Below are 230,686 nucleotides of genomic sequence, written 5' to 3' on the forward strand. Positions count from 1 at the left end.
CAGCCAGTATGGCAGTTGAATAACAGCTTTAAACGCACTACGCATCCCTAATTCTAATTCAATTTTGAGGGGTCAGCTTGTTCAAGTATATCCATTTAGCTCTATCGCAAAAGTTTTTGTGAGATATTCTAATTCTTCCATTAAAAAGGCCACTAAGACAGTTCGGATCTTTTCTATTTTATACTCTTTAGAATTTATAGATGCCACTAAGTACCTGTCTTTTGTTTCTTCCATCGGGGAAAGAGAGTTACGATCGTTGTTGACTGAGTAGATTTCTATCCTGTCGTTGTCCGAATCTGTATTAAAAAACAAGTATCTACTTTCATAAAAGGAGGCCGAGCCTACTTCATTTTTTAACTTCCCACATATCCGAAACGAAAAGTAGTCGGGCAAATTCCCGTCGGATTCATAGATAACATCTGAATTCTGATTAGCTAACAGGAGCACAAGATAAGGTGAGCGAATTACTTTTTTTATCTCATTTAGAATAGTATAGAAGTCTTTTCTATAAAATGGTGCAAACGCAATTCTAAATTCTGAAGGCTTATTACAGACCTGATGAAAGGTTTTTAGCTTGGCTTGAAGAGATTTATACATTGGGCATTTTGTTGATTTAGTTATATAATTTTAAGTTATTCATTATGACAATTAGTTGAAAGCCCTGTCAAGATAATAATTCTACTGGAGAAATAAAATTATAAACTCTAAGCCTGCTGGTCATACCAGGATTTTAGGTCAATGCACATATCAAAAGTGTCAAGATACTTTCCGAAGTGGTGGCTTATGGTTCATATAATCATTTGCGTCCACATATGAGTTGTAATTTTCTAACACCTGCGGTAGCACATATAACTGTCCAAAACTGTAAAGCTATAGACGTATAAGACCGTTGGAGTTATACTCATCATCAACTAAACTATCCTATTTATTAAACTTAATCGAACTGTAATCTGAATATTGGGTACTCGTAACGAATCGATCTGCAAATTCAATTATATATGTCTTTGTTATATTAGCGTTTATAAAATCACTTCGCCAGTCTTTGATATTATTCCTCAAATTTTCAAAACTAAGGTTCGTGAATTCTTCAAATTGCTGTTTGTTTATATTGATCGAATATAGAAACATAACATCTTTATAATCCGTAGATTCGTCATTCTTTTTTGCTGGTATAAAGACTTTTATATGTTCTAGATTTTCGAAATCACGGAATGATCTTCCTGTAGATTCAAACAGCTTTTTGAATGCGTGGTATTCGTAGTTTGCGTACCCTTCTTTAAAAACAATTCTCCGTTTCTTATAATCTGATTTTTCTTCATCAAAAAAGCTGCTATTCTGCTTGCCACGTCGTAAAAATTCGGATTTGGATAACTGTAGGCCTTTTATGTTCTGGTTAAGGAAGTAATCTGCGGTAATTTCTATTTCGTTCAGCTCATTTAATTCTAGAACGTCAAGTTTAAGATTGGAATATCTCACTCGGTTTTTGGCGGCCTGCGAGTAGCCCCTATTGGTAATTAAAAAGCCGAAGTTTGCATTGACATCCTGCATCATTCCTATAAAACTTTCGACCATCTTTATATTGATGTTTTTATTGTAGTATTTACAGTCAGCTATTCCCAAAATTTTTTTACCGGCCATATTATCTCGAATAGCAAAATCTATTTGACGCTCCGCTTTACTGTAAATACCTAAAATAAGGTCGTCAAAACTTATGTTACTTTCCGGAAATGCAATTGATAATGTGTCAAAAACTTTCTTTTCATAATCCTGCCATCTAAATTCTTTGGTTTCCATTTTCTTGTTTTCGATTGCCATTATAAAAATCCGTATAATAATATTAGGAGATAGGGGCTTTAATTAACCGATCTAAATTAATACTGTGTTATTTTAATTGTTTATGGTAAATCTTTTGGATTTCGTATATTTAAGTTTATTGAAACCTTCAATTTTATGCAAATTTATCATGTCATCTCTTAACGTTTGTTCTAATTCCCTTCTCAACTTTGCAACCAATTGATAGTTTTCTTTTGCATTGCTTATTAAGTTTTTGTCATTGGAATTTGCATCTATTTTTAAAAATAAATCGTTTAGATTTTCCATTTTTTTAACGGTATTATCGTTTATCCAAAGACTGTAAGACATTGCTAAATGTAAATTTTTGGAAAATTCATGAAATTTGTCCATTCCCTGGGAGAATATATAGTGATACGCACAATTATCATCGTCAAGTATTGTAGTTTTCATAACGGCAATTTGTGCCTCTAAATAACCGTATGCAATCATTCGCTTATCAAGAATCTTTTTATAAAATTCATTTTTATAATCTTCTCTTTTCAATCTGATATTAAAAAAGTATGTAACAATAGCCGAAACCAATCCTGCAATTAAAGTGCTAGTAAAAACAATTTGTATATTTTCCATTACCGTTTTTCACGAACATACGAATTCCAATAGGAAATATTAAATAGCTGTCGAAATATTCTGTCTGGAACGCTGGATAAATATGATTGAATTACCACCAAAAGTGGAAAGAGTCCATTATTCCGAAATACTCAATTTTTTTTAACACCGTCGGTTAATCATTAAATTTTCCCCTTCAATTAAGATGATGAAAGTCTTCAAATCAACAACCAAAACATACTTGCGTTTATATAAGTTCGTTACTTAACCCATCTAATGAATTAATGGAATCTTCAAGTCTCGCTTTTAAAGTTAATGCATCTCTTTTAGCATAATATAAATTATTACCAGACATATGATGCATGAGGGTAGTTATCTCTCTAATAATTAGCAATATTTTACTACCAGATACATTGTCATTTGAAGACAAATTTTTTATTTTATCAAATAGTGGTATAAAAAAAATTATATACATTTCTTGAAGATCCGCTTCTCCTGTTCCAATATATTTCTGAAATTCTTCCCAATATTTTGACATTACATTTCTAATATCGGGACTTAATTGAGGATCAGTTTTTAAATTCACAAAATTGCTATAGAATGCATCTATTTTTAATCTCAGATTTTCTTGTTCTTTGCCAAAATTTTCAATATTTTCTTCATTGGATCTAAATGCCATTTCAAGCAATTTAGATAGGAAATCAACTTTATTCAAAAAGGTTTTGTACTTTTTTATTGTTGCCTCACCATCCCCAAATTTATTCAAAAACGCATCAAATAAATCTTGTGAATCTACTCTTTGTAAACGGTCAATTTGATTTGACGCAAGTATTTCTACAACATAATATTTAAAAGGGTTGTTAATAATACTATTTCCTTGTTCAGTGTATTTTTCAGATTGATTTTTAGCTTGTATTATTACATCTTTTAAAAGTTCATTCGTCCATTTTAGGCGGCCTTCTAAATAATCCTTTCGTTTCTGGTCTTCTTTATCTTTATCCTTTTTTATTGTTTTTCTAAAAATATATAATGAACCCAAAATACCAATTGCCGATCCGATGACAGCGATAGTAAGGTCACTGAAGAATTGACTTTGTATAAAATCACAAATTGTCATAATACTTAAATAATAATTATTTGTACGAAATGGTTTTGTAGTTTCAAAATTGTTAATAATTCCTTTCCACCGTTAAAGTTGGGTTTCCTCTTGTTTTAAAAATTGAGAAATATTGACATGAGTTTGCTTATTCAATTTAATTCATATAATGACCCCTAATAGCATCTGTCCAAGTAGTCATTTTTATAACTATATCTTGATCAAGCTGCTCGGGTAAATAGTCTAGGATTCTGAAACGGTCGAAAACCAAACCAGCTTCATAGGCCCTTACATGAAAAATTTCCTTAGGGAAATATTGTGCGGTAAAGAACATTCTGACAGGGGTTAGCACAGGTTGGCTAGTAAACCATGTTTTACAAAATGCATCGGTATTTAGTTCTGACAAACGGTCACTCCAGCTGGTACCAGTCTTGCATTGACCAAATGCAATCATTTTAGAAGGCTGTTTATCTTTAAAACCTTTCCAGACAATTACGTCAACATTATCATCTTGGGGTTTGTGTCCGGGACGTTCGTGAATTTCTCCACCTTCACCGAGTAACTTAGCAATATCGCGTAATTTTTCCCTAAAACTTTTTGAATCTTCCTTACTCGTGCCGAGAATATCTACTTCTGCACGAAATCCGAAATAATTTTTTACTACTAGAGAGCAAAGATGCTCAAATAATAGTGAGCCATCGATATTCTCTTTTATCCGATCTTTACTCATATTGGCACGAGTAGCTAAAAGTAAGTAGGGATATACAACTACGCTATATTCGGATTTGGCAATATAACGTAAATTGTAATCATTATCTTCCAATTGAAATGGATATAAATTATCACCTACTTGAATACGGTAAAGGATTTCGGAAGAAATTTCATCTATTTTCTGTAAATACCTATCAGAATCATCATCGATCCCCATTATATCGTCCTCATCGGATATCATTCTAGATGGTTTCGTCAGAGTAAATAGATTCACATTACCATGTAAAATAGCATGATATTCGGCATAATCTGCCCAGTCCTGAGCAGATGTTCTATTAGTAGGAATTCCATTTGGAAGTTTAAACATAATCTAGGTAAAATGGTTAATCTTCGTCAAATAATCTTTTCTTTTTGCCCGTTTCCTTCAATGAGATATACTTTTTTTCCATTAAATCGTATAACTCTTCCGCCAGTTTTGCTATCGAAGCTGAATGCTTCATTAGACTTTCATCTTGTCCGTCAAAACCTTCAGTTTGGTAGGAATGAGCTTTTTGTAAAGCACGCTTAGCTTCCAATAAACTTTGTTCAAATGTTTCTTCTTTTGGTTGACTTATTTCATAAGCTTGATACAAAGGGACACCATCTCTTAATGCATGTATGGCCTCTCTATTTTTAAGAACAGCTTCAAGTCTGCGGATATCTGGGTTTTGCGATTGTACTGCTGCCGGTACATCCTGTTTCTTACTTCCATATATCCAAGTCAAGAGTTCTCCTAGTTCTTCTTTTTTATCTTCAGGAACAGGATTTGATTGATCTTCCGGAACGCCAGTTATACCGATATACTCCTTAAAACCTTCATATGTTAAGCCAGTATAAAGGTGAGAGAAATAAAGACGATTAGCTTGAATATCTGTTCGATTAAAAACTCCTAAACTTTCAGCTTGCTCTATAACTTGCAGTCCTTGATATAATTTTTGGACAGTTTTATGTGTATCACCAATTTGAGAGGCAATTTCCTCCAATGGTATATCAAACTCATTTTTTATTTGATTTATATATTGTGCTTTAGCATAACTGCCCCATTTTGCAGGGCCGTTGATATGCTTAAATCCAATAAATTTCCAAGCATCTTTACGATCATTAACAAAGATTACAGGAATTTGGTCAAGTGTTTTTCGAGCATCTTGGGAAATATTTAATGTATTTTTATTTATTCCAATGAAATCGGCTATTATCGGATCTAAAATACATTTAATTGCAGCAAGTCTTCTATTCCCTTCCAGTACAATATTTTTCCCATCTTCTAGAATAGCTATTAGGGGCTCATTAGTGAAAAATCCACTAGCTCTAATTGATAACACAATTTCCTCGACTCCCATTACATTCCATAGAATTTTAATGATTTCCTTTTCTGGAGTATTGGGTGTAGGAAGAAATTCAGCGATCCGAGGATTACGAAAATCGAAATGTAGCTGATCAGGCGATATGTATTGGATTTGCTGGTTCATTTTCTTGTAGATATCTAAAAATAGTTAAGTCACTTGAACGTCCATTGACAGTGATCTCTTTGCCTAAGTTAAGATTATCACTGAATATTAGCAATTCGCTTCCGAACTTTTTAGATTGTAAGGTATAATTAAGATCAAACTTTGCTAAACGATAATCTCTATATATTCTTTTAATCTGTTCAACATTATCGTATGAAATGAGCCATCTTAAATTTTGAGGAAGGCGGTAGACTTGTTGAGCTAAACTCTCATGTCCATCATGTCCATAATTATTCAGGTAAAGCTGTTTTCCCTTGTTATAATAGGGGGGATCTAAGTACAAAAAGCTATTATTTAGATCATTTGTGTAATGTTGAATATTACTAATGACCTCGGTCGCATCTTCATTCGTTAGATTAATGCGATCTGCATAATTACCGATTTTCTCTATGCGTTCAATCAAATTTAATTTATTGAAGCGTACGTCAATAAGATAATTACCAGTTTGCTCAAAACCACCAATTGGCCCTGCTTTAAAAATAATCCCTGATCTGTTCGTGCGGTTAAGAAAAAAAGTTGCAAAACCTAAATCAATTTGCTCGTTATCTCTTCCCCGATTAAATATTTCTTTTTGTCGGTGCCATTCGTCTAAATTAATAGGCGTGGTTTCTATTTTTTTGATGAAAGCATCAGTTTGATATAAAACAGAAAACCAAAAAGAATATATACTATAATCATAATCATTAATATGAATACGATCAAAGATATTGTTATACAATAAGTTTAGAGCGGCCCCAGCTCCACCCGCATAAAGCTCAATATACCGACCTCCAATTAACTCATTTTGTTGAGCTAATTGGGTAATAAATTGTGTTAAACACGCTTTGCCGCCTGGATAACGCAGGGGGCTTTGTCCTCTTGGATTTGCCAAAGTTCGTTCGTTTAAGTGCAAAAATAATATATCTTAGATATTTTTGCTTATATTATTTGATAAAGCTTCAAAAAGAGGTGAGAGAGTAGACCACGCTCTTCTATTTACATTCAAGTCCACCATATAATCTATATTATGAACTGCTAAATCTAATCCATTTTTTACGTTTTCTAAGAAATCCGTTATATTTTTTATTTTTGATGGGTCTGAGATTAATTTCGCGAGTTCTTGATTTTTGATATAATCCAACATTACTTTTAAGCCCGCTAGATAATTTTTGTCTCCATCAAATTTCAAAATACGATGTATTTCAACTTCAATTTCTTGATCTTGAATTTTATATTTCCCTTTAAGCAAATCTACTAAAGTTTTAGTTTTTGCTCGATTGTTTTTTAGCTTTTCAATATTAGTTTTTTCTAATATTACATGCTTTAATTCACATTTTTCGATATAAAAATACAGTACTTGTTCCAAATATGTTCTTATAAGAATCGCAAAAGAATAGTGTCGATCAACTGGTAAACATTTGAGCTCATTAAATAGCAAATCCAATTTTTCATTTTCAAATGTAAGATAATAATCTCTCGGAATTATAAAATTTCTGATGGCGGAACTTTTAGATAAAGTACTTTTTCTTCGAGTGTTAGTATTGCCCTTCCTTTGTTCTAGGTTTGAATTTTGTTCAGACGATTTGCTCTTTTCTGTATTATCATCCGTCTCTTTTACATTTAAATCAAAGGTTGGATCATTGTAAAGGTCTTTAATGTAATCAGTTTTTTGGTCTTCCTTATTAAAGTCTCGTGAGAATCGTTCTGAATCTAAAAGTCTTTTAAATATTACTAAAAGTCTCTTTTCAAACTCTTCTCGAGGAAATTTTATTATAAGCTCACCGTTATTATCATCAAAATCTATCCCTAGGAATTTTTTACCTCCTTCAAAGTTGTAAAACCTTTCTAAATTGGTGAATTCAAAGCTTCCTATATCAATTGAAATTCCATCTTCTCGGTTTAAAATATCTTGCCCCTCTAAAAAAAGATTATAAGCTCTTAGTGGTTTTAGTACTTTGGCTTTTGATTCATTTAAGACTTCACAGATGTCCTCGATAGACAATCCATCTTCATAATACATTTCGGCAACAAAAACATACTGGTTTCCAGTTTTCCATTTTTCCAAAGAGAGTCCATTATGGCGGCTATAGATTATGGGATTAGCTAATAATCTATTAGGAGCAATATAGCATCGTAGTTTTTTTTCTGCAGGAAAATTATTTTTAACAAGGTTATTTAACAGTATATTAGCCTTAATGTTAGAGAGATATTTTTTAGGATCCTGAAGTACCTTTAATGCAGCAGTGCGTCTGTTTCCTTCAAGAACAACTTTTTTGTTATTTTCAATACATATAATAGGCGCTTCACCCACAAAATATCCTTCTTCAGATATCTTTTTTGCAAGCTCATAAACTTTTTCATTTTTTATTAAAAAATCAATAATTTGTTTTTGATTTAATGGAGATCCTCTATGTTTAAGACGAGGATTATTTACATCTAAATTCAGCGAATTCAATTTATATTCAAATTCCTCCCATTGTGTATAGTCTATGTACATAATTTAAATTAAAAATAAACGTCTCTTTCCAATAATTTTTGATCTTAGAAATTTTATAAAAGCTGATATTATTTATATACTATCCCTTTATATTCAACTTCTATAATTTTATCTTTATTGTGATTAAATACTCTGGTCGCCTGAACTTCGTCTGATTTAATTGACACTTCTCCTCTAATATATCTTTCTACTAAAAGAAGATTTTCAGCTATTTTATTAACTAAATTCTCAGGGATTTCTATTAAAACTTTTTCATCTATCAAATCTATAACTTCTTGGATGGTTTTAACTTTTGCTATTGAATTCATTTCTAATATTCTTTAAATATGACTGTATTGTACATTTCTCAAATGTGATTTAGGATTCTCCAATATGGTTAGGAAATTACAGGATAATTTGATAGACAATTTCAATCCAGCTATTACAATAATACAGCTGTCATAATTAAACTCTTTTTTGCTTAAAAATCTAGATATGTAAAATGAATTCCAAGCCATTTCTCTTAGCGATAGTTTGCTCGGAATAATTTTTAGTAACGATCCTGTTAAAAACAATTTGTCCCCAACTAACAAGGCTCCTCTAGAAATTTAAAAAATATACTGTTATTCCTCGATCTGTTTATATAATGGCATTTTAAATAGTTTTTAATACTATTCATGACTCAAAAACTTTCTCCAATTTCATTTGCTTCTCACATTCAAGTGTAGAATCTAAGAGTGCTAGGTTATACTGCTTTTGTAGAAAGATACACTTTTTTTCTTAATTTTTCTCTGTTTAAGTAATATTTTTTTCTAAACTTATATGTTGCTGAGTTTTGCCAAACAGTATAATCGCTCGCCATTGCGATTCGAGACTGGGGGCGTTTATCTGGAATTGCGTTGCCAATGCTATTTTATTTGAGAGTACATTTCAATCAATTCCTTCGCAATAGGAACATCAGCAGGAGAGAGTTCCCAATTTAATAGATCACTGACCTTTACCCATTCAAGCCTATCATGATCTGTGCACTCTACCACAGTACCGCTAGATTCACAAATGAAAGAAATCAACTCGATAGCGCCTTTATCGTAATGATGTACAGTATCGAAAAAGTGTTGTTTAATTTCGACCTTCAAGTTGAGTTCTTCAATCAGTTCACGGAGCAAAGATTCTTCGTAAGATTCCGAGCCTTCGACTTTACCTCCTGGGAACTCCCAATAGCCGCCTAAAGATTTTTCAGGTTTTCTTCTACAGATTAATACTTCATCGTTATAAAATATGATCCCACAAACTACTTTAGTTATATCCATGATCAATTAGTTGATAGTTTTAAGCAATAGGTGCAGTTCATCTAAGCTCAATGTTTTTTTCTTGCGTCGATGTATCATGGAGTGGCAGTTGGGGCACAGTACAATCATATCGGTTTCGGCATTAACTATTCTCTCACCCTCACCATCTGATAATGGTTTCGTATGATGGACGTGTATAAATCCGGCTCCCCATTCACCGTATACTTTTTCAAAATTGAAGCCGCAGCCCATACAATTTAGTCCATGTATTTCAATGGCTCTTTCTCGGAGCTCGCGATCTCGCTCATACCTTGTTGAATAAGATTGCTTAGGATCACCTTCTACCGCGCTGGTGTAAGCATCCGTAGTACCCTGCGCATTATCGTTTGTTGCATTAAAGTCACTCAGATCTGATAATGAAATGATTTTGTCAAATGTTGCCTTATCGATTTCTCTTACGCCATCTCGCCAATAATTTTTAATTTTTACGGATGGTATTGATTCTAAAAACGTACCATTTTGTTTAGCTAAAACGGGGGATGAAAAAGGCTTAAAATTGACTATCTCTGCATAGTAATCATTTTTTTTTGAATCGTTATCCTGTTTGACGTCCCCAATTTGCGCAATTCCAAAGTAATGTGCTGATGCGGTCATACGCTTGGATACAAATGACCGATCTTTCATTAGTCCTTTATAATAAATAACGATCGTTCCTTTTGTTAAATATTTTAAATAGCGTTTTGGGAAGTGATATTCTCTTCCTGTGTTATCCTTCCATTGGGAAACGTCATTTTCCGTAATTACAACGTAATTCATTAAATATTAAATAAACTTAAATAGTAGTGGGAGGAGTATTGTCGTCGCTAGGTCTAACAGATTTTATAATATCTCTTAAAATATCGTTTTGCTCCCGTAATGCAGCGGTGTGATCACGTTTGGCGATAAGATATCTGTCAAGGAGACTTGAAAGAACCAGGTACAGCCCGTAGAGACAGATTGCAATAAATCCTCCGTAAATGAGGTACATGAATAATCCGAATGAGAACATATTTTATAGTTTATTGGTTAAGGTATTTTTGCTTTCAAAATCTTTAAGCCATACAGTATCCACTTTCTTAATTGCTTTCCTTATGGTGTGCTCAGGTACCTCCATCTTTAACTCATAAATGGCCTCACCGCGATTTCTTGGGTCTTTATCATATGCAGATTTCCTAAAAGTATTAGTGTTCTTTACTAATCCCTTTAATAAACCACTCGTCCAATCGATAGAAGTTTCTAAATTTAGAACTGGCGGCAGTTTAGGAATTATGTCAGAATTGACAAATCGAGTGCCCTTTGGGAGATTTTTTATAATGATTATAACGTAGGCATTTATAAAACTGGAGATTACATTGGTTTTTTCATTTGTTGAATTATGTTGTATATATTGTTGCGTTTTAATGTTAACTGTATTAAGCTCAAATGGATCAAAATTGTCATCAATAAAATCTTCAATAACTCTATTAAATATTTTAGATATATAATAAGCAGTTTCTAACGACACTTTTTTCTTTAAGGAAGAGTATTTGATATTATATTGTTTAAGTAAGTTGTCGATATCGGTCGCAGAAAGACCTAAATGCTCTCTTGCAGTTTCAACATTTTTTAAGAAAATAAAAGGTATATCCATATTGTTTAAATAGAGTGATTTCCATTTTTTTAATATTGTTTTGAAAAATGGAAATGATTGTTTATATTTGCTTTATAATAAATGCGACAACAAGTGTGGGAGCAGTCCTACACTAACGATGTCTCTCGTTTGAGAAAACCGGCAAAATTTTACCTGCGAGAAGACTGCGAGTTCGCCATTCTATTGGATTATTTTTATCTTTACTGATATTTAATAGCCAATAGGGCGAGCTTTGCATCAGTCTTTTTGGAGGTGAAGCAGAAAAATCTCTTGTAGATTATACTGCCAAAGGGTTTCCTGCCGGTTTCCCTCAACCATATAAGCAGCAAGGTTCGCCCTATTGGTTTCTATCAATCTGAGCTTCCTTAAACTTTTCGAGTGTCATCGTTTTTATAACCAATAAGATTATGAAAAAACGATTTAAACACCGTCTAAAATGCCAGGCTTACCTCAAGGAGGTTCGCACAAGGTTTTCAAATTCAATTTTAATAAGCAAGATTATTCGGGCTCCAGAATAATCGATTAAAAACAGTATAAAACCAAAATAGGGGATAGCGGCATCCGCAAAATAGTTCGTGCCGAACAGGTAAGCACTAGAAAGGCCCTTAGACTAGGTTTTCCCGATCTGTATTCATAACACTACACCCTTAATTTTGTGTAATTAATAAAATTGCTCTTACGAGACTTTGAACACCTTAAATGTAGCATTTTTATTTCTAAACAACAAAATTAAATACTATAATTTTGTATTGTTATTCTATACTAAATAGGTCGGGTTTTTATTTCTTTCCGAGAGGAAGCGCCATAAAGACCCCTAATGATGACTTGTAACCAATTTGCGGGCGCTTTGCGGAACTGTTAATTTTTTCTTGTTGTACAAGCAGTTTTTAAAAAATGCTGCACATGACAACCCTTTTTTATGCGGAAAAATCGCAACTGGGGAAGCTATGCCCTTTTCAAAAATTACGGCAGGGCTCAAGTCATCTTTATTGAACCTATAAAATGAACCAAAAATATTCAAATGTGCTAGCCCTAGAACTGGCACTCTATGAAGTACATGATACTGGATATGATCCTATCCAAAAAATTACCGACTTCTGGGAAAAGTATGACCTCATAAGTATTCAGAATACAATCAACCTGTTATTAAAAAATCACACGGATACGAACTATATGAATGAAATCTATGTAGTCAGTCATAAACAGGTTTTTTCAGCGGATTTGTTTCGTTTACTGGTCGCCTATTTTATGGCGCATACCAATCCCGTTGCAATCGATAACATCGATATTTCCGATGCGGAGACCACCCAGCTCAGTAGGCAAGAACTCTCGATCACGAAAAGGATTCATGATCTTTTTGAACGCATAGCAGACTAACCTTAACAATAAGCAGATGAAACACAGATCAAATCTGATGGCTGCCTTATTGGATAAGGTAGCATATCTGGCAGCTACAAAGAATGCTGCAAATAATAATTTAAAAAAAGTGGCATTTACGTGGGGTAAAAAGCACCCCTTCGATTGTATAGTATATAGCTTGAGGCAGATGATGTCGGCATGTACCCCTGTGCCGATGCCAAAGAGCGTAAAGGGAATGATACAGTTTTCACTGAATCTATACTTTTTAGTTTTCAATGTCATTATTTGTCTTTTAAAGGCATTGAAGAACAAACAAGCCCTATTTATGCTGGCTTGTTTGTTTCATATGTTTAGTTTATCAGCTCAGACGCCCCGCAAGGACAGCGGGGCGGAAGGGCTATTGTCAGTTAGCGGTACTGTCGTGTCATCCACTGATGGAAAACCCATCCAAGGGGTTTCCATTCGAGTAAAAGGTGAAAAGGGTAGGGCTTCGTCCAAAAATGACGGCTCCTTTTCTCTCCATACCTCAAATCCGAAAGGCACAATTTCATTCTCCCACATGGGATTCAAGCAATTAGAACTGCCTTATGTTGCTGGGGTATCATTGAATGTAAAATTGATACCGATAGAGAATCAATTGGACGAGGTGGAGGTAGTTTCTACGGGTTACCAAAGGATTCCGAAAGAAAGGGCAACGGGGAGTTTTGAGTTTGTGGACAATAAGCTACTCAATCGCAAAGTGTCAACAGATTTTATAAGCAGGCTGGAGGATGTTGTACCTAGTATTACCTCGGTCAAGACATTTGCAGCCGGGCGCGGCAATTATCCAAATATTTATATCCGTGGGAATAGCACAATCGGCCCCAATCGTTGGCCCTTGATCGTGCTCGATGGGATGCCTTATCAGGGTGATTTTAATAATATCAACCCCAATGATATCGAGAATATCACCGTGCTCAAAGATGCTGCAGCCGCTTCAATCTGGGGAGCGCAGTCTGGAAATGGCGTTATCGTCATCACCTCCAAGAAAGGTGTGCTCGAACGTCCTTTTGAACTGTCTTTGAATTCGAATCTGACAATAGCTGCCAAACCTGATCTCTACTATCAACCGCAGATGAATTCTTCGGATTTTATTGATGTAGAAAAGGCCCTTTTCGATCAGGGGTACTATGACTGGATGTTTAATGATATCTGGAATAATTTTAGCCCCGTGGTACAGATCCTTCGGAAACAGCAGCAGGGAAATCTTACGGAACAGGAAGCTACTGCTCAGATCGATCGGCTGCGCAACAGCGATATGCGGAATGATTTTGATAAATACATATATCGAAATGCAATAAAGCAGCAATACAACGTCCAACTCAGTGGGGGAAGTGCTAAAGTAGCCTCATTATTTTCTGTAGGTTTCGACAAAAATAAAGGTGGAGTGGTGACTTACGGCAATGATCGGATTTCGCTCAGGAGCAGTCACCTTTATCGTCCATTCAAAAAGATGGATATGCAAGTGGCAATTCAGTACGTTGAGAATAGAAACAGAAAGAGTGATGCACCATTAGAATATAATAGCTTGGGTAATGGTTTTGGCAACTATCCCTACATGCAACTAGCAGATCAGAACGGTAAGCCCCTACAGGTTGAGACCGTAGGCATGAATCCGATATTCCGGGATACTGTCGCCGGAGGTAGGCTCCTGGACTGGAATTATAGACCGTTAGCTGAATTAAATGAAACGTATAACCGTCGGACGAACAAAGAGGTGGTACTTGACTTTAATCTAAATTATGAGATCATCACTGGATTGCGGGCTTCGCTCTATTACAGCTATCGGAATAATAATGGTCTTGAAGAAACCTACAGAAGTAAAAACAGCATCAGCATGCGCGAGTTGATCAATTATTATGCTTCTTGGGATAATGAAAAGGTGAACTTTGCGGTGCCCGTAGGTGACTTCTATCAGCCGTTCAACCATCTGGGCCAGGCACATCAGGGTAGGGCGCTGCTTTCATTTGATCGGAGCTTTGCTGATCGGCATCGGCTGAATATGATTGCAGGAGTAGAGGTTAGGCAAAACATCGAGCGTTCTTCTTCCAATGCCTATTATGGTTTTAACCCCGAGACTTATGCCTATGTCAACGTGGATTATACACGCAATTATCCTTATCTGAATGGGATGGCAGGGGAGTTGACCATTCCGGACTATAATGTGCTTACTAAACTGACCAATCGGTATCGCTCGTATTATAGCAACCTCGCCTATACGTATTTGGATAAATACGTGCTCTCAGGGAGTTTTAGGAAGGATGGTTCAAACCTCTTTGGGGTGAAATCCAATAGTAAAGGACAGCCTTTTTGGTCTGTTGGCTTAGCATGGGTGATGTCAAAAGAATCATTTATAGGGTTAAAAACGACTGACTACCTCAAACTGCGTGCTACCTATGGGTATAATGGTAATGTGAATAATAATACCTCGGCTTATCCGATAATCAATATTCAGACAACACCGCACTTTATCACTGGGCAACCCTATGCTACCATGCAATCGCCGCCTAATCCCAGTCTACGGTGGGAAAGGGTCGGTACATTGAACCTGGGGCTGGACTTTTCTTTTCTCAATAATCGGCTGAGCGGAGCAATGGAATATTATGATAAAAGGCCAAAAGATCTGATCGCCTCTTCCCGCATAGACCCGACATCTGGTTTTAATAGCCTCGTTGTCAATAGTGCCGATCTGCATGGCAGAGGAGTAGATCTATCCATTAATTCGGTCAATATCAAAAAGAACAACTGGCAATGGTCTTCTAATCTTGTATTCGCTTACAACCGGACCAAAGTGGCTAAGTCATACATTGCTAACCCTACGGCCTCCAACTTTATCGGTGGAGCATTTGGCAATTTGATGACGCCCGTAGAGGGGGCTGATCTGTATACGGTATATGCCTACAAATGGGCCGGTCTTGATCCAGAAACAGGGGAAGCGAGAGGTTACGTAAATGGGGAGATTTCGAAGGATTATAGCCAAATTTTTAACAATACGACGGTATTTGACCTGGATAGTCATGGTACGGCAATGCCTGTCTACTTTGGCTCTTTGCGTAATAATTTGAGCTGGGGTCCGGTGGAATGCTCATTCAATATTGCTTTTCAGCTCGGGCACGTATTTATGCGAAGTACATTGAATAATACCCGACTGATCTCAGATCGGGTAGGCCATGCAGATTATGCAAAAAGATGGCAGAAACCGGGAGATGAAGCTTTTACTGATGTACCGGTATTTACATATCCTGCAAATTATTATGCAGATTACTTTTACGAAGCATCTTCGCCACTCGTAGAAAATGCAGGGATCATCAAATTGAGGGATATTCAGCTGACCTATCATTTACCATCGCTGCAGCGACTTAAATATAAAAGTGCTTCGGTATACGCCTATATGGCAAATATCGCTACACTATGGCGGGCTAATAAGTTGGGAATAGATCCTGAATTTGGCAGGAGCAGCCCTGACCCCTTGGCCGTTTCACTCGGTGTTAACTTAAAGTTTTAGGGACAAAAAATCGTGTATCGAATATTTTTTTTGTTCATAACATATTGTAAGATATATAATTAAAGGAATATGTTTAAGAGATTATTTAAATGGATGGTTTCCTCATTTTTGCTGCTATCGAGCTGTAACAACTATTTGGATTTAAAGCCCGACGCCAAAATGGTTATCCCCAAGACATTGGAGGACTGTGAGCTGCTGCTCAATGATTACAGTAGCATGAATACCAAGTATCCCAGTTATGGTGAAGTGGCTGCGGACAACTATTACCTGACTTCATCCTCATGGAAGGCTATTTCTGATATTGACGAACGTAACGTATACATATGGTCGGATGAACCGATTGTATCGACCAACCAGTGGCAGGGCCCCTATAAAGCTATTTACCAAGCGAATCAGGTTTTATCGGTATTGGCAGAAATCACAGATCGTTCAGGTGATCGATGGAAGGTATGTAACGCGGCCGCACTTTTCTTTCGGGCATTTGCTATGCAGCAGTTGATGCAGGTGTTTACACCGCCTTACGACAAGGACACTGCGCCCGAAGCCCTCGGCTTGCCGATAAAGCTTTCGCCGAACCTGGATGAGCGCTCGGTAAGGGCTTCGCTCTATGAAACCTGCCTGCAGGTTATAAAAGATTATACAATTGCAGCGCGTGATTTGCCTCTGCAGGCAGAAAATAAAGGTTTGCCCGGTAGGGCAGCAGCCTACGCTGGCTTGGCCAGACTTTATTTGGAAATGCAAGATAATGAGCGCGCATTTCAATATGCAGATTCCGCGCTAGCCCTGCAGCCTACACTGCTGGACTATAATAGTCTCAATGCTACTGCCAGCCTGCCGTTTGCAAGATTCAATGCTGAGGTACTCTTTCCGGCAACGAGTTCTTCCAGCTATGCCTTGGGACAGAGCTATGCACTTGTGGATACGACGCTCTTTAGGAGCTATGCGACAAATGATCTGCGACGAGGCCTCTTTTTCAGACAGACTGGCAATGGTATGGTGTTCAAAGGCTCGTACGATAATTCACTATCGGGAATATTCGTGGGCCTCACAACGGCCGAGATGTATTTGACAAGGGCAGAAGCTGCCGCACGCCTCGGCCAGCTTGATCTGGCAACCGAGGGCCTAAATACTTTCCGGTCGGTTCGCTACAAGGCGGGCAGTATAAACCCTTTCGAAAGTACCAATGCCGCCGCGCTGCTAAATGAGGTGCTTCTAGAGCGGCGGAAAGAGTTAATTTTTAGAGGGCTGCGCTGGGCAGATCTAAAAAGGCTCAATCAAGAGGCAAGCTCTGTGCAGACACTGACAAGGATGCTAGATGGAAAGTCATATACGCTGAAGCCTGGTAGTAAAAAGTACACAATATTGATTCCCCAAGTAGCCATCCAAGAGTCGGGTACGACGCAGAATGCCCGTGATTAAACCTGTATTATATAGTTAATGTTGAGTTTCTAAAATAATATAAATCAAGAAGTAATGAAAAGAAATATAATGAAAGTAGTTTTGTTTTCCATAATGGTGTTATTGCATTTAAACAATGCATTTGGGCAGAGTAGAGGCTTAAAGGTAAATGACAAAATGCCAAAGCTAAATAAAGTTGAGTTGGTCGACAGCAAGATTGAGCTGAGTAAAAACCCGTCGGTTGTAATCTATGATTTCTTCGATACCTATTGCGTCAGCTGTATCGAAAGTATGCCCAAGCTCAAAGCCTTACAAAAGAAGCTGGGAGCTGAAGTGCAAATTTATATGGTGACCTGGCAGGATAGGGCAACCATCGAAAAATTTTACCAAAACAACAAGTTTCTGAAAGAAAAGGACGCCATCCTGCCGACGATTATAAATGACAAACAGCTTAAAGCGCTATTTCCGCATGCCGGAGTTCCTCATGTAGCTGTCGTAAAGAATGGTATAGTCCGTGCTGTCACCTTTAGTGATTTTATAACGGTAGAAGGAGTAAACGAACTTGTGCGTAAAGATCATATAAAGGCTTCGCTGAAAGATGATTATATGGAGCTTTCAGATGTGAAAAACGATGCCAGCGATGGGATTGCTTCGGTTCTACTGAAGGGCTATTCGGAAGACTGGCCACAATGGGAAGGTATTCAGGAAACGAAGACAAGTGCTGGTACAACGAAAATTACACTTTCCAACAATGGTATCTTACGAACTTATAAGGCTCTGTTGAGCCGTATCAAAAAGCCACAGTACCTTTTGGGAAATAATCGTATCATCTGGGATAACGTAAATAAAGATGTGTTAGATTACCCCGAAAATACGGGCGGGATTCAAAAATGGCTTACGCAATATGGAATTTGCTACGAGCGGAAAAGTTCGATACCGATGGATAGTATCGCCCTAACGCATGCGGTAATCAATGATTTAAATCTTTTCTTGGGTTTGGATGTTCGCTTTGAAAAACGGATAATACCTTGTCTGATTCTTCAAGAGGACAATACAGGCCCTCGTGCTGTTGTTGATCCGAATGATATTCGGCAGGGCATGGAGGGGACTGGCGTATTAGCGTTTTTAGTAGACTATAGTGGCTTATTTCCGCCGGTCTATGATGAAGTGAATAAAAAAGATCGGATTAAGTTAGGCGATTTTACAAACTTGGAAGAACTCAATCAACAGATGCAGGGACAAGGGTTAAAGTTTGTAGAAGGTGAGCGGGAGATGGAAGTGCTGGTAGTCTCAAAGAAATAAATCTATGTATATGTTAAAGCAGAAACGGGGGATTATTTCCCCCGCTTTAATCTATGGTGCATTACATCCTTATGGAGTACTTCTCAATCTGACGTTTGAGGAAGTACTATTATTTTGGAGCGCCACAATCATTTCATTTTTTAGTGAATCTGTAAGGTCTGGCTGTCCACTACCGTTGTCAGTAGCATTTACAGCACAAATCTTAGTTGATCCACTGCAGGAAGGTGTTGCCACACTGCTGTAATGCGACGGATTTGTCGGATTACCCCCTGCATTTAATTGAAACCATGCCATGTTGCAAAAATTTAAATTAGTCAATTCTTGTTTATTAATCAGCTACATCCAAGATGTATCCGGTTTCACAGATTCTGCCGGGCAGACCGAAACGCCTTACTGTGCCAGTCCTTTTCGATTATTGCTATACCATACCGACACACGGGAATAGGGCAAATTTTCTTTTGTGCTGTTTCATAATCTTGTTTTTTATTGGGCTTTTCGGATTAAGCTTCACCTGTACATATTACTTTCTTCGATTAAGCTGAATGGCATTGTTTTGCTGTCTCCGAGCTGCTATTACAAAGTTCAAGCACAGCCCATTATCTATATTGGGATTTTGAAGGCTAAGTTTTGTGTTTACAACGACAAAAGATTTTGACGGGATGCCCAAAAAATTGGGCTATTAGCAATCATGATCCCGCAAAAGGCGGCGGAGCAATTCGCTGCTGATTCCCATAAACCGGGCCAGTTCATGATGCTTCACGTAGCTTCTAAGATCGGGGTATTTGTCAAATACAAAATCGTACTTATCCTGATTGTTTAACGATAATAGCTTATGTCGATAATCGAGATAGGTCTGTTGTTTGTCTGTGAGATTGGCATACAGGTGAAAGACTTTCGAGTTGTGCGCATTTATTTCCTCCAGTTGCCGGAGCGAGGTACGGTAGGTACAGCAGTCACTTAGTGCGGTAAACTGATAGCGGTGTTTATGGTTGGGGATCATCAACGATTCGCCAGCTAGGGCATAGCGCACAGGACAGGTCTTCTCATATTTCCCAAAGATGCCGTCAACGATCAGATAAAGCTCGCCCCAGTCGTTGACGAGCCGTTCGCCCTGCATAAAGCGCTCTTCTTCAAATACCGATGACAGCTCGGGGATCTCAGCCTGCCAATTAGGGTTAATATCCCTAAAAAAGGGATCGAGCAGGTATTCTTTATTTTTCTTCATAATTAAGTATTTGGCAGTAATTGTTCGTTTAAAATAGGCCGACAATTTATTAAACTCAGCTGGTGAAGTCAATTTTTGGGAAATAAATGGTTTAACTGGGGATGAACGCTGCAATTACAGGGACAAATTTAGCTTTCAACATTTGATCGCTGTGCAAAATCCCTTTTATCCCAGAGAAAGACTTTATTTCCCATTTATTTTTTGTTTAAAAGGCAATTTTCATCTTTGTCACGCTGGCCAGCAAATGGAATAAGAAATGCTCTTAACGGAGCAACGGGAATGACCTGACCCGGATGGTTACAGGTCGACGACCTAAAGATAAAAATGGAAATAGAAATCGAAGTAGCGGAACCCATCGTCTTTGTCGGAAGCTCCATTATGGAATTCTTCTCCGAAGACCCACCACTGATTGATCTGGGCGATGACAAATGTTGGCCCGAATCATTTTAAGCGGGCGGAACTGCTAATCCTGCAAACAGGAAGGCCGGTAGGCCTTCCTGATCTTAAAGTCGTCTATTTTAACTCCTTTAAATCAATCTTATGGATACCCAACAGACCAAAAACCTGCACCGTCTCATGTGGCTGGCCAATGTACAGCAGTTTTACCCGGATAAAGCATCTGAACAGTTATGGAAAGATTATACAAGCTGGCTTAAAAACAGGAATCAGTTTCAACACCTATATAAACGCTATCCTCTTCATCAATTACCTAATTTCGATCCTTTGCTAATGGACATAAAACCTGCAGGAGGTATACTCATTTCCTTTCATTATGGCCCTTACAGATTACTACCTAAGTTTCTGGTCAAGTGCGGTTATCAGATTACGCTGCTTGCCGCGGCATCTATTCTGGAGCGCGAAGCTGAATACTATGATGCCGAGCTCCGTAATGCGAAGCTGCCTAGCGAAATGCTGCAATGTATTGATGCCAATAACTCCTATTCGCTCAGAAAGATTTTGTCGGCAGTAAAGGAAAAACGGCTTGTACTTGTTTTTATGGATGCCAACGAAGGGCAGCGTGTAGATCACAGCGATAGCAATAAATTGCCCGTCCCTTTTGCTGCGCACTATTTCTGCTGGCGGACCAATATTTTAAAGCTCGCGACAAGATTCCGTATCCCGGTATACTGCACCTATATGGAGCGCTGCGAAGAGGAGATACCCTGGGCTGTCCATCCATTTGTGCCTATTTTGACCGATACGAAACAACCTACTGCAGCGGAAATGATGCATGCTTTTTCAGGGCTTCAGCTCAGCTTTCAGCAGATGATGAACCAGGGGTGGATATATTGGGAGAATTGGGCTTTTATCCATCAGTACAATGGCGATAAAGCGAATACTAGCCGGGGGATAGCAGCGTCGGGAAGCTGGGTCTTACCCCTGGAATATCAACAGCAAAAATATCTGTTCGACATTCGGAATAGACAGTTTTTTCAGATTAAAGCTTGATTTCTTTAAAGTTAATTGTTAATTTAGAGGGAATAAAATGTTAATATATGAAACCTAACCCTACTCTAAATGCGATTCATAATAGTTTATGGATGCGATCGGCTATGGCGGCAGGGCTGATGATAATCGGTCTAACACTGATTAATGCCACAAAAATTCATCGTTTTACACCATTAAGCTATAGTGTGTTCTTATTTCCTTATTTGATTTATTTTTTACTGCTCTATTTGGGATATCGGACTGCCCTAGGGAAGCAGCGCCATCGCTGGCTCGGCTATGGGCTAATAATCCTTGCTGTTCTGACAGTCTATCACGTCGTTAAATTTTACTTTTATGGTCTGGTACCACAATTTATGGATGGTTTTTCGGCGCCATGGTTGCCCGCGCATAAACCGGTGCTGATCAGTAAGATCATTGGTGGTCTGTTGTTTTTTGTCGCAATATACCTGACCGACTACCTCACCTGGGAAAGGTACTACACCGGCCTTAAATTTCGGAAGGCTGAAATGCAGATTAAAAATATATCGAATGTGCAATTGCTGTCAGGCCATTTTTTGGGCAACGTCTATGATCTGTTGCAGCCCAGGAGCAAGCGCATCCGCAGCAGGAGCCTGGTGTTCTTCCAGTACGTCAGCAACAAGATCGCAAACCCAACGGTATTGGTACCTCTTGGGGAGGAATGGGCATACACGAAAATATTGATCTCTTATTCCAGCAACAGAAATTTTAAGATCAAAGGGGAGGAGCTTATGGATAAAAAGCTCTTGAACAGATCTGTCCCCACGCTCACCATCATGACCTGGATCGAGAATGCGGTGAAGTATAGCCCCGATGATCCAGATGAATGGATCGAAGTAAAATGGATTAAGGTATCGGAAGGTATGCAGCTGCAGATCCATAACCGTGTTGCGGCAGCTGATGTGAAAAAAGGAACGGGCAAGGGCCTGGAACTGGTCAACAGATTATTTGAATCGATGGAAAATCAGCTCATTGAGCTCGAGTATATGGTGGCATATCAGGAATATTTTATAGTGAAACTGACTTTCAAAAACCAATAATATGGCAAAATACGATGTGGTCATTATTGACGACAATGCATACGATATCCGTATGGCGGAAAGTGCATTTAGGGAAATCAGCCAGGTGGGAGATATCAGGAGTTTTACCAAGGCGATAGACGGCTTTAATAATATTATTGATAATCCGCCAGATGTGCTGCTATTGGATGTGGAGATGCCGCAGATGTCAGGACTGGATTTGTACCAGACGCTGCCCGGGGAGAAGCGCCCGCCCGTCATTTTGTATACCAAGTCTGCTCAATATGCGTACGAAGGGATCAAGATTGCCGTGGCCGACTACCTGATAAAACCGGTAAGCTTCTCGGATCTTTACCTGGCATTCAAGCGCGCCTTGGACCAGAAAAGTATCCACATTAAGATGGATTTCAATATTGAGCCCAGCGGAAAATGGTTTAGTTTCAAAAATATGGACAGGCTGGTCAAGTTTGGCGATATCGTGGCGGTATCTTCCTGTAAAAACTATGCGGTCTTTCATTTGCGGCAGCCAGCAGAAGATTTCAATTACCGACTGACGATGGATGAGGCGGAGGCCATGCTTCCTCAAAGTACTTTTGTGCGGGTACACCGCGGTTTTATTGTCAATGTCAATTTCGCTACTACCGTTGTCGATCGTAAGATTTCTCTCCCAGACCGTACCGATCTGGAGATCAGTGTAAGTGATATGGGGTTGATACGCTTACGTCAATATTGTTGATTGGCCTATTTTTATGAACTTTTTATAAACCCTAAATAAATATGTATGCGTAAAAATCAGTACCTCAAGGGCTTTTCCATAAGTCCTGGGCATTCCTTTGCCCAAAAATTGATCTTGCTGGAACTTCTGGCGCTAAAGCGCCAACTGGCAACTTATCTCGAGCTGCGGGAGCAGCTGGAAGCGGAAAATGTGCTGCTGCGTGATGCCGAATATGTCAAATCGCATGTCGGTATTTCCACCGAGACGCTCTATCGGCTGCAGCGCGATGGCTATATCTGCATAGCCAAGCGCGAGCGCAACAAACGCTTTTACCGTGATGTGGATGTAGAACGCCTGCGCAAGAGCTACCGCGGCCTATAACCTGCCCGGTCAATCGATTTTTACCTGTATACGCATTACTTTCTTCGGGCGTCTCTCTTAATGGGGAGGCGTTTTTTTATCTATTTTTTTGCATCACGTAGTTTGTCAGCTCCACGCCCTTTCGGCTGACTTGCTGCTCTTGGATGACCCGATATCCACGGCGCTCAAAAAAGGGCTTTGCCGTAATCGAAGCATGGGTTGTAAATAAATCGCATACGGCAGCATTTTCCAGTTTATTGCACAGTGCAGTGGCAATACCCTGTCCCTGATAGTCTTTGTGCACGTAAAGGCGGTCGAGGTAGCCAGCTGGAGTGATATCGCCAAATCCTACAAGCTGATTACTCACCACTGCAACGAAGGTATGGTGGGCCAAAAAGGACTCGTTCCAGGCCTTCAGGTCGAGCTGACCCGTCGCCCACACATCCAATTGCTCCTGGCTGTAATCTGCTGCATTGATCGTATGCACCGTATCGTAGAATAACTGACTGATCTGTGCCAGATCGGAGGGCTGATAGTGTCGTATTTCCATTGTTTATTTTTAAGGGTTTCAAATTTAAGATTATTTGCACGATTGCCCAACTTTCTTCTCCCGTGCTCCCAACCAGCTCCTGCCTTTACAGCAATTTTCATCGAATTGGCATTGGGATTTCATCGGGATAATCCGATCAGCACCCGATGAAATCTCGATGAAAATACGATGAGAGCAGGGAGTTAATCGGGGATTAACTCCCCGCCAGTTAAAATATGACCAGGGTTGTCAGGTAACAGCTATTGTGGCTATTTTGTTGATTAACAGTGTTTAGGTGTTCATTTTACACTAAAACGTTTTCGGTAATCACACAACCGATTGCGTTTGGTTCTGATAAGATGAATCTGGTTTTTTAACTGGATATTACATCCGTCATTCATTTGGTCTGTTTTACCTAAGGACGATAAATAACTTAATTTAAAATCTATACATTTTTTTTCAAGATGAAAACCAGCAAACGTATACTTATTTTGATGGCTATTGCATTGTTCCAGCAGGGGCTCGTAAAGGCTCAGTGGACAGGCAAAAGGGAAAAACCTGCTCACCCCATTGAAGTGAAATTTGGCGCCATTACCAAGCCAAACAGGACTGATCCGGCAATGGCCGCATTTCGAAATTATGGGCTAGGCCAATTTATCCACTGGGGTTTATATGCCATTCCGGGCAATGAATGGAATGGTGTAAGCGCCCGGAGCGGTGCACCGGCATCGGAGTGGATTCGAAAATGGGAGGGACCTACCGTACCTGAAAATTGGATAGAAACATACGACAACTTGTACAAACAATTTAATCCAAAAAATTTTGACGCAAAACAATGGGCCAAGCGCGCCAAAGAAATGGGTGCGAAATATGTCATCTTTACAACAAAACACCACGATGGATTTTGCTTATGGCCTTCTAAATATTCGGATTATACCATAGCGAACAGCCCTTATAAAAAAGATATCGTGAAGCAGGTGGTGGATGCATATACGGAGGAAGGGATCGATGTGTTTTTATATTTTTCTGTAGAGGAATGGAACAACAAGGACTATGTCAAAAACATTCCAAAAACGCCTGATGAGATAGCTCGCTTTGATCGCTTTTTGAAATATACCAGAAACCAGCTGCTGGAATTACAGACAAATTACCCCAAAATAAAAGGCTTTTGGTTTGATGGTACCTGGGATCCTTCCTGGATAAATGCTTATGCGTTTACATACAACCTAGAGAAAGAGCTGAGAAATAAAAATCCAAACCTAATCATCGGTTCGCGTTTTCGAAATGATGAATATGAAAGCCGGCATTTTGATTCAAACGGCGTCTTATTGGGCGATTATGAACAGGGCTGGGAGCGGAAGATGCCTGCAGATATGGAGTTGCTTGGCGGAAACGATTGGGACTGTGTGATGACAATACCGCCTAACGGCTGGGGATATATAAAAAATACGGACGGAATGTATTTGAAAACAACAAATGACATCATCGATTTATTGATGAAATCTCGCGCCATGAACGGTAATTTTGTCCTTAATTTCGGTCCGGACCAAGATGGAAATATGAGTAAACATGAGAATGAACTGATTACAGCATTGGGAAAATGGACGAATGCGAATGCTGAAGCCATCTATGAAGTGAAAAACTTTCCCTTAGAAAGTAAATATGGTTACTACACCTTGAGCAAAACTGATCCGACCTCGCTATTCTTAACGGTAATCAATAGACCTGTAGATGGTATATTAAGACTTGCTTTTCCTAGAAATGCCAAATTGGTTCCCGCATCGGCAGCTTTACTAGATCATCAGCGTGATCTGCTGCTGAAAAAAGCAAATATTGGTTTGGATAGAGACACAAATACGTATTTCGATATCATTGTCCCTGAAAATTTGAAAACGAAAAGAGCTTTTGTAATTAAAATAAAACTAAATACGCCAACAATTTCAGAAAATAAACTGATGGATGCGAAAATCTAAATAGTAATAATAACTGGTTATAATAATACAGGCAGGAGTTAATGACGCATTAACTACCTGCCATACCAAATAATGCCATTATCCTAAGATGGTGATTTATCGATACTACTCCCCGTAATCAGTATCATCTGCCTTTTTACTTTTGATTTTTTGCCCATTTTAATCTTTATGTCGGTTCTGAAAAGTATGACGACAGGTCTATGATCGGTCAGTTTTCCGATGCCTGTCGGTCAACGATCGGTGTAACTTTGTGTGTCTATTTGCCATTGATTTAAAGTGTTTTATGTTTGTTATGTCAATCAAGTGTACCGGTACGAAACAGGATTGATTTTAACACATGGGAACTATTGTAAACGGAGCAAATGGAGGCTTTAAGGGTAAAGCCGGCTCAGTAATCGGAAGTAGTTGGAAGAGCATCAACTACATCAAAGGGCTTTATAAAAAGAGATCTAAGCCCGCCTCAGAGGCACAGCTCATCCAGCAGGAAAAGTTCAGGACGCTGATGCGTTTTCTGCTACCGATCAATGTCTTTCTGAAAATCGGATTTGGCGGTAAAAACACCGAGAAAGTGACCCCGATGAATGCCGCATTTCAATTCAACCTCAAAAGAGCGATCACAGGGGCCTATCCCGATTTTTCGCTGGATTATTCCAACATCAGTATTTCGGATGGTGGCTTATATGGCGGTGGTACAGTCTCAGCCTCCTTTGACTCGGGTGAACTTATCTTTACCTGGTCGACAGGTGCCAGCGAAACGTTCGAAACCTTTGCGGATGACTTGGTCTACGTGCTGGCTTATCATCCCGAAAAAGATGAGTTTATTTCAACGCCGGCACCGAGCACGCGATCGTTGGGTGTGGTGACCTTTTTGGTGCCCGACCATCTGGCGAGCGGTTCAGTGCATACCTGGCTATTTTTATCCAATCGGTCCAAGACTCGGGTATCTAAAAGTGTGTATCTAGGCGAGATACAACTTATCTAATCAATTGTGGGCTGGGCCGATCGGGCTCAGCTCCTTTTTAACATTTTATTATGGCAAAAAAGACAATCAGCCCCGGGCAGCAGCGGGTGCGTGCGGCCTTTAAAGTGGGGGTGGCTTTTTTGAGGCCCTTAAATGGATTGGTCAAAAAGGGGTTTTCCGAGATGGCCAAACGCAAAAATAGCCTCGCAGGGGGATTGGCCCTCGGCTATTTGCTAAAGATAGCCATCAAGTATGAAAAGGGTGAACCCATAGTAGATCCTGCCTTGGTACGCCTCAGTGAAGGGTCTCTGCCCGGTCTATATGGCATCAGCATAAATCGTTATACCGATTCTATTGAACTGACGCATGAGGTACGGTATTCGAGATTTCTTGAATCGGATGACCGGCTTATACTCTGTGCCTATCAGGTGGAGAAAGGCTATGCGTACGTCAATGAGCAAACTTGGCAACGCCGGGAAGGGCGCGTAATTGTGCCGATTCCGGAAGGATTCCGAGAGGATGGATTCCATCTTTATCTCTTGCTGTCAGACAGGAAGGGCGCAAAGTATTCGAGGTCAAAGTATCTAGGTTATTCAACGTTATGAAAACAAAACATATCCTGCTGCTCCAACGCAAATATGGAGTACAGGGAACTAATGGAACAATCACCTATCAGGGTGAAGAAATCTGCCATACAATCGAGCTGCCCGATCGAAATAATATTCCACGGATAAGCTGTATCCCTATTGGGCAGTATAAACTGGAAAAGCGGCGTTACCCCAAGCATGGAGAGCAGATTGGCATCCCGATGGTGCTTGGTCGGGAGGCAATTCTGATCCATGCGGCCAACAATGCTTTAAAAGAGCTGCAGGGCTGCATTGCCCCAGTAACGACTTTAACCGGTGAAGGTACAGGGGATTACAGCGGTAAGGCCTTGGCAAAACTTAAGGCGCTGGTGTACAGTCTTTGGGATATGGGGGATGAAGTGTATTTGAATATTCGATAGCAATTCTTTGTCCTCCTATATTGCTCGAATAAAGAAGAGGGAAGGATTGGATGAGGGTCTACCGCTCTATTCCTTGGTGCAATTGCTTTTGTCCAATGGCTATATGAATTCAAACTCACTTCGTTCAGACAAGAATTCATTTTTAACGCCTTTGGACTTCATCAATTTGCAGTCGGAATATTAGGCTTTGACCGTTCATCCAATCTATTATAGATAATTATGAAAAAGATCTTAAACAAAATAGGAAAGGTGCTGCAGGTGGTTCTTGCGGCTCCCGTAAAATGGCCCGGAAAGGCGGGGAACATCTTGAAATATATCGCTGTGGGTCTGGGGATATTGGAAACAGTTATGGAAGAGGAGAAGCCGCCGCCTGAAAGTTCTACTGATGATGCCATTGGGCAAAAATCAAGCGACGAATCTTCCGCATTTTCGGATTCTCCGATCGAAAATTCCGAGGTGCAAAAGTTGCCCAAAGAAAGGAGTGTGCCCCATGAAAATCAATGATATCCGCATCTCGGCCCTGGGTGGCACGATATGCTCCATCTGGGCCAGTATCTCGCTGGGCGATGTGCTGCAAACGGCATTGACAGCCGCTTTAGGCACCTTGATCAGTTTTGCTACAAGTAGATTATTGGCGAAGTTAGGCAAACGAAAGCGGTGAACGAATGTAAATTAGGCGTATCTAGGGGTGCGCCTAACTTTTGTAAGGCTTCGACATATTGTACTGTTATCAATTTTGGTATTCGTTCGTGATCAGATGGAAACGAATTTTTTTGCATTATTATTGGTGGGCGCAATGGCCGAACCCATACCCAACGACGGCCTATCGCCGGTGTTGGAATCGCATCGTTTTTTGCTACCTCGTGGCATGCAGACAACATTGGCGAGGAAATCGGCCTTATCTCTTGTGCCGATGGCGGTACCAGCCTGAACGACTGGCAGGTAGGCGGCAAAATTCAGCAGTTTATGAGGAAAAGAAATAAAGTTAACGATATAAGCTTGGGTTTTTACCAATAAATTTTTGTTTATATTTGAGTGACGGTGATCAATTATAATAACCTAGTGAAAGCGAAACAACTTATTCTTCTATGCATTTTTGCGATAGCTTACTGTACACCATTACAGGCAAGCAAAATAGATTCCTTACTGCAAGTCTTGGATAAAGCTATAAATAATCGGACAGTTTATTTAGATACCAAGATTCGTCAGATTGATTCAATCAAAGATCGGTTGAGAAATCACTCAGCAGCCAAAGATCGCTATGAGATCCAAAATCAGCTAATTTTTGAATATCAAACCTTAAACTGTGATTCTTCGCTCGCCTATATCGGTCGCAATATCGCAATAGCCAAACAATTGAACGATCAGAAGCTCATGACCGAAAGCCAAGTCAAATTGGCTTTTGTTCTTTCCATCTCTGGATTGTTTACCCAGGCATGGGAGGTACTGAAGCAAATCGATTATGATGGGCTGCCTCAGCACCTCAAGGTCATCTACCACTGGAGCTATATCCGTTATTATGAAAACTTGATCAAATATACTGACCACGATAATTACAATAGGCAGTACGAAAGCGAAATCGCCAAATCTAGGAATAACCTCATGGGACTGCTTGACCCAAAATCGGATATGTACCTCAAGGAGAAAGCATTTAAACTCAAAGCAGCCGGTATGTTTAAAGAGTCTAGGGATATTCAGTTGCATTTATTTAAAAAGGAAAAAAGTGATACACACGGTTATGGAATGGCTGCCATGGGTCTTGCTATGATTGCTAGAGAACTCGGCGAAATGCAGCTGGTAGAAGAATACCTGATCATGGCTGCAATAACAGATGTACGCCTGGCGATTAAGGAAAACGAGTCGTTATTGACTTTGGCGATTTACTTGAACAAAAAAGGGGATGTAAACAGAGCTTTTACCTATATTCAGGCTGCCCTGGACGATGCCAATTACTACAATTCGCGCTTCCGCAATACCGTGATTGCACGTACGCAGCCTATTATCGAAGCGACCTATCTGGCCAAAATCGACCAACAACGGAAAAACCTACGTCTGTACGCGATCGTAATCAGCATATTTGCGATTATTTTGATCCTCACACTCTATTTCTTATTTAAACAGATGAGGATCGTATCCCGTGCTCGAAAGAAACTCAATATGACCAATGAGCAACTGACGCTCGTCAACCATAAACTGGACGAGGCCAACCTTGTGCGTGAACGTTATATCGGCTATTACCTCAATCAGTGTGCGGTGTACCTAGACAAATTAGATGATTTCAGGAAAAATGTGTACCGTAAAGTCAAAAGCCGTCAGCTTGAGGACCTGCAGCAACTTACCTCCTCCAATGCATCACTTGAAAAATATGCGCAAGATCTTTATACTGATTTTGACCGTACGTTTCTAGAGGTATATCCCAATTTTGTCGATGAATTTAATAGCCTGCTCCGGCCAGATGAACAGTACCAGCTGAAAAAGGATAAACTCAATACCGAGCTCCGCATTTTTGCGCTGATTCGATTGGGAATATCTGATGTGAACCAGATCGCTATATTTCTACGTTATTCGATGCAAACCATCTATAACTATAAAAGCAAAGTAAAGAGTAAGGCGATCAATGATGCTGAACATTTCGAAGAAAAAGTACGAAAACTGGGTGCAGTATCCCCAAATCAATTCTAAATCATTTACCAAAATACTTCGCTTGCTTATTTGTAAAATTTTGTTTTTCAGTGTTTTAGTTTGATTTCTGTGTTTTAATCGTTTACTAAGAGCCCTACTTGCAGCTGCAAGTAGGGCTCTTGCGTTATACATTTGTTTCCAAGGGAATGCCGATAGAACCAATACCAATTTGATAAATCTATATTTACGTTTTACCTATCGTCAACCTGATACAATTTTAATCTTATGGGAAATTATTCTAGAAAAATCTTTTTGGCAGGATTCATCGTTCTCGTCTCTTTGGGAACAGCTCTCCGGACTGTTGCACAACAAATTTCGCCTTTTAAGGATGGCGATCGCGTGGTCTTTTTGGGAAATAGTATTACCGATGGTGGGCACTACCACGCCTATATCTGGCTGTATTACCTCACACGTTTTCCCGAAATGAAATTGAAGGTATTCAACGCCGGAATCGGGGGCGATCGCGTGGTGGATATGCTCAGAAGATTGGATGGCGATGTTTTCAGCAAGCAGCCTACGGTATTGATCACGACTTTCGGTATGAACGATTCAGGCTATTTTGAATATAACGGTGATCAGCCGGAGATTTTCGCTGATACTAAGGTAAAAGAGTCGTATGATGGGTACAAGGAAATGGAAAAAAGATACAAAGGGTTGGTCGATACCCATCTGGTATTGCTTGGAAGCACACCTTATGATGAAAATGTGGTGATCAAGGATAATAAGCCCTTTAAAAATAAAAATAAGGCTATGAAACGCATTGTAGATTTTCAGCGCGAATCGGCCAAAAGCAATGGCTGGGAATTCTATGATTTTAATCAGTCCATCAGCGCAATCAATGCGAATTTTCAGCAAAAGGATCCAACCTTCACCATTTCTGGAAGCGACCGCGTGCACCCCGATAATAATGGGCATATGGTCATGGCTTATTTATTCTTAAAAGCACAGGGATTTGCTGGTCAAGGGGTAGCTACAGTGGGCATTGACGCCTCGAAGCAACGTGTGACAGAAGCAAAGAACTGTACGGTTGAAAATGTCAAAAAAGCTGGAAATAACCTCAGTTTTGATTATCTCGCGGCGGCATTGCCCTATCCTATGGATACAGTCGCTAGAGGCTGGGGGGCAAAATATAGTCAGCACGATGCCGTTAAGATCGTCCCTTTTATGGATGAAATGAATCAGGAAGTCTTGCAGGTAAAGGGACTTAAAGGAAACTACACCTTATGGATTGACGATCAGGAAATTGGTGTATGGTCTGCTGCGGATCTCGACAAAGGGATCAATCTGGCCAATCAGACACGGACACCACAATATCAGCAGGCCTTGAAAGTGATGTTCCTCAATGAAGAACGCTGGGAGATTGAACGCCGCTTCCGTGATCTGGCCTGGGTGCAGTATAATTTTTTTCTCCCAAAAGGATTGTTGAATGCCGACAATCGAAAGGCAATCGAGGTCATGGACCAACATGTGGCCACAGATGGTTGGTTGCGCGCAAAAAGAGATCTCTATGCCAAAGCGATGTATCCTGAAGTACGCGCGGCCTGGCAAAGCCAAATTGATGATCTACAGCAGCGGATGAATGAAGTAAATCAACCTGTTAAGCGTTCTGTGCGTCTTGTGCAGCTGAAAAAATAATGGCATGACCGGGTTGAAAAAAATAGCAGTTATTTTGGTCCTTGTGCTGGTGTCAGCAGCTGGACTAAAGGGACAACAGCAAGCTTATTTTGTCGATGGTTATCACGGCGGGGTTTACGGACACTACCCATTTTGGGTAACGACATTTATGCTCGACCATCTGGAAGCATCACCAAGCTGGCGAATTGGACTTGAGATCGAGCCGGAGACCTGGGATACGGTCAAGGTTAAGGATACTGCTGGCTATGCACGCATGAAGGAATGGGCGAAGGATTCACGTCTGGATTTCACAAATCCGACCTATGCGCAACCTTATCTGTATAATATCTCTGGTGAAAGTATCATCCGTCAATTTGCTTATGGCATGGCTAAATATCACTCGCATTTTCCGGAGATTAATTTTACAACTTATGCTGTGGAAGAACCCTGTTTTACAAGCAGTCTACCCCAGATCCTCCGGCAATTCGGATTTCAGTATGCGGTACTTAAAACGCCAAATACCTGCTGGGGAGGCTACATCAGGGCACATGGTGGTCAATTTCTGAATTGGGAAGGGCCCGATGGTACGGCAATCCTTACGGTACCCCGTTATGCAAATGAGGCTTTTGAAAAAAACTCCACCTGGCAGACTACGGCTTGGGCCAATACCGCGGACTATTGGAAGAGTTGCTATGAAGCTGGAATTATGAATCCTGTCGGTATGTGCTACCAGGATGCAGGTTGGAAAAATGGTCCGTGGATGGGAACGGGCGAACAGGTGAAAAATAAGGTGCGTTACACCACCTGGACGGAATATTTTCGGTCGGTCCCCGCCGGACGAGCTGTGCCCAGCTGGAAAATGGGGCAGGAGGACATTTTGGTTAATTTAATGTGGGGGAGCCAAGTGCTGCAACGTATTGCACAACAGGTGCGCAAAGCGGAAAACAGCATACTGCAAGCTGAAAAAATCGGTGCCATGGCTTTTATGGATCATGGGTTTGTACCAGATCATAAACGCCTTGACGAAGCTTGGCGAACCTTGATGATGGCCCAGCACCACGACTCGTGGATTGTGCCTTACAATAAGTTGCATCAGGACCAGACTTGGGCGCAGGCGATCGAGAAGTGGACAAACAATACCCTGAACATTGCGGACCAATTGATCCAGCAGGCAAATGCTTCTTATGCCACTTCCACGCGGAGTACAAATTCGGAATTGGGCTATATCCGGGTTTATAATACGCTAGCCCAGCACCGAAAGGAATGGGTACAGGTGCGCTTACCTGCAGATGTGGATGATGTCACCGTGTGGACAGGAAAACAGCAGGTATTGCTTGTGCAGTGCCGTCAAACGGATCAGGGTAAGGTCGTGGAATTTGAAGCAGAGGTGAATGGCTTCGGCTATGCTACCTATCAGCTTAAGCCCGCTCAACCCATTAAGCCTGGTCAATCTAAATCGGGTGAGCCGAAAAATACCGTCCGTTTTGACAATGAGGGCAATTGTATGCTCGAAAATGAATTGTACAAGATTGTGCTGGACAAAAAGCAGGGTGGAACAATCAAGAGTCTGATTGCCAAATATGCAAATCATAAGGAATTCGCTGCACAAGATGGGGGATATCGTATGGGAGAAATCGCAGGGCATTTTTATGAGCAGGAGAAATTTTATTCTTCCAAGGAAAGCCCTGTAGTGTTTACTATCGTACAGGATGATGGGCTGAAAACAACGGTGGAGGTAAAAGGGAATATCAATGGGCATCCCTTTGTTCAGTTGCTGTCTCTAGTGGCAGGTCAACAACGCATCGATATGGACCTGACCATCGATTGGAAAGGCAATGTGGGAATCGGTGAATATAAGCAACAAAAGAAATGGACTGATAACAGACGTGCTTTTACGGACGATCGCTATAAGTTGAAAGTCATGTTTCCTTCAACTTTGAAACAGGGGAAAATAGCCAAAAATGCACCTTTTGACGTCACCGAAAGTAGCTTAGAGGATACCTTTTTTGGCCAGTGGGATCAGATTAAGAACAACGTGGTGTTGAACTGGGTAGATCTCTATGATGAAAATAGCCAATATGGACTCGCCATACTGACCGACCATACGGGATCATACGTCCATGGTAAAGCGTATCCATTGAGTCTGACGGCACAATACTCGGGTTTGGGATTGTGGGGGATGGATTATAAGATCACTGAACCATTACACATGCGCTATGCATTGATACCACATGAATATAACTGGAATACAGCGCGTATTGCAGACCGAAGCAATGCCTGGAACGAACCCTTGCTGGCTTTCTATCATCCCCATTTGAAACTCAGCGATCGTCAGCTGATCACAATCTCGGATAATAACCTGGAAATCTCGGCCTTGCAGCTGGACCATGGACAACTTAGCTTACGCCTCTTTAATACGGGCAATAAACAGGCCACATCATCTGTCGCCATAAACTCTCCTGCGGCTTCGCTGCAGGAAGTTCTGCTAAATGGTGAGCAAAAGGGGAATATTCCCCTGAGTAGGATAGATGACAAGAGGAAGGCTTTTGTGGTGCAGCTGCCAAAATTCGGAATCAGAACCTTTCAGATTAATAAATAGAACCTAAAAAACGATTAATCAATATGAACAAATTATATGGACTGCTATCTTGTTTTGTTATCGCGCTAATCCTGTCTTCGACATCGTGTGCTAGTCGGCGATATCATCCTGTTCCCAGTTTAGCAGACTATGTCAATCCATTTATTGGTGCGAGTACAAGTGTGGGCGCCGCAGGTACGTATCATGGTTTGGGAAAGACTTTTCCGGGGGCGACGACACCCTATGGCATGGTACAGGTGAGCCCTAACACGATTACAGGCGGTGATAACAGCCCAGGATATAGTTACGAGCATCGCAGTATGGAAGGTTTCGCCTTCACCCAGATGAGTGGAGTGGGGTGGTACGGCGATCTCGGAAATTTTCTGGTGATGCCTACCACCGGTAGGTTGCATACCATTGCGGGTAAGGAGGATGGTACGTTGACTGGTTACCGCTCATCCTACGACAAATCCAGTGAGGTTGCTCAAGCTGGATACTACGCTGTTGATCTTGAACGGTATAACATACGGATGGAGGCTACCGCTGCCCCACATAGCGGTATGCTTCGTTTTACCTTTCCGCAAAATAAGGAATCACGTATCCAGATCGACCTGGCACGTCGCGTTGGCGGCACTGCAATACAGCAATATGTCCGGAAAGTCGATGACTATAGTATTCAGGGATGGATGCACTGTACGCCGGAGGGCGGTGGCTGGGGCGATGGCGATGGTAAGGCGGATTACACGGTTTACTTTTATGCACGCTTTGATAAACCCTTAAAAAAATATGGTATCTGGTCGGCAGAAATCCCCGACAACTGGACGCGTAAGCGTGAGGATGTACAGTCCATCCCTTACCAAAGTCGGATAGCCGAAGCGAAGGTATGGCCCGGAAAAAACGAAATGGAAGGCAAACACCTTGGCGTTTTCTCCGAATTTGAAACCCGACAGGGCGAGCAGGTCAATCTACAGGTCGGCATTTCTTTCGTCGATATGCAGGGCGCCGAAAATAATTTTAAAAAGGAAATCGCAGGCAAGAATTTCGATCAAGTCCGTCATGAAGCCAGAGCAATGTGGAATACTCAGCTGTCCAAAATTGCGCTTAAAGGCGGTACCGAAGACCAGAAAACGATCTTTTATACCTCATTGTACCATACCATGATTGATCCGCGCATCTTTACGGACGTAGACGGACGTTATACGGGTGGTGACAACAGAATACACCGTAATGAGGGATTTACCAAACGGACGATTTTTAGTGGGTGGGATGTTTTTCGGTCACAATTTCCGTTGCAAACATTGATTAACCCCAGCTTAGTAAATGATGAGCTCAATTCATTGATCAGTCTGGCTGATGAATCTGGAAAGGGTTATTTTGAACGCTGGGAATTATTAAATGCGTATTCAGGCTGCATGATCGGTAATCCTGCGCTATCGGTACTGGCAGATGCCCATGCGAAAGGAATACGCAATTACGACGCACACAAAGCATTAACTTTTGCAATCAATACCTCCAAAAGATTTGGCAATGATTCTTTAGGTTACAGCCCCGGAGCATTAAGCATCTCAAATACGCTGGAATATGCATACACCGACTGGTGCATAGCACAACTGGCGAAAGGATTGAACAAGACGGAAACAGAACACGTTTATTTGGCCAAAAGTCAAGCTTATCGGAAGATATTCGATCCGGAAAAAGGCTGGTTCAGACCAAGGAAAAATGATGGATCATGGGAAGAGTGGCCCGAAAATGCGCGAACCAAAGAATGGTATGGTACGATTGAAAGTAACCCATACCAGCAGGGTTGGTTTGTGCCACATGATATTCCAGGCATGATTCAGTTGATGGGCGGTAAAGAAAAGACCTTAGCTGATCTAACGGATTTTTTTGAGAAGACACCTGAAAATATGCGCTGGAACGATTATTATAATCACGCCAATGAGCCCGTGCATTTAGTTCCGTTTTTGTTCAATCATCTGGATGCGCCTTACCTTACCCAAAAATGGACCCGTTACATCTGCGATAAAGCGTATAGTAATACCGTAGAGGGAATTGTGGGAAATGAGGATGTAGGACAGATGTCGGCCTGGTATGTGCTGGCCGCCTCGGGGATACATCCCTCTTGTCCGGGGTCAACACGCTTTGAAATAACAAGTCCCATATTCCAGGAATTGTCTTTTCAGCTGGATCCTAATTATTTCTCGGGTAAAAGGTTTCGCATTGTCGCTCACGATAATACGGCGGATAATATATATATCCAGCGGGCAGTCCTAAACGGAAAGCCTTATGCTAAAAATTACATTGACTTTAAAGATATGGTGGCTGGGGCAACTTTGGAACTCTATATGGGGCCTAATCCAAACAAAGACTGGGGGATCAAATGAAAAAAAGACTAGTATATATACTGCTATTCCTACAGCTTGCTCTTGTTGGCTATGGTCAAGTACGCGAGATTTCGCTCAATAGTGATAATCCTACGATTCGTTGGGAAATAAAGCCGCAATCGGATCTGCCTTATTCAGGGCAGGAAATAGCACAACCCAATTTTCGGATGAAAGACCCTGTGCGCGGTATTGTTCCGGGTGTCGTCTTCACAGCTTATGTGGATCAAGGACTGGTACCAGATCCCAATTTTTCAGACAACATCTACCGCGTGGATGAACAGTTATTCAACCGTCCGTTCTGGTACCGTACTTCCTTTCGCCTGCCTGCAGACTATAAAAAAGGGCAACGTGTGTGGATTCATTTTGACAATACCAACCGTTATGCCGATTTTTTCTGCAATGGCGTGAAATTATCGGGTACAGCTGGTTCTACCAAAGATGTCAGTGGCCATATGTTGCGCAGCAAATTTGATATCACAGATCTCGTGCGTGTGGGGCAGGAAAATGCAATCGCGGTGTTGATTACTGATGCCGACCAGAAGAAAACACGTATGGCAAAAGAACCTTTTGGCGTAACGGCAAGCCCCACGTACTTGGCTGCGGCTGGCTGGGACTGGATGCCTTATGTGCCGGGACGTTTGGCTGGGATTACTGGCAATGTATCGCTGCGCTTTGCTGGCGACGTCAGTATGGAAGATCCTTGGATGCGGTCCGACTTAGAAAGCAACGAGTTTGCCTACCTGGACTTTTCGACCGATCTAAAAAATGCAGGCGATCAGGCCAAAGAAATAACCCTGGAAGGAATCGTTATGCCCGGGGATATCCGATTTTCTAAAAAAGTGAGGGTCGAGGCACATAGCACCCAAAAGGTGTACATCACCCGCAAGGAATTGAAGGAATTTTTGATCAAACAGCCGCTGCTATGGTGGCCAAATGGTTATGGGGAACCGAATCTGTACAGTTGTTCGCTTACCGCAAAAATTGGTGATGAGATCTCGGATCAGAAGGAGCTTCAGTTTGGGATCCGTAAATATGAGTACCATTATGTACGCAATAAAGCGGGATGGCCAGTGCTGAATTTTTATGTCAACGGAAAAAAGATCTATCTCAAAGGTGGGAATTGGGGAATGAGCGAATACTTGCTCCGCTGCCAAGGGGAAGAGTACGGTCTCAAGATCAAGTTACATAAGGATATGAACTATAATATGATCCGTTTGTGGACGGGCTCGATCACGGACGATGCTTTCTATGATTATTGCGATCGTTACGGGATGATGGTATGGGACGATTTTTGGCTTTATGTGGCGTATAACGATGTAGCCAATGATGATGATTTTAAAGCAAATGCGCTCGATAAAGTAAAACGGTTGCGAAATCATGCCAGCATCGCGATCTGGTGCGGCGCCAATGAAACGCGTCCAAAACCTGAATTGGATAATTACCTGCGTGCTATTGTGGCGTCGGAGGACCACAATGATCGGCTGTATAAGTCCAGTTCCAATCAGGATGGTCTTTCGGGAAGCGGATGGTGGGGCAACCAGCCGCCGCGGCACCATTTTGAAACTTCGGGAAGCAACCTAGCCTGGAACGATCCGCCTTACCCTTATAGCAGCGACTACGGTTATGGCCTACGTACGGAAATCGGAACGGCTACTTTTCCCAATTATGAAAGTATCGTGAAGTTTATCCCAAAGGACAAGCTCTGGCCACTACCTACGGACGAACAGCTCAAATCGGAAGATGACAATGTTTGGAATAGGCATTTTTTTGGTAAGGAAGCTGCTAACGCCAGTCCTATCCAGTATAAAGATGCGGTCAATAAACAGTATGGCGAATCGATGGACCTATCTGCATTTGCTGAAAAGGCGCAATACCTTAACCTCGAAGTCATGAAGGGCATGTATGAGGCCTGGAACGACAAGCTCTGGGACGACGCAACAGGCATGCTGATCTGGATGAGCCAATCGGCCTACCCTTCATTTGTATGGCAGACCTATGATTACTATTACGATGCAACGGGCGCCTATTGGGGAGCGAAAAAGGCCTGCGAACCCGTACATGTACAATGGAATACATCCAACAACAGTGTTAAGGTGATCAATACGAGCCTAAAGAACCTTGATTCGGTATGGATTTCGGCGCAGATCTTCGATATGGGCGGTCAGGAGATCAAAAAATATGGCCTGCAAACCAGTGCTACCGTACAGTCTAATATGGCGAAGGAAATCTTCCGTCTAAATTTTGATGGCGAACAAGAAGCTACAGCCTTGTCGGATCTACACTTCATCAAGCTTACCCTGAAGGATAGAAAGGGCGTTTTGCTGTCTGAAAACTTTTATTGGCGAAATGGACGAAAAGAGCTGGATTATACCAGCTTAACTAGTTTGCCGAAAGCCAAGCTTGAATTTGACTATAAAAAAGAAGCGGGGAGCGAAGGTATTATGCTTCGCATTGTTAACCGTGGAAAGTCAGTATCATTTGGCAATCGCTTACGCCTGGTGGATGCAGCAACTAATGAACGCATTTTGCCGCTCATGATTTCGGATAATTATTTTGCCCTGATGCCGGGCGAGGAAAAGCATGTTCGGCTTACGGAATCCCATGCACAGCAATTAAAAAATGCGAAGCTACTATGGAAGCAATATGGTCATGCCGAAAAGGAAACATTGAAACTAAAGAACATTTTTTAAAGATGATAGAAAATTTAAATAACTGATTATGAAACAAAGATTATGTATTTATCTGACAGTGATTTTTGCGATGCTAAGCCAGGCGCAAGCGCAGCAGGTGGACCTGGTAAAGTACGTAAATACGCTTCAGGGAACCGATTCCGAATGGAGTCTGTCCTTTGGAAACACCTACCCAACAGTGGGATTGCCTTTTGCGGTGCATTTCTTTTCGGCACAAACGGGGAAAAATGGAGATGGTTGGAAATATCAATACAAAGCAAACAGCATACGCGGATTTCAACAGGTTCACCAATGTAGTCCCTGGATGGGCGATTATATGGTTTTTTCGTTGATGCCGGGCCTTGGGAAGTTGGAGGTCAATGAGGAACGTCGCGCGTTATCCTTCAAACATGAAAATGAGATCGCTAAGCCGCATTATTATGCCGTGAATTTTGACAACGGCATCAAGGCGGAACTGAGTCCAGTGGAAAGAGGGGCGCATATGCGCTTTAGCTTCCCGAAAAAGGAAAAAGCGTTCTTGCTATTGGATGGCTTTTTGGGCGATAGCGAGATTAAGATTATCCCCGAAGAACGCAAGATTGTCGGGTATGTGCATAATGGGCGTTTTGTGCCCGGGCATATGAAAAATTATTTTGTGCTTACCTTCGATCAGGATTTTAAAGCTTACGGCACCTGGGAAAATGTCAAGGGCACAATCCAGGCCGGGCAGCGCTATGATGCCGGGAAAGGCAAAGGTGGATATCTGGAGTTCCGCCCTGGAGCAAAAGTGGAAGTGAAGATTGCGTCATCCTATATCAGCCCTCAGCAGGCTGATCTCAATCATGAACGTGAAATGGGAGGCGAAAGTAGCTTTGAAGTAAGTAAAAAGAAAGCTTTTGATACTTGGAATGCATTGCTGAACCGCGTGCGCGTAGAAGGGGGGACGGAAGCGGAGATGGCAACATTTTATTCCTGCATGTTCAGGGCCAATTTATTTTCACGTAAGTTCTATGAAATGGATCCGGAGGGCAGTCCCTATTATTTCAGCCCTTATGATGGTAAGATTCATAAAGGGTACATGTTTACGGATAATGGTTTTTGGGATACTTTTCGTGGTCAATTTCCGTTAAGCAATCTCCTGCATCCAATCATGCAGGGACGTTATATGCAGTCCCTGCTGGATGCGCAAAAGCAGGCCGGATTTTTTCCAACCTGGTCCAATCCTGGAATGTCGGGCGTGATGATTGGCAATCATGCCATCTCGTTATTGACGGATGCCTGGGTGAAGGGGATCCGAACCTTCGATGCCGACAGTGCTTTGGCAGCCTATTACCATGAGGCGACCAATAAAGGATTGTGGGGTGGATCAAATGGGCGCGAAGGGTGGAAGGAGTATTTTACCAAGGGGTATGTTCCTTATGGCGATATTCACGAAAGTACGGCAAAGACATTGGAATATGCCTACGATGACTTTTGTGCTTATCAGCTGGCAAAGGCGACGGGCAACAAATTCTATGAAAATATCTTTGCCCGGCAGATGTACAACTATAGGAATGTATTTGATCCTCAGGTAAACTTTATGCGCGGCCGACTGGACAATGGGCAATGGCGTGAACCCTTTGATCCTGTAGAATGGGGTGGACCTTTTACCGAAGCAAATGCCTGGCAATATACCTGGTCGGTGATGCACGATGTGAATGGCTTGATCAACCTGATCGGTGGGGTGGATAAGTTTAATGCAAAACTGGATACGTTCTTCACCATGGAGCAACGTGTCAACTACGGTAGCTATAAGCAGGAAATCCATGAAATGCGTGAAATGTTGTTGTCAAAAATGGGGCAGTATGCGCATGGCAACCAGCCGACGCAGCACGTCCCGTATCTGTATAATTTCAGCGGTCAACCCTGGAAAGCACAAAAATATGCTCGTATGGTGACATCGCGCCTTTATAATGCAACGGAAAAGGGGTATCCGGGTGATGAGGACCAAGGGCAGATGTCTTCCTGGTATGTACTGAGTGCTATGGGGATCTATAGTGTCTGTCCCGGAACCGATGAATATGTGTTTGGGAGTCCAGTATTCAAAAAAGTGACCATCAGTCTCGATAATGGGAAAACATTTACCATCAAGGCGGATAACAATAGTCTGGAACATGTCTATATTCAATCAGCTACACTCAATGGAGCAGCCTACGACAAAAATTTTATTCGTTATGAAGATCTGCTGAAAGGGGGCGAGCTTCATTTTGTCATGGGGGATAAACCCAATTATGAAAGGGGGATTTCTACGGCTTCGAGGCCATTTTCCCTGAGTTCGATCGACTAGATCTTTTGAAAAAATTAATGTCAGCGGGCTAGGCTCGCTGACATCATGATAGCATAACCAATTATTTTACTGTTTTACAAAAAATTATGAACAAAAGCCAATTGACATTTTGCGCACTGGCCTTCCTGGCCTTTGCGGCTTGTAGTAAACAGGGATTTTTAGATCAGACGCAATCATCAGATCTGAATGAAGAGGTCGTTTTTTCAGATAGTACGTATACCATTAACTTCCTGTCGGGAATATATGGTGATATTGGATTTGCGACTTGGCCTAAGCGCTTTGGTGGGGGTGGGCTTGATGCCAGTACAGATGAAGCGGAAGGCGCTGGACTCGGCAGTATCAATACCTTTATCCAGTTTGCCACGGGTACCGTCAACTCCAATATTATCACCAATGATGCCTGGGCAAAACCCTATACTAATATTCGTAGGGCAAATATTATGCTTAAAAACCTGCATAGGGCACGCTTTGGTACGAATATTAAGGTGCGGGTAAAAGCCGAAACCCGCTTTCTAAGAGCTTATTATTACTTTATTTTATTGGAACATTATGGTGGTGTGCCACTGATGGGAGACAGTGTTTACGCAGCAAGTGATGTTATCCCAGCTAAGCGTAATACGTTCGATGAATGTGTGAGCTATATTGCAGCTGAATGCGATGCTGCCGCACAGGATCTCCCATGGGAACATGCAGGCGAAGATTATGGACGGATCAGTAAAGCAGCTTGTTATGGGTTGAAATCTCGCTTACTGCTTTATGCAGCGAGCCCGCTATTCAATGGCAGCCCAGTGACAACAGAGGGGGCGTTGAAGGATGTCGTTGCCTATTCCGTCGTGGATGAAACACGCTGGCAGCGGGCCGAAGCGGCAGCAGCGCAGGTCATTGAATCTGGACATTACAGTTTGTATGTCAACAACGATCCCGAACCTGGATTTGGCTTCTATCAGCTGTTTCAGCTGCGTAAAAACTCAGAATATATCCTCGCCAGAATGCAAGATTCCAACCGGGATCTCGAAGGTATCTGGAATCCGCCAACTTTTGGCGTAAGCAACCCCGGCGCTTATCCGTATCTGGAAACGGTGGATGCTTTTGGGATGCGTAATGGTTTGCCTATTAACGATCCCAATGCTGGATATGATCCGAAAAACCCCTATAAAAACCGCGATCCCCGCTTAGCGAATACCGTAACCAGAGATCAGTCGATGGTCTTCCACCGGGATGGATTGGCCCGGAGACCAGTCAATATCTATATCGATAAGTCCAATCCAAACAATGTGACTTCGGGGCAGGATGCCATTTACCGTGGCACGCCTACGGGGTATTATACCTATAAAATGGTCAATCGGGATGTAGCCGCGGATTGGTTCAATACCTACACGCCGCGCTGTCTGCCAATTATCCGATATGCGGAAATTTTGTTGAACTATGCTGAAGCACGCAACGAATCGCTCGGGATCCCGGATCTGAAGGTCTATGCAGCCGTGGAGGCTATCCGAGAAAGGGCAGGGTTGGATCCTTTTGTATTGCCGACTGGCCTAAACAAGGTCGCCATGCGTGAGATAATCCGGAATGAGCGACAAAAAGAACTGGCCTTTGAAGGACATCGTTTTTTTGACGTACGCCGTTGGAAGTTGGCTGAATCATTGGAAAATAAACAGCTGCACGGGACTGAACCCGTTCGTACAACAGCGGGAACAATCTACAATACCATCAACGTACGAAAACGTGTCTTTGACAAACGCATGTACCTCTGGCCCATCCCGCAATCTGAAGTAGCGAAGTCCTTAGACTTGATTCAAAATCCAGGATATTAAAAAAACTAAACGGATGAAAATATACAAGATACGCTCATGGTCCTTGATGCTGGTCCTATGTATGGGAATAAACTCCTGTAAAGATGAGCTCGGCAATATCCGCAAGGAGGAGGTGGAAAAAGATATTACTGGAAACTGGAAAGTAATACAGCTGACCCGAAATGGTGAAAACCTGAGTAAGCGTTTGAAATTGGAAGATTTTAAGATCGATTTCAATGCAGATGGAACCTATACCATTGCTGATAATCTACCTTTTGTAGTCAGCGGCTCGGGAAAGTACCGTCTGGATGATCCACAGTATCCCTTTAGTGTTGTGCTTAGTCCAACCGAGGGTAAAGAGGAGGTGGTCCTCAAATTTCAATTCCCTGTAGTCAAGGGCAAACGCCAGCTCAGCTTAGTGATGAGCCTGGGTTGCAGCAGCAACACCTATCAATATGATTGTGAACGTTTGAACGGTGGAATATGAAATATCCACGATTGCAAAACACAAGCACCAAGGAAATAATCTGGATATTCCATGTGGCCTTTAAAGAACAAATTATTTATACATGAAAAAGAACACACATTATTCGACATATATCTTCTGGGCAATGGGGCTATTTTTGGCCATATTCTTAGCTCAATGCGGTCTTAAAGCCATCTCAGTAGCTGTGCCTACATCTGCAAAAGCAAATGAAAGGGTGACGTTCACGATGAAGTGCGGGGCCGAGCCCCGTATCCAGGGGGGAGGTAATTATAGCACCCAGCTAGTCGCGGGTATAATGGTACCCAAGGGATGGAATGCGCGTAAAAACCTGACCATGTCCTTTACCAGTCCAAAGGGAGATGGCACCATGCGTATTATTCCGGACAGCGAACTCGAACCTGTATCGGGACTGAGCTGGCATCAAGCCGCCAAGAAAATGTTCGGTATAGGCCCCAATCTGGTGGATGATATGGAATGGATTGTTTTTAGAAGTACACAGGCCTATTCCTTTGTCAATAACGAAGATATCGATTTTACGGTGAAGGCCGAATGTAACGTGGGAGCCGAAAATATGTTGCTGTCTTTGGGATTCTATATCGGTTCTTCAATCGAAAATCTGCGTCCGGAGGATACAGATTATAAAAAGTTTACGTTCTCAAATGCTTTCGAGGTAACCGATGGTGAGGGCGATCTGATCGATTTTATCAACCCACAGTTGGGTACGGTACAACCGGTCAAAAGTCTGGACAACGATATCATTACATTGACTTTTGATGGTGGGGTTACCAATACGGTGCTGGATCATGAGCCTGCCATCTATCTACATGTCAGGGCAATGGATGAGTCAGGAAAGCTTATTGCTGAAATCAGGAAACAGACAGCAGATACCAAACTGACGGACGTCGGTGGTAAAAAGTACCTTATTGATATCTGGCCACGTGGATTTTTTAAGGTCGATAAAGATGTACATATCGCCCGGCTGGAATATTTCTATACGGACATTACGGGAACCAAAAGTGTCGGTTATGGCAATACGGATGAGCCTTTTAAATATACCTTCCGCTGTGAGTGATTGCTAACCTAATAAACGAATGACAAATGTTTAACCATTATATAAAATTAAGTGTTGTCGGTGTATTGTTGGTGATTGCCGATAAACAGACCGCGCAGGCCAGCTGGTATCCACGGCTCCGCGAGACAGCCTCAGGGAATGAGGAGCGGGCGATAGGGAAATTTCCGAAAATTGTGGATGAATATGGTAAGCCGATTTCAGGTGCTAAGGTCTATGACGCCGGGCGGCAGCTTGTCGGTGAGACTGATGAAAATGGAGATTTTTCCCCGTCAGGCCATCTTACGCATGAAGTCTTATGGGTGGAATATCCGGGATATTATAGAAAGAGGATAAAGGGAGGTGCCGAAAAACTGGTGTCTTTGGTGCCGGCCGTACTTCAAAGTGCAGACTCCTTGCGTATAGGCTATGAAAAAAAGAAAAGTTCGGAGCTCCTTGGATCCGTTTCGGTAGTCTATAACAGTCAGATCAAAGATGTACCGACATCCTTGTATTTGAATGCGCTTACAGGCCGGTTGCCGGGGCTGTTTACGCAGGAAGTCAGCGGATTTCGTTCACCGAGCATGACCGCAATTACCGCTAATGATCTGGCGGGATCTCTTCCCTCGGATGCCGTGAAATACCGTTCCAGCATCGGTGATAATACTGAAATCGGCTTCAACTTAAGGGGACAAAGTCCGGTGACTATGATCGACGGTGTACAGCGGGATATCTATTCCATTGATCCCGAAAACATCGAATCGGTGACCGTGGTCAAAGATGCACTTTCCAGCATTTTATTGGGACAACGGAGTTCCAGAGGGATATTGCAGGTAACGACGAAAAAAGGACAGGCAGGACCACCAAGGATCAGCTTTACAGCACAAACAGGAATTCAGCAATCGCTTAAAATGCCACAGCCGTTGAACGCCTATCAGTATGCCTATCTCTACAACGAAGCACTTCTCAATGCAGGGCGGCAACCTGTGTATAGTTCGGACGATTTTAAAGCCTTTAGGGATGGAACCAATCCACTGTTTTTCCCGGATGTCAACTGGTACGATGCCGTCGTAAGGGACAATAACCCGACCACCAAATATAACCTTGGTGTGAAGGGTGGAATCAAAAATGCACGGTATGCCCTTTCGCTAAATTACCTGAACCAATATGGTTTATTTAAATCGGATGATAAGTTTGACTATGAGACCAACGTACAGAATAAACGTTATCTCATCAATAGTGCCATTGATGTGGATGTAACTGATGACTTAACAATTGGACTACAGTTTTTTGGAAAGATACAGGATGGCAGACAGCCGGGGGCAAAAACAGGAACGATCTTATCGACCTTGTACAATACACCGAATAACGCGTATCCAATTTTTAATCCCGACCAATCTTATGGTGGTTCCTCCGTGTACCGGAGCAATTTGTACCAGCTTGCGACGGGATCAGGTTATCTGTTGGACAATACGAGGGACCTGCTGGCTAATCTGGATTTTAATTACAAGCTTGACAAATTTGTTCCCGGACTGTACGCAAAGGGTAAGCTAAATGTTTCATCAACTTCGTCGAGCCTCATTGACCGCAATCGCCAACAGCCGGTGTATGACTTAAGCTATAACGAGCAAAAAGAGCTCGTGTATGTACGGTATGGAACGATAGCTGACCAGCCTAATTCATTTGCGACCACATCGACAGCAAACTTTTTCTATTTCCAGGGGGCACTGGGGTATGATAGACAACTGAGTGGGAAACATCGTGTCGGCGCCAAACTGTTTATGGACAGGCAAACGGCCAATTATCAGTTTGACTTACCTGCGATCTACAGCAACTTTGCGGCGACAGCAAACTATGTCTATCAGGATAAGTACTTTGCTGAAGTAGCCTTAAATTATTCAGGATTCAATCGTTTTATGCCGGGAAACCAATATGGCCTGTTTTATGCTTTTGGGTTGGGCTGGGATATGATGCAGGAAGACTTTCTGAAGGAAAAAGCGGGTTGGCTTTCTCAACTGAAATGGCGCGCTACATTTGGACGGACGGGAAATACCAACGAAGCCGCCCTAGGTTATTACAGCTGGCGAGCTTCTTATGGACAGGACGGAGCGAACGGCTATGATTTCGGCTCAGAATACGCTTACACCAATAGCTTGATTGAAAAAGGGCTTGCCAACATTGAAGGAACCTGGGAAAAGGGAAATAAATTTAACATCGGTTTGGATGCTGCCTTTTGGCATTCAAGACTGAAATTGACAGCCGACTATTTTAGAGATACTTATTTTGACTTATTGCAACAGCGCGGATCGACCATTGACTTGATCGGTATTGGGTATCCGAATGAAAATATTGGTAAAAACCGTTATGAGGGGCAGGAAATCACTTTGACCTATCAAAATAATTTCGGTGAGTTTAACTATTTCATTACCGCCAATGCCTCACGGATGAAGACCCAAGTGCTGTATATGAACGAGGTCTTTCAGCAATATAATTGGAACAGGCGCACGGGGATGCCCATAGGCCAGACATTTGGCTACCGTGCGGATGGGCTAATCCAAACGCAGGAAGAAGCCGATAATGCACCTTTGTTATCGGGAAATAAGGTGTATCCTGGTGATGTAAAACTGGTGGACCTGAATGGAGACGGTATTATCAACCAGTACGATCAAACGGCCATTGGCAATACAAAACCACTCGTATATTTTGGCACTACCTTAGGATTCAATGTCGCAGGCTTTGATTTTAGTGTATTGCTTCAGGGGGTATTAAACCGTAGTTACCAACAAACGGATTATTCCTTTGGGAATACTGGCGACGGACAGGGATTTGATTATATGCTGGGACGTTGGACACCGGAGACCGGTACTGCTGCAACTTATCCAAGGCTGACGCTGGGACCCGATCCGACCAATACACAAAATATTTCGAGCTACTGGACCCGTTCCGGCGAATATCTTCGGGTAAGGAATCTGGATGTCGGCTATACATTGCCCTTCAATTGGACAAAGCGCGCAAAGCTATCTTCGGTACGCGTCTTTGCAAACGCACAGAACCTGTTCACTTTTACCCCCTATGGCCGCTTGGATCCAGAAATCTCATCAGGTACAGCCTATCCAGCACAGCGGATCATAAGCTTTGGTGTAAACGTGAAATTATAAAACTTAGAAATCGACAATGATGAAATATTCCTATTCAAACCACATACATACTGAGGAGCACAAAGTATCATGCAGATCGTCCGAAATAAAACCTATATCTAAAATGAACCTCGGCTTCCGCATGGCCTTTAAATTACCAATCATTCGTATGAAATATGATCAGTTAAAATGGTTGCTTGTAGTCGGAGTTTCGATCGGGATCTTCTCCTGTAAAAGCGACCTAGAGGAAGAGCCTATTGAGCTGCAAACACTGGACCAGGTGTTTGACCGACGGGATTCGGCCGGTGTAAATGCAAACCGGTTTCTGACCGATTGCTACCGTTATCTGCCTAGCCTAGGGAATCGGGTCGGTGGAGATTTTCTGGACGCAGCCACGGATGATGCCGTTTCCTCCAATCCGACCAACACATCGGTACAGCAGTTGGCAACAGGTTCTTATACTTCGGATAATTATCAGGACAACATGTGGGCATCTTGGTATCAGGGGATTCGAAAGACAAGCATTTTTATTCAAAATATCGATCGTGTACCGGTAAAGGGACAACTCGAAAATGGTACGCCCATGCCGCGGGTATGGAAAGCAGAAGCAAAATTTATGCGTGCCTTATTTTATTTTGAATTGGTCAAACGTTATGGCGGAGTGCCGCTGATGGGTGATAAGGTATACCAGCTGAACGATGATATTGAGTTGCCGCGGGCAAGTTTCGAAGAATGTGTCAACTATATCGTAGGAGAATGTGATGCAATAAAAGATAGCCTACGCATCGATCCATTCAATCTTACATTTTATGGAAGGCCGACCAAGGCGGCTGCCATGGCATTAAAATCCCGGGTGCTCCTGTATGCTGCCAGTCCATTGTTCAACGGTGGAAATAGCAATGGGCAGAATGATCTCTCTGGGTATACCGCATTTTCAGCTGTGCGGTGGCAGTTGGCGGAGAATGCGGCCAAAGATCTGATGGACCTCAATCTCTTTAAGCTTGAACCACTGTTTAAAGATGTCTTTATCACACGCAACAATGAACGGATCTTTGCGAAACAAGGTGGCAATAACACCAGCTTTGAAAACAACAATGGTCCCGTGGGCTATGCCAACGGGGTAAACAATGGCCGAACTAGTCCCACCCAGGAACTTGTAGACGCCTTTGGAATGAGCAACGGGCTGGAAATCACAGACGAAAATTCTGGCTATGATCCAAATGATCCTTATGCTGGACGGGACAGCCGCTTCTACGCAACTGTTTTTTATAATGAGGCACCTTGGTTAAACCGGGCTGTACAAACCTTTGAGGGAGGATCCGATAAACCGGGCGGATCTAAACAGCAAACAAAAACGGGCTATTACCTCCGTAAATTTATGGGGAATTTTGAATCCCTGGCAAATTATAGTAATGTAAACCATGACTTTATTCTATTCCGTTATGCTGAAATATTGTTGAATTATGCTGAGGCACGAAATGAACGTCTGGACAGACCTGATGTCAATGTTTATCGTGCTGTTGAACAAATACGACAACGAGCAGGACTAAATCCACATCAGCTTCCTGAAGCATTGTCCAAAGCAGAAATGCGGAAGCTGATCCACCTCGAACGGAGAAAAGAACTGGCTTTTGAAGAGCATCGCTTTTATGATGTCCGACGATGGAAAATAGCGGAAGAGGAATTTAACAAGGAGCTTCATGCCACCGTCATTTATCAAACGGGAACCGGGGTGATCAGGCAAACAGTTCCTATTCTGAAAATGACATTTGAAGCAAAAATGTATCTGGCTCCAATTCCATTCTCGGAAGTGATCAAAAACCCAAAAATGGTACAAAATCCAGGCTGGTAATTAGTCTATTTACGCAAACCGAAGCGGGCAGTGTGAATGGCTTTAATCATGAATAAATAAATATAAACGGATGAAAAATAGCATATATCTGTTAACAATAATGGTTTTGACGCCATTTATACTATTGGCGCAATCCATGGTGAATGGTATTGTCAAAAATAGTTCGGGTCCCTTGGTGGGTGTGTCAGTGCAGGAGAAAGGCGGTGGAGCCACACAAACAGATCAAAATGGACGATTTAAATTGGCCTTACGTGGTACTAAGGTTTTGGTATTTACAAGTATAGGATATAATACCCAGCAACGTGATGTAAAGCAGGGGGAAAATATCGAAGTGATTATGCAATCCAGCAGCCAGGATATTGATGAGGTGGTGGTGGTGGGGTTTGGTACGACCAAAAAACTTACAAGTACAGGTGCAGTCAGTTCAATAAAAGGGGCGGATATCCGTCAGGTGCCAACTTCGAGCGTACAGAATGCATTGGCTGGAAGATTACCGGGATTTGTTTCGGTACAGCGCTCCGGACAACCCGGTAAAGATGCTTCGGATTTTTATATCCGCGGTGTCAGTTCATTGAATCCAGAAGGAAACCAGCCCCTGATTATTGTTGATGATATAGAATATACATATGAACAACTTTCGCAGATCAATGTCAATGAAATCGAAAGTATTTCGATCTTAAAGGATGCATCGACGACGGCTGTTTTCGGTATCAAGGGGGCAAATGGTGTATTAGTTGTCAAAACGCGGCGGGGTGAATCGGGACGGCCAAAGATCAATGCGCGGGTCGAGTCAGGTATGCAGAGCCCAGTCACAAAATTGAAGTTTTTGAATGCCTATGAAAGTGCGCTCTTATGGAATGAAGCGATAGCAAATACGCTGGGCGACAATTCCAACCAACCTTTTAGTGAAGCAGATTTAGCACATTTCCGTTCCGGGGATGATCCTTATGGCCATCCGGATATCAATTGGTATGACCGGATCTTTAAACCGTCGAGCCAACAGTACAATACAAATATTGATATCACTGGTGGCGGCGAAAGTATTAAATATTTTGTATCAGGTGGGGCTTTCTCCCAAAATGGAAACCTTTACAATTTTGAGAATGAAGGTGACAAGGTCAACAATAACTATTATTATCGTCGTTTTAACTTGCGATCGAATCTAGATGTACAAGCAACGAAGACGCTCAAATTACGATTGGATTTCCGGGCGAACTTCAATCGTATTAATTCACCGAGGGCGGGAAATGTCGTTGGTGAGGTGTTCAATTTTAATAAGATAAGACCATGGTCGGCACCTTTTATCAACCCAGATGGTTCGTTCGCCTATGCCAGTGATACGCAGGAGTTGCTACCGACGATCAATGCACGCCTGGCAGCTTCGGGATATAGCTTGGATCGACGTAACGATATCAATATTTTATTTGGCGGTACTCAAGAACTGAATGCTTGGTTGAAGGGGCTTTCATTTTCTACCCGTGTAGCCTATGCCAGCGTGGAGTCGAATGGTCGAGAGCAGGCCCGCGATGAGATACCTGTGTATCGTTATGACCCCAGTTCGAACGGTTACCAGCTGAAAGGTGGGGCACCTTATGTGCTGGGCAATTATACCTTGCGGGCCTACCAGGGGGATTACAACAGTCGGGTGAATGTACAGGCCAATTTCAATTATGCGCGAACTTTTGGGGATCATGGGGTGACAGCACTCCTGCTGTATAATCGGGAATCCTATAAAACAAAGGGGGATAAGAAAACCAACTGGATTCCACAGAATTTTGAGGGCTATACCTTTCGCGCAGGTTACAACTTTAAAGAGAAGTTCTTATTGGATGCAACAGCAGCATACAATGGCTCGGATCGTTTTCAGGCGGCACAGCGTTATGGCCTTTTTCCGGCGGTGTCGGCAGGATATAATCTAGCAAAGGAATCGTTTTTCAAAGATGCATTTAACTTTGTAGAGTTATTCAAATTGCGGGCTTCCTATGGAATCGTGGGTTCTGACAAGGTCGCCGGTGACCGTTATCTGTACCAGCAGGTATACAACGAGGGTGGAAGCTATTCTTTTGGTGAAACCCATCAGCCTTCACTTATTATCACGGAAGGAAATCTGGGAAATAATAATGTCACTTGGGAAAAACAAAAGTCATTTGATGTAGGGCTTGATGTCAATCTATGGAGAAACAAATTTTCCATGACCTTTGACTATTTTAATAACCTGCGGTACGATCAGCTCGTCACTTCACAGTCACTTTTCCAGCACATCGGTGTAGGGGTCTCACCATCAAATATTGCGAAGGTACGGAACAGGGGCGTGGAGTTGGAACTGAATGTAAACAACAATATCGGTGCATTTAATTATAATATTAAAGGTGTATTGACGTATTTCAAAAATAAGATTTTGTTTCAGGATGAACCGGCACCAGCTTATCCTTGGTTGCGGCTGACAGGGCAGCAGATCAATCAACCATTGGGTTATCTGTACGATGGTTTTTATACCGAAGAAAATATCGGTGCAAGCCCAAAACCATCGGGAGGGTATGAGGTGCAGCCCGGCGATCTGCGGTATAAGGACCTCAATAACGATGGCGTGATTGATGACTATGATCGGACGGTGATCGGTAAACCCAATATACCGAATACCAGCTTTGGACTTACCTTGGGGGGAAGTTACAAAGGATTTAGTTTCAATGTGCTGCTACAGGGAACTACCGGGTACAGTTTTAGCGTTCAGGGAAGCGGTATTGAGCCCTTCCAGAGCCAGTTTCAACCGATCCATCAAGAGCGATGGACTGCGGAAACGGCCTCTACAGCTAAATTTCCACGCTTAACCACTAATCCGACAACGATTAATAGCCCGTCAACCTATATGTCTGATTTCTGGCTTATTGATGCGACCTATTTACGTTTGAAGACAATTGAACTGGGGTATCAATTACCCAATAAATGGCTCCCATTTAGGATTAACAATGCACGTTTATATCTGAGCGGGTATAATCTGCTGACCTGGACGAATTATTCCTTGTATCAGCAGGATCCTGAGGTGACGTCCAACAGTGCGGGCGATGCGTATCAGAATCAACGTGTCGTAAATCTAGGAATACAGATCGGACTTTAATCAGCCAATGATCAGTTTTAAATAGTACAATTACAGGTTTAATTAATAAGCAGGATCAAAATTATTTGGCCCTGCTTATTATTTTGAAGAAATTTGGACGATCCGTATCACTCGCTCAGTTGTCACTTTATAAAAATTCAGCTTTACAGCAGATAGCCTCCCTGACGAAATGTTCGATATGTGGGGCAAACATGTATAGCGGGTACATAAAGTACTTTCATCATGTATTTTCATACGTTTAAAACCTGTTATAAACTGTTTGTCAACTTATTTTTACCGACAGATTTTAATGATTTACTTTTGTGATTATGATCTTAAAAAGAATGAACAAAAGGACGAATATGCTTACAGCGGGTGCTGTGGTTTTAGCAATAACACCAATCATAGTCATATTCTTTATGGTATTAGCATCGAAAAAAGAATCTGTGGTGCTTTTTGAAAATTTCAGTTCGAAAATCAGTATTCCAATTATTGGTTTTTACAGCTTGCTCTGTTTGGCTGTGATTTCTTTAGGAATTTATTGGTTGATCAAACAGATTGTGTCCATCATTAAATTAAAAAATGAAAAAATGAAAGCGGAATTGATGCTGCTGAAAAGCCAGGTTAGTCCACATTTCTTTTTCAATACACTCAACAATCTGTATGGTCTGGTGGTAAAGGATGCGCAAAAAGCACAGGAATTGATATTAAAACTGTCCGATATGATGCGTTACAGCATCTACGAAGGCGAAAAGGAAAAAGTACAGATTCAGGAAGAAATTGAATTTTTGGAAAACTATATCGAACTCCACAAAATGCGTTACCATAAACTGATAAACGTTGATTTTCACTATAATATTGATGAAAATCGAACAGTTACGCCCTTGCTGTTTATCATACTTTTAGAAAACGCTTTTAAACACGGCGTGGAAAATTTGATAGAGAATGCTTATATAAAAATGAATTTAATAACTTCACAAAAAGAAATCTGCTTCGTCATTGAAAACAGTTTTGAAAAAAGGGATAGAGAATCGGGAATTGGCTTAAAAAATCTGAAAAGGAGATTGGAATTAATTTATCCGGATCAACACGAATTAACTTTTTCAGTGAATGAAAATATTTATAAGGTAACACTAGTGCTCAAACAATTATGATCAGTTATTTAATCATCGACGATGAACATATTGCCCACGATATCATTAAAGGATATTGCGATTTGATACCAAATATGCGTTTGATGAAAAACTGTTATGATGCGTTGGAAGCCTTGGAATTCTTACACAAAAATGAAGTGGATTTAATCTTTCTGGATTTGAATATGCCTGTTTTAAAAGGTTTCGAATTTTTGAAAACCTTGCAAAACCCACCAAAAGTAATCGTAACAACAGCGTATCAGGAATTTGCGCTCGAAGGATACGAGCATAATATTTCGGATTATCTGTTAAAGCCATTTGGTTTTGAACGGTTTTTAAAAGCTGTAAATAAATCGATGAGTTCAGTTGTTCAAAAGGCTCCCGCTGAAAAAAATGACGTTCCAAATCGAATCTTTGTTCAAAGCAATAAAAAGCACATTCAACTGGAAACAGAAAATATTTTATATATTGAAGCAACGGGCAACTATACCAAAATAATAACCCCAACGGGGCCTATTACCATTCGTGAAAAATTCTCTGCTTTCTTGGAACAACTACCTAAAAATGATTTTGTACAGGTCCATAAATCATTTGCAGTTGCTGCAAAGCAGATTAATAGTGTGGAAGGCAACATGATTTTTATCTCAAATTATCAGGTCCCCATTGGCAAAATTTATAAAATGAATATGCTAAAATTGTTAAGGTAGTTTCTCTATTTCCCTTCTTCTCAAAAAACATTCTTCTTGGCTTCATAAAAACGGTAGAACCATTGATCTCCGTAAATCTGTGCTATTCTTCAGCTCAAATGAGTTAGTCTCCCCGTACCAATAGCGGTAATTTTGGATAAACAAAAAGAATAACGATGAGCAAAATAGTTTTTATAACAGGAGCTTCCAAAGGATTTGGAAAATTATGGGCTGAGGCCTTACTTAAAAGAGGGGACAAAGTTGCTGCCTCGGCAAGAAATATCACTGCTTTGGCAGAGCTGAAAGCTGCTTATGGCGACAATCTCTTAGCCGTAGAACTGGATGTGAACAGCCGCGAAAACGTTTTTTCCGTTGTCAACAAGATCAAAGACCATTTTGGCCGCATCGATGTGCTGATCAACAATGCCGGATTTGGTTTATTTGGTACCACAGAAGAAACTTCCGAACAGCAGGCGCGTGATCAGATGGAAACGAATTTTTTCGGATCATTGTGGGTGGCTCAGGCCGTATTGCCGATTATGAGGGCACAGAAGAGTGGCCATATTATTCAGGTATCCAGTTTTCTTGGCCTGACCACGATTCCTTTACTGGGTTTATATAATGCGTCAAAATTTGCAGTAGAAGGGCTCATCGAAACAATCGGTTCGGAAACGGCGCACCTGGGCATCAAAACGACTTTGATTGAGCCCAACGGTTTTGCAACAGACTGGGCTGGAGCATCTGCGGTTCAGACTTCTTCGGATATTACAGATTACGAGCCCGTGCGTGCAGCCTTTGCGGCAACTGGTGATAACCCCGATACCTGGGGCAAACCCGAAGCTACGGTAGCACCTGTGTTAAACATCATCGATAGTGAAAATCCGCCTAAACGCATTTTGTTCGGTAAAATTGCCTATCAGGTCATTAATGATGTTTATACGAAAAGGCTTGAAGATATCCAAGGCTGGAAAGAGGTCAGCATAGCCGCGCATGGGCATTAAAAAACGCCCAATCCGCTAGAATATTTTTTAACTTTGATAAAATGAAAACCGATGCAACATTATAGAACCCTTACAGAACTACATCTGGGCAATCGTTGGGAAGCGCCACAGCATCCGCTCTTCAGCATGGTCGGCTGCCTTTCGGAATGTAAGCTGGGGGATAGGGAATTTACCGCCGACTGTTATGTAATCGCATTCAAGAAAATCAAATCCGGCAATTTGATGTACGGGCGTACGCGCTACGATCACAATAACGGTTGTCTCTTCTTCGCGAAACCCCGACAGATCATCGAGATGAAAAACCTGGAGTTCGAAGAAAAGGGCTATATGTTGATGATCCACGAAGACTACCTGCATGGTCATGAACTGTTCAAGGAAATTGAAAAATACAGTTTTTTCGATTATGAAGTAAACGAGGCGCTGCATCTTTCCCCGAAAGAGGAGCAGCTAATTTTAGAGCTCTACGCAAAAATCCAGGACGAATACGATACTAATCCGGACGAATACAGCCGCGAAATTATGCTGAGCCATGTTTCCTCCATCCTGAAATATGCGCAGCGCTATTACAAAAGACAGTTTATCGATCGGGCGCAGGTCATCGGCAAAACAGCATCTAAGTTTAACGATCAGCTTCGGAATTATGTAAATCAGGGCCTGCTAGCAAAAAGTGGCCTGCCCAATGTGGCCTTTCTGGCCGACCAGCTCTTTGTGTCGCCACGCTACCTCAGTGACCTGCTCAAGCAGGAAACGGGCAAAACGGCCATGGAGCTGATCCATATTTTTATGATTTCAGAAGCGAAGAACTTACTACGCTTAGGGGAGAAAGGTGTTGCTGAAATTGCTTATGAACTTGGCTTTGAAAACCCATCGTATTTTACCCGGCTTTTCAAAAAGCAGACGGGAATGAAACCGCTGGAATTCAGAAAGTCTCAGCTGAACTGAGAGATTCCAATGTTGCAGCTTAAATTCCCAGGAAAATCATGCATTTTCCTGGGAATTTTTCTTTACTCCAATCCTACAGGCGGGACCTTACGGCTTCTTTTACGTATAAAATCACTTTTCGGAATGGATATGTTGCCGTAAACAGGCTGCCGTTAGCGAGACAGTATCTTTGAGCAAATCGGCAACGGTACCTGTAAACACCACATTTCCGCCATACTTGCCCGCTCCGGGCCCAATATCGATAATCCAGTCCGCTTGGGCGATAACATCGAGGTTATGCTCGATAACGATTAACGTATTGTGGTTGTCCACCAGGTTATTGATAAAGTTTAATAGCTTTTCGGTATCGTTTGGATGTAAGCCTGTGCTTGGTTCATCGAGGACGATAATCTTGTTGGAGTTCTTGAGTTCTTTGGTCAGTTTGAGCCGTTGTCTTTCGCCACCCGAAAAACTGTCTGACCGTTGCCCTAAGGTAAGATAGCCCAGGCCAAGTTGGAGTAACATATCAAACGACTGACGGTATAGTTTGTCCGGGAAAAAATCATAGGCTTCTTCGACAGTCATATCCATCACCGCAACAATATTTTTATCATGGTAATGATATGTTAAGACCGCAGGCTTAAAACCAGATCCGCCGCAGACCTCGCAGGTCTGTTCAATATCATCCATAAAGGCCAGATCAATTTTTTCGATACCGATACCTTTGCAGTTTTCACAGGCACCGAGGCTATTTCGGCTAAAAAGTTTATCGGATACCTGATTTGCTCTTGAAAACAGGGTGCGTATTGCATCAGATAAGCCCAGGTAGGTCAGCAGATTGGAGCGTGCACCTGTTGAAAATAACGACTGGTCGATAATGGTGGCTTCGGGATAAAATTTGGGCAGCACTTTGTTGATCAGTGTGCTCTTACCGGAGCCCGCCACGCCGGTAACCACGGTCATCACCTTTTGGGGAATGCTCACCTGGATGTCTTTCAGATTATGCAGACTGGCATGTCTGATTTCGAGGTATTCTTTTGCTGACCGCGGATTACGATTAATTTCGGGCACTTTAGCAAAGTACAGGCCTGTTTTTCCTGTTGATGTTTTTAGTCCAGCGACAGTGCCTTCATAGACAATCTCGCCACCGTTCTTTCCCGATCCGGGGCCCATATCGATTACCCGATCGGCGATGCGGATCAAATCGGGGTCGTGCTCAACAAGTAAAACGGTATTACCTTTATCACGCAGCTGCTTAATAATTGCAGCGATATTTTGTAAATCCATTGGATGAAGTCCGATGCTCGGCTCGTCAAAAATATAGAGTAAATCCGTCAGGCTGCTCCCCAAGTTTCGCACCATTTTGATGCGCTGACTTTCCCCGCCCGACAGCGCGTCTGTTCTTCTATCCAAGGTCAAATACTGTAAGCCGATGTTGACGATATGTTGAAGCTTATGTTTCAGTTCGGTGAGAATGACATCAAAAGTGCTGGAATGTAAAGAAGCAACAAATTCCAGCAGCTCATCGATCGAAAGGGCCGTACAGTCGGCAATGTTTTTGCCCGCTATTTTACAGGACAGAATCGTATCATTCAACCGTTTTCCCTTGCATACGGGACAAGTTTTGGTAACGATAATGGTATTTAAAGCCTCTTTTCGGCTTAGAATTTCTTTTGACTGCTTCTTGAGGAAGGCTTTTTCAATACGGGGGATGATGCCCTCATATTGGACCGTTTTTCCCCATTCCGGATCAGGCTGTTTGGGTTTGTGTTCGGCTGCATACAAAAGGAGCTCCCATTCCTGCGGCGTATAATGGTTCAGTTTTTTATTGTTGTCAAAATAGCCTGATTGGGTGTAGCGTGTCAGGCGCCAGCCACCCGGTTGAAAGGTCGGAAATCGGATAGCCCCTTCGTTCAACGATTTTTGCTTGTCAATAAGGCTATCTACATCAATGGTCTGCACAATACCCAGCCCTTCACATGCCTTGCACATGCCCGTTGGATTATTGAATGAAAAAGCGCTTGAATAGCCTACAAAGGGTGTCCCCATGCGCGAGAAAAGCAAGCGCAGGGAAGCATATATGTCGGTAGCCGTTCCTACGGTCGAGCGTGCGTTACCGCCCAATCTTTTTTGATTGATAATAATAGGGACATTCAGGTTGTCGATTTTGTCCACATCCGGAACGCCGATGTGTTGCAGCCGGTTTCGGATAAAACTGCCCTGTGTTTCGCTGAACTGCCTTTGGGCTTCAGCACCTATGGTTTCAAAGACCAAAGACGACTTGCCCGATCCGGAGACACCTGTAAAAACAGTAATCTTTTTCTTGGCGATCTGGAGAGAAATATTCTTGAGATTATTTTGCCGGGCATGTATGATGTGAATATGTTTCATAATCATTAACTTTGGTAATTATTAACTAAGTTAACTATTTTGTTGGCGATGAACAAAACCGAACAGAAATTTTATGAAGTGTTTACTGATTTACAATGCTTCATCTTGGCAAATATGAATAGGGGCGACATCAATGGTGTAACAGCGACCCACTATAATATAATCGAATATATTTACCGCCACGATCATTGTATCGTCAAGGAGATTGCACAGGCGTTTAATGTAAGTCCGCCTGCTGTTTCCAAGCAGCTCAAATTTTTGATAGCGAATAACCTGGTCGAACAACAACAGTCTGCTGCCGACCGCAGGATTTTCAACTTAAGTGTAACGGAAAAAGGTAGATTCATCATCGATAATTCGGAGAATTTTAGGGAAACAGTGGCCAAAGAAGCTGCTAAAATCTTGAAGGAAGATGACTTAACGAAGCTGACTGAATTGCTCAATAAAGTGTTGATGGCCTGCTCAACCCCGACATGCTGAGAAAATCATGAATCATTAACATCGTCTTTTTAACTTGCGTTTCAATTTTAGTTCCTTTTGAAGCGCTCCGTACGTCACGTATATTTTTATGCTGTTTTAACTATTTTTTTTAACCACATCGACCATATGATCTAAATCAAAGGGTTTTTGAATAAAATCGTCGGCTTTACAGTCCGCAGCAACTTTTGCAATATCGTTGGCTGTCGATGTCAGGACAGATGGAAGTTCTTCGGTATCTGGATCAGCTTTGAGTTCCTTGATCACTTCGGATCCTTTTTTACTTCCTTTAATATGGTCATCCACAATAAGAATGTCGGGATCAATATCTGCAAGCTCTTCTATTGGTTCAGTTGTAAGCGATGGGATCACATCAAAACCCTCATCAACTAAGACCTCATCCATGATATTCAAGATATCTTCATTATCTTGAATAACTATAGCCTTCTTTTTCGTCATTTCTATTGAAATTTATCGCGTAAATATAGGAAAAAAGCGGATACAAAAAACAGGGGAACGCGCAATTTTCAGTTAGGAGAAACAGAACAAAAGTAATGCTATCAGTGAGCTGATAGCAATGTAGGCTAGTAGGGGGCTTAGGCCGTCATTTTTGCCTAATTTTTTAACAAAAAAAAACAGATAACATAAATGTTATCTGCTGAACTTAACTTAAAGAAGTTTTTAAACTTCCTACTTAATTATGCTATTCGCACATTAACTGCGTTAATGCCCTTTTTACCGTTCTCTAGATCGAATGTTACAGTATCGTTTTCACGTACATGATTGATTAAACCTGACGAGTGTACGAAAACATCTTGACCGCCATCTGTTGGTGTAATAAAACCAAAACCTTTGGTGTCATTAAAGAATTTTACTGTTCCTTGTTGCATTGTATATATGTATTAAATTATGTATTTATTAGAACTCTTTTGCTGCATACCTTTCCTTTAACCCTACGCGTTGGTAAAGGATAAATCGATCTGTCAACAAAAAATGAAGTTTGTAATTTTTCGTATTGACACTATCAATCTGAAAAAGGCAATTGACTTCATATGTTGATAACAAAATAGCAGCTGGAAAAACGAAGACTGAGAAGAAAGAGTAAACTCAAAAGTGTCAGAAGAAGTAATGGCAGAAGCCTGATTATTATTCAAATGTAGTTATAAATTATTGAAAAACAAAGTTTTTTATTTTCTTCAACCGAAGACTTCTATTTTCTAACTGATTTAAGATAGGGATTATGGTATTGTTCATAAAAACGTTTCTTGTCATCACGATAGGCGGTCACCGCTCCTAGCATATGCATCAGCTTGATATAATACCATGCAAGATCGACCTGATGAGGTTTAAATCCGCTGCGCGCGCTTTTTGGAAATAAGTGGTGATTATTGTGCCATTCACCCGCGACTATTCCTGGCCAGAGCTGATTGATGGACTTATCGTTAACACTGTAATCGATTCCCTGTCGTTGTTTATCTTTTCCTTTGGCATGCCCTTCATAATTGAATGTACGTACACCGATAGCCCAAAATCCGGCGGCACCAAAAAGACTGCAAGCGAGTGCATGCCCGCCAATAAGGTAGAATAATAAGTACCAAAAAGACCAGTTCAAAACCCATGAGATTACAGCATATAAAGGGTTGACATAGGATCCCCAGACTTTGTACTGCGCATATGAATTGGCGGGCACGCCGGTATGCTGCATGAGTAATTTCACCCGATTATACTCGCTTTCGCTCAAGGTCTTTGATATCGGTTGATGATTGACATCTGCTAGAAAGCAATAAAGAAATCCAGCCTCCGCATTATAAGGGTCGCCCGGTTGATCCGATTTGGCGTGGTGCACATGGTGCGATATGACATAGATCTCTTCAGGAATCACATTAATGGTAAGATTCTGCGTAAGGAAGCGCCAGAGCGGATTTCTGAATTTATAAGCCCGATGTGTACAGTACCGATGGTGCCATATCGTCCCATGGGTACCCATAATAATCATACTATAGATGAAAGTGGCCAGTAAGGTCCACCAGGTAAAGTAGCTTGTGATAAATATGAAAAAGAAGGGAATGAGGCATAGCACTTTTAACCAGCTAAAAAAGGGTAGCCAGTTTTTCCTGTCTCTAAAAACATTTAATCGTTTAAAAAATTCACGTAGTATTTCGCTACGTGTTGGTTTGACAAGTTCTCCATTTGAATCTTTCCACCCATAAGAAGGCGGTTGGAGCACATGATCCAAGAATGACATAATAATCCGTTAAAATTTAGAATTGCATCTTTAAAATGCGTTTGAATACGAATTACAATTATAATAAATCCTTAAAAAGTATAAAAATTTTTTTTAAAACCCCGTATTTTGAACTTCTGGCTCTTGACTAGGTATCAACACGTCAAAAAGTACGGAACTTATTACCCTAATTAATAGTACTCAACCCGATCTCCTAATAATTGACCTACAGATGCCCTGGTTAACAGGTGACGAGGTTGTGCGCGAGCTAAAAACAGCGCAACAACATATACACTTGCCCATTATCATGATGCCAGCAAGTGGTAAAGGGCAAAGAGTTGCCTCCGGATGGGGAGCAGATGCCTTTCTAGCAAAGCCGTTTGACCTTGTTGATTTATATCCGTTAGTAGAGAAAGTCATGTAGCTCGCGCTAGCCTCTATTGATCGTCCGGTTACCAGGTGATTGAATTCGTACTATCTTTAGGTATAGTTTTGAAAATACTGTCAATTATGAAATTCTGTATAGTCTACTGATTATTGTCAAGGGGAATTTTTATCCAAAGTATTTGATTTGGATTAATAGAAATAGTAAGAGGACCAAACTTAACGATAGTTTGGTCCTCTTTGCTATAATTGTGGTTTTAGTAATTCTTACGCATGTTTTTGCAGAAATTCTGCTTTATTGGGCATCCTCGTAATGGGGTAGCGAAACAACACAGTCTTCCGATTGCGTATTGCATGATTGATTGATCAAACGCAATTAATGGCTTAGCTGTAACTTTCCGATGAAAGGGCGATTATCAATCGTCAGTATAGCTTCTTTAATGGAATAGCATAGCTGGTAGCTTTCGCTCAGTGCTTTTTTGCTAGCTTCTATTTTGTCGTTTTCAACCTTATCGACAATCCAGGTTGGGTTTAACGGATCTGAACTAAATTTGGTGATTAATACGGTAAATCCTTCTTTCTGAGCACTGATTAAAGTGTCTTTTGTGATGTCTACTATTTTCATAGTGAGATAATTTACAAAAAAAAATACGAAACAGGGTCTGCTTCGTTCAGCCGATGGCCTTGTCAACATCCTGACAATTGAACGAAAATATACCTTCTTTATGGGATCCGGGCGTAAAATTTGAATGTTCAGCGATCGGTATATCTAGCGTGAAGCAGATCGCAAAATAAATTAAATGTAACAAAAGGCGATCTGTGGTTAACTAACCAACTCTGTTCTTTAGCAAGTTTTGTTCTAATTTCTTCTGCCGATCAAATTAGAACTTTTTCCCGATAGAAGCTGTTTAATAGATAATTTGTCTATTTTCGGGATCACATAATGCACGCCTTCATGAGATACATCGGAATATTAATATGCAGTATTTTACTTTCTTCGACAGCTTGTCAGGCACAGGATCAGGGAGCTTATTGGGTGGCGGTATCCTCCAATAAGATCAACCGCGAGCCGATGCGTGGAATAACGCTGAGCTACATGGAAATGCTGATCAAAGCTTTCCCTTATCTGGCCGTAAAAGGAAATGATATTCTCATCCCTTATCCAGATGAAAAGAGGATACAAAAACAGGAATTCACTTCTTTTACCAATACGCGGATAAAGTTGCTCAACAATAGGCTATTGGACAGTATCTATGGCATAAAAAGCGGCAAAGATACGCTTCGCATCAATTTTTATTATCAGGGAACAGGTGATGAAGATAAAAAATTTGTGCTCAACTATATTCCTATCTCAAAGGCCGCCTATGAAAAGGCGACTGCTGCCCTAAAACAGGAGCGCCGGAAAGTGTTGGAAAGTAGGCTGCCATGGGACGCTACCGGACTCGACTTTAACAAAATGCGGCCGCTTTACCTACAGGATATGGCGACCATGGATTTGATCAATCCCATCCAACTTGCCGACGAGCTGACGCAATCCTCCGATAAAACGGCTGTTGTATATCAGTCTGCTATATTGAGCAGAAATGACTCTTTGCAGCATTTTAAAACTTTTGGCATCGAGAATATGTTGCTGTCGGAAAGTATAGCCGCCAAAATCGGAAATACCACCTTCGATAACCTCGAATTTTATGTAGATTCCAACAATCGTAACCAAGGCATGGGTCTCCGCCAAAAATACATGCCTGTAAATGCCATTACGGAAGTTTTCAATAAAATTTCCAGTCAATTTCCATCGGCCAAACTAAGTTATTTTGGCCTACCAAAAAAGTTTGAAGATGGGGATATCTCCGGTATCCATATCAATATCGCCCTGACTTGGCATACCGAAGGTAAAGTGGTTAAACTGGTGGTCGAAGGCATACCTGACGCCTTATTTGACCGTGAAGTGGATCGGGATATTGCTGTTACGGATGACCAGAATGCAACGGAAATAAAACAGGTATTAGCACATTACCTCACCCTGATTGACCAGGCTAACCTCAGGGTATTTGTCATGTCCAGAGATTTTGATGAATTGCTCAATCGTAAGGAAAATAGAATGGAGACCAGGTTGCCGGGCCAGCTCTGGGAGTACGTGACCTCATGGCGATACCTGTACGATCTGGACAAATAATAATCAATTCCAATGCGTGCAAAGTTAAATTTTAAGAGAGATAGTCTGTTGCATTATTTTACAGGTTTCATTAGAAATCCATCATAAATTGACTTTCCTAAAAATAAAGCCTAATTTTGACTGATCAACAATAACTAAACCAGCAGATGAGTGTTACACATGTCCGACAATTGTTTACCCAACTTTACGAAGAAAATTGGGTGAAGTTGTATGTGCATGTGTTTCGGATGTTAGACGATCGTGACGAAGCCCGTGACATTGTACAGGAAATTTTCGCCAATCTCTGGGACCGCATGGAACGGCTCGAAATTGAACATTCTTATCAGGCGTATCTTTTTCGTTCGGCCCGTAATTTGGTCATCAATCGTATCGCCAGCCAGGATGTGGGCCGGAAATATGAACATTACCTGGAGCATGCCGCATCAACTCCTGAAATTATGCCCGACGAGTTGCTGCGCGAGAAAGAATTGGCCAAGCAGATCGATCAAGCGATTGAAAAGCTGCCCCGCAAAATGGCTTTGATCTTCAAAAAAAGTCGTTTCGAGCAGCGGAGTTATCGGGAGATTGCCGCGGAACTTGAGATCTCCGAACAGACTGTCAAAAAGCAGATTTACAATGCGTTGACGCTTTTGAGAAAAAAAATTCGAACTATTTTCATTTTTTTCTACCACTAAAGGGGTACTATCCTGTCTTCTAAACGGTAAACAGGATAGAACCTATGAAACAACGATTATCGAAACAATTACTGCAGAGGTATCGGCAGGGGATGTGCAGCGCCGAGGAAATTGCACTTGTCGAAAGTTGGTACAATCAGCTCAGTCAGAAAAACAACGACAAGGATATCCCGGAACTTGATCTGGCTGCCGAAGACCGGTATTTCCAACAGCATATTTTTGGACCCGAATTAAGGACTAATCGCCACCGCAGGGCCTATTTGAAGGTGGCTGCCAGTATTGTATTCTTTATGATGGCAGGTGCAGCGCTGTACTTCTTTTCTCAGCACCAACAGTCGCCACAGCCACTGCCTTTTAGTGTCGGTCAATTCCAGGCCGATCTGCTGATTGGCAATGAAGTGGTTAGCCTGGACGAAAAGAAACCGTTTAACCCGGCCTACATGGCGCAGGGGAAGGGGGATAACCTGGCAGTCAAGACCAAAAAGGGGCAAGAATTCAAAATGGAACTTCCCGATGGTACCACCGTATGGCTAAATGCAGACAGCAAGCTGGAAATAGGACCGGGATACGACCTCAAGGAACGCTCGGTATTCCTAACGGGTGAAGCTTATTTTAAGGTGGCAAAAAATAAAGCCAAACCTTTTATTGTTCATGTCGGCAACACCAGCATTGAAGCCTTGGGAACCGCTTTCAACGTGAAGTTATACGCAAACGATAGCCAGCTCTTAACCACACAGCTCGACGAAGGTAAAATACGGGTCAGCAATGCGGATCTTCAGGAGATTCTGCTACCTGGACAGTCGATCGAACTGAATGTGCTGAACGGTGCCTTCCAGCGAAAGCAGCAAAATACACAACAGGATGCTGCTAATTGGAAAGACGGTTACTTTGAATTTGACCAGACACCGCTTCCCGAGATTTTGGCCGATCTTTCCCGTTGGTACAATTTTACCTATAGCCTGTCGCCCGTCTATAAAAACAAAGTCCTTAGCGGGAAAATCAGCAAAAAAGAGTCCTTTGAAGAAGTACTCAAGATATTACGGTTCGCCGGCATAAACTATACCATCGACAAGGACCGACTCGTCCTTGTTCCCTAACCAAACCCAAACAAACGCATTTTCAATCTAAATACCCTATGAAACAATCCGTAAAAACACTGCTATTGATGCTGATGCATGTCAATGGCTATGCCTTTAGCCAGCAGGCAGACAAGGCATCTGACCATGTTCAATTTAAACAGCTTGTCAAAGCCATTGAGCAGCGCAGCGATTATCGCTTTGTGTATGATCCCCATGAAATTAACCCCGACCTGCCTTTCGATGTCAATTTAAACAATGCCAATATCCCCGAGCTACTTAAACAGGCATTCTCGGCTAAGGGTATCCGCTATCAAATCATCAAAAACACCATCGTGCTCCAGGGGAAGGGGGGAGCAAAGGCGCTGCAGATGACCGTCTCTGGTCGCGTCAGCAATGGGGCCGGTGCAGCGCTTGAAGGGGTCAGTGTTCGGGTTAAAAACAAGATAGCCAGTACGGTCACCGATGCCAGCGGGCGCTTTAGTTTAAACGGACTGCAACAGGATGATATCTTACTTTTGAGTTATGTGGGCTACCGCAGCAAGGAAGTGAAGGTAGCGGACAAGGGCATTATGGAAATAAGCCTTGAGCTAGATCCGGGCAACCTGGATGAAGTGGTGGTTATCGGTTACGGGACATCTTCGATACGCAAAAATACGGGTTCGGTATCCAGCGTCACCAGCAGGGAGATCGAAACACAACCGGTACTAGATCCTCTGGCTGCATTGCAGGGGCGCGTTGCGGGACTCAATATCGCATCCAATTCGGGCTTGCCGGGCAGCTCCTTTCAGGTGCAGCTGCGTGGTGTCAATTCTTTGAGCAATGGCAGCAGCCCGCTGTACATTATCGACGGTATTCCATTTTCGGACGAAAGCATGAATCAGTTTACCGCTGCCAATGGCAACCAAAGCCCGCTCAGCCTGATCAATCCCAAGGATATTGAACGAATCGATGTACTTAAAGATGCGGATGCGACAGCCATCTATGGCTCCCGGGGTGGGAATGGTGTGATCCTGATCACAACGAAAAAAGGAAATAAGGGCGGACTTAAAATAGACTTTAATGCCAATGTGGGCTCTGGCAAGGCCATTCGCAACTTGAAGATGCTCAATACGGAACAATATTTGGACATCCGGAAGGAAGGCTTTAAAAATGATAACTGGACGGCGACAGCAGATAATGCGCCGGATCTGCTCACCTGGGATCAGTCCGCCTACAGCGACTGGCAGAAGGAGTTTTATGGCGCATCGGCCCCTTTCTCGACCTATCAGCTGTCATTTTCCGGAGGAAACGAAAATACCCAATACCTGGCCAGTGCCAATTTCAATCGTCAGGGGGATCCCTTGCCCGGCAATAAGAATTATCAGCGCGGTGGTGCGCTGTTGAACTTGTCTACGCAATCCAAAGATCAGCGATTTAAGCTCAACAGTAGTTTCAACCTCAACCTGGACCGTAACAATACAGTGCCGACAGATATTGCCCAGTTTTATAACCTGGCGCCCAATTATCCTTTATATGATGAAAAGGGAGACTATTATTGGTTCCAACAGAGTTTGCAGAATCCCGCCGCCTATATGGAGCGCTCGAGTGTTTCGAAATCAAAATCCCTGCTGGCCAACTTTTCTGCCGAATATGCGATCTTACCCGAACTGGTCGCAAAAGTCAATGTAGGGTATAACCTCAAAAGCATGGACCAGACGCGCTTGCTGCCCAATGCGGGATTTAATCCATTGACGAGCACGGGTTCCATGGCCTCTTACGGGAATTCGGATTATCAGTCCTATATCATTGAACCGCAATTAAACTACAGCAAAACAATTGGTAAACATGATTTTAAACTGCTTTTGGGTGGTACCTGGCAGCAAAGGGTCAGCGAAGGGAAATACTTCGATGGCAGCAGTTACCCGAGTGATTCGCAGCTAAACAATATCGGTGCTGCAGGTATCCTTGTGAACCGCAACAATCAGTATGCAGATTACCGTTACCAGTCTGCATTTGGTCGTCTAAATTATGCCTATGCCGATAAATATCTGTTGAATTTCAGCTACCGAAGGGATGGCTCTTCCCGCTTTGGGCCCAACAATAAGTACGGTAATTTTGGGTCGATCGGTGCAGCCTGGGTGTTCAGCAGCGAAGAATTTCTCCAGGATCAGTCTATCTTAAGCTTCGGTAAGCTACGTGCCAGCTGGGGGGTGACGGGCAATGACCAGATCGGTGATTACCAGTACCTGGATACCTGGGGCACAGGCTTTGCCTACCAGGGCATCACGGGGCTTTATCCGACACGGGTGTTTAATCCCAATTTTGGATGGGAAGAAATCAAAAAGAAAGAACTGGGGCTCGACCTTGGATTTTTCAGGGATCGTATTTTCCTCACGGCCAATTATTACAACAATAGATCGGATAATCAGTTGATCAATATTGTGCTAGCACCGCAGACGGGCTTCAGTTCGTATTTTGGTAATATGCCGGCCCTGATCGAAAATAAAGGCTTGGAGTTTGAGCTGAGCAGTGTGAATATCCAAAAGGAAAAGTTCAGCTGGAAAACCAATTTCAATATCACTTTCCCGTCCAATACCCTGCTAGAATATCCCGGCCTGGCGAGTAGCAGTGATGTGCGGCGGTACGTCATTGGCGAGTCCACACGTATCGTCCGTGGATTTCAGTTTACGGGAGTGGATCCACAAACCGGGGTCGCCCAATTCCGGGATGTGGATGGCGATGGGAAAATCAGTGATTTCAATGATTATGTAACCTTGGGATCACTGCTGCCCAAGTACTATGGTGGTATCGGCAATAATCTAAGTTATGGTAATGTGAGTCTTGGATTTCTATTTCAGTTTGTCAAACAGGAGGGACCATCCATTGGATATGGTCCACAGGCAACGACCATTGGCGGATTGGGCAACCTGGATGAATATGTGTTAAACCGTTGGCAGCAGCCCGGAGATGTGACCGATGTGCCACGCGCTACGGCTAACAGCGCCAACGAAGCCAACCTGGCTTACCGTAATTATTACCGGTATTCTACGGCCGTATGGGACGATGCTTCTTTTATTCGCTTAAAAAATGTATCGCTCAGTTACGATATCTCCAAATGGGCACAGAAGATCAATATGAGCCGCGCTGTGGTACAGTTCAATGCACAGAACCTCTTTACCTGGACAAGCTTCAGAGGTATGGATCCCGAGATGCCTGGTTTTGACCGTACTTATGTTTCGGATGTCAATCCCTTTGGTTCGGTACGGAACAGTGCCACGCCATCCATGAGCACGTATACATTTGCGGTTCAGCTCACTTTTTAATGATCATAAAACTAAAGACTTATCCCATGAACAAATATATTATCTACAGCCTTTTTGCAACACCACTGCTTAACATCTCCTGCAATAAATTTCTGGCCGTGGACCCACCCAAGACAGAAGTAGCAGCAGAGTCGGCCTTCAGTGACGAAAAGACAGCCACAGCAACCGTGGGCGGACTCTATACCAGTATGAACAATTACAATAACCAGTTTGCCAGTGGACTGATGACCATTGTACTGTCCAGTTTGGCCGACGATTACAACTCAGCCTTTACAAGCTACGATGAGTACAAATACAATAAACTGAGCCCGGCAACCTCTTATCTTGATCGGCTCTGGTCGCAACCCTATAGCTATATCAACCACAGCAATAAGATTATCGAGGGTGTTGAAGCCTCGGCGCTCAGCAGTACGGTAAAGGCACAGCTATCGGCCGAGGCCCGTTTTACGCGGGTATTCAATTACTTTTACCTGAGCAACCTCTTCAATAAAGTGCCCCTCATCACCGATACCAAGGATCTGGAAGCCAACAACCGAAAAGGTCCGGCCTCCAGGGAAGAGCTCTATGCTTTCATGGTGGATGATCTGCAGAAAGCTGCTGTCGATATTGCGGATGACTATCAGGGCAATGAGCGTACCCGCCCCAACAGAAAAGCGGTTGACGCGCTATTGGCCAGGGTCTATCTGTATCATGGCGACTGGGCCAATGCCGAAGCAATGGCCGACAAAGTTATCGCGGATAACCGGTACGAACTGTCGCGCGACCTCAATACCGTTTTTTTGAAAACGAGCAAAGAGGCCATCTGGCAGCTGCAGACCGTTAATCTTTCTACTGCCGGGGTCAACACCTGGGAAGGTTTCAGCATCGTTCCGACAGTAGCTACAGCACGGAGTTATTATCAGGTGTATGATTCCTCGGTAGCAGCCTATGAAGAGAATGACTTACGTAAAGCAATGTGGTTAAAGCCTTATGTGGTAAGTAATAAGACGCTTTATATGCCATATAAATATAAGCTGCGTACGGGCACACCTGTAACCGAATACAATACCGTTCTGCGCCTTGCCGAGCAGTATCTGATCCGTGCCGAAGCGCGGCTCAACCAGAATAAGTTGCAGGCGGCATTACAAGATATCAATCAGATCCGTGAACGTGCAGGCCTCGCTGCGTTGCCACAAACGATGGACAAGGCGGGTATTGCCCTGGCGCTTGAGAAAGAACGCCAGCTGGAGCTGCTCGGTGAATGGGGCCACCGTTGGTTTGACCTGGTGCGCACAAATAGGGCCCTGCCTGTACTTTCAAAAGTCAAAACAGACTTTAGTGAAAGCGATATCAAAATACCGATCGCAAGTGCTATTCTAATCACAAATGCTAATCTCCAACAGAATGATTAAGCTATTCAAATACGCATTGCTGCTGTGCCTGCTACAGGCAAACCTGCTGTTGCGGGCACAAGTGAGCATTTTGCCGCAAAAAGCAGCGGCCGGAGATACCGTGACCATCAGCTTTGACCCAGGTAAATCTGCTGCTACCCATAAGGAAGGGCCATTTTTCGTGGATTTCAACTATTCAAATTTTTACGAGTTCCCGAGCCGCATGGCCATGCAACAAGAGGGTGGAATCTGGCGTGTACGTTTTAAACTGCCCGCCTACGCCAACTTTTCCTGCTTTACGATCGCCGACAAAGACAAGAAATTTGTACAGCAGGCAAGCGATAGCAGTCAGTATGAGATCTACGTCTATAAGCAGGGGAAACTGATCGCTGGCAATTACCTGGGAAAATCATACAGCGTGCCGGTCCAGGATAAAACCTCAGATCATATCCTGGCTACACAGGAATATTACCTCAAAAAAGAGCTGAGCCTATATCCCGATAACTATGAAGCACAGCTCCGGCTGATTGTGCTACAGATGAAAAACGCTGGTCCGGCCCAGCAGGAACGGCTCTTGAAAAAGGGCTTGGCCGTGGTGGAAAAGAAATTCAGGAGCAATCCATTTTTTGAAGGGAACCTCAACAAGGTGACCATGGGTTATCTGATACTCGGGCAGAACCAAAAAGTGGATTCGATCCGCCAGGTGGTGATCAACGAGTTTCCCAACAAGAAGATCGGGATAAGTTATCGGCTCAATAAGTTGTTCCGCGAGCAGGATTCCACCGCCGTGGTCGCCAAGATAGGGCAGCTTCTTTCCCTCAAGACGGCCGATAATGAGGCGGCCTATGGCAGTGCCTATGACTATCTTTTTACCTACTATGTGCGGCATGGTGATAGCGTACAGGCCAAGAAATACCTGCCGCTGATTACCCGTTGGGAGCAGGATCCCTACAAATGGCGCGCATACAATCAGTATGTGCAGCTGCTCTTAGATCATAAGCTGATGCTGCAGGATGCGTCCAAACTCAATTTATATCTACTTGACAGTGTTGCGGTCTATCCCGTGAGTCTAATACGCTATTTCCCCGAAACGGGCTATCTGGTGGCCCATGATCCGGCCAAGGCGGATAAGCTTACTGCCGTAAAAGCAGAAATTATGGCCAATCAGGGATTTATAGCTGCTCAGTTAAACCAGTCCGAAGCGGCCCGAGACTGGTTTGCAAAAAGTATCCCTACACTCAAATCGGCGGCACTGCTCCGGGCAGTGGCCATGCAGTATCAGCAGTGGAATGATCCGAACAGCGCTATACCCGTATTGGAGGCAGCCTATCGGTATGCCCCGTTTGACCCAGCGATCAGGCAGCTTCTCGACAAAGCGATCCTTAAAAACGGAATGGACAATGCTGCCGAACGGCAGGCTTATTTTAGCAAGCTTGACAAGCAATGGAAACAAGGGTATTACCAGGAGTTTCAGAAAATCATCGGCAATACGCCATTTCCAGAAGACATTAGCATTGTTGATATGGACAAAAAACCTTTGCTCAAAGCCGATCTCCAGGACAAGATTGTCATCATTGATTTTTGGGCTACCTGGTGTAAGCCCTGCATCGCTTCATTTCCCTATTTGCATCAGGTGTACAAAAAATATGCGGATGATCCGCAGGTGAAGTTCGTGATACTCAATTCGGGCAGTGGAAACAGCTGGGACGATGCCTACAAATGGGCAAAGGCCAATCCCGCATTTGACTTTCCATTTTATTACAACCACGATAAAAGGCTCAGTAGTAAGCTGGATATCACATCCATTCCGACAACATTGATCCTGGACAAAAAGGGGAACATCCATTTTCGAAAGGTGGGATTTGAAGGTGAAAAGCTACTGCAGAGCCTCGATGCCATGATCGAATACCTGAAAGAACTGGAGCACTAATAGAAAATGAGGCTGCCAGGTGGAAGTTCCTGTTTACACAGAAATTGTAACCTGAATCTGAAGGCTCCGGCTCAGTACATCAGCTTATTGAGCGATTGATCCATAAAACGTCTTCCTGCTAGGGAGACGTTTTCTATGATCTTTAACTGTGTTTTTATTGTGCGTTCGGCGGACACCGACTTCATTACATGACTAATTCGGTATAACGCACAATCCGCTGAATAATGAATAACTGTTATTCAAGATAATGCCCCTGGCGGATTAGCAGTGCCCTGTATTTATTGAATACGCTAGATTTGGATACAAAGCCCAGATATTTTTGCTCAGATCCAAGCACAGGGAGGATCCAAGTGTCTTCTTTGTTCATTTTTGACATCACAGATTCCATACTTTCATGAATAAGGACGATGTCATTGGGTTTTTGAGCCAATTTTTCAAATGCTGTATCCAACCCATCCAATTCGCCAAGTAGAATCGAGAATAGATATTCGCTGTTGACCAGCCCGATGAATTTGCCATCATGGCTCACAATAGGAAATATATTTCGTTTGCTGTGAATAATATCGTGCTGCCTAGATTTAGGGGTTTCATCCGGACGTAAAATCACAAAGTTGGTTTCCAGAACGTATTTGATGCGCATCATGCTCAATACGGAACGGTCTTTATCTTCATAAGATATAAGGTCTCCCGATTCTGCGAGCACTTTGGTATAGATCGAATGTTTGAGCACTGTTCTATTGATGAGGTAAGATATCGAACAGACAAGCATCAAAGGAACCATCAATGTATAGCCTCCGGTCACCTCTGCAATAAGGAACATACCGGTTAAAGGTGCATGCATGATGCCGCTCAGGGCGCCCGCCATGCCGGCTACCACAAAATTAGGAACGTTCAGCTCTGCAAACCTTGTCAGATTGATTCCATAAGAAAATGCAAAGCCCAATAGTCCACCCATCACCAAGCTTGGGCCGAATACGCCACCATTGCCACCACCATTCAGGGTAAAAAGTGCGGCAAATGATTTTCCGAAGAGCGTCAATAGGGTATAACCGAATACTACGAAACCCATATTGTGGTATTCGGAGAATAAACTATTTTTGACAATTGCGTTGAACTGCCCATTCAAAATTTGTTGTATGGTCAGATAGCCCTCGCCATATAGCGCCGGAAATACCAGGATCATAAGACCCAGCGCAACACCGCTCACCCAAACCTTGTTGTAAGGATTTTTGATTTTCCGAAACCATTGGTTGACAACGACAGATACGCGCGCAAAATATACGGTGTATAAGCCTATCAGTACTGCCATTAGCAGGTAGAAGAATAAGGCGGATACCTGCCAGTAGGAATTAAAGTTCGTAAATAGGGGTTCACTGTAGAGCAGCCGCGAAACCACCGATGCCATTGCAGAGGAAATCAGCAGTGGAATAAACACAGGAATGGAAAATTCGGGTAGCAGAATTTCAATGGCAAAGATCATTCCTGCCAAAGGACTATTGAATGCGCCAGCAATACCTGCAGCTGCACCGCAGGCCAGTAGCATGGTCACTTCTTTATATTGTAATCCAAAAAAACGTGCAATATTTGAACCAATGGATGATCCGCCTAAGGCTACCGGAGCCTCTAAACCACAAGATCCCCCAAAGCCAACGGTAATGGCTGAAGTCACAACTTGTGAATAGATATTACTGGAGTCAAGCCGGCTTCCTTTTCGGCTGATCGCGTAGATAATGGGTGTTATGCCATGTTCGATCTTTTTACCTTTAATAAATTTTCGGACAAAAAATACACTCAACAGAATCCCGATTAATGGAAAAACGAGGTACAACGAATATTTTACTTTCCAGTCAATATCGTTCTGAATACTGGTCGCAATAAAATGAGTCAGTCTTTTTAAAACGGATGCCATGAGCCCGCCAACAATACCTACCAAAAAGGCCAAGATGATGATAAAGTTCCGATTAGAAACTTTTCTCATACGCCATTGGTTGATATGGTCTATTTTTTTATAGAAGGTCTTTTTAAAATTTGCCATTTTTGAAATATTCAGCACACTAACTTACGGACAGATGAAGTAGCGTGCGCCAATATAGTCATTATTGCAAGCAAATAATTTGTATCGTCTTATAGTAGGTATTAATACTAACGTATTGTTACATAAACAGGCTTATACACGACTTTTTTTGCCGAACACTGACAATACCATATAACCTAAAATTCCCGCCAGCAGGGAGGTAAGCAGAATCGATAACTTCGCTTCATTGATATGCAGCGCGTCGCTGAAGGACAGGATGGAAATAAATATAGACATCGTAAAGCCAATTCCAGCCAATAAGCCTACACCCAGGATATGTTTGAATGAGCTTCCTTCGGGGAGACTACTAATCCCCAGTTTAGAGCAGACAAAAGTCATGATTAAGATACCCAATGGCTTGCCTAGTAGTAAGCCAAGGCTAATACCTAGCCCCATCGGCGCGACCAATCCTGTAAGCATCTCGCTTTCAATGCTGATATTGGTATTGGCAAATGCAAATAAGGGTATAATCAAAAAATTGACAGGCTTGACAAGCGCATGCTCCAGACGTTCTAAGGGCGACTCAAGGTCTGTATCATTGGTCGGGATGGTCATGGCTACCATCACACCAGCGATAGTAGCATGTATACCCGAATGATGAATAAAATACCAGATAAATACACCTGGTATCAGATACAGATAGGGGTTCTGTATATTCATGCGGTTCATGACAAACAGAATAACCATACCGATACCTGCATACAGTAAGTAGGTGGTTTCAATACCTGAAGAATAGAAAAAAGCAATCACCAAAATGGCGATCAGATCGTCCACGATAGCCAAAGCGGCCAAAAATACCTTTAAACTTGCTGGAATGCGATTTCCCAGCATACCGATTACGGCCAATGCAAAGGCGATATCTGTCGCCATGGGTATACCCCAGCCACCTGCTGTGGCCTGCCCTGAATTGAAGCTTAAAAAGATGAGCGCCGGAACAATGGCTCCACCTATAGCGCAGAGGATCGGGAGCGATGCTTGTTTGGGCGAGGAGAGTTCCCCTTCCACGATCTCACGCTTGATCTCCAGTCCCACGAGCAGAAAAAAGATAGCCATTAATCCATCATTGATCCAAAGCAGTGTGCTATATTTTAAATGTACGGTGTCAGAATCGAAACCAACGGGTGTATCCAAAAATGATTGCAGCCCAGGACCAGCTGCGGTATTGGCGACAATGAGGGATAAAATGACGCAGATAAATAATAAAATGCCGCCAGCGTTACTTGATTTGAAAAAATTTTTGAATACGGTAAGATTAATCAATTGGCTCATCGTGTTGCGTGTTCTTTTTGGACCATAGGTCCATGTTCGGAAATTGAAATTTGGAATTGTAGAATACAGGGTCTTTCTTGGACCTCTGCTGCTCGCGATAGTCTGCATAAATGGCGACAACTTTTTTGTGAAGCAGGAGTATTGCAATCAGGTTGAGCCAAGCCATGAGACCAACACCAATGTCGCCCAGGGTCCAGGCAGATTTGGCTGTACTGATACATCCGACATAGGTGGATACTAATATAAGCAGCCGCAGAATCCAGATAAGCACGGTTTTATGTTGTTTTTTTCGGCTAACAAAGCTGATGTTGGTTTCGGCGATATAATAATAAGCCATAATAGTCGTGAAGGCAAAAAAGGCTAGTGCCAACGCGACGAAAGCATTTCCAATGCTGGGGAAATGATGCGAGACTGCCTGTTGGGTAAAGGCGGGCCCCATTTCCGTCGCCGGAAGGTGTTGGACAAGAAATCCTCCGGCTGGATTTTCAACATTATATTGCCCTGTAAAGAGAATCATCAAAGCTGTTGCGGTGCACACAAACATGGTATCGACGTAAACCGAAAATCCTTGGACCAGGCCTTGCTTGATCGGATGGGATACCTCGGCTGCTGCCGCCGCATGTGGTGCTGTGCCCTGTCCGGCCTCGTTGCTATAGATACCCCGTTTAACACCCCACGAAATTGCCATGCCGGCAATTGCGCCAAAAGTAGCTTCCATGTTCAAGGCAGATTTTACTATCAGGGCGATAACGCCAGGGATCTCTGTGAAGTTGAGGGCAATAATAACTAGAGCCATGAGAATATAGGCGCCCGCCATAAACGGTACAACATATTCGGCAACGGTGCTGATCCGCTTTACTCCACCAATAATAATAATAGCCAATAGCCCGGCAATAGCCAATCCGGTGATACTCGGCGACACATGGAAAGCGGACTCGACCGCTGCGCTGATACTGTTGCTCTGCACACCGGGCAATAAAAATCCGGTACTGATGATCGTCACGATCGCAAAGGTCCAGGCAAAAGTCTTGGACCGTAATCCTTTCAGGATATAGAATGCAGGTCCGCCGCGGTATTCGCCATCGTTTACCTCTTTGTACATCTGACCAAGGGTAGCTTCGACAATAGCCGACGCGCTGCCTAAAAACGCAATTACCCACATCCAAAAAATAGCGCCCGGCCCGCCCATGGCGATAGCAGTAGCAACACCGGCAATATTACCGGTACCTACGCGACCTGAAATGGCAAGCGAAAAGGCTTGAAAGGAGGAAATACCTTTGTCCGAACTGCTACCATTAAAAAGCAGACGGATCATTTCCCGTATCTGCATCAGCTGAGGGCAGCGGAAGCGTACGGTGAAGTAAATACCCGTTAGCAGGCAAAGGTACACCAGAGCGTCGCTCCAGATGATATCATAAATTTTATTGATTATTACGTCCATGTTGTATAATTGAATTCATAGGCCGCCTAAAAGTAGGGAAATCCAGGCAGGGCTTGCTGAATTATTGAATAGATTTTGTTTATCTATTTTTAGGAGGCTATAATAACTATCTATAGACGCTCTTTTATAGTCATACAACACGTTTTTTTACTGGAAATCTTTCCGCATCTATCTACGCATAATTTCAATACTGTCTTTTGAAAAGTGGTTTTTTAACCATCGCTGTAAAGGTGCCTATAGCGGGTTTATTTATCACTGGGTGGCCTAACGGCTACAGTTTTCCGTTTATAAAAATTTGGCTTATGAATTTGGATTTTTTTGGAAACAATCGGGCTAGGTTACTTGTTGAAAATATAATTAATAGGGTTGTCATCTGCAATTATATCAATATTTTGCTATATTATGCCTTCTTCCTTACATTTTTAATAAAATAAGAGCACTATGAACAATTTAGAAATGAATGACGTACAGGAGCATTGGAATAATTTTATATCCTCTGCAATCGCCTGGGCGCCACGTATTATTACTGCCGTAATCTCAGCTTTACTGATATATTTAATTGGATCATGGATCATTCGATTGGTCAAGCGAATGATCGACAAGGCATTCGAGCGGCGACAAATGGATATTTCCTTGCAGCGCTTTTTAAGTAACCTAATTAGCTGGATCTTAAATATACTCTTGTTTATTGTTGTCGTGACACAACTCGGTGTGCAGACATCCGCATTTGTCGCTATTATTGGTGCGGCAGGTTTGGCCATAGGTTTGGCCCTGCAGGGATCTTTATCCAATTTTGCCGGTGGAATACTGATCTTGTTATTGAAACCTTTCCGGGTAGGGGATTATATTACGTCCAGTTCAAATGTTTCGGGTACAGTCACCGAAATTGATATTTTCAATACCAAACTAAATACACCACAGAATCAGCAGGTCGTTGTTCCCAATGGTGTCTTGTCGAATAGCAGTATTACCAATTACACCCAGTTGGGGACACGTCGTACTTGGTTTGATATCGGTGTCGCCTATAATGCTGACTTAAAGCAGGCCAAAGAAATTCTTCTGGATGTGGTTCGAAGTAATGAATATGCGTTCAAGGAACCAGCACCGCAGGTGGTTGTTACTGAACTGGGAGATAGTGCGATCAATTTGTCGGTGCGTGCGACGACTTCAAACGAAAACTTCTGGACCATGCAGGAGCAATTGATCATCAACTGTAAAGAGGCTCTGGACCAAGCCGGTATTGAAATTCCATTTCCACAACGCGATATACATATTCGCAGCAATTCATAATATTAAATAAGAACTGGTCTTTAGATGAAGACCGTATTGTAAACAAAAATTAGCAAAGTGATCTTGTCAAAATCGACATTTAATAAAGGAATCGTTATTCCCAGCCTGCTCTTTATCATAGGAGTTTGCCTGCTGTCGGTGTTTTTTCCGACTTTGGCTGTCAGCATTTTAGATGTTGTCAAACAATTTATATTTATCAATCTCAATTGGGTTTACGTCTGGGCTGTTACGCTTTTTGTCATATTCCTCGTTTACCTGATGTTTAGTAAATTTGGTAACATCACGCTTGGAAGTAACGACAGTAAGCCCGAGTATTCTTTCTTTTCGTGGATCTCTATGTTGTTTGCCGCGGGAATGGGGATCGGTCTGATGTATTTCAGTGTCGCAGAGCCGATGCAGCACTTTTCGACAGAAGCTTTTGCGGGGAATCATTATATCAATCGAGCGAAAAATGCGCAGCTGTATACCTTTTTTCACTGGGGTATCCATGCTTGGGCAATTTATGGTGTTGTGGGACTGGCCCTTTCGTATTTTGCTTACCGTTATCGGCTGCCGCTTTCGCTTAGAAGTTGCTTCTATCCTTTGTTGAAAAATAAGATCAATGGAAAGTGGGGAAATGCAATCGACGTATTTGCGCTTTGTAGTACCTTCTTCGGGATCACCACAACACTGGGTTTTGGTGTGGTGCAGGTAAATGCCGGCTTGCAAACTTTGGGACTGGTGCCGGAGAATAACTTTACCTACCAGATCATTATTGTGGGCGTCTTGACGCTGTTAGCTATCTTATCGGCTACTTCGGGTGTGGATAAAGGGGTCAAGCTCTTAAGTAATATCAACATCATAACGGTAGTGGTCCTTTTGTTGTTTGTTCTTTTTCTGGGGCCTACGGTTTATCTGATAGGAAGTTTTACAGAAGGAATCGGTAATTATGTAAACAATTTCTTTAGCTTGACTTTTGATACGCATGTGTATGACGAAGCTACATTACCCTGGTTTTATAATTGGACGATACTCTACTGGGCCTGGTGGATATCATGGTCACCTTATGTCGGGCTATTTATTGCGAAGATATCCAAGGGGCGGACAATTCGTGAATTTATTGCTGCAGTTCTTATCATTCCAACCTTATTTAATTTTATTTGGATGTCGGTCTTCGGTAATAGTGCCATCTGGTTTGACGTCAATCTTGCCAAAGGTGCATTGAGCGCCCTAGCTGATAATCCTGACGCCTTGATGTTCCGCTTTTTGGAATACCTGCCTTTATCAGAATTGGTCAGCTACCTGGTTATCCTGATTATTATTATCTTTTTTGTGACTTCCGCAGATTCGGGAATATATGTGATGAATAATATTGCAAGCAAAAACGCTGAGAAATCGCCAAAATGGCAAATGATATTCTGGGGTGCTCTGCTGGCCATCTTGGCGCTGATGTTGTTGAATACAGGGGGATTGCAGGCTTTACAAACCATGACGCTCATTACAGCATTGCCCTTTTCAATCATCATGCTACTTTTTTGTGTCAGCCTGGTCAAAGCATTGACCATAGACCGAAGTTATTATGAACGTGATTTTTCAGTGAGTACCGTACCCTGGTCGGGTGAATTTTGGAAAGATCGTCTGCAGCAGATTGTCTCATTCAAAAGCCGCCAGTCTGTTGATGATTTTATGCTGGATACCGTGAAGGTGGCTTTTGAGGAGCTGCAGGCCGAATTTAAGCAAAATGGTATTGAAGCAAAAATTCAGCAGTTGGATACGCCCAGTCGGATACAGATTGAAATCCGCCACGACGTGATTAACAATTTTATATACGGGGTAAAGAACCAGTTTAAAGTTGTATCCGATTATGTAGTCGAAGAAGAGAATCTACCTGACCTGGACGACAAGAAAACCTTTTTTCCAAAATCATACTTTGGCGATGCAAGGGAGGGCTATGATGTCCAGTACTTTACAAAAAATGAATTAATTAGTGATGTATTGAAACATTATGAACGCTTTCTTGAAATTATCTCGGAAGAGAAAAATGAAATGTTTATCAGTAGCAATGCCAACAAGAATTTACGGTGACCGATCACGCAACGTTTAAAAATTTAGTCTAATTCTCTCACATAGCAATAAGGTAGTTGTATGACTACCTTATTGAATAAAAAACAAATCAGCGTTTTTGGGTCATCGTTAATGTGGTCTGCAAACAGTGCATTCGAAAGTTTACTCGTCCCTCAGACTGACAACCGGGTTGATCAGGGCTGCTTTGATCGCGTGATAGCTGATCGTGAGTAACGCTAATGTTAGCGTTCCCGTACCAGCTGCAATGAAGATATCCCAGGTGATTTCAATACGATAAGTATATGCGCTCAGCATGTCATCGGCGATATAATAGGCTATCGGAAATGCGACTAGGCATGATAATAGGACTAACAACACAAAATCTTGAGACAGCATTCTCATGATCTTAAAAGTAGAGGCTCCCAGTACTTTATGGATACCGATTTCCTTAGTCCTGTTCTCGGCCATATAGGCTATCAGGCCAAATAAGCCAAGGCATGAAATTAAAATTGTCAATAGGGCAAAGAGGCTCGAAAGTGCTCCCAATTGTTGAAAATCTTTAAATTTTTCGGCGTACTTGCTGTCTACAAAGGAATATTCAAAAGGATAATCGGGATTATATTCTTTAAAAATCTTCTCCATTGCCGCAAGTGCTTCTGAGGTATTCATATGATCGTTTATGCGTATGTTCGTAACCTGAGTACCAGCATAAGCGCCCTGAATGACCATTGGAGTAATAGGACTGAAAGGCGATTCCTGAATAAAATCCTTCACGACTCCGACGATATGCCAATCCCTGCCATCGACAACTGTTTTACCGATCGGGTCGTCAAAATTAAATACCTTGGCGGCGGATTCATTAATAATCATCGCAGCAGAATCAGTTGGAAATTTAGCCAAATCAAAATCCCGCCCTGCAACTAACTGCAGTTCTGCCGTGTTGACCAAATTTTCATCGGCACCCATTCTGGCGAAGATGGTATTATTATCTTGGGGTTTGCCATCCCAGTCCATGTAGTTGTTGCTCCTGTTTTCCGTAAGTGGGGAAGAAGTCCTTGAAATCTGTGAGGCAATACCGGAGGACAGTAATTTATTCTTGATGAGTAATCTATTTTTGCTGATTTCTCCCTGATCGATAATACCGACCAACCTTTCCTTGTTATAGCCGATTTCTCTATTTTGAGCGTATCTGATTTGTCGATGAATGGATAATGTTGTTATGATCAGGATGATAGCAATACAAAATTGGGAAATGACGAGGACTTTCCGAGGATTAAATTTCTGTTGAACATGCAGATTTTTACCTTTCAGTACTTTCGTCGGTAAGAAGGAAGACAGATAAAACGCTGGATAGCTCCCAGAAAGAATTCCGGCCACTAAAATAAATCCTGCAAACATTGCCCAGAAAAGAAGATCGTTAAATTGAATAGATAGCTTTCTTGACACCAGTTCATTAAAGTAGGGGAGCGCTATCATTGTAATCAACAGAGACAAGAGGCCCGAAATGCATGAAATCACAAAGGATTCAGTCAGGAACTGCCCGACCAATAGCTTTTTATTTGCACCGACGACTTTTCTGACACCTACTTCCTTCGCCCTTTTTTCGCTCTGGGCCGTGCTTAAATTTATGAAATTAATGCAGGCAATAATAAGAATAAAACAGGCAATGGCGATAAATGATCTTACCATGCCAATTCGTTGCGAGCTCGGCTTTCCCTGCTCAGTAAAGTTGCTGTAAAGCCATTTATCGCCGATAGGTTGAATAAAATTGGCAACTTTTGTGTCCGTATGCTTTCGTAAGAAATATTTTATATTAGTCTCAAATTGATCGACATTGACATCTTTATGCAGCTTTATGTAGGTATGAATGGAATTATTTCCCCAATAATCGTCTGAATAGCCTATTTTCTCCATTAATGTCCACGGTACGAGATAAGTGCTTCCTTTCATAAAAGAATTATCTGGTAGGTCCTCAATAATCGCAGAAACTATTGAAATTTGGGAGCTGTCTAATCGGATGGTCTGATTGATGGGGGCGGAATGCCCAAATAATCTTTCAGCCAAAGATTTTGTGAGAACGATTTGGTTGGGATTTTTTAATGCCTCGAGGGGATTGCCTGCTATAACCTTGTAATCAAACACTTTTAAGAATGTGCTATCGACGAAAACACCTTGTTCTTTTGCAAGTTTTGTTTCTTGATGGGTTAATAGAAATCCGGTGCCCTTATCCACTCTTGTGATTGTATGTATTTCAGGAAAGTCAGTTTTTAAAGCCGCAGCCATTGGCTTAGGCGTATAAAAGTGTTCGACGGTTTCGCCTTCCCATACATCTTTCATCCCTACGGCATAGATCTGATCGGTGTCAGCATAAAAACGGTCAAAGCTGAATTCGCTTTTTACCCATAGCATGATCAATATGGCAGCTGTCATTCCAGAAGCTAATCCTACAATGTTGATCGCTGTAAAACCTTTATTCTTTAATAGATGACGAAAGGCTATTTTAAAATAATTCGCAAGCATGGTAAGTCGTTATAGATTAACGTTTACCAATTCATTTGCCAATAAATTAAAGTGCTGAAAATAAGGTGCTAAGGTTTTTTTTAATGAATTGCTTGTTCGAACTCGAACGGTCTTTGTTCAAAAGCGGACAATTTCGGACAAAAATTCCGTAGGATCGGTAACGCTGGTATAGGTGTAAGTTAGACCTTTTGATCCGCTATATATCGTTCGCTAAAGATGAGGCATTTCTGTAATATAAAAAATACGAAAACGTTATAGTTAAATTACGAAAACGTTGTAGTTAAATTTCACCTGCTGATGATTTTTAGGAATGCTCGCCTAATTTCGATCACCTCCCTGTACTCTTGCATCTTTTTTATATCGAAAATCGTGTTATTGAGACAAAATAGTACTTTTTTGATACAATCTAGTTCTGTTTTTCTAATTGCTAATATTCACTTTTACAGTTAAAATTCCTTTATCAAAGGAAGCCAATTATAAAAATACTAAATCACCCATAGTGAACATTTCTTTATGAGAAACAATTGTAATCTAAAACAAAATAGCTTTTACAGCTTTGGAACGGGCAAATGGATACCCTGTTCCTGCCTGCTCTGTCTGGTCGCTCTGGCTAGTCCTGCTGCTGCATTAAAAGCCAATGTACCCCTTGTGTCGACGATAGAGGAGACAGTACAGAACCGCGAAATCACAGGTAAAATATCGGATGGAAATGGGCAGCCTTTGGCCTCCGTGACAGTGAGCGTGTTGGGCAGCAAGGTTAGCACAGCCTCAAAAGCTGATGGTACTTATACCATTTCTGTGCCTCTTGGTGCAAAAAAAATGGTGTTTAAACTTTTGGGCTACAAGAGCCAGGAAGTCGATCTTACACCATCCAAGGTCGTCAATGTGGTCCTCAGTTCGTCGGCCGATGAGCTGGACGAAGTGGTTGTAGTAGGCTATGGTACCATGCGCAAAAAGGATCTGACAGGCTCAGTGATGCAGATCCATCCAGACCGCATAGCCAATGAAAACCCCAAAACCGTACAGGATATCCTCCGCGGATCGGCAGGACTGAATATCGGTTATGATGCCTCAGCAAAAGGGGGCGGCTCCATCGAAGTACGGGGTAAACGCTCGGTCTACGATAGCAACAGCGGGCACAACAACCCCTTGTTGGTGCTCGATGGCATGATTTTTTACGGCGAGCTTTCTGAAATCAATCCGGATGATATCGAGCAGATCGATGTGCTAAAAGATGCTTCGGCTGCCGCTGTTTATGGCTCGAAAGCAGCTAGTGGTGTGATTATCATCAGCACAAAAAAGGGGAAGCAGGGAAAGCCGACGATCAATATGACCATGAACGCCGGCGCAACACAATTGAGCGAATACCGCAAAAGATTCAGCCCCGAAGCTTACCTGCAGCACCGCGAGGACTGGTACACCAAAAATACCTACGGTATCAATCCGACAACGGGTCTATATGAGGCTTACCAAACGCGGGACGATAACGGCAACCTTACTGTGCCTTACGGTTTTTACTTCAATCCAGGGCAGCTGCCTTCGTTATTATCGCTGGATGACTGGCGCGCGCAGTCGACCAACGAGAACGGGGAGTCCGACCGAAGTATCTGGGGCCGCCGCTTGGGTCTACAGGGAAATGCCCTGCAGAACTTTTTGGATGGGAAAACGGTCGACTGGGGCGATCATACCTTCCGAACGGGCTTTAACCAGGATTACAACGCGAGCATCAGCGGTGCGAGCGACCGCGTCAATTACTACCTGTCCATGGGCTACCTGAAAAATGAGGGAACCGTTGTCAGCGATACTTACAAGGCTGTGCGGGCAAATATGAAGATCAATGCGCATGTGACCAACTGGCTGGAATTGGGCGCCAATGTGAATTTTCAGGATCGCTCAGACGGTAATATCGACATCGATATCGACCAGACATTGCGCAATAGCCCTTACGCGGATTATGCCGATGCCAGTGGCAATCCTTTACAATATCCACTCAGTGAGCAGTTCAGTCAGCGGGGTTATAATTATGATTTTCAGAAGAAATACCTGGAGCTTGACAAAGGTTATTCGGTCTTCAATTCTATTTTTAATGCGAAAGTCAAGCTGCCCTTTAACATTACCTATTCCTTTAATGCCTCGCCGCGCCTGCAGTATTTCCACGACCGTTATTTTATGTCGGCCGAGCTGCCGGGTTCTAATCCGGCCGATCGCGGTGCAAACCGCGAGCAGACCAAACGTTTTGACTGGTCGCTCAACAACACCATCAGCTGGGAACAGCGCTTTGCGGATAAGCACCGCCTAATGGTAACATTGGTACAGGAGGCGGAGGAACAGCAGTCCTGGAGGGATCGCATTGAAGCGCGCAATATTTTGCCTTCGGATGCCCTGGGCTTTCATAATACCAAAAATGGATCAAAGGAAAATAGCAGCTTCGACAGCTACGATACGCACCAAACGGCGGATGCCTTGCTGGCCCGTTTATTTTATTCCTACGATGACCGCTATATGCTCACGACCTCGATCCGGCGCGATGGCTATTCGGCTTTCGGTACCTCCAATCCGTACGCGACTTTCCCTTCTGTGGCCCTGGCCTGGAATTTTACCAAAGAGAAATTCTTCAAATGGACCGATGTAATGGATTATGGTAAGCTGCGTGTTTCCTACGGTAAAAATGGGAACCGGCAGCTGGCAGACCCCAATCTGGCGCTCGCCAACCTGTATTCGGGCAGCGGCAAGATGCATGGCTACCTCAACTCGGCAGGTGAACTGGTCCAATACCGCTACCTAATGGTAGACCGCCTGGCCAACCCGAACCTACAATGGGAAAAAACCACGGCTTGGAATTTTGGACTGGACTTTGGATTCCTAAAAAATCGCATTTCGGGTACCCTTGAATACTACCTGATGCAGACCCACGACATGATCATGGAGCAGAAGCTTCCCAATTTTACAGGATTCAGCAGCATCACCACCAACCTGGGGCAAGTGGACAACAAGGGGATTGAATTGACCTTAAATACCATCAACTTGAAAAAGGAAAATCTCCAATGGTCTACTACCTTCAGTTTTTCGTACAATAAGAATCAGATTGTACATCTCTATAAGAACTACCAGGATGTGCTGGATGCCGATGGAAATGTGGTCGGCCGCAAAGAAATGGACGAGATCTCGAACGGCTGGTTTATCGGGCAGCCCATCGGCGCAATCTGGAATTACCAGGTTACAGGCGTCTGGCAGGCCAATGAAGCTGCCGAAGCCGCTAAATATGGACAGGCTCCTGGTGACCCGAAAGTGGCCAATGTGTATACGGCAGACGATGCCGTGAATGGGGACAGCAGAAAGCCTGTGTATAATAATAACGATAAGGTCTTTCTGGGGCAGACGGATCCGCGTTTCCGCTGGTCGATGCGCAACGAGTTTACCCTCTGGAAGGACCTCAGCTTTTCATTTAATATTTATTCATACATGGGGCACAAAAGCTTGTCGGGCAACTACCTGAATAACGACGATGATGGCGGGCGCATGGCTTATGGTCTGACCAATCTACCGGCAAAGGAATACTGGACGCCGGAGAACCCAACGGACCGTTATGGCCGTATCGAGGGCAAGGGACCCATCGGAGCAGAAGGGGCGCAACGGTTGTACGACCGTTCGTTTATCCGGCTTGACAATATCTCAGTGGGCTATACGCTTCCAACTGCTCTGACTTCCAGGTATAACCTCAACCGGCTGAAGCTGTATGGTACGGTGCGCAATGTAGCTACCTGGACCAAAGATTGGGAATATGGCGATCCGGAGACGGGGTCCTGGGCTTCAAGGGTCTTTACCTTCGGAGTGAGTTTATCTTTATAACCTGATTAATTGTAATGTACATGAACAATACACTAAAAAAATCCAAATCCGCAGGCAGAGGCATCGCCTTTTTGCTTGCCGGTACGCTAGCGATAAGCAGTTGCTCGAAGGAATTTCTGCAGCCCGATCCACTGTCAATCTATATCCCCAACGAAACTTTTAACACCGAATCGGGCCTGCTTTCGGCCATGGCCATCTGCGACCGCCACCTCAAGGGGTATTGGGCTACAGATCATAACGAGATGCTGACGCTAGGCACGGAGTATATCTTTTCCGAACTGATGGTGGCTAGCAATACCGACAAACGCAGCATGATGGCGGATGTGGCCAATATGCTGACCCCGACAAGTGACAACGCTACGCATCAGAACCTCGACCGCTCCAACAGCCTCTGGTATCTGTGGGACGAAACCTACAAGGGGATCAGTTATGCCAATACCATTATCAAATATGTAGACCAGGTACAGACCTTGAGCGAGCAGGATAGGAATGCCTACAAAGGCCGCGCTTATTTCCATCGGGCTTTCCGTTATATGGCTTTGGTCTTTGAATACGGCGACGTGCCTTTGGTAACGACCATCATCGACGTGCCCAAACAAAATTACCGGAGCACCAAGCGTGATGCCATTCTGCAGATGATTACCAAGGATATGGAGTTTGCAGTACAATGGGTGCCTGATCAGAAAAATATGAGCCTGATCGGCCTGATCAATAAAGGTGCCTGCCGCATGCTTTTGGCAAAATGTTACCTGGCCATAGGGGAGTATCAGAAAGCCAAAGAGCAGACGGATATCCTGATTGATCAGTCGGGCTATGCACTGATGACCGAAAGCTTCGGGACCTTTAACGATGGAGGCGAGGCACAGACCTGGCCCATTACACGTAACGTCATCTGGGATATGCACCGCCCCGAAAACAAACTGATTGCCAGCAACCGCGAGGTGATCATGGGGATGCCCAACCGCGGTGCTGATGCAGAGTCTTTTGTAAAAATGCTGACCATGCGGATCTTATATCCTTTTGTCTTTGACAGCCGGATACAGACAACGGATGGTAAACAGGCCTTGTTGAACATCAAGCGGAACAGTGGGGATTACAATGCAAAATATGACTATATGCGTGCCTTTGGCCGCGGGATTGCGACTTTCCGTCCTACATCATTCCAAACGCAGGGCGTATGGTCTGTCAATGGCAAGCTGGATGATGGCGACCTGCGCCACAGTTCAAAGATGGGTAACTGGGTACGGATGGAAGATTACAAAGTAAACAATAAGGCTTCCAAAGATTTTGGAAAACCAGTCACACTGAAAGATCCCGCAACGGGCAAACTCCTTTGCAGCGATACCATTCGCCGCTGGTACGATGTGCCGCATTATAAATTTTTCCTGGATGATCCTGTAAGTGAAACCAATATCAGCGGTTCAGACGGTTCACGGGGTGCTACCAATGGGGGAATCGCCGATTGGTACCTCTATCGCTTGGCGGAGGCTTACCTTTTGCGCGCCGAAGCGAAATATTATATCAATCCGGCCGATGGGACGATAAAAGATGATTTAAATGCTGTCCGCCAGCGTGCAAAATGTACCGAGCTCTACCAGGGCGCGGTCAGTATTGGAGATATTATGAATGAAAGGGCTCGTGAACTTTATTGGGAAGAATGGCGCAATGTGGAATTGAAACGGGTGTCGCTCTGCCTGGCACGTAGTGGTAAACCGGATGAATGGGGAAATGCGTACAATCTGGACAATTTCGATAAACAAAGCGGTACAGATGCGAGTGGCGGAAGTTACTGGTACCAGCGCATCATGCATCATAGCCTCTACAACAAAGGTGTCATTCATGTCAACGCCACCGGGCTAAGCGATATCAAATACACGATGGATAAAAAGAACATGTACTGGCCAATTCCCAATGTTGCGATTACCTCCAATATTAAAGGGCAACTAAAGCAAAATTATGGCTACGACGGTTATAATCCCGCTACTCCCGTCTGGGATAATTGGGAGGATGCCGTAGCAGATGAAGCCAAAGCAGAATAATCAGTTAATAGGTCCCGAACCGATATTTATTAGAGGAGATCGGTTCGGATTTTTTTAAATAACGTATTTTATAGCTACAAAAATAGTTTGTAATTACATAAAACCAGTTCGTATGATCAAGAAAATCTTTTTGTTTTTATTGTTTCTTCCGGTTCAATTTTTAACCGCACAGACAGATCTGGCAAATTTTCCTGTTGGGGCAGACCCTAAGGAGATCGGCCATCGCATTGCACACCGCTTTATCACAGGCAAACATATGCTGCATGCAGGGAAATGGATCAGTTACCCCGAGACGTTCTATTGGACGGGCGCCATTAATTACGCGCATCTAACGGGCGATCAGAAGCTGATGCAGGCCATGAAGGAACGGTTTTCGAAATTAACAACAGGTGAGCCACAGCTGATGCCTATTAAGAACCACGTCGATTTAAATATGTTCGGTAGCCTCCCTTTGCGGCTTTATCAGCTGACCAAAGAGAAAAGCTATCTAGACCTGGGCTTGCCCTATGCTGATACACAATGGGAACTTCCACAAAATGCCAGTCAGGAAGCAAAGGCCTGGGCGCAAAAAAGATACACCTGGCAGACGCGCCTCTGGATCGACGATATGTACATGATCACCATCGTGCAGGCCGCTGCTTTTAAAGCAACGGGCAAAGTCGAATACCTGGACCGTGCAGCCCGGGAAATGGTGCTTTATCTGGATGAACTGCAGCGTCCAAATGGACTGTTCTATCATGCGCCAGATGTCCCATTTTACTGGGGGCGAGGCAATGGCTGGATGGCGGCAGGCATGACCGAATTGCTGCGCATGCTTCCGCAGGATCATGCCGACCGGCCCCGTATATTAAAGGGGTATCTGACAATGATGAAGAGCCTCAAGAGACAGCAACGCAAAAGTGGCATGTGGAATCAGCTAATTGACGAGGCAGACTGCTGGGCAGAAACTTCTGGTTCGGCGATGTTTGCTTATGCGATCATATCGGGGGTGAAACAGGGTTGGCTAGGGGAGAAACAGTACGGTCCTGTGGCCCGTAAAGCCTGGCTGGCACTCGCGAAATATGTGGACGATCAGGGCGCAGTGTCGGAAATCTGCGTGGGCACCAATAAAAAGAATGATAAACAGTATTATTACGACCGTCCCCGCCACACAGGCGATTACCATGGACAGGCTGCCTATATGTGGTGCGTCAATGCATTGCTGGAGGGCAGCGCCGAATAGTTATTGCCCATTGAATATATTAAATCTGTAGAATTTCTAAGTCGTTTTATGTTTATAAGACATATTGAGTATTAGATGCAAGTTTCGATAGGTCAGATTATTTTAGTAATTTAGTAATCGTATGATAGCGTTGATGGAGGACAGGACTGTTGATTTTACCATATTTTTATTAAATATATCAGTAGCTTTATGCGTGAAATCAATTGTCATGATGAAAAAATTCACCTGTGTGGAAATATACAGTCTTTTGGATATTTATTTATCTTTGAAGACGATAAGTGTATCGGGGTAAGCGAAAACTGTGCAGCTATTGCAGGCGAAGAATGCTCCGCAATGCTGGGCATGACTGTAGACGATGTTCTTCATCGGATAGTTCCTTCATTTGAACTTCGCGGAGAGAGCATTGAACAGGCTGTTTCCGACAGCATGTTTGCCAGGTATGCCGATCGTGTGACTATCCATCAAAACGATTATTTTTTAAGTCTCTATAAGTATGATGGCAAAATTTATCTTGAAATAGAGGCCTGCAATCCTCTCGCTGTCAAAACAACCAAATTATATTATTATGCGAAGCATTTAGATAACCGTAGTGGCGGCAACTCTTGTTGGCAGGCATTGACTGAATTGATTAAGGACATTATTCACTATGATCGGGTGATGGTGTATCGCTTTTTGGAAGATAATAGTGGACAAGTTATTGCAGAGAGCAAGACGGCTGAGCTGGAATCGTTGATGAATTATCGTTATCCGGAATTCGATATTCCGGCACAGGCGCGCGAGCTTTACCGTATTTTTCATGCCCGCCATACGGCGGATGTTAGTGCGGAAGCGATTCCGCTGATGGGGCGGAGTGTCGATGATCTCGATCTTACACGCTGCAGCCTTCGGGCACTTTCACCCATGCATTTACAATACCTTAAAAATGCCGGCGTAAAGGCGAGTGCAAGTTTTAGCATTATCGTGGACGATGAGCTTTGGGGGCTTGTAGCCTGTCAGAATCGGGAGCCAATGCATGTAGATCTTTCACAGCGCCATCTATGTACCTTTCTTACACAATACGCTGTAAACAATTATCTGGCAGATTTTCAGAAGAAACAGGTAAAAGTTCAGAAAAATCTATCGCAGCTGAAGCATGATCTAAAAAGTGATTTGCTAGTCAAGCGCGACTTGTATGACGTATTGGAAAAGTATGCCGTGCGTATTATGGAGGTAATGAATGGGCAGGGGCTAATCATTAAACGTGATCGCGCGATCATGATGGTGGGTGAGGTGCCTGATAAAAAAATGCTCCAAGAAATTGATAAAAAAATAGCCACTGCAGAGTTTTTTGCGACAGATAGATTTAAGTGCGATGGTCCTTCCGAAGATGTTGAAATGTATCCCGGTGTACTTCGCATCAGTATTCTGCCCGCAAATAACTGGTACTTATATGTTTTTAGGAAAGAACGCCTGATAGAAGAGACCTGGGCAGGGAAGCCGGAAAAAGTGATGCAGGTTGACGAAGATAGAAAGATTACCTTTCCTTCGCCACGTTCTTCTTTCGAGGCATGGAAAAAAATTACAAAAGGAAAAGCCGAAAAATGGCAATCGTCTGAACTCGCTTTTATTGAAGATATTACACACATTATTCAGCAAGCGGTAGCACAGCGTGGGGGAGAGATTGATGAATTGAACAAGAAACTGGTACGCTCTAATAATGCGCTTGATACGTTTGGCTACACGCTGACCCATGATCTTAAAAATCCGCTGACGACGATACAACTCACTGCGCAAATGTTGCTCCATAAAAAAGATATCTCTGACGAACTGCTTGCAAAGTCAATGAAAAATATCTTGGAGGGGACGCAGCTGATGCGGGATATGATGGATAAAGTCTACCAAATGTCAAAGGTAAATCATGTAGACTTTGTGTTCGAACCAATTAATCCACAGTCCAAGATTGTCAATATCGTTGAAAATTGCAAACAGCAATACCAGGTCCAGCATTTAGAATTTATAATGGGCGAAACACTACCTGTTTTGGGCGAGAGAACATTGATCTATCAATTATTTCTGAACCTTGTTGGCAATGCCATAAAATACAGCAGCAAGAGGCAAAACCCGAAGGTGTCCGTTGAGAGCATGCGGCAGGGAAATACGGTCCGGTATGATATCAAGGATAATGGAATCGGAATTGATTTGAAGGAGGCCGACAAAATTTTTGAAATATTTGCCCGAATGGCCAATACAGAAGGCTTTGAAGGTTCGGGGGTTGGCCTTTCCATTGTTAAACAAATTGCGAATAAGCTCAACGCAGCTATTCACGTGGAAAGCGAATTAGATGTCGGTACTACATTTTCCGTCGTCTTCAAAGATGTACCTGAAGCAGATCGTATGCATTTAGTGTCTTAAACGACGGAAAGTAGACTTTTATCCAGTAAATTGTCTATCTTGTAAAGTCTCAAAGAAAGATTATATAAACGGTTTGGTGACCAGCCAAGCGTAAGCGTTTGTTTTAAGATGATCACATCAGCTGCATAAAAGCACTTTCATTAAAAAGTGCTTTTATGTGTACCTAGTCAGCGTGTACTTGCAGGCTTAGTTTTTAAATATGCTATTAATTTTATCCGTGATATCGGTTAAATCAAAGGGTTTGGCGATAAAACCATTTGCGCCTAAGTTTCCTGCGATTTCAGGTCCATCAACGCTTGCTGATAGGACAATGATAGGAGTTTCTTTGATTTCGGGTGTACTGCGGATAATTTTAATCAGCTGATCTCCAGAAATTATTGGCATCCAGAGGTCCAGCAGCAAGAGATCTGGCTTATGCGAAATTAATTGCTTTGTCAGGTGCGTGCTATTTATTTCGCATATGACATTAAATCCTTCTAGTTCTAAAAAAAGCTCCAGCATCTCGAGTATTCCTCGGTCATCATCACAGATCATTATCTTTTTAGGCTGCATATTTTTTATTTGTTGATTACAATGGGTAATGTAAAATTAAATGTGGATCCTTCTCCTGGCTCGCTTTCGACCCACAGTGTTCCTTTGTGGTGTAAGATAATCTCATGCGAAACATAGAGCCCAATGCCTAAACCCGGGAACTTTTTCTGTATATGGCTGACGCGAAAAAATCGTTCGAAAATTTTTAGTCTATCCTGATAGCTTATGCCCATACCATAATCACGTACGGAGATTTTAACAAAGTTCGCTACCTTGTGGATACTAACTTCAATTTTTTTAGACTCGGGTGAATATTTAATAGCATTTGAGAGCAGATTGTTCAGCACTTGGATAATCTGTAGCTCGTCGCCCTCTACGATACTACCTGTATTTCCTGAAAGGTGGATGTCAGAATCAGGTGCAGCTAATTTCATGCTTTCAACCGCATCTTGAATGGTCTTATCGATCTCAAAAGGGTCCATGTGCAGTTCAAGATTACCAGATTGAATTTTAGACGTATCTAAGAGTTTTGTAATCAACAGGTTCAATCGATCGATATAAGCTGTGATTTTATCTAAAGTTGAGACATATTTCGGATCGGTGTTTTCGGCACTCAATCGCTGTAAGATCTGGAAGAGACCCTTAATTGTTGTAAGCGGAGTCTTAAGTTCGTGGCTTGCAATGGACAGGAAATCATCTTTACGCCGATTCTGCTCCTTCTTTTCCGTAATATCTTCGATGGCGATCAGGATCCGGTCTTTGTACTGGCCCTCGAATTCAATACGATAAGCATTTAGCAGCATGACTTTTCGACCAATATGAGGAAAGATATGATCTACCTCATAATCGATAACCGGGTTATTGGTGGGCAGTATCCGAGTGAGCATCTCTTTTAAAGAAGAAATATCCCACTGCTGATTACCGAGGTCAAATAATAAATTTCCTACCGTTTCTTCTGTGGTGACTTTAAACGAGTTTAAAAAATGTCTATTGGCGCTCAGGACGATGTAATTGGAATCTAGCACCAAGAGACTTTCTCGTACTGTTTCAATTATACTGGACAGAAAGCTTTCTTTATCTTGCAGTTCTTTGGTTCTTTGCTGTATTTTGAGCTCCACATGGGACTTCTCTTCCCGAAGATCATGCTCCGCTTTTTTTCGATCACTGATGTCATTTTGAACACCAATAAAATGAGTTACCTGACCTTCATCATTCTTCACTGGTGAAATAAAAAGTTCGTTCCAAAAAAGCGTTCCATCCTTACGATAATTTCGAATTTCAATCTTACATTCTTCGCCGCGCTCAATAGATTCTTTGATCATACTACGTTCGGCTTGCGAACGGTCCTGAGCCTGTAAAAATCGGCAGTTGTGGCCAATAATTTCGTCATGGGCATAACCACTGATGGTTTCGAAAGCTTTATTGCAATAAATGATGGGATTATCATACTGCAGATTGTCTGTAATTATAATACCCGAATAGGCAGAATTCAATGCTTTTAGATAAAGATCTAGATCATTGTTCTTGTTTTCAATACGTTGCTTTGAATTGTCGATGCCGGAAGCATTTTTTCTCATATATTTTAAACTCCCATATTAATTAAGGTGTCCCCAAAATAATCTATAATTCTGAGATTGAAGCGAATTTTGGAATGTCTAAATTAAAAACCCGTATAAATCCCTGCTGAGGAAATAATCAGTGCAAAAGATAGCAGGGCGCGTATTTTTGATCTGACTGAACCACAGAGAACAGTGCATAGTTTACTATCGCTTTCCAGCGCAGTATGCTATCCTTAGGCACTTTTTCAACTGTAGAGATCGCCCACTTGCAACTGTTTTCGTATCACTACCTTATTGATGTCTATTGCCTTTATGGTAATACGAAATGTGTTTGTTGATTCCTTGCGCCGCATCATTTCTGTCGGGCGATATCCTGACGGGGGCATATTGCAATGATACAATATCCATGCTGTCGATTTCGGGCATTTTAAGCGGGCGGTACCAAGAAGGTGGGTTCGTTAGATTGCCCGTCTCTTTGCGATCTGTTTTTTCTGTTGATTCCTGTACAGAACGCTGTTTCCAGCGTCTGTAAACGAGCAGTGCTGCTCCGGCAACTGCTGTGATAACGAGTCCGATTTGTGCTTTCATACGTTCTTCTTTAAGAATTGAACCATTTCCTTTTAAAATGAACAATACTCAAATCAAAAAGTTCAATAAAAAAGAGAATCAGCGTCTACAGGTGCCCTCGTAAGAAGTTTGTGTAAAGCATCCGATTGCCGTAAATAAGCTTTGACAGTTTTAAAGATTCAGCTTATTTTTGTGTACAAAACACAGACAGTTAATAAGACATGGAATCACTCTTTCGCGCATGGAAAACGAGCCGGATGGCTTACCTCAAGTTCTTTGAAAACTATTCTTTGGAACAGCTCAATCGCATTCCTGATGGCTTCAGTAACAACTTGATCTGGAATATCGGCCATATCATTGCCACACAGCATAAATTAATTTATATCGGATCTGAGGTAAAGGGACATATCCCTGATGAAATCTTCAATAGCTACCAGTCCGGGACAAGGCCTTCAGCAGCGGTATCGCAGCAGGAAGCAGATCTGCTGAAAAGATTGCTCCTCGATCAGATTGAACCGACCATCCGTGATTTTAACAACAAAAAGTTTGTGACCTATCAGGAACGCACAACAGGAACGGGCTTCCATCTCACTTCCATTTACGATGCTTTCGAATGGAATAACTTTCATGAAGGTCTGCATTTGGGTTATATGATGAGCATTAGAAAGTTTATCTCGTTGGATTAATGCTCAACTCTTTTGCCTTTCTATTTTTAAACCCTTACCTTAGCGCATTACTAGACCTTATTTTTGCCCCGCATATTGTTGTTCGGATGGCAATGATCTAGGGGTTTTATTTTCAATGGTTTGTACATGCAGTACGAAAGATTAAATAAGTGAAAACGAATGATTTTTAAAGCTCTTCGATCGAATATTGATGTTGATGACAGTTTATTTAATGATATATACCCGCCCAAAATAAAAAAATTGGCTGAACGTCACTGGACACCTGTTCATGTCGCAAAAATGGCCGCAGAGTACCTGGTTGAATCTCCGATGGACAAAGTGCTGGATATTGGTGCCGGAGCAGGAAAATTCTGTCTTGTAGGAGCTTCGTGTACCAATGGAATGTTTTATGGTGTGGAACAGCGCGAATCACTGGTTAAGCTTTCCAATGGATTGGCCGAGAAACATCAGGTGCAGAATGTAGCGTTTATTCATGCCAATATTGACGAGATCTGTTTTTCCGACTATGACGCGTTCTATTTCTATAACTCCTTTTATGAAAATATAGATACATCAAGTCCAATTGATTATTCGATACTGCCTGATCCAGAACTTTATCATGCGTATACCGAGTGTCTGAGGAATCGGCTTGCGCTATTGCCTATTGGTACCCGTGTGGTTTCCTATTGGAGCGGTTGGGAAGAGATTCCCTGTAATTTTGATCTGGAGTATACGGCATGCGACGGTTTTCTCAATTTTTGGCGGAAATTGGGTTAAGGGAAAGGAAGCAGGACAACCCTGCTTCCTTTTTTTACGACCCTAATCCAAATAGAAGAAAAGTCTGCTGAATGTTTGATTCGGTACTTTTGGTGCAATAAAATAGGGTTGAACCTTTCCTTTATCGTTCAATTTCGGTAAAAAGAAACCTTCAGCACCCAGTTTACTTTTTGTTTCATCGCTATCAAAAGCCCATTCACTGTCCGTATTGGCCTTGGTAAAATTAACCGTAGCGCTCCGCAGATCGGCGCTTTTGTCAAAATCCTTGAGTGGTAGATAGTCGACATACACCCATCTTCCGGGAAGCACATTTTTTGCGATATACTCCTTACGGATATCACCCGTAGTTGCATTGATCTTCTGCAATGAAATATCAATGGGGAAATCAATACTTTTATCATAAATATAAAAGCCCAGTTTATTGACATTGGGGTCAGCAGCGGGTGGCTTCACTTCCTGCACTTTTCCATCAAAATAGACGTAGTTAAAATTGACTCTGATGGTGTTTTCAGGCAATTCGGCACTGTAAACCACTTTCTTGGTCTCGGTATCGGTCAAAGTAACCAATCTCTTTTTGGGTATTTTGTAGCTAAACGCCGTTGCAAAATGGATATTGCTCTGGGGCTGGATGATAAAAGCACCATTTTTATGATCAAATACGGTGGTATCAATCGCGACCTGCAAAGGATGGTCACCACCATTATAGCCATTGATCAGAATATGCATCGCGCGTTCTACCTCAATATCGTCCTTATTGCAGGCACTGAAAAGGAAGGGAAAGCCGATCAGCAGCAGCGCAGTGGCTAGGGAATATAGCTTCGTTGACAAATTTTTCATAAATTATAATTCTAAAACCTTATTAAACCGCATCATATTATTAATGGGCGCTTCATTGATGATAAACAACTTGGAAATGGCTTTTGTGGGTGAAGGGACAGGAGCACCTGAGGTAAGCTGACTAAATTCGAAGGAAGATCCTTCGGTATAGGGAATATCGGTCCCAGCTTTATAGATATAGGCCCGAAATAGCACCGAGGTCTTTTCGCCTTTGTAATCCTGGATGCCTAAGGGGAAGGGATCAAATACGATCGGTTGGGAGAAGGTGTTGGGTTTTAGATTTTTGATCCGTATGACCTCTTCAAACACTTTGGGGGTGAAATAGTATTTTCCAAATACAATATCCACAGGTTCCCGGTAATTTAATACATTGGACTGGAGCATATAGATCAACTGTACTTTGCCCTCCACAGGTGCCGGTACTTTTGGAAAATCGGCTACTTTTCCGTCCATGTAAATAACATTGAGATCAGTCACGGCCGCCGTATCGTTGGCTTTGATTTCCCTTTCCAGCAGAATTTTATCGGTCGCTTTGGACTTCATGGTAAATTTTAAACGCTGCTTGGCGGGGTCATTGAAATTATAGTTGGCACCGAACGAGATACGGCTAAAGGCTGGTGTTACCGTAGCGCTAAAGGTATCCAGTTGCAAAATAAGTTCCTCATTGCTGTTATTATAACCACTTAAATTGATCATATGCACATTGGAATGATAGAGCAGTTCGTCGCCACCTTTATCGCACGAAAGGAAGGTGGATAGCAGAAAAAAGGAGATCGCCGTGGCTGTTAAGATTATTTTTGTTTTCATAACGGTTGATTTAAAAGGTATATCCGATGGAAAGGCTAAAGGAACTGCCCACTTTCCGGTTAAAAGTTTCTTTGTCGCCTATGCGCATCTTTTTGGTTCCGTCTTCGGAGGTCTCGTAATAACCTTCCTCATATTTTTGGGAAAAACCAAACTTCCATTCGTAGATCTCGTTCCATTCCTGCGTTGGCCATTCGGAGTTCGACAGGCCTTTCCAGCGATCCTGTACTTTGAACGTTTCGGGTCTGTTCACATAAAAGCGGAACGGACTGTTCAATAGGTTGCTCAGGTTCAGTTTAAGATCCAGGTTTTTGTTTTTCAGCAATTTGTAGCTCAGCTGTGCGTCCAGCTGATTGCGCGGGCGCTCGTATTCGATCAAATCTTCGCTCATGGCTGTCATAAAGGTTTTATAACCCATGTGGTTAAACGCTATGTTGGCCCCTAAGCGGTCTCCGGCATACTGTAAGGCGGCATTATAGACAACGGGTATCTGTCCATAAAGCGGGCGCTTGTTTTTCAGGAATTGTTTTTCGCGGTATTCAAAGGTATTTCCATATTTATCGGTACCCATGCCCTTTGCCATGAATTCAGCCGACTGCACTTCGGAGCTTTGAAGTGTCATGTTTCCGCTGAAATTGAAATCCTCCAGCAGGGAACCAGGAGCTATAAAGCCCAGGTTTTTGCGGATATCAAACTCCAGTCCCTTTACTTTGGCCCATTCCGAGTTATTGGTGGTCACGTAGATGCGGTGCGACGAATCCATCATCTGCCGGTACAATTCGATCGGGTTCTGAAAATATTTGTAGAAAAACCCAATTGAAATAACTTCCGCAATGGAAGGGTACCATTCGAAACGCATGTCATAGTGGTCAATTAAGGTCGAGAGCACGCCTTCATTCCGACGGTAAGCACCGCCCAATGCAGGGTCCTGACGCACCATCTTGGAGTTTTCAATCAACGCCGGACGGACTACGGACTGTGAATAGGCCATACGGATATTGAAATCCTGTATGGGGGTCAAAGTCAGACTGGCCGATGGCAGGTAGCGCCAGGTTTTCTCCTCGGTTTCGGGATCTGCCGTCATGCCCACCAGTTTCCCTGTTTTGGGATCAACAAACCGTTGCTTGCGCATGGCAATGGTTCTGGCGTCCATCTGCAGGTCATTATCGCCGTTTTGCAGGCTTTTATATTTGAAGTATTCGGCACGTACGCCCCAGACCAGTCGGATCCACGAGTTGAAGCGGTTGTCGAGCATGCCATAAACCGCCTGATTTATATTTTTCCCTTCATAGGCACTAACAGAGAATGCCGCCGGATAATAAAACATGCCGTGTAAGGGATCTGTAAACTCAAGATATTTCGACCAGGTATTCACGGGGGTAAAATTATTGGCACCAACCGAAACGATGGGCAGTGAAACCCATTCGAATAAGCCATGCCGATCCATAAATTGGTATCCCGCCTTCAGGGTCTGCTTTTGACCGAGCCAATTCGTCTGGTAGCTCAATGCACCTTCAGCAATTTTGTTTGTCTCTGTATAATGGTATTCGGAGCGTGTAAATGTTCCGTCACCGGCATTGGCGTAGTGCGAAGGGATTATATTGTAAATGGTATCATTTAGTAGACCGATAGGAGCGAGCCAGGCTTCGGTGGCATCTTTCTCGCGGTTGTTCAGCTGGTTGCGGGCAATATTCCATTCGAATTTGAACTTGCCGAACCGATGCTCGCCATCCAGCTTATTCTGCAGCATGTCGATAAATTTGGGACGATCATACTCCCGGATAGCTGGCCTCGAATCGTAACCGATATCATTTCCCCAGCCTTCGATCACCGAAAACTGATTGTTGAACATCCGGGAATAGAAATTCCGCGAGGTTATTTTGTGATTTTTGCTGTTCCAGCCCAGGTTGATCAAAGCACCTAAACTTGAATTAAAGTTATACTGTGTTGAGGTTGTCGGATGGATTTCTTTGCCGGTGCTGATATCGAAAGTTGCCCCGCCTGTTTTTTGCCAGCTGCCGCGTTCAAAATTGGAGATATGATCGATAGATTGCTCATTGCGGTAACTGAGCGAGCCTACAAAACCAAAGATACCTTTTGTGCCGGTATAACTCCGCCCCAGGCTGAACTGATAGTTTTGTCCCGGTAGTGCCGTGTATTTTCGGGTACCGAGGCGTTCCAATCCGCCGATCCGTTTGTTCTGTGCAGCGATCATTTCCGGCGTGAAAGGCGTTACGCCTTCAGGCACGGGTTTATAGGGATTGGCAGGGTCGTAATTGAGCCCGTCGAAAACCGTCAGATCCCGTGGGAAATTGCCCCGCGTGCCATCGTCAAAGGCCAGGTAATCTAAACCACCGCGGCCATAGCCCAGGAAATCTTTGCCCGTTGAGCCATTGATGTATTTGCTTCCCACCGAAAAGGAGGTGAAGTTTTTCACTGGAATGGCCAGGGTATTGATCTGTACCAGTCCACCGCCAAAACCAAAGCTCAGATCGGGCGACGAGGTTTTGTGGATAATGACATTGTCGATGAGGTTGCTGGGGACAATATCAAATTCGAAGTCCCGCACCTGCACGTCTGTACTGGGGAGGGTGGCGCCATCCATCATGGCCAGGTTGTAACGCTCGGCAATACCGCGGATCACCACCCGCCGGTTGTCGTTGGTACTGACACCGGAGATGCGTTTCAGGGTCTCACCAACGTTTTTATCCGGCAAAACGGATATTTGTTCGCGGCTGATCCCGTTGGAGATGGTGGCTTCATTTTTCTGTTTGGCATATAAGGAAGCTACACTTTCCTGTTTATAGCTTCCCGTCACCACCACCTGCTCCAGGCTTTTAACCACGCTCTTTAAAACAATGTTGAGATTGGTCTGCTTCCCAGACTGCACCACGATGTCGGTGATCCGTTTTGTCTGATGGGAGATGTAACTCACTTCGATGGTATAGGTTCCGGGGGCGAGGTTCAGGCTGTAACTGCCATCGGCTTTACTTTTTAACGATTGGCTGCTTTGGAGCAGCGTAATGCTTGCATCAGCAAGGGCTTCACCATTTTCGTTGATGATTCGGCCGCTGATATTTCCCTGTTGCTGAATGGTGCTGTTGCCCATGCTTCCGGATAGCGGAACCGGGATAGCGGCGATTTTTTTTGCCGAAACAATCACAGACTGGTCCTTTAGCACAAAGCTGAGCGGTTGGTTTTTGAAAATTTCTGCCAGTACAAGCCTGATGTCGGTATTGCTGGTTTCAATGGTAACGGGGCGGGCCATGCGCAGCAGGCTGCCTTCGACCAGAAATCCATAACCCGTCTGTGTACTTATTTTTTTGAATACTTTGGCCAGGGAGCTGTTCTTCTCGGAGAGACTGATGTTTTGTCCTATTGCTCCGAAGCTGATCTGTAGCATGCCAAAAAGTGTCATGAAGGTGCTTAGCTTCATTTTCAATAGTATTTTTGTATTTTTTTTATACATTTGTTAAGCTGAAATATGTGTTAATTGGATCGAGAAATTCATTTGCCTATTCCGGCTATTGGCCAGTAGTGTTGCGACCACTATTGGCTTTTTTTGGAATTGGGCATGCGGTATAATTTTATAGCAGGTCTGTCCTTGGACAGTCACCTATGGCAGTTCTAGGTTATTTTGTTTCTACGATAAGCCTCCTTCCTTGCATCTCTACGTTGATGCTTTTAAACGTTTTTAATAAATTCAGTACTTTTTCAAAAGACCAGGACCGCGGGATCCTTCCTGTAAAGGTTTCGCTTGTTGCGGTACCCTGATAGTGGATGTCCACATTGTACCAGCGGCCCAGTTCGTCCACAACGCTACCGATATCGGCATCTGTAAAGTCAAAGTAGCCCTCTTTCCAGGCGATGACTTCCGCGGGGTCCACATTTTTGATGGACATGGACTCTCCAGCCACTATACCCTGTTCACCGGGCTTGAGAATGATGCGCTGATGGGCATTGGTCAAGGCGATGGAACCGCTCAGGAGCGTTGTTTTGGTCTTCGATTTGGCCTTGTAGGTATTGACGTTAAAATGAGTTCCCAGTACTTCGATCAGTTGATTTTCCGAGCGTACCCGGAAAGGCATGGCCGCATTGTGTGCTACTTCAAAATACACCTCTCCGCTGATGGTCACCTCGCGCGAAGAACCCCGGAAGGCTGAAGGGTAGCTGATCGACGATTGTGCATTGAGCCAGACCTGGGTTCCGTCGGCCAATGTCAATTGGTATCGGCCACCCCGTGGCGTAACAAGAGTATTGACATGGACCTTCTCGACGTTCTTGCCAGCCGTATAAACCAGATTACCGGATTTCAGTTTGTTGATATGAATGTTTCCTTCGGTACTGAGTTCGCCATTTTTTGACTCATCCAACATGATTTTTTCGCCGTTTCCGAGGGTTAAGATGGCTTTATCCGTAGCGGGATGAATGCTGTTGCTTTGCTCTGGGGCAGGGATCAGCAATTGCTCAGACTGCTTCTTGAAGATGTAAAACGAGACGGCACAAAGGAATACGAGGGATGCCGCTGCTTGCCATAGCCTAGGGCCTGGAAGGAGGAAAAATCGCTTCTTTGGTAGGTTGGCGGATGCGGATGTCTCCGCGTCGATCTGATCAAAGATCTTTTCCTGCAGTTGCTTTTTGTGGAATACACGCTCTTCGGCGCTTAAATTGTCGATGAGATCTGGATTAGCTTCAAAGGAAGCGTACCATTCTTCAAGAAGCTGGAGCTCGTCCTCCGTTATTGTTCCGGCTTCGTATTTAGCGAGTATATCAAGTAGCTGTTGATCGTCCATTTCCTGTGCTTTATACTAAGGAGTACCCGAAGTCTGCAAAAGCGGGAATGGAAATGTGAAAAAAAATAATTTTCCCTAATTTTTGTGCGTATACAGCAGCAGTACCAGGTAGAAAATATCCATTTGATGTTCTTTGATTTCCGTGCGCATGATCTTCATGGATTTGGTGATGTGCTTGCGGACCATAGCCACTGAAATGTTGAGCTGGTCGGCGATATCCTGATTGGAACGTTTTTCGAAACGGCTCAATAGAAAAACCTCTTTGCAGGTTGCGGGCATTTTTTCGGTGATCTGGATAATCTCCGCGTGGATTTGCTTGGCTTCAAGTATATTGTCGGGCTGAATCGGAGCGTTATACCCGATGTGGGCCGCGGTTTGGATATATTTATCCTGGACTTGTTGCGCCCGATAGAATTTAAAGACCTGAAATTTAATCGCCGTCTTTAAATAAGCCGCAAGGGAATGGCTGAACGTGATCTCCTTCCGCCGCAAATAAAAATCGACAAAAACACCTTGCACGATTTCCTCGGCAATAGCCAGGGAGCCCGTCCTTTTACCGGCATGATTGATCAAAGGTTCCCAATAGCGGTTATAAAGTTCGGAAAATGCTGCTTTATTATCTTTCATTTGGACCAATTCTACCAGTTCCTGATCCGAAAGCGTTTTCAATTCACAATTAGCCATTATAGTTAAGCAAAGACCAAATGTAAATAGGCAATTAAACCTGAGCGTTTTATGAATATTAATAAATTATTAATATTCATTATACAAAAAAAATCTGAGACACGGAGCTCACTTACCTGTCTATTAAGTAGGTGAATTATAAACTTTCCAACTTAATCGTATGATGAAAAAGAACAAATTATTCTGGGCTGTAATCGGTGTCTCGCTTACCATGGCTGTCCATACCGGAGCCTACGGGCAGATGCGCAAAAAGGCGACTTTATCATAATCCTGATAAAATAAAAAGGCATGCTGGAAGATCGAAACTTTGTAGCGGTTAAACAATTCAGCGAAAGCGGTCTGATCATCCTTTGCGGCAAGATGAAGCAGTTCAATATCCGATATAGCCTGGTAATTGTTCAAATTTGTTAGTATTCTATTGCAGTAGATGTGTCAAATGTAAATTTAATATGCATAAAATCCAAACTGCTAAAGGATTGGAAACCTAATTTACTTCGATGGAGATACCCATTCACTAAGCGGTATGGTACTGCAGGGTGGACATTAATGGAGATAATAACACTTTTTAACTTCTGACTATTATTATATAATGGTCAGAAGTTTTTATATTTACGACAGTTTAGCGAACATAGGGCAGATAATAGGAAAAATCTAGCTTTAATTTCGGAATGCGCAATTATTAAAAAACTTATACGGAATATGAAATATTACTTACTGACCTTTTCTGTTTCGGCTCAGGTGCTCACCAAACGCACTGAACTGATCAATTACCTTAGCCGGCATATTGCTGACCTGAAATACATTTCGGCAGATCTTCAGGATAAACTATGCACCATTACCATCCGGACATTACGACGTGACGAAGGGGTTGTTCTTAATCTCTTGGCCATAAGAGGTTTCAAGGCATCTTTTCTATCAGCGACCGAAGGTCCCTAATGTGGGATTTAGCAAATTTCTGCGGCCCTGGATATTGGGCAGGCTTAAAATTATCTGATCAAAACGTGTGTTCGTTCGATTACAGCGATTTCCTCTTTCGCGGCAATCTGTCGTTTGTTTGAAGTTCTGCAGTAGGTATACTGTCGTGAACGGCTAAAGCCACGGGGTAGGACTTTCCGCTCCAGATAACCTTCTGCCACATATTTGCGGAGTAGTGAAGTAATGCGTTCAGTCTTAAAAGTAATCTGATAGGCTTTTTCAACAGCAGTGATAATCTGTTCAATGGTGCGGGGATCCTGAAAATAATCCGAGTCGAAAATCAGACGCATGACAGATTCCCGCTGATAACGATGATCTAGTTTTCGCGTCGTTTGGAGTTGATTTTTGTCCGTGACCTCGTCTGTAAACAACTTTTTGCCTAGGGGAAAGAATTTGGTCCTAAATCGGCCGAAATTACTGTGGGCACCCGTAGCTATCCTTAATGGCATTGATTCATCAAAAAAATGGGCCATCGGAATTGAAAGCGAATCGCAGAGCTGTGCTACAGCTTCCACAGAGATCGTCGAATTTTTGTTGCAGTAGCTCTGAAGTCGGCTTTCAGGGATCTCGCTAAAATTAGCCAAGCCGGCTAATGTCATTGAAGTCTTGTCAAGAATTTCTAAGATCCGAATGGACATCCATTCCGCTAAGGCCATATTTGTGATTTTTCCCATATTAATTGCAGAATTCCGTATGGAATTTAATTGATTGTATTATATGCTCAGGATTATTTTATAATGATGTTGTTTTTCTTTGTTTATCTGGTCAGCATATCTTTTAATTATGTTGATGTCCAGATTATGTATTCTCTGTAGATGGATTTTTATGAAGATTTCTGCTTTTTTTTTGAAATTCAACTGATTATCTTAATAAAAACAACACGAGGTCCGTGTTAATTAATTTTATTAAGCGATATTACTAATTTTTATTGAAAAATGAAGGTTTTTTTAAGATAAATAGAGGGATTTTTGACATAAATATGTTTTTTTTATTCAATTTGCTGTCCCGAATAATTTAATTCCTTCAATTGACCGCTCAAATAATTTAAGTTCTTCAATCGTCTAGGTGAATACATTAAAATTGCGGAGCACTAGACTTGGGCTCCGCAATAAGAAGGTTTTTTAGGTAATCTTGCTGAAGATCTCCATTAGAACGTCAGTAGGCCTAAGGATAAGCTAGCCGAGTAACGGGATTTTCCGTTGTCACCATATCCACCAGATGTAGACAGCGCTGTTTCTAGGCTGCCCGATCCCTTCAGATAAAGTTGATTGCTTTTCTTTCCGAAGTTGGCAAGCCGGTATTGTATGCTCAGGGCATTGACTACCCGATCGCGTGTTAAATACTGGTAGATAGGCAAGGCAATGCTGTTTGCAACAAAATTGCTCGAATAGTTTTTATCTGTATAACTCCATTCGTTTTTTACGCCAAAATTGTAGTTGGATGCCACATCAAAGACCCAGCGCGACAGGGCTTTGTTAAAGCGGATGCCAATATCCATGCGATCGACGATTTCTTTTCCCTGCGGTAGGGCATAGCGGTTGTCCCAGCCGGAATAACTTACAGTGGCCTTGGCAAACCAGTCTGAGCGGTAGGCGCTGGTTTCTTTGGCCAATATATACCCCAAAGAAGCCTGGCTGCGTAGTGCCGTATTCAAGCTGCCTTCAAAAATAGTTTCATAACTGCGGTCGTCCGTGCGCTGCAATTGCTGGTATTCGGTATTGGAAATATCACAATACAGCAGGTTTAAATTGAAGTGATGGTTGTAATCGCCACGTTTTAAATCAATGGCCGATAATACCGTGTACTGATCGTATTGATGTTTGCCAGCTTTCATCGGATAGGTGCTGCCGTCGGTGGCCTTTTCCTCATGACGAAGGTAGCTTCCGGACAGCAACCAGCTGAACTGATCGGCGGTATAACGAAAGCTGAGTTCGCTGCCATACGCATGCGCAAGATAGCTGCGGTCCATATCTGCCGTCATAATGAAAGGTGATGCCCCGAGGTATTCGGCCAGACCTAGGAGTTTATAGACATTGTACTGTTGACTTCCGTTGGCACGTACCAGATTCAGATCATTTTTCTGATAATTATAAATGGCTGCGAGCCCAAGCTGATGCCGCTTGCTGATTTTGTAGGAAATATTCGGTGCTAGCTGGATTTTATTTTCTGTATCCAGGGAACGTGGGTCCATTTGTCGCGCTCCCGTAGCGACCTGATAGGAGAGGTCGAGACCGGCACGCATGCGGCCACCGGCAAAGCTGGGGCTCGCTACTTTGAGGTCCATTGTATAAAACTGCTTATTCCAGTCGCCCTTTAGTGAGTCGACTAGCTGATAGGGATTGTCGGTAAATGGATTCACAAGGGATGCATAGGCCAGCTCCTTCTCTTTCAATGTGGTAAAGTCAAAGCGACCATAGAGCGTCCAGTCGCCGGAACGCTGAAATTTCTCTGTCGAAAAATTGAGTCCCTGTTTCGATTTGCCTGTAAATGGATGTCTAAAATCTCCGCCTTCATAGAAGTAGCCTAAGGTGGTGTTTCCCACAGCCGGTAGGTCAAGCTCCCCCAGTAAAGCGCTGGTTTTGACTTTCAGCAGGCTTTCCTTTTCTTTGGAGTAGCTGATATTCGGATTTTCCTGTGCTTGCAGCTGCATGAAAGAAGCTGTAAATGCCAGGGAAAAAATATATTTTATGTTCATGATGCGCCTGCTTATTTGGAATAACTTTTGGGACTAGGGGTATCGTTTATCGTAAAGTCGCTGGAGGAATTGTTGGTGTCCATCAGTACTTTGATGCCATTGATTTCTTCCCTTACTTTCCGGATAACCGATTTTCCGGTGCCGGCTCCGCCGCCAACAAAGGCTACTCCAGCATCAATGGTGAGCGGCAAACGCTTTTTGTCGAGTGTAATGGTGCTGTTGGCAACGCAATCCACGCCGTCGATAACTTTGTCTGCGGCAACTTTCACATAACGTGTTGAAGCAGTTGCTCCGGGTTCGGTAACAGTTTCGTAGCTGGCATAGTCGTCGGGCGAAAGGATAACGAGTCCAGAGCCGTTGACGCCAGGTAGCCAGTCAAAAATAGTCAACGATGAGCTATAGATCAGTGTTACGTTGGGTACGTCTGGCGAGTCGGTATCGTTGGAATTTCCGGGCGGATTAAAATAGGTCTCAAAATCGGCAATTCCTGCCCCTAAATCTGTGGGTGCATTGGGATTGCCTTTTGGATCTGTCTTATGATTAATTCCGTCGACAGCAATGACAATAGATTTGCCCGGCGCTACAGGGTGATCTACACCTGCGGTACCCGGAATGGTCCATAGGGAGGCAAGGTATACGTTTTGTTGATCTTCGATGAATTTGGTGGCTAGCGTTGAACCCGCTTTTGTCGCTCCGAAGGAGATTCCGCCAGCATATAAGGTGTCGGTCGAGTTGTTGTAGATTTCTACAAAACCATCGTATAAATAAGACGAATTATTCGGGGTGCGGCTACCGGTATAGTAAAATTCCTTGATGACAAATCCACCGATGGCCCCGCCGCTCAGCTGAATGTCTGTCTTTCCGGATTCCTGAATACGCAGGGAGGGGATGGAGGCATTCAAAAATGCTTTGCCCAGGCGTCCGCTGATGCTGATGCTTTCCTCTTCGGTCACCTCCCGGCTTACCGTTACGGTGTAGATACCAGGTATAATATCCTGCAGATCGACTTCGCCCTTTGCATTGGTCGTCAATTGAGACTGTTGACCTGTAAATGTGTTTTTAAGGGTTACCGTAGCATTCACGGCAAAAGATTCAATATAATTGCTGGGGTAGTGGACAGCCAGGGTATAGGAAAGCGTATTGACCGTCGCAAAATCTTTGCGGCAGCCACTCAATAAACAGAGCAACGCAACCAGGTAGAGATAACAATTGATTTTCTTCATTTTTTTAGAATTTAATAGACAGTTCGGTTCCAAAAAAGATATCAATATTTCGTTTTGTGAACTGTTCAGGATTGCGCGTGCTCCGTACCAACGGTCTGTTGTTGATGAAGTTGTTGGCATAGAACGAGAAGCCCATATTTTTGGCAAACTCCTTGGTCAATTTCATGTTGAACAGCCAAAGTGGTTTCCAGCTTTCGGTCCGGAAGGTTGCATCGCTGATACTGAGGTAAATATCGCGGTCGGCCGAGGTGATCTGCTGGCGCTCCGCCTCTGAAAAATAGACGATGTCCATGGGTTTGTCAGACCCTACGGGGATATAACCGATCGGCAGGCTGGAGTAGTCGACATTACGCTCCTTATCGATCCAGATGGTCTGTGCCGTCAGGGTCAGGATAAACCGTAGTTCGGGAATATGGTGTATGGCCCTTAAAGTGGTCATGAGTCGCTCGCTGTCGGTCCCGCGTGGCGCAAATACACCGACGCGTGTCATCGTTTTGTTGGGCACCTCCTGTGCAAGGATATAAGGTATGGTGGTGGTTGATTTGGTCGACTGATAGGCCCCCGTCAGCTGAAAAGAAGTGCGGATAGCGTCGAAGCGCCCCATATCAAAATCAAATTCGGCCCCCTTGTTGATGATCTGCCTGCCGTTGGTAGGGGTGGCATAGGTAAATACATAAGGCGTATTGGTCACAACATCACTCAAAATCGGTTTTCCGCCCGCTACTTCCTGCTGTACGGTATACGTCGGAATAAGCGCATACTGCAAGCTGTTTAAGGTGGTCATATAGTCGTAGGCATTGTCGATCTTATCATGATAAGCGGTAATGCTCAAACGCTGGCCTTTGCCGACTTTCCAGTCGATACCCAATTCTTTTTTATAGGATTTGGCCAGCTTAAGCTGATCGTTGCCTGTTTCATAGACGCGTGTGGTCAGGAGCGCTAGCGCTTCCTTGGGATCTTGCTTGTAATAGTTTAAACTGAAAACATCGAAATAGGCATTTTCGGGATACAGCATGTTCAAGGTAGGAGACTTGGTGGCGATGCCATAGCCTCCGCGTAGGGTAAAGGCAGGCAGGAGGTCGTAGCTCACATTGATTCGTGGCGACACGGCGGTTTTGCCGTCGCCACTGAAAGGCTGTAGCTGATCCATACGCACACCGGCCTGTATAGCCAGTTCGCGCTTTCCAAATCGGGCCGTCATACGGTCCTCGGCATAGGCGCCGAGCTGATTCAGTGCGGGTATATCTTTGTAGGCCCGCGCACGGTATCCGTTCAGGTTATTGGTGCGGTAGGGGAAGTTGGGGTCAAAGGTCTTTCCGTTTCCACTGTTGGCATCCATGCGGTAATCTGTACCGACAAGGATGCGGTGTGTGAAAAGGCCTGTTTTGGCATAAAACTCATCCGATATCTTGGCAAATAAATTGATCGGTTTTCCCTCTACCCAGGCTTTATTGATATAGCTTGCAGGTAGATAGGGGGCTTCAAATGTACCATCGGTATACGAGCTTCCCACAGCTGAAATACCAGCAGTTCCAGCATTTTCCATGTAAGATTTCTGAAGCGAATAATTCAATGACACCGTATAGTTTAACTGTCGGGCCAGGGCCTTATTGACCTTCCACTTTCCATTGGTCGAAAAGCGGTAGCTGTATTCCTGCGACTTGTTGAGCTGCGGAACAGCATTGGCATCGGGATCAATTTTGACGTTATCCAGGTTGCTGCCAAAGGAGAAATAGGTATTGGTATACAATGGTTTTTCCTGACCAAAGGTTTTGCTGTACTGCGCTGAACCGTTTACGCGGTTATAGGCGGCATAGGCCGATGTCTGCTTGTCATTGGCCCGGGTGTAGTCAAGGTCGACAAATAAAGTTCCCTTGTTTTTTCCGAGATCAAAACCCTGACCAGCCCAGAATTGGGTAAGCTTCGGGTTTATCCGACCTTTGATCTGCAGGTCTTCTTTTCCGGCTTTTGTCTGCACGATAATGGCGCCCGAGGTCATGTCGCCATATTCGACCCCGGCAATGCCGCGGATGACTTCAACGGATTCGACATTATCGGCTGTGTACTGTCGCATATCGGCACCCAAACCTTGGGAAGTGGAAAAACTGCCGATTGAACCGCTGGATCCTGAAGTACCGTTTAATATTGCCGCAGAACCCAAAGACTGCAAATTGGCATTGTTGGACGTGGGTGCCCCGTTAATGATAAGCGAAGTACCCAGGGAGCTCATATAATCCGAAGAACGGTTGGTCTGGTTGCTATTGCCCACATTCCGTATGCCGGTTTTATTGACGTTGGTGAAACTCGGATTCGTTGTCATTCCACCGGGTAGCAACTGTAGGACTTCACCCAGGTTGGTCGCCTGCATATGTTCAATGGCCTTGCGGTTGATGATGGTCGAGGTAGCACCTTCTTTTCGGTTTTCCTGACCAACGACCACAACGTCTGCCAGGGCAATGGAGTTTTCGGCCAATGCTATTGCAATAGGCTGTTTGCTGGCAGTCACGGTCTGCTCTACTGTCAGCATCCCAAGGTAGCTGACAACAAGAGTGTATTGTCCGCTCGGAGTGCGGTCGAACGTAAAGTGACCGTTTTCATCGGTTTTGGCGTACAGACCCAGCTCCCTGATTTGTACAGTAGCTCCTTTGAGTGCCTTGCCGGTGCTTTTCTCTGTGATTATGCCACGGATATCGCCGTCCTGAAAAGAGCGTTCAGTCAACGGTTTTGTGTTGGTGGTTGGAGCGGCGAACGTAGTTGTTGATGCAGATAAGGTCAATAGGGCAAAGAATAGGATGGATCTTTGCCCTATCAACGCTGGTTCGTTATTTTCCATGGCTATGTCCCATATTTTCGGGGTTAATCATGATGTGTGCTTTGTAAGATCCCTCGTCCATTAACCAGGGAATTCCAGGTAAACCCGGTTTGCTCGACAAGCCGATATCGGCTGCTTTTGCATAAGGAACATAGATCACATAACGTCGCTGTGCACCTTCGATTTCTCCGGTTGTGTTGTTCAGTTTGGCCAATGGTCCCCAATAGCCGTACAGTATGGTTGGTGTCTGCGGGATGGGTAATTTGCCTGCTTTGTGTTCGGCTTCACGGATTTCATCGCGTTGCTTGCGTTTGCCTTCGGCGATCAGTTCGCGCCCGCGGGCCATAAAAGGATCCAAACTTTTTGGATAGGCATAGGCATATAAAACGGAAGATTTGTAGTCCGGTGCAAGACAGGTCAGGTTATTGGTGGCGGTGCCTTCCTGTAAGGTGATAAACTCGCCTTTTTCGTTATAACCCAATACTTTGGCGCCTTCGCGTTGGTCTGCCGGGGCTGCCTGTAATGCAATTTTTATCTGTAGATCTTTTGCGAGTGGACTGCGTTCTTGTTTTTGTCCAAACACAGCCAGGGTACCCCACGATAGCGCAAGGGCGATGATAAGATGTTTCATAGATATTCGTTTAGCGATTAATGACTAATTGTTTTTGCTTGTTGATACTAGCATGTTGCAAATATATGTATTTAGATTTATTATAAATAAGTGAATTTTAAAATATTATTTCAGTTAAATCCGATTAATGCGCTGTTAAATAAAATATTTCAGTATAAAATATATTATTTTTAATCGTTTTAAATAAAGTTAATGTACATTTGCATGCATCTTTATGCGTATTTTAATACATCTTATATGAAGCATACTACGTTTACCGGTTTATCCCTCGCATTGAGTCTATTGGCTATGAAGCAGCTCCATGCACAATCCATACAGGAACCTACTGTAAAAAGTCCAACCAGCTTTGCGATCATTGTGGATCAGCATACCTACGATCAGGCAAAGCCTGAGATCGATGCTTATCGTGCCGCAGTGGAAAAAGATGGATTGGGCACTTATATTATTTCGAGTCAATGGGCCAAACCGGACGAGATCCGGACGTTATTGAAGAGCCTGTATGCAAAAAAGCAGCCCCTGGAGGGTACAGTGCTGATCGGTGATATTCCAATTCCTATGCTACGGGATGCACAGTTTTTGACTTCGGCCTTTAAGATGTCGCAAAATATCCGCTGGGATAAGTCATCGGTGCCATCCGACAGGTACTACGATGATTTTGATCTGCAATTTGACTTTATCAAACAGGATACGGCCAAGTCGAGGTCCAATTATTTTTATTATAGCCTAAGTGCTGCTTCGCCGCAGTATATACAGATGGATATCTATTCGGCGCGGATCAAGCCGCCCGTGGAAAATGGCGAAGATCCTATTGCGAAAATCAAGGCATATTTAAAAAAGGTCGTTCAGCAGAAAGCACAGGCAACCCCCTTAAATGATATGATCGCTTCAACCGGTCACGGCTATAATTCCAATTCGGTCAACGCGACAATCGGCGATGCGCTGGCACTCAGATCGCAGATGCCCGCTTTGTTTCTTCCGGGAAATTCAGTCAAGTTTATCAATTTTCGCTCCGACAACTTCATTAAGTTCAATATATTGAATGAACTGAAGCGGGAGGGCTTGGATTTTGCATATATGACCGGACATGGTACAGCCACGCTGCAGCTACTCAATGGCTATCCATTAGCTTCTAATCCGCAGCCTTCCATGGAGAATGTGGCTCGTTACCTCCGCTCCAAGCTTCGATCTGCAAAAGAGGATGGCAGGGATGTGGAAGCGGTCAAAAAATCGTTTATGGAATCCCTTGGTGTAAACGAGAAGTGGATGCTCGATGCCTTTGACCCCAAAAGTATAGCGGCAGATTCCCTGTTCAATGACGATATGGATATGCAGATCCACGATATCAAAGACGCCCATATCAAGGCGCCTTTGGTTTACCTCAACTCCTGTCTGACAGGCTCCTTTCATCTGCCCAATTATCTGGCGGGCTATTATCCTTTTTCAGACAATGACAATATCGCGGCGGTGGCCAATTCGGTAGGGGTGTTACAGGATTTGTGGCCGGGTGAGCTTATGGGTTTGCTGCAGCATGGTGTTCGTGTAGGAAATTGGATGAAACATATGGCGTATCTGGAAACGCATATTCTGGGTGACCCAACCTTTCATTTTGCAGGTAAGGCTGATCAGCGGCTGAAAATCAATACAGCGATCGGTTCACACGATCGGAATGCAGGCTACTGGCGCACACTGCTGAAGGAAAATGATGCCGACCTGCAGGCGCTGGCCCTGGTCTATCTTTCGCGTATATTGCTTGAAAAAGAAGTAAGCCCTTTATTGAAAGAGTATTACTTTAAATCGGCATTTGAAACCGTACGTACGCAGGCCTTTATACAATTGCGTCAACTGGAAAATCCGGATTATTTTGAGGTATTGCATGCCGCTAAATCCGATTCGTATGAGTTTATCCGTCGTTCGGCAGTGTATGATCTGGCGGAGTTTGGCGGAAATGATTTTGTCAAAGATATGATACAGCTGTATCTGAGCGACCCACACTCCGAACGGGTGGGGTACCGCCTGCGTACTTCCCTTAGTTTTATGGAGCCGGCCCTGGTCAAACAGGAAATCGATCGGCAAATTCGACAAAATCCCGGCTTGAGCAATGCGAAGCTTTTGGCGGACAAACTGGATCAGATTGTTCTTTCTGGCGAGAAAACAACCGAAACCCTGACCAAAAAGATCTTGGACAAGGAAGAAAAGGAAAAGGAGCGCCTCAATGATATCCGTACCATGCGTCTGTACCGTTATCACCGCATGGTGCCGGTGCTGATTGAGACCGTTCTGGATAAAAGTAACTCGGCGGATATACGTGTAACAGCGCTGGAAGCGCTGAGCTGGTTCCCTCTTTCGTATCAGCGCCGCGCCATATACGATGCCTGTGAACAAATAATAAAATCAGATGCTCCAGAAACGGTAAAATACCAAAGTCTGAAAACAAAGAACATCATGGAAGGTTATTCGAAAAAATAAATGTTATTGTTGAGACCCCCGATGGATTTACAAAAATTTAGGTAATTTTGGATAACATGTTATCCTTTGTGATTGACATTATTTGTCAGATGGCGGCGATTTAATTGCCGCCATTTTTTTTAATGGCTACTTTTGTGTTTATGTTTCAAAAGAAAAACATCATTACTGTGCAACATACCGAATCCATGCATCATAAAAATGGCATGATCGGTTCATGGAGCGACTGGGAATTAACAGAGACAGGCATGCAGCATGCAGAAAATATTGCTACCAACTTAAAGTCGGAATTTCCGGATACGAGCTTTTCACTGTATGCATCACCGCTTAGCAGAACAAAGCAAACCGCAGAAATTATAGGAAAGCAGTTTAATATAGCTCCCCAAATAACTACAGCACTGAAGGAGCGGTATTTGGGAAGAGCGGTGGGGCAATCTGTTCAATGGCTTAAGGATAATATTGAGCAGGAAGAAATATCGATCTATGACAAATGTTTTAGTGATGCTGAATCCAGATTTGATGTATGGCAAAGAATGATACCCTTTTATGAAACGATATTAGGTAGTACCGAAGAAAACATTGTCGTTGTCTCGCACGGAGATAGTTTAAGTATCTTTAATGTTATGTGGCTGGGCTTGCATGTGGAAGTACTCAATACGATAGATCTGTATGGTGTCAGCGGTGGGGTTTCTTTTCTTTACCAAACAGAAATGGGAAAAAGAATCATCAAGCGGATGAGCGATACGGCTTATTATAAAAGCAAAGCGATATGAAAACTCCTAATCCCGAAAACATCAAGGAGATATTTGATGCCTATTACCCTGTTGATATTAAATTTTGGGTTGAATTTTCAAAAGTTGTGGAATGCCGTACTTTTACTAAAAATGAAGTTGTTAAAGATTATGATCGGACGGAGCGGTTTATTAATATACTGGTTTCGGGTTCTGTAGGTCATTTTGTACCCTATCAGCATAAAGATATATGTATCAATCTGTATTATGAAAACCAGATTTTCAGCGATTACCTTTCTTTTGTGTCACAGAAACCAACGGTCATCAAAACCGAATGCATAGAAGACACTGAACTCTGGTCAGTAAGCTATCAGAATCTTCAGGGACTTTACGCAAAATCGGACCGATCGCTGCTTATTGGCAAAGCGATTTCGGATATCATGTTTACGGCAAAGCAGTCCGAACAAATCAATCTACTGACATTATCACCTACTGAAAGATATCTTAAATTATTAAAAGAGCGGCCGAAGATTTTTCAGCGGACACCGTTGAAAATTATCGCATCTTATTTGGGTATTGCACCTGAGAGCCTCAGCAGGATACGGAAAAAGATTTCTTAACTTTAGTCAAGTGTTTTTGGTTTTAATGCAGCTATTTTTGGGCATTGCAAAAAAGCTATATCAACATTATGAAAAGAAAAGTCAATTATTGGGCAGTCGTCATTTATTATATCATCGCGATAGTGTGCCGGTATTTAACCAATAAAACGGAATTACTAAGCACGCTTGAAAATCCCTATTTAAAATCTATTCTTACAGGCGCTGGACCGGCTTTAGGAGCAGTCTTTGTGTTTTTGGTTTTCAAAATAAAACCTGCGCTGTCACTCAGGGGAAACTACAAAAGTATGATTTTGCCAATTATCCTCTATTGGGTATTCCCTGTCGTTCTAATAAGTACTGTATCGTATTTGACACAAGGTAAAATTCCCTATTTAGCTGTTTCCTCGGTACTCATCTATGGTCTACTGGAGGAAATCGGCTGGCGTGGCTTTCTCTACCAAGAATTTAAAGCATTGAAGCCACTTTACAACATATTCTTACTGTCTTTGTTATGGTTTTTATGGCATCTGAATTTTGATTTCACACCTGTACAATTCTTCTTTTTTGGGGTTTTGATATTGGGAAGTTGGGGAATAGGTAAAGTCGCTGATACAACTGGCTCGCTGATTGCAGTTAGTGCATTTCATTCGCTTAACAATTTTTTTCCGGCTATAAATGGGAAAAGTGGTGCTATTTTGGGCCTATTACTCCTCGTTTGGATTGCCGCTTTGGTCGTTCGAAAAAAGATGAAAGCAGCGGCGCTAGCTTCCTGATGGAGTAAAATGATATCGGATTATTTTCTATCCACAACTGTGTTCAACACAATGCAAAGCCGTCTGGATAGTTCTAGGCGGCTTTGTTCATGAAAAGGGAGGCTTTCCTGTTATTTTGAAATCTTGGTAAACTCGAAGGGAATCTGGAGACTGTCGCCAGCGACATTAGCCTTCAGCTTTTCACCTTCACGCCAGTAGGTGATCTTTTTAGGAAAGGGTAGCGAGTCATTATTACACTCAAATAGACCGTCTTTTAGCATGGTCATCTCAAAGGCGATAAAATCTTTCTCATCGGGTGTTTTAACCAATAAATTCCAGTTGCCGTCGGATTTTAATAATTGCATTTTTTCCTGATGGATGGTATCCAGGTTTTGTAGGGTAAAAGCAAAACCGGCATATTCAGCGTCTTTTATTTTCTGCCAATATTCAAAAGTCCGTTTATCTTTGGTTTCGTTGGTACGTTGCCATTTTCCCAATAACCAGTCGAAGTTTTCGGACGGCTCATTTTGAATTCCTAAGCATTGGATAAAAACGAGCAGAATGAATACTGAAATCCAAACGTTGATTAATTTTACCATCTTATATTTCGTTTTAAAGGTTTATCAACTGATGATTGTAGCTTGTGAAACAGGCATGCAACGTCAACAAGGTGCTCTGTTTGCCTCTATTTGATTCAATTTAATGAAAAAAATCGGAGTTTGTCGAAATTGGATTGAAAAGTAGCCTATTGTTTGATTTTCCTACGAACAATTCTACTGTTCAGTTGTTTAAATTAGAGAAAATGTAATTTAATGTGCTTTAAATTAGAATAAAAGCAACATAATGTCCTTTTTGTTTCTAACCCTTACATTTTTAATAAATAAATAGTGCTATGAACAATTTAGAATTGAACGATGTCCAGCAACATTGGAATAATTTTATTTCCTCTGCCATTGCCTGGGCGCCCCGTATTATTACTGCCGTAATTTCTGCTTTACTTATTTATCTGATCGGATCCTGGATTATCCGCTTAATCAAACGGATGATAGACAAGGCATTTGAGCGGCGACAAATGGATGTCTCCTTGCAGCGATTTTTAAGCAATCTCATCAGTTGGATTTTAAATATTTTATTATTTATCGTTGTCGTTACACAATTGGGGGTGCAGACCTCTGCATTTGTAGCCATTATTGGTGCAGCAGGTCTGGCCATAGGTCTGGCGCTGCAGGGATCCTTGTCCAATTTTGCCGGCGGTATACTGATTTTACTCCTCAAGCCTTTCCGCGTGGGCGATTACATAACCTCCACTACAAATATCGCGGGTACGGTGACAGAAATTGATATCTTCAATACCAAGTTAAATACACCGCAAAATCAGCAGGTGGTTGTTCCAAATGGGGTGTTGTCAAATAGTAGCATCACCAATTATACAAAACTTGGAACACGCCGCACATGGTTTGACATTGGCGTTGCCTACGATGCTGATCTGAAACAGGCAAAAGAAATACTCCTCAACATCGTTAGAAACAATGAATTTGCCTTTAAAGAGCCTGCGCCACAGGTGGTGGTGACGGAACTTGGCGACAGTGCGATCAATCTTTCTGTACGCGTCACAACCTCCAATGAAAACTTTTGGACCATGCAGGAACAGCTGATCATTGACTGTAAGGAAGCTTTGGATAAGGCCGGGATTGAAATTCCATTTCCGCAGCGCGATGTGCATATCCGAAATAATTCCTAACTGATGAAGAAGACTATCGACTGGTAGAAGAAATCCGCGCTATGTTGACTTTTTTCTCCATGCTGAATATCGTGCAGCACAAAGCCGTTTGAGCGAACTCAGACGGCTTTGTTTATTGAAACGTAAATGAATGTTACTCGGTAGATTTTGGCCGTCTTGTTATATTTATAAGGCATATGGATTGCTATTTAGAATGGCTTATGCAGCTATAAATAGCTTTTTTTGAGGAAGTATCGTTGTCTCCTGTTGAATATAACGGGAGACAAAATGGGGACTTGATAACGATTTAAAAGAAGTATTTGGCTTCGGTAAAATAGTGGCAGAACTTTTATATTAATTATTTAGAATTGTTATAAATAATAATATATTTGTGCATCATGAAAAACAACCGAAAATCTATTTCATTCGATCTAACCGATAGCAAGAATAGCCTTCCTTCAAATAACAATAAAATAATTTCTTCGCTAGCACTGATCCTATTATCGACAACTACCTTGTATGCGCAGGACGGTCATCTGTCGGGAACTGTCCGTACTTCGGAGGGAGAAGCAATTTCACATGTAACGGTGAAAATAGATCTTACAAAAAAACTGCAGACCGATTCATTCGGTAAGTTTTCTTCGTCATTATCTGCGGGAACACACCGGTTTCAGTTTACTGCAATCGGTTATCAGATGCTCGATACAATATTCACTATTCAACCCAATGATAGCCTCGATATTGCACCTGTACTTCGGTCGAATAACCGGATCAATGAGGTGATTGTATCTGCTTCCAGGCGTATTGAATCCTTGGATGAGGTACCGTCTTCGGTAACAGTGCTTTCGCAAAAGCAACTGGAATCACAACGCAGTATCAGCAATAATCTAAGTGATATCTTGGCGAATACCGTACCTGGGCTTGGTTTTTCGACCAATCGTACGCAAAATTTGGGACAGACACTTCGGGGTAGACGCGTGCTTATTATGATTGACGGCATTCCCCAATCTACACCGCTGAGAGATGGAGCCCGTGATATCCGTTCGCTGGATCCAAGTGTAATCGAGCGGGTTGAGGTAATCAAAGGCGCAACGGCCATCTACGGTAATGGTGCCGATGGTGGACTCATCAATTATATCACTAAACATGCAAATGTAGACCGAAGGTTTGGTGGGACCACCGAAATAGGTAGTAATTTTTCTTTGGTGAAACCGGGGCAAACGGGAGGATTTAATGTTAGCCAGCTTTTTAACGGAAGTCAGGGGCATTGGGATTATGTCGTAAGCGGAAGGTACGAACAAACGGGTCTTTACAAGGACGCTGACGGTGTGGTATTGTCGCCCGAATATGGCATGAATGATCTTAAAAATTGGAATGCTTTTGCCAAGATAGGTTATCGTATCGATGCTAAAAATCGTCTGGAACTGATGTACAACTTCTTTAAAAGCACACAGTATACTGATTACATTGCCAAAGCTGGGAAATATGGCGATTTTAATTCGCCGACAACGGGTATCCTGGGGAAAAGACCGGGAGAGCCGGAAGGTACGCCATATAACCATAATGCCAGTTTAAAATACACTGCACAGGAATTAATTGGGCGAACAGATTTCGATGCGAATATTTATTTTCAGGATTATGAGACCTTGATCAACTATAGCAATTTTTTTGAAGGAGACGGTCAGCCCGGTACCAGGAGTAAAAAGCTAGGTTTACGCCTAAATTTCAATAGTCCTTTTAAGTGGTCTGATGTGGTATCCAGTGAAATTACCTACGGCTTGGATTTATTGTCCGATAAAACCAACACAACGCTTACAGATGGGCGCACGGTTATCCCGAATATGGATATGCGTAATCTAGCCCCTTACTTTCAGTTGAAGACAAACATCGGCAAAGATCTTATCTTGAAAGCCGGTAGCCGATTGGAAAATGTACATATTGAGGTGCCGAACTTTACAACGATAGGAATTTTAAATTCGGTCAATGGAAATTACGTAGGCGGTGGAGTAGCAGTCAATGGTGGGGACCTGAACTTTACGGCATTGATGCTCAATGCAGGACTGCGTTACACCAAAATACAGTTCTTTAAACCATTTGTGAGTTTTTCTCAAAGTTTCAGTGTCGCCGATCTGGGACTTGTATTGCGTGCAGCAAAGGAAAATACAGTCAGTAGTACGTCCATTAAGGCTGTTAAAGCCAATAATTATGAGTTCGGATTTTCAGGTGATATTGGGCGATTCTCCTATGAAGCGGCAACGTACTACAGTACTTCGACATTGGGGGCATCTTATGTTTTCGTTGATGGAAATCCGCAGATTGCGCGTTCTCCGGAGAAAATTTACGGTTTTGAGCTGTCTGCAAACTATCGCGTACATCCGATCCTCGATTTTGGTGCGAGCTATTCATATACTGAAGGGAAAAGAGAATTAACGGACGGAAGTCGTGTATATCTTGGTGGGGATCGCATCAATCCGCCTAAGATAACGGGCTCTATTACCGTAAATCCAATGAAACAATGGTCGCTTACAACGCAAATGATCGCTACTTCGGGCCGAAATCGTTTTGAACCTGTTAATGGATTGTACAGCTATGGAACAGGACCTATCCGATCATTCACAACCTTCAATTTCTCCAGTAAATATCAGATCAACACACGATCGCTAATACGCCTGGGAATCGAAAACATATTCAATAAGGATTATTACACGGTGATCTCGCAATGGCAGTCAAATAATATGAATTATGTGAAAGGCAATGGAACTCGTCTCAATTTGAGTCTGTCGCATTCCTTTTAGCCAATTTTTGATGGGTTTGCACAAGTGTGCTTACTACCTCGGAAAATTTCTACATTTTTCTATACGCGAGCGGAGACAATCCGACTGATCGCTTAAAGTATCTGCCGAAAAAAGATTGTGAAGGGAAGTTAAGCTCATTACTGATCTGCTGTATAGTCATATGTGTAGACTTCAACAGCGCTTTAGCTTCCCACACAACATAGTCATCAATCCATTGCTTGGCAGACAGACCATTGTGTTCTTTGATCACCTTGGATAAGTACTTTGGAGTTACACATAGCTTATCTGCGTAGAATTCTATGCCCCGCTCTTGTTTGAAATTGTCCTGTACCTGATTTAGGAAGTTTTCAACCAGTTCTTCCAATCGGGGCTTTTTTTTCTGTTGTGTATGACGTTCGATGTTATGGGCATTGTAACCAAACCCGTAAAAATAGGCTTTTGTTAGGTGTTGAAGAATCTTTGTAGTATAAGGATTATCTGTTTCCAGCACTTTTTGTACTGTTTTAAAATACTCAGCCAAACTCGTTAGTTCTGCATCTTTTAATGCAATAAAAGGTTGATTATGCAAAGAAAGAAAAACGGGTAGATGCTCTTCGATATTAAGACTTGAGGTAAATGTCTTTGACATGACTATAAAAAGTGCAGAAAAATCGGCACTCACATTTTCTATGGTTACAGTATGCCCCGCGAGGAGTACAATAAGAGAGGGGGCACCCGTTTCAAAGTAGCGCATATTTGAATGCCCTTTCAAATGACCTTCAAAGCAAATAATACTTATGGTGACATCCAATTTCACCGGAAAATTAAGTCGTTCAATCGTGGGTGTCTCCAATAAAATGAAATCCTCATGATGGTTATGCTGTTTCAAGTTTTTATTGTGCGTAAATGGCAACGTCATTTCCATAATAGTCAAGTATTGTTATTCAAATGTATTGTTTTATATTGAAAAAACGACTTTTTGGACAATTTAGCCTTCTTATAGAGCTTTCCAGCCTCTTTAAATGCATCTACATTTGTCACATAAATTTTAAATGAAATTATTCGTGATGAAAAAACTATTATTAATTGGATTGGTCTTGGCAATGGCACAGATATCCTTTGCTCAAGGTTTGGGCGGAATTTTTCAAAGGCTTTCTTTTGGTTTAAAGGCTGGGGGAAACTACAGTAACTTTACAGGTGCGAACTTCGATACCGAAGGACTCGCAGGATTCAACGGGGGACTTCTTGTCAATTTTAAGCTTACAGACAAGTGGTCTGTTCAAGAGGAATTTTTGTATTCAACGCAGGGTGCAAAAATCACAGACAATGTATTCGGAACGCATAAGGACCTGAGGTTATCCTATATGTCCGTTCCGATCCTCGTAAAATATCGATCGGCTATCGGTCTTTATGCGGAAGTTGGGGCGCAGGCCAATCTATTGATGAAAGACGCGAAAGACACAGGCTTTGTAGATTTTGCGGATAAAATTGATGCGGGCGCTGTTGCAGGTTTGGGCTATGAATTTACGAAAGGTCCAGCTAAAGGTTTGGGCCTGGGAGCGAGATACTACCAGGGTTTTATGGATGTAGGTAAGTTTAATTCTACGACACTAAAATCTGATTTTAAGAATAGCGTGGCGCAGTTAAGTATCTTTTATATGTTCTGATCGGCTCAATAGGTTGTTTAACTGTTAATTTATAAGTAAAGACTCAATAAATGTACATTAAACTGCATTTATTGAGTCTTTACTTTTTGCACATTCACGTTATATCGAAGCGATGGCCTGGTTCCTACACGAACCGTCATTTTTAAACATTATATGTAATATATTCACTTTAATGAGCTATATAATAGCTCGGTGGAGCTTTCCGAGTCGGGGAGATGCATAAATAACAGGCTTTTGTTGTTAATGTATTCTTTACCTGTCCTTAATATTGTAGTTGTATTAAAGCTTGATCTTTACAGCTGACGAAGAATTATTGATCTAGAGAGTATGCTTGTGAAAACGATAGACGCTATCCTATTAGAACGTCTGGTAAATGCAGATTATAGTGCTTTTGATGAGATTTATGAGCATCATTGGAGCACACTTTTCCGTATTGCAGTTAAGAAGTTAGGTGATGTGGATGTGGCCATGGATCTTGTTCAGGATCTATTTGTAGACCTGTGGCAAAGAAGGGCCATGATCAATATTCATAGCGGATTGCGAGCCTATCTTATTTCGGCCCTATACCATAAGTTATTCCAGTATTTCAGAAAGAAAGGTGTGCATGAAAAACATATTGAACAGTATAGCTTAATGGTACAAGATGGACTGCATGATATTTTTCCTATCGTGGACTATGAAGAGAATTACACAGACGTACTGATTGCGATTGAACAGTCTGTAGTAGAAATGCCCGACCGTATGCGCGTTGTTTTTAATTTGAAATACCAACGCAGTCTCAGTAATCATGAAATTGCGGAACAACTTGGCATATCGCTTCAAACTGTAAAAAACCAATTAAGTAAAGCGTTGAATCTTGTGCGCCAGCACATGCAACGGCAACAGCTGAATCCGACAGTCTTCGTGTCCTTATCTTTTCTACTCTTCTTTTAATCCTTACCCAAGGTGTTCTTGATTAAATTTTTTAAAATAAACTTTACATAAACTTAACGCTTTTACGATGGTACGATCGCCCAATTAGAGCAACTATAGGGTGTATGCAAGACAGAAAAAGGGAATTGGAAGAATTGATCCAAAAGTATTCATCAGGACAGATAAAGGATGGCGAACGGGCACATTTAATGCGTTGGTTGCAGGAACTTGATGTTTTAGAAGGGTACAAAGCTGATATGGAAGGGGTTCAAACGCGGATGAAAGAAAAGATAGACCTCCGTTTGCTAGCCACCGAAACACCTACTAAAATTGCACATCCACCTTGGCTGTTATGGGGTAAGGTTGCCGCAGTTGTTCTTTTTTGTTTTTCATTTGGATGGTATCTACTCGACCGGAATAGTAGCGGGGATGCCAAACACAAGCAGTCCGTTAAGGTCGAAAAAACGGTCGATAAGTACAAAATGATAACCTATGCTGTTGTACAGGATAGCACGATTGTATTGGAAGATGGCAGTAAAGTCCGTCTTTTGGCAAATTCTTCAATCTCCTTGATGCAACCCTTTCCAGAAAAGCAGCGCGCGATTCAATTGCAAGGAAAGGCTTTTTTTGAGGTGTCACACAATAAATCGCGCCCATTTACAGTTCTATCGAGCAATATCCTGACAACGGCTTTAGGAACTTCTTTTTGGGTTGTGCAGGAGGCCAAAAATAGGAAGCCTAGTGTGCGCCTGATCACAGGAAGGGTTTCCATTAAGGAGCGTGGCGAAAATGGGGAAGAAAAGCTCCTTGCCTATTTGACTCCAGGGCAAACTTGGGCGGAAAAAGTTGTACAACCAAGAAAAGAACCTGTTTTGAAACTGGAAAAGCCAGTGGAAGAGATCGTACCAACGACATTGGAATTTCACCACAAGCCTTTGGCGGAAGTGCTTCCTGCCTTGGCGTCTTTCTACCGCACAACGATTCTCTTTTCTCCGGATGATGTGTCAGGACTATCATTCTATGGTACATATACAACAGAAAATGAGGTCGCGCAAATTCTGCAAACGATCTGTATTGCAAATGAGCTCGAACTCAAGTTTAATACCGAAACAAATACCTATACGATCGTAAAAAACAGTCAATAAAAATCCATAAAAAAACACTATTGAGCCTCCCTTTTTAGGGAGGCCTGGGAAAACTATGCTCAATTATTAATGAAAACTATGCAACAATTTTCAACAGGTAAAAGGCCAGCCAAGGGGGCTTTATTACTGCTACTAGCAATTGCTTTTGGCCAAAAGGGTTTTGCCCAACAAAGCGGGGAACTTGTTGTCATCGTGCAGGATGCGAAGTCAAAAGGTTTGGCCAATGCAACGGTGACCATAAAAAACAAGAATAGCAACCTGAAACGATCCGGTCAGGCCGATCAGCAGGGGAAAGCCATGTTCAATAATTTGCCGGTGGATAGCAACTATTGTATTTTGGTGACTTATACAGGACTACTGCCAAAAGAGGAGTGCAAGTATATTGTTACCTCCGGTAAAAGATCGAGCGTGGTCTTTCAACTCACAGACGCAGCTTCAAATCAAATGGACGAGGTGGTCGTTGTGGGCTACGGTACACAGAAAAAGACCAACCTCTCGGGTGCTGTAGATCAGATTAGTGGCGATGTGCTCGAAAGCCGCCCTATTTCCAATGCTGCGCAGGGGCTTCAAGGGATTTCACCCAACTTGAATATACAGTTCAACTCCGGAGCACCGGGAGCGGAACCTAAAATCAATATCCGTGGAATTACATCGATCAATGGCGGCGATCCATTAATTTTGGTAGATAATGTTCCTATTTCGGCAGCCGAATTAATTCGGATTGCGCCACAGGATATTGAATCATTTACGGTGATTAAAGATGCGTCGGCTGCGGCGATCTACGGGGCCCGTGCCTCCTTTGGGGTTCTGATCATTACGACAAAAACAGGGAAAGGCGATGTGAAAGTGAGCTATTCGAATAACTTTACATGGAATACCCCTACAGTAATGCCCGATAAAATAACGGATCCGTATGTGTTTTCGAGACTATTGGAAACGTCAACCGATAATACACCCTGGGATAATGTCAACTATTCGGACCAGTTTTATCAATATGCAAAAGAGCGATCTGACAACCCTTCCATTGCCGGTGTGCGTATCAATCCTTCAGATTCCAAGGTCTGGGAATATATGGGTAACAGGGACTGGACACGTTATTTCTTATCCGACTGGAATGCAACCAATACGCACGACCTGTCAATCTCGGGCTCAAATGAAAAAGTACAATACTATATCAGTGGTAGCTACAACCGACAAAATTCGCCTGTTAAGCTAGCAGAGGATTATTTTGACCGCTATAACCTGCGTTCTAAAGTAAACTATAGGCTTTCTGATTTTATTTCCTTTGGTAACAATACAGTGATCGGAAGTACACGTAGGCTTACGCCTTCTCAGATGAGTTTGCCCGATATCTACAATATTTTTCCAACTTCTTTTGATAAGAACCCGGATGGAACATGGGCCAATTCTTCCGCAGGTATCATTGCCGCACAAATGGTTGATGGCGGTAAAAGTGATCGTAAACGTCTGGATGTACAATCTACCTTCAATACTGAGCTCCGCTTTTTTGGTAATAAATTCAAAGTAAATGCAGATTATACTTTCCAACGTAATTCGTTGAACCGCAATTGGTATACTAAGCAATACGAGATCGGTTATGGTCCGGACGATGTCCGTAAAGAGGGGACAACAGGGGCTTATCGTGAAGCTGGTTTTTCCTATTACAACGTTTATAATATTTACGGTACTTATTTGCAATCTTTTAATAAACATCAGGTCAATGCGGTGTTGGGCTTTAACCAGGAGGATTATCGGTATGAAGTGATCACTGCAGAACGCGCCGGACTTATTTCAGAATCCTTTCCAACCATTCAGTTTGCAACAGGAACAATGAAAATGGGTGAAGCCATTGATACTTATGCCTTACGTGGTGCATTTTATCGGTTGAACTATACTTATGATGATAAATATATTGTTGAATTCAATGGTCGATATGATGGCTCGTCCCGATTTCCGAAAAGTAAGCGTTTTGGCTTTTTCCCTTCGGGCTCAGCTGCCTGGCGTATAGACCGTGAAAAGTTTATGTCGTCTGTCGCTGGACTGGATTTATTGAAGCTGAGGGTATCTTACGGTCAATTGGGTAATCAGTCTGTGTCGAACTACGGCTATCTTCCTTCGATGGAAAAAAAGGATGCCGATTACTTGTTCGGAAGTGAACGGGGAATCTATATTGGTGTTCCACCTTTGGTTTCTCCCAATTATACCTGGGAGAAGGTCAATACCGTAAATTTTGGTTTGGATGTTGCGGTACTCAAAAATAAACTTTCGGCAAGTTTTGATTATTACTCAAGACGTACCTTGGGGATGTTGACACTGGGCAGAGATCTTCCCAATATTTTGGGCGCAAGTGAGCCACTTGAGAATGCTGCCGATCTAAAGACCAATGGATGGGAATTGACTGTCAATTTTCAGGATCGTTTCGAGTTGGCTAACGCACCATTACGCTTCAATGCCAAATTATTGCTGTCGGACTCACAGTCCAAAATTACACGTTTTGACAACGCCAATAAAAGCATTCTGCAATATTATGAAGGGATGCAAATGGGGGAGATCTGGGGTTTGCAAAGCAACGGACTTTTCAAAGACGAGGCAGAGATTGCCAAGCTGGACCAGACTTCGATCATTCCCTGGGGCGCTTTGTCGATTGTACCGGGATGGCCTACCTATGTGGATCAGGATGGTAATGGTAAGATTGAAAAAGGATATACACTTGGCGATACCAAAGACCTCAAGATCATTGGTAACTCCACGCCACGTTATCAATTTGGTATAGACCTGTCTGCAGATTGGAAAGGTTTCGATCTTAGGGCATTTTTTCAAGGCATTGGTAAACGCGATTATTATCCGTTGGACTACCTGTATTGGGGGACATACCAACAGCCTTATGGTAACTTTTATGGGCACTTGCTTGATTTCTACCGTCCGGGAAGTGATTCGGACATTGACCGTGCGAAACATTCGCAAGCTTATTTGAATTTGGGACTGGCCGATCAAAACCTTAATGCGGCTTATCCGATCTTACAGTCATGGCTTGCCGACCGTAACTTGGGTACCCGGATTGATCAGGCCCAAGGACTGGCCATTCCACAGACCAATTATTTGCTGAATGCGGCCTATCTACGTCTGAAAAACCTAACGATAGGGTATACCTTACCCAAATCTATTACTTCACGCGCCAAGATCAGTAACCTACGTGTTTATCTAAGTGGTGAAAATATCATCGAATGGTCTGCTGTGAAGCGCTATTTTGATCCGGAGACACTGAACGAAAATACGTATACCAATCCAACTGCAGGTTCGGACCGTGTAGGTAATGGGCTTACTTATCCATTTCAAAGAAGTTTTTCTGCAGGTATTCAAGTCACCTTTTAATTGCTTATCATGATAAATAAATATATAAAATTAGCCGTTGTATGTTCAGGTCTTTCTCTGCTTGGAAGCTGTAACGACAACTACTTGGATCGTGTTCCAGAGACTGCGATCAATAACGAAAATTTCTTCAATACAGCGACCGACCTGGAGTTGTATATCAATGGATTGTACAATTTTTCAGGAATAGGGATCTATCAATCGGATGCTACTACAGACAATGCAAGTACAACAGGCAATACGGAGATCAAAACCATTATGGCCGGTAATGCCTCTGCGGCGACGATCTCAGGAGGCTGGAACTGGGATCAGCTCCGCAAAATAAATTTCTTTCTACAGCATATGGGCAAGGCTAAGATCAGTGAGAGTGAAAAGGCACATTATGAGGGGCTAGGCCGTTATTTTCGCGCTCGGTTTTACGTAGAGAAAGTGCAGCGTTTCTCAGATGTGCCGTGGGTAGATAAGGCCTTGGAAGTTGGGGATACCGATTATCTTTTTGCCAAGCGCGATCCGCGTGCGACAGTTGTGCAGAAAATCATGGAAGATTTTGAGTTTGCTGCACAAAACGTACAGCCCCGAATAAAATTGGGTACTGTCAACAAGTGGGTGGTGCTGCAGGAATATGGCCGCTTTGCCCTGTATGAAGGAACTTACCGGAAATACCACAACGAACTGGAATTGAAAACCACGGCGACTGAATTTTTGAACAAAGCACAAGCGTTGAGTGATCAGCAGATGCGCGAGGGTGGTTTCAGTATATACAATACCGGTAAGCCCAATCAGGACTACGGCACTTTATTTTTTAGTGAAAATCTTGAAAACAACAAAGAGATCGTACTTGGACGCTTTTATGCCAACAATGTACTCAATGCGGATTCATGGCCGGGTATGTTTGGTAATTATGAGTACTATCCTTTGCGTGATCTTGTGCAGGCCTACCTGATGAAAGATGGTTCATTTTATGCGGCCCAGCCAGGTTATGAAAAAAACACCTTCGTCAAAGAGTTCGAAAACCGCGATCCACGTCTGGCACAAACGTATGCTTATCCGGGATGGCAGTTGATTTATTCGCATACCTATGCGCAAGGGGCGGGACTGTATGTGCAGCAATTGGCCAAAAATTTCTCGGGCTACCATCAGATTAAAGGATTTCAGAATACGCTCAGTCTGGAAGCGCGCAATAATCTCGATATTCCTTTATATCGTTATGCGGAGGTTTTATTGAATTTTGCCGAAGCAAAGGCAGAGCTGGGACAGCTGACGCAAGCCGATCTTGATCGTAGTATTAATTTGTTGCGTAGACGTGCGGGTATGCCGGATATGGTTGTAGGCGTAGGTATCGATCCCGTTATGGCGACACGTTACTCCAATGTCGAAAGCAACCAGCGTAATCTCGTGCTGGAGATCAGACGCGAGCGTCGTGTTGAGCTGGCTTTTGAGGGATTCCGTTTCACGGATCTGATGCGTTGGAATGTAGGTGAATTGTTGAAGAACAAACGTGAGGGCATTTACTTCTCCGGATTGGGGCAGCATGATATGACCGGCGATGGTATTCCGGATATCGTACTGTTAGCTTCCTCATCGTCTATTCCGGCGGTGAAAGAGAAAAACAGTCTGGGGAGAGAATTGCAGTATTATCGTGTTGGCCGTTTTGGGCAGGATGTAGGCGTATTCCTATCGGAAGGGAATAATGGTACAGTCGAAACGATCGAAAATACAGGAACCTTTGAGGTGCCTAAATTCTACTATCGCCCCATACCGCAAGGGGAAATACTTTTAAATGATAATCTTAAACAAATATTTGGATGGTAATGAAAAATTCAATGACAAGGGCTTTATGTTTTCTGTTCCTCACATTATGTAGCCTTGGGAGGATCAGTGCACAGGAATTTAAGTTTGCATTTTTAACCGATCTGCATGTGCATAGCGATTCTACACTGGGGCAAGTGGAGCTACGGTTAAAATCGCTGTTACCTCAGGTGGAACTGCTGCTAAGCGGTGGCGATAATGTGGATATTGACAATTTGAAATCGGCTGATCTATCGGCTGGCGAGCAACGAATCAAGTCGTTGAAGGGACTTTTTGACCGCACTAAAAAGCCTTACCACATGGCTATAGGCAATCACGATCGTTTGCCGCGCGATTTGCGCGACGGCACTAATGACTTTGCGCTCTTTGAAAAGGCATTTGGTCAGACCTATTACAGTTTTGACCATAAAGGCTGGAGGTTTATCGTGTTGAATAGTGTGGAAACCAAAGATAACCACTATGTTATTGGTGACAAGCAGCTGGCTTGGCTAAAAGATCTTGTCGAAAAAACAGGCAAAGATCAGCCTTTGGTGATTATCTCCCATGTCCCTTTTTTATCGGTTTATTATCCGGTTTTGGAGGGGCGTTATACAGCTGCAGATACTTTTACAAACCAAAAGCAGGTGTTTGATCTTTTTAAAGACCACAGCCTAAAGCTGGTCCTGCAGGGGCATATGCATTTGTATGAAGAGATTAAAGTGAAAGGGGTACAGTTTATTACAGCAGGAGCAGTATCGGGCAATTGGTGGCATGGAGCTTTTGAGGGGACTGCGCCTGGGCATCTCGAAGTGGATGTCCATGGGAAAGATTTCAGCTGGAGTTATGTGAAATAGAGAAACCTGTTTTTAAACTTTTGCTTAGTACAATAGGAAATAACCTCAGAGGTCATACGCTCTGAGGTTATTTTATTTTTACTTTTTTTGTCCTACTTATTTTTTCCAAGATATGCTATGAATTGTTTATTTAATAATTCGCATTCCTGCTGTTGCATAACTTGCCTGTTTCAGGAGAAACCCTGACACAGGCAAGTTAAAATACGTTATATTTACCTTATGGAGTTTGTACTTTCAATCGTTATCGCCACTATTTTTATTTTTTTGGCTTTGTTGCATTTTTTCTGGCTGCTCGGTGGACATTGGGGAATGAATGTTGCCGTTCCGACCGATATGAATGGCAGAAGGATATTTAATCCCACCCGGGTAGGCACTTTGCTGGTTGCTATCGGATTATTGATTTTTGCGTTTGTAAATCTATGTGCCATCGGAGTTTTGGATGTTCCGGTAGAGGCAAAGTATATCCGCTATGGAATGTATATGATCAGTGGTATTTTCCTTCTCCGATTTATTGGCGATATGAAGTTTGTCGGCATCTTTAAGAAGTACAGAAAGTCTTCTTTTGCAGTAAGAGATACCTATTTTTATAGCCCATTATGTCTTTTTTTGTCGGTCTCTAATGGCTTTTTGGCGTTTGTATTATGAGAAAAGACAAGTACTTTTCTTAAGGTAGTTGGACGTGCTGTCGTCGGGCAAACATCTGGAGGTTGATCGGTAACATTATTGGAGCAACTACTTTAAGACCATGTGAAAAGGTCTTAAAGTAGCCATTCGTTTTAGCGGAACTAACGATTGTCGGTATGCAACCAGACCACTTTTTGTTGGGACTCATGCTGTTGGCCGATAATGTCATCATAGAGATCTGGCCTTCGAGCATTTATGTAACGATATCCACCGGCTTGAATCAGTTTTTCGGGCGTAATGGTGGCTATTGTAAAACTATCTTCAAATGTACGGCATTCAGTCAGAATATCCCCGAAAGGATCTAGGATCATGGAACATCCATTTTTTAACTGATCGTCATCCATGCCGATGGGGTTTGAAAAAACAACATAGAGCGCATTGTCATAGGCCCGGGCTGGCAGCCATTTCATCAGCCAGCTGCGTCCTTTCATTCCGTCAAATTCTAAGCGCAAGCTGGTTGGATCGTTTTCGCGGTTTTGCCAAAGCTGCGGATCTACAAAACCTGCGCCAGGTCGGGAAGAAGGGGTACACATGGTTACATGGGGCATAAAGATGATGTCGGCACCCAATAATTTTGTTGCGCGTACATTTTCGATGACATTATTATCATAACAGATTAAAATGCCACATTTCCAACCGTTAATTTCAAAAATAGTATAGCCTTGCCCTGCTTGCAAATGGGGGTTTATAAAGGGGTGAAGCTTGCGATGCTTTGCAATTAGGCCATTTTTGTCTACACAGATATAAGGTTTATATAGGTTGTCGTCCTCATCCTTTTCAAACAGGCCCGCGAGGATAGTGATGTTGTACTTAGCGGCTATTGAAATCAGCTTTTGTGTACTTTCGCCGTCGGGAACAAGTTCGGCGATCGCAAGCATTTGCTGCTTATCTAAATTTCGGGCAAAGGTATACCCTGTTATGGAGCATTCGTGAAATGCAATTACCTCAGCACCCTGTGCGGCGGCCTCTTGCGCAAGTCGTTCGATAATGGCTAGGTTATAAGCCTTGTTCGCACTTTTGTGCTCAAATTGTGCCGTAGAAATTTTTAAGTTGTCCATATTTCTTTGATTGATCTATAGACAAAGCTACACGCGGGGCCTTAGCTGAAATTGTATAAACCCGACATGCGGTCCGATTTGCTTTTAAATTCCATAAAGTTGATCGCTAGCCGATTTGTATTATTTAAATATTCCGAAGGTGTGATACCGGTATATTTTTTAAATGCCCTGATGAGGTGAGACTGATCAAAATACCCACTTTCGTGGCTGATTGTCGTTAAGTTCGTTTCAGCTGCTTTGTTGCGAAGTAACTTCAAAAAGGAATGGAATTGAACAATATTGCCAAATTTTTTGGGGCTCATTCCAACCTGTTCCGCAAATATTCTTTCCATATGCCGTTCGGTGTAACCGCTGTATTGGACGATTTGTCTTACAGTAACCATTCCCTTTTGCGCTGTGATATGTTGCAGAATTGCAGATAGTGATCCCTGATTTGGAGACTTCTGTCGGACTGCATATGCATAAAAGAAGGCATTTAATGCATGTACTTTTTCAGTTGAGGACTTCGCATGCATCAGGCTGTCATATAGTCTGATAACGGACTGTCCAAATACATCTTGCGTAACAATAATTTGATCTTTTAGTGTATGGGCAGCGATACCGAGTAACTTATAGAGCCCATCGGGTTGGAAGACAATAATAACAAATGAAGTCTGTGTCAGCAGCGCGAGATCCTGGAAATGGCTGATCTGACCATACAAAAATGAAGCGGGAAGCTGCTGACTTTTGTTGATGGACAGGTGGCCTTCATTGAGAAGAAATACCATTCCAGTGTTGCCATCGGAAAATAACCGCAGTTTTTTGTGCTGATCACCGCCACTTTCCAAAAAAAGATAGTGCTTGATGTAGGGCGATAAAATTTCTGGAGGAAATAGCTGCATGATCTAAAGGTAATTGACTGCACTCAAATGTACATATTTCCACCAACTTTTCTGGGCCGATTTACTTGCGATTTTTTTATGGAAGAAAATATAGTTAAAAATAAAGTCTACTAATATTATAGATTTTATTTTATGTTTACTATATTTGTTTCATCAACCTAGGAGACAAGCTTGAATAAGGCAACCTCTTCCATGAGTAATCATCATAATTTTTAACTTAATATGTTATTTATGAACTACAACTTTTATTTTAACCCTTCCCAATCGAGCGCAAATCTGCGCAACTGTAAATCCTTTTGTTCTGATTTCAATAGGCGAATGTGTAGCTAAGTCTAGGGGAAAGTATTTCTTTCCATAAAAGCAGCTTTTCTGACAAGTAATCAATTGGCGTTGGCACTTGTAAATATTCACTGTTAAAATTTTACCTATGAAAAATAGCGTATGGAAGTACGCCGTGACGATTTTTTTGTCACATGGTTTGCTATTGCCTGCATTTTCGCAGCAATCTGAGCCACTTATTAACGCAACCTTAAAAGGTGTTGTATTGGATTCGATTACCAATCGACCTATTGAAGGCGTTACCATAAAGCTCGAAGGTGTTACCCATCAAGTAAAGACCGATGCGTCGGGAAGATTTCAGTTTGTCACGGGGCAACGACTTCCGTTGACATTCTCAACTTCATTTTTGGGATACAAAGGTCGAAAGATAACCGCACGGGAAGCGCAGATTCAGATCTTGCTTCAACCTAGCGTTTCTGATCTGGATGAAGTGGTCGTCGTAGGCTACGGTGTACAAAAGCGAAGAAATCTAACGGGAGCAGTTGCCAAGATTGACGCTGCCGAAGTCAACAAAATTCCGGTAGCAAGTTTTGATGCCCAGTTGCAGGGTAAGCTATCCGGGGTACAGGTTTCCACCAACTCGGGTGTCCCCGGCGAAAGTATCTTCCTGCGGGTTCGCGGAACGACATCGATCAACTCCAGTAGCGATCCCTTATATATTATTGATGGCGTATTCTTAAATAATACTTCGCTCCAAAATATCGGGCTTGGTGGACGGACCAGTTCACCGCTCACGGATATCAACCCAGCAGATATCGAATCGATTGAAGTGCTGAAGGATGCTTCGGCAACCGCGATCTATGGTTCCCGGGGTGCCAATGGTGTGATCATCATTACCACAAAAAAAGGAAGTTACGGTAGCCGTACCAAAATTGACCTCAACTTGCAGGGGGGCTGGGCCGAAGCCAATAAATCCTTGTTGCCAAAATTGGCTACAGGTCCCGAAACAGCAACCCTCGCCAACGAGTGGTGGATAAACTCCGGATTGGACAATCCGGCATTGAAACAGACTTTCACCAACAGGCCTTATCGTCCAGTTTCGGAAGGCGGGAAAGGAAATCCTGAAGATCAGCCTACCTATGATCGCCTTGGTTTCCTGTTGCGCCATGGGAAGCTGCAGGATTATAACATCGGTATACAGGGGGGCGGTGACAAATCAAGGTTCTATATCGGCGCAGGCTACACAGGACAGGAAGCTTTTATAAAGGTAATCGACTTCTCGCGTACCAATCTCAAATTTAATTTCGACCATCAGATCAGTAGCCGTGTCAAAATCGGCCTAACAAATAATTTTTCCAGAACCTACCGCAATCAGGCGCGTACAGGTGATGGCCCTCAGGTAAGTCTTTTCAATTCGGCCGTTTCTTCGGCAACGAATGTTCCGATATTCAATACCGATGGATCACTCAATGGTACCGATAATACCTATACACTGGTGGACAACTACGATGTCAATACTACAAGTCTGCGTTATGTAGGAAGTGCCTTTGCGGAAATCGATCTAGTGAAAGGACTGAAATTCAAATCCAGTTTTAGTGCCGACTATAACCTATACGATGAATCACAATACTGGAATAGTAAAACCAGTATCGGCATTGCGAATAACAATCAGGCGACCTCGGGAATATCGAGAAATGCTACCTGGATAAACGAACAAACCCTGACGTACCAAAATACCTTCGGCAAGCATAGCCTGAATGCTATTTTGGGAAATACCTTGCAGAGCAACGTACTTGATTACAAATACCTGGAGGGGAATGGTTTTGCCAATGATTCCTTTAAACAGATCTCATCGGCAGCCAATATCATTGCATCCGACAATTGGACTAAATATACGATTGCTTCCTTTTTTGGAAGAGTAGGCTATAGCTATGCAGACCGTTATTTTGCGGAGGCAACCCTGCGGGCAGATGGCTCGTCCAAGTTCGGTGCCAACAACCGATGGGGCTATTTCCCGGCTTTTTCGGCAGGCTGGCGGATTAGCCAAGAAGCCTTTCTGGCAGATCAAACCTGGTTAAACGATCTGAAAATTAGGGCTTCCTATGGATTGACGGGCAATCAGGCCGGAATCAGCAATTTTGCCGCTAGAGGTCTTTGGTCGGGCAATGAAAAATATGCCGACAGCTATGGCAAGGTGTTGCCAAGTACAGGTCCTTTCCAGTTGGGCAACGAAAATCTGCGCTGGGAGAAAACAGCGCAGGCAGACCTTGGGCTGGATGTGGCGCTATTCAAAAACCGCCTGTCCATTACCGTAGATCTTTATCATAAATATACCTCCGATCTTCTGCTCGAGCGACCTATTGTTGGCAGTTCTGGTTTTTCAAAATACTGGGCCAATGTGGGCGAGATCAGCAATAAAGGCTATGAAGTGTTGATCAACTCACTCAACGTGAAAACAAAAGACTTTGCTTGGAATACAAGCTTCAACATTTCTGGAAATAAGAATAAAATAGAGAAACTGCCCACGCAGATTACCCAGTATACCCGCGATTGGGTTATCCTGAAAGAAGGTTATTCGCTCAACTCATTCTGGCTTTACGAACAGCTGTCGGTCGATCCACAGACCGGAAAAGCCGTGTTTGACGGACAGCTGAGCGATGGTTCTTTGCCTACTTCGGCACGTAAAGTTTTTCGGAATGCTTATCCCAAGTTTTATGGAGGTATAGGCAATACCTTTACCTATAAAAACTTTGATCTGGGTGTAGACTTTAGTTTCCAATATGGCAACTATGCCGTTAACCTCAACCGCTACTTTCGGGAGCGTAACCCGAGCAGCGGTGGCGTATTTCAAAATGTGCTAAACAGATGGCAACAGCCCGGTGATATCACCGATGTGCCTCGACTGACATCGGAAGGACTCAACTATACCATCGATGCCAATAGCCGCTATCTGGAAGATGCCTCGTTTTTAAAGCTCAGACAGCTGTCTTTTGGTTATAAATTGCCGAAAGAGCTGGTCGAGCGGGCAAAATTGACTGCTGCACGTATCTATTTTGTAGGGTCTAATCTCTTTGTGTGGAGCAAATACACCGGTGATCCTGAATCGAATGTGACCAGCAACCCAAATGCACAGGGGATAGGATCCTTCGGAACTCCACCACAGCCGCGCACGTTTCAGCTTGGGCTCAATGTCACCCTATAAACGTTAACCTTAATCCGTAAAGCTCATGAAAAAAATTATATATTTCCTTTTTCCGCTTCTTGCCTTTCAGCTAAGTAGCTGCAGCTCTTTTTTGGAGGTCGAGCCCAAGAATTCAGTGTCTGATGAAGTGACTATCGTTGACGGGAGTTCTGCCGCAACAGCCGTGCGCGGTATTTACTCAGCACTTCGGTCCAACGATTATTATGGCTATAGCTTTCAGCTACTGGGATTCTTTTCGGCAGACAATATCGTGTATCGCGGTAGCCAAACTGTCCATCAGACCTTGACCAATCATACGGTAAAATCTGACCTCGCTGTGCTTGCTACGGCATGGAACCAGGTCTATGCCACCATCAATAGGACCAACCATGTGATTACCAAAGTACCCAATCTGGCGCTGACGACCACTTTTACCGAAGCCTATCGCAACCAGCTTGTTGGGGAGGCCTATTTCGTGCGTGCATTGGCCTATTTTGATCTAGCCAGAACCTGGGGTGGTGTACAGATCGTGCTGCAGCCAACGACTTCGGCCAGCAGTCTGCCCCAGGTCCAAAGGAGCTCCCTGACTGACACCTACGCACAGGTGCTGCAGGATCTGCAAAAGGCCGAACAGCTGTTGCCCAATGAAACCAACCGTATACGCGCTACCAAAAAGACCGCGCGGGCGCTGCTGGCAAGATTCTACCTGTATCAGAAAAACTGGTCTGAAGCCATAAAATATGCCTCGTATATTATTGATGATAATACCAATTATAGTTTGGTGAGCCCATACCGCTCGTTTTATGCCAACAATACCTCCAATACCAAAGAATCGGTCTTCGAATTGGTCTTTGATATCAACAATACTAGTGGTCAGGCCAGTCAATGGTTGTCGGGCAATAATGGGGGGACCGCTTGGATCAGACCTTCTCAGGCCATCTATGACCTGCTGGTAGATCCAGCTGTTGGTGGGGATCGGACGGCATTGGTATCCAAGACCTCTTCATCCACAGATCCGAATATCCTGATCGGCAATCTGTATTACCGAACAGACCGAACAGACCCCGTCTTTTTGATCCGTACGGCCGAGCTTTACCTAATCCGCGCCGAAGCATTGGCGCAACGGAATGGCTCGGGCGATCTGACAGCTGCATTGGCCGACTTAAATGCCGTCCGCTCACGCGCCAACATCAAACCCTTGCAAAGTCTCGGAGCGGCAGCGCTCCTGCAGGCCGTGGAAGATGAAAATCGCGTTGAATTTGCCCTAGAAAACCATCGCTGGTATGATCTGCTGCGGACAGGACGCGCGCAACAGGTACTCAATATTTCCTCCGTGAATAGGCTACTGCTGCCGATACCGTACGCTCAGGTTTCGATAGACCCGAATCTACAACAAAATCCAGGTTTGGATTGATCGGATGAATCATTTGTTTTTTTATTTAATCGGATTGAAATGACAACATTTGCAGACTCTCATTTTTTTAAGCGCTATCGCTCAGCTATTTTATACATCGGCCTGATCTTCTTTTTGATACTCAGCATCCCGTATGACCCCAATCTTTTCACGGGGAGTTCATTTGCTGACTTGTTTTCATTGGAGAACTGGTTTGGATTGGCGACTTACCGCACTTCTTTTATCGCCGAAAGCCCTTTCGTCGGTAGCGATGTGCACGGATACTACAACTGGGCAATCGCCCTGGCCCTCGCGCTATTGCTATTTTGGGCCTTTGGCCGTAAAATCAGGCAGACTTTTCAGGCCGATGACGATCGTGTATTTTACTGGCTCCGCGTGCTGCTGCGTTATCGTTTGGCATTGGCCATTACTTTTATAGGTCTTGTCAAAATCATCCCTATACAACTTCCCGAACCCACCATTAGCGAGCTGCATACCGAATACGGTGATTTCCTGCTCTGGAAGCTCTATTACCTGACCAACGGCATTGCAACCGCTGGATATCTACCAGTAATAGGCGCGCTGGAGATCCTGGGCGGACTCTTTTTACTGAACCGCCGTACGGCAATCATCGGTTCGGGATTACTTATCGCCGTATTGCTCAATGTCGTGATCGTTAATTATGTATACGAGATCGGTGAACAGGTCTATAGTTCGTTTTTACTATTGCTTGCGGTCGTTATCTTCTCGTACGACTGGCCCCGTTTTTATCAGCTTTTGATTAAAAAGGCAGCAACTATTCCCGATGGGTTTTGGCCTGTCTATGGCCGCAGAGTTGCGGGGATTCGCCCTTATCTGCAGGCCGTGTTCCTGCTTCTGATCGCCGTATTTAGCGTGCAGGCTTACCTGAGCTGGAAGAATTCCGATTACCCATTCCCCGATGAAAAGGGATTGGAAGGAGCTGCAGGCGTATACGATGTAAAAGACTTCGTCTGGAAAGGCGATACTATTCCGTATTCGCTAACCGATACATTGCGATGGAAGGATGTGGTTTTTGAAAAATGGAATACGCTCAGCATCCGTGGAAACCGTTCTGTAAAGGTCGATAGCCTCAAACCGCGTATCGCCTTCAATCGCGAGCGTAACTACGAATACCTGGGCAATGGTGGGCGTGAATTCTTTGGCTATACGAGCAAGCAGGGAAGTGATAAGAGCACAACCACAATCAAACTTACCGGAAAAGTGAGTAAAGGCCACACTTTTGCCTTTATTGTCAAAAGACCCGACAAACGGACAGTTTTACTTGATGGAGTCAACCAGCTGGGCGACTCATTGCATGTGCGGCTGGAGAAAGTGAACAAGAAATATCTGTTGCATGAAGGCCGCAGAAAACCGATCCGTATTTATTAACGATTCAAATTTAGACTAAGTTTATGGCAACGATTCAATATTTGGAAAGCATTCCTACCAGCCAGCAGGAGCAAGGCTGGAAGTACTGGGAGAAAGTAGGATTTAGATTCACCTTTATTTTCTTTATCCTGATGGTGGTACCCCTGGATTGGGAATGGTACGAAAAAGTATTTAAACCCGAATCATTATATGATTGGATGGCAACGATCGCCGGTGGGGCGCGTACGGGTTGGATAGAAATAGACAGCGAAAGTGGCAAATGGGGTTTCGCATCGTATACGTCTTGGTGGCTCAATGGCCTGATTGCTGTGCTGGGTGCTTCCATCTGGACGATATTGGCCCGAAATAGTAAGGTGCAACGCTATGATGCGCTGTACTATTGGTTGCGGGTATTGGTACGCTACCGCATTGCACTGGGACTTATTGCCTTCGGATTTATCAAGTTCTTTCCAATGCAGATGCCATTTCCATCCCTTGCCAATCTGAATACCGATATCGGTGAATATGCCCCCTTTAAGTTGTATTGGCAAATCGTCGGTGTATCCTATAAATATGAGATCTTTTTAGGCTTTTTGGAGATAGCGGCGGGAAGCCTGCTCTTCTTTCGGCCCACGGTCGTAATAGGAGCCATTATCAATGCTGGAGTCCTCTTTAACATTGCCCACGCCAATATTGCCTACGATGGAGCAGTTCATGTATACAGTTCATATTTTGTATTGCTTTCCCTTTTTCTATTGCTGCAGTATCTGCCTGCGATCTGGAAGCTTTTTATCCTGCGCGAACCAGTAAGCACCTATTACTATGTGCCCAAGTTTGTCAGGAAGTGGAATAAGCCATTTTATTTTGGCCTAAAGGCGACCATTGTGGTCCTGTTTATTTTCGTTTACGGCTTTTATCGCTATGAGCGATTCTACGATGAAGGGCGTCTAAAGGAACCTGTACTTCCTGGGCTGGCAAAAGCTGCAGGACATTATGAAGTTTCGAGTTTTCTGCTGAATGGAAAGTCTCAGGCTTATTCACCTGCCGATTCAGTACGTTGGCATGAGGCATTTTTTGAGCGTTATTCGACCTTGGTGTACAAGGTTAACAAAGCCAATTCGATCGATCTTGGCAATGGTACCCCGTCCTTAAATGATGTGCTCAAAACTTACGAGTTTACAGGCAGGGCCGGAGGGAAGAACTACCTCTACTATGAAATAGACTCGACAGAACATGCACTGTATCTGATCGATAAAAATCAGAAATTTAGTAAGGAACAACGTAAAAAACTAGATAAAAAACTAGATGTGGGACTGAAAGCCCTGTATGGAAAAGCGCAGGGCGATAGCCTGCATGTGCTGAAATGGGCTTACGAACGACCAACAGCAGAACAGATCAAACTCAAAGGGCTGGATGCCAGTGGCAATAACCTCGAAATTACCCTCAATAGGGTCAAAGAATCCTATCTCACCGGTAAAGAATGGTATATGAAAAATACACTCTTTGCCTACTAATTGTCTTAAAGAAAGAATGTTATGAATAGAAGATCATTTATCCACCGTTCAGCTGTCCTTTTTACCCTTGCTTCGGCAGGTCAGGGCGTATCCTGTTTTGGAAATACCAATAATTTTGCGAATGGCTACAGCATCAGGCAGTTTGAAGATGAAGGCCTGGCACAGTTTTCCTATGCGATCTTGGCCGACAAGAAAATTGTTCTTGTTGACCCGGCCCGCGATCCAAGGCCCTATTACGCTTATGCAAAGGAGCAGGGAGCGAAAATTATCGCGGTTGTGGAAACACATCCGCATGCTGATTTTGTGAGTTCCCATCTGGAGATCCATCAGGATCTGAAAGTTCCGGTTTATGTCAGCAAGCTTGTCCGTGCGACCTATCCCCACCATACTTTTGACGATGGCGATACCTTAAAGATTTCGGACCAAATTGTGTTGCATGCCATCAATACAGCCGGACATTCACCAGATAGCATATCTGTTTTGTTAAAAGAAAATGGTCGCGATGTGGCGATCTTTTCGGGGGATGCGGTATTGATTGGTGGAGTTGGAAGGCCCGATCTGCGCGAGTACTCGGGAGAACAGGCTACGCAGCGCGAAAAACTGGCGCGGCAGCTCTACCATACCGTTCATGATATCTATGCAACGTTAGGCAATCAGGTGCTTTTGTATCCGGCACATGGCGCTGGATCACTTTGCGGAAATGCAATAAAGGGTGCTAAGCAAAGTACCATTGGCGCGGAAAGAACCCACAACTTGGCCTTTCAGCAAAAATCGGAAGAAGAGTTTGTCAAGCAGATTCTAGCAGATCGTCCGCCTGTACCGATCTATTTCCCTTATAATGTAGAATTGAATCGTCGGGGAGCAAAGCCATTATTGGCTTCTTTGTCGGGTATTTCAGTGGTTTCGGCAGCAGCGCTGCCCCATACACTGAGCACTGTCCTCGATACCCGCCCCGCTTCAGAATTTAGGGCGTCACATTTTCCGGAGGCCATTAATATTCCCGAACGTAGCAAGTCAGAATCTTGGGTAGGAACTTTTATTGAACCGAAAGACGGTTTTTATCTCGCCGTAGACACCAAAGAACAGGGGCAGGTGCAGCTCGAAAAGCTGGCCAAAATTGGCTATGAGCAGTTTGTTAAAGGTATCGTGTTGTATGGGGATTTCGCGGGGCAGCCTTCGACAGCTTTTGACCAGACCGCTTTTGATAGGGCGCAAGATCAATATTTTATAGTGGATGTACGTACGGTCGAGGAAGCTAAGACTGAGCCTGTATTCAAAGGGGCACATAATATTCCGCTGGCCGAATTGAAGGCGCATATTGCCGAGCTACCAGTGGATAAACCTATCGTGGTGCACTGCGCTTCGGGTTATCGCTCGGCCATTGCAAGCAGCCTCATCAGTGAATGGGTGCCAAAAGCGCAGGTCTGGGATATCGGTGAACATATTAAAAGCTACAAGCAATCGGTCAATTAACAAGAGGATTACACTTAAATGCATAAATGATATGAAAGATTTAAAATTATTGGCTAGCATGTTATTAGCGGTAGCGGTGTTGCTCAATGTGACTAACTGCCAATCCAGGCAGGATACGAAGGAAGCCGTAAAAAATAGTCAGGTTTCGTTTAAAAAGCAAGAAGGAGTTCGCTTTAAACAGGAACTTGAAAGCCTGAATAAAACGAACAAAGTGCCGGTACAAATTCCCGACAATCCGCGGATCGTCTATGCGACCGAACAGGATGTGCTGGAGCTTGAAAACGGTATTGTCCTTTTTGGATGGCCCAGCTGTCCCTGGTTTCGGAATGCTATAACGCCGCTGCTGGAATTTGCCCAGGAGGAAAAGGCGGCTATTTATTACCTCAATATTCACGATATCCGGGATCTTAAGGAGAAAGATAAGGACGGTAAAGTGATCACGACCAAGGCCGGGAGCCCGGGTTATGAAGCTATATTGGCCAAATTTCACGATGTCCTAAATCCTTATACAGCTGTGGGGATTGATTCCATTAAACGGATTTCTTCGCCGACGGTATTATTTATTGAAAAAGGTAAAGGCGTGCATAAGGTTGTTTCTACGGTCGTATCGCAGACCGATCCGAAAATCAAGCTTGATAGTATACAGCGAAAGGAGCTAAAGCAACGGTATCGCGCATATTTTTTGGATGAACACACGATATAAGACCACACGACATCAACATCATCGAAAATTAAATGGATAACATATGAAAAAAATAATCAATCTTGGACTTTTAGCGTTTGTTTTAACGACATTTACAGTCTCCTGCGGATCTGCAGGTAAGAAAAAGGATAATAGCAAATCGTTGTCCGATTCTACTTCGTCAAAGCGTTCAAAAAAGGAACAACCCAATACAGGCTGCGACTAGGAGTGATTAAAAACTAGCTTATGCGAAAATTTGATGCAATTATTATTGGTTCGGGACCAAATGGACTGGCTGCAGCCATTACCTTTCAGCAGCAAGGGCTGAGCACGCTGCTGATTGAAGGTGCCGATACAATCGGTGGGGGAATGCGAACCAAGGAACTTACAATTCCGGGCTTCAAACATGATGTCTGTTCGGCGATTCATCCCATGGCTATGGCATCGCCATTTTTCAGGAGTTTGCCTTTGGAAGCATTTGGGCTATCTTTTGTTAAGCCTGAGTATGCGGCGGCACACCCATTGGACGAAGGGGAAACGGGAATTCTATACCATAGTCTTGCTGAAACGGTAAAGGGCTTGGGAATGGATGGCGAAAGTTATCGTAAGCTGGTTGAAAAGGTCGTGACACATTGGGAGGGCCTTGCGGCCGATATTATGGGGCCATTATCCTTTCCGAAGCATCCTTTGTCTTTAGCCTCATTTGGGCTGGATGCACTTCAGCCGGCAAGCTGGACAGCAAAGCGCTTTACTTCCGTGCAGGCACAGGCTTTATGGGCAGGGATGGCGGCTCATGGAATTCAGCCCCTAAACAACTGGACAACTTCTGCAATTGCCATTGTGCTTGCGGCGGTAGGCAACAAATATGGCTGGCAGATACCGATTGGCGGCTCGCAATCCATTGCCAATGCGCTGTTAGGCTATTATCAATCGTTGGGTGGGGAGATCCAAACGGGCTTTTGGGTAGAGGATGTTCGCGATCTACCGTCCCATAAAGTTCTACTCTGTGATATCACACCCCGGCAGTTGTTGCAACTCAAAGGTATAGGTCTTGCTAGCGGCTATCGCAGGCGCCTCGAAGGCTTTAGGCAAGGAATGGGGGTATTTAAAGTCGATTGGGCATTATCTGAAAAGACGCCTTTTAAAGATCTACGCTGTCAGCGGGCGGCTACGGTGCATTTGGGAAATACCTACGCCGAAATTGCCGAGAGCGAGCAGCGGAGCCATCTTGGGAAGCAAGTGGATAAGCCTTTTGTGCTGTTTGCGCAACAGAGTGCGTTTGATTCCAGTCGTGCTCCCGAAGGCAAGCATACGGGATGGGCGTACTGCCATGTTCCTAATGGGAGCAGGGTCGATTATACCGAAGCGATCGAAAATCAAATTGAGCGCTTCGCGCCGGGTTTTAAAGAAACCATTCTGGCCAAGCATACCTTTTCTCCTATGGAGCTCGAAGAGTATAATCCCAATTACATCGGTGGTGATATCAATGGCGGTATTATGGATATTTCGCAGCTGTACAGTAGGCCTATTTTGGCTCTAAATCCGTACCGAACCTCGGTCGACACGATTTATCTCTGTTCATCATCGACGCCTCCGGGTGGTGGGGTGCATGGCATGTGTGGTTATCATGCTGCACGGACAGCGCTCAAGGAACACTTCGGTTTGCTGTTGTAAACCACGCCGAATAAGTATTTCCTTATCCGCCTCTATTTGTGGACCCTGTGGCTACAGGATAGAAGGGAATACCTAACTTGGATTTTAGGATAAAGGACAATCTGTTATTCCAGGGAGCTATAAATTCTCCTGAAATGAAAGCCGTACTTGCCCAGTCGCCGCGGAATAAGTGATTTTAGTCGTTTTATATTTTTTCTGCAGCATAAAGCCTTTAGAAAAAATAAGCTAATGGGTGTGGTTTTGTAATTTCGGCAGTATTTTTGCTATATAGGGCTACGAAAACACCCCAAATAATATGTTGCATTAGGCCAAGATAATTTCTTGGCCTTTTGTATGTAATTTCCCCTTTAGTATGTAGACAATATCCCAGGTCAATACTTATGATGGCAATATCGGTTTCGATGTTGCTTTTCTATCGCTAAATGCCGAATAGAAAGAAATTATGGCTATGATAGGATGACCCTAAGAGCCTGATACAGATTTGATGTAAAAAACGTTTTATATAATTATTAAATCACTTTATAAAATTATAACTGAATAACGCCTAAAATTGAACATCTTGACTTTCATCTTAGGTTCAGTATTTATTTTATGCAGCCAATGTCTTGTCTTAAGATCTAAAAAATATCGGATGCTGAACCTTTGTTTTGTTCAGTAAATGAGTTGGTTACAGTTTTTATGTTGAAAAAGGTCGTTTCTATACTGTAAATCGAAACTTTTATCTTTAACCAACCATCAATTCAATACTGATCAATGGTATTACGATTTTGTTGCTAATATTTCCGCGTTTGAAAAATTGGAATTTACCCCTATTTTTATCCCTTCAATTTTACAGTCTGTGCAAAATATTGACTCAGTTAGTTAGGATCAGTTTATTGAGATGACTGGTTGTGACTATAATGTGGAATGAGAAAATAGTGATATAATAGCGAATTTTTAGGTGCTTTTCGGGAGAAAGAGGAGATACCTGTACGCTAGGAGCAATATAATTGGTATTTAAATTGCAGAAATAATCCTAGTGAGACTACCTAAAATAGTCTAGTGAGACTACATAATAGTGGTGTTTTAGCTGATTGCAAACACTTAGACTTACTTTAATTTTACCTTTAATGAAAACAGAAAAACTGCCAATTACGCTCACGGAAGAGGGGGTGTTTTACAAAGAAATAATTGGTACCGAGGAATATAATAAGACAACAAAATGCACTTACTTTTTGATGGTGTTATTTTCTGAGGGAAGTGGTAAGCATTACATTGACGCAGCGGAATATCCGGTCAAGGGGAACCAGCTTCATTTTTTATTTCCAGGGCAGCATCACCACTGGATTACCGGTCCGGAAACGAATGCGCAGAAAATTGTCGTGGGAAAGAAAGTATTCGAAACTTTCTCCAGTCTTAGTGAGATTTATTTCATTCGTCACAATTTGCACCCCGTTTTTAAACTCAGTACAGCTTTATTTGAGGTCATATTCAATGAAATGAAAAATATCCAACGCGATCTCTTGGCGCAAGAATCGGATGGAAAGTGGAACGAAATAGTGCGCTTAAGAATCGATATTCTAGTTTCTTTGATAAAAAAGGAAGCTGGAGATTATTTAAAGGAAAATCTTCTTGGAACTTCAAATGTAATTATTGACTCTTTTTGGGATCTTGTCAATGTAAATTTCGCTGCCCATAAACGAGTGACTTGGTATGCGGAGAGATTACATGTAACGAGTAATTATCTGAATATTCTGTGCAGAAAACACCTCCATATTACTGCTTCCAACGTAATTTATCAGCGAATAATACAAGAGGCCAAGGGGCTCTTAAAATTTTCAGATAAAAGTATAAAGCAGATTGCATTTCATTTGGGGTTTGAATCTTTATCGGCATTTTCTACATTCTTTAAAAACATCACGGGTTATTCGCCATCTGATTATAAAGGGCATTCATCTTAACTTATCAAAAATAGAAATACTAAAAATAGTTTACTTCGGAGAACAAGAAGATAAGCTATCCAAGGCTACGCGCGAGAACCTGGTCGATGCGTATACCGAAAACTTTATGGAAACTCCTATGATCATCTTATTGACCGATCGTAAAACCTAACAATATACCCTTTCAAAAAGACCGGTGGGCTGGCGTATCGATTGTTTGGGTGATTTGGGCGGTTTTGACGATAACTGGTCCCATATGTATGACTATTATCCATAGGGGATTGTTGGTTTCGGTATGCAGGATGCCTGGAGAAAGGTTCCAAAAGGTCTAGCGGTCTGCTGGGTTATGCAGAAGTGGAAAAATGAGGGGCCAGGCAAAAGTTCATATTGCCATCGCAGGGCGAATTACAGATGGATGGTATCCGATGGGTGAAGTTGATGCGTTATAAAGATTATTATATTTAATTATCTGTTTATATTATATTGTATAAATATCTTATTAATATAGATTTATGTTTTTTTATTTTTGATGTTGTGTCAGTTTGTCAGCTGCATACTTAAGTGCTCAATAGGCCCTATAAGGTTGTTGTAATTCTAGAAAGCGGTGTCTGTAAATAGGGTATCCTACACTTTACTACAGGAGAATGCGGTCAACTTGTGCATTATCTTGACGAATAGGATAAAGGTGAGGCCCACTTCGTTGTTTTTGTATGCTGAGTGCCTCAATTTAGCTTTTGTTAGGATGGATTAGGGGATTGTTTTCGTGGTGAGAATGTCGATGGTGTGCTGTTATTTTATAAGGATGTCGGTATGGCTCCATTCGGAAAATCATGAGCCGTACAACAAGTAAGTTGGAGTTGCTGTGTTTTTAATAAATATGCTAATTATTTATATACAGTGTATTGTATGTTTTATATCAATTAAAAGTACAGGTGTTATTTTGCCTTATAAAGGCAGCTAAGGTGTCTTTGAAAAGTCGATGTGTAGGATGAAAGGATGAAATGATTGTGGAAAAAAATCCATAAATTAGGGGAACTAAACAAACTGTTTTATGAATGTAAAAGTTATCCTAAAAGCTTTCTTATTATTTGCGCTTTGCCTGATCTATGTAATCGGTCATACGCAAGAAAGCAACAACAATAAGAAATTGTGGGCAAAATCAATTTTGAATCAAAAGGCGCCAAAACTTGAGGTGGAGCAGTGGCTCACAGATGTACCTGATACAAAGGGTAAGTTTATCCTTATTGATTTTTGGGCTACTTGGTGTGGACCCTGCCGAAAAGTAATTCCCGAACTCAATGAATGGCATAAGAAGTATGGTGATAAACTCGTGATCATCGGTCTTTCGGATGAAAAAGCAGAGGTCATTAAAAAAGCGAAGGAGATTAAAATAGATTATTTCTCAGCGATCGATACGAAAGCAAAGTTGAAGAAACAGCTCGAAGTACAGGGAATCCCCCACTGTATTTTAGTAGATCCGGATGGCATTGTACGCTGGGAGGGTTTTCCGACGTTAGAGGGGCATGAGCTAACCGATGATGTTGTTGCTGATATCATCAGAAAGTATTCCAGGAAGCGCGGGAGATTCAAAGATAGCAGTCCATATTTTCTGCGACAGGAAGAAGTGATGTTGGCTGGATTGTAAAAGTCTTCCATATGCCGGACCGATAGATCGTCTGGTTTTTGGCGTTACTTCGGTATGGAATGGATAAAAAAAAGTGTAACGGCTGCCCGTTACACTTCGCAAGAAGATAAATAAATTATCCTCTTGTGTGTTTACTTAATTATGCGATACGTACGTTAACTGCATTAACGCCTTTTTTACCGTTTTCTACATCAAATGTTACACTGTCATTTTCGCGTACTTCGTTGATTAAACCAGATACGTGTACGAAAATGTCGTCTCCACCACCAGCAGGCGTGATAAAACCAAAACCTTTTGTTTGGTTGAAGAATTTAATAGTTCCTTCTTGCATTGTTTTATAAATTATATTAAAGTAATCTGTACTACATTATTGTGATAAATGAATATCAACAATAGCTAATCGATTTTTTGCAAGAAATAGGATCTGATTTTGATGATCTTGAATTGACTCAAGTCCAAAAAGGTCTTTACCTCCGTTTTGCTAACAAAAAAGCTTCTGAAAATGCGAAAACTGAGTTGTAAGTATAACTTGACGATTTCAGATAAGCAAAGGCGGAGCCGATTATAATACAAATTTAAGTATAAAATATTGATATATACAGTGTTTTGTTATTTTTTATAAAATAAATCCCATCTAGGCTCTGTATTAGCTTAATAGCTGCACGATATAGTCGCAAAATTACATTAGACCCGATAGGTAAAAGCATTGATATTCATGCCAGCGCCAACAGACGCAAATAGGATGATATCGCCTTCGTGTAGGGATTGATTGTCTATCTGACCACGAGCAATGAGATCATAGAGGGTAGGAATGGTTGCCACGCTGCTATTTCCTAATGTATGTATGGTCATTGGCATAATATCGGGCGGGGGTACTGTACCGTATAGTGCATAGAATCTCATCAGAATGGCTTCGTCCATTTTCTCGTTGGCCTGGTGGATCAGTATTTTTTTGATTGCCGTGATATCGATATCCGCTTTTTGAAGGCAAGCCTGCATGGCTAAAGGAACTTTGCTGAGTGCAAACTCATAGATTTTGCGTCCTTTCATTTTAATATACCGTATATCAGGGTCCTGCTCTTGTTGATAGGAGCATCCGAAATTGAGATAGTTCGCTTCCTCAAGCGCATAAGTTGCGCTTTCATGCGACAGGAGCCCTTGCTCTGTCGTAGTGGCTTCGATGATTACAGCGCCAGCGCCATCCGCATAGATCATCGAATCTCTGTCAAAAGGATCTATAACACGGGAAAGCGTCTCTGCGCCAATGACCATACAGCGCTTTGCCATACCTGATTTTATAAAAGCGTTGGCATGCAATACGCCTTCGTTCCAACCCGGACAACCAAATAGTAGATCATAAGCCACACATTTAGGATTGCTGATCCCGAGCTTTTCCTTCACCCTGCTTGCTAAACTTGGTACAGTATCCGATTGGATTTTGCCAGCTTGCACATCGCCATAATTATGTGCAACAATAATATAGTCCAATGTTTCCGCAGCTATACCGGCGTCTTCAATGGCACGTTGACCAGCTAGGAAAGCAAGGTCTGAAGCCACTTGGTCAGGATCGGCGTAGCGGCGTTCCTCAATGCCAGTGATAGCCTTAAATTTTTCAATGACAGAAGCCGGCTCCTTGAACGGCAGCCCATTTTCATCCAAAAAAAGATGGTTGGCGAAGTCTGCGTTGGTTATTTTGTGGGGTGGAATATAACTGCCAGAACCGATAAATCTAATGTTCATAATTGTTTCTCCGTACGTATTGTGTTTAAATATATTTCGACGATCATCCCCTTATGCTATGCTGATTCCTTATGGTCGTATACATTCACATTTCTAGCGGCTTATTTCCTTCTCAGCCTTAATTTACTAAATATTATCGGGATGGCGCTAATTTTCTTTCTCGCACCAGTCCAGCAGTGGCTTGTATAAGCTCTGAATATCTTTCGGGTTATTGTCTTTATACAGGCGGAACAGTTCGGCGTTAAATTCATCTGCTTTGGGAAATCCTTTTTTATTGACCATCATATCGTTGACGTTTTCAACAATCTGGCCAAAAAGATCATGATCATCTCCAAACTTATCGTAACAATATAAGATGAAAAGTCCCCAGGTTAAATACTCATCAAATACTTTTACCGGACTTGGATAATGAACTGTACTTTTGTTTTCTGTATCGACCCATAAGTCCCTATTATTGAATATTGTATCAATCTGTTTTTTGTTTTTTTCGCTCAATGGACCTACGTAGTTGTGGTCTATCTCCGTAAAAATAATGCGTGTATTGAGTGCTTTTTTGAATTTGGGGCTCCAGGATTCGTCTTCGCGGAGGGTGGGTAAAAAAAGCAAAATTTCTTTGAAACCTTTGTACTTGAAGGTGTGGGTCGCATTCATCCCGGCAATCAGGGGGGAAGTCAATACACGATAGCTATTGATTGTATAATCGAATTTCTTTTCTAACCATTCTTTTTGCTCGGCAATGGAAGCATACTCCTGATATGCTGTACGAAGGCTGTCGTAATAGCCTTGATGCTCTTTGTAGAATGCCCGGTATCCGCTCTGTTTGGCGAATTCTTCCAGGTCGTTTTTGTAAGCGGGTATAGGATTAGATTTCACCTGATAATTTCCAACTCCTCTTGCTGGGAAAATATAGATGTTTGTAGGTACTAATTGGTCATTTTTGAACTTAAAGCCATATACATTGGCCGCTAAGAGGAAATAGTTGGTTAGATTCTCTCGCAGCTGCTGGTCAAATTTCTTTACGATAGGGAGATTGGAAAATGGGGTAAAATGCGCTTTGACCTCTTCAAAATACGCCGTATTCTGCTTGGTCATGTTTGGATTTTCCTTACCAAAGTCAGTTATCGCAAAGATAATATAGATAAGTTCCTGTGCCTCATTAATTTCAATAGTTGTCTTACCGTCGTTTTGGGCAATATAGGCTTTGCTAAAATCGACGTCCTTTTCTTGGCAGATGGCAAGGTTAACCATGAATGCAAAGCATATTAATATAAAAAAGATATTCCTTTTCATCGTATCGTTATTTCATATAATTATTGATATGACATGTTGCTGATAGCGTAACGTTTTACAGTTAATGGTCATGTCTGATTGGGGATTTCACTATGAAATGAAATATTCCGACTGCAATTATAGGGAGATTTCTGCTTGTTTTATAATAAAATTTGTACAATTAGAAGTGAATTCTGCTAATTGAAGAGGTTGTATATTCAATTTGTTTAATTTAATATTGATCTTAACTTAATACTGAGGAAACCTTGTGCTTTTATTTTTGACAGCGCAATGGAACACATTCAGCCTATCAAATCTTCCAATCAGAAAAGCTTCAATCTCGTATACGAAAAGTACCATCGACAGATTTACGGTTTTGTACTCAAGCGTACGCAATCGGATTATATTGCAGAGGAGGTAACGCAGCTGACCTTTATCAAACTCTGGAACCAAAGAGAGAAGCTCGACGAGCAGGTCAGTATTCTGTTGCAGCTTTTCGGTATGGCGCGGCAAGTCATGATCGATCTGCTGCGCAAGGAGGCTACACGTTTCAAATACGAAGGGCAGACAGCAGTGACACCTTTTACCGATAGTCTGATCCGGGCAATTGAAAATAAAGACCTTTTGCGTATGATGGAAAAAGATATCCAGAATATGCCGACGATGCGTCGGAAGGTCTTTGAACTGAGCCGTAAAGAAGGTCTTTCCCATAAAGAGATTGCCGCTCAATTTTCAATTTCCACAAAAACTGTAGAACAGCATATCAGTAAAGCACTTCTTCAACTCAAACAACATCTCTATTCCATTATGCTATAAGTCCTTTATGTTAAGTATCGGCGCCCTTTATTAAATAATTGTTAAGAACTAAGGGATGTCGTGCTGGCCTGCGTAATAGGAGTATGAAGCATGATAAAAAGCAGCATCAGATCAAAAAGAAGATCTGGAAAATGCCCTTCCTCGTGAACGAACTTTTCAAGGACGAAGATTGGGAGAAATTTGATAGCACAGCAATGGAGGAGCCTGTGCCTACTGAAACGATGAAAACGCTTATACAGACTGCCATTCAAAATCAGGAAAAAGCGCAGGATCGAAAGGCATTACATCGATATCGTTTGGTAAAGCTACTGCGATACAGTGCCGCAGCTGCAGTTCTCTTTTTCTTTTCCTTCCATTTTGTTACCTGGTGGACAAAAGATTCAGTTGTACAGCCAGATGCTCAGCGGTCTGCAGCTAAACCTGTTATAGCGCATCAAGATACAGTCTGGACTTCAATAGAAAATAAAAATCCCTATAGTATAACGCTGGATCTACCCGATGGATCCCATGTGCGGTTGTTCGCACAAAGCCATATTCGCTATGTGAAAAATTTTGTTGCCAATGCCCGTGATATTGAACTTAGCGGTAAAGCCTACTTTGATGTAGCATCGGATCCGAAACGCCCATTTTCGGTGTTTGCCAGCGGGACTAAAACAACGGCGCTTGGTACATCCTTTACCATTAATACCAAATTGAAGCGTCAGGCTGTGACTGTGGCATTACATACAGGTAAGGTGCTTGTATCCTCCCTTACAAACGGTTTCAAACAGATTTTTTTAGCTGACCCGGGCCAAAAGCTGACGGTTGATTCACGAGGTGCAACAAGAATTGAAGCCGTCAATAAAAAACAGCCATTGAACACGCCAGGTCTGGCTGCCCCAGATTTGTTAAATCTGAAAAATACACCGATGCCTGATGTGCTAAAGGCGTTAGAAACAGCATTTAAAAAACAGATCCATTTGGGTGACAAGGGTATTGCCGCCATCCATTATACAGGTGAGATTGATGTACATCACGATTCATTGAAGGATATCTTGACAACAATCTGCTTGATCAATGAATTGCGCTTTGTCGCCAATGCGGATGGAAGTTATACGCTATACAAACAGGAAAATACAATTACTGAACATCTAAACAACTAACAGATATGCTCAACAAGAAAAATCCACAAAAAAAGAACCTGCTTATTTTTGCGTTGCTTTCCGCTGGACTTACCCATGTACATGCGCAGCAGCAACAAGTAAAAGGGGCTGTACAAAATGAAAAGGGCGAGTTTCTCCCTGGAGTCAGCGTTAAGGCCATTCAGGATAATGGAGGTCCAAGTGTGACCACCAGTACGAATAGCCAGGGGCTATTCCATTTTCAGAATTTAGTAGAACATGCAGGGTATCGATTTGTGTTTTCGGTGGTAGGATTTCAGTCCGATACGTTATCGGGTTATGTCGTTGAAGCAAGAAAGCCTTTGTCGTTGAGTGTGAAGCTTCAGCAGAGTGCCGTTAAACTGGATGAGGTCGTCATTGGTTACGGCCGTGTATCCAGAAAGGATCTGACGAGTTCCATCAGTACCATCAAAGCAGAAGATGCGAACGTCGGTGTATTTACTTCACCAGCACAGATGCTGCAGGGGAAAGTTGCCGGCCTGACGATTTCGAGCAATAACAGTAATCCCAATGCGACGCCTTCCGTTAGCCTCCGGGGAGCTTCAACGTTACGTAGTGGTGAAGCGATGGAACCCTACTATGTGATCGATGGGGTCCCGGGCGCTTCGCTGGCTTTGGTAGCGCCCGATGATATTGCCTCTATTGACGTGCTTCGCGATGCCTCAGCGACCGCAATTTATGGTTCAAAAGCGGCCAATGGCGTTATTATCGTTACAACGAAGCGTGGAAAATCAGGGCAGACCAATATCAATTACAACGGCTATCTGGCGATCGATAAAGTGGCTAAGCATTATGAGATGATGAATGCGGCGCAATACCGGTCTTATGTCAATGATAATGGATTTTCGATGGAGCCAACGGACGACTTGGGGGCAGATACCGATTGGCAAAGAGCTGTTGAGCGGACAGGGATATCGAACAACCATAATATATCCATTCTTGGAGGAGCAGAAAAAACACAGTATAGCATCAGTCTCAATACCATCAAAAACAATGGCGTTATCAAAGGGACTGATATGGGGCGGCAGATTGCTCGAGCGTTTTTGCAGACCAAGGCGCTGAATGATCGGCTGACGGCTTCTTTCAATATCAACGCAAGTATCACCAAGCAGAATGATGTGCTTGCTTTGGATCAGGGACTCAGCGTTTATGATGCGATGTATTATTACCTGCCTGTATCGCCGGTCCGAAATACCGATGGTTCCTGGTTTGAAAAAGCCGACCGTTCGCAATATGCCAATCCACTTTCTTTAATTGAAGAGAATACAAATTTTTCTAAAACTAAGGTGCTCCAGGCGCACGCAAAACTGGGCTATGAGATCTTGCCCGGGTTGACCTATAATATTGACCTTTCGCTGCAAAATAGGCAGTTTAACAATGCACAGTACTATTCCATGTTTTCGATGGCAGCACGTGGTCAGAATGGCAAATCTATCCGTGCAGCTGTAGAAGATGAACGGAAAGTGATGGAAATGAACCTGAGTTATGAAAAGACATTCGCCGGAAAACATAAGGTAGCTGCACTGGCAGGTTATTCATGGGAAGAGAACAACAATAACGATGGCTTTCAATTGACGACTTCCGATTATTACAGTGACGATTTGAGTTATTATAACCCGGGTATGGCCAATGTAGTTGATTTGTTGGGCTTTGGGAACTATTATCTTTCCACCTTGCGTATGATATCTGTTTATGGCCGTGTGAATTATGCCTATAATAGCAAGTATCTCCTACAGGCGACGGTAAGACGCGACGGTTCCTCGGCTTTCGGAACCAACAATCGTTGGGCGACATTTCCTTCGGTGTCTGCAGCGTGGCGCCTTTCGGAGGAATCATTCATCCGTGAAACCGGAATTTTTGATGACTTAAAGCTGCGTGCTGGTTTCGGGGTGAGTGGCAACTCATTGGGCTTTGACGCATTTACCGCGCAGTCTGTACGTGGTGCCTCATCCAAGTTTTTCGATTATGTAAGTGCCGATGGCCAGGTAAGCCCATTACGTACTTTGATGGTGCTGCGCAATAGCAATCCGAACCTCAAATGGGAAACAACCAGTATGATTAACCTAGGCCTGGATTTCGGATTTCTAAAAAATCGCCTGACAGGGTCTTTGGAGGTCTATAAAAAGAAAACGAGTGACCTGATTTATGATTATCAGGTAAGCAAATCGAAATATATTTATCCAACGCTGACTGCCAATGTTGGTGAAATAGAGAACAAGGGGATTGAACTGAGTCTGAATGCAAAGGCCATTGATAAAGAGGATTTCAAATGGAATACCGGATTGGTGCTATCACACAACACCAATAAGGTGGTGAGCATTGCCAACGAGCAGTTTACGCAGGACTATATCGAATTGTCGGATCTGGGTGGGGCAGGGCAGACCAATGTTTTTCAGCAGAGGCTGACACCGGGAGCACCTATAGGTCAGTTCTATACCTGGGAATGGGCAGGCTATAACGATGAAGGTGTGTCGGTATTCTATACCCGAGATGAGAAAACAGGCGAACGTACAGGCGAAACAACCACAACGCCACAGAAGAAAGATCAGGCTGTGACGGGAAGTCCACAGCCCAAGTTGACACTGGGTTGGAACAATAGCTTTTCGTATAAGAATTTTTCTTTAAACGGAATGTTCCAAGGTGCTTTTGGACAGAAAATTATGAACGCTACCCGGGCGCGCCATTCGAATGTTGTTGGTAATGCTGGGCAGAAAAACGTGCTTGCCAGCGTTGTGGAAACCGAACGCATGACGGATATCAATGCACATTACCTATCCGATCGTTACCTGGAGAATGGAAGCTATCTGCGCTTGGCTTATGTTACGTTGGCTTATACGATACCGATGAAAAATATACCGATTAAAAACCTAAGAGTATATGCAACGATGAACAACGTATTTGTGCTGACGAAATATAAAGGTATTGATCCCGAGGTGGGCTTGGGAGGCCTAACTCCGGGAATTGATAACCGCCAGACCTACCCACGGACGCGAACGTTTATGTTTGGCCTTAACTTTAATTTATAAGACAGACCTGTGGGATGGAAAACTTCTTATCGAAACAATCCTGTTGACATAAATGGAGCATGCCACATGGCCTATAGAACAAGAAATAATTTATATGAAACCAACACTAATAATTCGTTTATTAACCTTATCAGCATTGAGTTTTTCGCTGGGATCTTGTACCGATCTGGATGTTGATATAAAATCACAGCTGACGGAATTTCCGGATTCGGAACGTGCAGCCGAGGCAATTCTTGCCGATGTATATGCCGCTTATCGTGGCGCAATGGGGCGCGATCATTGGATGGCCCAAACACTCTCGGCGGATGAGGCAGTGAGTGTTTCCATGGGGACAGACTGGTTTGATGGCGGTCGATACCGCGAATTCCATCTGCACAATTGGAATGCAGACAACGGCCTCTTACCAAGTATCTGGAACGATGCTTCCACTGGAATCACCTTAGCCAATAATGCCATTGCATTATTCGGGGAAGATAAAGAAAAGCTGACGGCACCTGCCCGCGCAATCCGTGCTTATTATTATTTTATACTGATGGATAATTTTGGCGCCGCACCGTTGATCACGGGGCCTGTTGATGCTGTCCCCGCACGTTCAAGCCGTGCTGAAATTTGCCGTTTTATTGAGGCCGAATTGCTGGCTGTGAAGGATTTGTTACCTACTACAGTTTCTATAGCAACCTATGGAAAAGCAACGAAATATATGGCCGAAGCGTTACTGGCTAAGTTGTACCTCAACTGGGCTGTTTATACGGCTGCGGATGTGGCCAATTACAATCCAAGTGCACAAAATGAAAAATTAAATGATGTGGTTGCGATGTGCGACCAGATTATTTCCTCAGGACGGTTTAACCTGACAAGCCATAAGTTTATGGCCAAGTTTCGCCCCGATAATGGTTATCAGGTAAAGGATTTTATATTTGCCATACCCTATGATCGTGAAAAACAGCAGGGTATGACTTATTCGCGCTTCTGGATACATCGCAGTGCCCAAAATCAGTTTGCAACATTGCCTCAAAGTGTTGGGGGGACTTTTCGTGTATTACCGAGTTATTTGGAGAAATTTAATCTGGCAGGCGACGAAAGGAACGCCTCATACATCGGTGGTAAGCAATATTATTGGTCAAATTATACAGAAGATAAGACTCGTCCTTTTCTGATCAGAACTTCCAAACGCGGCATAGATCAGGATTATAATGCTGCGGATGCAGATGCGCAGTTTGATTGGCAACTGGAGACCACTAAAGAAATTACTTTGCGTTCGGATGGTGCGGCCACGCTGAATGTGGGTAACGACCAAAAGGGGCGCTCAATGGGGTACAGATCCATTAAGTTTTATATGGACGTAGCCGTTACATCAGCCAATCAGCGTAATCAGAGCAATGATGTACCTGTATTTCGCTATGCCGATATCCTGTTGATGAAAGCGGAGGCTATACTCCGTGGGGCTACCGCGACCAATGGTCAGACCGCACAATCTTTGGTTAATCAGATCCGAGCCTATGTCAATGCACCTGTGCTCACGGCTGCCCCAAGTCTGCAGGATGTGTTGGATGAGCGGGCACGTGAGTTTGCTGATGAGTCCTGGCGTAGAAATGACCTGATCCGTTACGGAAAATTTGAAGATAACTGGGGATTCCGATCGCTGTATCCTGCCGGCATGAGCGAGAAGTTCCGTCGTATTTTCCCTGTACCAACAACTGTATTAAACGTAAACACCCACTGGCAACAGAATCCTGGTTATTAAAATCTATTGATGAAACGCAGAACTTTTATGAAAAATTCCCTGGGCACGGCGATTACAGCCGGCCTGGGCGGAATTACGCTCAGTAGTTTCGGTCTGACAAAACCTACGCAACTTGAAAGCGAAGATATACAACAGCTTTTGAAACCCAGAGATGCCTATGATCTTCATTTTATGGCTGTAGGCGACTGGGGCCGCAATGGTGCCGACCATCAGTTGGCTGTAGCGGGGCAGATGGGTCAATGGGCCGATCAGCATCCCAATGACTTTATCATTTCTACCGGTGATAATTTTTACCCTTCCGGAGTGGTCAGTGAACATGATCCCCTGTGGCATTATTCGTTTGAAAATATCTATACCGCATTTTCGCTGCAATGGGACTGGTATCCCATTTTGGGAAACCACGATTATAAATCAGATCCCGATGCACAGGTACGTTATAGTACGATCAGCAGACGTTGGAAGATGCCTGCGCGTTATTACAGCAAGACATTTGCGCTTAAGGATGGAAAAAAAGTACTGATGGCCTTTATCGATACTAATCCGATGATTCCTGAATTTTACAGTAACAGCGCGTATGGGCCATATGTTGCGGGACAGCAACCCGAGAAACAGCTGGCCTGGCTAGATCAGCTACTGGGAAATTCGGATGCCCATTGGAAAATTGTCGTCGGTCATCATCCCCTGTATACGGCGGGGCCGCGTACGACGAATTACGACACCCTGGCGGTTCGAAAAGTCTTGGAGTCTATCTTTGAAAAGCGAGGAGTAGATATCTACCTTTCAGGACATGAACATTCGCTGCAGCACTTAAAAGTAGAAGGCAAGAAGTTTCATCAGTTTATCTCCGGAGCAGGATCAGAGGTAACGCCTGTAAAAACCGATCTGCCGTATAGTCGTTTTGCGAAAGATCAATACGGGTTCTTCTCTTTCTCGATCAGTAGCGAAGAAATAGCTTGTCAGGTTATCAGCCATGAGGGGATGGAGCTTTATCGGACAGTGGTTACAAAAGTATAAGGTAAGAGGGCAGGCGGTATGGAGCAGATTTCTACTTGCTTCGTACCTGCTTCGTACCTTATTCGGATGCGGTACGATAGCTGTACAGGTGCTGTACAGCTATCGTACAGACCCTGAACAGGAATTAACTGGTCGGAATTTGGTCAATAATGATCACCAGATTGTTGAGCTCCGAAGGTGGTCCGAACACAGTACGAACACAACCCGAATACATTGGCGCTAGAGGTAAAAAAACACAGGCTAGCCTGGGCTAAAAAAGAAGCACTCCTCTGATGCACTTTTTGTGCGATAGAGGAATGCTTCTTTTTTTGTGTTAAATAGATATGCTGCAGGACTTCGCTGCGAAAAAGAATACAGCGAGCCATACGAGTCCTTTAGCCAGAAAGAAGAGAAATGCTCCAATTCCGGCACGCTTAAGCCATTTAGATTTGTTGTCTTTTTGCTCCATTTATGGGATTAAACACGAACACTCCAATTTTAGTTCGCACTGGCAATAGGAGTGAATACTTCGCCAAAGTTATAAAAAGTTTGGTTTGCAATTTCTACTGCGCGATCATAAGTCGCCGGATCTTCTGAATATTTGTTTAATACCGCTGTAAATCCAGCCCACATCTCACGGCTATTTTCGCCATAACCTTCGAAGAAAGAAGTTCCTTTGGTAAGGCCATATTTGTTGAGCATCTGCACGATATACGGACCACCCATGATTGAACCTTCCAAAACATATAATGATGCAAGTGCTTCTTGTATATTTGCTACAGCTGGAGCATTTGCTTCTGGCAAGTTATCTACGTTACCACCCAAAGCTTCGATATCGCTTTTGATGTAAGATGAGTTGCGGCGTTCGGCCAAATCGGGCAATACTTCTGCGGTTACAAAAGGAGCGATGCTATCTTCTACGGCGCGGAAATAAGCATAAAAGCCTTTTAATACTTCTGCGTAATCTGCTTCTGAACGAATATTTTTCAATTGGCGCACGATCGTTCCTTCTACGTTTTGGTGAGCTGCGTGCGTTTGCTCTTTGATATGTTGACTTAACATGTTCTTATTTTTATTTATAACGATTCTATACAAAGATTCGTATTTATTTCCACAAATTTATGCTGTTTTCTGCTTTATCATCTATGAAAAATGGTTTTAATTTAAACATAATTATGACAAAATCCAGTTGCAATAAATTTCTTACTTTAACCTAAAGTTTGTTTTAAGTAGCAAATTTTCGTCTGCTGGCATCGGAAAATAAGTCGTGGATGAAATTGCTGTGAGATTTTCGTCTTTTGTAATGTCCTTTAGCGCTGCTGCAAGCCAGGCTTCCTTTGGATCCCCGGGATGGCGGGAGGTTTCTACAGGAGCTAAGGCCAGATCGACGGGTATGCCATCAAAATAATCACACCAGCCATTGGCATTCCGGATGAGAAATGAAGCCAGGTATACATCGAAATCTCCAATGTGGACTGAAAAAAAACCTACGGGTTTGCCAAAAGTCTGCTGACCGATGAGGCGTATCGGAATATAAGGTTTGAAACTGCTGATCAGTAATTCACTTGCCGAAGCCGTGCGTTCTGATACAATGCATGACAGCTGCTGTAGTGAATTGAAATGTCCCTTTTTGATAAAGTAATGCGTATTGGCTTTTTCACTATAATCCACATCGGCGAGTGTGGCAGGGCGTCCTTTGTATTGGACCACTTTGCCATTTGCATCCAGATAGGGTTGTTTAAGGAGTAGTTTTGCTTTGCCTTGCTGTACATTCGGATGAAATTGCTCGCTGAACATAACTTTTTTATCCAGTTTGGCTGGACTAATGAGGTTGGCTAAATATTCTGCGGTCTCCACATAACCGCCACCGTTATGACGTAGATCGAGGATGAGATGAGTAACTTGCTTTTGAGCCAGTTCGGCAGCAAGCTGATCCAGTTCGGCCTTCACTGTCTGAAGTTGGGGAAAGGAGGGAATGTAAACATAAGCAATCCGTTTGTTTCCCGCAGACCAGTAGGACAGGTGTGTAGCGTACCTGTAGGGTGTTTCTATGCTGGCCATGTGACCACTACTTTTCTTGTCGTTACGACGACGCTCCAAATATGAATATTTGGGTTTATTGGGGATGGTCGACAATTCGTAAGGTCTATCTTTCTTGTGCAAAGCGTATTGGCTGAGGGCAAAAAGTGCCCGCTCATAAGCCGTTTGTTCTGGTTCTATTTCGGCATATTTCGTCCGCGGATCAAATGTGGTATATGAAGGGAGTGATTCCTGCCAGCGGTATAGCTGTTTGGCATACAGGTAGATTGAGTCGAGAGTCAATTCTTTTTTTGTTCCTGTTTTTGGACTAATAAATTCATCGGGCAGAGTTGTTGTTTTACTGCCGTTCTGACAAGCTGTTATAGCAGTTATTGTAACTAATAGACCAACTATTTGGCGGATTCGACTCATTATATAATGTGCATTTTGTTCCTTGTCCTTGTAGTTGATTCGCTACAAAATGGATAATTATCTGAAATTTAATACTTTTTTACTTTTTTATTTAATATAAAAGCCTAATTTTGTGCCAATTTATTTAATTTTTGATGCCTCCGCTACTGTGGAGCACTCAAAATGTCCCAAAGGTATCCCCTTTGGGATTTTTTATTTTAGGGCAATACAGGTCGTTCTGTTTTGTTTGGTACACTGGATAAACTCTCCAAAAAAGCCAAGATATTTTCCTGTTCTTTACTGCTTAATCGGACATTTTGAATATGCGGCGATAAGGTGCCATTGATCTGTTGTCCTGTCTTTTGGGGCATGCCCTGACTCAGCAGGTTGATCAGTTCACCTAAGCTCGAAATACTACCATTGTGCAGATAGGGTGCAGTATGGATCACATTGCGCAGACCCGGCGTGCGAAATTTACCTTTGTCTGTTTCCAGTCCTGTCGCCTCAAAGCGACCATTGTCCAAGGCACCTTTGCTGGTAACAGCATAGCCCAGGTTATGAAAATCGAGATCTGTAAAGAAGGCACCATTATGGCAGTTGATGCATTTCCCTTTTGTGCGAAACAGATGGAGGCCTTCGAGCTGTGTATCGTTTAATGCCTGGTAATCTCCTTTGATAAAACGGTCAAAGGCGGTTTCACCACTACTAATTGATCTTGAATACGCTGCTATGGCATCCAGCAATCCTTCGACGCTCATCGTCTGGCTCGAGTAAGCCGCCTCATATAAACGAAGATAGCCTGGTATAGCTTGCAGCTTAGCGGGTAAAGCAGCTGTATTGCCGCCCATTTCGATCGGGGAGTTGATGGCTTCGGCAATCTGCTCTCGATAAGTCTTTGCGCGGCCATCGTGGAAGAGTTTGCCTTCCAGGTACCAGGCATTTTCCATGGAAGGTGTATTGCGGTGATGCAGTGCGATACCATCTGCCGTTGTTTTTTGGTCGATCCAGTAGGTGTCCGGATTATGACATGAAGCGCAAGTCTTCATGCCATTACCGGTGCGGGGGTCGAAAAATAAGGCTTTGCCAAGTGCTATTAGCTCGGCCTTATCTTTCGATGGGTTTTCGGGTAAAGTGGCCAGTTCACGTACCTTGATATTGTTGTACCAAGCGGCAACTGGCCATTTTTCTGCCGATTTACTATATTGTTGACGTAAGGTTTCCTCTGGCAAAGTCGGAGCTGTAGGCTCTTCTGGGACAGAAGCGCTCTTGCTGCAGCTGCATAGTATCAGTGCCACGAAACATGCTACGATCAATTGCCTTCCGTGATAGCGAAAATACGCGGTCAAAAATATCCTAGGCAAGACGTTAATTAATTTAAAGTGATACTAAAATCACCTTCTGACAATAACTTCCCGTTTTTATCCATCATCTTCAAGGATTTAATTGCGTTTCCCTGTACAGATACGGGAATGGGTAGCTTTATCGTCATCGTTGCAACATCAAAGACTATATTGTTGATAGTATATTCGTTATTGAGGTTATCAATCGCTATAAAATGGTCAAAATCTGCCTTGAAATAAAGTTCATAAGTCTCTTTACTATTTATGTTCAGCACCAGGTCGCCGCCCTTTTTGCCAGTATAAAACATACCTTGCCATTGTATGACGTTGTATAATGTTGGTAAGAATACTTCAAAAGCATCGGTGAGCACCGTGTAGCGTCCGGAGATCAGTTTGATGTGGTAGATGCCTGGTTTGAGATCTTCTGGAGTGTTGAATTGCGCGATAAAAGATGTTGGAGGTTGAGAAAAAGAAAGTAAGGTCTCTTTTCCATCCTTATCGACCAGATAGCCCTTGGTTTGCGCCTCGTCTGGAAGGATATTTTCTCCTCGTACTACCAAATTCTCATTTTTTGGGTAACTAAGGTAATATTTACCTTCGGCCAGATTCATTTTTGCCTGTATCAGAGGCTGGTTGTACTGGAATACCAATGTATAATTTTTGCTGGATCCGTCCTGTGCCCGCACAGTATAGGTAATTGGTTTGTCGGATTGTAACTGGATTGCTGTCCCAGATGCAGGCGTAATTGTCGCTAATTCCGAAATTTTAATATTGGGCGTAATGCTTTCGGGTTGCTCCACCAAGGGTGGCCAATATAAGATAATCTGGTCATTCACGATGCTAGCTGATAAGGTTTTACCATCAGCGTCCTGAATGCTAAAGGATTCGATGTCGTTGTAGGGTAAGCTGGGGTATTCGGTTTTACAGGACCAGCATGTTAATGCTAGCATAAAAATAGCTAGGAATTGAATGATATGTATTTGTTTTTTCAAAAATGAGTGTTGCATAATTTTTTTTGGTTAAAAAATCGTTATGCGGATGATGATTAGGTTATAAAGATCCGCAACCCATCCACCAGGTTGCGGGATCTTCTATTCATTAAAATAGGAAAGACTATAGTGCCTTAACTTCGATATTGATATCTGCTTTTACTTCTAAGCCAGTAATATTTCTTTGGCTTACATTGCTGAAGTTAAGCAGTTTGACTGCATATTTAGCGCCTGTTCCATCATTAACTAATACAGTTAATGGTTGGATAGCTTCGTTGGCATGGCTGTCTAAATCGTAGGCATACCATTCGTTATTACCTTGTGATGTCACAGGAGTAGCGCTAGCCCAATCTCCCGCTGTAACGGAAGATATGTCTTTTGTTATAGTTCTGATCGAATAGCCAGAATTTGCTTTGATCGATCCATTCACATGGCTAAAGAATGCAACCTGACCAGAGCTACTCAGGCTTTGTGCTCCTGTTGAAAGGTCTACATAGACTGCCGGCCAAGTTGCCGCTGCCGAAGGGCTCCACCATTGACCTACTACAGTGTAGTTGCTGTTTGCTTTTGCTTGGTTTAAAGCTAAAGGAGCTGTTGCTGATTCTGTTGTTGGGGCTGCTGCCCATACTGCTGCCGATAGCACAGTCACGGCCATAGCAGATTTTAAGATAGTTTTGATGTTTAAGTTCATGTTATTTTAATTTATTTAATTTTGATGCCACCTTGGCATGCTGTGGATGCTTGTTTATGATTCCGTTATTGTACTAGGATTTTGCTCTGTCTTTACCACATCGGCCCAGTCTTTAAATTGGAACTTAACCTGTACGTTTTCAAATGTTCCCGTCGGAAGATCTGCAGGTAATGAAACTGTCATTTCAGTTCTCGTGTGCGACTTGATAATCAATGGATAATCTTTGCCATTGAGTGTCATGATAACGGCTGTCGGATCTAAAATCACTTTATCTAAGTTGGCTAAAATGGTCCAGTCTTTATTTTTTGCCAAATTTAGTCCCAATAAGCTAATATATACATCGGGTTGGCGATATGTAATCTTGAGCGGATTTGCCAATGTAACAGTATGATTTAGATTGGTTACCTCAACATCATAGGTGCCTGCCAAAATATCGGATGGAATGCGGTTTTCCCGCTCGGTTCCCGTGTAGGTTAATTGATAAACACTACTCGATACTTTTAAGCTATTGGGCGTTGACATCTGATAGCGTACTTTAGTTTCTTGATTAATTAATGCAATACTTACCAATGAGGGATTGGTATGCATAAAGGTTCCATTAATGGCTGGAAAAGCACCTCCAGGTCCTTTTGTAAGGATAAGAGACGAAGTTGTATAAAACTGAGCTTCAAAAGATGGCGTACTTTGCAATTCAATCTTTAAGCTATAGGTTCTTGTGGTACCTGTGGCAGCCTTTACGGTATACGTCTGGTTTTTTTCATCTGTTTTAACAGGTAAAATTTCTTCGGCTATACTCGCTCCATTGGAGAGTGTAATGCTCGGATCTATCACCAATAGCCCATAGTAGTAAGGGACATATACCGTAATGGTATTGGCCTCATTGTCGATGGCTCCATAAATAACTTCGTCATTTGGAAGATTGGTGACTTTGTATTCCAGTATTTTGTCTGCTGGAAGTAAGGCTAATTCTTCCGTTTTGGTGCAGCGGGTTAGCAGCAATCCTACAAAAAGGAAGCTTAAAATGCTGTATATTCTTTTCATGTTAGTTTAGTGTCTAATAAGTAAGCTATGCTTATTTTTTTAGTTAGCGATTGTAAATTTGGTACTGCCAGCTTTGGCAAGTACATATTGGAATGTAAAGAATGGTGTTGGTGAATCTTTAAACCAATCTTTTGGATCCAAGAGGTCTTTATAGATACTTTGTATCTTGATCTTGGCATAGTTTCCCTGAGCTGTACGGACGATCAATGTATTGCTTTCAATTGGATAGCAAACGTGTTTTTTGTTTTCGGCTCCACCACCTTTGATTACGCCATCAAAATCATATAAATACCAACCCAAGCCTTCACCAAATGCTCCTGAATCATCTGTACCATATGCTTTTTCACCTTTGCGAAACTCCGCATCCGAGGGGATATCGACTACATCTTCAAATTTTTTCTTAACAATGAGTATACCGCCTTTCCCTGGACCACCTTTACCAAATCCGTTTGCTGTATTGTTGCAATTGATAAAACTACGGTATATTTCTGAGCAAGAGATGTCCCATCGTGCGGTTAGTTTATAATCCGATGTCACAGCTTTGTTCTGTTCAAGGCTGTAATATATTGGTGATTGCGCCGTGGTTGGTGCACTTCCAGCAGGTAAGTCTTCGCCAAAATTCTTAACAGTAATCAAACGGTTGAACATAGCTTCTGGTGCAACAGGATCTGGTTCAGGCTCTACTACTGTGGGCTCGCTTTTGCTACAAGACCCCAACACAATTAAAAATGCCAATACCGGTATGAATTTTAATAGGTTGCTGCGTTTCTTTATTTTCATTGTTACTAGTTTTTTTGTGTTAGTTGATACCTTGTCCCTTTCTATACATGTAGTAGGGTTGTTAGTATGTTATTTTTATTTAAATTGATTCTAAATAATAGTAAAGATAAAATCTTTTGCTGATAAAGTGTGTATGAAAATTGGTATTTAATATATTTTTTTCGGTTTTTGATTTTTGGTTAACAAAAGCAGCTGGAATTTTAACCAGCTGCTATGTTGATACTATTTAAATTCTTGGTAATCGATGGAGTAGAAAAAATAATTGTTTGGTGCGATTTCACGATTCATCGTTTCATTCTCATAAACATTATTCATCCTAATTTTAAAAAAGGGTTTACCTTCCTTTGAAATGATAATTGTTCGATTTGCTACAGCTAGAACTTGGTGATTTGGTTGTCCTGTATAATTCGCCCAACCAATTACATTTGGCGCGTAAGACGATTGAAGTCCTAAAAGATTATTTGACGCAGACGTAAACTGGTCGGTAGATTTTACATCTTCAAAAGCTTTGTCAATAAAGGATAAGGTGTAGCCTTTAACATTATTTGTTATTAAATCTACATTGGAGCTTTTCGCGTTAAAAGAAACAATAAAATCGCTCGCATTTAAGCCATCGTTCTCTTTAAAATCAAAATAATAGGTTTGCGCAGCAGTTGTTGTTGCTTTTCCATCTTCACCGATTGTAAATTGTTTAAAGTTACGAAGTGAATAGGTATTGCCTGTACGCTTGATTGTTCCTTGTGTATTGATGGTTTTAGAAACTTTTGTTAAATCAACAGTTTCACCGTCTTTGACCATAACCTTAGCTTGGTATTCCGGCTCGACTTGCTCCACCTTATCATCATCCTTGCTACAAGAAGTAAAACCTAAACTCAATGCACATAGTAGTGCTGCTGTTGTAAATAATCTATTCATCTTTAATTTAATTGTGTAATTTTTCCTTATTATAATGTGTTTGTATTTAAATCTTTGCTGCCATCCTGCTGTACATAATATTTAAATGTATAGTATGGGGCCGGCCAATTAAGGTTGGTTACCGCCGCAGGATTTCCCTTATAGGCATTGATCAGTTGTAATTTGGCATATTTGCCATCGGGTAAGCGAATCGCATAGGTACGATTGGGGAGCGCCTGCATAATATGGGTGCTCAAACTATAACGAAACCAGCCATCCGAACCATCGGTTGCTGCCCAGCCAATTTTGTTTACTTCACTTTTGTTAAACTCTTCATCCGAAGGGGCTACAGTTACACTCTGATAGGCTTGTCGCAGTAAAACCACAGCGGTATTATTTGCCTGGCCGCCATAACCCGGATTGTATTCATGCTGGGAATTGTTCACATAGATCTCCGAATTATAAGGACCTGTAAAGGCAATATCCCAATCTTTTGTTTTAAGCCACTGCGCAGAATCGGCTTTGGTCTTAACCCATATTTGCTTTTGGTCTTTAAAACGAAAAAGAAATATAAAAAATGGTCTTTGCTCTTTTCCTTCAGTACCTTCGCCCATGGCTGCATCGGTATCGCCAGCAAGATCTTTGATCAAGGTACTTTTGCCATCTTCTAATCCGATCGTATAGTCTTTGTCTTTCCCACAGGATACCACTGTCAATAACAATAGTGCTGAAAAAATACAGCGGCCAATCTTGTGAAAGGAAAGCCAGATGCTACATTCTCCAATAATCATGCGAATCGTTCTCATCTTTTATCTTGTACTTTGTGTGCTAAATTCTTGTTCATTACTCCTTATTATTCTTTTATCCAACGGTAGCTGACGCCGCCCATAATAACGCGTCCAGGTTGCCCGAGTAAATAACGGCTTGTAAAATTGAATAGATTGTCACCGATCAAACGCAGTGTCAATCTGCGGTTCATCAGACTCTTTTCCACAGTCATATTGACGAGTGTGTGATAGGGGATAAAGATGTCATATTTGTCGATAAACTGGTTGCCATTATATTCCTGAAAAGGTGTGGCACTTCTGAAATTGACCCGAGCATTGACATTGACGCCCCAGGGTTTATATTCGTATTGGGCTTTAGCGTTGAACATGTGTCTCGAACGGTCTTCAATACCCCAATAATCTGATTTTTTGCTCTGGCGATATTCGCCTGTAGCGGGATCGTTGATCTGGTTATAGGGATAACTTCCCTTGGCAATACTATCCAAAATACTCAAGTCTTTGGCAATCAGGTATTGATAGCCCATCGACAATTGCAGATCTTTGGTTGCCTGATAGGTCAATGAAACTTCAAAACCTTTATTCATGGCTTTGGGCAGGTTGCGGTAGCTATAGATCTGTGCTACTTTGGTCCCGTTACCCACACTAACTGTGTTGATCTGATTGTTGATCCGATGGTAGAAGACCGAGAAATCGGCCTGAAATCTATTGGACGGACTCCAGGTAAGTCCAATATTGTTTGAAATGCTGGTTTCGGCTTTGAGGTTGCCCGCCACCAAATTGAGCATATAGCTGTTTTTATAACTCAGTTCTCCAGCTTGATCCATAGCTGCAATCACATCGGCTACGCGTTCTGAACCGACGACCAAATAGTTGGCTGCTGGATTGAAAAAGACCTGATAGCGCATCTTATAGTCGGGTGCCTTAAATCCGGCTCCGATACCACCTTTGATCAAAAGCTTAGGACTGACATGGTATTGTAGACCCAAACTTGGACTCAGATGGCCATTGTAGACATTGGTCTGATCGTAGCGTAGACCCAGCGTCGTCAATAAGCGGTCGACAGGTTTCCATTCGGTCTGCAAATAGGCAAATGCGCTGTTCAATGAGCGTTTGGCATCCAGATCCTGGTTGTCCATCAGTTCAAGACTACCACCTATACCACCGGTAAGTTTGACCTGTTGTGCGGGGCTATACGCAAATTGCTGTTCAATGCGGTGTACATTTTGACCGAATTGCTCGGCACTGGCAACAATACCTTGTTGCAACCATTGTGCGGCAATCTGGGAGTGGAAACGCGAGAAATAGTAACGCGTCATACTACGCAGTCCCGACTCGAAATTATGGTCGTAACTTGCCGAAAGGTTGATGTCCTGATCTTTTTGTTTATCCTGTAGTGCGGCCGATTCGGACCATGCATTGATCATTTCAGATTCTCGGGCTGCATAACGCCCTGTAACGCCCAAAGTGCCATTTTTGCTTGTACGATAACGTACTCGCCCCTGGAAACTATAGTTGGTATAGGGTGGAAAAGTGGTACTCTTGGAGTCCAGATACTGCTTGTCGGTATTAAAACCATCCGTGCGGTAGTAATTGCCCGAAAAGACGGCGCTCCCGCGTTGATTAGCAAAAGGTGTTTCTGCTTCCAGTGTTGCATCAACGGTATTGAGACTGCCGTAAAGAAGCGATGCCTGTGCCTGTGGTGTGATTGCACCATGGCGTGTAATGATATTGATCGCACCACCTAATGCGTCACTGCCGTATAAGCAGGAGGATGCGCCCTTGATGATTTCGATACGTTCGATGTTGGTCACCGAGATACGGGACAGGTCAAAGTTGCCACTGTTGCGTCCCAGCATAGGTTGCCCGTCTACAAGGACCATTACGTAGTTGCTGCTGAATCCCTGGATCTGTACACCGACGGCTCTGGAGCCCCCGGCAATATCGTTAACGATGGCGATACCCGTCTGTTCTTTTAAAACTTCATCCAGACGGCGGCTGCCCATAAGCTCAATTTCACGTTTGGTGATGACTTTTACGGGCATGGCTGCATTTTCGGCCTTAACGAGATTGTCTACAGCCTGCGCTTTACCCTGCACATCAACTACATCCATCTGTCGTTCTTCAGCTTTTAACACAATGTTCAACTGCTGATTTTTGTCTTCCAAATCGATAACTTGGCGGTACTGCTGATAACCCATGGCCTGTACCTGTAATTCGTAGCGCCCCGCATAGAGCTGACTGAATTGAAATCTCCCCGCAGTATCTGTTTTAAAAGCATATTTGTCCGGATAAAGATATACGGTCGCATTGGCTACGCCTTTATTGGATTCGTTTTTCAACACACCGGAGATTTTCCATTTTTCCTGTGCTTGCAGGGTATAAACCTGGCAGGCACATAAGGCGATCAAGGTGCTTGTTCGAATAGATGAGATGCTTCTAAACACTATTTTTATTTTTACTAATTCTAAATAATGTTACAAAAAACGGTAATCCGTCTGAATTTTTCTCTATGCAAAATGTCATAAATTCTATTTAATCCGTTTTTTGTGGACTGAAAAGTAGTTTATTTTAAGATGTATATTATTGTTTAGTAGTGTTTTATAGTCTTTTTTGCGTTGTGGTGTACTATTCTAAAAGATTCGATATAATTTGTATTTAGACTGATTATTGATTTGTTTTGTACTCAAGTTGAACGGCGAGATGCGAAAACCATTCCTGGAAATCCGCTATCGCCATCATGGAGATAAAGAATTACAATGAGTAGATTTTATGTTGTTATACTGTGTTTTGTGATGCAAATCGGTGGATGGGCGACGGCACAGCAGAGAATCATTACGTTAAACAGTTCGTTGACCGAAACGATCTACGGACTGGGAGTAGGCGAGCGCATGGTCGCTACCGATGTGACAAGTATATCGCCCAAAGCAGCGGCGGCCTTGCCGAGGGTAAGCAAAAATCGGTCGGTTTCGGCCGAAGGTCTGTTATCTTTTAAACCAAGCATCGTCATTGCGAATGAAGGCGACGTATCCAAATCGGTCATTCAGCAGATTCGTGCGGCTGGTGTGAAGTTTGTCTCCATTAAACCAAATTATTCTGTTCCGGGTGCACTTCGCTACATCCAGGAGGTCGCAGATGCCGTCGGTGAATCTGCTGCCGGTAAAAATCTGGTTTCCCGCACGAAAGTAAGCTTGGATCATACCATGGAATTAGTAAAGAAGGAAAATCAGGGTAAAGCGGCGCCCAAAGTATTGTTTTTATATGCGCGTGGTACGGGTACCATGAGTGTGGCAGGTAAGGGCAGTAGCTTGGATGCGATGATTAATCTGGCTGGTGGTAAAAATGCGGTTCAAGAATTTTCGGATTTCAAACCCTATACGACGGAAGCGCTGGTGCAGGCCAATCCAGATATTGTGTTGATGTTTGATTTTGGCGCGAGTAGCCTTGGCGGTGAGGATGCTATCCTCAAATTGCCGGGTATGCGTATTACGAATGCGGGTAAAAACGACCGTATCTTGGTGATGAATGCCTCACTACTGGTAAATTTCAGTAACCGGCTGCCAGACGCAATCTTAGAATTGCACCGTGGATTTGGAAAAGTGATGGATTCAAAATAAAGCCAGTGCAAAAGAAACAGAAATTTATCCTATTGGCTTTGGGCCTGGTTTTGGGTGTTGTAAGTATTGTTGCCTTGGGGATGGGGGCCTACCATATTCCGTCCGCTGATATCTTAACGATGTTGACGCAAAAATTGCACTTGGGGAGTGCCGAAGCTGTGCACAATATGCAAGGAGATGTTCTTTTTGAGATTCGTATGCCGCGTCTTTTGCTCGGACTTTTGGTGGGTGCAGCACTTGGTATATCGGGTGCTGCGATCCAGGGTATATTCCGCAACCCCTTAGCGGAACCCGGATTGATCGGGATTTCTTCTGGAGCATCCCTTTTTGCAGTACTGATCATTGCCTTTGAGACTTTTCTCTTCACCTCTTTATCGGCCTGGATTGGATATTATATATTGGCTTTTGGTGCTTTTGTGGGCGCTGGTTTAACCGCTTTTTTGGTTTACCGTATCGCCAGTAAAAATGGCCGTCCAAATGTGACGACGATGTTGTTGGCGGGTATTGCCATCAATGCCTTTGCTGGTGCGCTGACGGGTTTGATGACTTATATGTCGACGGAGCAACAGTTACGTACCATCACATTTTGGATGCTGGGCAGTCTTGGCGGGGCTACTTGGGATAACCTAAGGGCTTTGGCTCCCTTTATTTTGATCCCGGTGCTGATCTTGCCTTTTTTTGGAAAGTCATTGAATGCTTTTTCGCTCGGGGAGTTGCAGGCGGACCTTTTGGGTATGCGTACCGATCGCGTCAAACGCTGGGTGGTTGTCTTATCCACGCTTGCTGTGGGAGCATCCGTTGCGGTGTCGGGTATTATTGGTTTTGTGGGATTGATTGTTCCACATACAGTTCGCCTGATGGGTGGGGCAGATCACCGATTTGTGCTTCCTGCTTCATTACTATTAGGGGCACTGGTGTTGACATTGGCAGACGTGATTGCACGGGTCGCCGTGGCACCCATCGAATTGCCCATCGGCGTGATTACAGCTTTATTGGGTACACCGGTATTCTTGTATATTTTAATCAAAGATAAATAGTCTTTTGGCAGAGGCTTAAAAAATAATCGCATTATGCTACGTGTAGAGAAGATCAACTACGAAGTGAACGGACGAAAGCTCCTGAAGGATATTACCTTTCAGGTGCGCAAAGGGGAAATTCTGGCAATCCTAGGCGCCAATGGCGCTGGTAAATCGACGCTGATGGGGGTGCTTTGTGGTGAAAAGAAGCCTGATTCGGGAGCTGTTCATCTCAATGGCAAGGCGCTGTCGGCATACGAGCCTGCGGCTTTGGCCAAATGCAGGGCTTTACTGAGCCAACAGCAGCAGATGACATTGAGTTTTAATGTGGAAGAAATTGTGCTGATGGGGCGGTATCCGCATTATAAGAATACGCCCAAGCAACAGGACTATAAAATCGTGGCCGAAACCATGGAACTTTGTGGGGTATCAGCTTTTGCTGAACGGGATTTTTTGAGCCTTTCTGGTGGTGAACAGCAGCGTGTTCATCTTGCACGGATCCTGGCGCAGATATGGGATAATCCGGATGCGTTGTTGTTATTGGATGAACCGATTTCGGCATTGGATCTGCACTATCAGCAGAAAGTATTGGCCATTGCACGGGCACTTGCCCGAAAAGGATTTATGGTGGTGCTGATTGTGCACGACGTCAATTTTGCCGCCATGTATGCCGATCGTATTCTGATGCTCAAAAATGGCCGAAAGCTCTTTCATGGTACCCCGGTGGAAGTATTGGCCCAAAAGGAGATCTATACCATCTTTTCGGTCGAGTCCAATGTCATTATGAATCCAAGAACATTGAAACCTTATGTTCAGTTGGAGGAAATGGATATTGACTTGGATTAACCATGTTATTTAGAAAGATTATAAATAATTTTAGAATACCATCTTATTTCGTTAATTTTAACTGCTTCAAGCTTATTTAGGATTTGTAATCATGTTGGTGAAAAGTAAAATAGTAGAGTTGGCAGATTGGCTTTTTGAAGAAGAAATTCCGGATGGCTATGTTCCCGACAAACCTTTGGTGGAAAATAGGATATCCATATCCAAAGATCCTGTCCATATGGAGAATTTTCAGCTATCGACTTCAGGATTGTTTATCTTGCATTCGAAAATGCAGTTTGATCGGCCAGTGCAGGTGCTTACGGAGATCGAGGGCGAGACCATAACCAGCCAGTTTATTTTCTTTAAGCCGACAGATAGCAAATTGCCGTATGGCATGAGCCGGCATAATATACGCTACATTCCTTCTGTCAAATCCATCCATGAAGTGGAACCCGGTATTGAATACACGTATTTTATAGCCGTTATTTCCAAAGAATATTACCTCAATTTGATCAAACGCGATTCGTTATTGCATCAGCAATTTGTGCATGAGATCGAAAAGGGAGAGTATGTGTCATTTTCGGAGGAGGATCTGATGGCAACCTACGAGATGCAGCATACGATAACTGAGCTGATTGAATCTAAAAAGAAAGGGGAGATCCGTCGATTACATACGGAGTCACGTGTTGTTGAACTATTGATGTATCAGTTTGAGCAATATAACGAGAAGACCGAAAGCAGTGATTCGCTCTTTCATGAGGAGGATGTGCAAAGGCTGGAGATGGCAAGGCAGATTCTTGAACAGCGTATTGCCAATCCGCCGACGCAAAAAGAACTGGCCGCAGAGGTGCTGACAAGTGAAAGTAAACTACGTAAAGACTTTAAGGAATATTTTTCAGTGACCATTCACGACTATCTCACACGGGTGCGTATGGAAAAAGCCAAAAGTTATCTGCTCGAAGATAAAATGACGGTCTATGAGGTGGCACTGTTGACAGGTTATGGCCACCAAAATAATTTTAGCAGTGCTTTTAAAAAGTATTACGGTATCTCACCTGGAGAGCTCAAGATGTAATATAAGCTGGGCCTTGGATTAGTTTTTTCTGATCGGGAAGATGTGATCGTCCGAAATAGCATAGCTTTGATATAGGGAAGACAGGTCTTTGCTGTCCAATCCCGTAAAAGTACTAAAAGCGGGAAGGATAATCTGATGATCAGATACGAGAAAACAGGGTAAGCGAACCTGTCTTTTCGGTGGAATAACCAAGCTTATACCCGGATGGATATGCCCACTAATCCGAAAAGAAGATGAATCTGCAGCATCAGCGGGATGGTGTTTAAACTGAATCTGTTGCGTTTCAAAAATTTCCCTGTGATGCACTATACCGAAACGGGCGGTCATTTGTTGTGATAAGCGGTCGTGATTGCCTTTGACAAGATGAAGCTGGAGCTCCGGGTGTCGTTGTCTGAATGATTCCAACAAAAGTACTTCCTGATTGATGCCTGCGTGAATAAGATCGCCGACAACGATGACTTGTTTGGCTTGATAGTACGCTATGAGGGATTCCAGTCGATTGAGGTCGGTTATGGCTATATCCATGGGGATGGCAATGCCATGCTTCCTGAAATGCGCTGCTTTACCCAGATGCAGGTCGGACAAGATCAACGTTTTTTGGTCTTTCCAGTATATAGATCGCTGTGTGTTAAGGCTTAATTCCTGTTTATTGAAGGTAATTGTTTGTTCTCCGATTTTCATTTTCTGCGCTTCTTTTTTTGAGCATTGGTCTTTTCCATGCGTTGAATCCTTTCAATCAAGGCTTCGCTCGACAGGGATTGCCGGAGGCTATCCACTTTTATCGGAAAGCTCAATGGCGTATACTCTTCGGCAAAGGTATAGCGTATTTTGCTATGATTGATCCTTTCGAATGCTTTTATTAATCGATGTTCTTCCAGTTGCTGGTTGAACACTTCGGAAAAAGCCTGTTTGAGCAAAAGGTTGGTGGGGTCGTGTTCCATCAGTACACGGAAAATAATCCCTGAGGAGGCCTGCAATGATTTGTTGTTTTGCTGTGTGCCTGGGTAGTTCTGGACAACCAGTCCCGAAATGACGGCGATATCCCTAAATTTGCGGCTGGCCATCTCTGCAGCGTTTATACTGCTGATCACATCATCCATCAAATTAGTCCGGCTCAAGAGCTGTTCGAGCTGCGTTTGGCTGAGCTGGATCTCTTTGTCGGAATAGAGTTCGAAGCCATAGTCATTCATGGCCATGGAAAAGCTGATGGGATACAACTTGCTGATGCGGTAGGCGATAAGTGCTGCCATGACCTCATGGATCAATCTGCCTTCCAAGGGGTAGAAAAACAAATGATGGCCTTCCCTGGTTTTGATATGTTCGACGAGAAATTCCGCTTCGCTAGGCACGGCCGAAAGTTCGGTCTGTTTTTCGATCAGTGGTGCCAGGAAATGAAGCTCTTTTTCACTTGAAGGAGCTTCTGTTGCCGCAGCCAATTTTTTTCTAAGGAAATGGCTCAAGTTGGACGATAAGGGAAGTCTGCCACCAAGCCAGCTTGGAGTAATGGCTTTGCCCGACGAATTTCTTACAAATACGGTCATTTCCTTAACCATCACAACTTCGAGTATCCGCCCCGCAAGAATAAAGCGTTCACCTTTTTTAAGTTTGCTGATAAAGTATTCTTCGATCATGCCGATGTAACCACCGGAGAGAAACTTCACGCGCATCATGGCATCACCGACAATGGCACCGATATTGAGTCTGTGGAGCAGTGCAAGACGACGGTTTTTGATGATCCATTTGCCTTCTTCATCTTGGATAACCTTGTGAAATTCTTCGTAGCGTTTGCCTATTTTTCCACCTGCGGTAATAAAATACATGCACCATTGCCATTCTTCCGTATCCATGTAGCGAAAGGCATGGGTATTGGCGACAATTGCATGCAGTTCTTCCGAACGAAATCCTCCGCCCAAGGCGATGGTTACCATGAATTGAACAAGCACATCGAAAGTTTGAACCATGGGATCCCGGTTTTCGATCGTCTGCGTTTTTACGGCCTCCTTAAGGGCAGCGACTTCGATGAGCTCCAGGGAGTGCGTGGGGACAAAATAAATCGTAGAGGTTTCGAAAGGGCTATGGCCGCTTCTTCCAGCGCGTTGCATAAACCGGGCTACACCTTTACTTGAGCCAACCTGTATGACTGTATCAACGGGTTTGAAATCTACCCCTAAGTCCAAGGAAGAGGTCGATACAACTGCTTTAAGTTTGCCGCTGCTGAGATTGTCTTCGATCCATTCGCGGATATGGGCGTCAATGGAGCTGTGGTGTAAGGCGATTTGTCCGGCAAAATCGGGGTAGGCCTCCAGTAGCAATTGGTACCACATTTCACTTTGACTACGCGTGTTGGTAAAGACGATCGTGCTTTTACTAGCAAGGATAATCGGGACGACCTGATCGACGAGGTTTCCACCGAGGTGCCCTGCCCAAGGAAGGAGCTCCACTGTGCTGGGGAATATCGGTTTGATGGCAATTTTCTTTTTCTCCTTGGCAACGATCTGGATACGTTTGGTGACCTGTGGAAGTAAAACTTCCATGGCTTCATCGAGGTTACCGATGGTCGCTGTGATACCCCAGACGCGCAGGTTTTTCGTATACGATTTCAGGAAGGAAAGTGCCAGCTCGACCATCACGCCCCGTTTGTTGCCCATAAGTTCATGCCACTCATCTACCGTCACGCATCGCAGATTCTTAAAATATTTGTCGCGTTGTTTTTGAGCAAGCAGTAGGTGCAGGCTTTCCGGAGTAACGAGCAGAACGTCGGGCATGGAGCGGGTTTGCTGCGCTTTGATCTTGGGGTCGGTATCACCATTACGGACCTGTACGATCCAGTCGAGTCCAATTTCGTCTATTGCTGTTTGCATGGCCCGCGCAAGATCTTTGGCCAGGGAGCGTAGGGGTGTAATCCAGAGGAGCTTTAGGCCCCTTTGATAGTGTTCCGGATGATTGAGGAAGTCCATCAGTACCGCCATAAAAAGGGAAAAGGTTTTTCCGAAACCCGTAGGGGCAATAACCAGTCCGCTATATCCCTGGGCATATTTTTCCCAGGCCTTGGTCTGAAAGCTAAAGGGGACCTTTCCTTGGGTTTCGAAATAGCCGTTGACAATTCGAAACCCTTCACTATGTGCTAACGTTGTGTTCAATATCTATTGTTTCTATTCTTTATTGTATCAATTTCTTAACCTCTTCAAGATCGTCGATCTCTGCTGCTGTTTTGTCTTTTCGCCAGCGCAATATCCTTGGAAAACGTAGTGCAATACCCGATTTATGCCGCTTGCTGTATCCTATACCTTCAAAGGCAATCTCAAAAACAAGTTCCGGTTTGACCGTTCTTACAGGGCCGAATTTTTCCAGTGAATTTTGTTTTACAAAGCGGCTCACCTCCAGAATTTCTTGATCTGTAAGTCCCGAATAGGCTTTGGCAATTGTTACAAGCTGATCACCATCCCGTACTGCAAATGTATAATCGGTATAATGTGCACTGCGACGGCCACTTCCTTTCTGTGCATAAATGAGTACGGCATCAATGCTCATGGGGTTGACTTTCCATTTCCACCAGCCACCCTTTTTGCGTCCTGTATAATAGGGTGAGTCTTTCTTTTTCAGCATCAGTCCCTCGCTGTTTAGCGTACGGGATGTTGCCTGGATATTTTGGAGCGCAGACCAGTCTGCTGCATGTATCAAAGGTGATAGCTGTAATGCTCCTGGAGGGTTTGCAGCATAGCACTGCTCCAGCAGCGCACGTCTATAGGTAAGGGGCTCATTGCGCAGATCGATGCCGTTCAGTTCCAGGATATCATATAGATAGACAGAAATAGGCACTTCTTCACGCAGTGATTTGGGGATGGTCTTTCGGTTGATCCGTTTTTGTAGCTCGGAGAAGTTCAGCACACGGCCATCTTTGACAGCGAGGATCTCACCATCGAGTACAAAATTTCCTTTCCACTGATTGAGAGCCTCAGTAATTTCGGGGAACTGTGCGGTTACAAGTTCCTCGCCGCGAGACCAAATATGTATCTCGTCTTCGCGCTTGATAAGTTGGCCACGTATACCGTCCCATTTGTATTCCGCTTGCCATTCTGTTATCGGGCCAAGTTCTTCGGGTGTTTTTTCTATAGGATAAGCAAGGCAGAAGGGATAAGGTTTAGAGCGGTTGGTGTTGCTGTAAGCACCTTTGACTAGTTTGTCGAATTCAACCTCATGTGGATTCCATTGCCCCATAATACTATGCGCAACGGCGCTTGCTTCGGTATTCGCATAATGTGCGATGGTGTTGATTAGTCCCTTGGCGGAAACACCGAGCCGGAAGCTGCCGCCGAGAAGCTTATTGAAAATAAAGCGCTCCACTGTGTTTAATGTATTCCAGGAACGGAGCACAAAAGCTTTCTTTTCCGTTATGGTGGCATCCTGGAGGGCGATGATCTCGTCCATCCATTCACCCAGACTTTTTTCGATCAACATTGCGGGCGGTGGTAGCAGTAGGGACAGGGTCTCGGCGAGATCGCCGACAGCGGCATAAGATTCAATAAATAGCCACTCTGGGATTCCTGTAATTTCTAAAGTCCATGTTTTGAGGTCCTTTATTGCGATGCTGCGTTTGGGCCTTTTTCCGGTCATCAGGGCCAGGAACCAGATTTTGTCTTTTTCTGTAGCCGTTCTGAAAAAGTCCAATATAGCCTCTTTTTTCAAATTGGTCTTATTGCTGCTATCAAGCGCATTGATCAATGTGGCAAATTCTTTCATAGGCTATTAAGTTGTCTGGGTTTGCGGATCCTCTTCATCACCATAGTGTGTAGTCACTTCTTCGGCCTCAACGCCGATTTCATTGAGGTATTTGGCGAATGTCGCCGTTTGTCCATGAGTGACATAGACTTTTTCTGCGGCACTGCCACGGACAGCCTGTAGCAGGCCTGTCCAGTCCGCGTGGTCACTGATCGCAAAGCCTGCGTCGGCACTACGCCACCGTCGCGCCCCCCGGATCTGCATCCAACCCGAGCAGATCGCATAAGCTACATGTGGTATTTTTTGGAGCAGTTGGCTTTCCAGCAAGGCTGGTGGAAGCAGAACAATCTGATTGTCTAGTTGTTTGAGGTCCGATTTTAAGTCGGCGATGTGATAATCCGGCAATTTTATTCCCGCCAAACTGTAGGCTTCATTTAATTTGGCAATGCTGTAATGGACATAAACAGGGCCCATTTCATGAACAGCGTTGAGGATACGTTGGGATTTTCCAAGTGAATACCCGATAAAAACGGACGTTTTTTTGTTGCTTTGGTTGGTTTTAATCCAAGTTTGTAGGCGTTCATTTTGCGCTGCGACAGATTCCCAACGGTAAATTGGGAGGCCAAATGTACTTTCTGTAATAAATTCATGGCACTTTATGGGTTCAAAGGGCGTGGACAAGCCATCGTCCTGAATCTTGTAATCGCCCGTAAAAACGACAACTTTACCTTTATACTCCAGGCGTATCTGGGCAGAACCAATAATATGCCCAGCGGGGTGGAGTGATACCCGGACGCCATTGATGGATATCGCTTCGTTGTAGGCTAGCCCCTGAACCTGAATGTCTGGACCTATGCGGCTTCGTAGGATATTGACCGTAAAATGATGGCAGAGGTATTTCTTCATTCCTACATGGGCATGATCTGCATGTCCATGGGAGATAACGGCCAGATCTACAGGCTGCCATGGATCGAGATAAAACTTGCCCGGAACGCAGTAAATACCTTTTGATGTAAAACGTATCATATCTCATTAAAACAGGCTTTCGTGCGCTAAAGTTTTACTTATTTGTCGCGTTTTCAATTTGGCGCTGCGATTGCTTATTTATATTGGGGGTATTCAGTTAATTTTTTTAGATTTGTTAACCTTGATGCTAAGTTTTAATACACTATGATATTAATTGTCGATGATAATCCGGATAATATTTACTCTTTACAAAAATTGCTGGAATCCAAAAATTTTAAAGTTGATACCGCTCAATCTGGCGAAGAAGCATTAAAAAAGATCTTAAAATATAATTACGCACTCATTATATTGGATGTGCAGATGCCGGATATGGATGGCTTTGAAGTTGCTGAAAATATTGCCGGATTTAGCAAAACGAAGGAGACACCGATTATATTTTTGTCGGCAGTGAATACCGACAAGCGCTTTATCACAAAGGGATATGATTCGGGTGGATTGGATTATGTGACCAAACCGGTTGATCCAGATATTCTCCTGTTGAAGGTCAAGACATTTTATCGTTTATATGAGCAAACCCAGGCCCTGAAAGACGTTCAGCAAACGTTGGAACTTGAGGTAGAGCGGCGTAAGCAGGCACAGAAAGAGCTCCGGTCCAAAGTGGATTATCTGCATACTCTTTTAGAGTCCTTGCCTCAAATTGCATTTACCTGTGATAACAGGGGGAACATTGATTTTGTCAATGGTCGTTGGTTTCAGTTTTCGGACGATGCTACTATTTTTCCGCAAACCTATCCGGGAGATCGATCTATTGCGGCCGAGCTCCATGCGAGTCTTCAGTCGGGCAAACCACTGGAGATGGAAGTTCGCTTGAAAAAGAGCGTTTGTGGTGAATATTCGTACCACTTGTTGCGTGTATGGCCAATCTTAGAAAATAGCGAAAGCAACTGGGTAGGGACCTTTACCGATATTGACGCCCAGAAGCGGGCGGAAAAAGAGAAAGATGAATTTTTGAGTATCGCCAGTCACGAACTGAAAACCCCTTTGACGAGCATTAAGGCCTATATGCAATTGCTGGACCGCAAGCTTAAGCTTGAGGAAGAGAGTGCTGAAGCAAAGTATGTGAACCGCGTTCAGGGGCAGGTTGATAAACTCAATAGTTTAATTAGTGATCTCCTCGATCTATCAAAGATCGATAACGGCAAGCTATTGATCAACAAGAAGGTGTTTTCACTCGAGCATATGATCAAGAGCGCCATTGATTCGATTATTCAAACGCACGATCAGAGCAATATGGTCCTTTATCGCCAGGGAGAGATTGGCGATTTGCTGATTTACGGCGATGAGATTCGTCTCGAGCAGGTTTTAGTTAATTTTCTAACAAATGCATATAAATATGCTGCGGGAACCGAGAAGGTCATCGTTGATTGCACCCTCGTTGAGGATGCTGTGAAAATCAGTGTGATTGATTTTGGCATAGGGATACCTGTGGAGAAGCAAGCCGATGTTTTTGAGAAATTTTACCGCGTGGAGGAAACGTCATTTGACTTTCAGGGACTAGGCATAGGTTTATATATCTGTGCCGAAATTATCCGTAGTCACCAGGGCACGATTGCTGTAGAAAGTTCAGGTGAGCAAGGGGCCACCTTCTATTTTACTTTACCATTAAATTTACCTGTAGATGCCAAATAATAAGACAATCAATAATTTAACGATTGGAATAGGCTTTTCTTTGATTATTCTGCTAATCAGTTCTACGGCATCCTATCTAGGTATTCAGGAACAGAATAGACACCGTCAGGAACTTGCTATTACACGCAAAATTATCAGTACGTCGAATAGTCTGCTTAGCTCATTGCAAGGAGCAGAGACGGGTAATAGAGGTTTTCTTCTGACAGGCAAGGAAAGTTACCTGGAACCCTTTAATATGGCACTTAAAAGCCTTCCTCGAGAATTGCAGGAAGTTGAAGCGCTGACCAAGATGGATCCCGTACAAAAAGTTCGGGTTGATAGCCTATTGACTGCTGCACAATGGCGTTTAGCTATTTTAAAGGAGTCTGTTGATATTAAAAGAAAGGGGGGAGTTGTCAGTTTAGCACATTTGGATGAAAGTAAGATGGCTATGGATAAGTGTCGGGCGATTATCAAGGCTATTATTCATTATGAGGACGATAATATTGACAAAAAGTCGGCTGATCTGGACAATTCTTCGTTTATCACAACTTTGTTTATTATCATCAGTGCGCTGCTTTCTCTTATTATTACATCCTATTTTTATTTTAGATTACGTGCAGACTTCTTGAAACGTTCAGCGCTTGAAAAATCACTACGTGAGAAGGATGAAGGTATTTCTAGACGACTAAATTTGGTTCAGAGGATTACCAATCGTATCGCATTGGGGGATTATGATGTTAAGGTAGAGGGAGCCGGAGATGATGATCTTGGCGAAATTGCGAACGCCGTCAATAGGATGTCAAAAGCGTTGAAAAAATCATTTGATCAGCTAACGGATAATGACTGGCTTCATGCAGGTTATGCTAAACTCTATACGGGATTGGTGGGAAATAAGAGTGAAGATATTATTGCTACGGATTCCATTAAAAGTCTTGTCGGCTATACGGAATCAGTCAGTGGTGCAATTTATATTTTTAATGATGAGAAGCTGCAGCTATCAGGGGTATATGGCTTGGATATACAGACTCAAAAGTATTTTCTGCCAGGAGAAGGTTATATCGGGCAGGTATTTTTGGATCGTGAGCCCAAGGCACTACATAATCTAAATGCAAAGGATTATGTAGTCAGTTTTGCCAATGGAAAGATCGGTGTGCAGCATATCCTTTTTTTACCGATGCTGGTTGATGGTCAGGTGCTGGGCGTATTGGAAATTGGCCAAATGGAGCCTTTTACAGTATTAGAGCAGACATTTTTGACGGAATGTGCCCGACAGATTGGTATCGCCCTTGTCTCAGCAAAGGGAAGGGCAAAGATTCAAGCCCTGTTGGAAGAGACCCAGGTACAGTCTGAAGAGCTGTTGACGCAGCATGCCGAACTTGAAAGCCTGAATACGGAATTGGAAGCGCAGACATTGCGTTTGCAGTCGTCAGAGGAAGAGCTCAAAGTGCAACACGAGGAACTGATGCAGTCGAATCAAGAATTAGAGGAACGCTCGCGACTGCTTGAAGATAAAAATTTAATGATTGCCGAACGGAATCAGGAAATTCAACAGAAAGCCGAAGAGTTGGCGTTGAGTACTAAATATAAATCCGAGTTTTTGGCTAATATGTCCCACGAACTCCGTACACCGCTCAATTCAATATTACTTCTATCGCGCTTGCTATCGGAGAATGTAGAGGAAAACTTAAATTCAGATCAGATTGAATCGGCTAAAGTCATTCAAAGTTCGGGAACGAGTTTGTTGACGTTGATCGATGAGATTCTGGATCTTTCCAAAATTGAATCGGGTAAGATGACCTTGGATTATGCGTCGTTGGATCTGAATGATATTTTGTCGGATTTGAATAGTTTGTTTTTGCCGATTGTACAGGAAAAAGGCTTGATGCTAAAAACGAATATCAGCGATAAGGTCAACCGGAGATTTCAGGGAGATAGGCTTCGCATAGATCAGGTACTCCGTAATTTGATTTCAAATGCGATTAAATTTACCAAAGAAGGCGAAGTACGTCTGGAAATCTATGAAGACCCAAGCGATAGTGATCGATTTGTGTTCGCTGTAGTCGATTCGGGTATTGGTATACCACTTGAAAAGCAGAAAATTATTTTTGAAGCCTTTCAACAAGCTGATGGCTCAACCAGAAGGAAGTTTGGTGGTACTGGATTGGGGCTTTCCATTAGCCGCGAGATCGCGCGCTTACTGGGTGGAGAAATCCGGTTGGAAAGCGAAGTTGGCAAAGGCAGTACGTTTTTGTTTATTATTCCGAAGTCTAAAGTTGAAGTCAAAGAGCTATTGACCAAGGAGCAGCAATTGGTTGAGGAGATATCTTCGGAAGTAGAAGAGGTCATTGAGATTGTTAAAGAAGATACCTATAATCCGGTCACGATTAGGATCCCGGAGGAGATTCCCGATGATCGGGATACGGTTGTAGAAGGCGATAAGGTAATTTTGATTGTGGAGGATGATGTTAATTTTGCCAAGGCACTCTTGAAATATACCCATACGCAAAACTATAAAGGTGTAGTTGTTGTTCGTGGTGACCATGCACTTCCAGCAGCCCAGAAATATCACCCAGTTGCTATTTTGCTTGATATTCAATTGCCAATTATGGATGGATGGGCTGTCATGGATCAATTGAAGGGCAATAAGGCTACACGCCATATTCCGGTTCATATTATGTCTTCGCTTGAGGTGAAGAAAGAAAGTTTGTTAAAAGGAGCGATCGATTTTATTAATAAGCCTGTTGCGTTAGAACAAATGACTTCGGTATTCCAAAGAATTGAATCGGCGTTAAGTCGTTCACCGAAGAAGGTGCTTATTGTTGAAGAAAATCCAAAGCATGCAAGTGCATTGTCTTATTTCTTAAGTAGTTTTAATATATCACTTGAAGTAAAAGATAATGTAGAGGATAGCATTACAGCTTTACGCACGGCGGATGTGGACTGTGTGATTTTGGACATGGGAGTACCTGATGAAATGGGCTACCATACGTTGGAAGCAATCAAACAACATGAAGGACTGGAGAACTTGCCGATCATTATCTTTACAGGCAAGAATTTGTCCAAGGCTGAAGAGTTGAAAATTAAAAAATATGCAGACTCAGTTGTTGTAAAGACGGCTCATTCTTATCAACGGATTCTGGATGAGGTAGGCCTGTTTCTTCATTTGATTGAGGTTAATAATTCAGACGACGCTAGGAGGAAGAACAATGGGCTTGGAGCTTTGACCGACGTATTGAAGGGCAAGAAGGTTCTTGTCGCTGATGATGACGTTAGGAATATCTTCTCGATGACCAAAGCATTGGAGAAATTTCAAGTGAAGGTAATTCCCGCGATGGATGGTAAAGAAGCGTTGGAGGTATTGATGTCCGGAGAACCTATAGATATTGTATTGATGGATATGATGATGCCTGAGATGGATGGTTATGAGGCGATTAAGAATATCAGACAACATGTGGACTATGCAAGATTACCAATTATCGCCGTTACGGCAAAGTCGATGATCGGGGATCGTGAAAAGTGTATTCAGGCAGGAGCTTCGGATTATATCTCGAAGCCGGTGGATATTGACCAACTCTTGTCTTTATTGCGTGTGTGGTTATATGAAAATTGAGGACAACTGATATATGGATCAGAATAAGGTAATATTAATTGTGGACGACGATCAACGCAATATTTTTGCATTGCGTTTGACGTTGAAAGCTAAGGGATATCAGGTGTTGAGCAGCACGAGTGCGAGCGAGGCTATGGAGATCTTGGAGGCGAATAAAGGTGTGGCGTTGATATTGATGGATATGATGATGCCTGAAATCGATGGCTATGAGGCGATTCAGCTAATTCGTAATTCGAGTTTGATGGGTAAAATTCCGGTTATTGCCGTGACAGCGCAAGCGATGAGTGGAGACCGGGAGAAATGCTTGGAAGCTGGAGCCCAGTCGTATGTCTCGAAGCCGATTGATGTCGATAAATTGATGGGTGAAATTGAACAGTTAATCTAAATGTTGGGCTATAGTATCATAAAAGACCATGAAATAGATATTTTGCTTGAAGATATCTATCGAGACTACGGGTATGATTTTTTGCAGTATAGCCGTGCCTCGATGAAGAGGAGGATTAATCGGATCATGACGAATGACCGTTTGGCAAGCTTTGCTGAACTTCGCTTTGTATTAAAGGACAATCCTGCATTTTTGCAGCACTTTGTAGAAGAGATTACCGTTAACTTAACTGAGATGTTTCGGGATCCTTTATTCTTTCGTCAGCTACGGGAGGAAATTCTACCACAATTGGGTACATACCCGTTGATCCGTGTGTGGATTGCAGGCTGCTCCACAGGAGAAGAAGCTTACTCGATGTCCATTTTGCTAAAAGAGGCGAATCTGTATCACAAGTCATTGATATATGCAACGGATATTAATCCACGGGTACTTGATATTGCCCGGAATGGTGTATATCCATTGAGCCAGATAAAATCTTTTTCTGAAAATTATATAGAGTCTGGAGGAAAACAGGATTTTTCGAAATATTATACAGCAAATTATGAATGGGCGAAATTCAATGCCGATCTAAAGCAAAAAATGATTTTATCTACCCATAATCTGGTATCAGACACTTCATTTAATAGCTTTCAATTAATCCTTTGCCGCAATGTTTTGATCTATTTTAATAGAGACTTGCAGGAGCGTGTCTTTAAATTATTTGACGCGAGTATAGAAAATTTAGGATATTTGGCATTAGGTAGTAAAGAAACCATACGATTTTCAGGTATTCAGCATAACTTTACACCTGTAGGGGATCAAAAAATTTGGAAAAAACTTTATACCTTATAAGGGGGTGCAGGCAGGCGTGAATCTTTTGTGTCTGATGTAAAACAATGAAGGTATACATAAACTATTTTATATGAGTAAAGCAAAAACGGTATTGATATTTGAGGACGATACCATTATTTTGGAGGTTATAACGGTTGTTTTGACAGATTTAGGGTTCCATGTTGAAGTTTCGGAAACTTCACATGATATTATCCAAAAGGTAGAATCTGCAGAGCCCAACCTTATCTTAATGGATAACTGGATTCCAAACATAGGTGGTGTTGAAGCGACTAGATTGCTTAAATCAGATAAGCGCTTTAGCCATATTCCTGTAATTTACGTTTCGGCAAACAACGATATTCAATCCCTAGCAGATCGTGCTGGAGCGGATGATTTTTTATCTAAACCTTTTGATTTGGAAGATTTGGAAAATATTGTCAATAAATATATTGTATAGATCAATTGTAAAGGCTGGACTTCAGTACTGCGACTTTCAGTTTCTTGCGGGATAGTTTAGCCGATGGTAGAATGTTGGCCTGTGTTAGTGGTGACTATGCTGTAGTCTATTATAAATTTGGTATCAAAGTATCGGTGATTGTACTACCAGGTATTTAAGCCTTCCTGTAAGATATTATTATAGGTTTCTACGTTGAACTTATAGAGGTCGGGAGCTTTATGGGCTCCACCTTTCCGCTGTTCGTCAAGTTTTTGAAGGATGCCCATATTTTTCATTTTACGATAAAAATTGCCTCGATTAAGTTTTTTACCGAGTACTGTTTCATAGAGCCCTTGCAAGTCGGGCAGTGTAAACTTGTCTGGTAGTAAATTGTATCCTATTGGTTTGTAAGAAAGCCGCTCGCGAAGAGTCCGAAGAGCCTTGTTGATGATTTTGCGGTGGTCCATGGTGATATTAAGTTCAGTGATGTCCTTAAAGTCGATCCACTGGCAGGTCTCACTTAAGGAATCAGGTTGAGGAACAACATGTTTGTAATTTACCAGCGCGTAGTAACCAATTGAAATAAAACGCTGTTTGTTCCACAGTGTGTCGGGGTAATCCGCAAAGGATTGCTGGCTGCGCTGCGGGCTTCCAAATACGGCAAATTCTTCCAAGAAGATATCCTCTACACCCGAGCGTTCATAAAGTACACGTTTGACCGCTTCGTCAGTATCCTCCTCTTTCCCTACATAACCTCCAGGAAGAAACCACTCTTTATTGTAGTTCATTTTTAATAAAAGGATTCTCAAAGAACCTTGGTCGAAGCCAAAGACGACGGTGTCTACAGAAATGTGAGGTAGAAATTTTTCATAACTCTCTGCCGATGCGTTAATAATCTGTGTTCTGAAATCCATGTACTTTCTGTCTTTGGCTTAATATTACAAAAAAATATCTCAATGGGAGGCAAGTTGGCCGATAAAAGTCGAACAATACTTTGTGTCAAAAATTACATTAGGGGCTTTTTTGTTAAATCAATAGATTGATAGTTAGTTTTTTGTGTTATTTCGTTGATTTTATTTTGTATTTGAACAAAAAGGTTGTACAATTGTATTGCTTCATAAAGAAGCAATACAAGTAACTGATTATAACGTATAAAGCCAAATGTTTTTATTGCCGATAAGGCGAACGTTTTGACTACGAACTCATTTATTAAAATAACAGATTATATGAACGCAAGGAAACTACTATTCGCTTCATCTTTAAGTCTATTTTTAACGTTTTCGGCACAAGCCCAGGTTTACCAAAAGATTGAGAATAAATACGGCCCTGTATTGGGGTATTCGACAACTTCGGGAGTGAAGATCCTAAGCATTGCTGGAAATAAATTTAAGGATCTCAATCGAAATGGGAAATTAGATCGCTATGAAGACTGGCGTTTGACACCAGAGGAACGTGCCAAAGATCTCGCCTCAAAATTATCTATTGATCAGATCGCTGGGCTTATGTTATATAGTAGACATCAAGCTTTACCAGCACCGGCCCTTGGATTTATGGCAGGTACCTATAAAGGAAAAAATTACCAGGAAGGTCTTGTTTCACCTTGGGCTCTAACCGATCAGCAGCGCGAATTTCTGGAGAAGGATGGGCTTAGGCATGTCCTGTTAACGGCAGTAAAAGATCCGGAAACCGCAGCCCGCTGGAATAATGAGTTGCAGGGTTTTGTGGAAGGGTTGGGATGGGGTATCCCGGCGAATAATAGTTCCGATCCACGTCATAATGCTGTTGTCAGTGCGGAGTTCAATGCAGGGGCAGGGGGACAAATTTCGATGTGGCCGGATGGACTTGCGATGGCGGCGACATTCGATCCGGCTATCGTTAAACGTTTTGGGCAAGTGGCGGCTTCGGAATATCGATCATTGGGCATCACGACGGCATTATCTCCACAGATAGATTTGGGTACTGAGCCGCGTTGGTACCGCATTGGTATGACTTTCGGAGAGAGCCCCGAGTTGACCACAGCCATGGCTAGAGCTTATATCGATGGCTTCCAGACATCGAGCGGGAAAGACGAAATTGCCTTAGGTTGGGGGTATAAGAGTGTCAATGCTATGGTGAAACATTGGCCCAGTGGAGGGCCTGAGGAAGGTGGTCGGGACGGCCATTGGGCTATTGGAAAGTTTGCGGTATATCCAGGTGATAATCTGAAGCAACATATTATTCCATTTGTCAATGGAGCTTTCCAGTTGACTGGAAAGACGAGCAAAGCTGCCGCAGTTATGCCCTATTATACGATTTCTTTTGGTCAGGACAAGAAGAATGGTGAAAATGTGGGAAATGGTTATAGCAAATATTTGCTTACCGACTTGTTGCGTGGCACCTACGGTTATGATGGTGTGATCTGTTCGGACTGGTTGATTACGGGAGATGAAGCGCCTAAGCCAGATGGATTTGCAGGTAAACCCTGGGGGGTAGAACAGCTATCGGTGGCAGAGCGTCATTATAAAGTATTAATGGCAGGTGTAGATCAATTTGGAGGCAATAACGATAAGGCTCCTGTTTTGACGGCCTATGAACTGGGTGTGAAAGAGCACGGACAGAAATTTATGAGACAACGATTTGAGGCCTCCGCTAGAAGGCTTCTGTTAAATATTTTCCGGGTAGGGCTTTTTGAAAATCCATATTTGGATGTCGAGGAAAGTCGTGCCACTGTCGGAAATCCCCTCTATATGAAGGAGGGCTACGACGCACAGGTAAAGTCCGTTGTTTTACTAAAGAATAGTGATCAGCAATTGCCTATTCGTGGACGGAAGAAAGTTTATGTTCCGAAGATGTATAGGGCAGCAATGAAAGATTGGTGGGGAAACTATACACAGGCGCGATTGGAATACCCCGCCAACATTGATCTCTTGCAAAAATATGCCGATGTAACCGATAACCCCAATGAAGCTGATCTTGCAATCGTGTTTGTACAGAGCCCGATCAGTGCCGAAGGTGGGTATAGCGAAAGGGATCGCAGGAATGGTGGAAATGGCTATGTTCCCATTTCCTTGCAGTATGGCAGTTATACAGCCTCAAACGCTAGAGCGGAGAGTATTGCTGCAGGTGATCCAGTAATCGATCCATCGATTAAGAATAGGTCTTATAAGAATAAAATGGTGACTGCTGCTAATGTGATGGATCTTCAGACGATATTGGATACGAAGGATATGATGAAAGATAAACCAGTTCTGGTTGCTGTAACTGCCAACAAGCCGATGGTATTTGCCGAGTTTGAAAAGGAAGTCTCTGGTATTGTTTTGAATTTTGGCGTATCGACACAGGCTGTATTGGATGTTATGTTTGGAAAGTATGAACCATCTGGTCTTTTACCGGTTCAAATGCCAGCGAATATGGCTACAGTAGAGAAGCAAGCAGAGGATGTGCCCTTTGATATGGAGGTATATGTTGATCAAGCCGGACATGCTTACGATTTTGGTTATGGTTTGAACTGGTCGGGTGTAATTAAAGATGAGCGCGTGCGCGAGTTTGTTAAGAAATAGGTTTGATTATATGGTCAATTTAAAAATGAGAAACCTTAGCTTATTTTCATCTTCAAGCTCGACTGCCATATCGACGAGATTTTAATGAATCTTAACTTTTGAAACCATATAGTGTATAAAAAGAAAAGCCTCTTTGCGTTGAACAAAGGGGCTTTTAAGTACGCCAATCAGGATTCGAACCTGAGACCGTCGGTTTAGAAAACCGATGCTCTATCCAGCTGAGCTATTGGCGCGTCGCTTTCGGTAATGCAAAAGTAGACATTTGTGTTATATTTCCAAAATATCGCCAACTTTTTTTTGTGGTTTTTCAATAACTGATTGCTTTTCAACAAGATTATTTTATTGATCTAGGTCAAACAAAATGAATAAAACTGCTGTTACCTTTGTGTTATTAAACAAATAGAAAAAACATAAAATTATGGCACAAGGAAAATGGGAACTAGACGCTGCACATAGCGAGATAGAATTCAAAGTAAAACACATGATGATTACGAACGTTAAAGGGAACTTTGACAGTTTTAAAATAGATGTTGACGCCGATGGTGAAGATTTTAAAAATGCCCTAGCGAAAGTTGTTATTGACACTGCGTCCATCAATACGCGTAATGAGCAACGTGATGGTCACTTAAAAAGTGCAGATTTCTTTGATGTGGAGAAATATCCAGCAATTACATTTGAAGCAACAAGCTTGGAGAATAATGAAATTAAAGGAAATTTGACAATCCGTGACGTTTCTAGACCGGTGTCTTTTGACTTAGAATTTGCAGGTATCCAAAAAGATCCTTGGGGAAATACCAAAGCTGGTTTTATTGTAGAGGGCAAAATCAAACGTTCAGAATTTGGCCTTAATTGGAATGCGGCATTGGAAACAGGAGGGGTAATGGTGAGCGACGATGTAAAATTTAGTGCTGATATTCAGTTTATAAAAGCTCAATAAGCACAATATATAAAATAAAATTTGGTAGGAGAGTGGAAATTCGTACTTTTGTCGCGGAGAGTTGGCAGAGTGGTCGAATGCGGCGGTCTTGAAAACCGTTAACTGTCACAGGTTCGGGGGTTCGAATCCCTCACTCTCCGCCAAGTGCAAATTTAAAGTTTTAAAAAAGCACTGAAAAATGTGAAAATCCTGCAAATCAATGATTTGCAGGATTTTTTTTGTTTGTGGATATTGGTGAAATATGTAAAAATACTCAAAAAGTTTGTGGCACATTCGTGGCACTTTTCAAATTTTTAAAAAGCGCCACAAAAAATATTATTAAGTACTTAATGTTAAGTATATGCTTAGGTTAACGACTTGAGTACTTAAATCTTTGGTTCGACATTTATAACCCTTAAAAAGTTTGATTATGTTAGAACAAAGTTATGGGCTAAACTTCTTTCTAAAGAGCCCAAGAGAAAAAGCCGAACTATCCGCATTGTCTATGTTCGAATTACGGTAGATGGAATTTCAAAAGAATGCTCAAAAAAAAGACATTGGGATGTTACTAGATGGAATCAAAAGGAAGAAATGGCTATTGGCACCAAAGAGGATGCTAAGGAACTGAATTTCTTTTTAGATTCATTTAGAACAAAGATTAATAGTCATAGAACATAACTGTTGAATAATGGTTTTCCTTTCTTAATGCTGTAATGGGTAGGAAATGTTCTTTTTAATATACATAATTGTAAAATATGAAAAGCGGGCAGAGCTATAGCGTGTTAGCTCCGCTCAAATTTTTTCTGAAAAATCAGAAAGAATAGCAAGCACCTTACTAGTTCTTTTTTTATTTAATCTATTCATGAAAAACAACCATTATAAACAAAATCGTGGACTCCTATTATTTATATTAACACCTATTTCTATTTTATTTTCAAGTGATTAAATGATAAAACAACGAGCATTTACGTATATTCATTGAATGAATTTAAATAGTTATTAATTAACTAAATCTAGCTCTATTTGCCCTCATTTTTGGTCGCTTTGTGCAGCCTTCACGCATGCTTGTAGTACCTTTAAAGCGCATTTTGCTTTATACATGAACAGTGCTTTATCTGTGCTTTATCTGTGCTTAGCATGTGCTTTATCCCTACTGGGGCTGTGAAGCTTCCGTTTTTTTCCTTCGAAAAGGCACTAAAAGGAAAGTGAATATTAACCTATAGTTATAGAAAAACACTTGTTTTTTTGCCCTGTATCAATGTGTTTTGATAGGAAACGGAATGAACAACTTTTTGTTAGGGAATAAAATTTCCAGTCACGAGTGAGTATGGTACTACGAGGAACAGCCTTCGAGCTGATCCAAGGCAACTGATCGGTTTCATATGTAACGAATACAGAGATTGGGAGCACGAAATCCCAATAACTTATGTAAATTAGGTAAGCAGCAAAGAGCGTTTTCTGTTAACAACACAAAACGCTTTTTTTTGTTTAATTATTTACTTATTAGCTTTTAAAGGCATAAAATATGGGCGGAAAATTGATTTTACAGCTCTCGCTTTTGGTCGTACAGCTATTCTTATGGCAAAGCTGTACGCATAACTCACATCGGGTGACAGCAGAAAATAATAAAAATGAGATTACTGCAGTGTCAATTTCTACGGTTGGCGGATTTACAGTAACACCTTCAAAAGGTTATACGATGAAGATAACACGAGATAGTGTTTATTGTCTGTTTTCTGCAATTGATACAGCACAGAGTACGATAAAATCATACGGCAATACGGAAGACAAATGGAACTCGCTATTAGATAAAATTGATTTGGAAAAATTTATTGCCGCTAAAGAGGAGGAATCGCGTCAGCCATACGATGGAATAGATATAAAAATAAGCATTACAACAAAAAAGGGGCAATATGTAAAACTGAATGCTGATGATAACCCTAGCTGGAGTCGTGTATATAGACAATTGGAGGGATCTTTTTCCCCGAAGTTACTTGAAAAAGAAAGTAAACATTAGGCAAGGGAATTAATTAAAAAAACTTTTGCATACAGGAGCTTTTCGTAACTTAGGTTGCTCTTCATTTTTCGCTGCGGAAATAGGAAAGAAGATTTTTTGACATGCTAAACAACGCAAATAAAATATAAATTAACATGGATGAGCAATTCAAAAAACAAGTATATGAGGTTGCAAAGCTGATTCCCAAAGGTCGAGTAACGACTTATGGAGCCATAGCAAAAGCTTTAGGTTTTCCTAACCACTCAAGGCACGTTGGGAAAGCGATGGGAGGATGTCCGAAAGATGTTCCTGCCCATCGTGTTATATCAAGTAGCGGTACACTTGCGGTGCCTGGATTTCAAGAACGGCTTGAAGCGGAGGGGCTTGTTGTGAATAATTTACGGATCAAGGATTTTAGGAAGTTGTTTTGGAATCCGATGGACGAATTAATCGATTAATTTAATAACATGAAATACTGTGCTTTTCTACGCGGCGTCAATGTGAAGGGAACCAACATGAAGATGGCGGATGTCTGTCAGGTTTTTAAGGACGGCGGTGTAACTGACGTTACTTCAGTACTGGCTTCTGGAAATATTGTTTTTTCGTCGGACAAAGCGGCCGACCCGCTCAAGCGGCTATTGGAGGAGTCCATGTCGGCATATTTTTCTTATGAAGCTTTTTTATTCATCCGGTCGCAGGAAGAGGTGGAATTGCTGCAGGCAAACATTCCGTTTGAAATGCATACGGACTTCCATGTATATGCTTTTGTAGGGACAGAAGGTGTCGAAACCATACTGATGGATGAATTCAGCAATTCGACGCAGGTGCCAGGGGAGAAGGCTGAAATTGTCAATGCGGTCTTTTATTGGCGTGTGCCTAAGGGAAATACTTTAGATTCCAGTTTTGGAAAGGTATTAGGAAAAAAGAATCTTAAAGATAAGATGACAAGCCGGAATATCAACACCTTTGAAAAGATATTGAAAAAAATGGGTTAATCAACGGAAAGAGCCCGGATAGTGCCGGGCTCTTTTTTGTTTTATGGAATTCAACCGGGCGCAAAGCGGTTCCCCGGATGAAAACTTCTATGGCATTAATCTTAATCGATCTCAGCCGATTTAGCCCAGATATTAATATGGCCATCTTTTGCATAAAGATCAATTTCGTGAATTTCCTCCGGACTAAACGACAGATTTTTCAGTGCACCAACGCAATCAACAACCTGTTGTGGTCTTGACGCACCAATTAGTGCCGATGTAACTTGCTTCTTACGTAATACCCAGGCAATCGCCATCTGTGCGAGCGACTGTCCTCTACGCTGTGCAATTGCATGTAAAGCCTGGATGTTCTTTTGATTTTCTTCGTTCAGAAATTTCGTCTGAAGTGATTTGGATTGCGAAGCGCGACTATTCTCCGGGATATGCTGTAAATATTTATCGGTGAGCATACCCTGTGCCAAGGGAGAGAATACGATAGAACCGATGCCTATCTCATCCAAGGTATCAAGCAAACCATCGGTTTCTACCCATCTGTTTAACATGGAATAGCTGGGCTGGTGAATAATAAAAGGTGTACCCAATGATTTCAGGATCGCATAGGCCTCTTTTGTGCGTTGCGAGTTATAGGATGAAATACCGACATAAAGTGCTTTTCCGCAACGGACTAGCTGATCCAGTGCCAACATGGTCTCCTCCAAGGGGGTATTGGGGTCGAAACGATGTGAATAGAAAATATCGACGTAATCGATACCCAGGCGCTTGAGTGATTGCTCACAACTTGATATCAGATATTTACGGCTTCCCCATTCTCCATAAGGCCCATTCCACATGTGATATCCTGCTTTTGATGAAATAATCATTTCATCGCGTAGGCCGTAAAATTGTTCTTTTAATATTTGTCCGAAGGCCTTTTCGGCGCTCCCAGCAGGTGGACCGTAATTGTTTGCGAGGTCGAAATGGGTAATTCCCAAGTCAAACGCGGTTGTGCAAATATCAACTTTGGTTTGATGGGGTGTGTCGTCACCGAAATTATGCCACATTCCCAATGAGATGGCAGGCAATAGAAGACCGGATTGACCACAACGATTATAGATCATATCTTGATATCGGTCTGGATTTGCTGTATACTGCATAGTCTTGAATAGTTTTAATCCAAACTAAGATAAATTTATGCTTATTTGCAAGTTTTAATTTTACACGACGTATGTAATTTTTTAGTGCAGGGCAACTTTCCGAAGAATCCAATGCAGATGTCCTTCAAGCGCATTTGGAAAACTACTGCGTGATGTCTTTTATAAATCGAAATTTAATGTATTTTTATATGAAATCTAAGAAACTGATTAATTCGTACTATGAGGAAAATTCTGACCATCCTATGCTTTCTTTTTATTGTATTGGGGAATTGTTATGCACAATCAAAACATCTGCTTTTCAAGACTGATTTTGGCGATTTTAAAGTTGTACTTTATGACTATACGCCCAATCATCGCGATTTGATGTTGCGATCCATTCGGGATACTGTGTATCAGGGAGCATTGTTTAATCGCATTATTGAAAATTTTGTTGTGCAGGGCGGAGAGCATGATATTGATATTGAAAAACGTGAGGTAGCAGATCCCCTTCATAAAAAACCACGATTGGCAGCAGAGTTCGATGACCGGGCTTTTCATAAAATGGGTGCTCTGGGGGCAGGACGGGATGGAAATCCGGCGAAAGCATCTTTTTTGAATCAGATCTATTTCGTGGTTGGAAAGAAAATCACGGCAGCTGAACTTGATAGTCTGGAATTAAAGAAAGGCATAAAATATACTGCAGCACAACGTAAGGAGTACTTAGCTCGCGGAGGACAGCCAAGACTCGATCATGATTTTACCGTTTTTGGTGAAATTTATGAAGGCTTTGATGTGATCATGAAAATAAGTCGTGTAAAAACGGATAAGCAAGATTATCCACTTCATAAAGTGCCTTTTAAGATTGTTGAAATAAGTAAATAACCTTGACCACCGAATTTATATTGATAAAAAAAGGGCTTAATTGCCCTTTTTCTATTTACGATGTTGATCAAATTCTTCTTTAAGCTTCTGATAACGCTCTTTCCACTCGTCTGGTAGCTTTTTCGGGATATCTTTGAGACTTTTCAGCTGAAATGCAAATACACAGGCTGCGAAACCAACCGTACTAATAGCCATTCCTGTCCAGATTACCAGTGAGAAACCGGCAAATAGTGGATTCCAAAGCAAGATAAAGCTGAAAATAATGCCTAAAATGGCAAATAACAAATTCCAACCCCAAGATTTACTACCGTAATTTTTGAGATCAAAGGAAAAGGACAGTAGTTGGAAGGATTTAAAAAGTGCATAAAAACCCACGATAAATGCCAAGGTGCTTGCTGACAACAGCGGATTGGCAATGAGCAATATGCCAAATAGGGTATAGAGGATGCCCCCGGTGAGGTACCAGCCCCAACCATCCACTTCATCTTTATTCTGCACAGCAAAAATGATTTCCAAAATACCGGAAATAATAAATGACCATGAAAATAGAATCGCTAATGTGAGAAATGCAGCAACAGGTGTGGAAATGGTATAGAAACCCAAAAGAATTAATAGAATTCCGATAATCAATGGGATATACCAGTGCTTGATGGATGTCCGGATCGTTTTAAAAAATGAATTTGCCATAATAATGAGTTAAAATATTGCAGATAAAAAAGCCCCATTGATTTCTTAACGAGGCCTTACATATATAAAACTGATTAAATTAGGCAAAAGAAAAATGTACTAGATCTTTCCAGTCTCTTTTAAAAGTTTGTAATATGCATACACGATATTGATTTCAGCATTTGTGTATTTCAATTCCGCTTCAAGTTTTGAGTTTGATGCATCCATGATATCGACGATCAACGCCAATTGGTTCAAATACTTTTTCTCAATAATACGATAGTTCTCATCTGCAAGGGCTTTATTGTACTCCAAAGTCTTGCGTTGTGAGTAGGCCTCATTGTATTTAATGTATGCAGTATTAACAGCTACGCTGGTTTTTTGTTTCAGAGCGCTTGCGTATTTCTCGTTTTTTTCAATTTGTAGATCATTTAGCTTAAGCTTTTTTCCTGTTGTGTAGACTGATGAAATCGTATAGCTCAGGGAGATACCAGTATTCCAGGTATTCATGTATTTGTCGATCACCGGCATCACATTGGTGATGGGTTTCACAAGACTGTTTCCCGCGAATACGCTGAGGGCAGGGGATCGTTCTGATTTTGTAATAGTCTTTTCTGTCAGCAAAAGCTCGGTCTCTTTGGCCGCAAGCTGAAGGCCCGGGCTGGATACATAAGCATCTTGTTTCAAGCTCGCGAGGTCTGACAGCTGAAAGCTGCTATCTAATAGTTTATCATCCGGCTCAATTACTGTACCCTCCTGTAGTCCTAACGCGACTATAAGCTCGTCATTCAGGATTTTCCGATTGTTTTGAATGACCTCTTTCGCTAACTCCAATTCAGATATTTGCAATTGGTTTCGGATGACATCATTTTTGGTGATCATGCCCTGTTTATATAATTTTTCCGTCAGGTCTAGCCTTTTGTGGGCAAGCTCAATATTTTGATTATAGACAGCCTCCTGATTTTTAAGTTTAAATAGATCAAGGTAGTACCCTAAAACCAAAATTTTAATGTTCTGTTCTTCATTCTTATGATCTAATTCAGCCAGCTCCTCACCCAAGGTAGAGGCTTTGATGCTATTTTTTACCACACCTCCTTTCCAGATAAGTTCTTTCGCCTCCAAAGCATAATTATTGCCGAAATGGGGTAGAGGTACCTTTTCCGATCCTGATAAGTCTTTGTCGATCAACGCGGCATTGCCGAGGTAAAAGGCAGATGCCGAAGCGCTGATTTCGGGAAGTCTTTTTAATTTTGCAACTTCTGTTTTTTGTTGGGCGATACTTACGGCTGATGCCGAAACGATAAGATTTGGGTGGTTATGGATAGCAAGTTCGAACAGTTTTTCAATTGTTATTTTCCGGCTGTTTATGCTGTCTTGACCGTATGTTTGATTGCAAAAGAATGTAAAGAAGCATAACGTCAAGTAAAAACCTATTTTTCGGGCTCTTGACTTCGTATTCATGGTATTTAACTTTGTTTATATATGTGATACAAAGTTAGCATGCCTTGGGGTGACAAGAAATGTTTGATTCCTGCTTTATGATGTTCAATTGGTAACAAGATTAGCTTGCTGTTCACGAAATAGCTTGGGTGTTATCCCGACATGTTTTTTGAAAAACTTGCTAAAAGCATATTGATCTGAAAAATTAAATTCTTGTGAGATCTGATTGATTGTTTTGGTAGAAATGGTGAGCTGCGCTCTAGCTTCTGTGACTAGCCAGTTGCTAATAATTTCAGAGGGCGATTCTTTTGTAATCTCCTTGATGCTGATCGACAGGTACTTGATGGAAATATTGAGGCGGTCGGCGTAGAATGCTAGATCGCGCTGTTCTTTGTAGTGATCGGCTATAAGCTGTAAAAAATGAACGGTAATTTCTTCCTTTCTTTTGTTGTGTGTCTTTCCGGAGCTTTCGCCGGCGGCATAGATCACATCGGCCAAAAGGTAAATAATCGCCATAAAAATATTGATATTGGCTTTTTGGAGAAAATCCTTCTTCGGATCGATCGGTTTTTTACGGTTGCTATGTAAAGTGGATAACAATGTCCAGATAGCTTCAAAATCGTTGGGGGCAGGAGTAAAGGGTGTGGAGCGATTGGCATTGATTAACCGATACGCATCGTATCGACTGATCGACAATCGTATTCGGTTGGAAAAATTCCGGTCATAATGGAGTATTTTAAAAACAGCATCGTTACTAATTGCTGTAAAGCTGTAGTACTTATTGTATCCGATAAAGAGGATATTGCCAGCTTGAAGATCGGTGGGGGTACCATTGCTATTGACCTGAATAGAGCCTCTATACAGCAGGATACAAGTCGTCCATAAGGGATGATAGTGGTAGTCTTCTCCGTGCGCAGGAAGTTCCGATTGATCTATAAGTTCTATTTCATTCATTTTTTCAATAAAAAAGTAAGGAATAGCGTAGGCAACTTTACCGCTATAGTAGCAAAAATTTGTTCTATGCTGTTCAGCAAAAAGGGACAATCAATTTCTTTTGTGCTGGAAGCTCTACAATATAGGATTTATGGAGCAGCCTTAGACCGACTCCATAAATTCTGTATTATCGCTCTTAAAAGGCGACTTTTTTAGGGTCCGATCCAGAAAAACCCATTTCAGGGAGTTCGAGGATAGTTTTGATATCGCTTGCTGTCAGCTCAAAATCGTCGATAGCTAAATTTCTTTTTATATTATCGGGATTGGTTGATTTTGGCAGCGGCAAGATGCCCTGGGATAAAGCAAATTTGATACAGATCTGTCCAACACTTGTATTCTTTTCTTTTGCCAGTGCAACGAGTGTTTCATCCTGCAATATTCTGCCCGAACCCAGTGGTGACCAAGCCTGAACAAGGATGTCATTGGATTGGCAGAGCGCCACGGTATCTTCCTGAAGATAACCCGGATGAAATTCAATCTGGTTCACAGCAGGTACGATTGTCGCTGACTCCAATAATTTGGCGAGGTAGTCTTTTGGAAAATTACTCACACCGATAGCTCTTATTTTCCCCTGTTGATACAGATGCTCAAAAGCTCGCCAGGTATCGGCGTTGATGTCAGACCAGTTTGCAAACTGTGTTTCATTGGCTGGCCAGTGAATCAGGTAAAGATCGAGATAATCCAATTGTAGATCGCTGAGTGATTGTTCAAATGCAGCAATTGTCTTATCGTATCCACGCTCGGTATTCCAGAGTTTTGTTGTAATAAACAGTGAATTACGATCTATACCACTGTCTTTTATAGCCTTTCCAACACTCTTTTCGTTTCCATATATAGCCGCAGTGTCAATATGTGTGTATCCAGCGGCAAGAGCTTCTTTAACTGCCTGATAAGCTTCTTCGCCCTCTGGAATTTGCCAAGTTCCAAATCCAATTGCCGGAATTTCAACTCCATTGTTCAATTTGAATGTTTTCATTGTCAGTTGTGTTTTTTAATTTGAGCTAAAATAGGATTTCGCCTGTAGTATCCGGTCACTGAAATGTCAAGAGGGATACTTTTGGGCGGAGGTGAAGCGACTTATTCTGTATTGCCAAAATATATTTATTTTCACAATTTTATTGTCAAAAGGGGTGCAATTCCTCGTTAATTATGGCATTAATTCTTATCTTTAGGCGAATTTTTGAGAAATTCAGATTTTTCAATTATTTCACATAGCATTAAAAATTAAACATATTTCTAATAGATTACTATGTCAAACAAATCAAAAATTGTTTGGACAAAAACAGATGAAGCTCCTTTATTAGCGACTTATTCGTTTTTGCCTATCGTTCAAGCGATTACAGCTACAGCTGGTATCGATGTTGAATTGAGAGATATCTCTTTAGCAGGCCGTATTCTTGCTAGCTTTCCAGAATTTTTAAAAGAAGATCAAAAAATTGCTGATGCATTGGCTGAGTTGGGTCAGTTGGCAACAACTCCTGAAGCAAACATCATTAAATTACCGAATATCTCCGCATCAATTCCGCAGTTAAAAGGTGCTATCGCTGAATTACAGCAAGCAGGATACGCTGTTCCGAACTATCCTGATGAAGCGACCACAGATGAAGAAAAGTCAGCCAAAGCTAAGTATGCAAAGGTATTGGGTTCTGCTGTAAATCCTGTATTACGTGAAGGAAACTCGGATCGCCGTGCGCCTAAAGCGGTTAAGAATTATGCAAAAGCAAATCCACATAAAATGGGTGCTTGGGCGAAAGATTCCAAAACAAAGGTGTCATCCATGACTTCAGGTGATTTCTACGGTTCAGAGCAGTCTGTAACCGTTGAAAATGAAGGCCAATTTAAAATTGAGTTTGTTGATGCACAAGGTGCAGTAACAGAATTAAAAGGACTTTCTGCGCTGAAAGCAGGTGAAGTTATCGATTCTTCAACGTTGAGCTTAACTGCATTGAAAGCTTTTGTAGTTGATGCTATCGCTGAAGCGAAAGCCGCAGGAGTATTGTTGTCTGCGCATTTAAAGGCAACAATGATGAAAGTTTCTGATCCGATTATATTTGGTGCTGTTGTTGAAACTTATTTTGCGGATGTTTTTGCGCAATATGGCGATTTGTTCAAAGAGCTGGGTATCAATAAAAATAACGGTTTAGGCGAGGTTTATGCTAAAATCGCAGGTCATGCAAAAGAGGCTGAAGTGAAAGCTGCTATCGACGCTGCTATCGCAAATGGTCCTGCTTTGGCGATGGTAAATTCGGATAAAGGCATTACAAATTTCCACGTACCTTCTGATGTAATTATTGACGCTTCTATGCCAGCAATGATCCGTATCGGTGGTAAGATGTGGAATAAAGACGGTCAAGAAGAAGATACGATTGCTATGGTTCCTGATCGTTGTTACGCTGGCGTTTACGAAGCGACAATTGAAGACTGTAAGGAGCATGGTGCCTTAGATCCAAAAACAATGGGTTCTGTGCCAAATGTAGGTTTGATGGCGCAAAAAGCTGAGGAATACGGATCCCATGATAAAACTTTTCAAGCTGCAGGAAACGGCGTTATTCGCGTGGTGGATGCGGAAGGAAATGTTTTCATGGAGCAAAAAGTGGAGACAGGAGATATCTTCCGTATGTGTCAAACGAAAGATGCTCCAATTCAAGACTGGGTGAAATTGGCTGTAAATCGTGCTCGTTTATCTGAGACACCAGCTGTATTCTGGTTGGATGAAAACCGTGCACATGATAGAGAAATCATCAAAAAAGTAGAAAAATACTTACCAAACTTTGATACAACTGGTTTGGATATTCGTATTTTATCTCCGATTGATGCGACGAAATTCTCTTTGGAACGTATTCGTAAGGGCGAAGATACTATTTCAGTGACTGGTAACGTATTGCGTGATTATTTGACGGATTTATTCCCGATCTTAGAAGTGGGTACATCAGCTAAAATGTTGTCGATCGTTCCATTGATGAATGGTGGTGGTTTATTTGAAACAGGTGCTGGTGGTTCGGCTCCGAAACACGTCGAACAATTCCTTCAAGAAGGTTACTTGCGTTGGGATTCATTAGGTGAATTCTTGGCACTTGGTGCTTCTTTGGAACACTTGTCTCAAACACAAAATAATCCAAAAGCGCTGGTATTGGCGGAGACATTGGATGAAGCAACGGAGAAATTCTTGGCGAACGACAAATCTCCAGCACGTAGAGTTGGTCAGATTGATAACCGTGGATCGCATTTCTACTTGACACTATATTGGGCGCAGGCTTTGGCAGCACAAGCAAAAGATGCTGAATTAGCTGAGAAATTTGCGACCGTTGCAAATGTGTTAACAGAAAATGAAGCGAAAATCAATGAAGAATTGATCGCGGCTCAGGGGCATGCGCAAAACATCGGTGGTTACTATTTCCCGAATGATGGATTGGCAGCTAAGGCAATGCGTCCGTCTGAAACATTGAATAATGTAATATCTAGTATTTAAGCGGTAATCGTTTTCATATAAAAAGAAGCCCAGTTCAATTGATCTGGGCTTTTTTGTTGTTTGCGAAAAGAAGTAATTCTGCTATTTTAATGGATATTTGACACCTGTAAAGGTCATCTTAACAGGTATGATATGTCCATTTTTGTCAAATTTCATTTCTTCGATACAGGTTACCCGCTCATTGGCTCCATCTTTGCCAAGCGGTCTACGGTGATAGACAATAAAATATTTGTCCTTGTTGGGGACTTTGATGACTGAATGATGCCCGGCGCCAACAGCGACTTCAGGATCTCGTTCCAATATTGTTCCGATGCGTTCAAAAGGGCCAAAGGGCGAGTCGGCGATGGCATAAGCGACTTTGTAGTCGGGGCCTGTCCAACCGCCTTCCGACCACATGAAATAATATTTTCCATCTTTTATAAACATAAATGGTCCTTCGACGTAATCCTTAGGGGTGATTTCCTTGTAAAAGGTACCGTCATCAAAAGGGAGCAAGCCTGTGAAATCTGGTTTGAGTTTGACCATATTGCAGTGCTTCCAACCGCCGTAATACATGTAGAAAGTGCCGTCTTTATCTTTGAAAACAAACTGATCTATCGGCTGAGCACCATTGATAATATCGTTAATTAAGGGTTTGCCCAATAGGTCGGTATAAGGACCTTCTGGCTTGTCGGCTACAGCAACCCCAATGCCTCCGATCTCTCCTTGATGCACATCATTGGCTCCGAAAAACAGATAATATTTCCCCTTGTTTTCCAACACCGCAGGTGCCCACATGGCTTTTTTCGCCCATTTAACGTTGCTGTTCTCCAAGATACGGCTATGTTTTGTCCAGGTGGCCAAATCGGAAGATGAAAACGCGTCAAAGAATATCTGCTCTTCATAAGGCGCTGAATAGGTTGGGAATATCCAGTATTTATTTCCATAGATAATACCTTCAGGATCAGCGTAGTTTCCCGTGATAACAGGATTCTTCTGGGCAAAAAGTGTCGCGGTTAAAAGTAAGGTTGTTGATGTTAAAAATGTTTTAATCATTATGTCGGTTTAAACTTGTAAGGTACGGGATAGATTTGATTGGGATATGTCTAAATGGATCATTTATATGCCTATTTGTCTCATTGTTTTTTGAAATGTTAAAATTTTGTTAAAATCTTATTATGCTTTCGATTGTTTCCGATTTATTTCACATATTTGTTTATGTCATTTCCAAATGGCATAAATACTTTTCATAAAATAGGTTAATAATATGGCTAAGATACCCAAAGTCTCCCAGACTTTGGGTGTTTTTTTATTCTCGCTCCAATCCAAAAATCATCACTAGTTTTCTGTCGTTATATAAATTTAAGGTTTGTTCGGCTATGTCAAATTGAATTTGTTTTTGTTCAAAAATTTGAAAAAAGTCATTTTCGATATTTATGCCATTGCAGGCGCGCATGGTGCTTGCCAGGTGCAGAAAGCTGATTTTATCGTCTTTAATGGCGAAATTTCCCCAAAAATTGTTGCATCCCGTTGTACCGGTAATCGTGCCATTTCTGGCATCGAACCCGATACTTGCTTTGCTGGAGCTGACATCCTTTCCATTTAACTGAAGCAGATTCCATTTAAAACGAGCAAGAAATGCGGCCACACTGGGCAGTTCGTTTGTACGTTCTTTTGATAGGACTTCAATTAAACTATAACTGACGGAGTCTGTATCTTTTTGTTTCGTTTGTTTTACACGAATGCGGTAACGGTAGCCCTCCTGGTAATCGAAACCTTGAATTGTTGAAGTGAGGTATTCCCATTTATTCCTTTTATCAGATTTTACCTGCAGACATTTCAGTTTGCCCAGGCTCTGGGCATTCACGTAGTTTTCTCCAACTTCCCATGTGGCCACTGCTGTATTTTCCGATAGTGATTTTGTAAGTGTTTTGGCCAAGGTGTATGTCGAACGTGAACCGTTTTGACGTTTGAGGATCTTGATGTCGTATTCAAATTTGGGGTCATAATCAAATTGCAAGATTTCAGCATAGAATTTCTCCCAATCTTTGCTGTTGTAGTATTTGACAAGATAGGGTGGTGTTTGCCGAAGACCTGATTTTACTTTTACGCGAAATGAAGAGCTCTGGGCAAGCGAGCTGTGACAGGGGAATAAAAGTGTTAAAAAAAGGAGTAATGAACTGTATGTGGAAGGCTTCTTCATAATTAGAATGTAAATATCAATAAAAACGTATCTTTAAACATGAATATTGCACGAGTGAACCTGTGCCTGCTGCTTGTATTTTCTCTGTTAAGTCTGCAGGTTTACGGCCAAAATAGGAAGGATTATTTTAAAACGCAAATTGCCCTCGGGGAATTGACGGATCCACTACTGAAAGAGGTGTCTGGCATTACACCGGCTTATCTGGAGGGCAATTTTTGGGTGCATAATGATAGTGGTGATGGTGCAACGATTTATTTAATCGATCATCAGGCCAAACTACTGAAAAAATTTTCACTTGAGGGTGTATCGGTCGTCGACTGTGAGGATATCGATCGAGTGAAAATTGGGGATACCTATTTTCTCGTCCTTGCGGACATCGGAAACAACGCCGGGAAAAGAACCTGGACATGCCTGTATGTATTTCCTGAGCCTCAGGCCGATGATGCTGGGCTTATTCCGAAGAAGTCAATTCGGGCTATCTTTCTTAAATTTCCGGGCCAGAAACGTTTAGATGCCGAATCGATTATGATTGATCCAATAGACAAAATGTTGTATGTAATATCTAAACGTGAATTTCGATCGACTGTTTATTCCGCAGCGGTATTTACAAATTCTAAACAGCAGTATTTTACCTTAAATAGCGTAGCGGAGCTGCCATTTACTTTTGCTACTGCCGCCGCTATAGATCCGACCGGTACACAGTTGCTTGTAAAGAATATTACCCATATTTTCTATTGGCAGAGGAACCGGAGTGAATCCTGGAAACAGGTATTCCAACAAAAGCCAGCTATTCTGCCTTATCAGGTGGAGCCACAAGGGGAAGCGATAGCTTTCGATAGCAAGGGAAATGGATTTTATACAATTAGCGAGCGTCCATTTGGTTTAAAATCCTATCTTTATTTTTTTGAAAGAAATCAATAAATTTATGATAAACACTAGACCTATTTTCAGTTATTCGGTGCATAATTTTCATCAAACCGAGCCTATCAAAAACTGCCTATTTTGTTCAAGAGGTATTAGGCTTATGTTAATTGCCTTCGTTTTATTTTTATTTACCCTCACGAACGCGTTTGCTGCCAAAGTGGACACCCTGTCCATTCAGAGCCCATCCATGGGTAAAGCAATTAAAACTGTCGTAATTCTTCCTCAAAATTACTCGAACAAAATCAGTTATCCGGTCCTTTACCTTTTGCATGGTTATTCTGGTAATTATAGCAATTGGGTTAAAAATTCAAGTGTGAGCGCATTGGCGGATCAGTACGGTTATATGGTCGTTTGCCCTGATGGTGGTTTTGGAAGCTGGTACTGGGATGTCGCGAATGATAAAAACTACCAATATGAAACTTTTGTGTCCAAAGAGCTGATCGATTATATGGATCAGCATTATTCGACGATCAAAGATCGGAGCGGAAGGGCAATTACGGGATTAAGTATGGGTGGGCATGGTGCGCTGTCGCTGGCCATAAAACATCAGGATAGCTATGGCGCTGCAGGAAGTACAGCTGGTGGGGTAGATTTTAGACCTTTTCCCTTAAACTGGGAAATTAAAGATCGCATTGGGAATTATGCTGATGTACCGCAAGAATGGGATAATCGTGTTGTTATTAATATGGTTCCCAAATTAGTCAATAATAAACTTCGCCTAATCATTGATTGCGGTAAGGAAGATTTTTTCTACACCGTGAATGTTGCACTGCACGATAAATTGATGTACCATAATATAAATCATACCTTTGTTACAAGTGAAGGTGGACACAATTGGGAGTACTGGTCTCGGTCAATTGTTTATCAAATGGCTTTTTTCAAGGGATATTTTGATCAAGCGAAGAAAAGTGAAAAGAAAAATGGATAAATATTTGGCATAAATGAATAAAATGCTATTTTTGTTAAACAGAGACCTTAACTAACAAATTATAAACTTATTATTAAGCCTTACAAATTGTAAGGCTTTTTTATTATTTTCAGCAAAATTTTTGACTTCACTTGATTATGTTTAAACCTATAAAGGTTGTATTTTGTTTTTCTTCCATTTTGTTCTGCGCGCAGCAAGCGTATAGTCAACAGTCTAAATCTATTTCTGGGTTTGTTAGGGACAGTATCAGCGGTGAGAATATCATTGGCGCCGTCATACGAAACGATACAGAGAAAAAATCCACCGCTTCAAATAAATATGGTTTTTTTAGTTTGTCTGTCCGTGATGCCGGCAAAGGGATGGAAGTATCATCTGTAGGCTATCGAACGAAAGCATTTTCTGTCCACCTTGACAAGGACTCCACTTATATTATTCAGTTGGTACCTGAGGAAAATCAGCTCGCTGAGGTTACCGTAACCGGAAATAGGCGCAAATCAATAAAGGATCTAACCCCAGGGTTGACACAATTTAGCCCTAAGGAAATCGAAAAAGTCCCCGTACTATTTGGAGAAAAGGATATTCTCAAGACCATTCAGCTATTTCCGGGAGTAACCAGTGGGGGGGAAGGAAGCAGCAATTTTTATGTGCGTGGCGGCGGTGGCGACCAAAATCTGATTTTGCTGGATGAGGCTCCTGTCTATAACAGTTCCCATTTGTTCGGTTTTTTCTCGACCTTTAATTCCGATGCGATCAAAGACGTGAATTTCTACAAAGGAGGTGTTCCAGCCCAATATGGTGGCAAAATATCATCGGTGATGGAAATTACCACCTTGGACGGAAACAACCAGCATTTCAATGTAGAAGGTGGCTTGGGTCTTATTGCTTCGCGTCTTAAATTGGAAGGGCCGATTCAAAAAGGCAAGAGCTCATTTATGATCTCCGGTAGACGTACCTATGCCGATCTTTTCTTAAAGCTTTCAAGTGATGAGAATATTAAGAAGAGCGCGCTCTTTTTTTATGACCTCAATGCAAAATTAAATTATCGTATCAATGATAAGAATACACTTTACTTGTCTGGATATTTCGGCAAGGATGCGATGGCTTATCATGATTTGTTTGATTTCAATTGGGGAAATGCGACTGGAACGATGCGCTGGAACCATGTGTGGAGCAATAGGTTGTTTAGCAATACTACGCTTATTTTTAGCAAATTCAATTATCAGGTTAAGATTGAGGATGATAACAACTTTAAAATCCGTTCAGACATCTTTAATTATAATTTTAAACAAGATTTTCAATACAATCTTTCGGACCGTCACAATCTAAAATTTGGATTGCAGGCAGCCTTGCAGGAAATCCGACCGGCAAGTATCGAAGCGGGGGAAGATTCGAAGGTGAATTCATTGCAAATTCAACATCGCAAGGGTGCTGATGTTGCTGCTTATCTGACCGATGACTGGTCTATTAATGATCGTTTAAAATTAAACTATGGATTGAGGGCATCTGCTTACGCAACATTGGGGCCGGGGACATTTTATACTTTCGATCCTGCAGGTGAGGCCGTAGATTCTACCTATGTGGGAAATGGCAAGTTGGGTAAAAAGTACTTCTATCTGGAACCTCGCGTTTCCTTAAACTACGCTATCAATGATTTAACGACGTTAAAGGCTTCTTTTAATACCAATGTTCAGTACCTGCATCAATTGAGCAATACAACCAGTAGTCTTCCTACAGATCAATATGTGCTGAGCAATAATACGATTAAGCCCCAGCTATCCAATCAGTATTCGCTGGGTTACTTTCGAAATTTTGCATCCAACAGATATGAATTTTCCGTCGAAGGTTATTATCGAGATTTAAAGAACCAGATTGACTATAGGAATGGTGCCGATCTACAGGCAAATGAATTGCTGGAAGGAGAATTGCTGTTTGGAAAAGGTAGAGCGTACGGCATTGAATGGTTTCTGAAAAAGAGACTGGGACGATTTAGCGGCTGGCTGAGTTATACCTTATCCAAAAGTGAGCGCCAATTTGAACAAATCAATGATGGCGCATGGTTTAGTGCACGGCAGGATAAAACGCATAATATAGCCATCGTAGCGCAGTATCAATTAAATCCGAAGTGGAATTTAAGTGCCAATTTCGTCTACTATACAGGAGACGCTGTAACGATGCCTGCGGGGAAATATTTTGTTGACGATCGTACGATCTTCTATTACGATAAAAGAAATGGGCAGCGGATGCCTGCTTATCACCGCCTGGATTTGGCAGCAACTTATGATATTAAGCGGACAAAGAATAGCTACTCGAGCTTGTCGTTTGGTCTCTATAACGCCTATAATCGAAAAAATGCTTATTTGATCGACTTTAGAGAAAAAGAAGGACAATCCAACGTCACCGAGATTTATCGGATAGCATTATTTGGGACGATACCATCGATTACTTGGAATTTTAAATTTTAGCAAAGAATGAAGAAGATATTAGGAGTTATAGCTGTTGCATTATTTACTTTAGGGGGCTGCGAGGACAAAATAGATTTGGAACTGCCCGAAAATACAGGTCAATTGGTTATTACCGCAGATTTGATGGTTTCGGATCAACAACATGAGATTAGTATACAGAAGGTTGTGAGCATTAAAGACTCTCTATTTTCTCCGATAACAGATGCGGAGGTGAGCGTTAAGAATATGCAAAATAATCGCACTTATACGTTTCAAGCAGGGGCTGATGGGCTGTATACCAATAAGACATTACGGTTACAGGAGAAGGTCACTTACCAGTTACAGGTAAAGACCGCTGATGGAAGGGAGATCCAAGGGGTATCAACGGTTCCCAGCTATGTGGATGTGGATTCTATAGGGCTTTCAGAGCGAATTATTTTTACTGACACGATTTACTATCCGACCCTCGTATTTATCGATCCACCGGAAAAAGGCAACTATTATAAGTATAAAATGTCAGTCAATGGGGGTAAACTACGTTTTATTGATGTCTTTAACGATAAGTATAACAATGGCTTAGAGGTGCAGCATGATATTGTCGACCGCGATAGAGATTTGAAAGTAGGTGATCGCGTGCGTATCCTACGTCAATGTATCGATGTAGGGGCGTACAATTACTGGAATAGTTTTCAAATGATTAATCCCGGTTCGGCTTCACCATCGAATCCGATTTCAAATTTAAGCAACAATGCACTGGGGTATTTCAGTGCTAGTGTAGGCAAATATTACGAATCTGAGGTAACGTTTGCTAGAAGTAAACCTTAATCTATTCTCGAAAGCTGATAGTGATTTTTTAATAAAAACTCTATTGTTTTAGGTAGAACATATTCGACACGAGGAATGGCTTTGATATTATCATGAAAAATAATAACAGAGCCATTTTTAATGTTGGGCAGAACGTTTTCCAGGCATTTCTGGGGACTTAAATTCGGATCAAAATCACCCGACATAATATCCCACATGATCACTCGGTATTTTTTATAAATTTGACGGAGTTGGGATTTTGTTGCTCGGGCATAAGGCGGACGAAAAAGATCGTTTTGGGTCAGTTCCTGGCATTTCGCAACATTTGCCAAATACTGCTCATCATTTGTTTCCCAGCCTTTGAGGTGGTTGTAGGTATGGTTGCCCACCTGATGCCCTTCATCTAAAATTCGTTGAAACAAATGTGGATTTTTTTTAATATTTTCACCAACACAAAAAAATGTTGCCTTTGCCTGATATTTTTTTAGGATATCGAGTATAAAAGGTGTAATTTCAGGAATTGGACCATCGTCAAAAGTAAGATAGACTTTTTTTTCATGACGTGGCATATTCCATATTGATTTGGGATATAGCCATCTAAGGAAAAATGGAGATTTGACAAAATACATAACCGATAAATGAAGTTCAAATCTAAAAAAAAATGTATGGTTCTACATATGGACATGAAAAGATTTTATTATTCTGCAGTAGTATTTACTGGGTTATTTCTAGGAACTAATGATTTGGTTCAAGCCCAACAGGTTGTGGGTGTGGCAGAAGCCATTCGTATAACATTGGAACGGAACGTACAAATAAAGCAAGCTGCATTGAACAAAGATCTTGCCGAGCAGGACTTGTTTCAGGCAAAAAGTAATTTATTGCCAAACCTGAGTGCTAGCGTGGATCAAAGTTTTCGTTATGGCTTTGGCTTCGATTTAACTTCCGGACGAATCGTCAATAACACCTGGACAAAAGGAACCAGTGGCTCGGTGGGATCGAGTGTCAATTTATTTCAGGGCTTTCAACAGATCAATCAGATCAAAGCGAATAAATTGCAACTGGAGTCTACGGCGACTCAGGTGGATAAGATCAAGAATGACCTTGTGCTCAATGTGTTGGTTAATTATTTGGAAGCTATTACCAATCATGAGATGATGGTTGCGAGTGAAGACCAGATCGCTTTGTCGAAACAGCAATTTTCATTGGACTCTATTCAGTTTGCGGTTGGTAATAAAACAATTGCCGATCTTGCCAAATCAAAAAATCAGGTTGCTACAAATGAATTGAACAAAGTTAATTTGAAAAATTCATACGAAATGTCTTTGTTGACCTTGAAGCAGTTGATGGAAATGCCTCCTGAAACGCCTATTTCCTTGGAGCGTCCAAGCTTGGAATCTATATTGGTTCATGCAGTGGATAAAAATGCGGTAGATGTTTACCAGAAAGCGCTCACATTGCAGCCTGATATTCACAAATCTGCATTGGATAAAGAGGTCGCATTGAAACAAATCGATATTGCAAAGGGGGGCTATTATCCCACACTCAATTTGAATGTGAATTATGGAACGAATTACTCGTCTGCAACAACAAGGCAAACAGATCCATTGGATCCTGCCACTCTTTTTAGAGTGCCTTTTGGCCAGCAGATATCGGATAATAAGTCTTTTTTTACCGGTTTATCTCTTGCTATTCCAATTTTTTCAAGAAATCAGAATAAAGTAAATGTGGCAAAGGCAAAGATCGGTTTGAAACAGGCTGAAGCCTCCGAGCAATTGGCAAAAAATAACTTAAACAAGGCCGTTAATCAGGCTGTATTGGACGTGAATGCGGCCAAACAACGCTATAGCTCGGCTACCGTAGCATTTGAAAGTGCTGAAACAGCATTTAAGGCGACAAAAGAGCGTTACGATATTGGTATGGCGAATTCATTGGAGCTGTTTACTGCTCAAACGGAACGAAATAAGGCCGAATTTGACCTTATTCAAGCAAAATATAATGTAATATTCAGATCAAAGATCATCGATTATTACCTCGGAAATCCAATTCAATTCGATAACAATTAACCTATTTGATTTAACAAAAGAAATGGCAAAGAAAAAACGTAGCATTGGAAAAATTATATTAATAATAGTAGTGCTCTTGGTAGTCCTTGGTTTTATAGGTTTTAAAGCAGGCTGGTTTGGCAAAGGAGAGATTACCAAAGTCGCGGTGGATGTAGTAAAAGAGACTGATGTTGATGAATTAGTTTCTGCAAGTGGGAAGATTCAGCCTGAGGTGGAGGTCAAACTGAGTTCGGAGGTGTCTGGAGAGGTTGTTGAGCTTAACATTAAAGAAGGTGATTTTGTAAAAAAAGGACAAGTACTCTGTCGGATCAAACCAGATATTTTGCAGTCTGGTTATGATCGCTCTGTTGCAGCAATGAATTCACAGCGGGCCAATTTAGCCGCTGCACAACAGCAATTAAAACAACAGGAAGAAAACTTCAAAAATGTGGCTGCTACCTATAAACGGAATCAGGAACTTTTTGAAAAACGTGTTATTTCTGCCTCAGAAATGGATAAAAGTTCGGCAGAATATCATGCAGCACAGGCTTCTATCCAAGCACAAAGAGAGACTGTACGTTCTACAAGATATGGTATTGACCAATCGCAGGCATCAGTAAAAGAAGCACAGGACAATTTAAATCGGACGACAATTTACGCGCCATCAGATGGCATCATTTCTCTCTTGTCTATTGAAAAGGGTGAGCGTGTGGTTGGAACAGCGCAGATGGCGGGTACAGAAATTATGCGTATCGCCAATATGAGTTCGATGGAGGTTAATGTCGATGTAAATGAAAATGATATTAACAATGTAAGAGTAGGGAATCAAGCTGAGATTGAAGTCGATGCTTTTAAGGACAGAAAGTTTAAAGGTGTTGTGACCGAAATCGCCAGCTCGTCTAAAAATATCGCAACGACAACTACAGCGACATCATCGACAGATCAGGTGACAAATTTTAATGTGAAAGTTCGCATCAGCGCAGAATCGTATCAAGACTTGATGAAAGAGAATGTGGCATCACCATTTAAACCGGGTCTGTCTGCAACAGTTCAGATATTTACAAAACACGATAAAGGACTGGTTGTACCGATTCAATCAGTAACCGTGCGCTCTGATGATAAAGACTCTACAACTACAAATAAAAAAGTTGATGAATATGTGTTTGTCCTAAAAGATAAAATAGTTGAGCAGGTTTTGGTGAAGACAGGCATTCAGGATGATAAAAATATCATTGTTACCTCGGGACTGAAAAAAGGGGACGAGGTCGTTTCTAGACCATTTGATGCGATTTCCAAAACCTTAAAAGACGGTAGTCAAGTTGAAAAAGTTGATAAGTCAAAGTTATAAATCTCTTTGTAGATAATAATTAATAAAAAGGGAATTGTTTTTTAATAATTCCCTTTTTATTTTCCTTATAATTTATTAAATTTAAACAACCCAATTGTTAGCGGCTTATGAAAAGGCTATTGGCTTATTTTAAATTTAGTAAAACAGAACAAAATGGATTTTTCATTATTTTGGTGATTATCGTTTTGTTTGCGACGATTTATACGCTGATTAAACGTAATACGAGAGATCCTATTCCAAATCAGGCCAAACTTTTTGAACAGTCCTTTCACGATTCTATAGAGATTTCCAGTACACCCAACAAACAGGAGTTTAATAGCCCCTATGTGAATAAAAACGAAAGTGTTGTGTCCATCTCGCCGACTACAGATTTAGATGATGAAAAGCTATTTTATTTTGATCCAAATAATTTACCTCACGCTGATTGGCATAAGTTGGGACTTTCTGATAAACAGATTGCAGTACTGAAAAATTATGAAAAAAAAGGGGGGCGATTTAAAATAAAAACCGATCTGAAGAAAATTTACTCTATTAATGAGCGACTTTACAAGAGATTAGAGCCTTACATCCAAATAAAAACAATTCCCGATTCGGAACGAACAAAACAACAAGATAGAGCGTCTTTGCTTTATGATAAATTTGAAAGAAATAAAGCTGAACTTATCGATATTAATACCTGTGATACCACGGCACTAATCAGTCTTAAAGGGATAGGTTCGATTCTATCCAAACGCATTTTGAAATATAAAGATGTTCTTGGTGGTTTCTATCGTATAGAACAGTTAAAGGAGGTTTATGGAGTTACGGCTGAAACGTATGATCTGATTAAAGACTATATTGTTGTGGCTAATTTAGATGGAATCAAAAAAATCAATATTAATAAAGTTGATGCAAATTCATTGGCTAAACATCCGTATCTTAGCCCTAAAGATGCGAAACTAATCGTCAATTATCGGGATCAACATGGAAGTTATGTCAATATAGAAGATTTGACAAAAATAGGAACACTTTCAGATCTTGCGATTGCGAAGATTGCGCCTTATTTAATATTTGAGAATGATTCAAGATAAATTGAAACTGGAAATCCGGGATATTGTGGATTTTCCTAAACCTGGTATTGTCTTTAAAGATATTACCCCTTTGTTGAAAGATGCGGCATTGTGTAGCGAAATGGTTGATGCGATTATTGATCAATTGCAAGGAATAGAGATAGATGCTATTGCTGGAATTGAGAGCCGGGGTTTTCTATTTGGATTTTTACTTGCCAATAGGCTGGGCTTGCCTTTTATTCCAATTCGAAAACAAGGTAAATTACCTTTTAAGACCGTGTCTGAATCTTATGCACTGGAATACGGCCAAGCAACGATTGAAATCCATGAAGATGCTTTTGAAAAAGGAAGCCGCATATTGGTACACGACGACCTTTTAGCAACAGGGGGTACCGTCGTTGCTGCCAGTAAACTTATTGAAAGACTTGGTGGCGAGATCGTCGCTTATAGTTTTATCATCTCTTTAGACTTCCTAAAGGCGAAAGGAAGATTATCCAGGTTCAGTGATAATATCTTTTCATTGGTAAGTTATTAATTTAAAAATATACGATTTAGAGCATTTCACATGATACTTTTTGCAAACGCTAAACTAAACATTGGACTGCAAGTAATTGCCAAGCGTACGGATGGTTATCATGAGCTGAACAGTGTTTTTTATCCACTTCCAATTTACGATATTATCGAATTATTGGATACGACTGTTGCAGAGACAACACTAAATATTCAGGGGGAACGTATCCCAGGAAATCTCCGTGATAACCTTTGTATAAGAGCTTTTGAATTGTTGGAAAAAGATTATGGCATTCCGCCCGTTTCAATTGATTTGATCAAACAAATTCCGATCGGAGCAGGCTTGGGCGGCGGTTCTGCCGACGCGTCTTTTGTTTTGAAAGGGCTCAATACACTCTTTCAATTGAATCTTACAGAAGAGCAACTAGCGGGGTATGCTGCAAAGCTAGGAGCCGATTGTCCTTTTTTTATCGCAAATAATCCTGTTTTTGCAACAGGCATTGGGACTGATTTTAAAGACTTAACTCTAAATTTGGATGGCTACCATATTGCAGTCATTATGCCCAATATTCATATTTCTACGGCTGAAGCTTATGCTGGTGTACAACCTAAGGTACCCGAAGTTAATTTGGAAGAAGCGATTCGTTTGCCCATCCAAGAATGGAAGTTTCATATTCGAAATGATTTTGAGGATGGTATTTTCGAGAATTACCCATTGTTGAAAGAAATTAAAGAAACTTTATATCAAAAAGGAGCGATTTACGCTTCTATGTCAGGTTCCGGAGCGGCTATTTATGGCATATTTTGGGAAAAAACAGATTTAAGCGCACTTGCAAAATATGGAAAGATCTATCATCCAACCAAGCTGTAAGAGTAATATCGGTTACTAAAAAAGCATTATGTATATCTGTCCAAACAGGTATACATAATGCTTTTTTTAGTATGTTATTAATATTCTTCTTCCACTTGATAGTTTATGAGTTCGCGAGCCTCATTTAAAACCTTTTCTTTCCGTTCTTTTGTTAAGTTTAGAAGATCCAATTTTTCGGGATTACTGACGATATCTTTCACTAAAATAAGCTGATTTTTGAGCAGTTGTTGTTCCTCAAGGTCTGAAAGAGTTGTTAGACAAGTGACTGGATAGAAAACTGCTTTATCTACTCTTTTTTTAATGCTATTTTCTTTGGGGTAATCCCAAGAGAGCAGGTTGATATTATAATATTTAGCAAAATCAATCGAGTCGGAAGTGAAGTAAGCATTGGTAATCAGCCAGCCTTCTTGAAACTGCAGCTGCTTTCCAAAAAACTGATAATTGATATTGCTGATATCTTTGAATCTTGAAAGATAATACATCGGCGTTGTTACGGATATTTTAGCGTCAATATCGTTTCGAAATTTGCACTCCGCGGTAATCAGTTTACCGTCCTTATAGGCTACAACGTCCAATTCATGCGAAACAGCATACCCCTGTACGGTCTGTCCCGTGGTGCTTTCATAGCCGATGGATCGCAATAGGTGAGCAATGTATTTTTCGAAGTAGAAGCCTTCAGGGCCGAGTTCACGCAGGGCTTTCTTAAGGCTGTAACGTGCGGCGAAGGAATTTCGTACTGTTTTTAAAGTATCAAAGGCCAGCTGATAGAGCTCTCTTGTTGAAATACCATCATATATTTCGTTGAGTACCTTATCGTAGACCTGATTAACCTGGTCGGCATTGGCACCGGAACGAGAAAGCGAATGGCGTAGCGATTCACCATTAAAGGGTACCAATTCACCAGAATATTTTTTGATTTGCATGTATTTCTAATTTCTTAAATACGAATATAAGAGATGTCGTCGGAGAAACAACATAAAAAACTATTATTCTATTCCTAAACTTTTTTAGGACACCATTTGTTTATAACATGTACGATAAATAAAATAGAGATAATTATGAGTAACCTACTAAACTTTGCATTTGATAAGATAAAAACGAAGATCGAAGACGATTGTATCGAAGAAAATATTGGCACCTCTGAGCGTGTTTTGTCGGTGATTGCCGGCGGATTCATATTGGGCTTGGGTGTTAAAAAACTGTTTAAATCCCCACTTACTGGATTGTCTGGACTAACCCTTGGTGGAGCTTTGATCTATCGTGGCGTAACCGGCCATTGTGATGTTAAGAAAGTATTAGAAGATAAGGATATCAAAAAAGTAGAGGTGATTGAGCATCGTTATTTTGTTAAATAGTAAGCCTTGTATCCCTAGCTTAATGTAAAAGTGTTTTTAGTGGAGGCTTCTAGGGGTCTACTTGACAACAATGAGGTACTTACTTCGCCCTGTGAGCGGGGTTCGACTACGGTGAGAGCACAGTGACTGTACAATAAAAAGGTGGACTCAACGTGGACTCATGGTGGACTCACTGTGCTTACAAGGCGAATTTGGTAATAGCTCGTCCACTAGGTGGGGCATAGTTTTGACAATAGAAAGGGAGATGATTAAAACATAAAAATGGCGAACACTTTTGAAGTGTTCGCCTCTTTTTTATGTTCACCCGTTTGGCTAGCTGTGATGCCTATACGTTAAAACGGAAGTGCATGATATCGCCATCTTGGACAATATATGTTTTTCCTTCCACTGATAATTTTCCAGCTTCTTTTACTGCATTTTCAGAGCCAAGCGTGACGAAATCGTCATACTTGATTACTTCAGCGCGGATAAATCCTTTTTCGAAATCTGTGTGGATGACACCTGCAGCCTGAGGGGCTGTAAATCCATTCTCAATCGTCCAGGCACGAACTTCCTGTACGCCAGCGGTAAAGTAAGTCGCCAGATTTAAAAGCGAATAAGCAGCGCGGATCAGCTTGTGAACGCCAGATTCCGCTAAGCCAAGGTCATCTAAAAACATTTTACGTTCTTCGTAGCTTTCCAGTTGTGCAATTTCGGACTCGATCTGTGCAGAAATAATCAATACTTCGGCTTTTTCGTCCTTTACAGCTTCTTTAACACGTTCGACATAAGCGTTTCCGGTGTTGACAGATCCCTCATCTACATTACATACATAAAGTACAGGTTTGGCGGTCAATAATGCTAAATCCTGAATAAACTCAAAATCTTCAGCATCAATTGCTGCAGTCCGTGCAGATTTGCCAGCCTCAAGATGGTCTTTAACGATCGATAGGATGTCAAATGTTCTTTTTGCCTCTTTGTCACCGCCTGTTTTAGCCATTTTTTCAACCTTTTGGATACGTTTTACAACAGTGTCCAAATCCTTAAGCTGTAATTCGGTGTCAATGATTTCTTTATCTCTGATCGGGTCTACCGAACCATCAACGTGGATCACGTTTCCGTCGTCAAAACATCTTAAAACGTGAATAATAGCATTGGTTGTACGAATATTTCCTAAGAATTGGTTGCCTAAGCCTTCACCTTTCGAAGCTCCTTTTACAAGACCTGCGATGTCGACGATCTCGATTGTATTTGGGACAACGCGTTGCGGGTTGACTAATTCAGCTAATTTATTGAGACGGGCATCCGGTACGGTAATTACCCCAACATTTGGTTCAATTGTACAAAATGGAAAGTTAGCCGCTTGCGCTTTCGCGTTCGACAAACAGTTAAATAATGTTGATTTACCAACGTTTGGTAAACCTACGATACCGCATTGTAAAGCCATATATAGTGCAAATTTTTGAAATTGCACAAAGATAGAAAATTCACTGTAATTTTTAGCTATCTTGTCGAATGGTTCATTGGTACAAAATTGAACATGCCGATTTTCTGAAAAATCAGGGCATCAGCGAACATAAATTCGGTGGGAAAATTATTTGTATAACGTGGTTTGAAGACAAACTCTATGCTTTCTCCCGAAAATGCCCCCATGCTGGAGCACCACTGAAAAATGGCTGGTGTGAACGTGGAAAAGTAATCTGTCCTTTTCATCGCCATGAATTTGATCTAATTTCAGGAAGAGGTAATCCAGAGCAGCATGATTTTATTGCTATTTACCCCGTAAAATTCGAAGATAAAGACTATTATGTTGGTCTGGAAATAGGGTTTTGGCAACGTTTATTTGCTTAGAAAGTAACGAAAGTATCATATCTCACCGCGTGAATCGTATATCTAATGAGTAAATAAGTATATTTGCTATCGAAAACAAATTAAAGACATGCAGGGGAAAAAGATTGGTATAATTGGTAGCGGAAGTTGGGCTACTGCTATGATCAAGATGCTATGTGAAAATGACCAAGACAAGCATATTTTTTGGTGGGTAAGAAAGGAAGAAGATGCAGAATATATTCAAAAATTCAAACACAACCCGACTTACCTGAGTAGTGTTTCGGTTGATCTTAGTATTACGACGATTGATACCGATGCAAAAAATATAATTACTAATTCGGACATTGTCATTTTAAATACGCCTGCAGCTTATTTGAAGGACGCACTGGCGAATGTTACGAAGGAAGATTTTAGAAATAAAATTGTTGTTTCGGCCATTAAGGGGATTATTCCCAAAGATAATTTGATCATCGGTGAGTTTTTGGAGCAACGATATGAGGTAGATATTGAACAGATCTGTGTGGTTGGTGGCCCATGTCATGCGGAGGAAGTTGCCTTAGGCAAATTGTCTTATTTAACTTTCGGCTGTAAAAACCTGGATAGTGCAGCATTGGTCGCTTCATTTCTATCGTCAAGGGTCATTAAGACGATTCTGTCGGAAGATGTCCTAGGGATAGAATTTGGTGCAGTATTGAAAAATATATATGCGTTAGCTGGTGGTATTTGCCATGGCTTAGGTTACGGTGATAATTTTCAAGCAGTGTTGGTATCCAATGCAATTCGCGAAATGCGTCGTTTTGTAGGTAAAGTGGACGGTGATACTTCCAGGGATGTGAATACTTCGGCTTACTTAGGGGATCTTTTGGTAACAGCCTATTCTCAATTCAGCCGAAATAGAACCTTTGGAAATATGATCGGAAAGGGGTACAGCGTACAATCTGCCCAATTGGAAATGAATATGGTGGCAGAAGGGTATTACGCTTCGGCATGTATTCAGGAATATGCAAAGAAATATGCAGTGGAATTACCTATATGCGATGCCGTGCACCAAATTTTGTATGAACACCTTCCTGCATCTAAAATTATTCAAGCATTGAGCGAAAAATTAACATAATAAAGTAGCAATAGAGTAGATGATAACAAAAGAAGCGATTGCTTTAGCTTATAAAGAAATTCAGGACGAAATATGTCAGGCGTTGGAGAAATTAGATGGATCGGCGCGCTTTGAAGAAGAATTGTGGGAACGTGAAGGTGGCGGCGGAGGTCGTACCAGGATCATTCAGAATGGTCAAATTTTGGAAAAAGGAGGTGTTAACTTTTCGTCTGTCTATGGCAAATTACCCGAAGCGATTAAAAAATCATTTGCTGTAGAAGAAGATGATTTTTTTGCGACAGGAGTATCCATCGTCATTCATCCAAATAATCCATTAGTCCCTATTATACACATGAATATCCGCTATTTTGAGCTAAACGATCAGATTCGTTGGTTTGGTGGTGGAATCGATTTAACGCCCCATTATGTCAATGAAGAAGATGCCAGCTATTTTCATCAGCAGCTGAAAGATGTATGTGATCGGCATGATGCTACATTCTATGAAAAGTTTAAAAATTGGGCGGATGATTATTTTTATATCAGACACCGCGAGGAAACACGGGGAATAGGAGGTGTATTTTACGATAAGTTGAATACTGAAAAAACAGGGATGAGCATGGAAGATATTTTTGCTTTTTCGTGTGATCTTGGCCGTACGTTTGCACCAACCTACACCGCTTTGGTCGAGAAAAATCGACATAAAGACTTTACTGATCAACAAAAAAATTGGCAATTAATCCGCCGCGGACGCTACGTCGAATTTAACTTGGTATGGGACTCGGGGACTAAATTTGGACTTGAAACGAATGGTCGAATTGAGTCGATACTGATGAGTCTACCTGGCCAGGCCAATTGGGTGTATGATTATCGTCCTGAAGAAGGCTCAGAAGAAGCCAAAACCTTAGCTTTACTACGAAAAGGTATAAACTGGATTTAAAAACATCGAAGAAAAATCAGATGGTTTCTTATCAAAAATTTACGTTAGAAAACGGCCTGCGTGTATTGGTACACGAGGATCATAATACGGCCATGGCTTGTGTCAATATCTTGTATGATGTGGGCGCAAGAGATGAGTCTCCGGAACAGACCGGATTTGCACACTTATTTGAACACCTGATGTTTGGTGGAAGTATCAATATTCCGAACTTCGATACCGAATTGCAAAAAGTAGGTGGTGAAAATAATGCATTCACTAGCAACGACATCACAAATTACTACATCACCTTACCTTCTTCAAATCTCGAAACAGCATTGTGGCTTGAGTCGGATCGGATGTTAAGTCTGGCGTTTTCAGCACAGAGCCTTGAGGTGCAACGAAATGTCGTGAGCGAAGAGTTCAAACAGCGTTATTTGAATCAACCTTATGGCGATGCATGGCTAAAATTGCGTCCATTAGCTTATCAGGTACATCCTTATCGTTGGGCGACCATCGGAAAAGAGTTAAGCCATATTGAAGAAGCTAAAATGGAAGATGTAAAAGCTTTCTTCAAATTACATTATAATCCACAGAGTGCAATTATGGTTGTTTCGGGAGATGTACATTTTGAAGAAGTAAAGGCTTTGACCCAAAAGTGGTTTGGCGATATTGAAGCTGGCGAAAAATACAATCGTCAATTGCCTAAAGAGCCGGCGCAAGAGGAGATAAGGCGTGAGACTACTTGGGCAGAAGTGCCTCTAGATGCACTTTACATGGCATTTCATGGCCCCGCAAGATTGGAAGAAGGGTATTTCGCAATGGACCTTTTGTCGGATATTTTATCAAGAGGATCCTCCTCACGTTTGTATCGTCGATTGGTAAAAGAGGGGCAGTTATTTAGTGAAATAAACGCCTATGTCATGGGAAGTATTGACAATAACCTCTTTGTCATTGAAGGAAAACCATCGGAAGGCATCTCGCTAGAAGAAGCTGAACGTGCAGTCTGGGCCGAATTGGAGGTTATAAAATCCGAGTTAGTACCAGTAGCCGAATTAGATAAGGTAAAGAATAAGATCGAATCGACAAATGTTTTTGCGGAACTATCTATTTTGGATAAAGCCATGAACTTGGCTTTCCATGAGTTGCTGGGTGATGCAGATGGTATTAACACGGAGGTCTCAAAATATTTGTCGGTGAGTGCGGAGGAAGTTCAACAGCAAGCTCAGGCTATTTTTAGACCGGAGAATGCTTCTATATTAATGTATAAATCAAAAGAAGAGGAGGCTGTACATGTTGGATAGAACAAAAGCACCTGAGTTCCGTGAAATTGGAAATATAAGTTTGAAAGAGCCAATCAAGAAGCAGTTTGCAAACGGATTGCCTGTCTATGTTTTCCAGTCGCCCGAGCAAGAGCTGGTGCGGATAGAATGGATCTTTGAGAATACCTATCTTGATGGACAGGTTGAAAACCCGTTGTTAAATAGTGCTTTAAGCGCCTTACTTAAAGAGGGGACAAATACCATGTCCAGTGCAGAGATCGCAGATAAAGTAGATTTCTATGGTGCATTTCTTGTCCCTGAATATTCTTTTGACGTAACTTCTTTGTCGCTTTATACATTGAACAGGCACAGTCAGGTCCTCTTGCCGCTTGTAAAAGATATTCTGACAGAGGCATCTATTCCGCAACAGGAGTTAGATACCTATTTGCGTAATAACAAGCAAAAGTTTCAAGTTTCTATTCAAAAAAATGATTATCTGGCGCGACGTAAATTCTATAACTTGATCTTCGGTAAGAATAATCGTTACGGGCGTACACCAAAACTGGAAGATTATGATGCGATTACACGTGCGCAGTTGATCGAATTGTACCAACAGGAAATTGTTCCTAGTAACTGTACCTTAATTGTTTCAGGTAATGTTTCGGGTGAGCTATTGCAAGAGCTGGAACAAATTTTTGGCGTAGATTGGAAGGGAGCAGCTATTCACTCTTCTTTGGATGGGCCTGTTTTGGCACAAGGATCTAATGATCTGGTTTACGAAGAAAAAGAAAATGCATTGCAGTCAGCCATTCGTTTAGGTTGCCAGACAATTGGAAGGACACATCCTGATTATCCTGCACTACAGTTTGTCAATACTTTATTAGGTGGTTTTTTTGGTTCCCGTCTGATGCGCAATATTCGTGAAGAAAAAGGGTATACCTATAGTATTGGTTCGGCAGTCGCAACCTTGAAGCATACTGGTTTTATGACTATTGTAACCGAAGTCGGGGTAGATGTAACACATGCAACCTTGACAGAAATAGAAAAGGAGATCAATTTGTTGAAAACAACATTGGCCTCCGAGGAAGACGTGAATCTCGTTAAAACCTATATGGAAGGTTCTATGTTGGGTTCATTGGAAAGTATCTTTTCGCATGCGGACAAGTTTAAAAGTGTTTTGTTAAATGGGATGACATTAACGTATTATTCCTATTATATGGAACAGATCAGAAACATGTCGCCAGAGAAGGTGCGTGATCTTGCCAATAAATACCTGGACTTTGATGCAATGGTGAAAGTTGTTGTTGGGAAAATCAGTCAAGCAGAATCAGTTCATCAGGCGGTTGTAAATTAAATTTCTTAGACTACAAAAATCGAATACTACTTTGTATTTTTGGTTTTTGATAAAAAAGTGTATTATCCAGCATGGAATTAAAATTAAAAAGACCATTGGTATTTTTCGATTTGGAAACTACAGGTGTTAATGTGGCGACCGATCGTATTGTCGAAGTATCATTTTTGAAAGTGATGCCCAATGGTGAAGAAACAGTCTATACAAAGAAGATCAATCCAGAAGTGCCTATTCCCGCGGAATCCTCTTTTTTTCATGGTATTTATGATGAAGATGTGAAGGATGCTCCTAATTTTAAAGCAATTGCAGTGGAGCTTGCGGCTTTTATTGAGAATGGAGATCTGGCGGGATATAATTCCAATAAATTCGATGTCCCTATGCTTATGGAAGAGTTTTTGCGGGCGGGTGTTGATTTTTCATTGGAAGGAAGAGCATTTGTAGATGTTCAGAACATTTTCCATCAAATGGAACAACGAACGTTAAAAGCGGCATACAAGTTTTACTGCAATGAAAATCTTGAAAATGCACATACGGCTGAAGCTGATGTTCGCGCAACATATGAAGTATTAAAAGCACAGTTGACGAAATATGAAGGGGCAGCATTTGAAGATAAACATGGTGTCGTATCTTATCCAGTAGTGAACGACGTCGAGGCTCTTCATGCGTTTACCAACCTAAGCAAACCGGTAGATTTTGCCGGGCGTCTCGTATATAATGCGGAAGGATTGGAAACGATCAATTTTGGTAAACATAAAGGAAAACCTATTATCGAAGTATTTGAGCAGGAGCCTAGTTACTACGCTTGGATGCAGAATGGTGATTTTCCATTGTATACCAAGAAGGTCTTAGAGAATATCTGGAATCGGTATAAAAAGGAAAAGAGTGAGCAAAAAGCAAAAGCAGCTGCAGCCACCCATTCTGTAGAAGATAAAAAACTTGCGAAAAAGGAATTCAATCAGCAAAAAGAAGAAGCGCCGCAGAACATTTCTTTAGATATGTTGAAAGGATTGCAAGATAAATTTAAAAAATAACTTTAATTAATAGCTTAGAAAAAGGATTATGGAATTCAAACAAGAAGTGGAGCATGTACAGTGTTTGATTATTGGTTCGGGGCCAGCAGGTTATACTGCAGCAATTTATGCTGCACGTGCGGATATGAAACCGGTCGTTTATACCGGTATTGTACCAGGAGGACAGTTGACTCAAACAACTGAAGTGGACAATTTCCCTGGTTATCCAAAAGGTATTACCGGACCGGTGATGATGGAAGATTTGCGTGAGCAAGCTGAACGCTTCGGAACTTCAGTGCGTTTTGGATATGTGACTAAAGTAGATTTTACTGGTGAGGTACACCGTGTTGAGATCGACGGAACGGTACAAGTTACCGCAGATACTGTGATTATTGCAACAGGAGCTACAGCAAAATGGTTAGGCTTAGAATCTGAACAAAAATACAACGGTTTTGGCGTTTCAGCATGTGCTGTATGTGATGGGTTTTTCTTTAAAAACCAGGAGGTTGCTATTGTAGGTGCTGGGGATACAGCTGCAGAAGAAGCGACATACCTTGCAAAACTATGCTCAAAAGTATATATGTTGGTTCGTCGTGACGAGTTTCGTGCTTCTAAAGCAATGGTACATCGTGTCATGAATACGCCAAATATTGAAGTTCACTACAATTCTGAGGCAAAAGAGGTTTTAGGAGATGGTCAAGTGGTGACCGGAATACGTGTTATTAACAATAAAGACCAGTCTGAAAAAGATCTAGAAGTAACAGGTTTCTTCGTTGCTATTGGGCATAAGCCTAATACCGAGCTTTTCACAGGTGTACTGGATATGGATGAAACAGGTTATTTAATCACAAAACCAGATAGTACTGCGACAAATATACCGGGTGTTTTTGCTTGTGGTGATGTTCAGGATAATATTTTCCGTCAAGCAATCACTGCTGCAGGTACAGGTTGTATGGCAGCCTTGGAAGCTGAAAGATACTTGGCAGCTAAAGAAAGCGGCGAATAATCGCATTGGCATAAAAAACGGGGCATTGTACAATGCCCCGTTTTTATTTCCCTTCTTCAATCTCAAAAACACTATCGATTTTCCAATTTGCCTTATCTTTGGAGGCCGCTACAGCTAAGCGATCACAACGCTCATTTAACGGATGCCCAGCGTGACCTTTTACCCACACAAGGCGTACGGTATGAAGCTTATAGGCGCTCATTAAACGCAACCAAAGATCTTTATTCTTTTTTCCCGCAAAACCTTTTTGTATCCAACCATATACCCATTTCTTATCAATGGCATCAATGACATATTTGGAGTCAGAATATACGGTAACTTGCTGCTGTAGATTTTTCAGTGCCTCAAGGCCAACGATCACAGCCATCAATTCCATCCTGTTGTTCGTTGTTTTGCGGTAACCGCCCGAAAACTCTTTTTCGATAAGTTTACCTTTAAAGGCTTCATTATCGCCTGTATAAATAGTTCTTAAGATGGTTCCGTAACCTCCAGGGCCAGGATTTCCACTTGAAGCCCCATCTGTATATAATTCGATCATACCCTCCAAACTTAGATAAATTTGCGTTTATATCCAATACTAATAGACATCAATTAAACAAGGGATAAGCCAAAACCTTGATTATCCTCGTATTTATTATTTATATATCGCTATTTACTTTAGTTGTTACGGATAAGGTATTAGACTTGCCCTGTTCGGAAGAAATTAGCGCTATTCATGTGATGCATACGTAATATATCCCTTACACAATTGAATTTTGCTGATTTTATGTGTATTTTGCCGGCTTAAACTCGTTATGTAATCGATAAAATAGCTTTATGAAGTTTCGAAAGATTTCTCTTTTTGTTCTTTTGGCGTCTGCGTGCTTAAACGTTTCAGCTCAGAACAATGTATCAACGCAAAAAATGGATTGGTTTGAAGATGCCAAATTGGGTATTTTTATTCACTGGGGGATTTATTCTGTAGATGGAATCTCGGAATCTTGGTCATTCTTCAATAATTATATTAACCACGACAATTATATCAAACAACTTAATGGGTTTACAGCAAAGGATTACAAACCGAAGGAATGGGCCAAATTGATTAAAGAAGCTGGTGCGAAATACACGGTGATTACGACCAAACACCATGACGGAATCTCAATGTGGAATACGAAGGCTGATAAAGCGATCACTACATTACAAGACGCGGCTGCAAAACAGGATGTAATCACACCGTTTGTGAAAGCAATACAAGAAGAGGGCTTGCACACTGGCCTTTATTATTCGTTGCCCGATTGGAGCCACCCATATTATGATGTTTTTACGCGCAATAGAAAGCGTTATGAATTGAAAGCCGAGCCTACGCGCTGGGATAATTATGTGAAATATTACCAAAAGCAATTGACCGAGCTATCCGAACAGTATAAGCCAGAATTACTTTGGTTTGATGGAGATTGGGAGCATAGTGCCGAAGAGTGGAAAGCGAAAGAGACCTTAAATCTTTTGCGGAAATATAATCCGAATATTATTATAAACTCGCGATTGAATCATCATGGAGATTACGATACACCTGAGCAAGGGATTCCGGTCACGCGCCCCGATGCTAAATTTTGGGAACTCTGTTATACCATGAATGATTCTTGGGGCTACCAACCTTTTGATAAAAAGTACAAATCACCCAATATGATCATTCGGACGTTGGTCGATTGTATTTCCATGGGTGGAAACTTATTATTGGATATTGGTCCAAAAGCAGATGGCACGATCCCTGAGGAGCAATTAAATATTTTGAAACAGCTTGGGCGATGGACGCATAAGCATGCGGCTGCGATCTACGGTACAAGGGCTGGTATTCCTTTTGTGAACTACGGGGGGAAATCTGCTTTATCAAAGGACGGAAAAACACTTTATCTGTATGTGTATGAACAGAAGCCCGAATTGCAACTCAAAGGTTTAGTCAATAATACGACCATTAAAGGTGTTTCAGTAGTCGGTGATGCATCCGCGAAAGTAAGTGTTAAGTCGGAAAATGGAACCGTTCAAGTAGATTTGACGAAAGTAAACTTTGATCAGGATGTTACCGTGATTGCACTGAACTTTGCGGAAGCGCTCCGTTGGGCTGTGCCTCAGGAGACTGAAGTTACGTTGAAATCTGTGCTGGATAATAAGTTGACAGATCGTGCTTTAGGTCAGATCGCTTCAACACTGCATGCAGGAAAAAATATTTTTGATAATTCCGGATTAACCGTAGATGGCTTAGATACCAAATTGCCGAGCAGTAACGCGACTAATCCGACGGTATTGAAGTGGATTAAAGACCATGCCGAAGCACTTTATGAGACTGGAAAAGGCTTGCCTGAAGGACATTATGAAGGATTAAGTGCACTCTCCAAAGATCGCCAGACCTTGTATTTGTTTGTTGAGGGAAAACCTACAGGCCCAATTGCATTAAAAGGTGTTAAAAATGGAGTCGCTAGAATCCGGGTAGTCGGTGATGGTTCCATGATAAACCATGAGGTTTTCAATAAGCTCTATTGGAGTAGCATCCCTGGTATTATCTACATTCAGGCACCAGCGGAGCGCTTGGATAAAAATATGACTGTTATCGCTGTGTTGTTGGATGCGCCAATACAACTATATCGCGAGAAAGTGGGGGCTATCGAAAATAATCTTTAAGAGGTCGGATAACGCTTAGCGTTAAAAAGAAGCCTAGGATAACAAAATATCCTGGGCTTTTTTATGGGTGATGTAAACCATTCTGATCAATTTTGGGGGTATTCGATGCATTTTCTCTTGAATTGTGGCACGGAAGCATTTTTTATTATAACTTAGACCTATGAATCTAATCAAAGCTGTTTTGATATCAATTATTGTTTTTCTTTGTATTTGCTGTTCTTCCGGTGACGGAAGTAAATCCGAGAGGTTGCGGGCAGATTCGTTAGTGAATGAAGTTGTCGATGGAAAGTTAAATATAGCAACACTAGCAGAGTCCAATGAATTTATGTATTTCAATGATAAATACTTTCATGAACCAGCAGATTTAAAGGTCATTCCAAAATTTGATAAAGTACAGATTCAAGTTGTTACTTACAGAATTTATCAGCATGTCAGACTGAAAAATAATCGTTATGAGTTCAATGTGCAGAAAGCTAGTGAACTACATATTCCAAATAGCGCTTTTGTGTATTACCAACGTTCTTTTGATGATATGAACCGAAAGGCTGTATTGAGTAAAGATTCTATCCGACTTGAGCTGCCGGATAACTATGCATCCTTGTTGATAAATGAATGATCCAGATCAG

The 230,686-nt window shown here is 42.4% G+C and carries 182 protein-coding genes and 2 tRNA genes; 113 read left to right on the plus strand and 71 right to left on the minus strand.

Going from position 1 to position 230,686, the window contains the following annotated elements; translation table 11 throughout:
- Window positions 1–81 precede the first annotated feature (81 nt).
- The 12 genes from M2419_RS08910 to M2419_RS08965 form a co-directional block, all read right to left on the minus strand.
- Complete coding sequence (locus M2419_RS08910) at window positions 82–597, minus strand: hypothetical protein (protein ID WP_259254801.1); 516 nt, start codon at window positions 595–597, stop codon at window positions 82–84.
- A gap of 324 nt (window positions 598–921) precedes the next feature.
- Entirely contained in the window at window positions 922–1,794 is an 873-nt protein-coding gene (locus tag M2419_RS08915) for a restriction endonuclease (RefSeq protein ID WP_259254802.1), read from the minus strand.
- A 93-nt stretch (window positions 1,795–1,887) separates the two neighbouring features.
- Entirely contained in the window at window positions 1,888–2,421 is a 534-nt protein-coding gene (locus M2419_RS08920; protein ID WP_259254803.1) for a hypothetical protein, read from the minus strand.
- A gap of 226 nt (window positions 2,422–2,647) precedes the next feature.
- Entirely contained in the window at window positions 2,648–3,517 is an 870-nt protein-coding gene (locus M2419_RS08925) for a hypothetical protein (protein WP_259254804.1), read from the minus strand.
- Window positions 3,518–3,653: 136 nt separating this feature from the next.
- Window positions 3,654–4,574: a hypothetical protein gene (locus tag M2419_RS08930; protein WP_259254805.1), complete on the minus strand. Its 921-nt coding sequence runs from the start codon at window positions 4,572–4,574 to the stop codon at window positions 3,654–3,656.
- 16 nt (window positions 4,575–4,590) lie between these two features.
- A complete protein-coding gene (locus M2419_RS08935) occupies window positions 4,591–5,715 on the minus strand; it encodes a ParB/Srx family N-terminal domain-containing protein (protein WP_259254806.1) in 1,125 nt (374 codons plus the stop codon).
- Complete coding sequence (locus M2419_RS08940) at window positions 5,684–6,625, minus strand: DNA adenine methylase (RefSeq protein ID WP_259254807.1); 942 nt, start codon at window positions 6,623–6,625, stop codon at window positions 5,684–5,686. Before M2419_RS08940 ends, M2419_RS08935 begins: the two co-directional genes overlap by 32 nt.
- A 33-nt stretch (window positions 6,626–6,658) precedes the next feature.
- Window positions 6,659–8,230, minus strand: a complete 1,572-nt coding sequence (locus M2419_RS08945) for a hypothetical protein (RefSeq protein ID WP_259254808.1) — start codon at window positions 8,228–8,230, stop codon at window positions 6,659–6,661.
- A 68-nt stretch (window positions 8,231–8,298) separates the two neighbouring features.
- Window positions 8,299–8,538: a hypothetical protein gene (locus tag M2419_RS08950; RefSeq protein ID WP_259254809.1), complete on the minus strand. Its 240-nt coding sequence runs from the start codon at window positions 8,536–8,538 to the stop codon at window positions 8,299–8,301.
- A gap of 579 nt (window positions 8,539–9,117) precedes the next feature.
- A complete protein-coding gene (locus M2419_RS08955) occupies window positions 9,118–9,519 on the minus strand; it encodes a (deoxy)nucleoside triphosphate pyrophosphohydrolase (RefSeq protein ID WP_259254810.1) in 402 nt (133 codons plus the stop codon).
- Between the two features lie 6 nt (window positions 9,520–9,525).
- Window positions 9,526–10,314 carry an HNH endonuclease gene (locus M2419_RS08960; protein ID WP_259254811.1) on the minus strand — a complete coding sequence of 263 codons (789 nt, stop codon included), beginning with the start codon at window positions 10,312–10,314 and terminating at the stop codon, window positions 9,526–9,528.
- Between the two features lie 235 nt (window positions 10,315–10,549).
- Window positions 10,550–11,167: a hypothetical protein gene (locus tag M2419_RS08965; protein ID WP_259254812.1), complete on the minus strand. Its 618-nt coding sequence runs from the start codon at window positions 11,165–11,167 to the stop codon at window positions 10,550–10,552.
- Window positions 11,168–12,169: 1,002 nt separating this feature from the next.
- Here M2419_RS08965 and M2419_RS08970 point away from each other — a divergent pair.
- The 4 genes from M2419_RS08970 to M2419_RS08985 all read left to right on the plus strand — a co-directional run bounded on the left by M2419_RS08970 (window position 12,170) and on the right by M2419_RS08985 (window position 18,770).
- Window positions 12,170–12,544, plus strand: a complete 375-nt coding sequence (locus tag M2419_RS08970; protein ID WP_259254813.1) for a hypothetical protein — start codon at window positions 12,170–12,172, stop codon at window positions 12,542–12,544.
- Between the two features lie 16 nt (window positions 12,545–12,560).
- Window positions 12,561–16,070 (plus strand): SusC/RagA family TonB-linked outer membrane protein, encoded by a 3,510-nt coding sequence (locus tag M2419_RS08975; RefSeq protein WP_259254814.1) that lies wholly within the window; start codon window positions 12,561–12,563, stop codon window positions 16,068–16,070.
- 69 nt (window positions 16,071–16,139) lie between these two features.
- On the plus strand, window positions 16,140–17,489 hold the full coding sequence (locus tag M2419_RS08980) for a RagB/SusD family nutrient uptake outer membrane protein (RefSeq protein ID WP_259254815.1): 1,350 nt from the start codon (window positions 16,140–16,142) through the stop codon (window positions 17,487–17,489).
- 54 nt (window positions 17,490–17,543) lie between these two features.
- Window positions 17,544–18,770: a hypothetical protein gene (locus tag M2419_RS08985; protein WP_259254817.1), complete on the plus strand. Its 1,227-nt coding sequence runs from the start codon at window positions 17,544–17,546 to the stop codon at window positions 18,768–18,770.
- A 69-nt stretch (window positions 18,771–18,839) separates the two neighbouring features.
- On the opposite strand, the gene M2419_RS08990 is transcribed toward M2419_RS08985, so the two are convergent.
- Both M2419_RS08990 and M2419_RS08995 read right to left on the minus strand, forming a co-directional pair.
- Window positions 18,840–19,064: a hypothetical protein gene (locus tag M2419_RS08990; RefSeq protein ID WP_159727089.1), complete on the minus strand. Its 225-nt coding sequence runs from the start codon at window positions 19,062–19,064 to the stop codon at window positions 18,840–18,842.
- Between the two features lie 385 nt (window positions 19,065–19,449).
- Window positions 19,450–19,995: a hypothetical protein gene (locus M2419_RS08995; protein WP_159727087.1), complete on the minus strand. Its 546-nt coding sequence runs from the start codon at window positions 19,993–19,995 to the stop codon at window positions 19,450–19,452.
- Between the two features lie 540 nt (window positions 19,996–20,535).
- Between M2419_RS08995 and M2419_RS09000 the strand changes: the two genes are divergently transcribed.
- Genes M2419_RS09000 through M2419_RS09015 form a run of 4 tightly spaced genes read left to right on the plus strand, consistent with a single transcriptional unit; the run spans window position 20,536 to window position 23,577 of the window.
- Window positions 20,536–21,444, plus strand: a complete 909-nt coding sequence (locus M2419_RS09000) for a hypothetical protein (protein WP_159727085.1) — start codon at window positions 20,536–20,538, stop codon at window positions 21,442–21,444.
- Window positions 21,445–21,491: 47 nt separating this feature from the next.
- Window positions 21,492–22,502: a hypothetical protein gene (locus tag M2419_RS09005; RefSeq protein ID WP_259254818.1), complete on the plus strand. Its 1,011-nt coding sequence runs from the start codon at window positions 21,492–21,494 to the stop codon at window positions 22,500–22,502.
- Window position 22,503: 1 nt separating this feature from the next.
- Window positions 22,504–23,217, plus strand: a complete 714-nt coding sequence (locus M2419_RS09010) for a LytTR family DNA-binding domain-containing protein (RefSeq protein ID WP_159727081.1) — start codon at window positions 22,504–22,506, stop codon at window positions 23,215–23,217.
- A 45-nt stretch (window positions 23,218–23,262) separates the two neighbouring features.
- Window positions 23,263–23,577 (plus strand): MerR family transcriptional regulator, encoded by a 315-nt coding sequence (locus M2419_RS09015; RefSeq protein ID WP_259254819.1) that lies wholly within the window; start codon window positions 23,263–23,265, stop codon window positions 23,575–23,577.
- A gap of 76 nt (window positions 23,578–23,653) precedes the next feature.
- Here M2419_RS09015 and M2419_RS09020 read toward each other — a convergent pair whose 3' ends face one another.
- A complete protein-coding gene (locus M2419_RS09020; protein ID WP_259254820.1) occupies window positions 23,654–24,106 on the minus strand; it encodes a GNAT family N-acetyltransferase in 453 nt (150 codons plus the stop codon).
- Between the two features lie 443 nt (window positions 24,107–24,549).
- On the opposite strand from M2419_RS09020, the gene M2419_RS09025 reads away from it, so the two are divergent.
- The 23 genes from M2419_RS09025 (at window position 24,550) to M2419_RS09130 (ending at window position 57,451) form a co-directional block, all read left to right on the plus strand.
- Window positions 24,550–26,058: an alpha-L-fucosidase gene (locus M2419_RS09025; protein WP_259254822.1), complete on the plus strand. Its 1,509-nt coding sequence runs from the start codon at window positions 24,550–24,552 to the stop codon at window positions 26,056–26,058.
- Window positions 26,059–26,395: 337 nt separating this feature from the next.
- Complete coding sequence (locus tag M2419_RS09030) at window positions 26,396–27,040, plus strand: DUF6266 family protein (protein ID WP_075992350.1); 645 nt, start codon at window positions 26,396–26,398, stop codon at window positions 27,038–27,040.
- 50 nt (window positions 27,041–27,090) lie between these two features.
- On the plus strand, window positions 27,091–27,624 hold the full coding sequence (locus tag M2419_RS09035) for a DUF6266 family protein (protein WP_259254824.1): 534 nt from the start codon (window positions 27,091–27,093) through the stop codon (window positions 27,622–27,624).
- Window positions 27,621–28,025 (plus strand): DUF5675 family protein, encoded by a 405-nt coding sequence (locus tag M2419_RS09040; RefSeq protein WP_201671021.1) that lies wholly within the window; start codon window positions 27,621–27,623, stop codon window positions 28,023–28,025. The genes M2419_RS09035 and M2419_RS09040 overlap by 4 nt, the downstream gene beginning before the upstream one ends.
- Window positions 28,026–28,244: 219 nt before the next feature.
- Window positions 28,245–28,529, plus strand: a complete 285-nt coding sequence (locus tag M2419_RS09045; RefSeq protein ID WP_259254825.1) for a hypothetical protein — start codon at window positions 28,245–28,247, stop codon at window positions 28,527–28,529.
- A 184-nt stretch (window positions 28,530–28,713) separates the two neighbouring features.
- Window positions 28,714–28,956, plus strand: a complete 243-nt coding sequence (locus M2419_RS09050) for a hypothetical protein (RefSeq protein WP_259254826.1) — start codon at window positions 28,714–28,716, stop codon at window positions 28,954–28,956.
- Window positions 28,905–29,042, plus strand: coding sequence for a hypothetical protein (locus M2419_RS27480; RefSeq protein ID WP_409049507.1), 138 nt, complete (start codon window positions 28,905–28,907; stop codon window positions 29,040–29,042). The genes M2419_RS09050 and M2419_RS27480 overlap by 52 nt, the downstream gene beginning before the upstream one ends.
- A gap of 45 nt (window positions 29,043–29,087) precedes the next feature.
- On the plus strand, window positions 29,088–30,707 hold the full coding sequence (locus M2419_RS09055) for a DUF6377 domain-containing protein (protein WP_259254827.1): 1,620 nt from the start codon (window positions 29,088–29,090) through the stop codon (window positions 30,705–30,707).
- A gap of 225 nt (window positions 30,708–30,932) precedes the next feature.
- Window positions 30,933–32,342 carry an SGNH/GDSL hydrolase family protein gene (locus M2419_RS09060; protein ID WP_259254828.1) on the plus strand — a complete coding sequence of 470 codons (1,410 nt, stop codon included), beginning with the start codon at window positions 30,933–30,935 and terminating at the stop codon, window positions 32,340–32,342.
- A gap of 4 nt (window positions 32,343–32,346) precedes the next feature.
- Window positions 32,347–34,920, plus strand: coding sequence for a glycoside hydrolase family 38 C-terminal domain-containing protein (locus M2419_RS09065; RefSeq protein WP_259254829.1), 2,574 nt, complete (start codon window positions 32,347–32,349; stop codon window positions 34,918–34,920).
- Window positions 34,921–34,943: 23 nt separating this feature from the next.
- Window positions 34,944–37,283 carry a GH92 family glycosyl hydrolase gene (locus M2419_RS09070; RefSeq protein ID WP_259254830.1) on the plus strand — a complete coding sequence of 780 codons (2,340 nt, stop codon included), beginning with the start codon at window positions 34,944–34,946 and terminating at the stop codon, window positions 37,281–37,283.
- Window positions 37,280–39,973 (plus strand): glycosyl hydrolase 2 galactose-binding domain-containing protein, encoded by a 2,694-nt coding sequence (locus tag M2419_RS09075; RefSeq protein WP_259254831.1) that lies wholly within the window; start codon window positions 37,280–37,282, stop codon window positions 39,971–39,973. The genes M2419_RS09070 and M2419_RS09075 overlap by 4 nt, the downstream gene beginning before the upstream one ends.
- 28 nt (window positions 39,974–40,001) lie before the next feature.
- Entirely contained in the window at window positions 40,002–42,278 is a 2,277-nt protein-coding gene (locus tag M2419_RS09080) for a GH92 family glycosyl hydrolase (RefSeq protein WP_259254832.1), read from the plus strand.
- 86 nt (window positions 42,279–42,364) lie between these two features.
- Window positions 42,365–44,092 carry a RagB/SusD family nutrient uptake outer membrane protein gene (locus tag M2419_RS09085; RefSeq protein WP_259254833.1) on the plus strand — a complete coding sequence of 576 codons (1,728 nt, stop codon included), beginning with the start codon at window positions 42,365–42,367 and terminating at the stop codon, window positions 44,090–44,092.
- Window positions 44,093–44,105: 13 nt separating this feature from the next.
- Window positions 44,106–44,558 carry a DUF5004 domain-containing protein gene (locus M2419_RS09090; RefSeq protein ID WP_248933652.1) on the plus strand — a complete coding sequence of 151 codons (453 nt, stop codon included), beginning with the start codon at window positions 44,106–44,108 and terminating at the stop codon, window positions 44,556–44,558.
- An 82-nt stretch (window positions 44,559–44,640) separates the two neighbouring features.
- On the plus strand, window positions 44,641–45,630 hold the full coding sequence (locus M2419_RS09095; protein WP_075992357.1) for a DUF4961 domain-containing protein: 990 nt from the start codon (window positions 44,641–44,643) through the stop codon (window positions 45,628–45,630).
- Window positions 45,631–45,656: 26 nt separating this feature from the next.
- Entirely contained in the window at window positions 45,657–48,764 is a 3,108-nt protein-coding gene (locus tag M2419_RS09100) for a SusC/RagA family TonB-linked outer membrane protein (protein WP_259254836.1), read from the plus strand.
- Between the two features lie 103 nt (window positions 48,765–48,867).
- Window positions 48,868–50,595: a RagB/SusD family nutrient uptake outer membrane protein gene (locus M2419_RS09105; RefSeq protein ID WP_259254837.1), complete on the plus strand. Its 1,728-nt coding sequence runs from the start codon at window positions 48,868–48,870 to the stop codon at window positions 50,593–50,595.
- Window positions 50,596–50,665: 70 nt separating this feature from the next.
- Window positions 50,666–53,710 (plus strand): TonB-dependent receptor, encoded by a 3,045-nt coding sequence (locus tag M2419_RS09110; protein ID WP_259254838.1) that lies wholly within the window; start codon window positions 50,666–50,668, stop codon window positions 53,708–53,710.
- Between the two features lie 323 nt (window positions 53,711–54,033).
- Window positions 54,034–54,843, plus strand: a complete 810-nt coding sequence (locus M2419_RS09115) for a sensor histidine kinase (protein ID WP_259254839.1) — start codon at window positions 54,034–54,036, stop codon at window positions 54,841–54,843.
- The gene (locus M2419_RS09120) at window positions 54,840–55,529 is read left to right on the plus strand and encodes a LytTR family DNA-binding domain-containing protein (protein ID WP_259254840.1); all 690 of its coding nucleotides are present in this window, start codon (window positions 54,840–54,842) and stop codon (window positions 55,527–55,529) included. Before M2419_RS09115 ends, M2419_RS09120 begins: the two co-directional genes overlap by 4 nt.
- A 155-nt stretch (window positions 55,530–55,684) precedes the next feature.
- Window positions 55,685–56,509: an SDR family NAD(P)-dependent oxidoreductase gene (locus tag M2419_RS09125; protein WP_259254841.1), complete on the plus strand. Its 825-nt coding sequence runs from the start codon at window positions 55,685–55,687 to the stop codon at window positions 56,507–56,509.
- A gap of 51 nt (window positions 56,510–56,560) precedes the next feature.
- Window positions 56,561–57,451, plus strand: coding sequence for an AraC family transcriptional regulator (locus tag M2419_RS09130; protein ID WP_259254842.1), 891 nt, complete (start codon window positions 56,561–56,563; stop codon window positions 57,449–57,451).
- 111 nt (window positions 57,452–57,562) lie between these two features.
- On the opposite strand, the gene M2419_RS09135 is transcribed toward M2419_RS09130, so the two are convergent.
- Complete coding sequence (locus M2419_RS09135; protein WP_259254843.1) at window positions 57,563–59,821, minus strand: excinuclease ABC subunit UvrA; 2,259 nt, start codon at window positions 59,819–59,821, stop codon at window positions 57,563–57,565.
- Window positions 59,822–59,869: 48 nt separating this feature from the next.
- Between M2419_RS09135 and M2419_RS09140 the strand changes: the two genes are divergently transcribed.
- Window positions 59,870–60,301 (plus strand): MarR family winged helix-turn-helix transcriptional regulator, encoded by a 432-nt coding sequence (locus M2419_RS09140; RefSeq protein WP_259254844.1) that lies wholly within the window; start codon window positions 59,870–59,872, stop codon window positions 60,299–60,301.
- A gap of 96 nt (window positions 60,302–60,397) precedes the next feature.
- Here M2419_RS09140 and M2419_RS09145 read toward each other — a convergent pair whose 3' ends face one another.
- The 3 genes from M2419_RS09145 to M2419_RS09155 all read right to left on the minus strand — a co-directional run bounded on the left by M2419_RS09145 (window position 60,398) and on the right by M2419_RS09155 (window position 62,543).
- Window positions 60,398–60,757 (minus strand): two-component system response regulator, encoded by a 360-nt coding sequence (locus tag M2419_RS09145; protein ID WP_153847779.1) that lies wholly within the window; start codon window positions 60,755–60,757, stop codon window positions 60,398–60,400.
- Between the two features lie 239 nt (window positions 60,758–60,996).
- Entirely contained in the window at window positions 60,997–61,188 is a 192-nt protein-coding gene (locus M2419_RS09150) for a cold-shock protein (protein WP_070566563.1), read from the minus strand.
- Window positions 61,189–61,508: 320 nt separating this feature from the next.
- The gene (locus M2419_RS09155; protein WP_153847778.1) at window positions 61,509–62,543 is read right to left on the minus strand and encodes a fatty acid desaturase; all 1,035 of its coding nucleotides are present in this window, start codon (window positions 62,541–62,543) and stop codon (window positions 61,509–61,511) included.
- Between the two features lie 133 nt (window positions 62,544–62,676).
- On the opposite strand from M2419_RS09155, the gene M2419_RS09160 reads away from it, so the two are divergent.
- Complete coding sequence (locus tag M2419_RS09160) at window positions 62,677–62,946, plus strand: PleD family two-component system response regulator (RefSeq protein WP_153847777.1); 270 nt, start codon at window positions 62,677–62,679, stop codon at window positions 62,944–62,946.
- 336 nt (window positions 62,947–63,282) lie between these two features.
- Here the strand turns inward: M2419_RS09160 and M2419_RS09165 are convergent, their stop codons facing one another.
- The gene (locus M2419_RS09165) at window positions 63,283–63,531 is read right to left on the minus strand and encodes a hypothetical protein (protein ID WP_120336124.1); all 249 of its coding nucleotides are present in this window, start codon (window positions 63,529–63,531) and stop codon (window positions 63,283–63,285) included.
- Between the two features lie 330 nt (window positions 63,532–63,861).
- On the opposite strand from M2419_RS09165, the gene M2419_RS09170 reads away from it, so the two are divergent.
- The 6 genes from M2419_RS09170 (at window position 63,862) to M2419_RS09195 (ending at window position 73,434) form a co-directional block, all read left to right on the plus strand.
- Window positions 63,862–65,079, plus strand: a complete 1,218-nt coding sequence (locus tag M2419_RS09170) for a hypothetical protein (protein ID WP_153847776.1) — start codon at window positions 63,862–63,864, stop codon at window positions 65,077–65,079.
- Window positions 65,080–65,225: 146 nt separating this feature from the next.
- Window positions 65,226–65,753 carry an RNA polymerase sigma-70 factor gene (locus M2419_RS09175; RefSeq protein WP_153847775.1) on the plus strand — a complete coding sequence of 176 codons (528 nt, stop codon included), beginning with the start codon at window positions 65,226–65,228 and terminating at the stop codon, window positions 65,751–65,753.
- A gap of 44 nt (window positions 65,754–65,797) precedes the next feature.
- A complete protein-coding gene (locus tag M2419_RS09180) occupies window positions 65,798–66,850 on the plus strand; it encodes a FecR family protein (RefSeq protein ID WP_259254847.1) in 1,053 nt (350 codons plus the stop codon).
- Window positions 66,851–66,888: 38 nt separating this feature from the next.
- Window positions 66,889–70,134 (plus strand): TonB-dependent receptor, encoded by a 3,246-nt coding sequence (locus M2419_RS09185; RefSeq protein WP_259254848.1) that lies wholly within the window; start codon window positions 66,889–66,891, stop codon window positions 70,132–70,134.
- A gap of 26 nt (window positions 70,135–70,160) precedes the next feature.
- Window positions 70,161–71,525, plus strand: coding sequence for a RagB/SusD family nutrient uptake outer membrane protein (locus M2419_RS09190; protein ID WP_159727053.1), 1,365 nt, complete (start codon window positions 70,161–70,163; stop codon window positions 71,523–71,525).
- The gene (locus tag M2419_RS09195; RefSeq protein ID WP_159727051.1) at window positions 71,518–73,434 is read left to right on the plus strand and encodes a TlpA disulfide reductase family protein; all 1,917 of its coding nucleotides are present in this window, start codon (window positions 71,518–71,520) and stop codon (window positions 73,432–73,434) included. Before M2419_RS09190 ends, M2419_RS09195 begins: the two co-directional genes overlap by 8 nt.
- Before the next feature lie 235 nt (window positions 73,435–73,669).
- Here M2419_RS09195 and M2419_RS09200 read toward each other — a convergent pair whose 3' ends face one another.
- From M2419_RS09200 to M2419_RS09210, 3 genes are all read right to left on the minus strand, one after another.
- Window positions 73,670–75,469 carry a chloride channel protein gene (locus M2419_RS09200; protein ID WP_153847770.1) on the minus strand — a complete coding sequence of 600 codons (1,800 nt, stop codon included), beginning with the start codon at window positions 75,467–75,469 and terminating at the stop codon, window positions 73,670–73,672.
- 132 nt (window positions 75,470–75,601) lie between these two features.
- The gene (nhaA, locus tag M2419_RS09205; RefSeq protein WP_153847769.1) at window positions 75,602–76,777 is read right to left on the minus strand and encodes a Na+/H+ antiporter NhaA; all 1,176 of its coding nucleotides are present in this window, start codon (window positions 76,775–76,777) and stop codon (window positions 75,602–75,604) included.
- Window positions 76,761–78,218 (minus strand): sodium:alanine symporter family protein, encoded by a 1,458-nt coding sequence (locus M2419_RS09210; RefSeq protein WP_259254849.1) that lies wholly within the window; start codon window positions 78,216–78,218, stop codon window positions 76,761–76,763. The genes nhaA and M2419_RS09210 overlap by 17 nt, the downstream gene beginning before the upstream one ends.
- A 441-nt stretch (window positions 78,219–78,659) precedes the next feature.
- Here M2419_RS09210 and M2419_RS09215 point away from each other — a divergent pair, with 441 nt between their 5' ends.
- Both M2419_RS09215 and M2419_RS09220 read left to right on the plus strand, forming a co-directional pair.
- Window positions 78,660–79,508, plus strand: a complete 849-nt coding sequence (locus tag M2419_RS09215) for a mechanosensitive ion channel family protein (protein WP_153847767.1) — start codon at window positions 78,660–78,662, stop codon at window positions 79,506–79,508.
- 57 nt (window positions 79,509–79,565) lie between these two features.
- Entirely contained in the window at window positions 79,566–81,572 is a 2,007-nt protein-coding gene (locus tag M2419_RS09220) for a BCCT family transporter (RefSeq protein ID WP_259254850.1), read from the plus strand.
- 141 nt (window positions 81,573–81,713) lie between these two features.
- Here M2419_RS09220 and M2419_RS09225 read toward each other — a convergent pair whose 3' ends face one another.
- Window positions 81,714–84,071 (minus strand): ABC transporter permease, encoded by a 2,358-nt coding sequence (locus tag M2419_RS09225; protein WP_153847765.1) that lies wholly within the window; start codon window positions 84,069–84,071, stop codon window positions 81,714–81,716.
- 513 nt (window positions 84,072–84,584) lie between these two features.
- Here M2419_RS09225 and M2419_RS09230 point away from each other — a divergent pair.
- The 4 genes from M2419_RS09230 (at window position 84,585) to M2419_RS09245 (ending at window position 93,572) form a co-directional block, all read left to right on the plus strand.
- A complete protein-coding gene (locus M2419_RS09230; RefSeq protein ID WP_153847764.1) occupies window positions 84,585–87,920 on the plus strand; it encodes a SusC/RagA family TonB-linked outer membrane protein in 3,336 nt (1,111 codons plus the stop codon).
- A gap of 20 nt (window positions 87,921–87,940) precedes the next feature.
- The gene (locus M2419_RS09235) at window positions 87,941–89,959 is read left to right on the plus strand and encodes a RagB/SusD family nutrient uptake outer membrane protein (RefSeq protein ID WP_153847763.1); all 2,019 of its coding nucleotides are present in this window, start codon (window positions 87,941–87,943) and stop codon (window positions 89,957–89,959) included.
- Between the two features lie 112 nt (window positions 89,960–90,071).
- Window positions 90,072–91,181: a glycoside hydrolase family 105 protein gene (locus M2419_RS09240; protein ID WP_153847762.1), complete on the plus strand. Its 1,110-nt coding sequence runs from the start codon at window positions 90,072–90,074 to the stop codon at window positions 91,179–91,181.
- A 189-nt stretch (window positions 91,182–91,370) separates the two neighbouring features.
- Entirely contained in the window at window positions 91,371–93,572 is a 2,202-nt protein-coding gene (locus M2419_RS09245; RefSeq protein ID WP_153847761.1) for an ATP-binding protein, read from the plus strand.
- Between the two features lie 186 nt (window positions 93,573–93,758).
- Here the strand turns inward: M2419_RS09245 and M2419_RS09250 are convergent, their stop codons facing one another.
- The 3 genes from M2419_RS09250 to M2419_RS09260 all read right to left on the minus strand — a co-directional run bounded on the left by M2419_RS09250 (window position 93,759) and on the right by M2419_RS09260 (window position 96,250).
- Entirely contained in the window at window positions 93,759–94,124 is a 366-nt protein-coding gene (locus M2419_RS09250; RefSeq protein ID WP_153847760.1) for a PleD family two-component system response regulator, read from the minus strand.
- A gap of 5 nt (window positions 94,125–94,129) precedes the next feature.
- On the minus strand, window positions 94,130–95,680 hold the full coding sequence (locus M2419_RS09255) for a PAS domain-containing sensor histidine kinase (protein WP_153847759.1): 1,551 nt from the start codon (window positions 95,678–95,680) through the stop codon (window positions 94,130–94,132).
- Between the two features lie 273 nt (window positions 95,681–95,953).
- Window positions 95,954–96,250, minus strand: coding sequence for a hypothetical protein (locus tag M2419_RS09260; RefSeq protein WP_153847758.1), 297 nt, complete (start codon window positions 96,248–96,250; stop codon window positions 95,954–95,956).
- A gap of 200 nt (window positions 96,251–96,450) precedes the next feature.
- Between M2419_RS09260 and M2419_RS09265 the strand changes: the two genes are divergently transcribed.
- Both M2419_RS09265 and M2419_RS09270 read left to right on the plus strand, forming a co-directional pair.
- Window positions 96,451–96,915 carry a DinB family protein gene (locus M2419_RS09265; RefSeq protein ID WP_153847757.1) on the plus strand — a complete coding sequence of 155 codons (465 nt, stop codon included), beginning with the start codon at window positions 96,451–96,453 and terminating at the stop codon, window positions 96,913–96,915.
- Window positions 96,916–97,074: 159 nt separating this feature from the next.
- Window positions 97,075–97,671: a methyltransferase domain-containing protein gene (locus M2419_RS09270; RefSeq protein WP_153847756.1), complete on the plus strand. Its 597-nt coding sequence runs from the start codon at window positions 97,075–97,077 to the stop codon at window positions 97,669–97,671.
- Between the two features lie 42 nt (window positions 97,672–97,713).
- Here M2419_RS09270 and M2419_RS09275 read toward each other — a convergent pair whose 3' ends face one another.
- The 5 genes from M2419_RS09275 to M2419_RS09295 all read right to left on the minus strand — a co-directional run bounded on the left by M2419_RS09275 (window position 97,714) and on the right by M2419_RS09295 (window position 104,789).
- Window positions 97,714–98,508, minus strand: coding sequence for a hypothetical protein (locus tag M2419_RS09275; protein WP_153847755.1), 795 nt, complete (start codon window positions 98,506–98,508; stop codon window positions 97,714–97,716).
- Between the two features lie 3 nt (window positions 98,509–98,511).
- A complete protein-coding gene (locus tag M2419_RS09280; RefSeq protein ID WP_153847754.1) occupies window positions 98,512–99,315 on the minus strand; it encodes a hypothetical protein in 804 nt (267 codons plus the stop codon).
- Window positions 99,316–99,325: 10 nt separating this feature from the next.
- The gene (locus M2419_RS09285) at window positions 99,326–102,781 is read right to left on the minus strand and encodes a carboxypeptidase regulatory-like domain-containing protein (RefSeq protein WP_310441464.1); all 3,456 of its coding nucleotides are present in this window, start codon (window positions 102,779–102,781) and stop codon (window positions 99,326–99,328) included.
- Between the two features lie 163 nt (window positions 102,782–102,944).
- Window positions 102,945–103,775: a FecR family protein gene (locus M2419_RS09290; protein WP_259254852.1), complete on the minus strand. Its 831-nt coding sequence runs from the start codon at window positions 103,773–103,775 to the stop codon at window positions 102,945–102,947.
- Window positions 103,776–104,180: 405 nt separating this feature from the next.
- Window positions 104,181–104,789: an RNA polymerase sigma factor gene (locus M2419_RS09295; protein WP_182332281.1), complete on the minus strand. Its 609-nt coding sequence runs from the start codon at window positions 104,787–104,789 to the stop codon at window positions 104,181–104,183.
- Window positions 104,790–105,488: 699 nt separating this feature from the next.
- Between M2419_RS09295 and M2419_RS09300 the strand changes: the two genes are divergently transcribed.
- Window positions 105,489–105,725, plus strand: coding sequence for a hypothetical protein (locus tag M2419_RS09300; RefSeq protein ID WP_046676052.1), 237 nt, complete (start codon window positions 105,489–105,491; stop codon window positions 105,723–105,725).
- A 50-nt stretch (window positions 105,726–105,775) separates the two neighbouring features.
- Here M2419_RS09300 and M2419_RS09305 read toward each other — a convergent pair whose 3' ends face one another.
- From M2419_RS09305 to M2419_RS09325, 5 genes are all read right to left on the minus strand, one after another.
- Window positions 105,776–106,438 (minus strand): hypothetical protein, encoded by a 663-nt coding sequence (locus M2419_RS09305; RefSeq protein WP_259254853.1) that lies wholly within the window; start codon window positions 106,436–106,438, stop codon window positions 105,776–105,778.
- Between the two features lie 473 nt (window positions 106,439–106,911).
- Window positions 106,912–108,459: a DUF6850 family outer membrane beta-barrel protein gene (locus M2419_RS09310; protein WP_182332277.1), complete on the minus strand. Its 1,548-nt coding sequence runs from the start codon at window positions 108,457–108,459 to the stop codon at window positions 106,912–106,914.
- Window positions 108,460–108,470: 11 nt separating this feature from the next.
- A complete protein-coding gene (locus M2419_RS09315) occupies window positions 108,471–109,682 on the minus strand; it encodes a DUF4876 domain-containing protein (protein ID WP_259254854.1) in 1,212 nt (403 codons plus the stop codon).
- Between the two features lie 4 nt (window positions 109,683–109,686).
- Window positions 109,687–112,515 carry a TonB-dependent receptor gene (locus M2419_RS09320; protein ID WP_259254855.1) on the minus strand — a complete coding sequence of 943 codons (2,829 nt, stop codon included), beginning with the start codon at window positions 112,513–112,515 and terminating at the stop codon, window positions 109,687–109,689.
- Entirely contained in the window at window positions 112,505–113,125 is a 621-nt protein-coding gene (locus M2419_RS09325; protein WP_259254856.1) for a hypothetical protein, read from the minus strand. The genes M2419_RS09320 and M2419_RS09325 overlap by 11 nt, the downstream gene beginning before the upstream one ends.
- Before the next feature lie 237 nt (window positions 113,126–113,362).
- Here M2419_RS09325 and M2419_RS09330 point away from each other — a divergent pair, with 237 nt between their 5' ends.
- The 4 genes from M2419_RS09330 to M2419_RS09345 all read left to right on the plus strand — a co-directional run bounded on the left by M2419_RS09330 (window position 113,363) and on the right by M2419_RS09345 (window position 117,691).
- Window positions 113,363–115,591, plus strand: a complete 2,229-nt coding sequence (locus tag M2419_RS09330; protein WP_259254857.1) for a HEAT repeat domain-containing protein — start codon at window positions 113,363–113,365, stop codon at window positions 115,589–115,591.
- Window positions 115,592–115,731: 140 nt separating this feature from the next.
- Complete coding sequence (locus tag M2419_RS09335) at window positions 115,732–116,361, plus strand: histidine phosphatase family protein (RefSeq protein WP_259254858.1); 630 nt, start codon at window positions 115,732–115,734, stop codon at window positions 116,359–116,361.
- A complete protein-coding gene (locus M2419_RS09340) occupies window positions 116,358–116,939 on the plus strand; it encodes a Crp/Fnr family transcriptional regulator (protein WP_075992396.1) in 582 nt (193 codons plus the stop codon). Before M2419_RS09335 ends, M2419_RS09340 begins: the two co-directional genes overlap by 4 nt.
- A 68-nt stretch (window positions 116,940–117,007) precedes the next feature.
- Complete coding sequence (locus M2419_RS09345) at window positions 117,008–117,691, plus strand: type II CAAX prenyl endopeptidase Rce1 family protein (protein ID WP_259254859.1); 684 nt, start codon at window positions 117,008–117,010, stop codon at window positions 117,689–117,691.
- A 110-nt stretch (window positions 117,692–117,801) separates the two neighbouring features.
- On the opposite strand, the gene M2419_RS09350 is transcribed toward M2419_RS09345, so the two are convergent.
- The gene (locus tag M2419_RS09350; protein ID WP_216640352.1) at window positions 117,802–118,269 is read right to left on the minus strand and encodes a hypothetical protein; all 468 of its coding nucleotides are present in this window, start codon (window positions 118,267–118,269) and stop codon (window positions 117,802–117,804) included.
- 293 nt (window positions 118,270–118,562) lie between these two features.
- Here M2419_RS09350 and M2419_RS09355 point away from each other — a divergent pair, with 293 nt between their 5' ends.
- Complete coding sequence (locus M2419_RS09355; protein ID WP_075992398.1) at window positions 118,563–119,411, plus strand: mechanosensitive ion channel family protein; 849 nt, start codon at window positions 118,563–118,565, stop codon at window positions 119,409–119,411.
- A gap of 377 nt (window positions 119,412–119,788) precedes the next feature.
- Window positions 119,789–122,185: a TonB-dependent receptor gene (locus tag M2419_RS09360; protein ID WP_259254860.1), complete on the plus strand. Its 2,397-nt coding sequence runs from the start codon at window positions 119,789–119,791 to the stop codon at window positions 122,183–122,185.
- Between the two features lie 49 nt (window positions 122,186–122,234).
- Here M2419_RS09360 and M2419_RS09365 read toward each other — a convergent pair whose 3' ends face one another.
- Entirely contained in the window at window positions 122,235–123,089 is an 855-nt protein-coding gene (locus tag M2419_RS09365; RefSeq protein WP_259254861.1) for a helix-turn-helix domain-containing protein, read from the minus strand.
- A gap of 142 nt (window positions 123,090–123,231) precedes the next feature.
- Between M2419_RS09365 and M2419_RS09370 the strand changes: the two genes are divergently transcribed.
- The 7 genes from M2419_RS09370 (at window position 123,232) to M2419_RS09400 (ending at window position 132,544) form a co-directional block, all read left to right on the plus strand.
- Window positions 123,232–123,831 (plus strand): porin family protein, encoded by a 600-nt coding sequence (locus M2419_RS09370; RefSeq protein WP_259254862.1) that lies wholly within the window; start codon window positions 123,232–123,234, stop codon window positions 123,829–123,831.
- A 333-nt stretch (window positions 123,832–124,164) separates the two neighbouring features.
- A complete protein-coding gene (locus M2419_RS09375; RefSeq protein ID WP_159726989.1) occupies window positions 124,165–124,764 on the plus strand; it encodes an RNA polymerase sigma factor in 600 nt (199 codons plus the stop codon).
- Window positions 124,765–124,868: 104 nt separating this feature from the next.
- Complete coding sequence (locus tag M2419_RS09380) at window positions 124,869–125,888, plus strand: FecR family protein (RefSeq protein WP_259254863.1); 1,020 nt, start codon at window positions 124,869–124,871, stop codon at window positions 125,886–125,888.
- A gap of 78 nt (window positions 125,889–125,966) precedes the next feature.
- Window positions 125,967–129,260: a SusC/RagA family TonB-linked outer membrane protein gene (locus M2419_RS09385; RefSeq protein ID WP_259254864.1), complete on the plus strand. Its 3,294-nt coding sequence runs from the start codon at window positions 125,967–125,969 to the stop codon at window positions 129,258–129,260.
- 9 nt (window positions 129,261–129,269) lie between these two features.
- Window positions 129,270–131,069 carry a RagB/SusD family nutrient uptake outer membrane protein gene (locus M2419_RS09390; protein ID WP_259254865.1) on the plus strand — a complete coding sequence of 600 codons (1,800 nt, stop codon included), beginning with the start codon at window positions 129,270–129,272 and terminating at the stop codon, window positions 131,067–131,069.
- Window positions 131,069–131,899 (plus strand): metallophosphoesterase, encoded by an 831-nt coding sequence (locus tag M2419_RS09395; RefSeq protein WP_259254866.1) that lies wholly within the window; start codon window positions 131,069–131,071, stop codon window positions 131,897–131,899. The genes M2419_RS09390 and M2419_RS09395 overlap by 1 nt, the downstream gene beginning before the upstream one ends.
- A gap of 219 nt (window positions 131,900–132,118) precedes the next feature.
- On the plus strand, window positions 132,119–132,544 hold the full coding sequence (locus M2419_RS09400) for a DUF3995 domain-containing protein (protein ID WP_259254867.1): 426 nt from the start codon (window positions 132,119–132,121) through the stop codon (window positions 132,542–132,544).
- Between the two features lie 140 nt (window positions 132,545–132,684).
- Here the strand turns inward: M2419_RS09400 and M2419_RS09405 are convergent, their stop codons facing one another.
- Together M2419_RS09405 and M2419_RS09410 are read right to left on the minus strand one after the other, a co-directional pair.
- Window positions 132,685–133,641: a nitrilase family protein gene (locus tag M2419_RS09405; protein WP_259254868.1), complete on the minus strand. Its 957-nt coding sequence runs from the start codon at window positions 133,639–133,641 to the stop codon at window positions 132,685–132,687.
- A gap of 41 nt (window positions 133,642–133,682) precedes the next feature.
- Window positions 133,683–134,522: a helix-turn-helix transcriptional regulator gene (locus M2419_RS09410; protein ID WP_159726976.1), complete on the minus strand. Its 840-nt coding sequence runs from the start codon at window positions 134,520–134,522 to the stop codon at window positions 133,683–133,685.
- A gap of 427 nt (window positions 134,523–134,949) precedes the next feature.
- On the opposite strand from M2419_RS09410, the gene M2419_RS09415 reads away from it, so the two are divergent.
- The 10 genes from M2419_RS09415 to M2419_RS09460 all read left to right on the plus strand — a co-directional run bounded on the left by M2419_RS09415 (window position 134,950) and on the right by M2419_RS09460 (window position 149,671).
- Window positions 134,950–138,003 (plus strand): TonB-dependent receptor, encoded by a 3,054-nt coding sequence (locus M2419_RS09415; RefSeq protein ID WP_259254869.1) that lies wholly within the window; start codon window positions 134,950–134,952, stop codon window positions 138,001–138,003.
- Between the two features lie 25 nt (window positions 138,004–138,028).
- Entirely contained in the window at window positions 138,029–139,396 is a 1,368-nt protein-coding gene (locus tag M2419_RS09420) for a RagB/SusD family nutrient uptake outer membrane protein (RefSeq protein WP_153847579.1), read from the plus strand.
- A 114-nt stretch (window positions 139,397–139,510) separates the two neighbouring features.
- The gene (locus M2419_RS09425) at window positions 139,511–140,785 is read left to right on the plus strand and encodes a beta-carotene 15,15'-monooxygenase (RefSeq protein WP_153847578.1); all 1,275 of its coding nucleotides are present in this window, start codon (window positions 139,511–139,513) and stop codon (window positions 140,783–140,785) included.
- Window positions 140,786–140,808: 23 nt separating this feature from the next.
- Window positions 140,809–142,278, plus strand: coding sequence for a hypothetical protein (locus M2419_RS09430; RefSeq protein WP_153847577.1), 1,470 nt, complete (start codon window positions 140,809–140,811; stop codon window positions 142,276–142,278).
- A 21-nt stretch (window positions 142,279–142,299) separates the two neighbouring features.
- On the plus strand, window positions 142,300–143,751 hold the full coding sequence (locus M2419_RS09435) for a rhodanese-like domain-containing protein (RefSeq protein ID WP_153847576.1): 1,452 nt from the start codon (window positions 142,300–142,302) through the stop codon (window positions 143,749–143,751).
- A gap of 31 nt (window positions 143,752–143,782) precedes the next feature.
- Window positions 143,783–144,454, plus strand: coding sequence for a hypothetical protein (locus M2419_RS09440; RefSeq protein ID WP_153847575.1), 672 nt, complete (start codon window positions 143,783–143,785; stop codon window positions 144,452–144,454).
- Window positions 144,455–144,497: 43 nt separating this feature from the next.
- Window positions 144,498–144,659 (plus strand): hypothetical protein, encoded by a 162-nt coding sequence (locus tag M2419_RS09445; RefSeq protein ID WP_153847574.1) that lies wholly within the window; start codon window positions 144,498–144,500, stop codon window positions 144,657–144,659.
- A gap of 20 nt (window positions 144,660–144,679) precedes the next feature.
- On the plus strand, window positions 144,680–146,107 hold the full coding sequence (locus M2419_RS09450) for an NAD(P)/FAD-dependent oxidoreductase (RefSeq protein ID WP_259254870.1): 1,428 nt from the start codon (window positions 144,680–144,682) through the stop codon (window positions 146,105–146,107).
- A gap of 1,109 nt (window positions 146,108–147,216) precedes the next feature.
- Complete coding sequence (locus tag M2419_RS09455; RefSeq protein WP_153847572.1) at window positions 147,217–148,047, plus strand: AraC family transcriptional regulator; 831 nt, start codon at window positions 147,217–147,219, stop codon at window positions 148,045–148,047.
- A gap of 1,030 nt (window positions 148,048–149,077) precedes the next feature.
- Window positions 149,078–149,671 carry a TlpA disulfide reductase family protein gene (locus tag M2419_RS09460; protein ID WP_153847571.1) on the plus strand — a complete coding sequence of 198 codons (594 nt, stop codon included), beginning with the start codon at window positions 149,078–149,080 and terminating at the stop codon, window positions 149,669–149,671.
- A gap of 139 nt (window positions 149,672–149,810) precedes the next feature.
- On the opposite strand, the gene M2419_RS09465 is transcribed toward M2419_RS09460, so the two are convergent.
- From M2419_RS09465 to M2419_RS09475, 3 genes are all read right to left on the minus strand, one after another.
- Window positions 149,811–150,002, minus strand: coding sequence for a cold-shock protein (locus tag M2419_RS09465; protein ID WP_070566486.1), 192 nt, complete (start codon window positions 150,000–150,002; stop codon window positions 149,811–149,813).
- A gap of 353 nt (window positions 150,003–150,355) precedes the next feature.
- Window positions 150,356–151,411 carry a 3-oxoacyl-ACP synthase III family protein gene (locus M2419_RS09470; protein WP_153847570.1) on the minus strand — a complete coding sequence of 352 codons (1,056 nt, stop codon included), beginning with the start codon at window positions 151,409–151,411 and terminating at the stop codon, window positions 150,356–150,358.
- Window positions 151,412–151,558: 147 nt separating this feature from the next.
- Window positions 151,559–152,701 (minus strand): DUF4932 domain-containing protein, encoded by a 1,143-nt coding sequence (locus M2419_RS09475; protein WP_153847569.1) that lies wholly within the window; start codon window positions 152,699–152,701, stop codon window positions 151,559–151,561.
- A 270-nt stretch (window positions 152,702–152,971) separates the two neighbouring features.
- Here M2419_RS09475 and M2419_RS09480 point away from each other — a divergent pair, with 270 nt between their 5' ends.
- From M2419_RS09480 to M2419_RS09505, 6 genes are all read left to right on the plus strand, one after another.
- Window positions 152,972–153,496 carry an RNA polymerase sigma factor gene (locus tag M2419_RS09480; RefSeq protein ID WP_153847568.1) on the plus strand — a complete coding sequence of 175 codons (525 nt, stop codon included), beginning with the start codon at window positions 152,972–152,974 and terminating at the stop codon, window positions 153,494–153,496.
- Window positions 153,497–153,579: 83 nt separating this feature from the next.
- Window positions 153,580–154,638 (plus strand): FecR family protein, encoded by a 1,059-nt coding sequence (locus M2419_RS09485; RefSeq protein WP_153847567.1) that lies wholly within the window; start codon window positions 153,580–153,582, stop codon window positions 154,636–154,638.
- 5 nt (window positions 154,639–154,643) lie between these two features.
- On the plus strand, window positions 154,644–157,682 hold the full coding sequence (locus M2419_RS09490) for a SusC/RagA family TonB-linked outer membrane protein (protein ID WP_259254872.1): 3,039 nt from the start codon (window positions 154,644–154,646) through the stop codon (window positions 157,680–157,682).
- Window positions 157,683–157,776: 94 nt separating this feature from the next.
- Entirely contained in the window at window positions 157,777–159,426 is a 1,650-nt protein-coding gene (locus tag M2419_RS09495; protein WP_153847565.1) for a RagB/SusD family nutrient uptake outer membrane protein, read from the plus strand.
- A 9-nt stretch (window positions 159,427–159,435) separates the two neighbouring features.
- Window positions 159,436–160,440, plus strand: coding sequence for a metallophosphoesterase (locus tag M2419_RS09500; RefSeq protein ID WP_153847564.1), 1,005 nt, complete (start codon window positions 159,436–159,438; stop codon window positions 160,438–160,440).
- Window positions 160,397–160,663, plus strand: a complete 267-nt coding sequence (locus M2419_RS09505; RefSeq protein WP_153847563.1) for a hypothetical protein — start codon at window positions 160,397–160,399, stop codon at window positions 160,661–160,663. Before M2419_RS09500 ends, M2419_RS09505 begins: the two co-directional genes overlap by 44 nt.
- A gap of 254 nt (window positions 160,664–160,917) precedes the next feature.
- Here the strand turns inward: M2419_RS09505 and M2419_RS09510 are convergent, their stop codons facing one another.
- The 10 genes from M2419_RS09510 to M2419_RS09555 all read right to left on the minus strand — a co-directional run bounded on the left by M2419_RS09510 (window position 160,918) and on the right by M2419_RS09555 (window position 171,816).
- Window positions 160,918–161,481, minus strand: coding sequence for a biliverdin-producing heme oxygenase (locus M2419_RS09510; protein ID WP_153847562.1), 564 nt, complete (start codon window positions 161,479–161,481; stop codon window positions 160,918–160,920).
- A 141-nt stretch (window positions 161,482–161,622) separates the two neighbouring features.
- Window positions 161,623–162,870 carry a S41 family peptidase gene (locus M2419_RS09515; RefSeq protein ID WP_153847561.1) on the minus strand — a complete coding sequence of 416 codons (1,248 nt, stop codon included), beginning with the start codon at window positions 162,868–162,870 and terminating at the stop codon, window positions 161,623–161,625.
- Between the two features lie 197 nt (window positions 162,871–163,067).
- Complete coding sequence (locus M2419_RS09520) at window positions 163,068–164,144, minus strand: cytochrome-c peroxidase (protein WP_259254874.1); 1,077 nt, start codon at window positions 164,142–164,144, stop codon at window positions 163,068–163,070.
- Window positions 164,145–164,218: 74 nt separating this feature from the next.
- Window positions 164,219–165,139: a hypothetical protein gene (locus M2419_RS09525; protein WP_153847560.1), complete on the minus strand. Its 921-nt coding sequence runs from the start codon at window positions 165,137–165,139 to the stop codon at window positions 164,219–164,221.
- A 163-nt stretch (window positions 165,140–165,302) separates the two neighbouring features.
- Entirely contained in the window at window positions 165,303–165,869 is a 567-nt protein-coding gene (locus M2419_RS09530; RefSeq protein ID WP_153847559.1) for a hypothetical protein, read from the minus strand.
- A gap of 54 nt (window positions 165,870–165,923) precedes the next feature.
- Window positions 165,924–166,910, minus strand: a complete 987-nt coding sequence (locus M2419_RS09535) for a hypothetical protein (protein WP_153847558.1) — start codon at window positions 166,908–166,910, stop codon at window positions 165,924–165,926.
- A gap of 39 nt (window positions 166,911–166,949) precedes the next feature.
- Complete coding sequence (locus M2419_RS09540) at window positions 166,950–167,690, minus strand: HmuY family protein (protein WP_153847557.1); 741 nt, start codon at window positions 167,688–167,690, stop codon at window positions 166,950–166,952.
- Between the two features lie 222 nt (window positions 167,691–167,912).
- A complete protein-coding gene (locus M2419_RS09545) occupies window positions 167,913–168,605 on the minus strand; it encodes a hypothetical protein (RefSeq protein ID WP_115048471.1) in 693 nt (230 codons plus the stop codon).
- A 29-nt stretch (window positions 168,606–168,634) separates the two neighbouring features.
- Window positions 168,635–169,390: an HmuY family protein gene (locus tag M2419_RS09550; protein WP_227550295.1), complete on the minus strand. Its 756-nt coding sequence runs from the start codon at window positions 169,388–169,390 to the stop codon at window positions 168,635–168,637.
- Between the two features lie 47 nt (window positions 169,391–169,437).
- Window positions 169,438–171,816, minus strand: coding sequence for a TonB-dependent receptor (locus M2419_RS09555; RefSeq protein ID WP_227550294.1), 2,379 nt, complete (start codon window positions 171,814–171,816; stop codon window positions 169,438–169,440).
- A 312-nt stretch (window positions 171,817–172,128) separates the two neighbouring features.
- On the opposite strand from M2419_RS09555, the gene M2419_RS09560 reads away from it, so the two are divergent.
- The 4 genes from M2419_RS09560 to M2419_RS09575 all read left to right on the plus strand — a co-directional run bounded on the left by M2419_RS09560 (window position 172,129) and on the right by M2419_RS09575 (window position 175,902).
- A complete protein-coding gene (locus tag M2419_RS09560) occupies window positions 172,129–172,986 on the plus strand; it encodes a hemin ABC transporter substrate-binding protein (protein WP_153847556.1) in 858 nt (285 codons plus the stop codon).
- Window positions 172,987–172,991: 5 nt separating this feature from the next.
- Complete coding sequence (locus M2419_RS09565; RefSeq protein WP_227550293.1) at window positions 172,992–174,023, plus strand: iron ABC transporter permease; 1,032 nt, start codon at window positions 172,992–172,994, stop codon at window positions 174,021–174,023.
- A 33-nt stretch (window positions 174,024–174,056) separates the two neighbouring features.
- Window positions 174,057–174,848: a heme ABC transporter ATP-binding protein gene (locus M2419_RS09570; protein WP_153847555.1), complete on the plus strand. Its 792-nt coding sequence runs from the start codon at window positions 174,057–174,059 to the stop codon at window positions 174,846–174,848.
- Between the two features lie 91 nt (window positions 174,849–174,939).
- Window positions 174,940–175,902, plus strand: a complete 963-nt coding sequence (locus tag M2419_RS09575; protein WP_075992433.1) for an AraC family transcriptional regulator — start codon at window positions 174,940–174,942, stop codon at window positions 175,900–175,902.
- 18 nt (window positions 175,903–175,920) lie between these two features.
- Here the strand turns inward: M2419_RS09575 and pdeM are convergent, their stop codons facing one another.
- The 4 genes from pdeM to M2419_RS09595 are packed head-to-tail and all read right to left on the minus strand — an operon-like array spanning window position 175,921 to window position 181,647.
- Complete coding sequence (gene pdeM / locus M2419_RS09580; RefSeq protein WP_153847554.1) at window positions 175,921–176,583, minus strand: ligase-associated DNA damage response endonuclease PdeM; 663 nt, start codon at window positions 176,581–176,583, stop codon at window positions 175,921–175,923.
- Window positions 176,580–179,042 carry a ligase-associated DNA damage response DEXH box helicase gene (locus M2419_RS09585; protein ID WP_153847553.1) on the minus strand — a complete coding sequence of 821 codons (2,463 nt, stop codon included), beginning with the start codon at window positions 179,040–179,042 and terminating at the stop codon, window positions 176,580–176,582. The genes pdeM and M2419_RS09585 overlap by 4 nt, the downstream gene beginning before the upstream one ends.
- 19 nt (window positions 179,043–179,061) lie before the next feature.
- Window positions 179,062–180,642, minus strand: a complete 1,581-nt coding sequence (locus M2419_RS09590; RefSeq protein ID WP_153847552.1) for an ATP-dependent DNA ligase — start codon at window positions 180,640–180,642, stop codon at window positions 179,062–179,064.
- Window positions 180,643–180,648: 6 nt separating this feature from the next.
- Window positions 180,649–181,647 (minus strand): ligase-associated DNA damage response exonuclease, encoded by a 999-nt coding sequence (locus M2419_RS09595; RefSeq protein ID WP_153847551.1) that lies wholly within the window; start codon window positions 181,645–181,647, stop codon window positions 180,649–180,651.
- Between the two features lie 144 nt (window positions 181,648–181,791).
- Between M2419_RS09595 and M2419_RS09600 the strand changes: the two genes are divergently transcribed.
- The 5 genes from M2419_RS09600 to M2419_RS09620 all read left to right on the plus strand — a co-directional run bounded on the left by M2419_RS09600 (window position 181,792) and on the right by M2419_RS09620 (window position 188,520).
- Window positions 181,792–183,276, plus strand: a complete 1,485-nt coding sequence (locus tag M2419_RS09600) for an ATP-binding protein (RefSeq protein WP_153847550.1) — start codon at window positions 181,792–181,794, stop codon at window positions 183,274–183,276.
- The gene (locus M2419_RS09605) at window positions 183,266–186,868 is read left to right on the plus strand and encodes a response regulator (RefSeq protein WP_153847549.1); all 3,603 of its coding nucleotides are present in this window, start codon (window positions 183,266–183,268) and stop codon (window positions 186,866–186,868) included. The genes M2419_RS09600 and M2419_RS09605 overlap by 11 nt, the downstream gene beginning before the upstream one ends.
- 13 nt (window positions 186,869–186,881) lie before the next feature.
- Window positions 186,882–187,253 carry a response regulator gene (locus M2419_RS09610; RefSeq protein ID WP_153847548.1) on the plus strand — a complete coding sequence of 124 codons (372 nt, stop codon included), beginning with the start codon at window positions 186,882–186,884 and terminating at the stop codon, window positions 187,251–187,253.
- Entirely contained in the window at window positions 187,254–188,084 is an 831-nt protein-coding gene (locus M2419_RS09615) for a protein-glutamate O-methyltransferase CheR (RefSeq protein WP_153847547.1), read from the plus strand.
- Window positions 188,085–188,154: 70 nt separating this feature from the next.
- A complete protein-coding gene (locus M2419_RS09620) occupies window positions 188,155–188,520 on the plus strand; it encodes a response regulator (protein WP_153847546.1) in 366 nt (121 codons plus the stop codon).
- A gap of 143 nt (window positions 188,521–188,663) precedes the next feature.
- Here M2419_RS09620 and M2419_RS09625 read toward each other — a convergent pair whose 3' ends face one another.
- Window positions 188,664–189,413, minus strand: coding sequence for an NrtR DNA-binding winged helix domain-containing protein (locus M2419_RS09625; protein WP_153847545.1), 750 nt, complete (start codon window positions 189,411–189,413; stop codon window positions 188,664–188,666).
- A gap of 312 nt (window positions 189,414–189,725) precedes the next feature.
- Between M2419_RS09625 and M2419_RS09630 the strand changes: the two genes are divergently transcribed.
- On the plus strand, window positions 189,726–192,038 hold the full coding sequence (locus M2419_RS09630) for a glycoside hydrolase family 3 N-terminal domain-containing protein (RefSeq protein WP_259254877.1): 2,313 nt from the start codon (window positions 189,726–189,728) through the stop codon (window positions 192,036–192,038).
- Between the two features lie 159 nt (window positions 192,039–192,197).
- On the opposite strand, the gene M2419_RS09635 is transcribed toward M2419_RS09630, so the two are convergent.
- A tRNA-Arg gene (locus M2419_RS09635) sits at window positions 192,198–192,271 on the minus strand.
- Between the two features lie 185 nt (window positions 192,272–192,456).
- On the opposite strand from M2419_RS09635, the gene M2419_RS09640 reads away from it, so the two are divergent.
- From M2419_RS09640 to M2419_RS09660, 5 genes are all read left to right on the plus strand, one after another.
- On the plus strand, window positions 192,457–192,975 hold the full coding sequence (locus M2419_RS09640) for a YceI family protein (protein WP_153848580.1): 519 nt from the start codon (window positions 192,457–192,459) through the stop codon (window positions 192,973–192,975).
- Window positions 192,976–193,030: 55 nt separating this feature from the next.
- A tRNA-Ser gene (locus M2419_RS09645) sits at window positions 193,031–193,118 on the plus strand.
- A 1,361-nt stretch (window positions 193,119–194,479) separates the two neighbouring features.
- Window positions 194,480–194,971: a hypothetical protein gene (locus M2419_RS09650; RefSeq protein WP_153845874.1), complete on the plus strand. Its 492-nt coding sequence runs from the start codon at window positions 194,480–194,482 to the stop codon at window positions 194,969–194,971.
- 134 nt (window positions 194,972–195,105) lie between these two features.
- The gene (locus M2419_RS09655; RefSeq protein WP_153845875.1) at window positions 195,106–195,408 is read left to right on the plus strand and encodes an MGMT family protein; all 303 of its coding nucleotides are present in this window, start codon (window positions 195,106–195,108) and stop codon (window positions 195,406–195,408) included.
- Between the two features lie 9 nt (window positions 195,409–195,417).
- Complete coding sequence (locus M2419_RS09660) at window positions 195,418–195,945, plus strand: DUF1697 domain-containing protein (protein ID WP_153845876.1); 528 nt, start codon at window positions 195,418–195,420, stop codon at window positions 195,943–195,945.
- Between the two features lie 101 nt (window positions 195,946–196,046).
- Here M2419_RS09660 and mgrA read toward each other — a convergent pair whose 3' ends face one another.
- Window positions 196,047–197,078, minus strand: a complete 1,032-nt coding sequence (gene mgrA / locus M2419_RS09665) for an L-glyceraldehyde 3-phosphate reductase (RefSeq protein ID WP_259254879.1) — start codon at window positions 197,076–197,078, stop codon at window positions 196,047–196,049.
- Window positions 197,079–197,297: 219 nt separating this feature from the next.
- Between mgrA and M2419_RS09670 the strand changes: the two genes are divergently transcribed.
- Window positions 197,298–197,939, plus strand: a complete 642-nt coding sequence (locus M2419_RS09670) for a peptidylprolyl isomerase (RefSeq protein ID WP_153845878.1) — start codon at window positions 197,298–197,300, stop codon at window positions 197,937–197,939.
- A 51-nt stretch (window positions 197,940–197,990) separates the two neighbouring features.
- Here M2419_RS09670 and M2419_RS09675 read toward each other — a convergent pair whose 3' ends face one another.
- From M2419_RS09675 to M2419_RS09690, 4 genes are all read right to left on the minus strand, one after another.
- Window positions 197,991–198,626 (minus strand): HdeD family acid-resistance protein, encoded by a 636-nt coding sequence (locus M2419_RS09675; RefSeq protein WP_075992464.1) that lies wholly within the window; start codon window positions 198,624–198,626, stop codon window positions 197,991–197,993.
- Between the two features lie 99 nt (window positions 198,627–198,725).
- The gene (locus M2419_RS09680) at window positions 198,726–200,066 is read right to left on the minus strand and encodes a TolC family protein (RefSeq protein WP_259254881.1); all 1,341 of its coding nucleotides are present in this window, start codon (window positions 200,064–200,066) and stop codon (window positions 198,726–198,728) included.
- 84 nt (window positions 200,067–200,150) lie between these two features.
- The gene (locus tag M2419_RS09685; protein ID WP_259254882.1) at window positions 200,151–200,999 is read right to left on the minus strand and encodes an AraC family transcriptional regulator; all 849 of its coding nucleotides are present in this window, start codon (window positions 200,997–200,999) and stop codon (window positions 200,151–200,153) included.
- A gap of 175 nt (window positions 201,000–201,174) precedes the next feature.
- Window positions 201,175–202,014, minus strand: coding sequence for an aldo/keto reductase (locus M2419_RS09690; RefSeq protein WP_159726897.1), 840 nt, complete (start codon window positions 202,012–202,014; stop codon window positions 201,175–201,177).
- 273 nt (window positions 202,015–202,287) lie between these two features.
- Here M2419_RS09690 and M2419_RS09695 point away from each other — a divergent pair, with 273 nt between their 5' ends.
- Window positions 202,288–204,507, plus strand: a complete 2,220-nt coding sequence (locus M2419_RS09695; protein ID WP_182332190.1) for an NADP-dependent isocitrate dehydrogenase — start codon at window positions 202,288–202,290, stop codon at window positions 204,505–204,507.
- An 81-nt stretch (window positions 204,508–204,588) separates the two neighbouring features.
- Here the strand turns inward: M2419_RS09695 and M2419_RS09700 are convergent, their stop codons facing one another.
- Window positions 204,589–205,542: a glycoside hydrolase family 43 protein gene (locus M2419_RS09700; RefSeq protein ID WP_159726893.1), complete on the minus strand. Its 954-nt coding sequence runs from the start codon at window positions 205,540–205,542 to the stop codon at window positions 204,589–204,591.
- Between the two features lie 253 nt (window positions 205,543–205,795).
- Window positions 205,796–206,689 carry a DUF4377 domain-containing protein gene (locus M2419_RS09705; protein WP_259254883.1) on the minus strand — a complete coding sequence of 298 codons (894 nt, stop codon included), beginning with the start codon at window positions 206,687–206,689 and terminating at the stop codon, window positions 205,796–205,798.
- Window positions 206,690–206,728: 39 nt separating this feature from the next.
- Here M2419_RS09705 and M2419_RS09710 point away from each other — a divergent pair, with 39 nt between their 5' ends.
- The 4 genes from M2419_RS09710 (at window position 206,729) to M2419_RS09725 (ending at window position 211,807) form a co-directional block, all read left to right on the plus strand.
- Window positions 206,729–207,610: a hypothetical protein gene (locus M2419_RS09710; protein ID WP_259254884.1), complete on the plus strand. Its 882-nt coding sequence runs from the start codon at window positions 206,729–206,731 to the stop codon at window positions 207,608–207,610.
- Between the two features lie 103 nt (window positions 207,611–207,713).
- Entirely contained in the window at window positions 207,714–208,541 is an 828-nt protein-coding gene (locus M2419_RS09715) for an alpha/beta hydrolase family protein (RefSeq protein WP_259254885.1), read from the plus strand.
- A 137-nt stretch (window positions 208,542–208,678) separates the two neighbouring features.
- Window positions 208,679–211,003 (plus strand): TonB-dependent receptor, encoded by a 2,325-nt coding sequence (locus M2419_RS09720; RefSeq protein ID WP_259254886.1) that lies wholly within the window; start codon window positions 208,679–208,681, stop codon window positions 211,001–211,003.
- A 6-nt stretch (window positions 211,004–211,009) separates the two neighbouring features.
- Window positions 211,010–211,807, plus strand: coding sequence for a DUF4249 domain-containing protein (locus M2419_RS09725; RefSeq protein ID WP_259254887.1), 798 nt, complete (start codon window positions 211,010–211,012; stop codon window positions 211,805–211,807).
- Here the strand turns inward: M2419_RS09725 and M2419_RS09730 are convergent.
- Window positions 211,804–212,355: a polysaccharide deacetylase family protein gene (locus tag M2419_RS09730; protein WP_310441500.1), complete on the minus strand. Its 552-nt coding sequence runs from the start codon at window positions 212,353–212,355 to the stop codon at window positions 211,804–211,806. The two genes, M2419_RS09725 and M2419_RS09730, sit on opposite strands and share 4 nt — an antisense overlap.
- A gap of 114 nt (window positions 212,356–212,469) precedes the next feature.
- On the opposite strand from M2419_RS09730, the gene M2419_RS09735 reads away from it, so the two are divergent.
- The 5 genes from M2419_RS09735 to ispE all read left to right on the plus strand — a co-directional run bounded on the left by M2419_RS09735 (window position 212,470) and on the right by ispE (window position 217,606).
- Entirely contained in the window at window positions 212,470–213,849 is a 1,380-nt protein-coding gene (locus M2419_RS09735) for a TolC family protein (RefSeq protein WP_182332185.1), read from the plus strand.
- A gap of 22 nt (window positions 213,850–213,871) precedes the next feature.
- Complete coding sequence (locus M2419_RS09740; RefSeq protein WP_153845891.1) at window positions 213,872–215,176, plus strand: efflux RND transporter periplasmic adaptor subunit; 1,305 nt, start codon at window positions 213,872–213,874, stop codon at window positions 215,174–215,176.
- Between the two features lie 107 nt (window positions 215,177–215,283).
- Complete coding sequence (locus tag M2419_RS09745) at window positions 215,284–216,246, plus strand: helix-hairpin-helix domain-containing protein (protein ID WP_259254889.1); 963 nt, start codon at window positions 215,284–215,286, stop codon at window positions 216,244–216,246.
- Entirely contained in the window at window positions 216,233–216,760 is a 528-nt protein-coding gene (locus M2419_RS09750; protein ID WP_046676245.1) for an adenine phosphoribosyltransferase, read from the plus strand. Before M2419_RS09745 ends, M2419_RS09750 begins: the two co-directional genes overlap by 14 nt.
- 30 nt (window positions 216,761–216,790) lie before the next feature.
- Window positions 216,791–217,606: a 4-(cytidine 5'-diphospho)-2-C-methyl-D-erythritol kinase gene (gene ispE, locus M2419_RS09755; protein WP_259254890.1), complete on the plus strand. Its 816-nt coding sequence runs from the start codon at window positions 216,791–216,793 to the stop codon at window positions 217,604–217,606.
- A gap of 77 nt (window positions 217,607–217,683) precedes the next feature.
- On the opposite strand, the gene M2419_RS09760 is transcribed toward ispE, so the two are convergent.
- Window positions 217,684–218,529 (minus strand): ATP cone domain-containing protein, encoded by an 846-nt coding sequence (locus M2419_RS09760; protein WP_259254892.1) that lies wholly within the window; start codon window positions 218,527–218,529, stop codon window positions 217,684–217,686.
- 135 nt (window positions 218,530–218,664) lie between these two features.
- On the opposite strand from M2419_RS09760, the gene M2419_RS09765 reads away from it, so the two are divergent.
- On the plus strand, window positions 218,665–218,961 hold the full coding sequence (locus M2419_RS09765) for a DUF2892 domain-containing protein (RefSeq protein ID WP_046676248.1): 297 nt from the start codon (window positions 218,665–218,667) through the stop codon (window positions 218,959–218,961).
- Between the two features lie 325 nt (window positions 218,962–219,286).
- Here M2419_RS09765 and ychF read toward each other — a convergent pair whose 3' ends face one another.
- The gene (ychF, locus tag M2419_RS09770) at window positions 219,287–220,387 is read right to left on the minus strand and encodes a redox-regulated ATPase YchF (RefSeq protein ID WP_153845895.1); all 1,101 of its coding nucleotides are present in this window, start codon (window positions 220,385–220,387) and stop codon (window positions 219,287–219,289) included.
- 68 nt (window positions 220,388–220,455) lie between these two features.
- Between ychF and M2419_RS09775 the strand changes: the two genes are divergently transcribed.
- The 7 genes from M2419_RS09775 to trxB all read left to right on the plus strand — a co-directional run bounded on the left by M2419_RS09775 (window position 220,456) and on the right by trxB (window position 227,405).
- Window positions 220,456–220,791 (plus strand): Rieske (2Fe-2S) protein, encoded by a 336-nt coding sequence (locus M2419_RS09775; protein WP_153845896.1) that lies wholly within the window; start codon window positions 220,456–220,458, stop codon window positions 220,789–220,791.
- A gap of 88 nt (window positions 220,792–220,879) precedes the next feature.
- Window positions 220,880–221,884: an NAD(P)H-dependent glycerol-3-phosphate dehydrogenase gene (locus tag M2419_RS09780; RefSeq protein WP_153845897.1), complete on the plus strand. Its 1,005-nt coding sequence runs from the start codon at window positions 220,880–220,882 to the stop codon at window positions 221,882–221,884.
- Window positions 221,885–221,903: 19 nt separating this feature from the next.
- Window positions 221,904–222,800: an oxygen-dependent coproporphyrinogen oxidase gene (gene hemF / locus M2419_RS09785; protein WP_153845898.1), complete on the plus strand. Its 897-nt coding sequence runs from the start codon at window positions 221,904–221,906 to the stop codon at window positions 222,798–222,800.
- A 20-nt stretch (window positions 222,801–222,820) separates the two neighbouring features.
- Window positions 222,821–224,080: a pitrilysin family protein gene (locus tag M2419_RS09790; RefSeq protein WP_153845899.1), complete on the plus strand. Its 1,260-nt coding sequence runs from the start codon at window positions 222,821–222,823 to the stop codon at window positions 224,078–224,080.
- Window positions 224,070–225,392 (plus strand): pitrilysin family protein, encoded by a 1,323-nt coding sequence (locus M2419_RS09795; protein ID WP_159726877.1) that lies wholly within the window; start codon window positions 224,070–224,072, stop codon window positions 225,390–225,392. Before M2419_RS09790 ends, M2419_RS09795 begins: the two co-directional genes overlap by 11 nt.
- Before the next feature lie 71 nt (window positions 225,393–225,463).
- On the plus strand, window positions 225,464–226,420 hold the full coding sequence (locus M2419_RS09800) for a 3'-5' exonuclease (protein WP_153845901.1): 957 nt from the start codon (window positions 225,464–225,466) through the stop codon (window positions 226,418–226,420).
- Between the two features lie 28 nt (window positions 226,421–226,448).
- Window positions 226,449–227,405: a thioredoxin-disulfide reductase gene (gene trxB, locus M2419_RS09805; protein WP_153845902.1), complete on the plus strand. Its 957-nt coding sequence runs from the start codon at window positions 226,449–226,451 to the stop codon at window positions 227,403–227,405.
- Between the two features lie 43 nt (window positions 227,406–227,448).
- Here trxB and rnhA read toward each other — a convergent pair whose 3' ends face one another.
- The gene (rnhA, locus tag M2419_RS09810) at window positions 227,449–227,943 is read right to left on the minus strand and encodes a ribonuclease HI (protein ID WP_153845903.1); all 495 of its coding nucleotides are present in this window, start codon (window positions 227,941–227,943) and stop codon (window positions 227,449–227,451) included.
- Window positions 227,944–228,221: 278 nt separating this feature from the next.
- Between rnhA and M2419_RS09815 the strand changes: the two genes are divergently transcribed.
- Together M2419_RS09815 and M2419_RS09820 are read left to right on the plus strand one after the other, a co-directional pair.
- Window positions 228,222–230,060: an alpha-L-fucosidase gene (locus M2419_RS09815; protein WP_159726875.1), complete on the plus strand. Its 1,839-nt coding sequence runs from the start codon at window positions 228,222–228,224 to the stop codon at window positions 230,058–230,060.
- A gap of 160 nt (window positions 230,061–230,220) precedes the next feature.
- Entirely contained in the window at window positions 230,221–230,676 is a 456-nt protein-coding gene (locus M2419_RS09820) for a hypothetical protein (RefSeq protein WP_153845905.1), read from the plus strand.
- The last annotated feature ends 10 nt before the right edge of the window (window positions 230,677–230,686 follow it).

It is taken from the genome of Sphingobacterium sp. BIGb0116, from assembly GCF_024808035.1.
Lineage (GTDB): Bacteria > Bacteroidota > Bacteroidia > Sphingobacteriales > Sphingobacteriaceae > Sphingobacterium > Sphingobacterium paramultivorum.

Bases quoted from the DNA above. Each gene is read 5' to 3' on its own strand.
- M2419_RS09190 (WP_159727053.1), top strand. From the start codon at position 70,161: ATGAACAAATATATTATCTACAGCCTTTTTGCAACACCACTGCTTAAC.
- M2419_RS09045 (WP_259254825.1), top strand. From the start codon at position 28,245: ATGAAAAAGATCTTAAACAAAATAGGAAAGGTGCTGCAGGTGGTTCTT.
- M2419_RS09490 (WP_259254872.1), top strand. From the start codon at position 154,644: ATGCTCAACAAGAAAAATCCACAAAAAAAGAACCTGCTTATTTTTGCG.
- M2419_RS09430 (WP_153847577.1), top strand. From the start codon at position 140,809: ATGGCAACGATTCAATATTTGGAAAGCATTCCTACCAGCCAGCAGGAG.
- M2419_RS09480 (WP_153847568.1), top strand. From the start codon at position 152,972: ATGGAACACATTCAGCCTATCAAATCTTCCAATCAGAAAAGCTTCAAT.
- M2419_RS09215 (WP_153847767.1), top strand. From the start codon at position 78,660: ATGAACAATTTAGAAATGAATGACGTACAGGAGCATTGGAATAATTTT.
- M2419_RS09060 (WP_259254828.1), top strand. From the start codon at position 30,933: ATGGGAAATTATTCTAGAAAAATCTTTTTGGCAGGATTCATCGTTCTC.
- M2419_RS08975 (WP_259254814.1), top strand. From the start codon at position 12,561: ATGAAACACAGATCAAATCTGATGGCTGCCTTATTGGATAAGGTAGCA.
- M2419_RS09615 (WP_153847547.1), top strand. From the start codon at position 187,254: ATGTTGGGCTATAGTATCATAAAAGACCATGAAATAGATATTTTGCTT.
- M2419_RS09165 (WP_120336124.1), bottom strand. From the start codon at position 63,531: ATGAAAATAGTAGACATCACAAAAGACACTTTAATCAGTGCTCAGAAA.
- M2419_RS09620 (WP_153847546.1), top strand. From the start codon at position 188,155: ATGAGTAAAGCAAAAACGGTATTGATATTTGAGGACGATACCATTATT.
- M2419_RS09450 (WP_259254870.1), top strand. From the start codon at position 144,680: ATGCGAAAATTTGATGCAATTATTATTGGTTCGGGACCAAATGGACTG.
- M2419_RS09330 (WP_259254857.1), top strand. From the start codon at position 113,363: ATGAAGCATACTACGTTTACCGGTTTATCCCTCGCATTGAGTCTATTG.
- M2419_RS09365 (WP_259254861.1), bottom strand. From the start codon at position 123,089: ATGGAAATGACGTTGCCATTTACGCACAATAAAAACTTGAAACAGCAT.
- M2419_RS09255 (WP_153847759.1), bottom strand. From the start codon at position 95,680: ATGAGAAAAAATGCTTCCGGCATCGACAATTCAAAGCAACGTATTGAA.
- M2419_RS09265 (WP_153847757.1), top strand. From the start codon at position 96,451: ATGGAATCACTCTTTCGCGCATGGAAAACGAGCCGGATGGCTTACCTC.
- M2419_RS09020 (WP_259254820.1), bottom strand. From the start codon at position 24,106: ATGGAAATACGACACTATCAGCCCTCCGATCTGGCACAGATCAGTCAG.
- M2419_RS09780 (WP_153845897.1), top strand. From the start codon at position 220,880: ATGCAGGGGAAAAAGATTGGTATAATTGGTAGCGGAAGTTGGGCTACT.
- M2419_RS09535 (WP_153847558.1), bottom strand. From the start codon at position 166,910: ATGAAAAGAATATACAGCATTTTAAGCTTCCTTTTTGTAGGATTGCTG.
- M2419_RS09435 (WP_153847576.1), top strand. From the start codon at position 142,300: ATGAATAGAAGATCATTTATCCACCGTTCAGCTGTCCTTTTTACCCTT.
- M2419_RS09455 (WP_153847572.1), top strand. From the start codon at position 147,217: ATGAAAACAGAAAAACTGCCAATTACGCTCACGGAAGAGGGGGTGTTT.
- M2419_RS08945 (WP_259254808.1), bottom strand. From the start codon at position 8,230: ATGTACATAGACTATACACAATGGGAGGAATTTGAATATAAATTGAAT.
- M2419_RS09100 (WP_259254836.1), top strand. From the start codon at position 45,657: ATGTTTAACCATTATATAAAATTAAGTGTTGTCGGTGTATTGTTGGTG.
- M2419_RS09740 (WP_153845891.1), top strand. From the start codon at position 213,872: ATGGCAAAGAAAAAACGTAGCATTGGAAAAATTATATTAATAATAGTA.
- M2419_RS09115 (WP_259254839.1), top strand. From the start codon at position 54,034: ATGAACAAAAGGACGAATATGCTTACAGCGGGTGCTGTGGTTTTAGCA.
- M2419_RS09720 (WP_259254886.1), top strand. From the start codon at position 208,679: ATGTTTAAACCTATAAAGGTTGTATTTTGTTTTTCTTCCATTTTGTTC.
- M2419_RS08930 (WP_259254805.1), bottom strand. From the start codon at position 4,574: ATGTTTAAACTTCCAAATGGAATTCCTACTAATAGAACATCTGCTCAG.
- M2419_RS09705 (WP_259254883.1), bottom strand. From the start codon at position 206,689: ATGAAGAAGCCTTCCACATACAGTTCATTACTCCTTTTTTTAACACTT.
- M2419_RS09485 (WP_153847567.1), top strand. From the start codon at position 153,580: ATGAAGCATGATAAAAAGCAGCATCAGATCAAAAAGAAGATCTGGAAA.
- M2419_RS09250 (WP_153847760.1), bottom strand. From the start codon at position 94,124: ATGCAGCCTAAAAAGATAATGATCTGTGATGATGACCGAGGAATACTC.
- M2419_RS09355 (WP_075992398.1), top strand. From the start codon at position 118,563: ATGAACAATTTAGAATTGAACGATGTCCAGCAACATTGGAATAATTTT.
- M2419_RS09185 (WP_259254848.1), top strand. From the start codon at position 66,889: ATGAAACAATCCGTAAAAACACTGCTATTGATGCTGATGCATGTCAAT.
- M2419_RS09470 (WP_153847570.1), bottom strand. From the start codon at position 151,411: ATGAACATTAGATTTATCGGTTCTGGCAGTTATATTCCACCCCACAAA.
- M2419_RS09605 (WP_153847549.1), top strand. From the start codon at position 183,266: ATGCCAAATAATAAGACAATCAATAATTTAACGATTGGAATAGGCTTT.
- M2419_RS09040 (WP_201671021.1), top strand. From the start codon at position 27,621: ATGAAAACAAAACATATCCTGCTGCTCCAACGCAAATATGGAGTACAG.
- M2419_RS08980 (WP_259254815.1), top strand. From the start codon at position 16,140: ATGTTTAAGAGATTATTTAAATGGATGGTTTCCTCATTTTTGCTGCTA.
- M2419_RS09410 (WP_159726976.1), bottom strand. From the start codon at position 134,522: ATGCAGCTATTTCCTCCAGAAATTTTATCGCCCTACATCAAGCACTAT.
- M2419_RS09685 (WP_259254882.1), bottom strand. From the start codon at position 200,999: ATGAATGAAATAGAACTTATAGATCAATCGGAACTTCCTGCGCACGGA.
- M2419_RS09285 (WP_310441464.1), bottom strand. From the start codon at position 102,781: ATGTATAAAAAAAATACAAAAATACTATTGAAAATGAAGCTAAGCACC.
- M2419_RS09270 (WP_153847756.1), top strand. From the start codon at position 97,075: ATGATTTTTAAAGCTCTTCGATCGAATATTGATGTTGATGACAGTTTA.
- M2419_RS09235 (WP_153847763.1), top strand. From the start codon at position 87,941: ATGAACAATACACTAAAAAAATCCAAATCCGCAGGCAGAGGCATCGCC.
- M2419_RS09015 (WP_259254819.1), top strand. From the start codon at position 23,263: ATGCGTAAAAATCAGTACCTCAAGGGCTTTTCCATAAGTCCTGGGCAT.
- M2419_RS09275 (WP_153847755.1), bottom strand. From the start codon at position 98,508: ATGAAAAATTTGTCAACGAAGCTATATTCCCTAGCCACTGCGCTGCTG.
- M2419_RS09510 (WP_153847562.1), bottom strand. From the start codon at position 161,481: ATGTTAAGTCAACATATCAAAGAGCAAACGCACGCAGCTCACCAAAAC.
- M2419_RS09420 (WP_153847579.1), top strand. From the start codon at position 138,029: ATGAAAAAAATTATATATTTCCTTTTTCCGCTTCTTGCCTTTCAGCTA.
- M2419_RS09385 (WP_259254864.1), top strand. From the start codon at position 125,967: ATGCAACAATTTTCAACAGGTAAAAGGCCAGCCAAGGGGGCTTTATTA.
- M2419_RS09225 (WP_153847765.1), bottom strand. From the start codon at position 84,071: ATGCTTGCGAATTATTTTAAAATAGCCTTTCGTCATCTATTAAAGAAT.
- M2419_RS09445 (WP_153847574.1), top strand. From the start codon at position 144,498: ATGAAAAAAATAATCAATCTTGGACTTTTAGCGTTTGTTTTAACGACA.
- M2419_RS09075 (WP_259254831.1), top strand. From the start codon at position 37,280: ATGAAAAAAAGACTAGTATATATACTGCTATTCCTACAGCTTGCTCTT.
- M2419_RS09745 (WP_259254889.1), top strand. From the start codon at position 215,284: ATGAAAAGGCTATTGGCTTATTTTAAATTTAGTAAAACAGAACAAAAT.
- rnhA (WP_153845903.1), bottom strand. From the start codon at position 227,943: ATGATCGAATTATATACAGATGGGGCTTCAAGTGGAAATCCTGGCCCT.
- M2419_RS09155 (WP_153847778.1), bottom strand. From the start codon at position 62,543: ATGTCATTCTTGGATCATGTGCTCCAACCGCCTTCTTATGGGTGGAAA.
- M2419_RS09545 (WP_115048471.1), bottom strand. From the start codon at position 168,605: ATGAATAGATTATTTACAACAGCAGCACTACTATGTGCATTGAGTTTA.
- M2419_RS09790 (WP_153845899.1), top strand. From the start codon at position 222,821: ATGGTTTCTTATCAAAAATTTACGTTAGAAAACGGCCTGCGTGTATTG.
- M2419_RS09710 (WP_259254884.1), top strand. From the start codon at position 206,729: ATGAATATTGCACGAGTGAACCTGTGCCTGCTGCTTGTATTTTCTCTG.
- M2419_RS09305 (WP_259254853.1), bottom strand. From the start codon at position 106,438: ATGGGAAAAATCACAAATATGGCCTTAGCGGAATGGATGTCCATTCGG.
- M2419_RS09800 (WP_153845901.1), top strand. From the start codon at position 225,464: ATGGAATTAAAATTAAAAAGACCATTGGTATTTTTCGATTTGGAAACT.
- M2419_RS09010 (WP_159727081.1), top strand. From the start codon at position 22,504: ATGGCAAAATACGATGTGGTCATTATTGACGACAATGCATACGATATC.
- M2419_RS08915 (WP_259254802.1), bottom strand. From the start codon at position 1,794: ATGGAAACCAAAGAATTTAGATGGCAGGATTATGAAAAGAAAGTTTTT.
- M2419_RS09005 (WP_259254818.1), top strand. From the start codon at position 21,492: ATGAAACCTAACCCTACTCTAAATGCGATTCATAATAGTTTATGGATG.
- mgrA (WP_259254879.1), bottom strand. From the start codon at position 197,078: ATGCAGTATACAGCAAATCCAGACCGATATCAAGATATGATCTATAAT.
- M2419_RS09575 (WP_075992433.1), top strand. From the start codon at position 174,940: ATGTTGGTGAAAAGTAAAATAGTAGAGTTGGCAGATTGGCTTTTTGAA.
- M2419_RS09530 (WP_153847559.1), bottom strand. From the start codon at position 165,869: ATGAACTTAAACATCAAAACTATCTTAAAATCTGCTATGGCCGTGACT.
- M2419_RS09750 (WP_046676245.1), top strand. From the start codon at position 216,233: ATGATTCAAGATAAATTGAAACTGGAAATCCGGGATATTGTGGATTTT.
- M2419_RS09170 (WP_153847776.1), top strand. From the start codon at position 63,862: ATGAGATACATCGGAATATTAATATGCAGTATTTTACTTTCTTCGACA.
- hemF (WP_153845898.1), top strand. From the start codon at position 221,904: ATGATAACAAAAGAAGCGATTGCTTTAGCTTATAAAGAAATTCAGGAC.
- M2419_RS09090 (WP_248933652.1), top strand. From the start codon at position 44,106: ATGAAAATATACAAGATACGCTCATGGTCCTTGATGCTGGTCCTATGT.
- M2419_RS09315 (WP_259254854.1), bottom strand. From the start codon at position 109,682: ATGAAGAAAATCAATTGTTATCTCTACCTGGTTGCGTTGCTCTGTTTA.
- M2419_RS09370 (WP_259254862.1), top strand. From the start codon at position 123,232: ATGAAAAAACTATTATTAATTGGATTGGTCTTGGCAATGGCACAGATA.
- M2419_RS09345 (WP_259254859.1), top strand. From the start codon at position 117,008: ATGAAAAGAAAAGTCAATTATTGGGCAGTCGTCATTTATTATATCATC.
- M2419_RS09595 (WP_153847551.1), bottom strand. From the start codon at position 181,647: ATGATACGTTTTACATCAAAAGGTATTTACTGCGTTCCGGGCAAGTTT.
- ychF (WP_153845895.1), bottom strand. From the start codon at position 220,387: ATGGCTTTACAATGCGGTATCGTAGGTTTACCAAACGTTGGTAAATCA.
- M2419_RS09415 (WP_259254869.1), top strand. From the start codon at position 134,950: ATGAAAAATAGCGTATGGAAGTACGCCGTGACGATTTTTTTGTCACAT.
- M2419_RS09280 (WP_153847754.1), bottom strand. From the start codon at position 99,315: ATGAAAACAAAAATAATCTTAACAGCCACGGCGATCTCCTTTTTTCTG.
- M2419_RS09095 (WP_075992357.1), top strand. From the start codon at position 44,641: ATGAAAAAGAACACACATTATTCGACATATATCTTCTGGGCAATGGGG.
- M2419_RS09295 (WP_182332281.1), bottom strand. From the start codon at position 104,789: ATGGCTAATTGTGAATTGAAAACGCTTTCGGATCAGGAACTGGTAGAA.
- M2419_RS09300 (WP_046676052.1), top strand. From the start codon at position 105,489: ATGAAATATTACTTACTGACCTTTTCTGTTTCGGCTCAGGTGCTCACC.
- M2419_RS09690 (WP_159726897.1), bottom strand. From the start codon at position 202,014: ATGAAAACATTCAAATTGAACAATGGAGTTGAAATTCCGGCAATTGGA.
- M2419_RS09590 (WP_153847552.1), bottom strand. From the start codon at position 180,642: ATGAAAGAATTTGCCACATTGATCAATGCGCTTGATAGCAGCAATAAG.
- M2419_RS09245 (WP_153847761.1), top strand. From the start codon at position 91,371: ATGCGTGAAATCAATTGTCATGATGAAAAAATTCACCTGTGTGGAAAT.
- M2419_RS08970 (WP_259254813.1), top strand. From the start codon at position 12,170: ATGAACCAAAAATATTCAAATGTGCTAGCCCTAGAACTGGCACTCTAT.
- M2419_RS09125 (WP_259254841.1), top strand. From the start codon at position 55,685: ATGAGCAAAATAGTTTTTATAACAGGAGCTTCCAAAGGATTTGGAAAA.
- M2419_RS09240 (WP_153847762.1), top strand. From the start codon at position 90,072: ATGATCAAGAAAATCTTTTTGTTTTTATTGTTTCTTCCGGTTCAATTT.
- M2419_RS09820 (WP_153845905.1), top strand. From the start codon at position 230,221: ATGAATCTAATCAAAGCTGTTTTGATATCAATTATTGTTTTTCTTTGT.
- M2419_RS09405 (WP_259254868.1), bottom strand. From the start codon at position 133,641: ATGGACAACTTAAAAATTTCTACGGCACAATTTGAGCACAAAAGTGCG.
- M2419_RS08995 (WP_159727087.1), bottom strand. From the start codon at position 19,995: ATGAAGAAAAATAAAGAATACCTGCTCGATCCCTTTTTTAGGGATATT.
- M2419_RS09380 (WP_259254863.1), top strand. From the start codon at position 124,869: ATGCAAGACAGAAAAAGGGAATTGGAAGAATTGATCCAAAAGTATTCA.
- M2419_RS09030 (WP_075992350.1), top strand. From the start codon at position 26,396: ATGGGAACTATTGTAAACGGAGCAAATGGAGGCTTTAAGGGTAAAGCC.
- M2419_RS09135 (WP_259254843.1), bottom strand. From the start codon at position 59,821: ATGAAACATATTCACATCATACATGCCCGGCAAAATAATCTCAAGAAT.
- M2419_RS08990 (WP_159727089.1), bottom strand. From the start codon at position 19,064: ATGGCATGGTTTCAATTAAATGCAGGGGGTAATCCGACAAATCCGTCG.
- M2419_RS09310 (WP_182332277.1), bottom strand. From the start codon at position 108,459: ATGAACATAAAATATATTTTTTCCCTGGCATTTACAGCTTCTTTCATG.
- M2419_RS09120 (WP_259254840.1), top strand. From the start codon at position 54,840: ATGATCAGTTATTTAATCATCGACGATGAACATATTGCCCACGATATC.
- M2419_RS09525 (WP_153847560.1), bottom strand. From the start codon at position 165,139: ATGCTAGCATTAACATGCTGGTCCTGTAAAACCGAATACCCCAGCTTA.
- M2419_RS09475 (WP_153847569.1), bottom strand. From the start codon at position 152,701: ATGAAAAGGAATATCTTTTTTATATTAATATGCTTTGCATTCATGGTT.
- M2419_RS09460 (WP_153847571.1), top strand. From the start codon at position 149,078: ATGAATGTAAAAGTTATCCTAAAAGCTTTCTTATTATTTGCGCTTTGC.
- M2419_RS09145 (WP_153847779.1), bottom strand. From the start codon at position 60,757: ATGACGAAAAAGAAGGCTATAGTTATTCAAGATAATGAAGATATCTTG.
- M2419_RS09715 (WP_259254885.1), top strand. From the start codon at position 207,714: ATGTTAATTGCCTTCGTTTTATTTTTATTTACCCTCACGAACGCGTTT.
- M2419_RS08925 (WP_259254804.1), bottom strand. From the start codon at position 3,517: ATGACAATTTGTGATTTTATACAAAGTCAATTCTTCAGTGACCTTACT.
- M2419_RS09795 (WP_159726877.1), top strand. From the start codon at position 224,070: ATGTTGGATAGAACAAAAGCACCTGAGTTCCGTGAAATTGGAAATATA.
- M2419_RS09105 (WP_259254837.1), top strand. From the start codon at position 48,868: ATGAACCTCGGCTTCCGCATGGCCTTTAAATTACCAATCATTCGTATG.
- M2419_RS08950 (WP_259254809.1), bottom strand. From the start codon at position 8,538: ATGAATTCAATAGCAAAAGTTAAAACCATCCAAGAAGTTATAGATTTG.
- M2419_RS09735 (WP_182332185.1), top strand. From the start codon at position 212,470: ATGAAAAGATTTTATTATTCTGCAGTAGTATTTACTGGGTTATTTCTA.
- M2419_RS09400 (WP_259254867.1), top strand. From the start codon at position 132,119: ATGGAGTTTGTACTTTCAATCGTTATCGCCACTATTTTTATTTTTTTG.
- nhaA (WP_153847769.1), bottom strand. From the start codon at position 76,777: ATGAGCCAATTGATTAATCTTACCGTATTCAAAAATTTTTTCAAATCA.
- M2419_RS09130 (WP_259254842.1), top strand. From the start codon at position 56,561: ATGCAACATTATAGAACCCTTACAGAACTACATCTGGGCAATCGTTGG.
- M2419_RS09660 (WP_153845876.1), top strand. From the start codon at position 195,418: ATGAAATACTGTGCTTTTCTACGCGGCGTCAATGTGAAGGGAACCAAC.
- M2419_RS09360 (WP_259254860.1), top strand. From the start codon at position 119,789: ATGAAAAACAACCGAAAATCTATTTCATTCGATCTAACCGATAGCAAG.
- M2419_RS09260 (WP_153847758.1), bottom strand. From the start codon at position 96,250: ATGAAAGCACAAATCGGACTCGTTATCACAGCAGTTGCCGGAGCAGCA.
- M2419_RS08955 (WP_259254810.1), bottom strand. From the start codon at position 9,519: ATGGATATAACTAAAGTAGTTTGTGGGATCATATTTTATAACGATGAA.
- M2419_RS09035 (WP_259254824.1), top strand. From the start codon at position 27,091: ATGGCAAAAAAGACAATCAGCCCCGGGCAGCAGCGGGTGCGTGCGGCC.
- M2419_RS09655 (WP_153845875.1), top strand. From the start codon at position 195,106: ATGGATGAGCAATTCAAAAAACAAGTATATGAGGTTGCAAAGCTGATT.
- M2419_RS09000 (WP_159727085.1), top strand. From the start codon at position 20,536: ATGGATACCCAACAGACCAAAAACCTGCACCGTCTCATGTGGCTGGCC.
- M2419_RS09110 (WP_259254838.1), top strand. From the start codon at position 50,666: ATGAAAAATAGCATATATCTGTTAACAATAATGGTTTTGACGCCATTT.
- M2419_RS09515 (WP_153847561.1), bottom strand. From the start codon at position 162,870: ATGAGTCGAATCCGCCAAATAGTTGGTCTATTAGTTACAATAACTGCT.
- M2419_RS09815 (WP_159726875.1), top strand. From the start codon at position 228,222: ATGAAGTTTCGAAAGATTTCTCTTTTTGTTCTTTTGGCGTCTGCGTGC.
- M2419_RS08935 (WP_259254806.1), bottom strand. From the start codon at position 5,715: ATGAACCAGCAAATCCAATACATATCGCCTGATCAGCTACATTTCGAT.
- M2419_RS09630 (WP_259254877.1), top strand. From the start codon at position 189,726: ATGAACGCAAGGAAACTACTATTCGCTTCATCTTTAAGTCTATTTTTA.
- M2419_RS09025 (WP_259254822.1), top strand. From the start codon at position 24,550: ATGAAAACCAGCAAACGTATACTTATTTTGATGGCTATTGCATTGTTC.
- M2419_RS09700 (WP_159726893.1), bottom strand. From the start codon at position 205,542: ATGATTAAAACATTTTTAACATCAACAACCTTACTTTTAACCGCGACA.
- M2419_RS09395 (WP_259254866.1), top strand. From the start codon at position 131,069: ATGAAAAATTCAATGACAAGGGCTTTATGTTTTCTGTTCCTCACATTA.
- M2419_RS09465 (WP_070566486.1), bottom strand. From the start codon at position 150,002: ATGCAAGAAGGAACTATTAAATTCTTCAACCAAACAAAAGGTTTTGGT.
- M2419_RS09725 (WP_259254887.1), top strand. From the start codon at position 211,010: ATGAAGAAGATATTAGGAGTTATAGCTGTTGCATTATTTACTTTAGGG.
- M2419_RS08965 (WP_259254812.1), bottom strand. From the start codon at position 11,167: ATGGATATACCTTTTATTTTCTTAAAAAATGTTGAAACTGCAAGAGAG.
- M2419_RS09390 (WP_259254865.1), top strand. From the start codon at position 129,270: ATGATAAATAAATATATAAAATTAGCCGTTGTATGTTCAGGTCTTTCT.
- M2419_RS09550 (WP_227550295.1), bottom strand. From the start codon at position 169,390: ATGAGAACGATTCGCATGATTATTGGAGAATGTAGCATCTGGCTTTCC.
- ispE (WP_259254890.1), top strand. From the start codon at position 216,791: ATGATACTTTTTGCAAACGCTAAACTAAACATTGGACTGCAAGTAATT.
- M2419_RS08960 (WP_259254811.1), bottom strand. From the start codon at position 10,314: ATGAATTACGTTGTAATTACGGAAAATGACGTTTCCCAATGGAAGGAT.
- M2419_RS09650 (WP_153845874.1), top strand. From the start codon at position 194,480: ATGGGCGGAAAATTGATTTTACAGCTCTCGCTTTTGGTCGTACAGCTA.
- M2419_RS08985 (WP_259254817.1), top strand. From the start codon at position 17,544: ATGAAAAGAAATATAATGAAAGTAGTTTTGTTTTCCATAATGGTGTTA.
- M2419_RS09680 (WP_259254881.1), bottom strand. From the start codon at position 200,066: ATGAATACGAAGTCAAGAGCCCGAAAAATAGGTTTTTACTTGACGTTA.
- M2419_RS09440 (WP_153847575.1), top strand. From the start codon at position 143,783: ATGAAAGATTTAAAATTATTGGCTAGCATGTTATTAGCGGTAGCGGTG.
- M2419_RS08920 (WP_259254803.1), bottom strand. From the start codon at position 2,421: ATGGAAAATATACAAATTGTTTTTACTAGCACTTTAATTGCAGGATTG.
- pdeM (WP_153847554.1), bottom strand. From the start codon at position 176,583: ATGAAAATCGGAGAACAAACAATTACCTTCAATAAACAGGAATTAAGC.
- M2419_RS09320 (WP_259254855.1), bottom strand. From the start codon at position 112,515: ATGGAAAATAACGAACCAGCGTTGATAGGGCAAAGATCCATCCTATTC.
- M2419_RS09610 (WP_153847548.1), top strand. From the start codon at position 186,882: ATGGATCAGAATAAGGTAATATTAATTGTGGACGACGATCAACGCAAT.
- M2419_RS09560 (WP_153847556.1), top strand. From the start codon at position 172,129: ATGAGTAGATTTTATGTTGTTATACTGTGTTTTGTGATGCAAATCGGT.
- M2419_RS09140 (WP_259254844.1), top strand. From the start codon at position 59,870: ATGAACAAAACCGAACAGAAATTTTATGAAGTGTTTACTGATTTACAA.
- M2419_RS09500 (WP_153847564.1), top strand. From the start codon at position 159,436: ATGAAACGCAGAACTTTTATGAAAAATTCCCTGGGCACGGCGATTACA.
- M2419_RS09080 (WP_259254832.1), top strand. From the start codon at position 40,002: ATGAAACAAAGATTATGTATTTATCTGACAGTGATTTTTGCGATGCTA.
- M2419_RS09540 (WP_153847557.1), bottom strand. From the start codon at position 167,690: ATGAAAATAAAGAAACGCAGCAACCTATTAAAATTCATACCGGTATTG.
- M2419_RS09570 (WP_153847555.1), top strand. From the start codon at position 174,057: ATGCTACGTGTAGAGAAGATCAACTACGAAGTGAACGGACGAAAGCTC.
- M2419_RS09775 (WP_153845896.1), top strand. From the start codon at position 220,456: ATGGTTCATTGGTACAAAATTGAACATGCCGATTTTCTGAAAAATCAG.
- M2419_RS09200 (WP_153847770.1), bottom strand. From the start codon at position 75,469: ATGGCAAATTTTAAAAAGACCTTCTATAAAAAAATAGACCATATCAAC.
- M2419_RS09180 (WP_259254847.1), top strand. From the start codon at position 65,798: ATGAAACAACGATTATCGAAACAATTACTGCAGAGGTATCGGCAGGGG.
- M2419_RS09675 (WP_075992464.1), bottom strand. From the start codon at position 198,626: ATGGCAAATTCATTTTTTAAAACGATCCGGACATCCATCAAGCACTGG.
- M2419_RS09760 (WP_259254892.1), bottom strand. From the start codon at position 218,529: ATGCAAATCAAAAAATATTCTGGTGAATTGGTACCCTTTAATGGTGAA.
- M2419_RS09495 (WP_153847565.1), top strand. From the start codon at position 157,777: ATGAAACCAACACTAATAATTCGTTTATTAACCTTATCAGCATTGAGT.
- M2419_RS09175 (WP_153847775.1), top strand. From the start codon at position 65,226: ATGAGTGTTACACATGTCCGACAATTGTTTACCCAACTTTACGAAGAA.
- M2419_RS09640 (WP_153848580.1), top strand. From the start codon at position 192,457: ATGGCACAAGGAAAATGGGAACTAGACGCTGCACATAGCGAGATAGAA.
- M2419_RS09730 (WP_310441500.1), bottom strand. From the start codon at position 212,355: ATGCCACGTCATGAAAAAAAAGTCTATCTTACTTTTGACGATGGTCCA.
- M2419_RS09335 (WP_259254858.1), top strand. From the start codon at position 115,732: ATGTTTCAAAAGAAAAACATCATTACTGTGCAACATACCGAATCCATG.
- M2419_RS09765 (WP_046676248.1), top strand. From the start codon at position 218,665: ATGAGTAACCTACTAAACTTTGCATTTGATAAGATAAAAACGAAGATC.
- M2419_RS09085 (WP_259254833.1), top strand. From the start codon at position 42,365: ATGAACAAAAGCCAATTGACATTTTGCGCACTGGCCTTCCTGGCCTTT.
- M2419_RS08910 (WP_259254801.1), bottom strand. From the start codon at position 597: ATGTATAAATCTCTTCAAGCCAAGCTAAAAACCTTTCATCAGGTCTGT.
- M2419_RS09350 (WP_216640352.1), bottom strand. From the start codon at position 118,269: ATGGTAAAATTAATCAACGTTTGGATTTCAGTATTCATTCTGCTCGTT.
- M2419_RS09695 (WP_182332190.1), top strand. From the start codon at position 202,288: ATGTCAAACAAATCAAAAATTGTTTGGACAAAAACAGATGAAGCTCCT.
- M2419_RS09230 (WP_153847764.1), top strand. From the start codon at position 84,585: ATGAGAAACAATTGTAATCTAAAACAAAATAGCTTTTACAGCTTTGGA.
- M2419_RS09195 (WP_159727051.1), top strand. From the start codon at position 71,518: ATGATTAAGCTATTCAAATACGCATTGCTGCTGTGCCTGCTACAGGCA.
- M2419_RS09325 (WP_259254856.1), bottom strand. From the start codon at position 113,125: ATGAAACATCTTATCATCGCCCTTGCGCTATCGTGGGGTACCCTGGCT.
- M2419_RS09065 (WP_259254829.1), top strand. From the start codon at position 32,347: ATGACCGGGTTGAAAAAAATAGCAGTTATTTTGGTCCTTGTGCTGGTG.
- trxB (WP_153845902.1), top strand. From the start codon at position 226,449: ATGGAATTCAAACAAGAAGTGGAGCATGTACAGTGTTTGATTATTGGT.
- M2419_RS09210 (WP_259254849.1), bottom strand. From the start codon at position 78,218: ATGGACGTAATAATCAATAAAATTTATGATATCATCTGGAGCGACGCT.
- M2419_RS09600 (WP_153847550.1), top strand. From the start codon at position 181,792: ATGATATTAATTGTCGATGATAATCCGGATAATATTTACTCTTTACAA.
- M2419_RS09625 (WP_153847545.1), bottom strand. From the start codon at position 189,413: ATGGATTTCAGAACACAGATTATTAACGCATCGGCAGAGAGTTATGAA.
- M2419_RS09150 (WP_070566563.1), bottom strand. From the start codon at position 61,188: ATGCAACAAGGAACAGTAAAATTCTTTAATGACACCAAAGGTTTTGGT.
- M2419_RS09070 (WP_259254830.1), top strand. From the start codon at position 34,944: ATGAACAAATTATATGGACTGCTATCTTGTTTTGTTATCGCGCTAATC.
- M2419_RS09670 (WP_153845878.1), top strand. From the start codon at position 197,298: ATGAGGAAAATTCTGACCATCCTATGCTTTCTTTTTATTGTATTGGGG.
- M2419_RS09505 (WP_153847563.1), top strand. From the start codon at position 160,397: ATGAGGGGATGGAGCTTTATCGGACAGTGGTTACAAAAGTATAAGGTA.
- M2419_RS09340 (WP_075992396.1), top strand. From the start codon at position 116,358: ATGAAAACTCCTAATCCCGAAAACATCAAGGAGATATTTGATGCCTAT.